196 protein-coding genes, 7 tRNA genes and 1 pseudogene (1 of these 204 only partly in view) are annotated in these 230,686 nt (G+C 50.4%); 90 read left to right on the forward strand and 114 right to left on the reverse strand.

The window, feature by feature from the left end:
• Nucleotides 1-62 precede the first annotated feature (62 nt).
• Nucleotides 63-138 (forward strand) — tRNA-Glu (locus JMW05_RS03300).
• 285 nt (nt 139-423) lie between these two features.
• Here JMW05_RS03300 and JMW05_RS03305 read toward each other — a convergent pair.
• The 11 genes from JMW05_RS03305 to JMW05_RS03355 form a co-directional block, all read right to left on the reverse strand.
• A complete protein-coding gene (locus JMW05_RS03305; RefSeq protein ID WP_227691419.1) occupies nt 424-1,044 on the reverse strand; it encodes a BLUF domain-containing protein in 621 nt (206 codons plus the stop codon).
• Nucleotides 1,045-1,290: 246 nt separating this feature from the next.
• Nucleotides 1,291-1,995, reverse strand: coding sequence for a 2-C-methyl-D-erythritol 4-phosphate cytidylyltransferase (gene ispD / locus JMW05_RS03310; RefSeq protein ID WP_201503976.1), 705 nt, complete (start codon nt 1,993-1,995; stop codon nt 1,291-1,293).
• 7 nt (nt 1,996-2,002) lie between these two features.
• On the reverse strand, nt 2,003-2,311 hold the full coding sequence (locus tag JMW05_RS03315; protein WP_201503977.1) for an FtsB family cell division protein: 309 nt from the start codon (nt 2,309-2,311) through the stop codon (nt 2,003-2,005).
• A 215-nt stretch (nt 2,312-2,526) separates the two neighbouring features.
• Entirely contained in the window at nt 2,527-3,843 is a 1,317-nt protein-coding gene (gene eno, locus JMW05_RS03320; RefSeq protein ID WP_201503978.1) for a phosphopyruvate hydratase, read from the reverse strand.
• A gap of 213 nt (nt 3,844-4,056) precedes the next feature.
• The gene (locus JMW05_RS03325; protein WP_201503979.1) at nt 4,057-6,387 is read right to left on the reverse strand and encodes a heavy metal translocating P-type ATPase; all 2,331 of its coding nucleotides are present in this window, start codon (nt 6,385-6,387) and stop codon (nt 4,057-4,059) included.
• Between the two features lie 295 nt (nt 6,388-6,682).
• Nucleotides 6,683-6,907 carry a heavy-metal-associated domain-containing protein gene (locus JMW05_RS03330; RefSeq protein WP_201503980.1) on the reverse strand — a complete coding sequence of 75 codons (225 nt, stop codon included), beginning with the start codon at nt 6,905-6,907 and terminating at the stop codon, nt 6,683-6,685.
• A gap of 59 nt (nt 6,908-6,966) precedes the next feature.
• Nucleotides 6,967-7,215, reverse strand: coding sequence for a hypothetical protein (locus JMW05_RS03335; RefSeq protein WP_201503981.1), 249 nt, complete (start codon nt 7,213-7,215; stop codon nt 6,967-6,969).
• A 76-nt stretch (nt 7,216-7,291) separates the two neighbouring features.
• Entirely contained in the window at nt 7,292-8,152 is an 861-nt protein-coding gene (kdsA, locus tag JMW05_RS03340; protein ID WP_201503982.1) for a 3-deoxy-8-phosphooctulonate synthase, read from the reverse strand.
• 123 nt (nt 8,153-8,275) lie between these two features.
• A complete protein-coding gene (locus tag JMW05_RS03345; RefSeq protein ID WP_201503983.1) occupies nt 8,276-9,910 on the reverse strand; it encodes a CTP synthase in 1,635 nt (544 codons plus the stop codon).
• A 176-nt stretch (nt 9,911-10,086) separates the two neighbouring features.
• The gene (locus JMW05_RS03350; protein WP_201503984.1) at nt 10,087-11,160 is read right to left on the reverse strand and encodes a porin; all 1,074 of its coding nucleotides are present in this window, start codon (nt 11,158-11,160) and stop codon (nt 10,087-10,089) included.
• Between the two features lie 462 nt (nt 11,161-11,622).
• Nucleotides 11,623-13,824 (reverse strand): malate synthase G, encoded by a 2,202-nt coding sequence (locus JMW05_RS03355; RefSeq protein WP_201503985.1) that lies wholly within the window; start codon nt 13,822-13,824, stop codon nt 11,623-11,625.
• Between the two features lie 276 nt (nt 13,825-14,100).
• Between JMW05_RS03355 and miaE the strand changes: the two genes are divergently transcribed.
• A complete protein-coding gene (miaE, locus tag JMW05_RS03360) occupies nt 14,101-14,814 on the forward strand; it encodes a tRNA-(ms[2]io[6]A)-hydroxylase (RefSeq protein WP_201503986.1) in 714 nt (237 codons plus the stop codon).
• A gap of 73 nt (nt 14,815-14,887) precedes the next feature.
• Here miaE and JMW05_RS03365 read toward each other — a convergent pair whose 3' ends face one another.
• From JMW05_RS03365 to mtgA, 5 genes are all read right to left on the reverse strand, one after another.
• Nucleotides 14,888-15,076, reverse strand: coding sequence for a hypothetical protein (locus JMW05_RS03365; protein WP_201503987.1), 189 nt, complete (start codon nt 15,074-15,076; stop codon nt 14,888-14,890).
• Between the two features lie 44 nt (nt 15,077-15,120).
• Nucleotides 15,121-15,585, reverse strand: a complete 465-nt coding sequence (locus tag JMW05_RS03370) for a hypothetical protein (protein WP_201503988.1) — start codon at nt 15,583-15,585, stop codon at nt 15,121-15,123.
• Nucleotides 15,586-15,688: 103 nt separating this feature from the next.
• Nucleotides 15,689-15,949, reverse strand: a complete 261-nt coding sequence (locus JMW05_RS03375) for a hypothetical protein (protein ID WP_201503989.1) — start codon at nt 15,947-15,949, stop codon at nt 15,689-15,691.
• A gap of 228 nt (nt 15,950-16,177) precedes the next feature.
• Nucleotides 16,178-18,490, reverse strand: a complete 2,313-nt coding sequence (ppk1, locus tag JMW05_RS03380) for a polyphosphate kinase 1 (protein WP_227691420.1) — start codon at nt 18,488-18,490, stop codon at nt 16,178-16,180.
• A 263-nt stretch (nt 18,491-18,753) separates the two neighbouring features.
• Nucleotides 18,754-19,446 carry a monofunctional biosynthetic peptidoglycan transglycosylase gene (mtgA, locus tag JMW05_RS03385; RefSeq protein WP_201503990.1) on the reverse strand — a complete coding sequence of 231 codons (693 nt, stop codon included), beginning with the start codon at nt 19,444-19,446 and terminating at the stop codon, nt 18,754-18,756.
• Nucleotides 19,447-19,786: 340 nt separating this feature from the next.
• On the opposite strand from mtgA, the gene JMW05_RS03390 reads away from it, so the two are divergent.
• The 5 genes from JMW05_RS03390 (at nt 19,787) to JMW05_RS03410 (ending at nt 23,480) form a co-directional block, all read left to right on the forward strand.
• A complete protein-coding gene (locus JMW05_RS03390; protein WP_201503991.1) occupies nt 19,787-20,104 on the forward strand; it encodes a glutaredoxin family protein in 318 nt (105 codons plus the stop codon).
• A 28-nt stretch (nt 20,105-20,132) separates the two neighbouring features.
• Nucleotides 20,133-21,341: an alpha-hydroxy acid oxidase gene (locus JMW05_RS03395; RefSeq protein ID WP_201503992.1), complete on the forward strand. Its 1,209-nt coding sequence runs from the start codon at nt 20,133-20,135 to the stop codon at nt 21,339-21,341.
• A 75-nt stretch (nt 21,342-21,416) separates the two neighbouring features.
• The gene (locus tag JMW05_RS03400; protein WP_201503993.1) at nt 21,417-22,268 is read left to right on the forward strand and encodes a rhomboid family intramembrane serine protease; all 852 of its coding nucleotides are present in this window, start codon (nt 21,417-21,419) and stop codon (nt 22,266-22,268) included.
• Between the two features lie 95 nt (nt 22,269-22,363).
• Complete coding sequence (locus JMW05_RS03405; protein WP_227691421.1) at nt 22,364-23,149, forward strand: MipA/OmpV family protein; 786 nt, start codon at nt 22,364-22,366, stop codon at nt 23,147-23,149.
• A 37-nt stretch (nt 23,150-23,186) separates the two neighbouring features.
• Complete coding sequence (locus JMW05_RS03410) at nt 23,187-23,480, forward strand: hypothetical protein (RefSeq protein WP_201503995.1); 294 nt, start codon at nt 23,187-23,189, stop codon at nt 23,478-23,480.
• 68 nt (nt 23,481-23,548) lie between these two features.
• On the opposite strand, the gene JMW05_RS03415 is transcribed toward JMW05_RS03410, so the two are convergent.
• Both JMW05_RS03415 and fumC read right to left on the reverse strand, forming a co-directional pair.
• A complete protein-coding gene (locus tag JMW05_RS03415; protein ID WP_201503996.1) occupies nt 23,549-24,388 on the reverse strand; it encodes an SDR family oxidoreductase in 840 nt (279 codons plus the stop codon).
• A 179-nt stretch (nt 24,389-24,567) separates the two neighbouring features.
• Nucleotides 24,568-25,971, reverse strand: a complete 1,404-nt coding sequence (fumC, locus tag JMW05_RS03420; protein ID WP_201503997.1) for a class II fumarate hydratase — start codon at nt 25,969-25,971, stop codon at nt 24,568-24,570.
• A gap of 126 nt (nt 25,972-26,097) precedes the next feature.
• On the opposite strand from fumC, the gene JMW05_RS03425 reads away from it, so the two are divergent.
• The gene (locus tag JMW05_RS03425; protein ID WP_201503998.1) at nt 26,098-26,745 is read left to right on the forward strand and encodes a 5-formyltetrahydrofolate cyclo-ligase; all 648 of its coding nucleotides are present in this window, start codon (nt 26,098-26,100) and stop codon (nt 26,743-26,745) included.
• A gap of 44 nt (nt 26,746-26,789) precedes the next feature.
• Nucleotides 26,790-27,089: a hypothetical protein gene (locus JMW05_RS03430; RefSeq protein ID WP_227691422.1), complete on the forward strand. Its 300-nt coding sequence runs from the start codon at nt 26,790-26,792 to the stop codon at nt 27,087-27,089.
• 89 nt (nt 27,090-27,178) lie between these two features.
• Here JMW05_RS03430 and JMW05_RS03435 read toward each other — a convergent pair whose 3' ends face one another.
• On the reverse strand, nt 27,179-28,540 hold the full coding sequence (locus JMW05_RS03435; RefSeq protein ID WP_201503999.1) for a Na+/H+ antiporter family protein: 1,362 nt from the start codon (nt 28,538-28,540) through the stop codon (nt 27,179-27,181).
• 509 nt (nt 28,541-29,049) lie between these two features.
• Between JMW05_RS03435 and lon the strand changes: the two genes are divergently transcribed.
• The 5 genes from lon (at nt 29,050) to JMW05_RS03460 (ending at nt 35,404) form a co-directional block, all read left to right on the forward strand.
• Nucleotides 29,050-31,560 carry an endopeptidase La gene (lon, locus tag JMW05_RS03440; RefSeq protein ID WP_201504000.1) on the forward strand — a complete coding sequence of 837 codons (2,511 nt, stop codon included), beginning with the start codon at nt 29,050-29,052 and terminating at the stop codon, nt 31,558-31,560.
• A gap of 224 nt (nt 31,561-31,784) precedes the next feature.
• Nucleotides 31,785-32,447 (forward strand): META domain-containing protein, encoded by a 663-nt coding sequence (locus JMW05_RS03445; protein ID WP_201504001.1) that lies wholly within the window; start codon nt 31,785-31,787, stop codon nt 32,445-32,447.
• 12 nt (nt 32,448-32,459) lie between these two features.
• On the forward strand, nt 32,460-33,584 hold the full coding sequence (locus tag JMW05_RS03450) for an META domain-containing protein (RefSeq protein ID WP_201504002.1): 1,125 nt from the start codon (nt 32,460-32,462) through the stop codon (nt 33,582-33,584).
• Between the two features lie 12 nt (nt 33,585-33,596).
• Entirely contained in the window at nt 33,597-34,673 is a 1,077-nt protein-coding gene (locus JMW05_RS03455; protein ID WP_201504003.1) for an META domain-containing protein, read from the forward strand.
• A 170-nt stretch (nt 34,674-34,843) separates the two neighbouring features.
• On the forward strand, nt 34,844-35,404 hold the full coding sequence (locus JMW05_RS03460; RefSeq protein WP_201504004.1) for a superoxide dismutase family protein: 561 nt from the start codon (nt 34,844-34,846) through the stop codon (nt 35,402-35,404).
• Nucleotides 35,405-35,701: 297 nt separating this feature from the next.
• On the opposite strand, the gene topA is transcribed toward JMW05_RS03460, so the two are convergent.
• The 6 genes from topA to JMW05_RS03490 all read right to left on the reverse strand — a co-directional run bounded on the left by topA (nt 35,702) and on the right by JMW05_RS03490 (nt 43,042).
• Nucleotides 35,702-38,359 carry a type I DNA topoisomerase gene (topA, locus tag JMW05_RS03465; protein ID WP_406947447.1) on the reverse strand — a complete coding sequence of 886 codons (2,658 nt, stop codon included), beginning with the start codon at nt 38,357-38,359 and terminating at the stop codon, nt 35,702-35,704.
• Nucleotides 38,360-38,527: 168 nt separating this feature from the next.
• Entirely contained in the window at nt 38,528-39,040 is a 513-nt protein-coding gene (locus JMW05_RS03470; protein WP_201504006.1) for a hypothetical protein, read from the reverse strand.
• Between the two features lie 244 nt (nt 39,041-39,284).
• Nucleotides 39,285-39,686, reverse strand: a complete 402-nt coding sequence (locus JMW05_RS03475) for an ExbD/TolR family protein (protein ID WP_201504007.1) — start codon at nt 39,684-39,686, stop codon at nt 39,285-39,287.
• A 61-nt stretch (nt 39,687-39,747) separates the two neighbouring features.
• Complete coding sequence (locus JMW05_RS03480; protein ID WP_201504008.1) at nt 39,748-40,401, reverse strand: MotA/TolQ/ExbB proton channel family protein; 654 nt, start codon at nt 40,399-40,401, stop codon at nt 39,748-39,750.
• 98 nt (nt 40,402-40,499) lie between these two features.
• Nucleotides 40,500-41,483, reverse strand: a complete 984-nt coding sequence (locus tag JMW05_RS03485; protein ID WP_201504009.1) for an energy transducer TonB — start codon at nt 41,481-41,483, stop codon at nt 40,500-40,502.
• A 230-nt stretch (nt 41,484-41,713) separates the two neighbouring features.
• Entirely contained in the window at nt 41,714-43,042 is a 1,329-nt protein-coding gene (locus JMW05_RS03490) for a PepSY-associated TM helix domain-containing protein (protein ID WP_201505504.1), read from the reverse strand.
• 300 nt (nt 43,043-43,342) lie between these two features.
• Between JMW05_RS03490 and JMW05_RS03495 the strand changes: the two genes are divergently transcribed.
• The 6 genes from JMW05_RS03495 to JMW05_RS03520 all read left to right on the forward strand — a co-directional run bounded on the left by JMW05_RS03495 (nt 43,343) and on the right by JMW05_RS03520 (nt 48,197).
• Nucleotides 43,343-43,618 (forward strand): Trp family transcriptional regulator, encoded by a 276-nt coding sequence (locus tag JMW05_RS03495; RefSeq protein WP_201504010.1) that lies wholly within the window; start codon nt 43,343-43,345, stop codon nt 43,616-43,618.
• A 66-nt stretch (nt 43,619-43,684) separates the two neighbouring features.
• Nucleotides 43,685-45,094 (forward strand): anthranilate synthase component I family protein, encoded by a 1,410-nt coding sequence (locus JMW05_RS03500; RefSeq protein ID WP_201504011.1) that lies wholly within the window; start codon nt 43,685-43,687, stop codon nt 45,092-45,094.
• A 40-nt stretch (nt 45,095-45,134) separates the two neighbouring features.
• Entirely contained in the window at nt 45,135-45,782 is a 648-nt protein-coding gene (locus tag JMW05_RS03505; RefSeq protein ID WP_201504012.1) for an anthranilate synthase component II, read from the forward strand.
• Between the two features lie 7 nt (nt 45,783-45,789).
• The gene (locus JMW05_RS03510; protein ID WP_201504013.1) at nt 45,790-46,533 is read left to right on the forward strand and encodes a lysozyme inhibitor LprI family protein; all 744 of its coding nucleotides are present in this window, start codon (nt 45,790-45,792) and stop codon (nt 46,531-46,533) included.
• A 79-nt stretch (nt 46,534-46,612) separates the two neighbouring features.
• Complete coding sequence (locus JMW05_RS03515) at nt 46,613-47,335, forward strand: DUF2971 domain-containing protein (RefSeq protein ID WP_201504014.1); 723 nt, start codon at nt 46,613-46,615, stop codon at nt 47,333-47,335.
• Between the two features lie 49 nt (nt 47,336-47,384).
• A complete protein-coding gene (locus tag JMW05_RS03520; RefSeq protein ID WP_201504015.1) occupies nt 47,385-48,197 on the forward strand; it encodes a restriction endonuclease in 813 nt (270 codons plus the stop codon).
• Between the two features lie 213 nt (nt 48,198-48,410).
• On the opposite strand, the gene JMW05_RS03525 is transcribed toward JMW05_RS03520, so the two are convergent.
• The 4 genes from JMW05_RS03525 to JMW05_RS03540 form a co-directional block, all read right to left on the reverse strand.
• Entirely contained in the window at nt 48,411-49,157 is a 747-nt protein-coding gene (locus tag JMW05_RS03525; protein WP_201504016.1) for an amino acid ABC transporter ATP-binding protein, read from the reverse strand.
• Between the two features lie 48 nt (nt 49,158-49,205).
• Nucleotides 49,206-49,928, reverse strand: coding sequence for an amino acid ABC transporter permease (locus JMW05_RS03530; RefSeq protein WP_227691423.1), 723 nt, complete (start codon nt 49,926-49,928; stop codon nt 49,206-49,208).
• Nucleotides 49,928-50,761, reverse strand: coding sequence for an amino acid ABC transporter substrate-binding protein (locus JMW05_RS03535; RefSeq protein ID WP_201504017.1), 834 nt, complete (start codon nt 50,759-50,761; stop codon nt 49,928-49,930). Before JMW05_RS03535 ends, JMW05_RS03530 begins: the two co-directional genes overlap by 1 nt.
• 390 nt (nt 50,762-51,151) lie before the next feature.
• Nucleotides 51,152-51,895 carry a UTRA domain-containing protein gene (locus JMW05_RS03540; RefSeq protein ID WP_201504018.1) on the reverse strand — a complete coding sequence of 248 codons (744 nt, stop codon included), beginning with the start codon at nt 51,893-51,895 and terminating at the stop codon, nt 51,152-51,154.
• 229 nt (nt 51,896-52,124) lie between these two features.
• Here JMW05_RS03540 and hutU point away from each other — a divergent pair, with 229 nt between their 5' ends.
• The 11 genes from hutU to JMW05_RS03595 all read left to right on the forward strand — a co-directional run bounded on the left by hutU (nt 52,125) and on the right by JMW05_RS03595 (nt 63,589).
• On the forward strand, nt 52,125-53,825 hold the full coding sequence (gene hutU, locus JMW05_RS03545) for a urocanate hydratase (RefSeq protein WP_201505506.1): 1,701 nt from the start codon (nt 52,125-52,127) through the stop codon (nt 53,823-53,825).
• A 97-nt stretch (nt 53,826-53,922) separates the two neighbouring features.
• Complete coding sequence (locus JMW05_RS12000) at nt 53,923-54,381, forward strand: hypothetical protein (RefSeq protein WP_227691424.1); 459 nt, start codon at nt 53,923-53,925, stop codon at nt 54,379-54,381.
• 267 nt (nt 54,382-54,648) lie between these two features.
• Complete coding sequence (gene hutH, locus JMW05_RS03555) at nt 54,649-56,211, forward strand: histidine ammonia-lyase (RefSeq protein WP_201504019.1); 1,563 nt, start codon at nt 54,649-54,651, stop codon at nt 56,209-56,211.
• Between the two features lie 90 nt (nt 56,212-56,301).
• Nucleotides 56,302-57,381 carry a formimidoylglutamase gene (hutG, locus tag JMW05_RS03560; RefSeq protein ID WP_201504020.1) on the forward strand — a complete coding sequence of 360 codons (1,080 nt, stop codon included), beginning with the start codon at nt 56,302-56,304 and terminating at the stop codon, nt 57,379-57,381.
• Nucleotides 57,374-58,672: an imidazolonepropionase gene (gene hutI, locus JMW05_RS03565; RefSeq protein ID WP_201504021.1), complete on the forward strand. Its 1,299-nt coding sequence runs from the start codon at nt 57,374-57,376 to the stop codon at nt 58,670-58,672. The genes hutG and hutI overlap by 8 nt, the downstream gene beginning before the upstream one ends.
• Before the next feature lie 648 nt (nt 58,673-59,320).
• Nucleotides 59,321-59,683, forward strand: coding sequence for a roadblock/LC7 domain-containing protein (locus tag JMW05_RS03570; protein WP_201504022.1), 363 nt, complete (start codon nt 59,321-59,323; stop codon nt 59,681-59,683).
• Between the two features lie 115 nt (nt 59,684-59,798).
• Entirely contained in the window at nt 59,799-60,293 is a 495-nt protein-coding gene (locus JMW05_RS03575) for a PAS domain-containing protein (protein ID WP_201504023.1), read from the forward strand.
• A 3-nt stretch (nt 60,294-60,296) separates the two neighbouring features.
• Nucleotides 60,297-61,052 (forward strand): PhnD/SsuA/transferrin family substrate-binding protein, encoded by a 756-nt coding sequence (locus JMW05_RS03580; RefSeq protein WP_201504024.1) that lies wholly within the window; start codon nt 60,297-60,299, stop codon nt 61,050-61,052.
• 145 nt (nt 61,053-61,197) lie between these two features.
• Complete coding sequence (locus JMW05_RS03585) at nt 61,198-61,845, forward strand: hypothetical protein (protein ID WP_201504025.1); 648 nt, start codon at nt 61,198-61,200, stop codon at nt 61,843-61,845.
• 112 nt (nt 61,846-61,957) lie between these two features.
• A complete protein-coding gene (locus JMW05_RS03590) occupies nt 61,958-62,572 on the forward strand; it encodes a hypothetical protein (protein ID WP_201504026.1) in 615 nt (204 codons plus the stop codon).
• 330 nt (nt 62,573-62,902) lie between these two features.
• Nucleotides 62,903-63,589, forward strand: a complete 687-nt coding sequence (locus JMW05_RS03595) for a class I SAM-dependent methyltransferase (protein WP_201504027.1) — start codon at nt 62,903-62,905, stop codon at nt 63,587-63,589.
• Between the two features lies 1 nt (nt 63,590).
• On the opposite strand, the gene JMW05_RS03600 is transcribed toward JMW05_RS03595, so the two are convergent.
• The 8 genes from JMW05_RS03600 to epmB all read right to left on the reverse strand — a co-directional run bounded on the left by JMW05_RS03600 (nt 63,591) and on the right by epmB (nt 74,419).
• Nucleotides 63,591-64,169, reverse strand: a complete 579-nt coding sequence (locus JMW05_RS03600; RefSeq protein WP_201504028.1) for a GNAT family N-acetyltransferase — start codon at nt 64,167-64,169, stop codon at nt 63,591-63,593.
• A complete protein-coding gene (locus JMW05_RS03605; protein WP_227691425.1) occupies nt 64,169-66,334 on the reverse strand; it encodes a transglutaminase family protein in 2,166 nt (721 codons plus the stop codon). The genes JMW05_RS03600 and JMW05_RS03605 overlap by 1 nt, the downstream gene beginning before the upstream one ends.
• 35 nt (nt 66,335-66,369) lie before the next feature.
• Nucleotides 66,370-67,389 (reverse strand): DUF58 domain-containing protein, encoded by a 1,020-nt coding sequence (locus JMW05_RS03610; RefSeq protein ID WP_201504030.1) that lies wholly within the window; start codon nt 67,387-67,389, stop codon nt 66,370-66,372.
• Nucleotides 67,390-67,422: 33 nt separating this feature from the next.
• Nucleotides 67,423-68,391, reverse strand: a complete 969-nt coding sequence (locus JMW05_RS03615) for an AAA family ATPase (protein WP_201504031.1) — start codon at nt 68,389-68,391, stop codon at nt 67,423-67,425.
• Nucleotides 68,392-68,449: 58 nt separating this feature from the next.
• Nucleotides 68,450-68,902, reverse strand: coding sequence for a c-type cytochrome (locus JMW05_RS03620; RefSeq protein WP_201504032.1), 453 nt, complete (start codon nt 68,900-68,902; stop codon nt 68,450-68,452).
• Between the two features lie 141 nt (nt 68,903-69,043).
• Nucleotides 69,044-71,140, reverse strand: a complete 2,097-nt coding sequence (locus JMW05_RS03625) for an EAL domain-containing protein (protein ID WP_201504033.1) — start codon at nt 71,138-71,140, stop codon at nt 69,044-69,046.
• Nucleotides 71,141-71,336: 196 nt separating this feature from the next.
• Nucleotides 71,337-73,157 (reverse strand): hypothetical protein, encoded by a 1,821-nt coding sequence (locus JMW05_RS03630; RefSeq protein ID WP_201504034.1) that lies wholly within the window; start codon nt 73,155-73,157, stop codon nt 71,337-71,339.
• 248 nt (nt 73,158-73,405) lie between these two features.
• Entirely contained in the window at nt 73,406-74,419 is a 1,014-nt protein-coding gene (epmB, locus tag JMW05_RS03635) for an EF-P beta-lysylation protein EpmB (RefSeq protein ID WP_201504035.1), read from the reverse strand.
• Nucleotides 74,420-74,566: 147 nt separating this feature from the next.
• On the opposite strand from epmB, the gene efp reads away from it, so the two are divergent.
• Nucleotides 74,567-75,139 (forward strand): elongation factor P, encoded by a 573-nt coding sequence (efp, locus tag JMW05_RS03640; RefSeq protein ID WP_201504036.1) that lies wholly within the window; start codon nt 74,567-74,569, stop codon nt 75,137-75,139.
• A gap of 91 nt (nt 75,140-75,230) precedes the next feature.
• Here the strand turns inward: efp and JMW05_RS03645 are convergent, their stop codons facing one another.
• The 11 genes from JMW05_RS03645 to JMW05_RS03695 form a co-directional block, all read right to left on the reverse strand.
• The gene (locus JMW05_RS03645; RefSeq protein ID WP_227691426.1) at nt 75,231-76,967 is read right to left on the reverse strand and encodes a GAF domain-containing hybrid sensor histidine kinase/response regulator; all 1,737 of its coding nucleotides are present in this window, start codon (nt 76,965-76,967) and stop codon (nt 75,231-75,233) included.
• Nucleotides 76,968-77,025: 58 nt separating this feature from the next.
• Complete coding sequence (locus tag JMW05_RS03650; RefSeq protein ID WP_201504037.1) at nt 77,026-77,850, reverse strand: tRNA threonylcarbamoyladenosine dehydratase; 825 nt, start codon at nt 77,848-77,850, stop codon at nt 77,026-77,028.
• Between the two features lie 29 nt (nt 77,851-77,879).
• Nucleotides 77,880-78,824 carry a TatD family hydrolase gene (locus JMW05_RS03655; protein ID WP_227691427.1) on the reverse strand — a complete coding sequence of 315 codons (945 nt, stop codon included), beginning with the start codon at nt 78,822-78,824 and terminating at the stop codon, nt 77,880-77,882.
• A 23-nt stretch (nt 78,825-78,847) separates the two neighbouring features.
• The gene (locus JMW05_RS03660; RefSeq protein WP_201504038.1) at nt 78,848-79,876 is read right to left on the reverse strand and encodes a hypothetical protein; all 1,029 of its coding nucleotides are present in this window, start codon (nt 79,874-79,876) and stop codon (nt 78,848-78,850) included.
• A 141-nt stretch (nt 79,877-80,017) separates the two neighbouring features.
• Nucleotides 80,018-80,215 carry a hypothetical protein gene (locus JMW05_RS03665; RefSeq protein WP_201504039.1) on the reverse strand — a complete coding sequence of 66 codons (198 nt, stop codon included), beginning with the start codon at nt 80,213-80,215 and terminating at the stop codon, nt 80,018-80,020.
• A gap of 17 nt (nt 80,216-80,232) precedes the next feature.
• Complete coding sequence (gene gspD / locus JMW05_RS03670) at nt 80,233-82,506, reverse strand: type II secretion system secretin GspD (RefSeq protein ID WP_201504040.1); 2,274 nt, start codon at nt 82,504-82,506, stop codon at nt 80,233-80,235.
• A gap of 73 nt (nt 82,507-82,579) precedes the next feature.
• Nucleotides 82,580-83,527, reverse strand: a complete 948-nt coding sequence (locus tag JMW05_RS03675) for a type II secretion system protein N (protein WP_201504041.1) — start codon at nt 83,525-83,527, stop codon at nt 82,580-82,582.
• Nucleotides 83,528-83,538: 11 nt separating this feature from the next.
• On the reverse strand, nt 83,539-84,339 hold the full coding sequence (gene gspN, locus JMW05_RS03680) for a type II secretion system protein N (RefSeq protein WP_201504042.1): 801 nt from the start codon (nt 84,337-84,339) through the stop codon (nt 83,539-83,541).
• 194 nt (nt 84,340-84,533) lie between these two features.
• Entirely contained in the window at nt 84,534-84,851 is a 318-nt protein-coding gene (locus JMW05_RS03685) for an H-NS histone family protein (protein WP_201504043.1), read from the reverse strand.
• 582 nt (nt 84,852-85,433) lie between these two features.
• Nucleotides 85,434-86,015 (reverse strand): single-stranded DNA-binding protein, encoded by a 582-nt coding sequence (ssb, locus tag JMW05_RS03690; RefSeq protein WP_201504044.1) that lies wholly within the window; start codon nt 86,013-86,015, stop codon nt 85,434-85,436.
• A gap of 98 nt (nt 86,016-86,113) precedes the next feature.
• On the reverse strand, nt 86,114-87,478 hold the full coding sequence (locus JMW05_RS03695; RefSeq protein WP_201504045.1) for an MFS transporter: 1,365 nt from the start codon (nt 87,476-87,478) through the stop codon (nt 86,114-86,116).
• A gap of 792 nt (nt 87,479-88,270) precedes the next feature.
• Between JMW05_RS03695 and uvrA the strand changes: the two genes are divergently transcribed.
• A complete protein-coding gene (gene uvrA / locus JMW05_RS03700) occupies nt 88,271-91,180 on the forward strand; it encodes an excinuclease ABC subunit UvrA (protein WP_201504046.1) in 2,910 nt (969 codons plus the stop codon).
• A gap of 111 nt (nt 91,181-91,291) precedes the next feature.
• Here uvrA and JMW05_RS03705 read toward each other — a convergent pair whose 3' ends face one another.
• Nucleotides 91,292-91,921 (reverse strand): LysE family translocator, encoded by a 630-nt coding sequence (locus tag JMW05_RS03705; RefSeq protein WP_201504047.1) that lies wholly within the window; start codon nt 91,919-91,921, stop codon nt 91,292-91,294.
• Between the two features lie 438 nt (nt 91,922-92,359).
• Here JMW05_RS03705 and JMW05_RS03710 point away from each other — a divergent pair, with 438 nt between their 5' ends.
• Nucleotides 92,360-94,516, forward strand: a complete 2,157-nt coding sequence (locus tag JMW05_RS03710) for an SEC-C metal-binding domain-containing protein (RefSeq protein WP_201505508.1) — start codon at nt 92,360-92,362, stop codon at nt 94,514-94,516.
• A gap of 210 nt (nt 94,517-94,726) precedes the next feature.
• On the opposite strand, the gene JMW05_RS03715 is transcribed toward JMW05_RS03710, so the two are convergent.
• Nucleotides 94,727-95,008 (reverse strand): DUF503 domain-containing protein, encoded by a 282-nt coding sequence (locus tag JMW05_RS03715; protein WP_201504048.1) that lies wholly within the window; start codon nt 95,006-95,008, stop codon nt 94,727-94,729.
• A 173-nt stretch (nt 95,009-95,181) separates the two neighbouring features.
• Between JMW05_RS03715 and JMW05_RS03720 the strand changes: the two genes are divergently transcribed.
• From JMW05_RS03720 to JMW05_RS03730, 3 genes are all read left to right on the forward strand, one after another.
• Nucleotides 95,182-95,970, forward strand: coding sequence for a threonine/serine exporter family protein (locus tag JMW05_RS03720; RefSeq protein WP_201504049.1), 789 nt, complete (start codon nt 95,182-95,184; stop codon nt 95,968-95,970).
• A gap of 1 nt (nt 95,971) precedes the next feature.
• Nucleotides 95,972-96,424, forward strand: coding sequence for a threonine/serine exporter family protein (locus tag JMW05_RS03725; protein WP_201504050.1), 453 nt, complete (start codon nt 95,972-95,974; stop codon nt 96,422-96,424).
• A gap of 78 nt (nt 96,425-96,502) precedes the next feature.
• Nucleotides 96,503-96,724 carry a hypothetical protein gene (locus JMW05_RS03730; protein ID WP_227691428.1) on the forward strand — a complete coding sequence of 74 codons (222 nt, stop codon included), beginning with the start codon at nt 96,503-96,505 and terminating at the stop codon, nt 96,722-96,724.
• 4 nt (nt 96,725-96,728) lie between these two features.
• Here the strand turns inward: JMW05_RS03730 and JMW05_RS03735 are convergent, their stop codons facing one another.
• Both JMW05_RS03735 and JMW05_RS03740 read right to left on the reverse strand, forming a co-directional pair.
• Nucleotides 96,729-97,301 carry a GNAT family N-acetyltransferase gene (locus JMW05_RS03735; RefSeq protein ID WP_320158754.1) on the reverse strand — a complete coding sequence of 191 codons (573 nt, stop codon included), beginning with the start codon at nt 97,299-97,301 and terminating at the stop codon, nt 96,729-96,731.
• Between the two features lie 43 nt (nt 97,302-97,344).
• On the reverse strand, nt 97,345-98,931 hold the full coding sequence (locus tag JMW05_RS03740) for an FAD-dependent oxidoreductase (RefSeq protein ID WP_201504051.1): 1,587 nt from the start codon (nt 98,929-98,931) through the stop codon (nt 97,345-97,347).
• A 253-nt stretch (nt 98,932-99,184) separates the two neighbouring features.
• Here JMW05_RS03740 and truD point away from each other — a divergent pair, with 253 nt between their 5' ends.
• Nucleotides 99,185-100,354: a tRNA pseudouridine(13) synthase TruD gene (truD, locus tag JMW05_RS03745; protein ID WP_201504052.1), complete on the forward strand. Its 1,170-nt coding sequence runs from the start codon at nt 99,185-99,187 to the stop codon at nt 100,352-100,354.
• On the opposite strand, the gene JMW05_RS03750 is transcribed toward truD, so the two are convergent.
• Nucleotides 100,351-101,838: a GGDEF domain-containing protein gene (locus JMW05_RS03750; RefSeq protein WP_201504053.1), complete on the reverse strand. Its 1,488-nt coding sequence runs from the start codon at nt 101,836-101,838 to the stop codon at nt 100,351-100,353. The genes truD and JMW05_RS03750 overlap by 4 nt on opposite strands.
• 127 nt (nt 101,839-101,965) lie before the next feature.
• The gene (locus JMW05_RS03755; protein ID WP_201504054.1) at nt 101,966-102,847 is read right to left on the reverse strand and encodes a PHP domain-containing protein; all 882 of its coding nucleotides are present in this window, start codon (nt 102,845-102,847) and stop codon (nt 101,966-101,968) included.
• Between the two features lie 132 nt (nt 102,848-102,979).
• On the opposite strand from JMW05_RS03755, the gene ispZ reads away from it, so the two are divergent.
• From ispZ to JMW05_RS03780, 5 genes are all read left to right on the forward strand, one after another.
• Entirely contained in the window at nt 102,980-103,531 is a 552-nt protein-coding gene (gene ispZ, locus JMW05_RS03760) for a septation protein IspZ (RefSeq protein WP_201504055.1), read from the forward strand.
• 67 nt (nt 103,532-103,598) lie between these two features.
• Entirely contained in the window at nt 103,599-103,898 is a 300-nt protein-coding gene (locus tag JMW05_RS03765; RefSeq protein WP_201504056.1) for a YciI family protein, read from the forward strand.
• Nucleotides 103,876-104,367, forward strand: coding sequence for a hypothetical protein (locus tag JMW05_RS03770; RefSeq protein WP_201504057.1), 492 nt, complete (start codon nt 103,876-103,878; stop codon nt 104,365-104,367). Before JMW05_RS03765 ends, JMW05_RS03770 begins: the two co-directional genes overlap by 23 nt.
• 38 nt (nt 104,368-104,405) lie before the next feature.
• A complete protein-coding gene (gene mnmC, locus JMW05_RS03775; protein ID WP_227691429.1) occupies nt 104,406-106,487 on the forward strand; it encodes an FAD-dependent 5-carboxymethylaminomethyl-2-thiouridine(34) oxidoreductase MnmC in 2,082 nt (693 codons plus the stop codon).
• Nucleotides 106,488-106,553: 66 nt separating this feature from the next.
• On the forward strand, nt 106,554-107,159 hold the full coding sequence (locus tag JMW05_RS03780; protein WP_201504058.1) for a hypothetical protein: 606 nt from the start codon (nt 106,554-106,556) through the stop codon (nt 107,157-107,159).
• 27 nt (nt 107,160-107,186) lie between these two features.
• On the opposite strand, the gene JMW05_RS03785 is transcribed toward JMW05_RS03780, so the two are convergent.
• The gene (locus JMW05_RS03785) at nt 107,187-108,647 is read right to left on the reverse strand and encodes a hypothetical protein (RefSeq protein ID WP_201504059.1); all 1,461 of its coding nucleotides are present in this window, start codon (nt 108,645-108,647) and stop codon (nt 107,187-107,189) included.
• A gap of 470 nt (nt 108,648-109,117) precedes the next feature.
• Here JMW05_RS03785 and JMW05_RS03790 point away from each other — a divergent pair, with 470 nt between their 5' ends.
• Nucleotides 109,118-110,836, forward strand: coding sequence for a proline--tRNA ligase (locus JMW05_RS03790; RefSeq protein ID WP_201504060.1), 1,719 nt, complete (start codon nt 109,118-109,120; stop codon nt 110,834-110,836).
• Between the two features lie 84 nt (nt 110,837-110,920).
• Here JMW05_RS03790 and queF read toward each other — a convergent pair whose 3' ends face one another.
• Together queF and JMW05_RS03800 are read right to left on the reverse strand one after the other, a co-directional pair.
• Entirely contained in the window at nt 110,921-111,772 is an 852-nt protein-coding gene (gene queF / locus JMW05_RS03795; RefSeq protein WP_201504061.1) for an NADPH-dependent 7-cyano-7-deazaguanine reductase QueF, read from the reverse strand.
• Nucleotides 111,773-111,869: 97 nt separating this feature from the next.
• Entirely contained in the window at nt 111,870-112,718 is an 849-nt protein-coding gene (locus JMW05_RS03800; RefSeq protein ID WP_201504062.1) for a hypothetical protein, read from the reverse strand.
• A gap of 197 nt (nt 112,719-112,915) precedes the next feature.
• On the opposite strand from JMW05_RS03800, the gene JMW05_RS03805 reads away from it, so the two are divergent.
• Nucleotides 112,916-113,788 (forward strand): DMT family transporter, encoded by an 873-nt coding sequence (locus JMW05_RS03805; protein ID WP_201504063.1) that lies wholly within the window; start codon nt 112,916-112,918, stop codon nt 113,786-113,788.
• Here the strand turns inward: JMW05_RS03805 and JMW05_RS03810 are convergent.
• The 7 genes from JMW05_RS03810 to JMW05_RS03840 all read right to left on the reverse strand — a co-directional run bounded on the left by JMW05_RS03810 (nt 113,778) and on the right by JMW05_RS03840 (nt 120,784).
• On the reverse strand, nt 113,778-114,554 hold the full coding sequence (locus JMW05_RS03810; protein ID WP_201504064.1) for an ABC transporter ATP-binding protein: 777 nt from the start codon (nt 114,552-114,554) through the stop codon (nt 113,778-113,780). The two genes, JMW05_RS03805 and JMW05_RS03810, sit on opposite strands and share 11 nt — an antisense overlap.
• An 84-nt stretch (nt 114,555-114,638) precedes the next feature.
• Nucleotides 114,639-115,871, reverse strand: a complete 1,233-nt coding sequence (locus JMW05_RS03815; RefSeq protein ID WP_201504065.1) for an ABC transporter substrate-binding protein — start codon at nt 115,869-115,871, stop codon at nt 114,639-114,641.
• Complete coding sequence (locus JMW05_RS03820; RefSeq protein ID WP_201504066.1) at nt 115,868-116,905, reverse strand: FecCD family ABC transporter permease; 1,038 nt, start codon at nt 116,903-116,905, stop codon at nt 115,868-115,870. Before JMW05_RS03820 ends, JMW05_RS03815 begins: the two co-directional genes overlap by 4 nt.
• 238 nt (nt 116,906-117,143) lie before the next feature.
• Nucleotides 117,144-117,986 (reverse strand): hypothetical protein, encoded by an 843-nt coding sequence (locus JMW05_RS03825; protein WP_201504067.1) that lies wholly within the window; start codon nt 117,984-117,986, stop codon nt 117,144-117,146.
• Between the two features lie 84 nt (nt 117,987-118,070).
• On the reverse strand, nt 118,071-118,844 hold the full coding sequence (locus JMW05_RS03830) for an ABC transporter permease (RefSeq protein ID WP_201505512.1): 774 nt from the start codon (nt 118,842-118,844) through the stop codon (nt 118,071-118,073).
• A gap of 32 nt (nt 118,845-118,876) precedes the next feature.
• On the reverse strand, nt 118,877-119,839 hold the full coding sequence (locus JMW05_RS03835) for an ABC transporter ATP-binding protein (RefSeq protein ID WP_201504068.1): 963 nt from the start codon (nt 119,837-119,839) through the stop codon (nt 118,877-118,879).
• Nucleotides 119,840-120,127: 288 nt separating this feature from the next.
• Nucleotides 120,128-120,784: a c-type cytochrome gene (locus JMW05_RS03840; protein WP_227691430.1), complete on the reverse strand. Its 657-nt coding sequence runs from the start codon at nt 120,782-120,784 to the stop codon at nt 120,128-120,130.
• A gap of 339 nt (nt 120,785-121,123) precedes the next feature.
• Between JMW05_RS03840 and JMW05_RS03845 the strand changes: the two genes are divergently transcribed.
• Nucleotides 121,124-121,200 (forward strand) — tRNA-Arg (locus JMW05_RS03845).
• A gap of 146 nt (nt 121,201-121,346) precedes the next feature.
• Here the strand turns inward: JMW05_RS03845 and JMW05_RS03850 are convergent.
• A complete protein-coding gene (locus tag JMW05_RS03850) occupies nt 121,347-122,174 on the reverse strand; it encodes a DODA-type extradiol aromatic ring-opening family dioxygenase (protein WP_201504070.1) in 828 nt (275 codons plus the stop codon).
• 37 nt (nt 122,175-122,211) lie between these two features.
• Nucleotides 122,212-122,658: a DoxX family protein gene (locus JMW05_RS03855; protein ID WP_201504071.1), complete on the reverse strand. Its 447-nt coding sequence runs from the start codon at nt 122,656-122,658 to the stop codon at nt 122,212-122,214.
• Nucleotides 122,659-122,856: 198 nt separating this feature from the next.
• Between JMW05_RS03855 and JMW05_RS03860 the strand changes: the two genes are divergently transcribed.
• Nucleotides 122,857-123,789: a LysR family transcriptional regulator gene (locus JMW05_RS03860; protein ID WP_201504072.1), complete on the forward strand. Its 933-nt coding sequence runs from the start codon at nt 122,857-122,859 to the stop codon at nt 123,787-123,789.
• A 17-nt stretch (nt 123,790-123,806) separates the two neighbouring features.
• Here JMW05_RS03860 and JMW05_RS03865 read toward each other — a convergent pair whose 3' ends face one another.
• From JMW05_RS03865 to JMW05_RS03885, 5 genes are all read right to left on the reverse strand, one after another.
• A complete protein-coding gene (locus JMW05_RS03865; protein WP_201504073.1) occupies nt 123,807-124,148 on the reverse strand; it encodes a hypothetical protein in 342 nt (113 codons plus the stop codon).
• Between the two features lie 125 nt (nt 124,149-124,273).
• Nucleotides 124,274-125,275, reverse strand: coding sequence for an adenosine deaminase (locus JMW05_RS03870; protein WP_201505513.1), 1,002 nt, complete (start codon nt 125,273-125,275; stop codon nt 124,274-124,276).
• A gap of 130 nt (nt 125,276-125,405) precedes the next feature.
• Complete coding sequence (locus JMW05_RS03875; protein ID WP_201504074.1) at nt 125,406-125,936, reverse strand: TPM domain-containing protein; 531 nt, start codon at nt 125,934-125,936, stop codon at nt 125,406-125,408.
• Nucleotides 125,937-126,019: 83 nt separating this feature from the next.
• Complete coding sequence (locus JMW05_RS03880; RefSeq protein WP_201504075.1) at nt 126,020-127,192, reverse strand: TPM domain-containing protein; 1,173 nt, start codon at nt 127,190-127,192, stop codon at nt 126,020-126,022.
• A gap of 77 nt (nt 127,193-127,269) precedes the next feature.
• Nucleotides 127,270-127,902: a LemA family protein gene (locus tag JMW05_RS03885; RefSeq protein WP_201504076.1), complete on the reverse strand. Its 633-nt coding sequence runs from the start codon at nt 127,900-127,902 to the stop codon at nt 127,270-127,272.
• An 846-nt stretch (nt 127,903-128,748) separates the two neighbouring features.
• Between JMW05_RS03885 and JMW05_RS03890 the strand changes: the two genes are divergently transcribed.
• Entirely contained in the window at nt 128,749-130,287 is a 1,539-nt protein-coding gene (locus JMW05_RS03890) for an alanine/glycine:cation symporter family protein (RefSeq protein WP_201504077.1), read from the forward strand.
• A 450-nt stretch (nt 130,288-130,737) separates the two neighbouring features.
• Here JMW05_RS03890 and JMW05_RS03895 read toward each other — a convergent pair whose 3' ends face one another.
• Both JMW05_RS03895 and JMW05_RS03900 read right to left on the reverse strand, forming a co-directional pair.
• The gene (locus tag JMW05_RS03895; RefSeq protein WP_201504078.1) at nt 130,738-131,385 is read right to left on the reverse strand and encodes a fasciclin domain-containing protein; all 648 of its coding nucleotides are present in this window, start codon (nt 131,383-131,385) and stop codon (nt 130,738-130,740) included.
• A gap of 281 nt (nt 131,386-131,666) precedes the next feature.
• The gene (locus JMW05_RS03900; RefSeq protein WP_201504079.1) at nt 131,667-132,221 is read right to left on the reverse strand and encodes a fasciclin domain-containing protein; all 555 of its coding nucleotides are present in this window, start codon (nt 132,219-132,221) and stop codon (nt 131,667-131,669) included.
• A 401-nt stretch (nt 132,222-132,622) separates the two neighbouring features.
• On the opposite strand from JMW05_RS03900, the gene metH reads away from it, so the two are divergent.
• The 3 genes from metH (at nt 132,623) to JMW05_RS03915 (ending at nt 139,647) form a co-directional block, all read left to right on the forward strand.
• The gene (gene metH, locus JMW05_RS03905) at nt 132,623-136,414 is read left to right on the forward strand and encodes a methionine synthase (RefSeq protein WP_227691538.1); all 3,792 of its coding nucleotides are present in this window, start codon (nt 132,623-132,625) and stop codon (nt 136,412-136,414) included.
• Nucleotides 136,415-136,594: 180 nt separating this feature from the next.
• Nucleotides 136,595-137,530, forward strand: coding sequence for a bile acid:sodium symporter family protein (locus JMW05_RS03910; RefSeq protein ID WP_406947466.1), 936 nt, complete (start codon nt 136,595-136,597; stop codon nt 137,528-137,530).
• Between the two features lie 131 nt (nt 137,531-137,661).
• Nucleotides 137,662-139,647, forward strand: a complete 1,986-nt coding sequence (locus JMW05_RS03915) for an AAA family ATPase (protein ID WP_201504082.1) — start codon at nt 137,662-137,664, stop codon at nt 139,645-139,647.
• A 2-nt stretch (nt 139,648-139,649) separates the two neighbouring features.
• Here the strand turns inward: JMW05_RS03915 and JMW05_RS03920 are convergent, their stop codons facing one another.
• The 8 genes from JMW05_RS03920 to JMW05_RS03955 all read right to left on the reverse strand — a co-directional run bounded on the left by JMW05_RS03920 (nt 139,650) and on the right by JMW05_RS03955 (nt 152,178).
• Nucleotides 139,650-140,150, reverse strand: coding sequence for a hypothetical protein (locus JMW05_RS03920; protein WP_201504083.1), 501 nt, complete (start codon nt 140,148-140,150; stop codon nt 139,650-139,652).
• Nucleotides 140,151-140,176: 26 nt separating this feature from the next.
• Nucleotides 140,177-140,323, reverse strand: coding sequence for a DUF2256 domain-containing protein (locus JMW05_RS03925; RefSeq protein ID WP_201504084.1), 147 nt, complete (start codon nt 140,321-140,323; stop codon nt 140,177-140,179).
• Between the two features lie 68 nt (nt 140,324-140,391).
• On the reverse strand, nt 140,392-140,931 hold the full coding sequence (locus tag JMW05_RS03930) for a hypothetical protein (RefSeq protein ID WP_201504085.1): 540 nt from the start codon (nt 140,929-140,931) through the stop codon (nt 140,392-140,394).
• A gap of 36 nt (nt 140,932-140,967) precedes the next feature.
• Nucleotides 140,968-147,135, reverse strand: coding sequence for a DNA repair ATPase (locus JMW05_RS03935; protein WP_227691432.1), 6,168 nt, complete (start codon nt 147,133-147,135; stop codon nt 140,968-140,970).
• A 45-nt stretch (nt 147,136-147,180) separates the two neighbouring features.
• Nucleotides 147,181-147,729 carry a hypothetical protein gene (locus JMW05_RS03940; protein WP_201504086.1) on the reverse strand — a complete coding sequence of 183 codons (549 nt, stop codon included), beginning with the start codon at nt 147,727-147,729 and terminating at the stop codon, nt 147,181-147,183.
• Nucleotides 147,730-147,873: 144 nt separating this feature from the next.
• A complete protein-coding gene (locus JMW05_RS03945) occupies nt 147,874-149,910 on the reverse strand; it encodes a flotillin family protein (RefSeq protein ID WP_201504087.1) in 2,037 nt (678 codons plus the stop codon).
• Nucleotides 149,911-150,119: 209 nt separating this feature from the next.
• Nucleotides 150,120-150,848, reverse strand: a complete 729-nt coding sequence (locus JMW05_RS03950; protein ID WP_201504088.1) for a hypothetical protein — start codon at nt 150,846-150,848, stop codon at nt 150,120-150,122.
• 274 nt (nt 150,849-151,122) lie between these two features.
• Complete coding sequence (locus JMW05_RS03955; protein WP_201504089.1) at nt 151,123-152,178, reverse strand: TolB family protein; 1,056 nt, start codon at nt 152,176-152,178, stop codon at nt 151,123-151,125.
• Nucleotides 152,179-152,324: 146 nt separating this feature from the next.
• Between JMW05_RS03955 and map the strand changes: the two genes are divergently transcribed.
• A complete protein-coding gene (gene map, locus JMW05_RS03960) occupies nt 152,325-153,116 on the forward strand; it encodes a type I methionyl aminopeptidase (protein WP_406947467.1) in 792 nt (263 codons plus the stop codon).
• A 284-nt stretch (nt 153,117-153,400) separates the two neighbouring features.
• A complete protein-coding gene (glnD, locus tag JMW05_RS03965) occupies nt 153,401-156,082 on the forward strand; it encodes a [protein-PII] uridylyltransferase (protein WP_406947468.1) in 2,682 nt (893 codons plus the stop codon).
• A gap of 41 nt (nt 156,083-156,123) precedes the next feature.
• On the opposite strand, the gene JMW05_RS03970 is transcribed toward glnD, so the two are convergent.
• Nucleotides 156,124-156,741 (reverse strand): hypothetical protein, encoded by a 618-nt coding sequence (locus JMW05_RS03970; protein ID WP_201504092.1) that lies wholly within the window; start codon nt 156,739-156,741, stop codon nt 156,124-156,126.
• A gap of 311 nt (nt 156,742-157,052) precedes the next feature.
• On the opposite strand from JMW05_RS03970, the gene dapC reads away from it, so the two are divergent.
• The 8 genes from dapC to JMW05_RS04010 all read left to right on the forward strand — a co-directional run bounded on the left by dapC (nt 157,053) and on the right by JMW05_RS04010 (nt 165,691).
• Nucleotides 157,053-158,258, forward strand: coding sequence for a succinyldiaminopimelate transaminase (gene dapC, locus JMW05_RS03975; RefSeq protein WP_201504093.1), 1,206 nt, complete (start codon nt 157,053-157,055; stop codon nt 158,256-158,258).
• A gap of 94 nt (nt 158,259-158,352) precedes the next feature.
• The gene (locus tag JMW05_RS03980; protein ID WP_201504094.1) at nt 158,353-160,263 is read left to right on the forward strand and encodes a DUF294 nucleotidyltransferase-like domain-containing protein; all 1,911 of its coding nucleotides are present in this window, start codon (nt 158,353-158,355) and stop codon (nt 160,261-160,263) included.
• Nucleotides 160,264-160,283: 20 nt separating this feature from the next.
• The gene (locus JMW05_RS03985) at nt 160,284-160,901 is read left to right on the forward strand and encodes a 3'-5' exonuclease (protein WP_201504095.1); all 618 of its coding nucleotides are present in this window, start codon (nt 160,284-160,286) and stop codon (nt 160,899-160,901) included.
• 180 nt (nt 160,902-161,081) lie between these two features.
• Complete coding sequence (gene dacB / locus JMW05_RS03990) at nt 161,082-162,947, forward strand: D-alanyl-D-alanine carboxypeptidase/D-alanyl-D-alanine endopeptidase (RefSeq protein WP_201504096.1); 1,866 nt, start codon at nt 161,082-161,084, stop codon at nt 162,945-162,947.
• A 9-nt stretch (nt 162,948-162,956) separates the two neighbouring features.
• The gene (locus JMW05_RS03995) at nt 162,957-163,421 is read left to right on the forward strand and encodes an ABZJ_00895 family protein (protein WP_201504097.1); all 465 of its coding nucleotides are present in this window, start codon (nt 162,957-162,959) and stop codon (nt 163,419-163,421) included.
• A 169-nt stretch (nt 163,422-163,590) separates the two neighbouring features.
• Nucleotides 163,591-164,139, forward strand: coding sequence for a DUF421 domain-containing protein (locus tag JMW05_RS04000; protein WP_201504098.1), 549 nt, complete (start codon nt 163,591-163,593; stop codon nt 164,137-164,139).
• Nucleotides 164,140-164,223: 84 nt separating this feature from the next.
• Entirely contained in the window at nt 164,224-164,712 is a 489-nt protein-coding gene (gene rlmH, locus JMW05_RS04005) for a 23S rRNA (pseudouridine(1915)-N(3))-methyltransferase RlmH (protein WP_201504099.1), read from the forward strand.
• Between the two features lie 145 nt (nt 164,713-164,857).
• Nucleotides 164,858-165,691, forward strand: coding sequence for a DODA-type extradiol aromatic ring-opening family dioxygenase (locus tag JMW05_RS04010; protein WP_201504100.1), 834 nt, complete (start codon nt 164,858-164,860; stop codon nt 165,689-165,691).
• 46 nt (nt 165,692-165,737) lie between these two features.
• On the opposite strand, the gene JMW05_RS04015 is transcribed toward JMW05_RS04010, so the two are convergent.
• Together JMW05_RS04015 and JMW05_RS04020 are read right to left on the reverse strand one after the other, a co-directional pair.
• Nucleotides 165,738-167,237 carry an amidase gene (locus tag JMW05_RS04015; RefSeq protein WP_201504101.1) on the reverse strand — a complete coding sequence of 500 codons (1,500 nt, stop codon included), beginning with the start codon at nt 167,235-167,237 and terminating at the stop codon, nt 165,738-165,740.
• 120 nt (nt 167,238-167,357) lie between these two features.
• On the reverse strand, nt 167,358-170,552 hold the full coding sequence (locus JMW05_RS04020; protein WP_227691433.1) for a DNA translocase FtsK: 3,195 nt from the start codon (nt 170,550-170,552) through the stop codon (nt 167,358-167,360).
• A gap of 467 nt (nt 170,553-171,019) precedes the next feature.
• Here JMW05_RS04020 and trxB point away from each other — a divergent pair, with 467 nt between their 5' ends.
• From trxB to JMW05_RS04035, 3 genes are read left to right on the forward strand one after another with little or no spacing between them, the layout of a single operon-like run.
• A complete protein-coding gene (gene trxB / locus JMW05_RS04025) occupies nt 171,020-172,066 on the forward strand; it encodes a thioredoxin-disulfide reductase (protein WP_201504102.1) in 1,047 nt (348 codons plus the stop codon).
• A gap of 3 nt (nt 172,067-172,069) precedes the next feature.
• Nucleotides 172,070-172,882 carry a leucyl/phenylalanyl-tRNA--protein transferase gene (gene aat / locus JMW05_RS04030; protein WP_201504103.1) on the forward strand — a complete coding sequence of 271 codons (813 nt, stop codon included), beginning with the start codon at nt 172,070-172,072 and terminating at the stop codon, nt 172,880-172,882.
• A 47-nt stretch (nt 172,883-172,929) separates the two neighbouring features.
• Nucleotides 172,930-173,361: a MerR family transcriptional regulator gene (locus JMW05_RS04035; protein WP_201504104.1), complete on the forward strand. Its 432-nt coding sequence runs from the start codon at nt 172,930-172,932 to the stop codon at nt 173,359-173,361.
• Between the two features lie 71 nt (nt 173,362-173,432).
• On the opposite strand, the gene rimI is transcribed toward JMW05_RS04035, so the two are convergent.
• From rimI to JMW05_RS04080, 9 genes are all read right to left on the reverse strand, one after another.
• Complete coding sequence (gene rimI, locus JMW05_RS04040) at nt 173,433-173,900, reverse strand: ribosomal protein S18-alanine N-acetyltransferase (protein WP_227691434.1); 468 nt, start codon at nt 173,898-173,900, stop codon at nt 173,433-173,435.
• A 116-nt stretch (nt 173,901-174,016) separates the two neighbouring features.
• A complete protein-coding gene (gene tuf / locus JMW05_RS04045) occupies nt 174,017-175,207 on the reverse strand; it encodes an elongation factor Tu (protein ID WP_201504105.1) in 1,191 nt (396 codons plus the stop codon).
• A 370-nt stretch (nt 175,208-175,577) separates the two neighbouring features.
• Nucleotides 175,578-175,652, reverse strand: a tRNA-Thr gene (locus JMW05_RS04050).
• A 109-nt stretch (nt 175,653-175,761) separates the two neighbouring features.
• A tRNA-Gly gene (locus tag JMW05_RS04055) sits at nt 175,762-175,835 on the reverse strand.
• Nucleotides 175,836-175,885: 50 nt separating this feature from the next.
• A tRNA-Tyr gene (locus tag JMW05_RS04060) sits at nt 175,886-175,969 on the reverse strand.
• Between the two features lie 20 nt (nt 175,970-175,989).
• Nucleotides 175,990-176,065 (reverse strand) — tRNA-Thr (locus JMW05_RS04065).
• A gap of 192 nt (nt 176,066-176,257) precedes the next feature.
• Nucleotides 176,258-177,754 carry an anthranilate synthase component I gene (gene trpE, locus JMW05_RS04070; protein ID WP_201504106.1) on the reverse strand — a complete coding sequence of 499 codons (1,497 nt, stop codon included), beginning with the start codon at nt 177,752-177,754 and terminating at the stop codon, nt 176,258-176,260.
• A 198-nt stretch (nt 177,755-177,952) separates the two neighbouring features.
• Complete coding sequence (locus tag JMW05_RS04075) at nt 177,953-179,263, reverse strand: FHA domain-containing protein (RefSeq protein WP_201504107.1); 1,311 nt, start codon at nt 179,261-179,263, stop codon at nt 177,953-177,955.
• Between the two features lie 218 nt (nt 179,264-179,481).
• Nucleotides 179,482-180,303 (reverse strand): RsiV family protein, encoded by an 822-nt coding sequence (locus tag JMW05_RS04080; protein WP_201504108.1) that lies wholly within the window; start codon nt 180,301-180,303, stop codon nt 179,482-179,484.
• 360 nt (nt 180,304-180,663) lie between these two features.
• Here JMW05_RS04080 and arsC point away from each other — a divergent pair.
• From arsC to JMW05_RS04090, 3 genes and pseudogenes are all read left to right on the forward strand, one after another.
• Nucleotides 180,664-181,053, forward strand: a pseudogene (arsC, locus tag JMW05_RS12005) (arsenate reductase (glutaredoxin)); the annotation flags it as partial.
• Nucleotides 181,051-181,794 carry an arsenical resistance protein ArsH gene (arsH, locus tag JMW05_RS04085; RefSeq protein ID WP_320158763.1) on the forward strand — a complete coding sequence of 248 codons (744 nt, stop codon included), beginning with the start codon at nt 181,051-181,053 and terminating at the stop codon, nt 181,792-181,794. The pseudogene arsC and the gene arsH, both read left to right, overlap by 3 nt.
• Before the next feature lie 9 nt (nt 181,795-181,803).
• The gene (locus tag JMW05_RS04090) at nt 181,804-183,108 is read left to right on the forward strand and encodes an arsenic transporter (RefSeq protein WP_201504109.1); all 1,305 of its coding nucleotides are present in this window, start codon (nt 181,804-181,806) and stop codon (nt 183,106-183,108) included.
• A gap of 161 nt (nt 183,109-183,269) precedes the next feature.
• On the opposite strand, the gene JMW05_RS04095 is transcribed toward JMW05_RS04090, so the two are convergent.
• Both JMW05_RS04095 and JMW05_RS04100 read right to left on the reverse strand, forming a co-directional pair.
• Complete coding sequence (locus tag JMW05_RS04095; protein WP_201504110.1) at nt 183,270-184,085, reverse strand: amidohydrolase family protein; 816 nt, start codon at nt 184,083-184,085, stop codon at nt 183,270-183,272.
• Between the two features lie 235 nt (nt 184,086-184,320).
• Nucleotides 184,321-185,610 carry an SLC13 family permease gene (locus JMW05_RS04100; RefSeq protein ID WP_201504111.1) on the reverse strand — a complete coding sequence of 430 codons (1,290 nt, stop codon included), beginning with the start codon at nt 185,608-185,610 and terminating at the stop codon, nt 184,321-184,323.
• Nucleotides 185,611-185,948: 338 nt separating this feature from the next.
• On the opposite strand from JMW05_RS04100, the gene JMW05_RS04105 reads away from it, so the two are divergent.
• Nucleotides 185,949-186,671, forward strand: a complete 723-nt coding sequence (locus tag JMW05_RS04105; RefSeq protein WP_201504112.1) for a GntR family transcriptional regulator — start codon at nt 185,949-185,951, stop codon at nt 186,669-186,671.
• A gap of 16 nt (nt 186,672-186,687) precedes the next feature.
• Here the strand turns inward: JMW05_RS04105 and JMW05_RS04110 are convergent, their stop codons facing one another.
• From JMW05_RS04110 to JMW05_RS04120, 3 genes are all read right to left on the reverse strand, one after another.
• Nucleotides 186,688-187,230 (reverse strand): DUF3124 domain-containing protein, encoded by a 543-nt coding sequence (locus JMW05_RS04110; RefSeq protein ID WP_201504113.1) that lies wholly within the window; start codon nt 187,228-187,230, stop codon nt 186,688-186,690.
• Between the two features lie 45 nt (nt 187,231-187,275).
• Nucleotides 187,276-187,977, reverse strand: a complete 702-nt coding sequence (locus JMW05_RS04115) for a potassium channel family protein (RefSeq protein WP_201504114.1) — start codon at nt 187,975-187,977, stop codon at nt 187,276-187,278.
• 95 nt (nt 187,978-188,072) lie between these two features.
• A complete protein-coding gene (locus tag JMW05_RS04120) occupies nt 188,073-189,830 on the reverse strand; it encodes a TrkH family potassium uptake protein (protein WP_201504115.1) in 1,758 nt (585 codons plus the stop codon).
• A gap of 256 nt (nt 189,831-190,086) precedes the next feature.
• Here JMW05_RS04120 and JMW05_RS04125 point away from each other — a divergent pair, with 256 nt between their 5' ends.
• Nucleotides 190,087-191,286: an amino acid aminotransferase gene (locus tag JMW05_RS04125; RefSeq protein WP_201504116.1), complete on the forward strand. Its 1,200-nt coding sequence runs from the start codon at nt 190,087-190,089 to the stop codon at nt 191,284-191,286.
• A 178-nt stretch (nt 191,287-191,464) separates the two neighbouring features.
• Here JMW05_RS04125 and JMW05_RS04130 read toward each other — a convergent pair.
• Together JMW05_RS04130 and JMW05_RS04135 are read right to left on the reverse strand one after the other, a co-directional pair.
• Nucleotides 191,465-191,541: transfer RNA gene (locus JMW05_RS04130), tRNA-Val, on the reverse strand.
• A 115-nt stretch (nt 191,542-191,656) separates the two neighbouring features.
• Nucleotides 191,657-193,264 (reverse strand): peptide chain release factor 3, encoded by a 1,608-nt coding sequence (locus tag JMW05_RS04135; RefSeq protein WP_201504117.1) that lies wholly within the window; start codon nt 193,262-193,264, stop codon nt 191,657-191,659.
• A 397-nt stretch (nt 193,265-193,661) separates the two neighbouring features.
• On the opposite strand from JMW05_RS04135, the gene JMW05_RS04140 reads away from it, so the two are divergent.
• From JMW05_RS04140 to JMW05_RS04155, 4 genes are all read left to right on the forward strand, one after another.
• Entirely contained in the window at nt 193,662-194,075 is a 414-nt protein-coding gene (locus tag JMW05_RS04140; RefSeq protein WP_201504118.1) for an Ohr family peroxiredoxin, read from the forward strand.
• A 310-nt stretch (nt 194,076-194,385) separates the two neighbouring features.
• Nucleotides 194,386-197,271 carry a DNA polymerase I gene (gene polA / locus JMW05_RS04145; protein WP_406947469.1) on the forward strand — a complete coding sequence of 962 codons (2,886 nt, stop codon included), beginning with the start codon at nt 194,386-194,388 and terminating at the stop codon, nt 197,269-197,271.
• A 71-nt stretch (nt 197,272-197,342) separates the two neighbouring features.
• The gene (locus tag JMW05_RS04150; RefSeq protein WP_201504120.1) at nt 197,343-198,137 is read left to right on the forward strand and encodes an SDR family NAD(P)-dependent oxidoreductase; all 795 of its coding nucleotides are present in this window, start codon (nt 197,343-197,345) and stop codon (nt 198,135-198,137) included.
• A 243-nt stretch (nt 198,138-198,380) separates the two neighbouring features.
• Entirely contained in the window at nt 198,381-198,704 is a 324-nt protein-coding gene (locus tag JMW05_RS04155; protein WP_201504121.1) for a hypothetical protein, read from the forward strand.
• Nucleotides 198,705-198,795: 91 nt separating this feature from the next.
• On the opposite strand, the gene JMW05_RS04160 is transcribed toward JMW05_RS04155, so the two are convergent.
• Together JMW05_RS04160 and JMW05_RS04165 are read right to left on the reverse strand one after the other, a co-directional pair.
• A complete protein-coding gene (locus tag JMW05_RS04160) occupies nt 198,796-199,611 on the reverse strand; it encodes a BPSS1780 family membrane protein (protein ID WP_201504122.1) in 816 nt (271 codons plus the stop codon).
• Between the two features lie 30 nt (nt 199,612-199,641).
• Nucleotides 199,642-200,337 (reverse strand): BPSS1780 family membrane protein, encoded by a 696-nt coding sequence (locus JMW05_RS04165; RefSeq protein WP_201504123.1) that lies wholly within the window; start codon nt 200,335-200,337, stop codon nt 199,642-199,644.
• A 55-nt stretch (nt 200,338-200,392) separates the two neighbouring features.
• Here JMW05_RS04165 and JMW05_RS04170 point away from each other — a divergent pair, with 55 nt between their 5' ends.
• A complete protein-coding gene (locus JMW05_RS04170) occupies nt 200,393-200,692 on the forward strand; it encodes a hypothetical protein (RefSeq protein WP_201504124.1) in 300 nt (99 codons plus the stop codon).
• Here JMW05_RS04170 and hemH read toward each other — a convergent pair.
• A complete protein-coding gene (hemH, locus tag JMW05_RS04175) occupies nt 200,675-201,694 on the reverse strand; it encodes a ferrochelatase (protein WP_201504125.1) in 1,020 nt (339 codons plus the stop codon). The genes JMW05_RS04170 and hemH overlap by 18 nt on opposite strands.
• Before the next feature lie 266 nt (nt 201,695-201,960).
• On the opposite strand from hemH, the gene metX reads away from it, so the two are divergent.
• The 5 genes from metX (at nt 201,961) to trhO (ending at nt 206,859) form a co-directional block, all read left to right on the forward strand.
• Entirely contained in the window at nt 201,961-203,289 is a 1,329-nt protein-coding gene (gene metX / locus JMW05_RS04180; RefSeq protein WP_406947470.1) for a homoserine O-acetyltransferase MetX, read from the forward strand.
• Nucleotides 203,286-203,897, forward strand: coding sequence for a methionine biosynthesis protein MetW (gene metW, locus JMW05_RS04185; RefSeq protein ID WP_201504126.1), 612 nt, complete (start codon nt 203,286-203,288; stop codon nt 203,895-203,897). Before metX ends, metW begins: the two co-directional genes overlap by 4 nt.
• 534 nt (nt 203,898-204,431) lie before the next feature.
• Nucleotides 204,432-205,013: a tetratricopeptide repeat protein gene (locus JMW05_RS04190; protein ID WP_201504127.1), complete on the forward strand. Its 582-nt coding sequence runs from the start codon at nt 204,432-204,434 to the stop codon at nt 205,011-205,013.
• 137 nt (nt 205,014-205,150) lie between these two features.
• A complete protein-coding gene (locus tag JMW05_RS04195; RefSeq protein WP_201504128.1) occupies nt 205,151-205,633 on the forward strand; it encodes a DUF2569 domain-containing protein in 483 nt (160 codons plus the stop codon).
• Between the two features lie 179 nt (nt 205,634-205,812).
• A complete protein-coding gene (gene trhO / locus JMW05_RS04200; RefSeq protein ID WP_201504129.1) occupies nt 205,813-206,859 on the forward strand; it encodes an oxygen-dependent tRNA uridine(34) hydroxylase TrhO in 1,047 nt (348 codons plus the stop codon).
• Between the two features lie 136 nt (nt 206,860-206,995).
• On the opposite strand, the gene serA is transcribed toward trhO, so the two are convergent.
• Complete coding sequence (serA, locus tag JMW05_RS04205; protein ID WP_201504130.1) at nt 206,996-208,222, reverse strand: phosphoglycerate dehydrogenase; 1,227 nt, start codon at nt 208,220-208,222, stop codon at nt 206,996-206,998.
• A 511-nt stretch (nt 208,223-208,733) separates the two neighbouring features.
• Between serA and JMW05_RS04210 the strand changes: the two genes are divergently transcribed.
• Nucleotides 208,734-210,164 (forward strand): FAD-binding oxidoreductase, encoded by a 1,431-nt coding sequence (locus JMW05_RS04210; protein WP_201504131.1) that lies wholly within the window; start codon nt 208,734-208,736, stop codon nt 210,162-210,164.
• Between the two features lie 138 nt (nt 210,165-210,302).
• Here JMW05_RS04210 and JMW05_RS04215 read toward each other — a convergent pair whose 3' ends face one another.
• Nucleotides 210,303-210,932, reverse strand: coding sequence for a BLUF domain-containing protein (locus JMW05_RS04215; protein ID WP_201504132.1), 630 nt, complete (start codon nt 210,930-210,932; stop codon nt 210,303-210,305).
• A 226-nt stretch (nt 210,933-211,158) separates the two neighbouring features.
• On the opposite strand from JMW05_RS04215, the gene JMW05_RS04220 reads away from it, so the two are divergent.
• Both JMW05_RS04220 and JMW05_RS04225 read left to right on the forward strand, forming a co-directional pair.
• On the forward strand, nt 211,159-212,796 hold the full coding sequence (locus JMW05_RS04220) for a carbon-nitrogen hydrolase family protein (protein WP_201504133.1): 1,638 nt from the start codon (nt 211,159-211,161) through the stop codon (nt 212,794-212,796).
• A 21-nt stretch (nt 212,797-212,817) separates the two neighbouring features.
• Nucleotides 212,818-213,393: a protein disulfide oxidoreductase gene (locus JMW05_RS04225; RefSeq protein WP_201504134.1), complete on the forward strand. Its 576-nt coding sequence runs from the start codon at nt 212,818-212,820 to the stop codon at nt 213,391-213,393.
• Between the two features lie 94 nt (nt 213,394-213,487).
• Here the strand turns inward: JMW05_RS04225 and ald are convergent, their stop codons facing one another.
• Nucleotides 213,488-214,606: an alanine dehydrogenase gene (gene ald, locus JMW05_RS04230; protein WP_201504135.1), complete on the reverse strand. Its 1,119-nt coding sequence runs from the start codon at nt 214,604-214,606 to the stop codon at nt 213,488-213,490.
• A gap of 567 nt (nt 214,607-215,173) precedes the next feature.
• Here ald and ileS point away from each other — a divergent pair.
• Both ileS and lspA read left to right on the forward strand, forming a co-directional pair.
• Nucleotides 215,174-218,026 (forward strand): isoleucine--tRNA ligase, encoded by a 2,853-nt coding sequence (gene ileS / locus JMW05_RS04235; RefSeq protein ID WP_201504136.1) that lies wholly within the window; start codon nt 215,174-215,176, stop codon nt 218,024-218,026.
• Entirely contained in the window at nt 218,019-218,639 is a 621-nt protein-coding gene (lspA, locus tag JMW05_RS04240; RefSeq protein ID WP_201504137.1) for a signal peptidase II, read from the forward strand. The genes ileS and lspA overlap by 8 nt, the downstream gene beginning before the upstream one ends.
• A gap of 102 nt (nt 218,640-218,741) precedes the next feature.
• Here the strand turns inward: lspA and JMW05_RS04245 are convergent, their stop codons facing one another.
• Nucleotides 218,742-219,401: a DUF1294 domain-containing protein gene (locus JMW05_RS04245; protein WP_201504138.1), complete on the reverse strand. Its 660-nt coding sequence runs from the start codon at nt 219,399-219,401 to the stop codon at nt 218,742-218,744.
• 234 nt (nt 219,402-219,635) lie between these two features.
• On the opposite strand from JMW05_RS04245, the gene fkpB reads away from it, so the two are divergent.
• On the forward strand, nt 219,636-220,133 hold the full coding sequence (gene fkpB, locus JMW05_RS04250; protein ID WP_201504139.1) for an FKBP-type peptidyl-prolyl cis-trans isomerase: 498 nt from the start codon (nt 219,636-219,638) through the stop codon (nt 220,131-220,133).
• A gap of 175 nt (nt 220,134-220,308) precedes the next feature.
• Nucleotides 220,309-221,349, forward strand: a complete 1,041-nt coding sequence (locus JMW05_RS04255; RefSeq protein ID WP_201504140.1) for an aldo/keto reductase — start codon at nt 220,309-220,311, stop codon at nt 221,347-221,349.
• Nucleotides 221,350-221,438: 89 nt separating this feature from the next.
• Here JMW05_RS04255 and JMW05_RS04260 read toward each other — a convergent pair whose 3' ends face one another.
• Nucleotides 221,439-222,275: a lysophospholipid acyltransferase family protein gene (locus JMW05_RS04260; protein ID WP_201504141.1), complete on the reverse strand. Its 837-nt coding sequence runs from the start codon at nt 222,273-222,275 to the stop codon at nt 221,439-221,441.
• Nucleotides 222,276-222,592: 317 nt separating this feature from the next.
• On the opposite strand from JMW05_RS04260, the gene hflX reads away from it, so the two are divergent.
• The 4 genes from hflX to JMW05_RS04280 all read left to right on the forward strand — a co-directional run bounded on the left by hflX (nt 222,593) and on the right by JMW05_RS04280 (nt 226,712).
• A complete protein-coding gene (gene hflX / locus JMW05_RS04265) occupies nt 222,593-223,996 on the forward strand; it encodes a ribosome rescue GTPase HflX (protein ID WP_201504142.1) in 1,404 nt (467 codons plus the stop codon).
• A 319-nt stretch (nt 223,997-224,315) separates the two neighbouring features.
• Nucleotides 224,316-224,744: a CidA/LrgA family protein gene (locus tag JMW05_RS04270; RefSeq protein ID WP_201504143.1), complete on the forward strand. Its 429-nt coding sequence runs from the start codon at nt 224,316-224,318 to the stop codon at nt 224,742-224,744.
• On the forward strand, nt 224,744-225,421 hold the full coding sequence (locus tag JMW05_RS04275) for an LrgB family protein (protein ID WP_201505519.1): 678 nt from the start codon (nt 224,744-224,746) through the stop codon (nt 225,419-225,421). The genes JMW05_RS04270 and JMW05_RS04275 overlap by 1 nt, the downstream gene beginning before the upstream one ends.
• A gap of 460 nt (nt 225,422-225,881) precedes the next feature.
• The gene (locus JMW05_RS04280; RefSeq protein WP_201504144.1) at nt 225,882-226,712 is read left to right on the forward strand and encodes a lytic transglycosylase domain-containing protein; all 831 of its coding nucleotides are present in this window, start codon (nt 225,882-225,884) and stop codon (nt 226,710-226,712) included.
• Between the two features lie 93 nt (nt 226,713-226,805).
• On the opposite strand, the gene tsf is transcribed toward JMW05_RS04280, so the two are convergent.
• The 6 genes from tsf to JMW05_RS04310 form a co-directional block, all read right to left on the reverse strand.
• Nucleotides 226,806-227,684, reverse strand: coding sequence for a translation elongation factor Ts (gene tsf / locus JMW05_RS04285; protein ID WP_201504145.1), 879 nt, complete (start codon nt 227,682-227,684; stop codon nt 226,806-226,808).
• A 203-nt stretch (nt 227,685-227,887) separates the two neighbouring features.
• Nucleotides 227,888-228,667: a 30S ribosomal protein S2 gene (gene rpsB, locus JMW05_RS04290; protein ID WP_201504146.1), complete on the reverse strand. Its 780-nt coding sequence runs from the start codon at nt 228,665-228,667 to the stop codon at nt 227,888-227,890.
• 310 nt (nt 228,668-228,977) lie between these two features.
• Nucleotides 228,978-229,424, reverse strand: coding sequence for a chemotaxis protein CheX (locus JMW05_RS04295; RefSeq protein ID WP_201504147.1), 447 nt, complete (start codon nt 229,422-229,424; stop codon nt 228,978-228,980).
• A 35-nt stretch (nt 229,425-229,459) separates the two neighbouring features.
• Complete coding sequence (locus tag JMW05_RS04300; protein ID WP_201504148.1) at nt 229,460-229,909, reverse strand: chemotaxis protein CheX; 450 nt, start codon at nt 229,907-229,909, stop codon at nt 229,460-229,462.
• A gap of 27 nt (nt 229,910-229,936) precedes the next feature.
• Nucleotides 229,937-230,299: a response regulator gene (locus tag JMW05_RS04305; protein WP_201504149.1), complete on the reverse strand. Its 363-nt coding sequence runs from the start codon at nt 230,297-230,299 to the stop codon at nt 229,937-229,939.
• Nucleotides 230,300-230,320: 21 nt separating this feature from the next.
• Nucleotides 230,321-230,686, reverse strand: the final stretch of a protein-coding gene (locus JMW05_RS04310) for an ATP-binding protein (RefSeq protein WP_201504150.1). Its footprint extends 1,797 nt past the window's final position; only the last 366 of its 2,163 coding nucleotides appear in the window; its start codon lies beyond the right edge, outside the window — the gene reads right to left on this strand; its stop codon occupies nt 230,321-230,323.

Raw genomic sequence — 230,686 nt, forward strand, 5'->3', positions numbered from 1 at the left:
GCCTCACCCTATAATACGCACCACTTCGGCACAAATGGTGAAAGCAGCTGAAGTGAAGTCCAGTCCCCATCGTCTAGAGGCCTAGGACATCGCCCTTTCACGGCGGTAACCGGGGTTCGAATCCCCGTGGGGACGCCACATTCGATACTGTAAAGTATCACCAAAAACGCTCAAAGCTATCTTGGCTTTGAGCGTTTTTTTATGTCTTTATTTTGCGCTTGCAAGCTTAGCACCCGTTTTGACCACGCTTTATCGTAGTCGCTGCATCAATCTGAGTCGCATTGTTATCTACACAATAGCTTTACGCCGTATCGATACCCTTTTGCATAGCCATACCTTATATGTCCATAAAAAGTATATCCATAAAAAAACCAGCCCCGAGAGGCTGGCTTTTTTTCATAGGACAATACAGACGGCGCGGCGTTACATCGTGGTCGATAACAAGAACCACAAGACTGCGATGACCACCAATGCGCCCAGTACCGCTTGAATCAGCAAGAACGCTTGATGCTCGCCCACAACCTTGTTTAAGGTCAGCCCAAGCGCATTGTACTTGATTGGCTGCGTGTCATTGACCGTATCGTTTTCTTGTTTTTCATAATACTCTTGCAGCAATGACAAGAATTTTTCGCTCTCGTACTCACTCCACTCATACGGCTTAAAAGGCATGAGCTTTTTGACGCGGTCGTCTTTAAACAACCAACGCTCAAGCACAATCGAGCGCAATGACCAGCTTTTAAAGCGGCGTTTTTCGATGTGTGAGAAATCCAAAATTTTAAAATCTTTGTGACGCTCATCCATCAACAGCTTGTTCTTTAGGTCGGTCAATGCTTGCTCCGTACCTTCGACACACTGAAAAAAGCAGCCATTGCCATAACACAGTATGCCTGTGATGTTATTGGCTTTGTTTGCATTTACGGAAGCCTCAGCGATATCGTTTAACGTACTCGCTCCTGACAGACCTATCGAGGTGATGTGGCTTATATATACCAACTGATAGAGGTCTGTCACAGTATGAGGCATGGTATCACTATGGGTAGACACCGCGGTTCTCCTTATTATTATCTTATGGTGACAGACGATAACTCAAAATCTCACACACTATGTGCGGTTTGTCACTACACGCTATACGATTGATTTTTTAACAATTATATAGCAAGATGTATAAATTTAGTTACATCATAGGACAGTTAAGTCAACAAATCAACTTATCGTAAGGAAAGAACCAAGAGTTGTGTAACCCTTGTCGCAGCGTCCAAAAAAACCAATATTTCGTACAATAACAACGGTTTAACGGCGGGTGGTTAAGATAGCACTGAGCAGATCAGCGTCTTCTGGGTAGGTCAGTTTGATGTTTTGGCGGCTGCCGCTGACCAGACGGATAGGCAGTCCCATAGATTCAAAAGCGCTCGCTTCATCGGTGATGTGCGCGCCTGTCTTAGCAACATAATCGAGCGCCGTTTGCAGCGCGCCAATACGAAACACTTGCGGCGTGTAAGCCTGCCACAGCTGACTGCGCTCGATGGTGCGCTCAATATAAGCAGGCGTGCCTGTAAGGCTTTGCTTTAGCGTATCCGCGACGGGCGCAGCCAAAATAGCACCATAACGCTCTTTATGAGCCGCGTCAATCACCGCTTCGATATCTTGAGGGCTGACCGCAGGACGGGCAGCGTCATGTATAAGTACCAAGTCATCGGGCGCTGCCCCTGCCTCGATGATGTGCGTCAGTCCTGCCTGCACCGACTGCCAGCGCTCAGCGCCGCCTGTGGTATAACGAACGGGTAAGGCAAAGTCCAACGTCTGGGCGGTGGTGTCTTCTTTACTGATGACGATTAAGCACTCATGGATAGCCGCAGATTGCGCCAACGCAGCGATACTGTGCTCGAGCAATGTTTTGCCCAACAGCTGGGTGTACTGCTTGGGTATCTGCGCACCAAAACGACTGCCGCGACCTGCGGCAACAATCATGGGATATAAGGTGGGTGTGCTACTCATGACCCGCTCAGTAACGGCTATGGGTAGTGGGCGCGGTGGTCATTTGCACAAACGTCTCATTCGGCTTAATCAGACCTAGGTCCAAACGTGCATGCTCTTCGACCGCTTCTAAGCCATTTTTGAGGTCGTGAACATCGGTACGCAGCAGCTCATTGGCAGCCATTTGCTTATCGTTCAGCGCTTGTTGCTCTTGGATTTGGTCGCGCAGCTCGTTGTGTGCAAAGTGGCCGTTTTCGCCCAGCCAATACTGGTACTGTAGCCCTGCAAGCATCACGACTGCCAAAACGATTAAGACCAGCTGGCTTACGTATTTCATAGATAACCGCGTTCGATGTCAGTAGCGTCAGCGTGATGCTGACTAAAGCGTGGATAATAGATGGTTGGTAACATTATTGTATGGGCGCGGCAAGTATCCACCTGCCGTCGCCCTTAAAAAAAGCGCGTACTGTCTGTCGCACGCGTTTGCTACAGACGACCGCTTGGTTTTACGCGCACTAAACGCACCGAGCGGTCATCTGCATTTTTCATGCATTAGCCACGTAGACCGATGAATTCTTCACGACCACGATAGCTTGCGCGTACTTGCTGCTCAATACGTAGCAACTGGTTGTACTTCGCAACACGGTCAGAGCGGCACAGTGAGCCAGTTTTGATTTGACCTGCCGCTGTACCGACTGCCAAGTCAGCGATGGTGCTGTCTTCGGTTTCGCCTGAGCGGTGTGAGATGATGGTCGCGTAGCCGTTTTTCTTCGCAAGATAAATCGCATCTAGCGTTTCAGACAAGGTGCCGATTTGGTTAAACTTAATCAAAATGGCGTTGGCGATTTTCTTATCGATACCTTCTTGCAAGATGCTTGGGTTGGTCACGAACAAGTCATCACCAACGAGCTGTACTTTGTCACCAATCTGCTCAGTCAAATACGCCCAGCCGTCCCAATCTGATTCATCAAGACCATCTTCGATAGAGATGATGGGGTATTGACGGGTCAAGCCGACCAAGTAATCAGAGAAACCTTGGCTGTCAAAGGCTTTGTTGCCCTCACCTGCCAATACGTACTGACCGTTTTTGTAAAACTCACTCGCCGCGCAGTCAAGCGCTAGATGAATATCTTGACCTGGCTTGTAGCCCACTTGCTCAATCGCTTGCATGATGACGGTGATGGCTTCTTCGTTGCTGCGCAAATCTGGGGCAAAGCCGCCTTCGTCACCAACAGCGGTGTTCAAGCCTTGTGCGCGTAGCACTGATTTTAGGCTGTGGAAAATCTCAGTACCTGCACGTAGCGCTTCAGAAAAGCTGCTAAAGCCAACAGGCTCAATCATGAATTCTTGGATATCGACTGTGTTGTCCGCGTGCTCACCACCATTTAGGATGTTCATCATCGGTACAGGCATGGTGAGTGAGGTTTGGTTACGCAGGTTGGCGATATACTGATGTAGTGGCAGGCTTTGTGCGTTTGCCGCGGCTTTGGCAGCGGCAAGCGATACTGCCAACATGGCATTGGCGCCTAGGTTGTCTTTGTTGTCGGTACCGTCAAGGGCAATCATGGCATCATCAATGCGCTGCTGCTCGGTCACATCGGTATCTACCAACGCGCTACGGATTTGACTGTTGACATTGGCAACCGCTTTTTTAACGCCTTTACCCATATAGCGTGCTTTGTCGCCATCGCGCAGCTCAAGTGCTTCGCGTGAGCCTGTAGAAGCACCACTTGGGGCAGCGGCGCGACCAATGGTGCCATCCGCCAAAATCACATCGGCTTCGATGGTTGGGTTGCCGCGCGAGTCTAGGATTTCGCGGGCACGGATGTCGGTGATTTCAGTGACGTTGTTGGTATTTTCAGCGTACATGATGTCTACTAATTCCTTTGGTCATGCCAAGTTTGAGGATAAAAAAGGGATAACACTTATAAAATACGGCTGCCCAGTATTTTACTATCAATACCAAGCCAATGTATAGCCAGTATCAGATATCATCGCCAGCCGCCTATACGGGTCGATGGTTGCTTGGCATCATAGCATAATTTGCCCCAAACATCGCCCATATTCCTGCGACGCGCCCATCTATGAGGCGCTTTGCTGCGCCGCGTCATCGTCTAAAACAGGGGCATCTTTGGCAGTTTCTGGCAAGTCAATCGGGCTTGAGAATCGGGTCAAGCGCAGCGCATTGAGCAGTACGGAGACAGAGCTTAGCGCCATAGCGGCTGCCGCTATCATCGGATTTAAAAACCCAAAGGCTGCCAAAGGAATGCCTAGGCAATTATAAATAAAGGCAAAAAATAGGTTTTGCTTAATATTTTTAACCGTCGCGTGAGCGATTTTTTGCGCAGCATTGATGTGCATGAGCGACTCACCCATTAAGCGTGCCGAGGCGCTGTGCTGCGCCACATCGGTACCCTCAAACATGGCAAAACTGGCATCGGCAGTCGCCATTGCGGGGGCATCATTGACGCCATCGCCCGCCATTGCCACCTTGCGCCCTGCGGTTTGCAGCTCGGCAATCTGGTTGGCTTTATCGCGCGGGCTCATCTCTCCTGATGCTGCATCAATGCCTAGGGTGTCTGCCACATGATTGACGACCGATTGCTTATCGCCACTCATCAAGATAACGTCAACCCCCGCCGCTTGCAGGGCTTTGATGGCGGCAGGGGTGTCGGCTTTTAAATCATCAGCCAGCGCAAACGCGCCCAGCGGCTCATCATTGATACTGACCGCGACCGTACTGGCGACTTGCCAGACCTTTGGCATGTGCTTGGGCAATAACAAATTGGCAAAGTCAGGCGTCCCGACTTTAATCACGCCCAAGTCAGGCAATACCGCGGCGATGCCTTTGCCTTGTACCACTTCGATATCGGTGACAGGCAGCAGTGCCAAGCGGCGCGCTTTGGCGGTGCGTACGATGGCTGAGGCGAGCGGATGACTGGCGTGAACCTCAACGCTTGCGGCAAGCTGTAAAACGTCATTACTGTCAATGCCGCTATCGACCATCACGCTATCGACGACGCTCGGCTTACCGACGGTTAATGTGCCTGTTTTGTCCAGCACCACGGTATCGATATTGCCCGCAGCCTCAAGGCTTTGCGCGTCTTTAAACCACACACCATGGCGCGCCGCCACGCCCATACCCGCCATAATCGCCGCTGGCGTCGCCAAGCCCAAAGCACAAGGACAAGCAATCACCAATACCGACACCGCATGCATGAGCGCATCATCGATACGCCCTGTCAGCCACCATGTGATAGCAAAGGTCAAAAGCGCAATCACCACCACCACAGGCACGAATACTGCCGTCACTCTGTCTGCCAGACGCGCCAGCTCCGCCTTGGAGCCTTGCGCGTCACTGAGTGCTTTGACCATATCGCCAAGCTTGGTGTCGCTACCTTTGGCATTGACCTGATACAACAAGCTGCCATTTTCGACCAGCGCACCTGCCAACACTTTATCGCCAATGTGTTTTTCTAAAGGAATGGACTCGCCTGTCAAATGGCTCTCCACGCACCAGCCTGCGCCATCGACCACCGTGCCATCGGTTGCCACACGGCTGCCTTGCTTGGCACGTAAGACATCGCCTTTTTCAACCAGTTGCACATCAACCTCTTGAAACGAGCCGTCCGTTTGCTGCTGCTCTACCGTCTCTGGCGTCAACGACAGCAATAAATCAATGCTGTTTAGGCTGTGTTTTTTGGTGCGTGCTTCTAGGTATTTGCCCAAACGGACAAAGGCTATCACCATCACACCCGCTTCAAAATATACAGGGGCGCCGTGATGCATCGCAAACAGGCTCTCTAAGCTGCCATCGCTGTGAGTGAGCCAAATATACGTCGAATACGCCCAAATGGTGACCGTGCCAATCACCACCAGCACGTCCATATTGGCAAGCCCGCCCTTAATCGATGCCCACGCGCTTTTATAAAACGGCAATGCCAAGCCAAACTGTACAACCGTTGCAATCACAAACTGTAGCCAAATCGGCATCATCCATGCCATACCTTGACCGAGCAGCATTCCAAGCATCCCCATCAAAAACGGCAGCAAGCACACCAGCAGCGCAAGTAAGCGCCATGGCGGCGGGGTACTGTCTTGCGCTGTTTGCGTAAACAAGTCTTCGTCCGCCTGAATATTGGCGACATAGCCCGTTTTATTGACCCATTCAAGAATCTGCGCCTCATCGACTTGACTGGCGTCATAATCAACATTGGCGGTCTCGCCTGCATAGTTGACATTGGCTTGATAGATGGCAGGCTTTTTATTGAGTACCTTTTCAATGCGTGTGGCACAGGCTTGACAAGACATCCCTTCAATCGACAGTTGCAAATGCGTCCCTTGATTGGGCGTCGCTACCTTTTGCTCGACATCGGTATCTACTTGATAAGGGTGTTCTTGGGCATCACTCATAGTCAACTCAGCACGGTTATAGGTCAATAAAAAAGGCGGGTCGCCGCAGACATTATCCAAACAACCCACCGACGGACAAACGCTGCACAGCGGTTTGGGCGGTTATTCATCAATGCAGCAGCGCAGCATGCACGTGGCACAAGGGCAATAAAGGTAACAAGGTTACTTGCCTTTAGCGCAGATTTCAAACGCATTTTGCCGTATTCGACGGTTTTGCCATACGTCTGGGCGCGCCCATGCTCTTAAAATAAAAAACCAGCGATTGTCGCTGGTTTTTTATCGGCATATCACGCAATCAGCTGTTCGCCACACGCGCATCAAAGCCTGCATCACTGATGGCTTCGGCGATTGCTTCTGCACTGGTCTGTGCATCATCAAAAGTCGCGGTCGCTTGATTGTCCGACAGCTCTACCGTCAGGGTATGTAAGCCATCAATCTCAGCCGTCGCTGTATGGACGCTCGCCACACAGCCGCCACAAGTCATGCCGTCGATATGGATAATACGGGTTTGGTCAGTCATGGATTACTCCTTGTTATTATAGTGCTCAGATAGGGTTTATCATAATAAGTCGCATCAGCTTAGGTATTAGAATTTTGCGGCGCATCCACAGGATATGGCTGCGTCACATAATCCACCATACTGATGGCTGCTGTCAGCGCATGGATACTGGTTTTGGTATCGTCATAATGCACCTCGGCAGCGCTGCCCGCGTCTACCAGTGTCACGTCCATGACACCTGTAATATTATGCAGCGCTTCGATTACGCTTTGGCGTCCTTCATCATCATCGATATTGTGAATATCCACTCGCGCACGTTGTACAGACATCCAAGGCTCCTTATGTTATGCAGGCATGATGCGTATGATTCAAGGGGTGCTGACTATCAGAGACGCGTTTTATGTATCAATGCGTGTCTAAAACCTCAAAGCCTTTGACCAAATCATCAATCTGCTTTAATTGTGCTAAGAACGGCTCAAGCTGACTCATACGCAGCGCGCAAGGGCCATCACATTTTGCCGCTTCTGGATTGGGATGCGCCTCCAAAAACAAGCCAGCAAGCCCTGTTGCCATCCCTGCCCGCGCAAGGGTGCTGATTTGTTCACGGCGACCGCCTGCACTGTCACTGCGCGCGCCAGGCTGCTGCAAGCTGTGGGTGACGTCAAAAAATACAGGCACATCCATCTGCTTCATCGTATCAAAGCCGAGCATATCGACAATCAGGTTATTGTAACCAAAGGCGCTGCCACGCTCGCACAGAATAATCTTGTCGTTGCCCGCCTCTAGACATTTATTAATGATATGGCGCATCTCGTGCGGCGCTAAGAACTGCGCTTTTTTGATGTTAATGATTGCGCCTGTTGCTGCCATCGCATGTACAAGGTCAGTTTGGCGCGACAAAAACGCAGGCAATTGGATAATGTCCGCGACTTCTGCTGCGGGAGCGGCTTGATGCGGCTCGTGTACGTCGGTGATTATGGGCACATTATAGTGCTCTTTAATCTGTCCCAGCCAATCAATGCCTTGCTCTAAACCGGGTCCACGAAAGGAATATAAGCTTGAGCGGTTGGCTTTATCAAAGCTCGCCTTAAACACGTAGCCGATATTCAGACGCTGGCAAATCTCAATATACTGCTCAGCAATCTCAAACGCCATGTCTTTTGACTCAAGCACATTCATACCGCCAAACAGTACAAAAGGCTGGTCATTACCGATGGTCATATCATTTAATGTAATGTGTGATTGAGCAGCGGGTAATTTATCCATGCTTAGTATCCTATATATGCCAATAAATACCACATTGTAACCGATAGCCGCACAAAAAAAAGACCAATCTGGTGACTGGTCTTTTCTATCAACTGTCTTGTAAACGTGCTTTATACGCGTTATTTACTTAGTAGCGTGATGGTCTTTTGCTGCTTTGACAAAGCTGTTAAACAGCGGATGACCGCCACGTGGCGAGCTGGTAAATTCAGGATGGAACTGCACCGCCACGAACCAAGGATGCTCGCTAATCTCCACCGACTCCACCAAATGCTGCTTGGCCGAGTAGCCTGAGATTTTCATGCCGCTTTGCTCTAATGGCTCAATGTAGCGGTTGTTCATCTCATAACGGTGGCGATGACGCTCACTGATACGCGTGGCGCCGTAGATTTGGCTCAGCTTGCTGCCAGCCACCAACTCGGCTTGCTGCGCGCCCAGACGCATGGTGCCGCCAAGGTCTGAATCATCACTACGAATCTGTAGCTCGCCGCGCTCATCCAACCATTCGGTAATCAGACCAATGATAGGCTCAGCGGTTTTGCGATCAAACTCTGATGAGTTAGCATCGATGTTCAGCACGTTACGCGCATACTCAATGACCGCCAGCTGCATGCCTAAGCAAATGCCCAAATACGGTACGTTATTTTCGCGAGCATAAGTGACGGCTTTTAGCTTACCGACCGTACCGCGCTCACCAAAACCACCAGGCACAAGCACCGCGTCGGCTTGCTGTAACTGCGCAAACAAACCCTCGTCAGTCTCTAAGCGCTCAGCATCGATATAATCGATGTTGACTGAGGTCTGATGGGTGATGCCTGCGTGCAGTAGTGCTTCGTTGATAGACTTATACGCATCAGGCAGCTCCACATATTTACCAACCATCGCGACCGTGACGTTAGACTCAGGATTGAGCTGTGCTTCAACCACTTTGTCCCAGTCGCTTAGGTCAGCTTCTGGCAAGTTCATACCAAAGCGCTCACACACGATATCGTCTAGGTCTTGCTCGTATAGTGTACGCGGAATCTGATAGATACTTTGCGCATCTTCACACATAATGACCGCGCGCTCTTCGACGTTGGTAAACAGCGCAATTTTGCGGCGGTTGTCTGGTGAGATGTAATGCTCAGAGCGGCAAATCAAAATGTCTGGCTGCAAGCCGATAGAGCGCAGCTCTTTTACCGAGTGCTGTGTCGGCTTGGTTTTGGTTTCACCCGCACTTGAGATATAAGGCACAAGGGTCAGATGCATGAGCATCGCGCGGTTGCGACCCAGCTCAACCTGCATCTGACGGACCGCTTCCATAAAGGGCAGTGATTCGATATCACCGACCGTACCACCAATTTCAATAATGGCAATATCATAACCTTCGCCACTGGCAAGAATTTTGTTTTTAATCTCGTCAGTGATGTGCGGAATCACCTGAACCGTGCCGCCCAGATACTCACCGCGGCGCTCTTTGTTCAATACGGTTTGATAAATGCGCCCACTGGTAAAGTTATTGCTTTTACTCATTTTTGAATGACGTAAAAAGCGCTCGTAGTAACCCAAATCCAAATCCGTCTCCGCGCCATCATCGGTCACGAATACTTCACCATGTTGGAACGGACTCATCGTACCTGGATCCACATTGATGTAGGGATCCATCTTGGTCATGGTCACTTTTACGCCACGGGCTTCGAGTACCGCAGCTAACGAGGCGGCGGTAATACCTTTTCCTAGTGAGGACACTACCCCACCGGTCACAAAAATAAACTTGGTCATAGTACTCTGTCGGTCATTGGTAAAAGAGGATTTTACTAAAAATGCGTCCCAAAATATAGGGCAAAACGCGAACTCTAGCAAACTTTATGCACAGATACGCTGATTTATCTGAACCACACATAATAAAAAACTCACCCCGAAGGATGAGTTTTTTGAACTACAAAATAGCGTTGGTATTAGAATCTGTATTCTAGACCAGTACCAGCAACGAATACTTCAGTATCGCCGATGGTATTTACCATGTTGTCATCAATATCAGCTGCTTTGGTGCTAACGTTATCAGCTTTGTTCATACCAGCATAAGCGTGCATAATTAGGTTGTCTTTAAAGAAGTACTTACCGCCAACAACGATCTGATCTGAATCTGAATCTTTGTTACCGTCTAGGCTTTCAGTATTGTTGTACTGGACATAAACGTTTGCTGGACGAGCAAAGTTGTTTAGATCCATGTTTGCACTTACTACTAGACCTTTTTCATCTTCTGAAGAGTAGTCAAAGTCAGCTTGCTGATATAGCGCGCCCAATGTTACAGGAGCGGCCATATATTTGCCTAGATTTACAGTTGCTGTACCACGGATGATGTCACCAGAGATGTTCTGGTCTTTATCATAAGCAACGCCTAGCGTGAAACCAGTACCTTGGTCAAAAGTCAATGCTGCACCATAACCGTCATCTTTGTCGGTAAGGCCATTGTCTTCATTGCGGTCAGAGCTGTACATTAGCGCGAAATCTAGCGGCATGTTGTTGTATTTAGGCGCTTTCCAGATGATAGAGTTGTTGATACGGCCACTATCAGACATATTTAGACCAGCAAGTTGTTGGTTGCTGTTCAGGTTATTGCTGCCTAGGTTATCCCAGTAACCTTCGTTAACGATAACATTGTTGATGTAGTCTAGAGTAGACTGGTTACGACCAGCGCGGACTTCACCAAAGTTTTTGTTTTTCACGCCAAGGTAAGTATCACGGCTTTTAAAAGTGCGGTCTTCACCGTCAGGACGAATGCCATACTCTAACTGATAAACAACATCAGTGTCAGCAGTCATAGCTTCTGAGCCTTTTAGGCCGATACGCGAGCTGTATGAGTTGATTTCTACAGTATCTTCGTCACGATCAAATGTATTGTTATTTGAATCAAACTCAGCGTTTACGTAGTCAGCAGCAACAAATGCTTTACCGTAGATGGTAGGTGCTGCTTGGGCTGCAGATACAGATAGAGCAGCAACGGCAGAAGCTAAAAGTAGTTTTTTCATGGGAAGTCTCTCCACTTTACAATGTTAGTAAAAGGCTGGCTATGATTAGCTGGTGCCCTAAGCGGTATGGTTACAAATCCTTGAACGTAATGTCTTATGTAACTGGCTACCGAAATCCATCAGAGTTTAGTTTACTACTGTTATATTACTGTAAGATGAAAACATGAATCACTGCAAATATGTTGTCTGTATGCAATACTCAAGTTCCTATCTTAGAACGTGTAACATCAGTTACTAAACTCATACTTCGGATACAAGCATAACAACTTTGTCATAATTTGCAACATTTTTTTTAAACTTTTCAGCGAACATTTTTAAGTCGCTATCTGTATGTTTTGGATGAGAATAGTTCTCTTTTTAGACAATATGAGGCGCAAAACGCCGTAGTATTTTGTTTAAAATACTATGGCGGCTTGGCAGAGATTTAAGAAAGAAACACTTACCCTTTGTCAGGTATGTACTTTATTGATTCTGTGCTTTTAGACGACGGCGCGCTTGATGCAGCAAGGGCTCGGTATAGCCATTGGGCTGCATCATTGCTTTAAAAATGAGGTCGCTTGCGGCCTGAAAAGCTTCTGACTGCGCAAGATTTTCTGTCATTGGCTGATAGCTGGTGTCGTCCTTATTTTGCTCATCGACCACTTGTGCCATGCGCGTAAGCGTCGCTAGCACTTGTTCACGACTGACGATGCCATGGTGCAGCCAGTTGGCAACATGCTGGCTAGAAATGCGCAAGGTAGCACGGTCTTCCATCAAGCCTACATTGTTAATATCAGGCACTTTTGAGCAGCCTACCCCTTGATTGACCCAGCGGACGACGTATCCCAAGATGCCTTGAATATTATTATCAAGTTCTTGTTGTTTATCACTATCGCTCCAATGGGTGTCTTGCGCTAAAGGAATGGTCAAAATATCATCCAGACTGGCGCGGGCGCGCTGACGTAGGCGCTCTTGTACTGTAGGTACATTTACTTCGTGATAATGCATGCTGTGCAGCGTCGCCCCCGTTGGCGAGGGTACCCATGCGGTCGTTGCCCCTGCTTGCGGATGCGCCATCTTGGTCGCCAGCATTTCTTTCATCTCATCAGGCTTGGCCCACATGCCTTTACCAATTTGCCCATGCCCAGGCAAGCCCGTTGCCAGCCCGATATCGACATTCCATGCTTCGTACGCAGGCTGCCATGCTTGTGACTTCATATCGCCTTTGCGCACGAACGGCCCTGCCAGCATACTGGTGTGCATCTCATCGCCTGTACGATCCAAAAAGCCGGTATTAATAAAGATGATGCGATGGCGCGCTTCATAGATACAGGCTTTTAAATTCACGGTGGTGCGCCGTTCTTCATCCATCACGCCCATCTTGACGCTGTAACGTGGCAAATCAAGTAGGTCTTCAACGGCGTTAAACACGTCATTGGCAAATTTAACCTCTTCAGGACCGTGCATTTTTGGCTTAACGATATACATGCTACCTGTGCGCGAGTTGGGCAAAGGGTTGTCGTCACGCATATCGGGCAGGCTGAGCAGCGGCGTAATCAGCGCATCCATCAGCCCCTCAAACATCTCCTCTTGACCCGCTTCGGTCTCAATGAGTATTGCAGGGTTACGCATCAAATGCCCAACGTTACGAATGAGCAGCAGCGAGCGCCCTGATAGGCTAAATGGCTGACCATCTGGCGCGGTATAGTCGCGGTCAGGGTGCATACGCCGTGTTTGCGCTTTGCCCGCCTTATTAAACGTTTCGCTCAGCGTGCCTGTCATCAGCCCAAACCAGTTGCGATATACCATCAGCTTGTCTTCAGCATCGACCGCAGCGACCGAGTCTTCACAGTCTTGAATGGTAGTAACTGCCGCCTCTAACAGCATGTCTTTGATATGCGCAGGGTCGTCCTGTCCAATCGGATGATTGGCATCGATTTGTATCTCGACGTGCAGCTGGTTGTTTTTGAATAAAACGGACTGCGGCGCATCAATACTGCATGTATAGCCCACAAACTGCGCGCTGTTTTGTAGACTCGTGGTCGCGTCGCCTTGCTGAACCTGTAGCGCACCATCTACCACTTTAAAGCCTGTCACGGTTTTATAGCTGCCGTCTTGCAATGCAAAATGCTGGTCTAAAAACTCCTTGGCATACGCCACGACCGCCGCGCCGCGTTTGGGATTGTAGCCCTGCCCGCCCGCTTTACCATCAGCATCGTCAATCACGTCTGTGCCATATAGCGCATCATACAGACTGCCCCAGCGTGCATTGGTCGCGTTTAGGGCGTAGCGGGCATTTTTGACAGGCACGACCAACTGTGGTCCTGCCATTTGAGCAATCTCGGCATCGACGTTATCCGTCGTTACGCTAAAATCCTCGGGCTCAGGGAGCAAGTAGCCAATTTCTTGCAAAAAGGCTTTGTACGCAGGATAGTCAATCTGTCCATTATGCGTCGGGTGCGCTTGATGCCAGTCGTCAATCTGCGCTTGCATCTTATCGCGGGTGTTTAACAATGCCTGATTGCGCGGGGTGAATGCCTGCACCACTTTTTCAAAGCCTGCCCAGTAGCTTTTTGCCTCTATGCCGACCACAGGCAGTACCTCATGATTGATAAAATGATAAAGCGCTTGGTCAATGGCAAGGCTGCCGTGATAAACACGCGGGGTCTGTGCAGGTAAGCTCATAGTGATATCCTTATCTCTTATCGTTATCGGTGGCTGTGGTCTAATGACTGGGCGAATGTCTTGAATTTTTATCCTACTATCAAATAATAAAATAAACAACATACTACTATTTATTATAAAAATGTTAGTTTTTTCATGGCATGATGACCTATATACCAAGCGCCTCAGACGGTATAATAGCCTCGGTGTTTTTCAGTGACTTGACAGTTCACCATGACGCTATGGTGTCCACGTGCGCACCATATTTCGCATCAGCAACCGATTAGGCAAGTAAAAATGAGTTATCAAGAAGACAGTACCGACATCGCTAAGCTACAACCCGCCGCCAAGGTGGATTTGAGCGCTATTGATGCTTTTTTGGGTGGCGCAACGCCTAAAGCGTGGGTCGATGCGGCACTTTCGCATTTGCCCATCATTATCCAAGACCATGCCAACTGCGAAAAAAAAGCTGCTGGTACGGCGATGAATCTGATGTTTCGTTACGAGTTTTCGTATGATTTGCAGCAAAAACTTGCGCAGCTGGTACGTGAAGAGATGCTGCATTACGAGCAAGTACTCGGTATTATGAAAGAGCGCGGGCAAACCTGGGTACACTTGGGCGCGGGGCGCTACGCCAAAGGCATGCTCAAACACAAGCGCACCTACGAGCCTGCGGCAATGGTCGATGTACTGATTATTGGTGCCTTTATTGAGGCGCGCTCTTGCGAGCGTTTTGCCGCATTGTCTGGTGCGATTGATGATGAGCGCTTGGCGCGTTATTACCGCTATCTGCTCAAATCAGAGAGCCGCCATTTTGAAGACTACTTGCAGCTTGCGCAATCGCTGTCCGATACCGACATCAGCGAGCGCGTGGCGTTCTTTAAAGCGGTGGAATGGGAGCTCATCCAAACCCCTGATACCGAGCTGCGCTTTCATAGCGGCGTGCCTGCCCTACCGTTGGATGACAAAACCTTGACAGCGCTAGAAACGGCAACCGCTGAGCAAGTATAAAAATATAATGTAAACCATAAAAAAGGCGACCATATATCAACACGGTCGCCTTTTTTATTAGTAAATATTAAATCTAGTAGTCTTTGTCTTTTTTAGCTACGCCGTGCGGGTCATGGTCAGGCGTTTTACGCGCCGCTGCTGCTGGATTGACTTTTTCTAGCGCGTCGTCTGGAGTGACACCATGATTGTCGTCCGCGTCTTGGAGCGTATATCCGTCTTGTGACGCGCGCTCTTCTTTGTCGTGCTGATTATTCTTCATCATCTTATCCTTATTGTCACGCTTATCACCGATTGTTTGCTGCGCTATCAGTGGTCTTTTTCATCGACACTCAAGGTACGGCTCTGCGCGTTATTGATATTGGCATAGCGGTTGTGCTCAGTGATGCCATCGCTGTCAGGACCGTCTTCGACAACGTTATTTTCATTGATGTTATCATCAAAGGCATTGCCTTTTTGGTCGCGGCGGTCAGGTTGGCGCGCTGGGTTGTCATCATCATTGACATGCTCGGTCTCAACCACACCTTCTTCAAAAGTATCTGTGCCTTTATTGACGCTGGTGTCGTCTTCTAGCTCGTCATGATTGGCAGGGTTCGGGTTGCTCACCAATGCTTCATCGGTATAGCTCTCGTCGGTCGAGACGCGCGCGTCCGTGACTTCATCAGCGCGGCGGTATGGATTTTCGGTGCTTTGCATTGGCGCGGCGTTGGTGCCAGTAGTATCGGTTGTGGTCGTTGCTGCTGTGCCCGTTACTTTATTATCATTGGTTTGCATATGCTGTCCTTATTTATATCTTTAAAACTGTTTTTTAGCATCATGATGAATTATTAAAATGAATGTCCGTAAAGTGCCGACTTAATATTCAAACATATTAAAATTATTTTGGCTGGTTTTGTTCTTTGCTCAAATCATACGCGTTTAAATCAGCCACATCCTTGCCGCCTTCAGGCAAATTCTCAGCACGGCGAGGATCGGCGTAGACCTCGTCAGTTTCTTGCGAATCCTGCTCAGGACCATCGATTTCAGGCTCGTATTTGCGCCCTTCGTAGCTGTCTTTTGGATTGGTCACTTGCTTATTGACGGTGCTGTTCAGTGGCTCTTTGTCCATATTTTCTGCATTGTCCGTATGGTGTGTCATCGTTATTGTCCTTTATTCACATTATTATTGATGGCTGTAATGCTTCTTAGTATAAGGTCGAAAAAACCATCGATGCCAGTAGCAGGCGGTATCAATATGTATAAAAATGTGAGGTTAGGCGGCGGTTTGTAACCATAGATATGCTTGATATAAGAAAGACAAAATAAAAAAGCCAAACGCGGCGGGCACATTTGGCTTTGGTAATTCATAAGGCGCTAGCAATTGCGGTTATAGCTCGCCATTGCTATCGACGTTATTAATGCGTGCCAGCAAGTATTCTTGGGCGCTGTGCAGCGGCGCATCAGGCGCACGGCGGACACGCGACCACGTGCCATCACCTGCCAGCGTCCATGCCTGCACATTGTCTTGCAAATAGTTCATCAGCCCTTCTTCAAAAATCTGCTTAAACAGCTTTTTGTCCTCAATCGGGAACGCGACCTCGACACGGTGGAATAGGTTGCGATCCATCCAGTCGGCGCTGCCACAGTACAGACGCTCATTGCCATCGTTATAAAAATAATAGATGCGCGTGTGCTCTAAAAAGCGCCCGACCACCGAGCGCACGTGGATATTCTCAGACAGTCCGACCACTTGCGGGCGCAAACAGCAAATCGAGCGCAGTATCAGCTCAATCTTGACGCCCGCTTGTGAGGCATCATACAGCTTATCAATCAGGCGGCGCTCGGTTAAAGCGTTGGCTTTGATAATAATACGCGCCTCTTTTCCTGCTTGAGCATGAGCAATTTCATCGTCAATAAAGCGCATCAGGCTGTCATGCAAGGTAAACGGCGCGTGCAAAATCTTCTTAAGGTTGGCAGGCTTGCCCATGCCTGTCAGCTCTTGGAAAATCTTATGCACATCTTCTGAAATGTCAGGGTGGGCGGTGAACAAGCCATAATCAGTATAGACCTTGGCATTGCTCGCGTGATAGTTGCCCGTGCCTAGATGCACATAGCGGCGGATTTTTTCGTCTTCGCGGCGCACAATCAGCATCAGCTTGGCGTGGGTTTTGTAGCCGACAATACCGTATACCACCACCGCACCCGCCTCTTGCAGGTAGTTAGCAACGGCGATATTGGACGCTTCATCAAAGCGTGCGCGCAGCTCAATAATGGCGGTGACTTCTTTGCCATTGCGCGCCGCAGCGGCAAGGGCTTTGACGATTTCTGAATTGGTGCCCGAGCGGTACAAAGTTTGCTTAATTGCCAACACCTTAGGGTCATTCGCTGCTTGCCATAACAGATTGATAATGGGCGAGAAGGCATGAAACGGATGATGCACCAAGACATCACGCTTACGAATCGCAGAAAACATGCTGGTGCTGCGCTGCGGCGGCTGCGGGTCGCGGCGGAACGGTTTGGGCACGACATGGGTAAACGGCTGATAGCGCAGCGCAGGAATATTAAAGTCAAAGAGTAAGCGTGTGAGGTTCACAGGACCATTGACGCGGTACAGCTGGTTGGCGTGCAGCTCAAATTCGTTCAGCAAATAATCACTAATCGGCGCAGGGCAATCGGTGGTCACCTCAAGACGCACCTTGTCACCAAAGCGGCGGTTTTCCAGCTCGCCCTCAAGCGCTTTGGCAATGTCGTCCACATCTTCTGCCAAGTCCAAGTCGGCATTACGCGTCAGGCGGAATTGATGACAGCCTGTGACGCTCATACCTGGGAACAGCTCGCCAATATGCTCATGAATGACGGCGGACAGCATGATGTGGTGCTCTTTGCCGCCTGTCAGCTCATCAGGCAGACGAATCACACGCGGCAAGCTGCGCGGCGCTGGCACAATCGCGAGATTAATATCCCGCCCAAAGGCATCTTTGCCCTCTAAGGTGACAATAAAGTTGAGGCTCTTATTCACAAGGCGCGGGAATGGATGCGCGGGATCAATGCTAATGGGCGTCAAAACAGGCGAGACTTGCTCAGTAAAGTACTGCTTCATCCATGCCGACTGCTCAGCGTTGAGCTCATCGCGTTTGAGATAGCGAATGTCTTGCTCAGCAAGCGCGGGCAAAACGTCTTCATTTAAAATACGGTACTGGGTATCAATCGCCGCGTGCGCCGTCTGCGCAATCTCATTTAAAATCTCGCTTGGACGCATACCACTCGGCGCGGTACGCTCATCGCTGATGTTCAGCTTTTGCATGATACCAGCCACGCGGATTTCAAAAAACTCATCCATATTCGATGAAAAAATCATCAAAAAGAACAAACGCTCTAATAACGGGTGGCGCTCGTCCGCCGCTTGCGCGAGTACGCGCATATTAAAGGCAAGGAGCGACATTTCGCGGTTGATATAGCTGCTCGATGAGTAGCTACCATCGTCGTGACGCTGCCAGTCTAGCTCTGTCCGTTCTGCTGAATGATGGTCAGGCTGTTCATGTGACTGCTCATTTAACGGTGCAGCGGGTGCGGGTGTGTCAATACTGTCGCTCGCGCTGATGTCTGGCTGGCTCGCGTTGTCTTTATTTGAGGTGTCCGCGCTTGGTTCGGTAGGGGTCTGCTTATTAGTGGTGTCTGGCGTGTGATCGGCGCGTCTCATACGGTGTCCTTTGTCCTTATTCGTTTTTGATTATCGTCGGTGCTGGCTTTTATGATGCCTTTAGTTGTCTGTTTTCGTGTCCAAGCAGCTTTTTGCTGCAACCTTGGCACGAGCATCATCTACTGTATACCTTAGCCCCTAGTGATGACAATATCCAGACAAGACAAAAGCAAAATAATCAGGCACAAAAAAACGCGACCCCGATTGGCAGTCGCGCTTTTTTTATAGTCGCCTTTCTTTATATAAAGGTATAACAGGAAAAGCTACGCCGCGTCGGGTGCTTTGGGCAACACGGCGTTGTTCATACGGCGCTTGACGATGCGCTTTTTGTTACGCAAACGGCGGTCATTGCGGTTGTCTTCGTAATATTTTGGATTGGTCAAGGTGCTGATAAGGAGCGCCGATTGGTCACGGGTCAATTTGCTCGCAGGCTTGTCATAATAATGCTGCGCCGCCGCTTCGATACCGTAGATGCCCTCGCCAAACTCCGCCACATTTAGGTACGCGGCTAGGATGCGCTGTTTGTCCCACATGGTCTCAATCATCACGGTGATAATCGCCTCTTCGCCTTTACGCAAGTAAGAACGGTGCGAGGTCAAAAATAAATTTTTTGCCAGCTGCTGAGTGATGGTCGAGCCGCCCGCGCTTGCCTTACCTGAGGCTTCGTTTTTTTTCATTGCCGCTTCGATACCGTCCAAATCAAAACCGTGATGGCTGCTAAATTTGGAGTCTTCGCTGACAATCGCAGCTTGCTTTGCAGATTTGGCAATGTCCTCGTACTCGACCCACGACTGCGTGACCGTACCGCCTGAGAGCTGATGGCTGAGCATAAACATGCTGTGGTTAATCGGCTGGGTTTTCCATATCAAGAGCAGCCCTGCGACCAAGACATGAAAGGCGACTACCAATAGCATGGCGGCTAGAAACAGTCGTTTTATAAATTTGCCAAAAGTCATGCGTTGATATCCCAATATGCAAAAAAGCGAATAAAATAAATCAGCTAAAACGCCGCATTAGCGAATGAAGCACGCGCGCGTAGGCGCTATCTTACCCAATCTTGCAAACGCTGTCATTATTTACCCCATATCCAAGCGATAATCTAAAAAATCAAAACAAATATTGACAAAATCAACCAAAAGGGTTTTAAATCAGTACTCTTATTAAGGTATTATCGCTTGTTAGGCGTATGCCATCATCAGGGTCTGTATTTCAGATAAACTAGCCATAACTGTAGCGCCGCTTTGACCCTATGTTGTTAAGATGGACAACCGCAGCAACCGATATAAAGGACAGACCATGCACACCGCAAACGACACGACCCAAGACATCCATGCCTTACGCGAGCAAATGATGATAGCAAAGCCTGTGCTCAAAGACGCCGCATCAGACTGGTGGCTGCTCGGCACGGTCGGCTGTCATCTGTGCGACCATGCCGCAGGGGCGCTTGCGCAGCTTGCCGCCGTCTATCCGCGCACTTATACCTACGTGGACATTGCTGACTTTGATGAGGACTTAATGCTCGTCTTTGCCGAGCAGATTCCCGTTATTTTAACCCCGACCGCCCGTTTGGATTATCCCTTCTCAGTTATGGATTTACAATCCCTACTCGCGTAACTTGCAGTACACTCAAGGATGAGCTGTTATGAAATCGTTAGACAAAATCACTGATATCGAAGACTTGCGTCTAATCGCCAAACGCAAAGTGCCTAAAATGTTCTACGACTATGTGGACTCAGGCTCATGGACGCAGACCACGTATCGCAATAATGAAACCGACTTTGACCGTATCAAACTGCGCCAGCGCGTACTTGTCGATATGGACAACCGCTCACTGGCCAGCCACATGATAGACACGCCCGTCAAAATGCCTGTCGCCATCGCACCAACAGGCTTTACAGGGATGATGTGGGCAGATGGCGAGATACATGCAGCAAAAGCGGCAGAAAAATTCGGCGTGCCCTTTTCGCTCTCCACCATGAGTATCTGCTCGATTGAAGATGTCGCCACGCATACCAGCGCGCCTTTTTGGTTTCAGCTGTATGTGATGCGCGACAAGGTATTTATGCAAAACCTCATCAACCGCGCTAAAGCGGCAAATTGCTCAGCATTGATTTTGACTGCCGATTTGCAGGTCTTAGGACAGCGCCATAAAGACATCAAAAACGGTCTGTCCGCGCCGCCCAAGCCCACATTTGCCAATATATTAAATCTGATGACCAAGCCTGAATGGTGCATGAACATGCTCGGCACCAAACGCCGTACCTTTGGCAATATCGTCGGGCACGCGCAAGGCGTTGGCGATTTGTCTTCCTTGTCCTCATGGACGGCAGAGCAGTTCGACCCTGCGCTCAGCTGGGACGATGTGGCGCGCATTAAAGAGCTGTGGGGCGGCAAGCTGATTATCAAAGGCATTATGGAGCCAGAAGACGCGGTGCTCGCGGCAAAAAGTGGCGCAGATGCGCTCGTCGTCTCTAACCACGGCGGACGTCAGCTCGATGGTGCGCCCTCCTCCATTGCTGCGCTCAGCGACATCGTGCAGGCGGTCAAAGCCGAGCGTAGCGACATTGAAGTATGGCTCGATAGCGGCATTCGCTCAGGTCAAGACGTGCTCAAAGCCGTCGCTATGGGCGCGACGGGCACGATGATTGGGCGGGCATTTTTGTATGGCTTGGGCGCGTATGGCGAAGATGGCGTACGCCGTGCGCTGGAGCTGATTTACAAAGAATGTGATGTGAGTATGGCGTTTTGTGGTCATACTGATGTGCAACAGGTAACCGATGATATTTTGGTCAAAGGCACATTTGAGCATCTCAAGTCAGGCATGCCGCATATCGCCCCGATGCCGTGGTAAACCCCATCTGCTCATGCTTTTGTAATCATCTTTATCTATAATGATGTGTTGTATTGATAAGTGATTTAGGAAGTTATGACCATTTCCCAATTGTTAAAAGTCGCCCCCGTCACCGTGATTTTGGTCGTGGTGTTCGTGGGCATGTACGCCTTTCAAGTCTTAAGCGGTGTCGATGCCAATAATCCCAGCACCGAAGCCTTGGTGCAATGGGGCGCAAACGTGCTGCCGCTGACCATGATGGATGAGCCGTGGCGCGTGATTAGCAGCGCCTTTTTGCACGTGGGCTTGATGCATTTATTGTTCAATGCCTTTGCCATGGTCTTATTCGGGCGTATTGCCGAGCCGCTGTTTGGCTCGCTCACCTTTGCCGCGCTGTTTTTCTTATCGGCGATTGGCGGCAACTTATTAAACAACTACGTGACGTGGCAAGGCTTGCTCGAAGGCTCCATGCAGCCCAATATCGCGGCTGGCGCATCAGGCGGCATCATGGGCATCGGCGCAGCATTATTGGTCGCCGCCTTATTTAAACTGTCGATTGATGGACGCGTACTGAGTCCCAAAAGCATGCTGCTGATTATGGGTATTAACCTCGTTTATGGCTTTGCCGTACCTGGGATTGATAATGCCGCGCATATCGGCGGCGCAATCACAGGCGGCGTGATTGCCCTAGCGATTGCTATTGATTATAAGCAGCGCGGACGTACCGCAGGCGCATATCTTGCCGCTATGTACCAGCAGACCAGCAATGGCGTGCCCTATATTCCCGTAACCCCAACCAGCCCCAACCAAACGCGCGGCATGACCGAAGCATTGCCTTGGATTGTCATGCTGATACTCGGTGCAGGCTTTGTGTGGTGGTGGTATGATATTCATAACGAAATCATTGATTTTTTGACCACGGCAGCGATGACCAAAGGCGCAAGCTAATGCCCTTTTGCCATCCGCTACGTTATTATTGACATGGTTATTGATGTTTTGTCCGCAGCTTACGATAAGCACTTTTTATATAGGGAATGTACCAAATGACTTTATTTACCCCATCTGTGATGACGCGCTGTCTGGCTGCCACGGCTCTAGTCGCCGCTGCCAGTAGCGTCGCCGCCTCACCATTTCAAAACCTGCCGACCGACCAAGACGCGCGCGTCAGTGTCGGCGCAAACGTCATGGGCACATGGTCCGCCTACGACACCGACAATGATGTGATGGTCTTGCCAAGCCTGTTTTATGACAACAACCGCGTCTACGCACGCGGCGCACAGCTCGGCGCGTATCTCATCAATGACGGCAAAAACGAGCTGTCAGTATACGCGCAGCCGATGGGCACGCACTTTGACCCTGAAGACGCCAATGGCAGCTTGCAAGGCTTGGATGAGCGTGACATCTCCGCAGGCGCGGGCGTCAGCTATCTGCGCCGTACGCCCATCGGCGGCTTCCGTGGGCAAATCACTACTGACGTGCTCGGCAAAAATGACGGCACAACAGGTCGCCTCACCTACCTAGCAAAGTATGACACCGACCGCCTGACCGTCTATCCAAGCGTCGGTCTTGAGTGGCGCAACCAAGACTACAATGACTACTACTACGGCGTAGACAGCGATGAGTCAGCGCGCTCAGGCACCGCAAGCTACAGCCCAGACTCTAGCATCCATCCGTATGTCAGCGTCAGCGCCAACTACGAGTTTAATGACAAGTGGTCAGGCTTTGCCAGCCAAAGCCTCGACTATCTGTCGGACGAAGCCTACGACAGCCCAATGGTCGACTCACGCACCGAAGCACGCACCACGCTTGGGGTGTTGTATACGTTTTAATGGCGTTTAGGATGTGAAGAAAAGCTAAGCGGTTTGCTTGGCTTTTTTTGTTTTTGCGTCAAACAAACTCTTTATTGTTCAATCTTATGTCAAAGGGAGTACAGACAATGGCATTGAAGCTTTTAATACTGCATACAAACGACTGGGCGACATAAAATACAGCCTTCCTTATACTGGTCTAGAAACGGCTACGAAAGCAGCAAAAAAATATGCGTTAGCGCTAGAGTCTAACGAATTAGAAAAACGATTGATGGCTGAAAAAAATCGAGTTAACAAAGACTTTGTTTCGAATAGTTGGTTCAAATCCTTATACAGTAAATTTTTTAACTGAATAAAAAGTGCTCAGAGTTCTACAAAAAAGACCTCACAACCCAGCGAGGTCTTTTTTATTATCAACCATTACTCCGCAGGTACAGCCGCACTGCCCGCTAAGATACCGCCATCAATGTTTAGCTCGATACCTGTCACGTATTTGGCTTCATCACTTGCCAGATATAGCGCTGCGTATGCCACGTCCATCACCTCGCCCATATAGCCAAGCGGAATGTCTTTGCTAATGGCGGCTATCCCCTGCTCGCGGGCGTCGCCTTCGCCCAGCATCGCATCCCACATCGGGGTAAAGATAGCGGCAGGGTGAATCGAGTTGCAGCGGATATGGTAACCTTTTTGCGCGCAGTAGAGCGCCACCGATTTGCTGTGGTTTCTGACTGCCGCTTTGCTTGAGGCGTAGGCGGCGGCAAGTGGAATACCGACGATGCCTGAGCGTGAGGAGATATTGACGATGCTGCCTGTGTGCCGCTGGTCAAGTGAGCGCATTTTCATCAGCGCGATAGCAGTTTTGCAGCCCAGCGCCACGCCGTCTAGGTTGGTTTGGTGGACTTTGTGCCAGCTTTGCATGTCCAGATGCTCAGGGTCGTGCGCGCCTGTGGTTTCCAAAAATCCTGTGATGCCCGCGTTATTAACCACGATATCCAAGCCTTGATATGCCGCTTTAATCGTCTGCTGTGCCGCTGCCCAGTCCGCCTCAATCCCAACGTCTAGATGGATGTAACGCGCCATTTGCGTGCCCTTATTGTTGGCATATTTGGCGTTAATGTCACGGCAGACTTGCTCACCTTTGTCATCATTAATGTCGCTGACAATCACGGTCGCGCCCTCGCTGGCAAACAGTTCAGCAATCGCTTGCCCGATACCTTGCGCCGCGCCAGTGATTAGTGCGATTTTATTTTTTAGTCGCATATAGTGTCCTTTTTTGCTTTGTTTTTTACATGGTTATGCAGGTCAATCTTCCATAATTTTAGCACTACCAGACATTCGTTAAACAAAAAAGCAACTTTGCTAAACCCAATAAAAAACCCCACCAAATGGCAGGGCTTTTTATTTTATATTCAGTCAATCTACAACTGAGTCATAGTGTCTTACTTAGGATGTACCATATCCGCTGGAATAACCCACTCGTCAAACTGTGCTTCGGTCATCAAGTCCAGCTCAACCGCAACTTGCTTCAAAGTTTTGTTTTCTTTGTACGCAGTTTTTGCGATTTTCGCGGCATTTTCATAGCCTACGTGACGGTTTAGCGCCGTGACCAGCATCAATGAGTTGTGCAAGAAATCGTCGATTTTGTCTTTTACTGGCTCAATACCAACCGCGCAGTTGTCGTTAAAGCTGTTGCACGCATCGCCAAGCAGTTTGATAGATTGCAATAGGTTGTAAGCAATCACAGGCTTGAATACGTTCAACTCAAAGTTGCCTGACGCGCCAGCGACGTTGATGGTAGTGTCGTTACCGAGTACTTGCGCGACAACCATGGTCATGGCTTCTGACTGCGTTGGGTTGACTTTACCTGGCATGATTGATGAGCCTGGCTCATTTTCAGGAATGGTCAATTCGCCAAGACCACAACGTGGACCAGAGGCAAGCCAGCGTACGTCGTTAGCAATTTTGTTTAGACTGGCAGCGAGGGTTTTTAGGGCGCCTGAGGCGAATACTTCGGCATCACGGGCGGCAAGCGCTTCGAATTTGTTGGGTGCAGTCACAAATGGCAAGCCCGTCAATTCAGCCAACTGGTTAGCAGCCGTTACCGCGTAGTCTGGGTGGGCGTTTAGACCTGTACCGACCGCAGTACCGCCTAGTGGCAATTCATACAAGCCTTGTAGGGCGTTGTCGATGCGTACCAGCGCGTGATCAAGCTGGCTGACGTAGCCGCTGAACTCTTGACCTAGGGTCAATGGGGTGGCGTCTTGTAAATGGGTACGACCGATTTTTACGATATCAGCAAAGGCTTCGGCTTTTTGGTTTAGCGTCTCACGCAGGGCTTTTACCGCTGGAATCAATAGACCGTTGATTTCACGCGCTGCCGCAACACGAATCGCGGTTGGGAAGCTGTCGTTGGTAGACTGGGCGTGGTTGACGTGGTCATTTGGGTGGATAGGCTGGTAGCTGCCGCGCTCAGAGCCTGCGATTTCGTTGGCACGGTTTGCAAGCACTTCGTTCATGTTCATGTTTGACTGCGTGCCTGAACCTGTTTGCCATACGACAAGTGGGAACTGGTCAGTCAGACCGCCGTTGATGACTTCGTCCGCAGCTTGGACAATAAGGTCACGCTTGTCAGCGTCGATACGCTCTAGGCTGGCATTGGTGATGGCGGCGGCTTTTTTGACCAGTGCCATCGCTTCAATCATCGGGCGTGGCAGGGTCTCGCCACCGATTTTGAAGTTTTCGCGGCTGCGCTGGGTCTGTGCGCCCCAGTAGGCGTCATTTGGTACAGCCACGTTACCCATGGTGTCTTTTTCGGTACGGGTTGCCTGATCTTGTGTCGACATAACGGTCCTCTTTATATGGTTGTCCGTAAAAAATGCACGCTCGGTTGCATTTTGCAAAATAGGAGGTAAAGCGCGGTTATGATAGCATGACTTATCGCAAATTTCTCATCGTCTAGGGGATAACTGATGCCAAAATCGAGCGCCGCAGCAGGCAGCACGGACGCGCAGGCAACCACGCCCAGCCAGCTACCACGGCGACATTTCACCCGCCAGCGCCGTGCGTTGAGCAAACAAAGAAGACAGCAAGCCGCCACCCACGCCAGCCGTCACTTAAACGCGCTCAGCAGGCGCTTGCCCCGTCATGCCAAGGTTGGGTTGTATTACGATGGTTTTGGCGAAATGCCGACGCAGCCCATCGCCACATGGTGCATTAAGCACGGCTATCAGGCGTATCTGCCCATCGTTGGCAGCCTTGGAGCAACTGATAAGCGCTTACGCTTTGCGCCACTGTCTCAGCATACGCTCTTGACCGCACGCACGCGCAAACACGCGCTTGGGATGCAGCAGCCACAGCCAAGTCATCTACTGTGGGCGCAGGCGCTTGATGTGCTGATTTGTCCGCTGGTCGCAGCAGATAAGGCGGGTAACCGTATGGGCATGGGCGGCGGCTACTATGACCGCACCCTCGCCTATCGTCAGCCCGGCGGAAGCGGTAAGCCGCTGGTGATTGGCTGGTGTTACGACTTCCAGTTGGTTGCGCGTTTGCAGCGCCAGCCTTGGGATGTGCCGCTGGATGGTTTGATTACGCCAAGTGGGGTACATTGGTTTTTATAATAAAAGTTGTCAACTTAACATCAAACAACAATAAGGACACCGCCATGCCAAACAAAGACGCCGATCATACCGCCTTGCCAAACGAAAAATCGGATAATGACAATACCACCAGCGCCGAGCATGTCGAGCAGCATTTACAAGCGCTATCGGGCAATGAGGACATGCGCGAGCTGCGCTACTACAGCCAAGAGCAGCCGTTTAGCGCTGATTTTTTGGGCAGCGTGATTAATGAGGCACGGCTCACGGAACTGCTGGCGGAGAGTGATGCGTTTATCAGCCATTTGCAAGGTGAAATGCAAGAGTTTGATGAGGGTGAGCTGGGTGATGGCTTGGATAAAGACTAAACCAATAACACAAGGCAAAAAAAGCGCCGCTACTCTTATCACGAGCAGCGGCGCTTTTATTATGCAAAAGATTTTTTAGCAAAAAAACCTTACAACACCATCGCAGCAATCCAACCAAACGCCAATAGCGGGATGTTGTAATGGATAAAGGTCGGTATCACACTGTCTTTGATGTGGTCGTGCTGTCCATCAATGTTCAGACCCGATGTGGGACCCAGTGTCGAATCGGACGCAGGCGAACCCGCATCGCCAAGCGCGCCCGCCGTACCGATAATCGCCACAGTCGCAAGCGGTGAAAAGCCAAGCGACAAGCACAATGGCACATAAATCGCCGCCAAAATCGGAATGGTCGAGAATGACGAGCCAATACCCATGGTCACAATCAAACCGATAAGTAGCATAATAAATGCCGCCATCGCTTGATTGCCTGCGAACATCGCTGCCGCACCATCAACCAGCGGCTGGATTTGCTCGGTGGCTTTCATGACCTCAGCAAAGCCCTGCGCAGTAATCATAATAAAGCCAATCATCGCCATCAGCTTGATGCCGTCATTAAACACGGTATCGGCTTCGCGCCATTTGACCACGCCCGTCGCCATAAATACGCCAAAACCAAACATCGAGCCTAAGAGCAGCGAGTCGGTATACAGCTGCACCACGAATGCGGTGACAATCGCCGCCAGCGCCACGAGGGTCTTCATGGTGCTTTGGTTGCCCGCAGACACCGCCGCTTGGCTGAGCGCATCGCCCTCGACCACGGCATCACGTGCCGTCTTATCAATGCTCAGCTGCTCATAATGTCTGGGCTTACGGTAGCTAAAGAACACCGCGACGATTAAGCCCAGCAGCATACCCAGCGCAGGAATCGCCATCGCGTGCGTGACCGAAATACCGCTGACATCAACACCCGCTTCGCCGACGTTTTTGAGCATGATTTGGTTTAAGTAAATGTCGCCAAACCCATAGGGAATAAACATATAGGTGGTCACCAGACCAAAGGTAATCAGACACGCGACCAGTCGGCGGTCAATCTGCATGCGGTTAAACGCGAGCAGCAGTGGCGGCACGAGCAGCGGGATAAAAGCGATATGAATGGGAATCAGATTTTGACTAAAGCAGCTCATCAGCACCAGACCTGCAAACAGCCCGTATTTGACCATCAGCCCCGCGCCGCCTTTTTCAATACGTCCGATGACCTTGCTCGCGAGCGACTGCGGCAAGCCTGAATGCGCAATCGCTACTGCGAACGCACCGAGCAGCGCGTATGACAGCGCAATCTCTGCGCCATTACGGATGCCCTCTTGAAACGCCGCCAGCGTATCTGTCACCCCAAGTCCCGCCACCAGACCGCCTGTCAGCGCCCCGATTAACAAACTTAACACCACGTGTACCCGCGCCAGTGACAGCCCCAGCATAATCACCACCGCCAGCAGCACCGCATTGATTGCCATATCTTGCCCCTTAGATTGCAATACCGCGCATTAAAATGCATATATGAATGTACTGCGCCAAAAGCTCGCCCGCCTCTGGCACAAATGCGCGCCAGTGTACCTGATTTTGGCTACAAAACCTATGCTTAAACGGCATACACCATCTACACAAGCGTGACGCGCGCGTTTTATGATGGAGACAGGCGCACAGGCGGACGCCGATGTTATTACTAATCACGTATAAAAGAGACAAAGAAAGATTAAAGGGTGTTTTTTGCCGCATCAAAAGACGTAGTCACAGCAAGCAAGAAAAATACCCTTTAATTGAGTGAAATCCTTAAGACATCTCTTTTCATTTAGACGTAACGATACAATTTGCTGTATTTGCTGGACTTATTGCCCCCTTTGACCCTACCGCTTTTCCTAACTTCTAAAAATGTCACAACCTTGCAATTTTTGATAACAACACCATTTATTTAGACATGAACCACGAACTTGACTTTGCAAGTCTGGTGAACGAGGAAAAATATATGACTGAACATAAAATCGAACCAGAAAACATCGACATTGACATCGACACGCACACTGATGACAGCAGCGTGACCGATACCCAAAACGACACGCCAGAGACCTACTTGCCACTGCTTGCGCTCCGTGATGTGGTGGTCTATCCGCACATGCAGATTGCGCTGTTTGTCGGTCGTGCGCCTTCCGTAAAAGCGGTCGAGCTGGCACAAGCCGAATATGGCGATAAAGTACTGGTCGTTGCACAAAAAGACTCACTGACCGAAGAGATTGACCAAGACAATCTGTATCAATACGGCACCGTTTGCCGCATTGTCAGCACCATGCCGCATGACAGCGATGAAAATTGCATCAAAGTCCTTATCGAAGGGCAATACCGCGCCCACGTAGACAGCCTAGAAGCGCACGATGAGGTGCTGATGGCGAACTTCACGCGTGCGGACATCGTCAGCGATATGGACGAAGCGCAGCAAAAAAACACGCTAAATGCACTCGTGAGCTTGTTCGAAAGCTATGCCGATGCGCGTCTGCGCAACTCACGCGAGCTGGTACGTGTTGCCAAACGCATTGATGACTTGCTTGAGCTGGTGTACTTCATCTCAACGCGCGTCTCGATGGACTTGGACATCAAGCAATCGTTCCTAGAGCACGACGATTTAAAAGCGCACATCAACACCTTGACTGAATATTTGGTGAAGCAAAGCGCGGAACAAAACATCGAGCAAGAAATCCAAGACGCCGTACGTCAGCAGATGGAAGACAATCAGCGCGAGTATTTCTTAAACGAAAAAATGAAAGCCATCAAAAATGAGCTTTCTGAAATGGGCAACGGCGCGTTTGATGCCGATGACGATATCGGCGAGTTAGAGCAGCGCTTAGACGAAGCCGACTTGCCAGAAGACGTGCGCAAAAAAGCGGAGCAAGAGTTTAAAAAGCTCAAAATGATGCCGCCTGCCTCATCTGAATCATCAGTCGTGCGCAACTATATCGAGTGGATTTTGGACACCCCGTGGAATGCCACGACCAAAGTGTCTATCAACCTTGATAAAGCGCAAGCGACCTTGGATGAAGACCATTACGGCTTAAAAGATGTTAAAGACCGCATCTTGGAATACCTCGCGGTACAATCGCGCGTGAAAAAGCTGCGCGGTCCTATCTTGTGTCTCGTCGGTCCTCCAGGTGTCGGTAAAACTTCACTGGGTGAATCTATCGCCCGCGCCACAGGTCGTAAGTTTGTGCGTATGGCACTTGGCGGCGTGCGTGATGAAGCCGAGATTCGTGGTCATCGCCGTACTTACATCGGCGCGATGCCCGGCAAAATCGTGCAGTCGCTTGCCAAAGTCGAAGTCAAAAACCCACTCTTCTTACTCGATGAAGTGGACAAAATGGCGCAAGACTTCCGTGGCGACCCAGCGTCGGCATTGCTAGAAGTGCTCGACCCATCGCAGAACGACAGCTTTAACGACCATTACCTCGATATGGACTTGGACTTATCGCAAGTGATGTTTATCTGTACTGCCAACAGCATGGACATTCCGCCTGCGCTGCTTGACCGTATGGAAGTCATCCGTCTGCCTGGCTACACCGAGGAAGAAAAAGTCAATATCGCTCAGCGTTACCTTGTGCCCAAAGCCATTAAGCAAAACGGCTTAAAAGAAGGCGAGATTGAGATTGTCGAAGCCGCGCTACACAGCATCGTACGCAGCTACACCCGTGAAGCTGGTGTGCGTAACCTTGAGCGCGAAGTCAACAAAATCTGCCGCAAAGTGGTACGCGGCTCGGTCGAAGCGCACGGCTCACGCGCGCCGAAAAAGGCTGAGCGTGACCTTGTGGTCGTTGATGCGGACAATGTTTCTGATTACCTTGGCGTCCATCAGTTTGACTACGGTCTGGCAGAAGAAAGCCCTGAAGTCGGACGCATCACGGGTCTGGCGTGGACGCAAGTCGGTGGTGAGCTATTGACCATCGAAGCGGTCGGCATGAAAGGCAAAGGCGAGCTGGTCTATACAGGCTCACTCGGTGATGTGATGAAAGAATCTATCCGCGCTGCGATGAGTGTGGTGCGCGCACGTGGTGACAGTCTGGGCATTGATTATGAAACGGTCAAAACCACCGATATCCACGTACACATGCCTGAGGGCGCAACGCCAAAAGACGGTCCGTCTGCAGGTGGCGCACTGACCACCGCGCTGGTCTCAGCAATGACAGGCATCCCGATTCGTCCAGACGTGGCGATGACAGGCGAAGTCACCCTACGCGGTAAAATCCTGCGTATTGGCGGCCTAAAAGAAAAACTCTTGGCAGCGCATCGCGGCGGCATCAAGCACGTATTGATTCCTGCCAGCAATGAGCGCGACCTTGCTGACATTCCTGACAATGTCAAAGAGGGTCTTAAGATTCAGCCCGTCTCGACCATTGATGAGGTATTACAAGTGGCGCTGGTGCGTATGCCCACCCCGCTAAAACCTGCCAAAGTCACCGTGGATAAAACCGCGAAAAAGACCTTGCACAGCTAATTTTTGCTTAACCGTTAGTTATTAACTATTGTTAAAAAAGCCGTCCTAATGTGGGCGGCTTTTTTTATGCGCGCTGTTTTGTTGATGCCCTTTTTGTTTATACCGTTTTTCGTTAATTGAGTCACTTTTTAGCTATTCATAAAAAACCAATTAGCAAAATCCAGACAAAGATATTGGCTGCTTCTGTTATTATTTAAACAAATGTTTATTTTAATAGGTAGGTTATGACCATATCTCGCTATTTTAATTATGCTGCCGCCAGCCTGTTCGCTGTCTCTTTGTTTGGCTGCCAGACGATGAACAATGCGCCGCCTGCGAACGATAAGACACTATCGACACCCACGACGCTATCTGTAAGCCCTGAGCTGTTAGCGCGTTATGAGTGGCATTTAGACAGCGCGGTTGCCAATCACTATGACGCGCAAGGGAAGCTCACAGATAGGGAGCCCATCAGTGATTTTTATCATCCTGATTATCCCATTTCATTCGAGATCTCTTATGATCCTGATCGTCCCGTTTCATTCGAAGTCTTTAATCAATCTAAAAACGAATCTATTTACTTTAGCTCGAATTGCAATGCCTCTAGTGCGCCTTATGTTTTGTCAAAAGACAACACACTAGAAGTTGGCATGATTATCAGTACGATGATGGGCTGCGGCACAACAGGCAATAGGATCGAAACCGCGCTATTTAACTTTATGCGCAGTAGCACCAGCACACTGACGCTGAGCTATCAATCAAAAACACAGCATCATAAAAACAGCAGCGCAGACGACTACCCGCGTTATAACCTGCTGCAAACCATGACAACAGGCGAAACCCTACTATGGCAAAACGTGCCCAAAAAAGCGCTCAACACACCCGCCGATAATAACGACAATAAGTAAACAAGGATATTTATGAAAACGTCCCTACTTGCCAGCGCGGTATTGTGTACCACGTTTACACTATCAGGGTGTCAGTCGATGACAGGCGCGACCACGCCTACAACGACCAGCCCTATCGATAGCGACTGGTCAGAGACTACACTTAAGCCCAGACTGTTTCAGACCGCTACAAGCTATAACTGGCAGTTGACACAGGTCAGTAATGATAAAGGCAAGCTGATAGCCGTCAATCCACAGCCACCGCTGACAATGAACGTCCGTCCTGACGCATTGACCTTTGATGATGACTGCTATCAATACCACGTATCTTTTTATATGTGGATGCCGCTGCCCTATCCCTATAAAGGCGCTGATTTAACAGACACACAAAAATCAACCCAAACCGCTGCTGACTGTACGGCAATATATCAAGCAACCATTAAAGACGGGCATGACAATATATTCATTCCAAGCGATACGGCAGATTTATTGAACACGACCTTTGAGGAGTACACCAGTACCGAATTTACTTTTGAGCCTATAGCCACTCAGTCCGCTGGTACGGGTAAACGCAGCGCAAAGCAGCTGGCACTAAAGACCAATGAAGGCAAAACCCTTGTATTTACAGGCACGCCAAAGCCCGAAAAAGCAGTGGCAGGTATCCCACTTACCAATGACATACTCGAGGATTACCACTGGCAGCTGATACAAGTGACGGATGCAGCGGGCGCAACGCTGAGCGAATTTACCCAAACAGAACACCCCATCACAATGTCTTTTAATTTAGATGGTTATGAAGGCGATGACAATGACCAAAAAAATGGTTGGGAGTCAGGCATTTATGGTCAAAGCTTTGGCATCTCTACTGGCTGCAATGGTATTGGCGGTCCGTATGCCTTGTCTACCAATCAAACCTTACTCATGGGCGGCTTTCCTTCTACCATGATGAGTTGTAGTGACGCAATAGATGATATGGAATCACGTATGCGCCGCATGGTGGGTCGCAGCCAGTTGACCTTAACCTACGCAGATAGTACTGGTACAGCCGCGCCAAACTACGTGCTCACACAGCAGGTAGGAACAGGCGAAACCTTACTATGGCAAAACATACCAAAAAAAGTATTCAATTCACCCGCCGATAATAACGACGATGAGTAAACAAGGATATTTATGAAAACGTCCCTACTTGCCAGCGTATTATTTTGTGCCACGTTTGCATTATCAGGCTGTCAGTCGATGGATAATGCGCCGTCTGTAAATACGAAAACACCGCCCGCTCTACCGACCCAAGCTCAAGCCGCTATGGTCGACCAAACCGAGATTGAAAGTAGCCAAGTCATACCATGGAGCAGCCATTATCATTGGCAGCTCTCCGAGGTCAAACGCGGCGATGGTCAACCTGTCACCGCTAAGCTGACCGATGGCATTCGGCTCGATGTTGCGCCTGATCGGCTGAATTTTTATCAAGGCTGCGCGCATAGCGCCGTGATGCTGCGACCCAATACGGTGGTATCGAGCTTTGGTTATCAAGGCAGCATGACGGAGCAGCCAGCATCTTGCGCAGCAGGCAGCACTGCCCAAGCGCCCTCGATGCATATACTGTTGCAGCCTATGACTGAGCGCCCCTTTCGCCTTGAATTACTAACGGTCAATGCCGCGCCAAAGACCAATGGTAACGCCCCTGCCGCGCCCAAGCGCTTGGCGATTATTCTAAATAATGGCGATCAGTTTGTCTTTACCGGGGCAGCAAAAACGCTGCCTAAAACCACAGGGCTGCCGCTGAGTCCTGAGCTATTAGCGCGTTTTGATTGGCATTTGGTCAGCGCGGTACGTCAGCAGTATGATGCTCAAGGCAACATTGATAAAGAACCGATTAGCGACTTTTATCACCCCAAGCATCCCATTGCTTTTGGTTTTGATGGTGATACGCCAAATTCGCTGATGACCTTTGACAAAAACTGTAATTACATTTTTGCACGCTATTTTTTGATGGAAAACAACATGCTCGTGCTTGGGCGAATCACCCAAACCGCCATGAGCTGCGGTGCAACCAGCGACCGTATTGAAACCCGCTTATTTACGATGATGAGTAACAGCAGCAGCATGCTGACGCTCAGCCATCAACCACCAACGCAGGATGATAGCAGCGATACGGTAAGCGATTACCCGCGTTATAACCTACAGCAAACTATGGCGACAGGCGAAACCTTGGTATGGCAAAACACGCCGCGCATTGATCAACACTGATAAGCGCCAATAGCGCATACCATCAACGCCCAACATGTTTTACATTTATTAACCGATTGTTGCGCGATTGGTGAATAATGTAGAAGGTAGCTTGGCTATACTGGGTTTTGTGATTATTTATAAACAATAAATAGCAATAACCTATCAATAACAATGAAAAGGACATTCTTATGAAAAAGATGATGCTTGCCAGTGCTTTGCTTTGCAGTTCAGCCCTCGCCGTAACAGGGTGCCAAAGTACGCAAGGACAACTCAAAACAGGCAACCCGCTAAACCAGCCTGCCCTAAAATCTGTGCTTAAAGCCACTGACGGCACCCAGCAAGAAGTCGGACAAGTCTATTTGCGCCCTGTCGATGGTGGCGTACAGGTATATGGTAAATTGCACCACCTGCCAGCAGGTCAGACCGTGGCGATACATATCCACGAGACAGGCAGCTGTGACATGATGGGTAAAGGCGCAGGCGGACACTTTAATCCAAATGGCTACCCACACTCGAACCCAAATGACATGATGGGTCATGCAGGTGACCTACCGAACATTACTGCCGATGCCAATGGTGTCGCTACGATTAACTTTGTGAATAAGAAAATCACCGCGACTCAAGCAGGCGATTATAGCGTCAACCGCCGCGCCTTTATCGTTCATGCGGGCGCTGATGACTATATGAGTCAGCCCTCAGGCGCATCAGGTGACCGTATTGCTTGCGGTATCATCAGCGAAGTGATGTAAATACCAGTTATCGATAAATGATAAGCACAAAAAAACCTCTTTATGATAAAGAGGTTTTTTTATTACAGCGTCTTTTATATTAGGGCGTGTCTTCATTTCAAAAATGGTGATAAAAATGAGATAAATCGCAGGCAAACAAGGAAAATAGCGCAGATAATATCAAGATATTGACCAGCTATTTGACACCGTTTGCCAAAGATTTAGTCCTTTTTAGCCCATTTAGCCATAAGCGTTTGAAATGAAGACACGCCCTAAGCAAACCCATAAGCACTGCTTGGTACTTATGGGGCGCATGGGTTATTCCTCTACCCACTCGCCTTTGCGCCAATACACACCCCAGCGTGTGGCTTTGCCGTTTTTCTCTGAGCCAACATACTGCTCTTTTTTCTTACGCGACCAACGCAAGATGGTTGGGTTGCCATCAGGATCTTCGTCAGGCGCTTCGAACAGATAATGGAACTTGTCTTCCATCTTCTCCTTAATCGGGCGCAGCTCGGCAAGCTTTGGCGGACGCGTCTCGCGCACTTTAGGGAACTTCGATGCTGCAAGGAACATGCCCGCTGCGCCTTCACGTAAGATAAAGTGATCGTCATGCTTGGTTGATTTGAGCTCAGGCATGTCGATAGGCTCCATACGCGGTGGCGCTGGCTCGCCGTTCTTTAGTACTTTGCGCGTGTTGTCGCATTTTTGGCAAGCAAAGTAAGGTCCAAAGCGTCCAGTCTTTAGCTCCATTTGTCCGTCACATTTGTCACAGTCGATGGTCGGCGCATCAGAACCTGGTACTTCAAACTTGCCTTCTTCTAAGATATAGCCATCACAGTCAGGATTGCTACCACAAATATGCAGCTTTAAGCCGCCATCGACGATATAACCGTCCATTGCCGTGCCACATTTTGGACAGCGTTTTTTCTCCATCAAGTCTTTGACTTCGGCAGTCTCGTCGCTGTCAGCATCGTCTAGGCTGGCAAAGGCTTCGACGGGCATCAGATTTTTTGTGCCTTTGCAGCGCTCTTTTGGCGGCAGGTTATAGCCTGTACAGCCAAGGAAAACACCTGTTGAGCCTGTACGCAGCTGCATCGGACGGTCACACAAATCGCAATGCACGTCAGGCACGTCCGTTGGGTCGTTCGGGCGCATGCCGTCTTTGTCTTTGGCGTGCTCCAGCTTGATTTTAAAATCGGTATAAAAGTTGTCTAAGACATCTTTCCAGTCCTGCTCGCCCTCGGCAACGTGATCGAGCTTGTCTTCAAGCGCGGCGGTAAAGGTGTAGTCCATCAAATCGGGGAAGCTTTCGGTCAAGCGGTCGGTGACGATGTCGCCCATTTTTTCAGCGAACAGGCGCTTGTTATCAAGCTTGACGTAGCCGCGCTCTTGAATGGTGGAGATGATAGAGGCATAGGTCGATGGGCGACCTATGCCTTTTTTCTCCAGCTCCTTAACGAGGCTCGCTTCAGTGTAGCGTGGTGGCGGCTTGGTAAAGTGCTGGCTGGGGTCGAGCTTATCAAGTACCAGCACGTCGCCTTCTTTGACATCAGGCAATAAGGTGTCGTCTACTTTGGCAGGCGACAGCACTTTGGTGTAACCATCAAAGGTCATGGTGCGACCGCGTGCTTTTAGCTCGACATTGCCCGCGCCGACAATCAGATTGACCGATAGGTATTTGGCAGGCGGCATTTGGCAGGCGACAAATTGACGCCAAATCAGCTCGTACAGACGCGCTGCATCTCGCTCCACGCCCTTTAATTGCGCCGATTTCATATTGACGTTAGAGGGGCGAATCGCTTCGTGCGCTTCTTGGGCGTTTTGCTTATTGCCATAAAAATTGGGCTTTTCTGGCAAATAGTTTTTGCCATAATTGCTCTCAATATGTTCACGCACCGCACCCAACGCATCGCCCGACAAGAACGTCGAGTCGGTACGCATATAGGTGATGTGACCCGCTTCATACAAGCGCTGCGCGAGAATCATGGTCTTTTTGACCGAAAAGCCAAGGCGCGTGCTTGCCGCTTGCTGCAAGGTTGAGGTGATAAACGGCGCGCTCGGACGCGACTGGGTCGGCTTTTCTTCACGCGCTTTAACCACATAATCGGCGGGCTTTAAGATGTCGAGTACCGCATCGGTCTGTGCTTTGTTGCCGAGCTTTAGGGTTTTGCCGTCTTGCTTGAGCGCTTCTAGGCGGATGCTGTCGGCGTCTTTTTTGCCGCCTTTTGGGTGCGTGTCGGCATGGATTTGCCAGTATTCTTCAGGAATAAAGGCGCGAATCTCGTGCTCACGCTCGACGACCAGACGCATGGCGACCGACTGCACGCGACCTGCGGACAGACCACGGGCGATTTTTTGCCACAATAAAGGCGAGACCATAAAGCCCACCACGCGGTCTAAAAAACGGCGCGCTTGCTGCGCATTCACACGGTCAATATCGAGCTTGGCAGGTTGTTTAAAGGCGTTTTGAATCGCCGATTTGGTAATCTCGTTAAATACCACGCGCTGATATTTGCTGTCCGCGCCGCCGATGACTTCTTTTAAATGCCAAGCAATCGCCTCTCCCTCTCTGTCCATATCGGTCGCCAGATAGATTTTATCAGCGTCTTTGGCGAGGGCTTTTAGCTCTTTAATCACTTTGGTTTTGTTGGGCAGCACTTCATAGACCGCCGCCCAGCCGTGTTCAGGGTCAACGCCCATACGGCGAACAAGGGCTTGTTGGGCTTTTTCTTCTTTACTTAAGTTGTCGTCTTTTTTGCTGCTCGTCCCTTTTTTGCCGCCTTTATTGGCACTGACAGGCAAATCGCGCACATGCCCAATACTTGAGCGCACGATATAATCGTTGCCCAAATATTTATTGATGGTCTTCGCCTTGGCAGGCGACTCGACGATGACTAAGGATTTGCCGTGACTGCCATCATCGGCAGCGGGGCTGGCTGTGCTTTTGGGTTTTGCCATATGTGACGACACCATAATAAACAGATAAAGGATAAATAAGGGTCTAGTACTGCGGTAGCCATCTAAAGCGTAACGCTGTGGCGGCTGTACCTTACTAGGACGTTACACTGCTAAGAGTTGGACTGTCAACAGTAACCACGGTAAAAAGGCACGTACGTTTGGTAAATGCCTCATGGGTTTCATTTAGCGCTGCATTTGCATCGCCCATGTCTGCAGCTGTTCTTTTAAGGCGATTAAATCTGGCTCAATGGCACTCGTGTTGTAGCTGGGGTTGCTCGCAGGGCGCACATAAGCGATGTCCTCCCAGTACAATACGATGCTGTTGGCTTTAATCAGCAGCCCTTTTGCAAAAGGAGCGATGGTCGGCGGCAAATCAATCGGTGCTTTGTCTAAAGTAAAATCAGCGGGCACGTCTTGATGATGGTCTGCGCGCCACTGCCCATCCACCGCTTGATAGCGGGCGTGCGGCAGCTTGATGCCTTCTAACACCAAACCGTATTGACCCATCATACCGCGAGCATATTCACCATCTTTGCCGCGCACCCAGTCGGGGCAGGCAATCAACTTAGGGTTCAACTGTAGGCGGCGTGCGGTCATACGCAGCTTGTCCAAACGCTGGTCAATGCCGCTCGGTTTGAGCGCCATCATACTGCCCAGCACAAACAGCACAATCAAAATACCAATCCACATGCCCATAATAACTCAACCCCAGTGATGTCAAAGAGCCAGAAAAATAACGCCAACTATCCATAATGCGCACAAAATACAAAAAATCAAGGGCGCGATGGGCTTTGTCAGCAAAATCCCCAGCCAAAGCGCTGCCATTATAACCGCAGACGCGCAAAACAAAACCCCGTATGGTCACCCAAACGAGGTTAGAAGCAGATTTATTGTTGTTTTTTATCGTTATCGTTGTGCGCTTCGTTGCTTATCGAGCGCTTTATTCGTTCACAAAGGCGATTTTGCTTAGCCCTGCTTGACTGGCTGAGGCGAGCACTTGCGCCACCGTATCGTAGCGGCTGTCTTTGTCCGCGCGCAGCTGGATGCTGGGGTCTTTACCACTGGCGGCGGCGGTCTTTAGGCGAGCGTTTAGGGTCTCAAGGTCAATGGGGTCGCTGTCCCAAAAGATACCCGCGTCTTTATCAATACTGATTTGGATAACTTCAGGCGGCTGTTCATTGACGGTCGCTGCGGTCTTTGGCAGCTCCAGCGGTACGGTCGGGTTCAGTACCGTGGCGGTCAATAAAAAGATAATCATCAACACCAGCATAATGTCAATCAGCGGAATGAGGTTCATCTCATTCATGCCTTGGGCATCGTCGTCACCGAGTTGAAATGCCATAATACTCTTGCCTTTATTGGTCGTAAAAAAACTTGCCTGTACGAGGCGTGATAGGGTACGGTTATGAGCGCGCGTTCGCTGAGGTGCTGTAGGCGGCGCTGTGCGCGTCGGTCTGTACGTGCGCGGGCGCTTTCACCGTTTGATTTGCGCCCGCTGTGCCGTCCGTCATGGCGCGTGCCAGCAAATCGTGTGCGGTGTCATTGGCATGGTGCATCACGCGGCGGTTGATGCGCACAGTGACGTTGTAAAACACCACGGCAGGAATCGCCACTGCAATACCAAAGCCTGTCATAATCAGCGCCTCACCCACAGGGGCGGCTACTTGCGCAAGTCCCGCCTGCCCTGTCGTGCCGATATTATGCAGCGCATGAAAGATGCCCCATACTGTGCCGAACAGACCAATGAATGGCGCAATCGCGGCGGTCGTCCCTAGAATAGGCAGACCGCGCTCACTGGCATAACGATAGCGTCCGATGTTTTGTAGTAATGCTTGCTCAATGACCACACGGCGCGTGGACTCGCTGCTGGTCTTGACCTCAGGCAGCTTGGTTTGAATATGCTGGCGCAAATCTGCACTCACGCTGCGGCTCAACTTGCGGCTGTGTAGCACACGCACCACACCCGTCACCCACGACAATAGCGACAAGAGCAGCAAAATAAAAAATAGGCCTTTGGTAATGGCATCGCTGTATTGCCAATAGCTTGCAAAATCCATGGTCATGTCCTTTTTAGGTGTTATCCAGCCTACGCGGCTGGGGTGGTGCTTGTGTGAATCGATATAAATATAAACTAGAGAATAAAAATAGGCGCGGTTTATCCCTCAACTCTGATGGGCAGTGTGACCGTTCCTGCGACAGAGACGCCATTTCTTATAAACGGATTAAGCTTGGCTCGTCTGATATTTTGCTCTACAGCCCTTTTAAGTTTTCTGTTATCAATACCACTAACCGAAACTTTAGTAACGTTGCCCTTGTTATCAACTGTAAGGAACGCTGTTACTGTAGTCCCTGCATCCAAAATACCACCCAGTCTTGGTGGGGAGCGCCAGCTGGCTTCACCAGCACTAAGTGCTACAGGACCTTGGTTAGCAGCCGCGTCCCTTGCCGCTTTTTCTCGAGCAGCGGCTTCGGCATCTTTTTTGGCTTTGGCAATAGCTTCAGCAGCAAGGTGGTCTTTTTGGTCTTGAATGACTTGTTGTCTTTTTCTTTCCTCTTCTGCCTCTCTTTCTTTTCTTTCTCTCTCTATGCGCTGTGCTTGCGATTCAGCGGTACTGGTAGCCGCAATCGTGCCCTTATCTGTGGCAGGTGCAGGCGCTGTGTAGCCACTATTATTATCCTTAGCAGTAATCGTTTGCGTATTATTGATCGTCGTCGTGGGCTGCGGCGTTGGTGTATTGGTTGTGGTCGCTCGCTGCGTTTCGTCTACCTTTTTAGGCGGCTGATATTTTTTTGCGGTTGATTGCTGCTGTGTTTGCGTTTTTGGTCTTGGCTTTGGTGCTTGCTTGGTGCTGGTTGGCGGCTTTTTGACCACTTTGGGCGCAGAGGCGCGGCGCATTTCAGGTTCGGTTTCTTTTTGCTTGATAACTTCAGGCTCAGGTTCTTTTTCTTCTTCAACTGGCGCGAGCGTTATCATTTCGATCTCAATCGGCTTTGCCTCAGGTTGCACAGGCTGTGGCGGTATCGGCGGCGCAATGCTCGAGAGTACGCCCCCTGTCAGCAGATGCGCGCCCACCACCAAGCTTAGGGTGGTCAATATCAGTTTTTTTGATGGCGCGGTTATGTTGGTCAAAGCGGTCATACCTTTATCAAAAGCTGCGAGCAAAATTCGGCTTAATAGTAATATAAACGATAACCATTATCAATAAATATTTGTTTTTTGATGAGCGAACGTGTCTGTTACGCCAATTTATCCACTGGCTATCGTCAAAGAAACGATCTTAAAACTATAGCTGTAGACATGAATATCTACACCTATATGCGTCGATATGCGCGAGCGCATAACAAATGGCGGACGACGGTTATCAAGGTTTAGCGCAGCTCGCGCGTCAGTTTAACCGCGCTTTGCTGCTGATATTGGGACTTTTGGCGCGCCTGCCTGCCCTTATACCACAAGTACACACCCGACACCGACAGCAGCGCCACTGCCACACCGATAAGACTTAAAAAAAGTTGATACAGCAAATGACCTGCACCCTGCCCGATATGCCCCATGTGCAGGGTGGACAACCACTGATCCGTCTTGTCACCAGCGCCCGCCTCGCTGCCAAAGCGCACGCGCACCACCTCGCCTGTCTTGGCATCAACCGAGATGGAGGACGCGCCGCCTTGTTTACCGATATCGGCATCGGTCTTAAAGCGCAGCTGCCATTGCCCCTCGTCCATCGCCCAGCGCATGCCCAAAAACCCTTGTACTTCGTATCCTGCTTGCTGTGCGGCAGTATGTGCTTTGATTTGTAGATAATCGACGCTGTTGACTTTGGTAACCGCGTAATCGCTTGCTTGGGCGCGGCTGAGGTAGTCCGTGCCAATGGCAGCATCAGGGTCTATAGCTGGCGTTTCTATTTGTGTGCCTTGCCCGCTGAACCCGAATGGCTCAAACCCAACCAGCGTTTGCATCACAGGCTGATAGACAGGCGGTAGGTTAAAGCCCACGCTCGACCACGCGATGACGAGCAGCATGAGCCATAGCCACAAGCCAAACGCATGATGCAGGTCATAATTAAACTTAAAAAAATTGCGCTTGGTGCGGATACGCCATGCAGGTTGCCAGCGCTTTAGCCATGAAGCGCGTTTTTCTTTTTTCTTAGCCATTTTTTTATTGATGGCACGCGGCAAGGTCAGGTAAAAACCAATAAAGCAGTTAAGCGTCCATAGCAGCGCAGCAATGCCCAAAACGAGCTTGCCTGTATCACCGAGCAATAAGTCGCGGTGCAGCCAATACACTTTTGCCATGACATTGTTCAGCGCCCATGTGTCCTTGTTGCGTGCGCCCAGCACTTCGCCTGTGTAGGGATTGACATACACGTCATCAATGTCAGGCTCAGGCGTGACGCGCTCGCTGCCGCGCCATCGATCAACAGCGAACACTGCCGACTTACCCGCATCAATGTGGGTGGGCAGGCTTGAAAAGCTGTAGCTTGGATAGGCAACCATCACCTTATCATGCAAGGTAGCGATGCTGAGCATGGGCGCGTCTTGCACCGCAACCTGCGCAAGCTGGTGATTAAACGCATCGTCCAGCTCATCATGAAAGGCGAGCAGCGCGCCCGTTACGCCTGCGAGAAATAAAAACGCCGCCATAAACAGCCCCGTATAACGGTGCAACCAAAGGCAACCTTGACGAATAGCGCGTGACATCACAACTTCGAAACAGACCCAGTAGCTTTAGATTCGGTAACCTTAAAATCAATAACTCTCAAAAATAAAAATATCGACGATTTAACATACCCAGTGCAAACGCCCGTGACGCGATGGCTATAGCATAAACCGCTTAACGATAATTATTATCAATCATTAAAGACGCGTATCATAGCGCTGCACAAGCCTACTGACAATCAAACAAATTATATTTGTGTTGTTTGTTCTAGTGTACTAGAATACTGAAACTTAATAAGGGTTCGTCCCTTGATTTAGCGATTTTGCTTGGAATCAATCATTATGAGTACCGACCCGTATCAAGGTTTATTGCAGCATTTGGCAGAGTGCACCGACCATGCCGACATTGAGGCGCTGCTGTATGCCTTATTGACTGACAAAGAGCGCCAAGACATTGCCAATCGTATCCGTATTTTTGATTTACTAGCGCGCGGTGTGACCCAGCGCGAGATTGCCGAACAGCTTGGCGTGGGCATCGCCACCGTATCACGTGGGGCAAAGGCAGCACAAAGCCAAGACGTCAGCGCGCTGCTAAATACGCTACGCCAGACTGATTAACCAACCCATCATTATTTTTCTTGTCCTATTTGACATTTTTTTCTTTTTCTATTTTTTGGATGTTTTATGACCGCGACTACCGAACGCCCCGCATTGATTGACATACCCAGCAAGCCGCAGCGCATTAAGCTGACCGAAGACATTGATTTTTTGGCACTGTTTAAGCGTATCGAAAGCGCCTTTGATACCTGCTATCTGCTCGAATCTTTGGGCGAAGACAGCCACATCTCTCGCCATCATGCCATTGGTTTTGACCCTGCCATGACCATCACCGCGCTTGACCGCAATACCCTTGCCATCACGGACAACAAGACGGCGACCACCGAGCAGTATCACACGGACAACCCGTATCAGCTCCTACGCGAGATAACGCCGCAGCACGTCATTGCGCGTGAGCAAAGCGGCGGCTTGGTCGGTTATTTGGGCTATGATTGTGTGAATTTCTTTGAGCCAAGCTTAACGGCTAAGACGAGCGAAGACTTTGAGCCGTTTAAATTCGGCGTGTATCTTGACGGCTTGACACTCGATAAGATGACGGGCGAGATTTTTTATTTTTATTACCCGACCGCGCAGCAGGACAACCGCATTGACGCTATCAAAGCGCTGCTAAGCGCGCCCATTCCAGAATATGACGCACCGCACGTGGCATTTTTGGGCGATGGCATGAGTAAAGAGGCGCACGCCAAAGCGGTGATGCAGGTCAAGGAAGACATCATCTCAGGGCGTATCTTTCAATGTGAAGTGGGTTTTAAATCCAAATACCGCATCACGGGCAGCAAAATGCCCATTTATGAAAAACTGCGCGCCGTGAACCCATCACCGCACATGTACTTTATGAAGTTTGCCGAGCAGTGCATCGTGGGCGCATCGCCTGAGCTGCTGTTCCGCTTGCGCCAAGGCGAGATGGAAACCTACCCTCTAGCAGGCACTGCCAAGCGCGGCGTCGATGTGGCAGAAGACCGCAAACTGGCGCGGGCATTATTAAACGATGCCAAAGAGATTGCCGAGCACAATATGCTCGTTGATTTGCATCGCAATGACATTGGGCGCGTGGCGCAGTTTGGTACGGTCAAGGTGCGTAACTTGATGGACATCAAGCGCTTTTCGCACGTACAGCACATTTCCTCTGAAATCGTCGGCATCTTGCACCCTGATGAAGACATGTTCAGCGCGCTTGCCAGCAACTTCCCCGCAGGCACGCTCTCAGGCGCACCCAAAGTCGAAGCGATTAAAGTCATCAACGAGCTGGAGCCAGACGGACGCGGCGCGTATGGTGGCGCTATCGGCTCGTTTAATTTTAATGGCGATTGCATCTTTGCCATTCCGATTCGCAGCCTGTTTATCAATGGCGAGTCTGCCTACGCGCAGACCTGCGGCGGCAATGTCTACGACTCCAATCCTGAAGACGAATACCTAGAGATTCAGCGCAAATTATCCGCGATGAAAGTGGTGCTCGACAGCTTTATGCAGGCTTGATTTTTATAGTTACCCAGTGATGCGACAAAGAGTGTATACCATGAATGTTTTGATTATTGATAATTACGACTCGTTTACCTTTAATTTATACCAATATGTGGGCGAGATTTTGCAGACGTTGGACGGAGAAAAACAGCCGCAAGTCAAAGTGGTGCGTAACAATGAGCTGACCTTAGAAGAGGTGCAAGCGCTCAACCCTGATAGAATCATCATCTCCCCTGGTCCTGGTGCACCTGATGACCCTGCGTACTTTGGCATTTGTGGCGAGGTGATTGAGACGCTTGGCAAGACCACGCCGCTGCTGGGCGTTTGCCTTGGTATGCAGGGCATCGCGCACGTGTTCGGTGGCGATGTGGTGCGCGCGCATATCCCGATGCACGGCAAAGTCTCTGCCATCCGTCATGATGACGCGGGCATCTATCACGGCTTGCCGCAAGGTCTGGAGATTATGCGCTATCACTCCTTGGTGGTCAAAGCCGACACCCTGCCTGAGTGCTTGCAGATTACCTCGGTCGTTGCCAATGCGGACAATGGCGCGCTGGACTTTGACAAATCGGCGCTGAGCGGTGATGAAATCATGGGCGTAAAGCACAAAGACTATCCAATTCAAGGCGTGCAGTTTCATCCTGAGTCCTTTGCTACCGAAGGCGCCAAGCGTTTGCTGAGCAATTTTTTATTGCAGGCGTAGGTTCGTTATGTTTGTCACAGATTCAAAAAAATTGAGCTTATTTAAGCGCGCCTTATTATCATTTGGCGTCATGCTCGCGTCTTCTATCAGCTCGGCTGCTGCACCGATAAAGACAAACTTTATATTGGGCATGGACGTTAACGGTCAACGTCTAAACCTCTACCAAGACTGCGAAGAAGGCAGCGTGACTTGCGACGATATGCTATTGATTGCCCCTGACTTGCAGCGCTTGGGGCTGACCAAACCGTCTGATCAAAATCTTTATACGTCACCCTACCGCGTAAAACTATACCCTGCAAAGACTGTGCATAGCTTATGTAAAGATGGCGTGAGCCCCTGTCGGTTTCATGGGTATAGCTTCGAGGGCGCAGGCATCAAAGGATTTATAGATCCAGCGTACAACACGATACAGATCGAAAACGATCGGACGGCGGCTGATAATACCGTCGATTATGTGGAAAATACCACGTATTTGCCACTGACAGCGCAAGCCTCATTGATTGACAGTATATATAAAGCTTCTGATAAAAAATTAAACGATAGCTATAAGGGGACACTGGAGGAAGTCAGACAACTCTACGGTAGCGAAATGGTCGGCGATCTAAAAAAAGAGCAAATCCAATGGCTAAAGCAGCGCTCAAAAAACTGCGGTGCTGATGCGAATCATCTGCCAAGGACACAAGCGGAAAAAGTGTGTTTTATTCAGCAAAATAATCTACGAGATCGAGCATGGTTTTTGTGGATTGATTAAGGCGTGTCCTAATTTGTAGAATGGACGTATTGTATAAGCTGATGACTTAGTAAAATGTGTGAAAAAACTGGGATATATTATGAACTTTATTGGCGATGAACCCAATACTACAGAGCCATTGTGGCGATATTTTAAAATAGACAGACTAATAGATTTCTTGACCACTGGTGAGTTGTACTTTGCTTCGGCTCGTGAGTTTGATGACAAGTTTGAGGGAGCTGTCGCCATAGTATCTCCAGAATATAAAACAGATCCACGCTATACAAGAACTGAAGGTACTGAAAAAGCTTTTGAAGAATTAAAACGTTTGACCAAAGTAAGTTGTTGGCATAGATCCTTATACGAAAGTGATGCCATGTGGCAGTTATATGCCGATGAACGCAAAGGTGTAGCTATACAAACCAATTTAGATAAAATAAAAAATTCCATAAAACCGTTTAGATTAAATCCTGCATATGCTGAAGAAAGTCTATACTTTGGCAATATCAAATATATTGATCTTACCAAAGTAAGATTGAAAGTTAGTATGATAGAACGATTTTGGTATAAGCATACAGCTTTCGATTGGGAAAAAGAGTTTCGGCTAGGCATTTCTTTTCGATTAGCAGAAGAGTTTGGAGCAAAAGTACCTGAGTACGGTATAAAAGTTAAATTTGAAATAGTTGATCTGATTGAATGTATTCATCTTGGACCATTTTTACTAGACTCAGATATTGAGAGGGTTAAAAAAGTAGCTATTGAAAAGGGTATTGGTGATCGAGTTCATATATCAAGCTTAAAAGGTATACCACGATATACATAAAATAGATAAAACGCTTTGTACGCTTAACTAAAAAGGTGCGGTAAATACTATGATTGATAATCCATATCCTGATAAATGGCAAGACCTTCAATTAGGCGTAGACAGAATATGTCGTAATGTCGGCTTACAGTCAAAGGTTGAAGTAGATGTATCTACCCCTCGTGGCTCCGTTAATGTCGATGTTTTGGCTGTTGACGAACTGAGCTTGGACAATATCAAATATATTGTAGAATGCAAAAACTGGAGCTCATCTATTCCTCAGTCTGTTGTACACTCATTTACGACTGTTATGCATGAAACTGGAGCCAATATTGGATTTATTATTTCTAAGCATGGGCTGCAATCTGGAGCGAAGGAGTATACGAGAAACACAAATATCGTTGGTCTAACTTATTTAGAATTTCAGCAACGATACTTTGAAGCTTGGTGGACAAGATATTTCTGTCCTCGTGTTGGGGACGCTGCGGATCGTGTTTTACAATACACTGAAGAATTCAATCGTCACCGTGATAGAGAGTACGACAAGCTTTCTCAAGAAAATAAGGATTTATTTGATCAGTTGCGTGCAAAATACCGTGTATCTTCGTTTATATTGGCAATGTTTAACCTACCTAGTATAAGCACTAAAATTGATACAGGCACGTTACTTACTCCACCTTCTGACCTAGAAAGTTTTAAAATAGGAGTCTTATCTATCATCACACCAGAAGTTACATGGTATGGCACGACTTTTCGAGAGTTGTTAGACGATATTTTGCAATACCTTCTAGATGCAGAGGAAAGTTTTAACTTACTATTTGGAAAGTATATATTTGATCCCACTCCAATTAGTGGCGTAGGAGTAGATGGACCATCTATTTAAATGCCTGTTTAAGATAAAAATTTTTACTTTGAGTGTGATAGCAGACTCCAAGAATCATTAGCAATGATTACAAAGGCTACGTTTCGAACGTCTATAATAGCCTACCGATCACGAATAAGAGTATGTACACTACACTGTAACTATCTAGGGAACTCAAATAATAGACATAAAAAAAGCCCTAAATGGGCTTTTTTTATAACTAAAAGCACAACGCTAATTCTGATCGATACGCTGCAAAAACGCCTGCGTACGCGGATGCTCGGAGTCTTCAAACAGCTGCTTGGCGCTGCCCTCTTCGACCACGTAGCCGCCTTCCATCAAGACCACATGGTCGGCAACGTCACGAGCAAAGTTAATCTCGTGCGTGACCACCACCATCGTCCAGCCTTCAGACGCCAGCTGCTTCATGGTCGCGAGCACATCTTGCACCAATTCAGGGTCAAGGGCGCTGGTCGGCTCATCAAAGAGCAGCAAATCAGGCTCAATCGCCAGCGCGCGGGCAATCCCGATACGCTGCTGCTGTCCGCCTGAGAGCTGAAACGGGTACAAATCTGCCTTGTCCGCAAGACCCACCTTTTCGAGCAGGGTCAGTGCGTCTTTACGCATCTCGGCTTTGTTTTTGCCTTGTACGACGACAGGACCGAGCATCAAATTGTCAATCGCGGTCTTATGCGGAAACAGATTGTACGACTGAAATACCATGCCTGACTTGCGCTGCAGTGCCAGCAGGGTTTTTTTATTGGGCTTTTGCGCAAAGTCCACGCTCAAGCTGCCATCATCAAAGCTGATCGTCCCTTGGTCGGGGGTTTCTAGCGCATTGAGGCAGCGTAAAAAAGTGGTCTTGCCTGAGCCTGATGGCCCTAAGATGACCACCACATTACCCTTTTTGACCGTCAAATCAATGCCCTTTAACACCTTATTGTCGCCAAAAGCTTTGTGAATATTTTTGATGTGAATCATAGCCATTCCTATCGTTGTGCCAGTGATGCCAAGGGCGACGCCTCGGCGTTACTTTGCCACGTAGCGGTCGAGGCGGGTCTCGATTTTGCCTTGCAAGAAACTTAAGAACAAGCAAATGCCCCAATAAATAATCGCCGCTTCGGTATATACCAGCATAAATTCATAGTTACGGGCGGTGATAATCTGCGCTTGTTTAAACAGCTCGGTGACCAGCACCAGCGACGCTAGCGAGGTTTCTTTAACCAGTCCAATAAAGGTGTTGGACAACGGCGGCACAGACACGCGCAGCGCCTGCGGCAAAATCACATGGCGAAAGGTCTGCAAATAGGTCATGCCCACGGTCGCGCCTGCTTCCCACTGTCCTTTTGGGATGGACAAGATAGACGCACGCACCGTCTCGGACGCATACGCGCCAATGTTTAGCGAAAAGGCGATAATCGCGGAGGGAAACGGGTCAAGCTTAATCCCCACATTGGGCAGACCGTAGAAAATGATAAACAGCTGCACCAGCATCGGCGTCCCGCGAATGGCAGACACATACACACGCGCCAAGCGATAGACAATCTTATGCCATAGGCTGGTGCGCGGTACGATACGTATCAGCGCCACGAACAGCGCGATACACATACCGATAGCAAAGGAGATGAGCGCAAGCGGTATCGAATAATAAATACCGCCTTTGAGCATCGGCCAAAACGAATTAATGACAATCTCTGCCCGATCAGGCGTCATAAAGGGCAAGATGGCCAGTAGGTCAGTAAGCCAAGTCATTAGTTTTGCTTGCTTATATCAGTGCCAAAGAATTCTTCACTGATTTTGGTCAGCGTGCCGTCTTGCGCAAGCTCAGCCATCGCGTCATTGATTTTTTTCAGCACGTCTTCATTGCCTTTACGCAAGATGATGCCTGAGCCTGTTTTTTCTGCGGCAGGCGCTTTGAGTTTAATCTCAAGACCGCTGTCTGGCGTCTTTTTCAAGTAGTCGAGTACCGCAAGCTCATCGTTCATGGTCAAGTCAGCGCGGTCTTGTTTGACCAGCTGCACCGCTTGTGCCATACCGTCTACAGGTACGACAGTCGCGCCGTATTTTTCTGCCAGCTCACCGTAGTTACTACTGAGCGACTGCGCTGATTTTAGCCCTTTTAGCGACTCCCACGCGTTATAGCGGTTGTCTTCTTTTTTCGCCAGTACCACAGCGCCTGACCAGCTGTAGGCGGTGGCTTTGTCGTATTTGGCTTCACGCTCAGGTGTGGTCAGGGCAACTTGGTTGGCAACCATATCAAAGCGCTCTGAATCCAGACCCGCCAGCATCGCGTCCCACTGGGTTTCTTTAAATTCAACATCCACGCCCAGTTTGTCAGCGACGGCGCGCGTGACTTCGACATCATAGCCTGTCAATTTGCCACTTTCGTCATGATAAGTGAACGGCGGGTACGTGCCCTCGGTACCGACGCTGATGGTGCCGCCGTTGTTGATGCGCTGAATCAAATCAGAACCCGCATCTGTGCTGGCGTCCGCAGCAGTGTCGGTGTTGCCTGATTGGTTACAAGCGGCAAGTAAAGCGCTGCCTGCAATAATCGGCAGTAGGGTTAAATAACGACGTTTCATGAAAAATCCTTGTGTCAATGGATAAACCTATCGCGGCAGCGCATGCGCTTTGCTGTATGCGGCGTACTCTCACGTGTTTGACCCTCGAGGTCAATATAACCACGTAATAGCATCATCAAGCGGGTAAGCAACCAGCCAAGCCGCGCTCAATAGGAAGTGCGTGTTGGCTGTCGTCAGCCGCTGAGCGATAGGTCGAATAAAGGTCTGTGCGTATGGCTGCACAATCTAGGGGCGGCGCGACTATTTTTCAATAGCCACTGACAAAATCACAGCACGATAAGATGGATGCTGGATGATACCGATGCGCCATCGCGACTGCTTGATTGCTACTAACAATCCGCCTGCCGTGGCGCTCAAGTATGTATTGTATACGCAACTGCCTATAGAGTGCTATAGCTCGCCTGTGAACTGATAGCGCTCGCCTGCATGCCACATGCGCACCACGGTCACGCTTTGCCCTGCTGAGTAGGTCTGGCGGCACAATACCAAGGCGGGCGACTGCGGCGGGATTTGTAGGGCTTTTGCAATCTCAGCGTTGGCGGGTTTTGCGCTGATGGTATAGCTGCCGCGCTCTAGCGGGATTTTGGCGACCAGATAGTCACTGGTGTTGACCACAGTAAAATCTTGGTCAATAAACTGCGGGACGCGCTTGGCATCGACCCAGCGCTCTTCTAATTGAATCGGCTCACCGTCAGCAATGTGCAGGATTTTGACTTCATAAATCACAGGCGTGTTTGAGGTGTCTGCTGGCACGGCTGTTTGCTCGATATGAAATTTATGACGCAGCCAGTCATCGAGCATATCTGCGCTCAAGGCGCGCTTGGTGATGACCTGCGCTTCATAGGCGCGGTTCGCCGACTTTAAATCCTCAGCGATGTTACGCACCTCAACAAAGGTATGATTGAACTGCTGCTGCGCCACAAACGTGCCCGACCCCTGTCGCCGCTCAAGCACCCGCTCTTCACTCAGCTCTTTTAAAGCGCGGTTCACCGTCATACGCGAGACGCCGAACTCCTCCGCGAGCGCCATCTCGGTCGATATGGCCGTCCCCGCCGCCCATGTGCCTTGATGAATGTTGCTTAAAATGGCTTGTTTGATGCGTTGATACGCAGGAATGGGTTTGCTCTTGGTCATGGCAGGCTCACTGTGCGCAAATAAATCTATGATAGCACGGCCGTTGGCAAGCTTTGTCTCTGATATACCTACCATTTTTATAAAAAATATTAACAAAAACCTTAGCGCATAAAAAAAGTGCTTGCATGGCGACTTTTTCCTTGATAATTTGTATATACAAATAAAGCTATGGAACAGGCAGCCACGTTTGCCGCCCACTACTCGCCCCTCATATGATTAAGGAATGATGATGACCAAGCACACCACCTATACCCGCCGTGACGAAAGCCGAGACATCAAAGCACCAACAGGCACGACGCTTACCTGCAAAAGCTGGCTGACCGAAGCGCCCTATCGTATGCTACAAAACAACCTACATCCAGACGTGGCAGAGAATCCAAAAAGCCTTGTAGTGTATGGCGGCATCGGGCGTGCGGCGCGTAACTGGGAAAGCTACGACCAAATCTTGGCATCATTAAAAGAGCTCGAAGACGACCAAACCTTGCTTGTGCAATCGGGCAAGCCTGTTGGCGTGTTCCAAACGCATAGCGATGCGCCGCGTGTGTTGATTGCCAATTCAAACCTTGTGCCCCGCTGGGCAACGTGGTCACACTTTAACGAGCTAGACCGTAAAGACTTGTTTATGTACGGACAGATGACCGCAGGCAGCTGGATTTATATCGGCACACAAGGCATCGTCCAAGGCACATACGAGACTTTTGCCGAAGCAGGTCGCCAGCATTATGACGGCAGCTGGCGTGGGCGCTGGATTTTGACCGCAGGTTTGGGCGGTATGGGTGGCGCGCAGCCACTTGCCGCGACCTTTGCAGGCGCAACCTCACTGAACATCGAATGTCAGCAATCAAGCATTGATTTTCGTCTGCGTACTGGCTACGTGGACAAGCAAGCCCGCGACCTTGACCACGCGTATGAGCTGATTGAGCAGCACACCAAGGCAGGCGACGCCATCTCTATCGCGCTCCTTGGCAACGCGGCGGACATCTTGCCAGAAATGGTCAAGCGCGCCCAAAACGGCGGCATGAAGCCTGATTTGGTCACCGACCAAACCTCAGCGCACGACCTCATTAATGGCTATCTGCCAAGCGGCTGGAGCGTGGACGAATGGAAAGCGGCGCAAGAAGACCAAAGCCAACATGACAAACTGACCAAAGACGCGGCACAATCATGTGCGGTACACGTGCAAGCGATTTTGGACTTTCAAGATATGGGCGTGCCTGCCACCGATTATGGCAACAACATTCGCCAAGTGGCGTTTGATGAAGGCGTTCAGAATGCCTTTGATTTTCCAGGTTTTGTCCCTGCCTATATCCGCCCGCTGTTTTGCCAAGGTAAAGGACCGTTTCGCTGGGTGGCGTTGTCTGGCGACCCAGAAGACATCTACAAAACCGACCAAAAAATCAAAGAGCTGTTCCCCGAAAACACGCACGTACACCGCTGGCTGGATATGGCAAAAGAGCGCATTCAGTTCCAAGGCTTGCCTGCGCGTATTTGCTGGCTAGGACTGGGCGAGCGCGACAAAGCAGGGCTTGCCTTTAACGAAATGGTCAAAAATGGCGAGCTAAAAGGTCCTATCGTCATCGGTCGTGACCACCTCGACACAGGCTCGGTCGCCAGCCCCAACCGCGAGACCGAAAGCATGAAAGACGGCTCGGACGCGGTGTCGGATTGGGCATTATTAAACGGTATGCTCAACGTGGCAGGCGGCGCGACGTGGGTATCCCTACATCACGGCGGCGGTGTGGGCATGGGCTACTCGCAGCATTCAGGCATGGTCATTGTCGCAGACGGTACAGAGGCGGCAGAAAAACGTCTGGCACGCGTGCTGGTCAATGACTGCGGCTCAGGCGTCATGCGTCATGCGGATGCAGGCTACGAGCTGGCAATTAAAACGGCGAAAGACTACGGCTTAAACTTGCCGATGATTGACTGATCATCAGCCGCAGCTCAGCCAAGCGCTCGCGTCTGTGATGGCAACAAGCTCACAGACGCTATATCGCTACTAGAATACCCTTATCAAGGAGGATAAGATGACAAACAACAGCCACAGCTCATTGCCAAACGAGACCGACGCACATGCGGATACCTCAAAGGTAGCAACCGAGGGTGCAACGCTACAAAGCGCGCCTCTCTTGCCAAGCACTGAGACACTAGACACGTTCGAGGATGACAGGCCGCTATTGTCGAAGACTCGCGGTATCGTACAGCTGATTGTGTTTAGCGCCATTGGGCTGGTGATGTTTTTTGTGCCGTTTACCATTGGCGGTAAAAGCACCATCTTATTCGACCACGGCGCGACCTATTTGGTCAGCCAACAGCACACCTTAGCGGTGATTTTGCTGTTTTTATTGATGCTGTACGGTGTTGCCAAACCCTTTATTGACAAGTCATGGCACGGTACTCAGCATTTTATTGGCGGGCGCATTTGGACAGCTGGCACTGGCGCTACATTGGCTGGGATAAATACAATTTATTCTTTATACAACTGATATGGCGTGATTAGACGGTATTTTTCGTAGCCTCTGGAAACATCGTCACAGCAAGCAAGAAAAATACCATCTAATCGCATACTACCAGTTTAAAAACTAGATAATAAACACGGCGTGGTTGAGAAAAAAGACAACTTTTGACCACCATATTTTTCATAAAAAATCAGGCAAGTTGGCAGCGCCGTTAAACGCCGCCTACTTGCCAAAAATATATACCGCCCGCAGCACGGGCGCACCCACAAAAAAGTACATGACAGGAGCACCACCATGACCGAGCAGACCAACCACTTTGAGATTGTCCCCAAACGCATCAGCTTTGCCCAACTGCGCCGCATTTATAACGCGCCTGTACGCGTCTCGCTGCCTGATAGCGCTTACGCGGCGATTGATGACTCACACGCCAACGTTCAGACCATCATTGCCCGTGATAAGAGCGCCTATGGCATTAATACGGGCTTTGGTCTGCTTGCCAAGACACGTATTAGCGATGACCAGTTGGAGCTATTGCAGCGCAATTTGATTATCTCGCATTCGGTCGGCACAGGGGAGCGCCTGCCTGATGGCGTAGCGCGTCTGATTATGGTCATGAAGGTCGCGAGCCTCGCACAAGGCGTGTCGGGTGTGCGCCGCGTGGTGGTTGATGGTCTGCTGGCGCTAATCAATAACGACATCATTCCCAATATCCCTGCCAAAGGCTCGGTCGGCGCGTCAGGGGATCTTGCGCCATTATCGCACATGACTTTAGCCTTGATGGGTGAAGGCGATGTGTACGTCAATGGCGAAGCGGTTGCAGCGGCTGACGCACTGGCGGCAAAAGGGATTGAGCCAATTACTTTGGCAGCCAAAGAAGGCTTGGCGCTGATTAATGGCACGCAAGTCTCGACCGCCCTTGCGCTGCGCGGTTATTTCTTAGCCCAAGATTTATTAGAGTCCGCGACCGTGGTCGGCTCGCTGTCGATTGATGCGGCAAAAGGTTCAGATGCGCCGTTTGATGCGCGTATTCACGAGGTGCGCGGGCATCATGGACAGATACAGATTGCCAAGACGCACCGCCACCTAATTGAAGGTAGCGAGATTCGCGCCTCGCACCAAGGCGATCACGACAGCCGCGTGCAAGACCCGTACTGCCTACGCTGCCAGCCACAGGTGATGGGTGCGTGTCTAGACATTATCAATCAAGCGGGCAATACCTTGCTGATTGAAGCCAACGCGGTGACGGACAATCCGTTGATTTTTAATAATGAAGACGGTCCTGTGGCGATTTCTGGCGGTAACTTCCATGCCGAGCCTGTGGCATTCGCCGCTGACATTTTGGCATTGGCGATTGCGGAGATTGGCGCGATGTCTGAGCGCCGCGTGGCATTGCTGATTGATGCGACCTTATCAGGCTTACCACCGTTTTTGGTGGAAAATGCAGGCGTCAACTCAGGCTTTATGATTGCGCACGTGACCGCCGCCGCGCTCGCCTCTGAAAACAAATCCATCGCCCACCCTGGCAGCGTGGACAGTATCCCAACCTCTGCCAACCAAGAAGACCACGTATCGATGGCAACTTATGCCGCGCGCCGTCTTTTTGAGATGGCGCACAACAGCGCGACCATCATCGGTATTGAGCTGCTCGCAGCCGCTCAGGGTATCGACTTTCACCGCGACCTTGCAACCTCAGCACCGCTACATACCGCGCATCAGCGCTTGCGTGATGAGGTGAGTTTTTATGACAAAGACCGCTACTTTGCCCCTGATATCGAAGCGGCAAAACAGCTGGTAATGAGTGGCGCACTCACCGAGCATTGGCAAGCGTTGCGCGCCGACTGGTATCACGCCCACTAAGATTTACCGCCACGCGCACTGCTGCTTTTAGGGTGCGCGTTGGCGTTTATCGCTTAGAATAGGTTTAGCAAAAATATAAGGAAACGCTTTATGAGCATCAGCGTACAAACGAGCGCGATGGACACCCGTCTTTGGACAGGTCGCGCCGAGCCTTTTGAGAGCGCACGCGCCCGCTACTGGTATCAAATCGCCGCGCCATACAGCGCGCAGGCGGTCGGGCTGGTGGGCTTTGCCTGTGACCAAGGGGTACGCCGCAATCAAGGGCGCGTGGGCGCGAAAGACGCGCCGCCGATGATTCGCCAAGCCTTTGCCAAACTGCCCATCACAGCGGCAATCCAGCAGCGCTATAGTAATGACAATGCTTTGGCTCAGCTGCTCGGTGACGCAGGTGACATTCATTGTATCGATGAGGATACGCTGACCGATGACGTGCTAGAAACTGCCCAGCAGCAGTATGCCGACACAATGACGCAAGTGCTTAATCAAGGCGGCTTGGCGGTCGGTCTTGGCGGCGGTCATGCCATTGCTTACGGCAGCTTTTTGGGTTTATGGCAGCATTTGACTGTTAATAATAATAAAGGTAACAACGAAAACAACGCCAATAAAAACAACGACCAGCTACCACGCATCGGCATCATAAACTTTGATGCGCATTTGGACTTGCGCCAAGCGCCTGTGGCAACCTCGGGCACGCCGTTTCGTCAGATTAGCGAGCACTTAGACGCGCATGGACAGCCGTTTCATTATTGCTGCATTGGCGTCAGTCGTTTTTCCAATACCGCTGCCTTGTTTGACCGCGCCGAGGATTTACAAGTGACCATCATCAGTGATGAAGATTGCGCCGAGCAGCCGTGGGCAGAGATTGCCGCGCAGATAGATGCCTTTATGGCAGGTATTGACGTGCTGTATATGACCATTGATATGGACTGCTTCCCCGCTGCCACCGTGCCTGGCGTCAGCGCGCCCGCCGCTTATGGCATCGCCCTGCCCTTTGTCGAGCGCTGCACTCAGCATCTTTTTGCCACAGGCAAAGTCAAAGTCGCGGACATCGCCGAGATTAATCCTGCCTTTGATATCGACCAGCGCAGCGCCAAAGTTGCCGCACGCTTGTTGGCACTGATTATCGAGCAGCAGGTTCTAAACCCATCAAAGGAGACGTTGCATGACTGATAATTCTAATATTAATAACAACAACGACCGATTTCGCCACTTTGACAGCATGATTATTAACGCCAATGTCGCGACTTTTTCAAAAGAGTATGGCTTTCACTTGGCAAAGCAAAAAGACGACAACGCCGAGCTATACGGACAGCTGTTTGATGCTGCCATTGGCATTAAAGACGGACGCATCGCGTGGCTGGGCGCACAGCAAGACATCGCGCCGCATCTGCATGATTACAGCAAAGCCAACATCACCGATGCCAAAGGCGGCTGGGTCACCCCAGGGCTGATTGATTGTCACACGCATTTGGTCTATGCGGGCAATCGCAGTAATGAATTTGAGGCAAGGCTGCATGGCGCAAGCTATCAAGACATTGCCAAACAAGGTGGTGGTATCGTCGCGACCGTACAAGCCACCCGCGATGCCAGTATGGATGACTTGCTGGCGCAAAGTGAAAAACGCTTGCAAGCGCTATTGGCAGAAGGCGTCACCAGTATCGAGATAAAATCAGGCTACGGTCTGAACCTTGAGACCGAGCGTAAGATGCTGCAAGCCGCGCGCATGCTCGCGGACAAATACCCTGTGCATATCCGCACCACTTACCTTGCCGCACACGCCCTGCCCGCCGAGTATAAAGCGCGCAGCGATGACTATATCGACGCGGTGTGCGACTGGATGCAGGTACTACACAGCGAGGGTTTGATTGATGCGGTCGATGGCTTTTGTGAAAACATCGCCTTTAGCACCGCGCAAATTAAGCGCGTGTTCGATACCGCACGCGCGCTCGACTTGCCTGTAAAATTGCACGCCGACCAGCTGTCAAACATGGGCGGCAGCAGCTTGGTCGCCGAATACCAAGGATTATCGAGCGACCATTTAGAGCACTTGTCCGAAGCCGACATTCAACAGATGGCGGCGCATGGCACGGTCGCTGTCTTGCTGCCAGGCGCGTTTTATACTTTGCGCGACACCACCTTGCCGCCGATTGATACCTTGCGTCAGTATGGCGTACCGATGGCGCTGTCCACCGACTGTAATCCTGGCACCTCACCTTTGACATCACTGCTGCTCACGATGAATATGGGCTGCACGCTGTTTTATTTAACGCCCGAGGAAGTCTTGGCAGGCACGACCGTTCATGCAGCAAAAGCATTGGGGCTCAACAATAAAGGCAAAATCGAAGTGGGCTGTGATGCTGACTTGGTAATCTGGGACATCGCCCGCCCTGCTGATTTGTGCGCGCAAATGGGACTGAATCCTGCCCAGCACGTCATGTATCAAGGACAGTGGCGCACCTAATGAAAGTGCCTGTCCAAAGTTATCTGTACGCCAGACGTGCTTTACTGTTGGTAGATACAGCATCTTAGTCACAGCATTAAACGGTCACAGCATTAAACGAATACGCCCCGAGAGTGTCGGGGCTTTTTTGTGCCTGTCCTTTTTATTACTGATGCCTTTTGTACGGTTATTCCTACTTGGTCTGGGTAGGCGCTTGAGGCGCTATAACGAGGCAAAGGGTTGATTTAGCAGACTTATGTATTTACCTGACATCTAATCGATATTTAGCATGGTTTGGAGTGAGCGGTATATAAACGGTCTTATTTACCATTTTCTTATACATAGCTCTCTTCTCGTTATTATTTACTTTTATTTAAAGTTGACACAAACCTATAAAAAATTGCATATATTGTCTTTTTTATACATTACCTTGACAAAATTACAGACAAAAGACTGTTATTATAAAATTGGTAAGTAAATGAGGACTTTCTTAGGGGTTTAAAATCGGTGATAAGTGGTTATAATTGGTGCCGTTTAAAGCTTATCTTGCATATAATCATATCAATATAGACAGTAAGGTATTATACTACTTATTTTCCTGCAAAACTATTTTTTAGTTTTTTTGATAGCTCGTATATCCATTCAACCGTCAATGATAGAGATATTTTTATGCGTACCGACTCCTTTCAGCAAGTTTTAGAAGATTTAAATGGCGCATCTGCCGATGTCGAGGCGTCTGCTTTGATTTCGAACGATGGCCTAATCATCGCATCAGCACTGCCTACCAACGTCGATGAAGACCGTGTGGGCGCGATGTCAGCGGCGCTATTGTCATTGGGTGACCGCGCTGGACGCGAGCTTGCGCGCGGTGATATTGATCGCATTATGATTCAGGGGGAGCGGGGCTACGTCATCATGACTTCAGCAGGTGAAGAGGCGGTATTGACCATCATGGCCAAACCCAATGCCAAGCTGGGGCTTATCTTTTTGGATATTAAGCGCGCTGCCGAAGCCTTGGCAAAGCTGCTGTAATATTTAAAATTGTGCGGCGAGGAGTCGAGAGGCGGCGATACAATACGCGCCCAAAATAACCGACCGATGCGCCGAATACTGATAACGATGACAATGATAAGTAAAGGAGTTTAGCATGGGTTCTACACTGTCTGATGCGACAAAACCCGATGTGCCCGCCGAAGCAATCACCATGCATTACCATGATGGTACGTCACGTGTGGTCTACGATTCTGATATCGAGCGCCCCTATCCTGATGGCAAATTGATTGTATCGCGCACAGATTTGGACGGCACGATTACACATGTGAATGATGCGTTTGTAGAGATTAGCGGCTATACCGAAGACGAGCTGATTGGCAAGCCACACTATATTTTGCGCCACCCTGATATGCCAAAAGCCGCCTATAGCGACTTGTGGCAAACGGTAGAATCAGGCAACAAATGGCATGGGTATGTCAAAAACTTGTGTAAAGACGGCAGTCACTATTGGGTCTATGCCACCGTCGTACCGAACGTGCGTCGTGGTGAGACCGTCGGCTACACCTCAGTGCGTCGTAAGCCTTCGCGCAGCAAAATTGAAGCTGCGATAGCGCAATACGCCGACATGACCCAATATGAGGACAAATAAATCATGACTGACACCACATACCATATGCTAATCGCCCCTGATTTTTCGCCAGAACGTTTTTCTGGTTGGCACATGTTTAACACCTTGCTACAAAAGCGCACTGGGCTGCATTTGCACCTCAACATGCCCGCCTCGCACAAAGAACAAGAGCGCTTGGTGGATGAAGGCACGATACAAGTGATTTACGCCAATCCCTTTGATGCGGCAGACTTGATTCGCAAACACGGCTACCGCGCGATTGCCAAGCCCATTGGTAAGGCAGACGAGATGGTTATCGCAACCGCCGCAAGTAGCGCGCTCAATCACCTTGAAGATTTACCAAATGGCGCACTGATTGCGATGGCGGACAACCGCGATGTGAAGCTGATTGGTTTGCGTCTGCTCGAAGCGGTCGATTTGACCGAGGACGACTTACAGTGGGAGATTACCGAAACCTATCAGGCGGCCGCACGTAAGGTGATTAAGGGCGAGGCGCAAGCAGGGTTTTTCTTATCTGAGATTTATCATGGCTTGTCGCGCTTGACCAAGATGCAAATGCAAGTACTGATTGAAAGCGATATTGCCGACATCAGCCACGTGCTACTGATTAAAGACGACTTTGCCGAGGCAAACAGCTTTACCGATGCGGTATTGAGCTTTGGTCAAGACGAAGATGGCAAAGCGGCGCTCGCTGAGCTGGGGTTTGAGTCTGGCTTTGAGGCGATGAGCGAAGAGGATGCCGAGTTTATGCTGGACTTGATGGAGACCTTGCTCGATTGAGCCTGCCTACATCCAGCCATACGCGCATGATAATGCCGATTGCAGGTCATTATCATGCCGCCCCAGAATACCAAATGTACTGCCTTAACTCATGATGAACCGCATACGGCTCATTGTACTGTGACTGACTATGGAGGATACCCTTATGGCTGATTTTTTGACAGTTAATGAGAGTAAAAACGCGGCGCGGCATACGTTTCGTCACTTTTCTCGTAAGGTTTTCGTGCATCCTACCCATCGTCATTATCATGAGCAGCGTATCAAAGCGGCGTTGTTGCTGGGCGAGCGTGAGCCGCTGCAAGGCGCTATTGCGGACTTCTTTTACGGCTGTTGGTACGATATTCCCTACGATGGCATGGATATTTTTACGGCCATTCAAGGGCGCTTGCACCCACAAATCGAGCAAGCGTTTGTGAACTGTATCAACAAGCTGGACTACATCCGTCACTCCAGCACCTTTGCGACCCGCTGGAGCGTTTTGGTCACGCCCTCGCTCAACGTGCAATCGCACCGCTTGCGCATCAGTAGTGATGATGCCAAAGAGATTGCCAAAAACATCACCGCTGAGCTGATACTGGCGCAGGCGGAGCATGATTCTGCCTTGATAACACAGATTGAAGATGAGTTTTTTGCCCATTGCTTGGCGTGTAATGACCGTTTGGCATTTTCTATCGTGTGGTTTCGTTTGGGTAAGAGCGCTTGGCCGTTTGATGAGCGCTGGCATGAGTGTCAGCAGCGCTTGGAACAAAACATCCATGCTAATAAAGCAGAACAGGCGGACACCGAGGCATGATGCGCACGTTTCATCTATCATCGGTAAGCGGCAACAGATAACACTGCACTGGTGGCAAGGCTCGTCATTGCCGCTTCATCATTGATGCTCTAAGACTTTTTGAGGTGACTTTATGTCTATTTTTGACCAAGCTGACAAGCTGTATATTACCCTCACCCCTGCTGGTGTGTTTGAGGCGTTTTCTCAAAGCGAGCCGACCGCGATGCAGCTGTCACTACAGGCGCTTTTGTCGCATAAAGAGACCATGCTGGTGTCAAACTGGCTGGCAGAATACCCTGAGATGTGGCTAGAGGAGTTTCTTGAGCAAGGTTTTATCGAAAAGCTAAGCAGCTTTTTGCCCGCGCCAAACCTGCCTTTGGATCAGTTTTTGCCTTATGTGGTGGCGAGCCTCTCAGGTAAGCGCCGTGCCGCGATTGCCTCTGACGATGGCTTTTGCTTGGCGCGTATTGGCTACACGCAAGACGAGGCGGACATGCTGAGTGTGGCGGCTGCCGATTTTTCAGGCTTTATGCAGCGGCAGCAATCACGCGGCTGGGCGGTCGAGAGTCGCGCCATCTCCTTTTTTCGTCAGGTTGATTTGTTGATTCCTGATACCAGCTTTGTGTTTTTGTGGATTGATGATGCAGGCTATGCGCTGATTATTGACGGTGAGCCACTAACCAACAATCGCGCCTTTGTTGAGCTGATTTGGGGCATTAAGACCTCTGCGCTAAAATTTGCCAACTGACCCAATATTCAGCCCTAAAGTGGCGTCAAGACAGCGGCGGCAAGACAGCGGCGGCAAGACACATTATCGCTGCTTTAGGGTTTGCTGGTTGTTGTCCTGCGTGTGGCTGTCCGCCGCGCGCTTGGTGTCCGTCATCACACAACAGACGCACCTTTGTAAATAACGGCGCAAAGTAACAGTACCTGCTCTGCAATTGCGGCATACTGAGCGCCTGATGTGCTGTCTTTTATCACCGCGCTCGCCTATTGCCCGCCCTGTCATAAGATACCGCCGTCCTCTCCTCTGGTGTACGCTGCCAGCATTGCCTGTTTGCACCTTTTAGGACTGCTCATGACCCCCTCATTACCGCTACGCGTTCGCTATCAGACCATTGAGATTGGCGATACCGACATTCATCTGTGTACCTTACGCGACAATCAACAGTTTAGCGACCCTGATCATGTCGCACGTGACTTGGGCATTTGCTCTGCCTCGTGGCCGCTGTTTGGGGTGGTTTGGCCGTCCAGCTTGGTGCTTGCCAATCATATGCTCGATTATGAGATTGCAGGCAAGCGCATTTTGGAGGTCGGCTGCGGTATGGCGCTCTCAAGCTTGCTGCTCAATCATCGCGACGCGGACATCACCGCGACCGACTATCATCCAACTGTGGCGCATTTTTTGATTAAAAATGCCGAGCTTAATGACAACAAAGCCATCGCATTTGAGCGTTTGGACTGGGCGGACGACACCAGCGCGCTGGGATTGTTTGATGTGATTATTGGCAGTGATTTATTGTACGAGGACCAGCACGTGGCGCTGCTCGCGGCATTTATTTCCCGTCATGCCAAGCCTGCTTGTGAGGTCATCGTGGTCGACCCAGGACGCGGACGCAAAAACAAGCTGACCACACAAATGGCGACGTTTGGCTTTAGCAGCGTACATACCAAGCCTGTCGATACCACGTATTTAGAGCTGCCATTCAAAGGGCATATTTTGACGTTTTCGCGGGAGACATTGCCCAAGCCAGCGTTAGACTAGCTCACCTATTGGCAGCTGATTGCTGCCACTGCTCACGCGTGATGCTATACAACACATGTTCCGCCAAAGGATGCGAGTCTGCCAATGCAGGATGATAAAAATTTTGCTGACGGTTTTGCATGCCAAGGCGCTGCATGACCCGCTGTGAGGGGATATTGATGGTTGCGGTAAAGGCGACCACCTCATCAAGTAATAACTGTTCAAAGGCGAAACGTAACGCCGCCTGCGCCGCTTCGGTGGCGTAGCCCTGCCCCCAATATGCCTTATCCAGCCGCCACGCCATCTCTACCGCTGGCGCAAAAGGCATTGCCGCATCGGTCTGATTAAGACCCACAAAACCCATAAACTGCCCATCCCTTTTGCGGCACACCGCCCACAGTCCCCAGCCGTTTTGGGCGATGAGCGCTTGGCATTTTTTGGCGATTTTGTCGCTGATATCAGGCGATAACACGTTAGGAAAATAGCGCATCACCTCAGTGTCTGCGTTCAGATACGCAAAGGGCGCAAAGTCGCTGGCCTGCCATTGGCGCAAGTACTGGCGTTCGCTGGTTAAGGTGGCGGGCGGTGTTGTTTTTACCATTATATGGACTGCTTATACACCGCTTGCACATCTACGCGCAGCTGCTTGAGCGCCGCCTGATAGTCCGCGTCTTTGATGTCTTTTTCACTGAGCCGACCGTAGCGCAGCTGCCGATAATGCTGCGCGGTGGTCATTAATGCCTCAGCATGCTGCTGCAGCTCAGTGCTTGTTGCCAAACGCGCCAGCCACGCCAGCTGCCCTTCGCTATCCTGACGCGCAAGCGTGGGCTGCTGCTTGGCAAGCTGCTTTGAGAGCTGCACCAAGGGGCGGTCGGCAGGATGCCACTTTTGGCGGCGGCGATACCAAATGCTTAAAACAATCAAGGTCGCCACTATCAGCACACTGCCCATCAGCCATAGCAGCTGCTCGGTCATGGAGCGGATATTAAACCATTTCAGCAGCGCATTTTCTTGCTTGTCTTGGTCATAGCCGACGATGTCTTTTTGCCAATAATAACTCGCTTGGTCAGAAAAACGGCGCAGCGCTTGTAGCATTTGATACTGCTGGTAGCTGATTTGCGCGCCTGCGCCATCACCAAACATCGCCGCCCCTTGGCTTTCGGTCACCGCGTCCATGCCTGATTCAACACGCTCAGGGGCGACAAAAGCTGTTGGGTCAACACGTACCCAGCCTTGCCCTGCGAACCACACCTCAACCCACGCATGCGCGTCCAATTGGCGCACTTCCCATACCCCGCCGCCACGCGACAATCTGCCGCCCTGATAGCCCGCCACCACACGCGCGGGAATACCAACCGCACGCATCATAAAGGCAAAGCTTGAGGCATAATGCTCACAAAAGCCTGCTTGGGTATTAAATAAAAAGTCATCAATGCGATTGTCGCCGAGCGGTGGCGGCGATAACGTATAGCGAAAGTTGCCTTGATAGATGATGCGCTCTAAGGCTTGGACATAGCGGACAGGGTCGCTGCCCGCCTCAGCAAACAAACGCTTTGCCAACGCGTGCGCTTGCGGGTTGCCTGAGCTTGGCAGGGTCACATTGATGCGCTCGTCACGCTCGCTCAGCTCGGTATCAATACGCATCGACTGCGCGCGCAACACGTCATAGCGGCGCTGCTGCGTCACAGGCTCGCGGTTACGTAAGGTAAAATTGGAGGTTAAGGCTGCTGAGCCATCACTGGGCAGCGGATAATCGAGGGCAAACAGCCAGTTTTGCTGGGTCGGCTCTAGAATAATGCGGTACTGCTCAAGGCTGCGCTGCTCCGCTTCGGGTACGCTGCCCACTGCCTGTTGTAGCCAGAGCGGCGCAGACTCCCCACTGCGCCACATAGTGTCATTGGGATGCGGTCGCCATGTGACGCCATCAAAATCATTGAACACCAAACCGCGCCAATACAGCTGGTTTTGTGCAGGGCGCTCGCCTGTAAATTCAGCGCGAAAGGCAAGCTCGGTCGATTGGCTTAAATTGGCAAAGTCGCCAGGGGACATACTGTCGGACACGCCTGTCTTGGCTTGCTGCCCTGAGAGATTTACCGACCATAGCGGCGGCAGACGCGGAAAAAACAAAAACAGCACCACCAATAAAGGCAATGCCGCGAGTGTCAAAATACCCAAGCTGCGCAAGCGTCCATCACCGATGGCATTGCCATCATCGTTTAGGGCAATAAAAGCAAACAGTACAGTCAATACGCCTGCAACGGCTTGTATGGTGGTCAGTAGCCCTTGATTCATCAAAAACAGCGCAGCAACCACAAACAACGACAAGTTTAGTACCACATAAGCATCGCGGCGCTGATACAACTCCCACAGCTTACTGACCAAGCACAGCACCAAAAATGCAACGCCCATATCGAGCCCAAACGCCGTCTGATACGTCAGCCACAGCCCAAGCAGCCCCAATAAAAATCCAAACATCTGCACGCCTTGGTACCAGCGCTTGAGGGGTCCATAACGGCGCACCGCGCGTTTTATGGCGGGCAGCTGCGCGGCGATACTGATTAGGGCAAAGCCTATTAACCATAAGGGCAAATGCGCGGCGTGCGGCGCAATGACGATGACCTCAGCAATCAACAACCAATGATACGCAGGCAGAGCCAACACACGCTGCCATCGAGAGCGCGCGCCTATCGGCATCGGTGCTTGTAGCCCCATCGCCAAGGTGGCAAAGTGCGTGTCTGTCGTGGTTTCGCTCACGTTATTTGCCATAGCGTCTCTTATATCAGCCATCAATGGTCATGGGGTTATGGCGCTTTTGCCAAGCGGATGAGGCAGGCTTGGACAAAGGCTTCCCCCTGCCCAACCGTATGGTTGTCTGCCTGCGCTTGTGGCAGATGCATCTGAAAGGGTACGCCCAAGCGCCCAAGCATGGTCACCGCATACGCAAGCTCACTCAGCTTATCCTCGTGATGCATGCTTGGCATCTGTACGTAGTGCAGCGCTTGCTCATGACCGACAGGGTCGGCAAAGTGCTTGGTGAACATTCCTTGACCGCGCGCCACATGCGCCCACGATACCCGCGCCAGCGACTCGCCGAGTACATAATCGTCCAAGCGCTCAAAGTCATCCTGCCCTGCCACGTACTGCCCGCCTACCGTCTCATCGTGACCACTGACGCGCTGCGCCGTCTCCTGCCAGTCAAACGCCAGTGGCCTTGGTGTCACCCATGCACGGCGCGCGAAGTACACATACGACCACGCCCGCATGATGCCCAGCGGATAGACCGTACTGATATGCAGGCGCGGCAGTGTCAGCTCACCGCGCTTGTGGGTCATGATGGGCAAGCGTATGGTCTGCGCTGTATCGACACTGGCAAGCACCATCGCATGAGCCGCCTTGCTGCCAGATGTTGCTTTGGCATCCTCACTATGGTCTTCAAATACAAAGCGCAGCTGGCGTCTGGGCTTGCTGCTGCGACTGCTGACCTCGATGGTCGCCCATACAGGCGCGCCCACCTCGGCACTGGACAGCTCAAGCAGACGGACCTGCAAGCCTGAAACGTGGGCAAAGGTAATATGAAAGCCAATCAGCCAAATACTGACCAAATAAAAGCACAGCCCCAGTACCAAGTTATTGCCGTAATTGACACCCGCCACAAAGGTAATCAGCAGCAGCAGCGCAAACAGCATGCCCTCTTTGCTAAAAAAAATGTACACATTGCGCAGGCTCAAACGCATCTCGTCACTGCGCGGCGCACGCTTGGCAAACCAGCGTGCCAGCGCGTCTTTGGGCATACGGGTCAAGGCTGGTGAGAGAACAGGCATAACCACCTTATTGTGAATGCGCTGTGCGCAGGTTTAAGTCAGGATAGACACGTCTTGGACAATGCGCTGAGCGATGGTCTGCGCCGACTGATGATGCTCGATATGCGCAGGCAAAAACGGCTGACCCAAACGGTGGTCAGTGACGGCGGCGAATACCGCTTGCACGTCCTCAGGGGCGACCTCTTGTTGTCCAGACACGTAGGCGTAAGCTTGTGCCGCACGCAGCAGTGCCAATACGCCACGCGGCGAGAGACCGTGATACTCGTTGCTGGCGCGCGTTTTTGCCACCAGTCGCTGCAGATAATCAAGCACCGTATCGGCGACGTACATCTCGGCGACTTGCGCTTGTGCTGCCATGACCGATTCGGTATCGAGCACCGCCGTCATGTTTGCCAATAGGGTGCGCCGACTCTCTCCACGTAACAGCTCGCGCTCTGCTGCAGGTGACGGATAACCAAGCGACAAACACATTAAAAAACGGTCCAGCTGCGACTCAGGCAAAGGGTACACGCCTGATTGCTGAAGTGGGTTTTGTGTGGCAATCACAAAAAAAGGCGCAGGCAATGCGTGACGCTGACCGTCTTGTGACACCTGCCGCTCCTCCATCGCCTCAAGCAGCGCGCTTTGGGTTTTTGGGCTGGAGCGGTTGATTTCATCGGCCAATAACAGCTGGGTAAAAATCGGACCTTTACGAAACGCAAAGTCGAGCTTGCTTTGGTCATAGATACTCATGCCCAAGATATCGGCAGGTAGCATATCATTGGTAAACTGCACACGGTTAAAAGACAAGCCAAGCAGTTGCGCGAGCCCCTGCGCCAGCGTCGTTTTTCCCATACCAGGCAAGTCTTGTAGCAGCAAATGCCCGCCCGCCAGCACGCAGCTGAGCGCCAATTTCACCACATTGGGTTTATCAAGAACGACTTGGTTGAGCGCATTTAATAAGTGCGCCACGCGCTGTTGCTCGTCGGTCATGGACGTACTGTGCTGACTGGCGATAGACATAAGAAAGCCGTTACCTTGTGGTTATGGTGATGTGGGTGACCCAAGCGCTGAGTCTACATTAGGGGTTAGGGGTTGCAGGTTTTTCTTGCCTTAGTGTCGATAGATAAGCAATCACATCCGCGCGCTCGGTTGCATCGGGCATGGGGTCAGCGAGCATTTTGGTATCGGGCAAGGCTTTGGTCGCATCAGCGAGATAATGGTCCAAACTTTTGGCATCCCATACCCAGTGGGTGTTTTTGAGCGCCTCGCTGTATTGATAGTCGCTCAGCGCCGCAGCAGGTGCCCCATAGACGTTCATCAGCTGCGGGCCTTTATTATTATGCCCTGGGTTTAGCGTATGGCACTGGGCGCAGGCGTCGCGGTAAATCTGCTCACCGCTACTGGCATCGCCTTTTGCATACACTGGTAGCGTGACATTGTTGCGGTAGTCGGGCGGTGGCGACTTACAACCACTTAGCAACACCATACCCAGTACTAATGCGCCCCAAACAGGGCTATTTTTTGCTGTCATAACTTACTTTACCGCTTTACTGTGAATCACTGCCTTTTGCAAAAACGTACAGACATACGCTGCAACAGACTTCTGTATTGCTTATTGGACTTGTTTTGCTCACGCCTTCGCCAAGCATCTATGCTTTTCATAAGGATAACCTTATGCTTCTGAGGTACCAAAATGCATACTGGTGCTCGGCGCTTCTAAATAATAGCCTTGCAAATAACGCGCGCCCACACTCCACGATACCGACATGGTCGCCGCGTCTTCGATATAAGGCATCAAGACATCAATCTCATGCTCATTGGCACGCGTGATGAGTGCCTTGACGGTATCTAGATTGTCTTCGTTATTGATATTGTCGATATAATTGCGCGACAAGCGAACCATATCGGTCTGCACCGTGTCCGCAATCTCAATCGATTTAGCTGAGTTACCAAAGTGATGAATCGCGATCTCGCAGCCTGCCTCGCTAAGCGCGGCAAATTGCGCTTTTGCAACCGTCAAATGATTGATGACGTCTTGCTCGCTAAATTGTAGCGTGATGGCACCAGGCGCACCGCCGATGGCTTTAATCAATTGGCTTGCCACATTGGGCAGCTGCTTGTCCACCAACGAGGCGCTGGTCAGTTGCACCAAAATGCGCGCTGTGGGGTGTTGTTTGCGCACGTCATTGAGCTGCTTACAGGCATGAATCAGCACCCAGCGGTCGATTTTTTCACGCAGATGGTGGGTTTTGGCGACTGCCATAAAGTGATCAGGGGTCAAGACCGTATTGCTGGCATCAGCCAACGGCAGGCGCAGGTAAACCTCAAAAAAGTCACTGCTGTCTGTATTGATGTCATATATGGGCTGATATTTCAGCTCAAACCCATTGTTAGAGATGGCTTTGACCAGATATTCTGCCAAGGCCATATCATCGCTGTTGGCATGCTCGCTTGGGTCGTATAAATGATAGGCGTCGCCATGGTTTTTGGTTTCAATCTGCACGGTACCGACCGCATCTATCGCCCGCTCTAGCAGCACTTGCGGTGCGGCGGCGCCCGCCTCAATTTTGACCACCCCAATACTGACTGTGGTTGAGGTTGTGCGTTTATTGACATCAATCAGCATACCTGCAATATCGGTACGTATCTGCTCTGCCAAGTCTTTCACTGCCTGTGTGGTTAGATGCTCAACGAGTATCGTGAAGGTGGTGTCACCAAAACGGCTGACATAGCCTTCCTCTATCATCTCGCCGAGTCGATAGCCCACTTGCTTGATGGTGGCGTCCACCCCTTGAAGACCCAAGCTGCTGCTGATTTTACCGATATTGTCCAGCTGAATGTAGTACAGTGCGGCGCTACTTTTCTCATCGCCTACTTTTTGGTGAATGAGCTCCAGCTGCTCTTCAAGCCCGCGGCGGTTACCAAGCCCCGTTAGGGTATCCATACGCTCAACAGCGGCTAAGCGCTTGGCAATCTCAGCATCATTGGCAGCGTTTTGCTGAATGATAATCTGCGTGACAGGCGCGCCTTCTAATGTGGCGGCCGCGAGCTGCAATTTGGCTTCAAAGGTACTGCCGTCCATCTTACGGCTCTCAAACTGAAACTCGAGCTGATCGCGATTGCCTTTATCAAACTTGCGCAAAAACTGCTTAAATTCTTTGACGTTGTCTTTATCCGCAATCAAGTCAATGACGGGCACACCGATGATGTCTTTCATGCTCTCAAAGCCGAACAGCTCAAGATAAGGGTCGTTGGCAAAAATATGAATGCCTTGATCGAGGTATGCCACCGCGCTTTTGGAGTTTTTTATCAAGATATTGGCGCGCTGTTCAGCTTCTGAGAGGATATGGCGAATGCCTTTTAACGCACGGCGACAGCCTAGACCTGCATGCTGCAAGCAAATGCTCAGCACCACTTCGACCTCATTTTCTGGGCGCAGCGCTTTGACCATCATGCTGTCAATCGTCGCAGGCAGACCTTCGGCATTGTGCGCTGTAGCAGCAAGCTCGTCACTCATCAAGCCGATGATGGGCAAATCTAAGTCATGCGACTGCAAAATAACGACCACATCGGTCAAGGTCAAATCGTAGGCACGACCAAACACCAACACATCCCATGGGCTGCGCAGTGCCTTTAGCAGCTCTTCTTCATCGTCCAAAAAGCCTAAATTGACCTCATCATAATAATGAGACAACAGACTGACGATGCGCTCAGCATAAAGCTGATCTTCATCAATGACCAGCAAATTAAGAAGGGCGTTGGTTTGCATAGTAAACCTTTTTAGTACTTTGGCCGTGTCACACCGCGCACTTAACGCGCGCATGTTTAAACTTTGCCACCTGACATACGTTGTACAATAAAAAAATACCGATAAGGCAATATAGCAGTTATACACCCTATCAGAACAGTAAAATACTGTACAATCTTAGCACACCTTCTTACGATTGCTACACGATATTGCCCCGTTACAAATGCGCCACCTCAAATTGAGTAAAGCGTTCTGTGGTCAGCAGTCGCCGCTGCAAGCGCAGGGGTGTTTGTTTGTCTTGCAAACGGATGATGACCCTGTCTTGACTTTTGAACTGATAAGACGGCACCAGTATGCTGCAGCTGGTCTGTAGCGCATTGTCGCGACCCAGCAGTAGCGCGGGTACAAAGCGCTGATTGCGCGTATCACCTTGGTCCAGTCGCAGCGCACAGGCCGTCGGACGGTGCCCAATGATTTGTGCTTCCGCCTCGACATACGTCTCATCAATGGTCAGCCAATGCACCACGCCCAAAGACCAGTTTTTGGCATTGTTGTCATTGTCTAATAAAAACAAACTCATATTTTTTAGGCGCGGCGGCGCTGTTGCCAACAGATTGGTATAGGCGGCATTGTCATTTAACGCATGATAATCGACCGTTTTTGCGGTAAATATCGGCGGCATGGCGACCGCTTCTTTGCTTGCAGCTGACTTAGCAGCGTGCTGCTTGACGATATCTTGAGCGGTTAATAGCCGCAACGTTTTGATGTTGTCATCGGTCTGATTGTGCTCTGGCAGCGCGATGTCCAGCGTATGCTCTGCTGGTTTGGACTGTGGTTTGGTGTCTTCTATCGGCAGGTGCTGCACGGACAGACTTTTTGGCGCAATCAACGCCATCAGGCTGCGCTGTCCTGCGGCATGATAATGGATGTTGTCAAAGCCTGTGATGATTTTGGTCGTCGGCGTGTTTGTAGCTTGCGACAAAGGCGCTAATTGTCGGTGCGTGTAACGATGCTTGAGCATAGACAGCACTTCATTGACGAGGCGGTATTCGTTTATTTTGTCATCTATCGTCTCAATGCTCGCTTTGTGCGCTTGCAAATACGCCATAAACGGCTCGATTTCAATAAATAGGCAGTGACTGTCTTCTTTATAGGGGTTAATCGTGCTTGCAGACGTCAGATATTCAGGCGGCTGGTCGCTATGTAAGTTCACAAACAAGCGCGTGCGTGTTTGCGGCTCAAAGGTGATGGCGCTGTGCTTGCTCCACTCAGGCAATAGCTTTTGTAATAACAATAAATTGGGGCGACGCATGGCCAAAGTGTTTAATAAAGCATGAAGACACAGCTGACTGTAGCGCTGATGAATGCTGACAGGCTGCGCTGAGGCAACGTGTTTGCTGATATCGGTATGCGCCACATGGTAGAGCGAGGCGGTCAAGTACAGGCGGTTCAATGCCGACCAGACATACTTGGGTATCGACTGATAGCACAAGGTCTTTTCAAACACCAAGCGCTGATACAGACCCATACACTGATAAATGGCGGTGTTGAGCGCGACACTGGTGGGGCTCGGCTCAGTGCTACTGAACATAAATTTGCGCCAACCTTTGGGCACGCGCGGCTGCTGCAATGCTTGGTCACTCGCCGCGCTCAAGCGGTTAATCATACCGTCATACACTGCGATGCTCAGATAGCATAACGACTTGATGGAGGCGACCACATGCTGCTGCTCAGCATTCAATGGACCGACCTCATAGATATAGTGCTTACGCAGCTGTGCAAACAGACGCTGCAAGGCGCTAAGCACAATCTCCATCAGTCGCAGTCGCAGCATATCGTCCATAGTCTCGACGCTAAGCTTCGTTAATATGGCTTCAAGCTGCGTCATCTGCATCGCTTCTGACTGCGCAGGCAGGTGCGCTGTCCACTTAAGCAGTTGCTGCTCTTTGTTGTCGTTTGCTTGTTTTTTTGGCGTCTCTGACACCGCGGGTGATATTGCGTCAATATCGCCCAGTGATAGCGCAGAAAATGTACCCATGACCGCTCCTTGTTTGTTTTTATAGAAGCCTATCTGATTCATCAACCGTGAATACTTTGTACATCTATCTCCATCTCACCACCATACTGGCATCACTTTAGGAAACATCTGTTGTACGATATGACCATACACACACGATGAACCAGCTAAAAAACAAATTTAGGAAACAAATGCTTGTTATAAGGCTGTCATATGCTAGCACACTTGTCTGGCATATTTTGATAATTATGAATGATTATAGTTAATATTTATGACGCTGAGGAGCCATAAATGTCAATCGGTACTTTAAAGGGTTTATTCGGTAATTCCTTGACCAGTTTAGGAACCAGATAGCCTGGCAGCGCTGCCAGCATTTGCCAATACAAGCGAATGGCGTCAGATTCATGGCTGTCAAAATGCGCCGCCCCTGCCACCTTATCGAGCAAGTGCAAATAATAAGGCATCACACCAGAATCAAACAAAGTTTTGCTCAAGTCAATCTGTGCCTCGAGGCTGTCATTAACGCCCGCGAGCAGTACCGCTTGATTGAGTAAAGTGATGCCTGCGTCACGTACACGCTGCAAGTAACGTGCCGTATTGGCGTCTATTTCGTTAGCGTGATTGCAGTGAATCACCATCACAATCTGGCAGCGGCTCGCTTGCAGACGCGCAAGCAAGTCATCATCTAAGCGCTCAGGAATCACCACAGGCAGCCGCGTGTGCAAGCGGATGGTATGGAGCTGCTCAATGCCTTCGAGCACCTCAAGCCATGCAAACAAGCGCCGATTGCTGATACTGAGCGGGTCGCCACCACTTAAAATCACCTCGTTAATCTCAGGATTGTCCTCGATATACGCGACAATCTCGCTACTGATTTGCGCGGTAGGCATATTGGCATTGTAGTCAAAATGCTGGCGAAAGCAGTAGCGGCAATGAATGGCACACGCCCCTGTAATCGGCATCAAAACCCTTGACTGATATTTATGCAAAAGCCCTTTAATAGGGTTTTGCGTGTTTTCAGATAAAGGGTCGCTCACGTAGCCTGTCACAGCGATTTGCTCTTGCACATCGGGCAGCACTTGCTTGAGCAAAGGGTCATTGATATCGCCTGCGCGCATTTTGGCAACAAAGCCGCGCGGCACACGCAGCTTAAAATGCTGCGGGGTATAAAACTGCGCACGATGCTCGCTCAAGGACAGCTCGGCAAGCAGCGCATCGACTGAACTGATGGCCTCGGATAATTGTGTTTGCCAGTTTTTTTGTGTGATTAAATGGTTTATCATGACAGCCTAATACGTGCGCTCAAAACGACATTATACTCTGTTCTATAGCGCGCTATCAAAGTATGCCCACCAAATCCAACCGCGCACGCTTACGCGTTGTTGCTCTGGTTGATTATCATATCCTTAACAACCCCCTAGGAGTCTTTTGTGGCGAGTTTTTCTACCAATGAATTTAAAGCTGGACTAAAAGTGATGCTGGATGGCAACCCTTGTGCCATTATTGACAACGAGTTTGTCAAACCTGGTAAAGGACAGGCGTTTAACCGCGTAAAATTGCGAAACCTACGTAGCGGCAAAGTCCTTGAGCAAACGTTCAAGTCAGGCGACAGCCTAGATGCGGCTGATGTGGTCGATACAGAAATGAACTATCTGTACAATGATGGCGAGTTTTGGCACTTTATGCACCCTGAGACTTTTGATCAGCTACAAGCAGACAAAGCGGCGCTTGGTGATGCTGGCAAATGGCTCAAAGACAACAGCAACGCGCTATGCGTCATCACCCTGTTTAACGGCGTGCCTTTATCAGTCACCCCGCCAAACTTCGTTGAGCTAGAAATCACCGAAACCGATCCAGGCGTCCGTGGTGACACATCAGGCGGCGGCGGCAAACCTGCTGTACTAGAGACGGGCGCGGTCGTGCGTGTACCGCTGTTTGTACAACAAGGTGAAGTGGTTCGTGTTGATACGCGTACAGGCGATTATCAAACGCGCGTCAACTAAGCCAAACACGATGTAAAAGGTTCAAAACACGATGTTTTAACAATAAAAAAGCGCCTCAATACATGGGGCGCTTTTTTATTGGTGATAATCTTTAGTCCATCTGCATAGAGTATTTGTGCATGAGCCAATACTGTACCAGTGCGTTGAGCTGCTCTTTTTTAAACGGCTTGGTGCAGTAGTCTTGCATACCCGCTTCTAAATACTTTTCACGCTCGCCATCCATCGCATTGGCAGTCAAAGCAATAATCGGTGGCAGCTGCGCCTCATCATATATTTCATGCAGCTTGAGCGTGGCGTGGATACCGTCCATAATTGGCATGTGATGGTCCATCAATATCACATCATAGCGTTTGGGATCATCGGCAAAGGCGTCTAGTGCTTTTTGTCCATCAAGTACGTGCGTCACGGTATGACCACAGCTCACCAAGGCTTTTTTGGCAATCATCGCATTGACATTGTCATCTTCGACCAGCAGCACATGACCAGTACACTGTGCCAAGGGCGCGGGGTCCACACGATTGGAGTATTGCGAGGTCTCATATTGTGCATGGTCAATGGTCGGCAGCGGCAACAATACCTCAAAGGTGGTGCCCACTCCGACTTCACTTTTGACACGGATATTGCCGCCCATCAAATCCACCAACGACTTGCAAACCGATAAGCCAAGACCCGTGCCGCCATACAAGCGGTGCGTTGACTTGTCCGCTTGATTATACGCATCAAAAATAGCGTCTAGCGACTCTGGCTTGATGCCGACACCCGTATCAGACACCGCAATCGAAATCATCTCAGTGCAGTCTTCAGCATTTCTTTTTTTGTCTTGAATGGCGCAGTATGACCAGTTGCAGTATAAGGCGTGGGTGACAGTGATGTTAACGCGCCCGCCCTCACGTGTGAACTTGATGGCGTTATTCACAAGATTCACCAGTATTTGTTTTAAGCGTACAGGGTCGCCTTGCACATAAGAGGACAACTCACCCGTATAATGATAATCAAGCGTCAGACCGCGTTTTTGCGCCTTGGCCGCAAACAGATTGATCACTTCGTTACACAGCGCGCCCAAGTCCATAGGAATACTGTCAATGGTCATCTTGCCCGCTTCAACTTTGGACAAATCCAAAATGCCATTAATTATCACCAATAAATGGTCGGTTGAGGTTTTGATGTTATTGACATACTCTCGCTGCTCATCGCTGAGCGGCGTGTCGTCGAGCATGTCCACCATGCCCATGATACCGTTCATCGGTGTGCGTATTTCATGACTCATGTTTGCCAAAAACTCAGACTTCATCTGACTGTCATGCTTGGCTTGGCGCTGGTTTCGGTGTAAGCGCAGCGCATCAGCGGCCATCGCACCAAATTCAGCGAGCAGCTGCCGCTCTTGTTCTAAAAATTTATGATTGGGCTTGGTATCGATAATACACAAAGAGCCCAAACGATAGGTCTGCCCGTCTTCTTCAATAATGATGGGCGCGCCTGCGTAAAAACGAATAAATGGCTCCCCTGTCACCAAGCTATTGTGGACAAAGCGCTCATCGGCCGACAAATCAGGAACGACGAACACATCATTAGACAATACGGTGTAGTTACATATCGCCACCTCTCGTGAAGTGGTACACATACCGCCCAGTCCCTGCGGTGATTTAAAATACTGCGTGTCTTCGTCCATAAAGCTAATGGTCACAATGGGTACACCAAAAAACATCTTTGCCATATTGGTCAGGCGCGAAAACGCAGGCTCAACGTCACTGTTTAAGACCTTATATTCACGCAATTTGGCAATACGCGCTTTTTCATCAGCAGCTATCGGATAAGTATAAGTAGACACTTAGGTCTCCATAAATCAGCAGGTAGTATAATCAAATGCTTGTCGGCTTAGGCGTGCTTTATGCTTTGGCAATCAACTGTAGGGCTTCACTCACCATCATCATACCAACGATAGAGGTTATCGTCACGGCTGAGCCATAGCCCCCGCAGTGAAGACCACCCGTCTGACAACTTTTGTCTATAATAGGCGGTTCTGTAGAGTACACACAGCGAATACCGAACTTTTCTTTAAGCTGGGTATTGATGCCTTTTTCATGACGCAGTTTATTTCTGAGTCTTGCGAGCAGCGGGTCTTGGTAGCAATCTTTTAAATCACTCACGGTGATTTGTTTTGGGTCAATCTTCCCCCCTGCACCACCTGCACAAATCAGCTTTAGTTTATTAAATCGACAATGCAGCGCAATTGCAAGCTTTGCTGACATATCATCTACACAGTCTAAAACAACAACTGGTCGACCATCTGCCACCGCTTGTCTGGCAAAGGCTTTATCAGGTAGGAGTGTTGCCACATTATCACTGGTCAAAAAGTCATCAATCAAGGTCACGGTCAGGCGTGGATTGATTTGCGTCAAGCGCTCGTGCATGGCGGCAATCTTACTTTGCCCAAAAGTAGCGTCCAAGGCGGGCAGCTGGCGATTGACATTGGAGGCGACGAGCACATCCATATCTATTAAAGTAATAGCGCCAACCCCCGTACGTGCCAGCCCTTCAGCCACCCACGACCCCACGCCACCAATACCGATCACATACACGTGCGCCGCCGCAAATTTGTCAAAAGCAGGCGTCCCATATAGGGTCTGCGTGCCTTGAAAACGGCGGTCGTATTGGTCGTTGTCTGTTGACGACGGGCTTGCCACCTTATCGGCGGTATTCGCTGCACTCATAATCTGTCCATTTTGTCTTATCATCATGCTCATGGGTGTTGCTGCATCACATCAGGGTACGCCCATGTGCGCTGTAATGCGTGACAACTATTGTGCCACAATTGCTGAGCGAGGTCAGCAGGACGACAGTCCAATAATTCTGCCAGCACCGCCAGTACCCAAGCAAGGTTCGCTGGGGTGTTGCGCGTCATCATCGCAGCTGCTGGCTGCGTCTCGTCAAAGGGCGGCTGACACATGACAGGCAGCATGTCTGGACAGTCGGTCTCGATGACCAGACACTCTGTGCCATACGCTTGAACGGCAGCAACAATCGCGCGGCGCAGCTTTTTGGCATTGGGATTGGTGACTTGTCCTGTTACCCCAAGCTTAAAACCAAGCTTAACAAAGGCTTTCGCCTCTTGTTCCCCGCCGCTAAAGCTGTGGGCAATACCGCCCAGATCTTGCGCGTTGTACGCGTGCTTTTTGAGTATCGCCAGCGTCTCGGCATGGGCTTTACGAATATGGAGCAGCACAGGCAGCTGATGCTCGGTCGCCATGTCCAGTTGCGCTATAAAAAAGCGCTTTTGCTTGGCGAGCATCTCAGGGGTTTTCATCGCATTGGTATAGGTATCGAGCCCAATCTCCCCAAGCGCTAGCGGGCGCGTGCTCTTCAGCTGGGCGCGTAAATCTGCCAGATGCGCGTCCGTATGCATCTCAATATAAAAAGGGTGCAGCCCCAAAGCGACATGTGCACGGGGTACAGACACGCCATCAGCAGCAAACGCGGCAAGGTCGCTCTGCACACGGCTTAAGCGCGCTAAATGCTCACGCACATAACCGACCAATAACAGATGCCGTACCCCGCGCTGCCACGCAAGCTGCGCCTGCGCATAGCGGTCAGCAGCAAATATCGCATCATCAAAATGCGTATGCGTGTCTATTAATGGATAAGTCGCCATCTCTGGCGGCGGACAGGCGCTATCGGCGATGTGCATGGCTTCCTTAGGTTTCACTACAGTTATGGGGTTTCGCTGACGCTTGCGGTTGCGCGCGCTGCGTTGTCAGCGGCGCTTGCCACCACGTAGCGCGGGTTTATCATGCCATTGAGCAGCGCGTATGGCACCATCAGATCGACGGCTTCGGTATTGCCTGCCAGCAGCTCTTCTGATTGGTACACCATATGCAGCCCTTTGGCATCTAAATACCACTGCTTAGATAAGGCAAGCGGCCAATCGTCTTGTTGTTCAGGGGCGATGCCTTGCGTGCTGAGCCACTCTTTTTTGGCATTTTGAAAGGTTGCCAGCAGCTTTTGGTGCGTGATGTGCGGCAATAAAATGTCTGATAGCGTCAGCTGTAGCTGGGTCTGCATATCGAGCATAATATAATGCGCAAACTGGCGCTGGAGTCCGTTGTCCTGCTCTGTCAAACGTACGATCAAATAACCTGTCTGTGCAGGGACTTTATTGTTGGCGGAAGCATCAATATTGCGGCGCTCGGCATCGTAGGTGTTGAGCACCAAGTCGGTGTCAATGGTTTGCTGCAAAGGCAAAGTGCTGACGCGCTGCTCGCTATAGGCAATTTGATTGAATAGAATGCTGATGGTTTTTTTGGCGGTCTCATCTTGACTGGCAAGCGGCAGCTCAGGCGCTAAGATGCGCGCGATGGTCTGCCACATAATGCTGGTCAGCCAAGGCTGTTCGGGGCGAAAACTTAAGGTATTCAGCTCAAACGATTGACACGCGTCCGCCGCTTTAGTGCAGCTGCGCTGACGGGCAATCGCTTGCTTGTGTGTGGTATTGATTGTAGGCGCTATGGTGTCGGTTTCCTCTACAGGCGTGACCACAGCGGTTGCGGCACGCTCAGCGTCGCGACTGTCGGCGGCGGCGCTTGAGGTGCCATCAGCAAGCTCGGCGGCATCTGCTTCTGCCTGCTGCTCAAACATAGAATCTGGCTGCGGCTGACAACCAAGCAGCATCGTGATGGCAGCGGCACTAAAGGCTAAGCGCAGCCGTGATAGATAATGAGCGGGGCGATGGGTTGTGGTCATAGGACGTACTGTCAGCAGGTAAACAATGATTTTTATAATAATACCCAAAATAGTAGCTTAAATAGACACCGCTTATCCTTTTCTATGACACAATTCCCACCAAAAGCCGTCGCGAATCATACAGCCCTTTTGCTTTTTGCCTTATTTGTCAGTATCTGTAGCGCTATTTTGCGCCGCGTCTTTGGCAGACAAGTTGGCACGAAGGCTACTGCGTCTTGGAATCAGTGCCAACGCTGTACCCGTAAGCAGTAGCAGCACCCACTTTTTAGCGGCTTTTTTGGGTGTTTGCGTTGGCGTGTTTTGCGGTGCATGTGGCGAATTTTTAGCTTTTTTTGACATTGGCTTTCCTCAAGGCGTTAGCGCTGTAGCGGATAAGTGCGCAGTCCGCTGATATTGGTACTGCTGCCTGCATTGTCATCGACTCTGGTAAAGCCGCTGGGCGTGGTGGTCTGGTCGCGCTTCGGCACCAGTGGATTGAGCGGCATCAACTCATAATCAGGGTCGACATTGCCATCCCAGCCTTGTGTACCACTAAACGGCAGCTGTTTGATGGTGCCGTTTTTATCAATGACCAGTTGCAATACGCGCATCTGATTGTATTTGCGCTCAGTCACACTCGCCACCGCACCGCCATCACGCAAGATGGTGGGCTGCAAAAAGATAATCAGGTTGCTTTTTTGCGTGCTGTCATTGTCCGAGCGGAACAGGCGCCCGATGACGGGCACATTGCCCAGACCCGGTACTTTTTGCTGATTGGTGGTGCTGTTTTCACGCATCAAGCCGCCTAGGGCAATGGTCTGCTGGTCATCTGCCAAGATGGTGGTGTTGATCAGGCTTTTATTGGTAATCAAGCCGCTGGCGTTCGAGGTACTGCCAGGCACGACCGAGGACACTTCTTGCGATACTTCAAGACGTACAGTGCCGTTGTCACCGATGTGCGGTATGACGTTTAGGTTGATACCAATATCTTTACGCTCAATGGTCTGAAACGGGTTGTCTGAGCTGTTACCACTCGTGGTATACGATCCTGTGACAAAGGGCACGTTTTGTCCCACGAGAATGCTTGCTTTTTCATTGTCCAAGGTCAAGATAGACGGCATGGATAACAGGTTGGCACTGGTGGTGGAATCCAGCGCCTGCAAAATCGCGCCATAAAACTGCGCGTTGCCATTGCTGTCTTTGCTGCTGTCGCCAATACCGATAAGCGCGCCTGCGATAGAGCTTGCGGCAGCGCTGATGGCGCTCGATGAGCCGCCTGACAATGCGGCGGCGGCAAGCGAGGTGGCACTGGCACCGACGTTTCTAAAGTTGACCACGCCATAGCCGCTATTGGCATTGCCGAGCGCCCACTGAACGCCAAGCTGCTTGGCATCATCGCCCGATATTTCGACAATAGCCGCTTGAATCAACACCTGTGCGCGGCGGCTGTCCAGCTGATTGACCGCGTCTTCAATCTCTAGCATCAGCTCAGGCGCGGCATTGACGATGACCGCGTTTTGGGTTTCATCCGCGATGATGCTAAAGGGTCGACCGCCGATACCACCCGCGCCTGTACTGCCAACACGGCTGCCTGTCGTATTGCCCACCGCGCCCGCAGGGCTTGGTGTGGGCGTGATGGTGTTGCTGGTGCTTAGGGTCGCCGCGCCACTACTGGCATTATCTAATGAGGCTGGCTCTAGCGTTGAGGTCGCCCCTGTGCTATTAATCGATTGATTGGCGAGCAGACCGCGCAGCATCTCGGCGATGTGCCCTGCGCTGGCGTATTTTAGACGAAACACGCGCAGACCGCTTAGGCGGCGGGTGGGTATGGTATCGAGCTGCTCGACCATGGCTTGGACTTTGGCAATCATCTCAGGACTGCCTTTGACCAGCAAACGGTCGCTTGCGGAGTCGGCAATGACTTTTAGCTGATTGTTACCCGTAGCCTGTGCGCCACCTGCCCCTGCGGTCAAGGCGCTAATCAGCTCCATCATCCGCTCAGCATCGACATGGCGCAGCGGGATGACGCGCAAGCTGTCATTGACATTGCTGTCCAAATCACGAATCAAGGCGGTCAGTTGATTGAGGCTGTCGGCACGGTCAGAGAGTACCAAGGCGTTGACCCCTGAGACGGCAGCAGCATGCGCGGACTGCGGCATCAAGGGACGAATCGCGCCTAGAATTTCTGCCGCTTGGGTATTGGTCAAATAAATCACGCGGGTGGCGAGCGCCTCGCCTGCACTGTTGCCGCGCAAATCGACCGCAACGCCCGATTGTTTGGCGACGGCATCGGGAACCAGTTTAATAGTGTTGCCCGAGTCAATCGCCGCGATACCATTGACCTGCATGACACTCAAAAACAGCTGATAAATCTCTTCGCGTGACAGCGCACGGTTAGAGATGACTGTCACATTGCCATTAATACGCGGGTCGAGCACAAAGTTTTGATTGGTAATGGTCGCCACTTCGTTAATAAACGCTTTGATATCGGCATCTTGCAGATTGACTTTCCAGCTCTCGGCATTGGCAAAGCCTGTCGCAGCGGCCCACAGCGGCACGCTCAAGCACAGTACGCGCAGCGCACGCACCAAGGGCGTCACGATGGGTTGTAGCGCGGATATGCCGACATGATACACACTTGTTTTGGTCATACCTTTAGTCATAGTTACTCGCTGTTGTGTCACTCATTACCTAAAAAACATAAAAACTTCGGGGCGGCGCACCTTAGAACTGCTGGCGGATGGTAATTACCTGTTCGCCGCGCTGGACTTGAATTTGTGCCTCACCCGACTGCTGCACTTGCTTGAGTAGCGCGGCGTCTTGGGTGGGGTTGCTGCCCACATTTTGTCCATTGACGCTCAGCACCCTATCGCCCGACTCTAGCCCCAAGCGGTTGCGGATATTAGCTGGCATGGCGGCGGTGACCTGATAGCCATTGCCAGACGCCATGACGCCCATTCGGCTCAGATAGCTGGCAGGGTTTTCGCTCAGCGCTTCTGCCGCACTGTCCACCGCTGAGGCAGGATTGCTGCTTGGCGCAGGGGCGGCACCACTGTCACGGTCATCATTGTTGCTCGGCGGGACGTTTGGGTTTACTGCGGGTGCATTGGGCATGATATTTGGTAAGTTGGCGAGACCGTCATAGGCAGGCAAGCCGTTATTCATCTCAGGCAGGCGCTCATTACTCACTGCGTTGGGCGCTGGTTGTTTTTGGTCCAACGACATGTTGTCCGCAAGGCGTACCACGATTTGTTTGTTTTGCGCGTCGCTGATCACGGCGGTGTTCCAATCGACCGCAACCAGCGTGTATTGTGTGCCTTTTAGCGTGCTGCCAATACGGTAATTGTGTACTTCCCCATTGACCGCGAGCATGGCGGAGGACAGTGAGGCAGGCTCAGCGAGGAGCACTCCTGTCAGGCTCACGTTGGGCGGCGGCGGCGCAGGCGCAGTGCTGGGCGCAGCATCAGCAAACAAAGCAAAAAGCGCGTTGTTTTGCGCGGCAGGGCTGCTTTGACTCATGAGCGGCACCACAGGCAAGGCAGGCGCGGTGGGCGGCGCAAGCAGCAACCACAATAGCCGTGCGCCCACCCAACACAGCCAAACAATCGCCAAAAATAGCCACAGCGCGCCTGTGCGTTGTAGCCGTGCCAACCACGGTTTCAGTGCAGTCATGGTCACCGTCATCAGCGCGCCCCCAACTGGGTAATGGGCTGACGCACATTGACAACATTGGTATCTTGCGGCGCTTTGCCTTGATAGCTTGGCATTTGCTCAAGCAGGCGCTGGGTCAAGCTGATATCGAGCATCTGCGTGCCATCAAGATAAATATCACCCAAGCGCTTGTCTTGATTGTCCAATAACTGCATGTGTAGACGCGACTGCGCGTCCTTTTGCACCGCGCTCAGTTGTGCGTGCATCGGTGGCAACGTCAGATACATATACTGCCCGCCTTTTGGGTAGCCGAGCATACCGCCGACCCACGTCAGCTGACCGTCCGCCTCATCAAACCCCGCTGCGCGTCCCTCGTCCGCTTTTTGGTAGCTTAACCGCACATTGTTGGCCTGTATGGGCGCGTCTGGCAGCTGCCAGCTGACCCATTGACGCAGTGTCTCTGGTGCGATTTTGCCGTCCATATTCTCCACTTGCCATCCTTGACGATGGATGCGTGCTTCGCCAGACAAGCGCGTTTGTCCCGATTGCAGCTCGACATCCGCGCCTACTGTGCCCAAGAGCAGCTGCCATGGTTGCCACGTCCACGTACCAGCGCCAGTCAAGGCAGTATTGCCGCTTGGCAGCTGCCACACCAATGACCCCTGCCAGAGATTGCCCGACACGTACTGCACATAGCGGTTGTCCGCAGCGTATTTGTCCAGCAGCCACGATGCGGGCATCTGTACGATGACCATCAGCATAAACACCATACAGCCGACCAGCCACCACAGCTTACGCGGACGCTTTTGGGCAACGTCAGAGGATTTCGCCACGGCTCACTACTCTTTAATAACAGATAAAAACGTCACTATCATAACAAACAATCGCTGATTAATAACAGTAAAAAAGCCAGTATCTGCATAAGTAGATACTGGCTCTTTGCTTGCCTATCGGTATGAAGAGTCTAACGCTGATTTATGACATCTTATTGAAATGATGTCATAAATCCATCGTGCTTCTCTGACTATTACACAGCGAAGTCTTCGATGTCTTGACCGTTTTCTATCGCGTTCACAAGCCACGTTGGTTTACGACCACGACCTGTCCACGTCTCACTTGGGTTTTCAGTGTTGCGGTATTTGATGCTGCGTTTTTTCTCTAGGCTTTGACCTGCCTTTAGAATCTCATCGATGGTGGTGTTGCATTGTTCAGCGATGGCTTCAAATTGCGTGTACGCGTCATATAGGCGTTGGTCTTGTTTTTTGCTGATCAATTGCTGTGCGTTTTCAGTAATGGCGCGCAGTTCATCAACGTTTAAGCTTTCTAGATCGATATTCTTGCTCATAATAACCTCTGCTGTTATACATCGTTGTTTTAAATGGGTCGACATGCGCTTTTATTGTTATTCATCACTGAGCAATTTTATGGTGGCATTGCCTAAGTTTATGGACAGACAGCGCTGATAAACGTCTGACTAAAAGCACGTATCAATCATACAGGCATAATGTCAAACCGCGCTTTATGGCCAAAGAACAACAATAAATCATGTAGGTGCAAAATATTAGCATATTAATTTCTATTAATGAACAGATATGTTTGTTAAAAACGTTATTATCAGTTTTATTAATCAATAAAAGAAAAACAAAAATAGAATATCTATCTGTCGTTTTTTAGAAAAGAACACCCATTTTATGATTTTTCTTTATTTTATAGCCGACATTTTTTTATAAAAACAAGCTATCTTTTTTTTGTACACTTTTTACTTTGACCTTTCAGTAGTCTTTTAAACGGTACAACCACCTTGTTTTTAGTGACTTCGTATGGCGGATGGCGGGCTGCATGAACGCATATCTCCCTAAACACTGCGCCATAAAAAACCCAGCACAGGGCTGGGTCTTTGGGTGATACGTCACGGGCAATCTTAGACTTAGAACGGGATATCGTCATCCACAGGCGTGTCTGGCATGGCGTTGTTTGAGCTGCCTTGGCTTGGCGCTGAAAACGCATTGTTTTGGCTGTTTTGGTTAAAGCTGTTTTGATTGGGGTTGCCAAAGTTGTTTTGACCGCCCTGATTGCTTGGGTTGTTTTGATAGCCACCTTGGTTTTGCGGCGCATTGTTGTATGGCTGTGGTGCGCTGTTTTGGCTAAAGCCTTGGCTCTGTGGCTGACCTGCGCCCGCGCTGTCGAGCATTTGCATTTGATTGGCGCGAATCTCAGTGATGTAGCGGTCTTGACCGTTTTGGTCTTGGTATTTACGCGTACGTAGGCTGCCCTCAATATACACCTTGCTACCTTTACGTAGATACTGCGCCGCCACTTCGGCAAGACGATTGTTCAATACAATACGGTGCCATTCGGTCGCTTCGCGCTTTTCGCCGCTTTGCTTATCTGTCCACTGCTCTGAGGTGGCAACCGAGATATTGGTCACCGTACCGCCATTACTAAAGGTTTTGCTATCTGGGTCAGCGCCCAAGTTACCAACGATAATTACTTTATTTACACCGCGCATAATCGTTATCCTTATTTCTATGAATGTGTTCTATAAACGGTTGTCTATAAATAGATAGCGAGCATCATTTTTGATGATTCACTGTACCCAATTTTGGTTCAAATATCTAGAGGACGCTCTGCAAGATGCGACAACGCTTGTCGCGAATCGTCATTGAGTCGTTGTTTGTCCAGCTTTAGATAGGCGACGCGCTCTTTTGCCATCACCACCAGCTCGTCCACGCCGTCCACCGCCAGCATTGCTGCTGTCCATTTTTGGATGTCGGTGTCTTTAGGAATCGTGACGGTAGTGCTCGACAGATACGGCGGCTGAGCAATCGGCATAATAATCAACAATGCCACGACCATCACCGCTGCCAAAATCCCCCACGACAAGCCCACAGGCTGATGCAGCAACATACCGCCCAGCGCCCCGCCGACAAACGCACCAAAAAACTGACTGGACGAGTTTAGCCCCATCGCTGTTGCTTTATTGGTCACAGGCGCGCGCTTGGATATCCATGAGGGAATGGTCGCCTCAAGCAAATTAAAGCCCATAAAGTACAGCAGCAAACCGCCGATGATGCCAATACTCCACTGTGCACCGAGCGCCAAGGCAATCAGTGCCACGCTCATCAGCGCAATCGCACCCAAAAACACTTGGCGCATTTTGCGTTTTTTCTCAGCAATGATGATAAAGGGAATGGCGATGGCAAAACCAATCAACAAAAGCGGCAGATACACCATGCCTTGCTGACGTACCGACAATCCCAGCACCTCTGACAGCTGATGCGGCAATAGCACAAATATCGCGGTCATGGTCAAATGCAGGGCAAAAATACTGATGTGTAAGCGGTTTAAATCGCCGATTTTTAGCACTTCTGCCAGCTGGGTCTTTATCGATTTGTTTGCCAGATTGTGCTTAAGCATACGCACAGGCGACGGCACTGCCCACAGTAGCCCCATCGCCAGCACCGCAAACACTGCCGTCAGCCAAAACAGCCCTGAGATGCCGACCAAGCCGACCAATAAGGGTCCAAAAGCAAACGCCAGCATAATCGAGCTGGCAATGGTCAAGCCCATCGCCGCCATGGCTTTGGTGCGAAATTCTTCGCGCGTGACATCGGCAAGCAGCGCCATCAGCACCGCCGATACCGCGCCACTACCCGCCAGCGCGCGACCCAAAATCACTTGATAAATATCGGTCGCGGTCGCCGCCAAAATACCGCCCAGCGCAAACAAAACCAGCCCCAAAAAGATAATCGGCTTACGTGGCAATTTGTCAGCAGCAATACTCATCGGAATCTGAAAAATCGCCTGTCCCAGTCCGTATATCCCGACCGCAAGACCGATTAAAAAAGGTGTGGCATGTGTATAATTGTCTCCATAAACCGAAAATACTGGCACAATCATAAACAGACCAACCATACGCAAGGCAAAAATACCGCCAATGCCTAAGGTTGCGCGTTTTTCTATGCTATTCATACTCGCCTCACAGCTCTACTACGTATCAATTGAACCCGCAGGCATCAATCAAGCCCCACATTATAAAACATTCAGCCCTACGCTGCTGAAGGTTTTCTACCCATGCCAACAGCCGACCCACCGCGCATGCTTGACGCATCTGCGCTGTGCCACGTTTCATGCTGCTGCTCGCGCCATCAAGATACAAAAAAAATGGCAAAACCAAGGGCTTATAGCCACGTTTTGCCTTGAATAATGGCACGTGAACAACAATAAAGAGAGGTACACAAGCAAACAACCTGCCGCAGCCTATCCGTCGTCTGTCATGGCTACGGCATTTCAACAATAAACAACACAGCATCAACAACGCTGAACAACATACCAGCATAACCGCGCGGCGTATCATGATAGCGTAGTGCTCATAATGGGCACGGCGGCAAAAAATAAAAGTCTTTTTTATAACGCGCTGTTTTGCGCGGTCGCTTGTGCTTATTTTTATAAAACAACCCAGCAGTGACGCCAAATAAAGACACAGCGCTATACGTCGCTCTGTCTTTTGAATTGTCTGTTTTGCTGCCTACAAATGCGTTATAAACCCCTATATATGGTGATGATTTTTTCGCTATTGTCTGTTTGCTATTGCAGCATAAATGGCGCATTTATCGCGAAATAAGCCCCGTTTATAACGGCTGTTTTTATAAATTTGATAAAGGCAATCTTTGTTGATTTCCTTTTTTGTTTTGATTTTTTTGTGACAAACCCTGATTTTGGGTTTTAAAAAACGTGTATTAACCAATAGGAAACCAAAAACCGATGGCAAATGACCATATTGCAATACGTGGTGCACGTACGCACAACCTAAAAAATATCGATTTGGACATTCCGCGTGATAAGTTCGTGGTGATAACGGGTCTGTCAGGCTCGGGCAAATCGTCTCTTGCTTTTGATACCCTCTATGCCGAAGGGCAGCGCCGCTATGTCGAGAGCTTATCGGCGTATGCGCGTCAGTTTTTGTCTCAAATGGAAAAGCCAGAAGTCGATAGCATCGAGGGGCTGTCCCCCGCCATCGCCATTGAGCAAAAATCAACCAACCACAACCCGCGCTCGACCGTCGGCACGATTACCGAGATTTATGACTATTTGCGCCTGCTCTATGCGCGTATCGGTACGCCGTATTGCCCTGAGCATGGCGAGCCGATGGTCGCGCAGACCGTCACCGAAATGGTCGATACGGTCATGGCACTGCCTGAAGACAGCAAGCTGATGATTCTTGCGCCTGTGGTGCGTGAGCGTAAAGGCGAGCATACCGTGCTGCTGGAGCAGCTGGTCGGACAAGGCTTCGTGCGCGTGCGTATTGACGGGCACATCTATGATATGGATGAGCTGCCGACGCTTGAGAAAAATAAAAAGCACACGATTGAGGTGGTGATTGACCGCTTTAAAGTGCGCGATGACTTGGGCAACCGTGTCGCCGAGAGCTTAGAGACTGGCTTGCGCTTGGGTCAAGGCATCGTGACGCTGCACCACATGGACGGTAACCCCAAAGAAGACGGTAGCGACGACCAAATCCTATCTGCCAAGCACAGCTGCCCTGTCTGTGACCGCGCGGTGTCGGAGCTTGAGCCGCGCCTGTTTAGTTTTAACAACCCCTACGGCGCGTGTCCTGCCTGTGATGGTCTGGGCAAACGTCAATACTTTTCGGCAGAAAAGCTGATTACCCACCACGAAAAAAGCCTCAATCAAGGTGCGATTAATGGTTGGGATAAGCGCCATGCCTATTATTTTGGCTTGCTAAGCACCGTCTGTACCCATTTTGATATTGATATGGATACGCCGTGGCAAAGTCTGTCTAAAAAGCATCAAGACATCATCATGCACGGCTCGGGCAAAGAAAAAATCAGCTTTAACTTTACCGATGAGCGCGGACGCAAAACCAATAAGATTGTGCCCTTTGAAGGTATCCTGCCTTATCTTGAGCGCCGCTACGCAAAAACGCAAAGCAATCTGGTGCGCGATGAGCTGGCAAAATATCTCGCCGACACCACCTGTAATGTCTGCGATGGCGCACGTCTGAACGAAATCGCCCGCAATGTGCGCGTTGATGAACGCACCATCGCCGATATCGTCAAAATGTCGATTGGTGATGCTGAGCGCTATTACAAAAGCCTGACCATTGAGGGTCATAAAGGCGAGATTGCCGAAAAGATTTTTAAGGAAATCAACGAGCGCCTTAACTTCCTCGTCAGTGTGGGCTTGGACTATCTGTCGCTGGCGCGCTCTGCCGAAACGCTCTCAGGCGGTGAGGCGCAGCGTATTCGTCTTGCCAGTCAGATTGGCGCAGGTCTGATGGGCGTCATGTACGTGCTGGATGAGCCGTCTATCGGTCTTCATCAGCGCGACAATGACCGCCTATTAAAGACGCTTACGCGCTTGCGCGACCTCGGCAATACCGTGCTGGTGGTCGAGCATGACGAAGACGCGATTCGCCAAGCCGACTACATCATCGATATCGGTGTCGGCGCGGGCGTCCATGGCGGGCACATCATCGCCCAAGGTACTGAAAAAGACATCATGGCAGAGCCTGAGTCACTGACAGGGCAATATCTGTCAGGCGCGAAAAAAATCGAAGTGCCCAGCATCCGCCACGACGCCAAAACCATGGAAGTGGTCGCAAAAGGCAAAGCTAAGCCCAAGCAAGTACCTATGAGCATCGAGCTAAAAGGCGCAAACGGCAACAACTTACAAAACGTGGATTTGAGCATTCCTGTCGGTGTGATGACCTGCGTTACAGGCGTGTCAGGCTCAGGCAAATCGACCTTGATTAACCGCACCTTGATGCCGCTCGCCGCGACCCAGCTGAACAATGCCTCGACCCTTATCCCTGAGAGTTACGACAGCATCAGCGGGCTTGAGCACTTGGACAAGATGGTTGATATCGACCAAAGCCCCATCGGTCGTACCCCGCGCTCGAACCCTGCCACCTACACAGGCGTCTTTACCCCTGTGCGTGAGCTGTTTGCGCAAACCCAAGAAGCCCGTGCACGCGGCTATAAGCCAGGGCGCTTTAGCTTTAACGTTAAAGGCGGACGCTGTGAGACCTGTCAGGGTGATGGCTTAATCAAGGTAGAAATGCACTTCTTACCTGATATGTATGTGCCTTGCGACAGCTGTCATGGCAAGCGCTACAACCGCGAGACGCTCGAAGTACACTATAAAGGCAAAACCATCGCCGATGTGCTCGAGATGACCGTTGAGGACGCGACCGAGTTCTTCTCCGCGATTCCTGCCATTCATCGCCGCTTGCAAGCCTTGATGGAAGTCGGTCTGAGCTACATTCGCCTCGGTCAATCGGCACCGACGCTCTCAGGCGGTGAAGCGCAGCGCGTCAAACTGGCACGCGAGCTGGCAAAACGCGACACAGGACAGACGCTGTATATCTTGGATGAGCCGACCACTGGTTTGCACTTCCACGATATCGCCAAGCTGTTGAACATCCTGCACGCGCTACGCGACAAGGGCAATACCATCGTGGTCATCGAGCACAACCTTGATGTGATTAAGACTGCCGATTGGGTTATTGACCTCGGTCCTGAGGGCGGTAAAAATGGCGGTATGATTATCGCTGAGGGCACGCCCGAAGACGTCGCCGACGCTGAAGGCTCACATACGGGCGAGTTTTTAAAGCCGCTATTAGAGCAGCAAGCCGCATTGGCAGCGAGCTAATCGTTTAAACATTAAAAAAAGCCACTTGTGAGAGTGGCTTTTTTTGTGGGTAAGGAGTATCAAAAACAACAGTTAAATGTCGTAGGCATCATACGCACTTATACTATAAACTCAGCCCTTCGCAATCAACCATGCGCCAGCCAGTCCCATAAATGAAGACCCGACGCGGTTAAATTTCTGCCGTGCTCTAGGGCTTTTCAAACGTTTTTGCGCGTAACTCGCCATAAAGGCATACATCATCATAGCAACAATGGCGCAGCCAAAAATCACCAGACATAGAATCGTAATATCTATCCCTGTTAAACTAGTGACTGGGAAAAAACTGGGCAATAAGCTGATATAGAATAAAATAACTTTTGGATTACTGATGGAGACCAGAAAACCCGAAACCACACTTTTTAGTCCCTCGTTTTTATTTTTTAATGTGACATTTTCAGTCATAATTTCACTTGGCACCGTCATCCACATCTTGTACGCCAAGTAAAACAAATAACCTGCCCCTACAAACTTGACTACAGTAAACAAGGTATTGAAATTGCTTGCCAATGCGCTCAGTCCATAAGCGGAGAACACCATATAAATAGTATCTCCTGCAGCAAGTCCAATGATTAAGGGCAGCGCTGCCCAAGATCCTTGTGTCATGGCTTTGGCAATAGTAGCAAACACCCCAGGACCCGGCGTCATGATAAATATGAATACAGCAATAATGAAGGTAAATAGCTGAATGGTGGTGATGGTCATGACAGTCCTTTATATGTACATTAACGCTTAAGTATAATTGATTAATCAAACATATTTCTAGTTCATTATTATTGTTTTAGAATAACTAGAATAGTTATAGGTTCAAAATTCTTATAATTATCGTAATATAGTTATTATGCGCTATAACATCTCTTTTATCAGATGATTGATCTTTGTCTTAAATGTAGCGGACTCATCATCGCTGAAGATATGTCTGAGAAGGTGACGGAAGTAAAAGGCTCATATATGGGTAAGTTTTTAAAGTCAATGTTTGTGCAGTAAATCAAAGAAGCAAGCTAATAGTGTTTTTCTGATTTTTCATAAAAGACCACCCTACAGGGAGTAATTTTTTATTTTATAGGGTTCAAAAAATTATGGATTCAGTTGATACGTATATACTGAACTTAACCATAACTTAATAAAACTAAAGGAATAATAATGTTCGATAGAGAAAGTCATAGAGACGAAGCAGAAGTTTTTAGTGATCTAGAATCATTATGTCATTCTAATGGATATTTACATACTATTGCATATTTTTGTTTTAGAGATAATACTGTACGATGTGGTGAAGAAATACAGAAGGAAGATTTTCTAGAGCAGTATAGTACAGATAGACTATTACGGACTGAGATATCCACATTAATTGGTTTGGCATGTACAGTCAAGTCAAATTTGGAATTACCAACTCCTGCTAAAATGCAGGAATACATAGATAAAACGGAATCCTTACTTTTAGAACTTCATCATTCAATGGTTCCTGATATTTCAAATCTATTTAAGTTAGATACCAATAATCAACTAGATAAAAGCTATAACCCTTTTAATAAAGGAACTTTCTTAAGGGAGCCTATATTTTATGGAGGGGAATCAGCTTATCACTTCCAATACAGAGACTTATCGAAGCTAAAGTACAAGAATGATGAAGACTGGATAATAGAAAATAAAGGCTATTCAATAAATGATTTATTCGTTGTTATTGAATCTATTAGTTCGTTACAGCTTGAAAAAATTAACAGCATACTACCTAATGTTTTGCAAAAAAATTCTGATGAATGGACAGTTTTAGATGCATATATTTTTACAATAAATGAGGTAGAAGCTAAATTATCCATACCCTTATCGAAACCTTTAATAAAAAAGGTAATTGAGTCTTTTGTATCTATTGATAGCTATGAGTTCAAAAGACTTGATGATTTCAACCAAAAAAATGCTTTTCCAATAATAAAGATAGATGACAATAAATATCTTCTTTTTCAAAATTATAGTTTACTGGAAGCATTATATGAGTCCCCTTTTTTTTGGTTTTGGAATGATAAATCTTACCGTAATACCGCAATGACGAACCGAGGCAACTTTACGGAAGATTTTTCCGTAAGTAGGCTAAAAAGTGTTTTTGGGAATAATAGAGTTTTTCAAGGTGTCAATATTATTGGAAAAAAAGGAGTAACTTCTGGAGAAATAGATGTTTTAGTATTATTTGCAAACAGAGCTATTGTTCTACAAGCTAAATCTAAAAAACTTACTCTAGAATCTAGAAAGGGTAATGATTTATCTATAAAAAATGACTTTAAGAAAGCTATTCAGGATTCGTATGACCAAGCCTATTTATGCTCTGAACTTTTATTAAGTAAAAGCTATAAACTTGAAGATAAATACGGTCAAAGTATAGATATTTCAAATATCGAATTCCAAGAAATATATCCAGTATGTATTGTATCAGATCACTACCCTGCTTTATCTTTTCAAGCTAAACAGTTCTTAAAATATAAAAAAACCGATATAATTAAAGCTCCATTCATTATGGATGTTTTTTTCCTAGATGTTTTTGCTGAAATGCTCAATACACCATTATATTTTTTGAGTTATTTGAATAGAAGAACAAACTATTCAGATAGCATTATGGCTACGCATGAAATGACTATTCTTGCATACCATCTGATACATAATTTATGGGTTGATGGTGCAGATTATATACATATAGGAAACGATTTTAATACTGTATTAGATATGTCAATGTTAACTAGAAGAGATGGACTGGACTCTATACATACTCCAAAAGGAATACTTACAAAATATCAGGGTACTACAGTTGGAAAATATCTTTCTGATATCGAAAGGATTAACAATCCAAGTACAGTAGATTTTGGATTCTTACTGCTAAAAATAAATGAACAATCAATTCAGCAGGTTAATGAAACTATCGAATTAATTTGTAGTAAAAGCTTAGTAGATGGTAAAAATCATGACTTTACAATTGGATTTAAAAATGGTGAAGGTTTAACAATTCATTGCAACTATAATGATTACAATACTGCTAAAGAAAAATTAGAAGACCATGCTAGAAAAAGAAAATACTATACGAAGTCTAAAAAATGGCATGCTATCTGTATTGAACCTAGTACAAAAAATATTAAATTTGGTATGAGTCTCGACTTTCCTTGGAAGTATTCGAAAGAGATGGAGCAAGCTACTTCTCGCATGGTAAAACCTTTATCAACTTTCAATTCTAAAACGAAAATTATGCCTAAAAAAATAGGGAGAAACGAACAGTGCCCTTGTGGCAGTAGAAAAAAATATAAGAAGTGTTGTTTATAACTTTGCAAATTTTGATTAAATTCATATTAGACTTTCTTTATATAGTAGTTATCCCTACACAAGGTTTAGCACTGAGTACGGTGGCTGTTATCCTCGATTGAAGTGATTTAGTTAAGGGCAGTATCAAAATGAGACGATATGAACACTATTAGCCACCGCTTTTATGGTTAACCAAAATAGGAGTGGAAGCGCCATTAACACTCTTAATACTTAAATAAATTCCCGCTCAACCTTCACCATTCTGGCGTCCACGCCATGCTCCAGCTTTTCTTCAATTTGGCTGCACTGTGATTCGATATCGCGCTTTGACAGCCCAATGATGACAAACGTCCATTCGCTCGCCTCATGGCGGTCGCGCTCGCCGCTTTCACAGACCGCGACGCTTGGGGTATTGCCAAAACGCGCGTGTAAGCCGCCCATACGCTGTCGCTTTTCTTTGAGCGAGCGACAGCCGATTAAGGAAAAGGTAATGGTTAAGATGGCGATGTGCATGGGGTGTCCTTTTTAGAGGTATTCCTTTTTTATCATAGTCGTTATAGCGCACGCGACCTATCGCTTTTCATGACCTTTTTTGTACCTTGCTGCGCGCGACTTTTTCGAATAATCGTTTTTTACCCCGCCGCAACCCTTTATAATGACGTATTCCCAATCGATACAGATAACCCATGACCTCTATCAGCTATGTGCAGCAGCAGCACATCACCCGCTTGTGCGTACGCTGCGGACTCCTCTTGATGCAGTATGGCGCTGAGTCTGCCGTGGTGGTGGACTTAACCAAGCGCTTAGGGCTGGCGCTCGGCATGAACAGTGTGGAATGTTCGCTGAATTTTAATGCCATCACCTTGACCACCATCTGTAGCGAGCGCTGTATCACCACCACCCGCGATACGGTCAATCAAAGCATCAATGTGCATTTGCTGGTGCAGATTCAGCAGATTGTCAATAAGACTGAGGCGACGACTGACACGCCAGCACTGGTGGCGCAGACGACTGAGGCGTTCGATGCGCTGGATAAGGCGGTGTATCCGCCGTGGCTCGTGGGGATATTCGTGGGGGCGTCGTGCGCGGCGTTTGCCAATTTGCATGGCGGCAGTTGGGCAATTACGGCGGTGACGTTCGTCGCGGGGATGGTGGCGATGCTGACGCGCATTTATCTTGCCAAGCATCACTTTAACCCCTTTATTACGGTCATTATCACTGCATTTATCGCCTCGGTGATTGGTGCGACGACGTATTATTTTGATATTGGTAATAACGCCGATATTGCGGTGGCGTCCAGTGTGCTGCTGCTCGTGCCCAGCTTTCCGCTGATTAATTCGCTGTCCGATATTTTAAAGGGCTATCTAAATATTGGCATTGGGCGCGCGGTATTCACCTATATGCTGACGCTGTCGGCGTGTGTGGGCATTGTGATGGCGCTGATTGTGCTGCGTATTCAGCATTGGGGGTTTTAGCATGTGGTTTGTTGAAACGGTCGTGCTTTCGTGCATCATTACGCTTGGCTGGACGCTGATGTTCACTGTGCCCAAGCGCTATATTTTGCCGTGTTTGTTGATGACGGCATTTGGTTTTGGGCTAAAGACGGCGCTGGTGTATTACGAGGTGCATTTGGTGATTGCGAGCTTTTTTGGTGCGATGCTCGCCAGCTTTTTGGGGGTGTATTTTTCCAAAAAATACACTTTAACGCCCAAGGCGCTCATCTCGCCCAGCGTGATTTGTATGATGCCCGGTATTGCCGCGTATAAGGCGATGGTAAGTATGGTGCAGATTGGCTACTTTGGCTATTCGGACGCGCTGTTTAGCCAGATGATGGGCTATCTGTTTGAGGCGCTGTTTGTCACTTCCGCCTTGGTGCTCGGTTTGTCCATTCCTGGATTGCTGTTTTATCGCAGACGGGCGATTGTCTGAGCGATACCCCCGCCCTTACAGACAGCATCATGCCGATACTGCTATGATGCCGCATGGATATAAGGAGAAGTGAACGCGATGATGTGGCAGGTTTATTTGTTTATTTTACCCATTGGTTTGGGTATTTTGACGCTGGTGGCGAGCTTGATTGGTTTGTTTATTTACTTAATAGCGGACGACAACGCCACGCGCTTGCCTGCATTTAACTGGTTTAAGCGTTTGATTGTCATCGCGTTTATTTTACTCAGTATCGGGCTGTTTTTTACCTTTGGTTATTTTGCGCAGCAAAGCCAAGGCTAACAAATCAACCCGCCTTTTTTTGTAAGGTGAATAGTACCAAGTCGTCGCGTTTTGGCTGTCCATGATTGCCATCATTAGGAAACGGCATTTGCTTCCCTGTCAGTCGATAGCCGCGCCGCTCATAATAGGCAAGCAGCTCAGGGCGCTCGCTTAAGATACTCATGGTCAAGCGCGGTTCATGAGCACCGCGCAGATGACGTGTGGCAAAGGTCTCTGCCGCTGCCAGCATTTGATTGCCCAAGCCCTGTCCTTGCAAGCTCGGATGCACGGCAAACATGCCAATGTACGCATCCGTCTCATGCATCTCCACCGCGATGCAGCCTAAAACATCCCCTGTCTCTTGCCCCTCGCGCGTACCTGTATCGGTCTTTGGATAGACAAACAGATAGTGCTTGAGGTCGTCGATGACAGCGGCAATGTCCGTCGGCGTAGCGCGAATGCCGCCAATAAGCTCGGCTTCATTCGTCCAGCCCGCATCATCACGATAGCAGTGGTTTAATAAGGCTTCGAGCGCGGGGATGTCCGCACGCTCGGCTTGGCGTAAATGCAGTTGGGGCGTGTCGGTCATTGCCATCATCAAGAGTCTCTTAACCAATAAAAATCAATGCCAATAAACGCGCTTAACGAGACAGCGCGTGTGCTTGGTCAATGATATCAAAATCGGCTTGCAGTTGGGCGCGGGTTGGCGCGTGACCTTGGCGCAATAGCTCAGAGAACGCGACCAGCGCTTTATCACGACCGAGCGTGCTTGCGGCACTGGCGCGGGTATCTTCGCCGTCATCATCAAAGTAGTATTCAATATAGTCTAGCGCTTGCGGATTACCAACCAGTAGGTTGTTATCAGGCGTTGCCGCGTGCCCGCTATAGCGCAGGCTCTTGCCATACTGCATCGTCCAAAAGAACGGAATGCGCTCATCCAGTGTTGGAATGCGCGAGTCGTTAAGAATACTGGCAGCGACCACTTGTCCATGCTGCAATGCCACGCGCCAATGCTCAACGCGCTGGCGACCGAGTTGGTTTTGGGCTTTGGCAATATCGCCGAGCGCATAGGTGCCGTCGCGCAGCTCTAGGCGGCTGTTGACCTGTACACCATCGGCATCGTTGACCGCAGCGAGTACATCCGTACATGGCGCAACGCCTGTACCCAAGATGACGGTATCGGCGGTTAAGGTTTTGCCGCTGCCCAGACGCACACTGCCTGCGCGTTTACTATCATCGTCACTTGGCGCAATAGCATCAACGCTATCGCCCAATACGAACTGGACGCCTTTCTCAGTATGCAATGCAATCAAAGCATCACTCACCGCTTCGGAGACGATATTGCTCATGACGCGCGGCTTCATGCCCACGACGGTGATAGAAGCGCACTCTTCTGCTTGCGTTAAGGCGGAGGCGACTTCCATGCCGATAAAGCCTGTGCCGATGATGACCACGTGCTTGTCTTTGCTGTCCGCTTTGATGGCTTTGGCGTCATCCATGCTGCGCAAGGTGTGGACGCCGTCAAGGTCTGCGCCTTCGATATTGGGCACAGTCGGTTGTGCGCCTGTGGCAACGACCAAATAATCAGCGCTCAAGGCTTCTTCATCAATATAAACAGTGCGCTCAGTTGGCTCAATACGTGTAACCGTGGTATCTAGGCGCAGGTCGATATCATTATCGGCTGCCCAGTTTTTACCGCCAAGTGCCAGCTTGTCTTCGTCCATTTTGCCTGCCAAAAAGGCTTTGGACAGTAGCGGGCGGTTATAGGGCGCGTCTTTGTCTTTACTGACAATAGTAATGCGTCCGCCATAGCCTGTTTGGCGCAACTGATGCGCGGTCATAAAGCCTGCACCGCCACCACCGATAATGAGTGTATGCGTGTCATCCAGTTGCGTCGCGTCATCCGCTTGATTGCACGCCGTATCGGTATCGACCGACCACGTGTCGCCGTCATCTTGCAAGGTATATTGCGCCAAACCTTCGGTGGCGACAGGCTCAAGCAGTGTACCATCACGACTGTCAAAGGTCGCGTGATGCCATGGACAGACGATGCGATGACCGCAGCGCAAGCCGTCACCGAGATTCGCGCCTGCGTGCGGGCATTTGCCGTCGAACGCCCGATAGGTGCTATCATCGCGGGTAATTAAGATGATACTATCGTCGTCTTGTTTGTAGGATTTCATGCCGCCATCTGGAATGTCGTCTTTTTGGATGCGAATCTGACTCATAATCTGTCCTTAGTTATTTTCTATTGTTAGGGCTACAAATAATCTGTGGCTGTTATTTTCTATTGAGTAATACTTTTTTAGCGCACGGCAGTGTGGCTATTAAGCCGAACGTATTTATCATAGCAAGCAGCCGTTTCTGCCGATGTTTTTTTGTATGGCTTGCGCGTTGCAAAACGTAAGCCTGTTTTTGATGGTCTGTAGCCGTTATTTTTACGATTTTTATAAGTGCCGTTTTTATAAGTGAAGCCTGTTTATGTCTAGTACTGCCCCTACCGATACGCCTGCCGCTGATAGCTTTAGTGCCGAACACATTGCGTCTATGAGTGACCCCAGCGCTCTGCCTCAGCCACAAGATGCACCGATAAAATCTGCGCGCTATAAGGCTGCGCCGACAGACTTTGTGGTACACGAGGTGATGGATATCGACTTTACTGAGGATGGCGAGCATCTGTGGCTACACGTACAAAAGGTGGGTATGAATACTGCGTTTGTCGCGCAGCTGCTCTCGGAGTGGGCACAGATTCCGCTACGCGATGTGGGCTATTCGGGACTCAAAGACCGCCACGCGCTGACGACGCAGTGGTTTAGTTTGCGCTTACCCAAAAAGACCGCGCCAAGCACGCCATTTGCGCCGACGGATTTAAATGAGGGCGAGTCGGTCAGTATTTTGGCTGAGCATTGGCACAATAAAAAATTGTCACGCGGCGCGCACCGTGCTAATCGCTTTGTGATTACGCTGCGTGATATGGATACTGACATTGCAGGCGCGGATACGGCGGCGGTTGACAGTCATTTGTCCCATATTGCTAAGGTGGGTGTGCCCAATTATTTCGGCGTACAGCGCTTTGGGCATCATGGCAACAATGTTCGCGACGCGCTTAATTTTCTTGCGCGTCCGCCTCGCCCTGCTAAGGCAAGCAAAGGTAAAAAACGCAGACAAGCCCCACGTGAGCGCGATACCTTGCTACTCTCTGCCGCACGTAGCGTCATTTTTAATCATATTTTGGCGGCGCGCGTGCGTGATAACAGCTGGGATACGGGCTTAGACGGTGAGGTGTTTAATCTGGCGGGATCAGGCTCGATTTTTGCGAGCGAGCAGATGGACGAGACGCTTGCCGAGCGTGTGCGCACGTTCGATATTCACCCGACCGCGCCGCTGTGGGGTACGCATAATGACAAGGTCAGCGGGACAGCTGCCGCGCTTGAGCAAGCGGTCATCCAAGACACGCCGTTATTGACGGCTTTGGCGGTTGGGCTTGAGCGTCATGAGATTAAGGCGCAGCGCCGTGCGCTTAGATTGCCTATCGAAGATTTAAACTGGCAATGGTTAGATAATAATGGTCTGCAATTAGATTTTATCTTGCCGACAGGCAGTTTTGCCACCAGCGTACTTGCCAGCCTCGTTGCGACGCTGCACAGCTAGCGCTGATACCCGTTCGGCGCATCGATTTTGCCTTCGACCAGCATTTCATTGGCGCTCACCACCTGATTGCGTCCGCGATCTTTGGCTTTATACAGCGCCTTATCTGCGATGCTGATGAGGCGCTGACACATATCGCTGCCCACTTGCGCTTGGGTCGCCTCATCGAGTGCCTTATACAGCGCCATCACGCTGTGCGTCTCGCGCGCTTGTTTGTACATTTTCATGCCTGAGCGGGTCGCGTCGTCCTGATACTGCTCTTGGTACATGCTCTTGATGTACTCATCAATGATGCGCAGGCGCTCACTATAGGTCAAGGTGTACAGCCCGAACGACGCGGTCGCCTCAAAGCTATGAATCGGATTGATATAAATGGCATGCTTGGCAATGTCCGCGCGCAGCTGCTCGGCGATGGTCATTGCGGTATAGTGCCCCGTTTCAGGCAGCACGATTAAAAACTCCTCGCCCCCATAGCGACTGATGATTTGATTTTCGGTAAACGCCCCTGCCAAGATGTTTGCGACTTCTTTTAACACCTTATCGCCGACCTCGTGCCCATAATTGTCATTGATGCTCTTAAACCAATCGAGGTCAAACAAAATCACGCTGTAGTCTTGATGGTCATTGAGCGTCATCAGCGTCTGCTGCATTTGCCCTAAACCATGGCGGCGGTTGTCCAGACCTGTCAGCTCATCTTGACGGGCATAGTTTAAAATCTCCCGCTTGCTGGCATCCAAAATCAAAAGCAGCGTGCGAAAGATATAAATGATAAAGATGGCTTTGGGTAGCGCCAGATACATGTGCGTGGAGCGCCAAAACAGCGCAGAGTTTCGGTGCAGCTCGTGCCCGTCATTAAGGGGCACCGTCCCTGTATGAAAAATCGCCGCCGCAATGGCGTTTTCAATGGTCACCGCTTCGTTGTACGTCTGATAACTGTGCGTATGAAACACAGGGTCATTGGTCAAGTGAATCTCGCGCAGACTGGGCAAGTCAACGCCCATATACGGCACAATATTGACAATCACGATAAGCAGCACTTGCAACAAAAACGCGCGCCAAATATAAATGCGTTTAACGAGCATCATCCCAAGCATCGTGCCGCCGACTAAGGAAACACCCGACACCAAGCTGCTGTGCCCAATGATTAAAATCTCAATGCCGATATAAGTGCTGTAGATGACAATCAGCACAATCTGCCAAAAATCCAGTCGCTCCTTGTCGTTTTTTAGCGTGACAAAATGGCGGCTTAGCCACAAAAAAAACAGCCCAAGAATACTCACCACCAGCCACGACATATATAGCAGCGGCATGTTTACAAACACGCCCACGCTATCGCGCTGCCACCACACTACAGCACACCACAGCCAATGCAAACCAATCTCCATCGCCACCAAAAATGACAACAATGACGCCCGCTCAGGCGCTTGCCATTTAAAAATAAGGCGTGAGAGTTCAGTAAAGCTGAGCTGACGCAGAGATACGGCCATGCCAGTGCTACCACCTATCAGATGCAAAAATAAAAAATGTCCAATCACGCCCACACAACGCAGGCGTAAGACGTCAGCTAACGCGCGCTTATCAACCGCCCATCAAACGCTTAGCTAGAAGCGGTAATTAGCTAAAAGCAGTAAAACGCTGCCAAATGCCCTCTTGCATTGGGTGCAGTTTAGGCACATCGCCTAAGCGACGCCACGGCATATTACTGCCATGAAAGTCGCTGCCTGTCGATACGGCAAGCTTGTGCTCAGCGATGCTTCTGTCCACCATCGCGCGCGTACTGACAGGCTCACTGTTCGCTGGCAGCTCGCAGGCGTCACCACCCAGCTCGGCAAACTCGCTAATCAGCTTGCGCACACGGGTCGCTGAGAGCTGATAGCGGGTGGGATGCGCCAGTACCGCTTTGCCGCCGCAGCGGTGTATGAGCGCGATGGCATCGACCATACTGATGGCTTCAATCGCCACGTAGGCAGGCTTGTTGTCCGCCAAGTATTTATCAAAAGCTTGTTGCACGGTCTTAACGTAGCCTTCTTCATAGAGCACTTGACCAATATGCGCGCGCCCAACCGCCTGCGGGTTGTCACCCGCCTTTTTGCAAATGGCGTGCCACAGTGTCTCATAGTCGATATCCAAAAGCTGGCTGAGCTTTTGTGTCATCTGCTGACCACGGGTAGCGCGGCTGTGTTGTAGGGCTTGCAAGGTGTCTTGCATGGTGGCGTGGTCAGTAAAATCGAGACCAAGGACGTGAATGATTTTGTTGGTGGATTTGTTTTTGCCATAGCCACCCGACAGCTCATGCTCGCAGCTGATTTCGACCCCAGAGATGAGGGTCATGCCCAAGTCATTCGCAGCCGCGCTTGCCGCCTCAATGCCTTGCAAGGTATCGTGGTCAGTCAACGCTAAGACGTCAATGCCCGCCGCATGGGCGCGGTTGATGACATCAAGGGGCTCGTAGGTGCCATCAGAGCAAGTGCTGTGGCAATGCAAATCAATTTTCATAGTCGGTCTTTGTCTTAAATAATAGACCCATCATAACGCAGATGGGCATCGGCTTTGTACTCAGATTGCTTTTTTTTAGCGCAGCAGACGTGTACACTAGCCTATACGTTTTTGTTGGATACCCTCCTTGTCATGAAAGCCTTGCTTGACTTTATTCCTTTGATTGCCTTTTTTATTGCGGCACGTTATTACGGTATTTTACCAGCTGCGGGCGCATTATTGGTGGCAACGCTGATTATTTATGCCATTCACTTTGTTCGCCAAAAGGGCAAGTTTGATAAACAGCAGTGGGTGGTGTTGTTATTGACCATCGTCTTCTGTGGTGGCACCTTGTTGCTGCGCGATGACATCTATTTGCGCTGGAAATCGCCAATTATCAATGGCATTTTTGCGTTAACCTTGCTCGGCAGCGTGGTGGTGAATAAGCCACTGATGCAGCTGGCGATGAAAGATGTGTTTGCGCTCAGCCAAAGCGGCTGGAAAAAGCTGACGGCGGCGTGGGCGCTGTTTTTTGCCGTCATGGCGGTGCTGCATTACGTCACAGCCTTTATGATGTCGGATGAGGCTTGGATTAACTTTAAGACCTATGGCTGGATTCCTATCATGCTGGTGTTCATTGTCGCGCAGTTTTTGGTGCTTAAAAAACACATCAACCCTGCACTGACCGAAAAGCCGCCTCAATAACATAAGCCTTGCTTTGCTGGTTTGATTCAGAAAAAAACCGTTATTTTTTTATATCCTAGGAACTATTATGTCGTTATTTGTGTTTATTGGTCACGATGTCGCCGACAGTACAGACAGCCGTAAGGCACACCGCGCGGCGCATTTGGCACGTTTAGAGGCGCTGGATGCGGCTGGCCGTTTGGTCATTGCTGGTCCAAATCCCATCACGCATGGCGAAAGCGCCATGTCAGGCAGTGTGGTGATTGCAGACTTTGAGTCGATTGAGGCAGCGCAAGCGTGGGCGGATGAAGAGCCCTACTTGCATGGCGGCGTATACAGTCATGTGGACATCAAGCCCTTTATCCATGTCCTACCCAAAGCACAATAACCCCCTCGACCGCGCTCAAGCGACCCACAAACCGCCACGATTGGCGGTCTTTGCGTGGGGGCTTTTGCTCACCTTCTTGTGGGCGACTGCATTGCCTAGTACAGCAAGCGCTGCCCCCACCGTCGTCACCCAAGAGACACAAGCCGCACAGACAGAGACGCCAGCAGCATCTACCGCGACAGGCAGCACAGTATCTACAGCAGCCCCCACAGACAGCGCAGAGACGCCGCGCACGCTCGCAGCAAAGTACAGCCCACAAATCAATGCCCTAACTGAGCAAAATCAGACCCTTCAAGCGCGCAATCTGCGCCTACAACAACAAGTGGACAGCCTAAAAACCCAAGTAGACGTGCTGATTTATGAGCGACAAGGGCAGCTGTTTTTATACGGAGCAGCGACCGTGCTGGTGAGCCTGCTTATCGGTGCAGGGATTGCGCGTTTATTCTGGCGTGCGTCCTCACGTTGGTAGTCGATGTGATTTTTTTATTTTAATTCGGTACTGTTTTTATGATGCCTGATACCCCCAATGCGCACAGCGCAGCCGCCCATCCTGATACCCACGCTGCCATCACGCCTGCGCGCTTGACCTGGCAGGAGGACGACCACGGCAGCATGGTGCCTGTGTCAGGTGAGTTCGGTGATGTGTACTTTTCGCACGTCGATGGGCTGGCTGAGTCGCGCTATGTGTTTATTGAGCATAATCACCTGCCCGAGCGTCTGCAAAAGCTGCAAGCCAGACAGTGCTTTACGGTGGCGGAGATTGGCTTTGGTACGGGGTTAAATGTGCTGGCGCTGTGGCAGCTGTGGCGCACGCTACGTGCAGCGCATTCGCACTTGGCAGATGCGCGCTTGCACATCATCACGACCGAAAAGTATCCGCTGACGCTGAGCGATTTGACGCAGATTTTGCGCATGTGGCAGACGCGAGCGCCTGAACTTGGGGAGATGATTGAGGCGCTGTTGGCGGCGTATCCGCCACTGATTGCAGGCTGTCATCGATTACACTTTGATAATGACAATGTGACCCTTGATATCTGGCTGGGCGATGCCAGTGCCAGCTTTTTGCAGTGGGTCAAGCCAAGTGTTGGCGGCGTGGATGCGTGGTTTTTGGATGGCTTTGCGCCCTCTTGTAATGAAGACTTGTGGGCGACGACGATATTTGAGTCGATGCAGCGCTTGTCTTCAGCCACGGCGACGGCAGCGACCTTTAGCTGTGCAGGCGTGGTCAAACGCGGACTGAAAGCGCACGGCTTTGAGATTAAAAAAGTAAAAGGCTTTGGGCGCAAGCGCGAGATGTTAATCGCATGGCGAGCTGCACCAGACAGCGAGAGCACCATCGACACCGCAGACAGTACGGAGGATAGCACCCTTGATGCCGACCATGACGCCGTACCGAGCTTGCCTTACCAGCATGTGGCGGTCATCGGTGCAGGCATATCGGGTCTAATGGCAGCGCATACACTCGCCTCACGCGGGGTGACGGTGACGCTGCTGGACAAGCAGGCACCGCTTGCAGGCGCATCGGGCAATCCGCGCGCCCTGCTCGCGCCCAAGATGACGCCCTTGTCACACGCAGCAGAGCATCTGCATACCGTCAGTTACTTATACAGCGGGCGTTTTTATCGGCAGATGGATGGCATGCATACCGACCCCGCTGCCAAGACCGATGCCATCGTCACGCCGACAGGTACGATGGATTTATTGACCAAAGCCAATATCACAGCGGCGCAAGCCTGCGCTTATCCTGAATCGGTGGCAACAGCGTTAGCGACCGAAGAGGCGCGCGCATTAAGCGGCTTGTCTGATGCAGCGACCAAAACGCACGTGTACTTGCCGCAGGCGGCGCTTATTAACCCGCAGGCGCTCAAAGAGGTCATTCTCGCCCATCCGCGTATTCGCTATCAAACCTTTGAAGTCGCCCATCTGTCCGAGCAGGCGCACGGCGTACAGCTGCTAGCATCAGATACCAATAGCGCACCACTCTTTGCCGATGCCGCCATCGTATGCGGCGCTTATGACAGCCCGAAGCTTGTGCCGAGCTTGTTTGCGTGTCGCAAGATACGCGGGCAGCTGTCATGGTTTACGCCCAGTGCCGAGCAGCTGGACAGCTTGCCCAAACTGCCCCTCAAGTACGGCGGCTACTGCGCGCCTTTTGTGGCGACCGCTGCCGATGCCGCGCTCAATCCTGTGCAGGCAGCTGCGCCGCAGTTTTTATTGGGCGCAAGTTTTGTGCGTAATGATACCGATACAGCGATACGCGTGGAGGAGCATCAGCACAACCGTGACAAGCTGGTCAGCGCGCTCCCTGAGCTGGAGGATATTCTGCCGAGCGATGTCGGTCAGTGGCAGGCGCGCGTAGGCATTCGCGCACAGACGCCCGACTATCATCCCTTGGTCGGTCAAGTCACAGGCAGCCAGCATATATGGACACTGTGCGGTATGGGCTCAAAGGGCTATGCCTTTGCGCCACTGTGCGCGCAAGTTTTGGCAGATATGATGGGCGGCAATATTGTGCCCGTGTCACAGCGCGTGCTTGCCAGCCTATCGCCGCAGCGGGCGCGGCTGCAAAAGCCCCTGAACTCACTGTGATAAGCGACCCGCTACCAATCAAACTGACAGCTTTTTTATTATAATTTTTAGACAGGAGTGCGGCAGATGCTCACGACCCCCTCGCCCCTTTGGCAGCGCACGCTACTGCTGGTGGGTATGACAAGCGTGTTATTGATGGGCTGTAACAAGCCTGCAGAACCAGACCCTCAAGCTACAGCCGCACCTGACAACACTGCGGTGCCAGCCGAGACGAACGCAAACACAGCGCCCGTTGATACAGCGCCGACCCAAACCAGCCCTCAGACGACGAACGCGCCAGCACCCGACCCCATGCCGCCTGCTGACAACACCGCCCCACCTGCGGAGGCAGAAGCGCCGCCTGATGTCAGCGCCGCTACACCAACCGAAAGTCTCGCTGGGGCACAGATTACCGATATGCGCTATCAAAGCCCGACAGGAGCGGACATCGGCGTCACCTTTATCACCTCGGCATCAGGCGTATTGAGCGCGCGCCTGACAATGCCCAATCAGCCCGCCATGACCTTGGACGCCCCTGAAGGACAAGGCAACAACCCCACCTACCGCAGCGCAGATGGCCGCGTGCAGCTGGTCAGTCATGGGGGCGGCAGTAGTATCGATGTGATTGTGGACAACAGCGTAACCAGCTACGACGCCGTGAGCGCCGATGCCAAAATAGTCACCCAGTCTTAGCCACGATTGGGCCGCGTACTGCTGGTATTACAAGCCAAGCTTTTGTCGCCATTTGGACAAGAAGCTTGATTTGGCAGGTTTTGGCGTGTCGGGCACCGTATCTTCTTTGGGTGTGCTGGTGTTGTCGGTCTCAGGCAGTGTGATGCTGCTACTGGTCGGTGCTGGCGTATGCTCGCCGCGTGCACGCCGCGCCAACAGCTCATCCATAGTCATCTGGACAGGTCGCGTCGGTGCAGATGCAGGCGGCGCTTGCTCAATACTAGGCGCGTGGTCAGTTGTGGGCACACTCGCTGTGGCAGTGCGCTGAATGCGGGTATTGATGTCCAGATAGTTGTCTGTCTGCAAGCTGCCCGAAAACAGCAAACTTGCAATGATTTTTTTACTGCTGCCGACTGAAATATCGGCACGATTTGCCATTTGGCTGACATTACGCGGTGCATGCTCAATCGCAGTCATCACGCGCATCATCTCGCGGCGCTCTTTGGCACTCATCGCCCGCCCTTGAGCATCCAGCGCAGGCTTGACCCAATAGCGCAAGCGATAGCTGGCATCGTCATTGATGAGGGGCGCAAGCAGCGCCGACTGTCGCCATGCTGCCTGCCACAGCCACTGCGTCATGTCGGTGGCGTCGCTGTCATGCGGACGCACATCATTGTAAGCCTCGATTTGCCAAGACAAGCTGAGCGCAATCGGCGTGGTGCTGTCTTGCCACAAGCGACCTGTACTCGGCTCAATCACTGCCACGCACACGCGCTCATTGTCACGCAGCGCCGTGATTTGCTGCAGTCCTGTCAGTCGCTGCTGCAAAGCTTTGATGCAGCGCACAATGCCTTCATAGTCACCAACGGCGCGCTCAAAGGGTTTGCTCTCTTGCGCCTGTTTGGCAGGCTGCGGACTTGGCGTGGCTGGTGTTTGCGGCGCGTGCGCGTCTAAAGTGTTGGCTGGACGCGTTGGTATGGGCTCAGCGGCACGGGTATGGCTGACTTTTGCGTCAGTGCGTTCGGTTGCAGCGCTGTTGTCTGCGCTCTGCGCCGCCTGCATCGTGGTTGGGATATTGCTGTCGTCTTCAGGCACGTAGGCATGCTGCTGCAAGATATTGGTCACTGTGCCTGAGCCTTTTTGCAATAGCGGCACAGAGCGCATCAGCCATTCGCTTAGCGTGTCGAGCTTTTTTAATGGCAAAATCACGTGATTGTCCGCCATATAGCCCGTATCGTTTTCTTCGGTGCGGCTGACATACAGAACGGGTTTGTGCATTTGCGAGGACAGCAGTTTCATCACGCTCGCGGCATCGCGAAACTCATGACTGATTAAAAACAGGTCAATCTGCCCATGACTGGCAGACACCCATTCCAAGTCGGCTTCTAGACGCAGCAGAATACGCAGATAACCCTTTAGCAGTACCTGATCAGCAGGTCGAATGCCCACCAATGCGGTGCGCAAGACCTTTTTTAGGTTGTCTTGGTGATTATCTGCCAGATAGGTCATACACTCCCTCCACGTCACGCGCTAGGATATTGCTCGGTCAATGTTAAACGGATGCTCTTGATGAATTATGAAAAAACACATTACGATACTTTTTCATTGTAAAGCATCGCTTGAGTGAGTACGATACCTACTAGGCCCTTTATTGCGCCATTGAGGCTATCTGTGAGGGCGGTTTTGCTGTCGATATCTGTACCCATACTAAAAGATAATGACAGTCATTGCTCGAAAAATTGGAAAATTATTGCGTCTGAGACGAAGTTTACCTAACATAGCCCCACTGTACCGAGAACATTTCACTGCCTTTACGCTTATGGCGTTATGATTTTGGGCGTATCGGGTGCCAAGACTTGGTTCGGAGCCGTGCTGTTGTACGATGCGCAGACGATTTGTGTGCGCCAGTGCTAACGTTGGTCGTTCACACACTGCCCGACTTCTTATTTATTTATCAAAGATAAGGTTATGCTTTATTTATGAAAGCCAGTCAATTTTTGTTTGCCACGCTAAAAGAAACCCCAAATGATGCGGACATCGCCTCAAGTCAATTGATGGTGCGGGCAGGCTTGATTCGAAAAATCGCTTCTGGGCTGTATATTTGGCTGCCGATGGGTCTAAAAGTATTAAAGCAAGTAGAGCGCGTCGTCCGTGAAGAGATGGAAAACATCGGCGCTCAAGAGCTGTTGATGCCGATGACCCAACCTTCTGAGCTGTGGCAGACCAGTGGGCGCTTTACCGACTATGGTCCTGAGCTGCTACGCTTCGTTGACCGTCATGAGCGCAGCTTTGTCTTGGGTCCGACGCATGAAGAGGTGATTACCAATCTTGCCAAAGGTGAGCTGCGCAGTTATAAGCAGCTGCCTGTGACCTTTTTTCAGATTCAAAGCAAATTCCGCGACGAGATTCGTCCACGCTTTGGCGTGATGCGTGCGCGCGAATTTACTATGAAAGACGCCTACTCGTTCCATATTGACCAAGCCTCGCTGGCTGAGACTTATCAAGACATGTACGACGCCTACACGCGCATCTTTACCCGTTTGGGTTTTGATTTCCGCGCTGTGCAGGCGGATTCAGGATCGATTGGCGGCTTTGCCTCACACGAGTTTCATGTACTTGCCGACAGTGGTGAAGACGATATCGTGTTCTCAAACGTCTCAGACTACGCGGCGAACATTGAGCTGGCTGAAGCCATCAGTACAGGCGAGCGTCAAGCGCCCACCATGACGCGCCAAGACATCGATACCGTCGAGATGCCTACGTGTGAAGCGGTTGCTGACTATCTGGACTTGCCACTGACCAAGACCGTTAAGACTTTGATTGTCAATGGCGAAACGGCAGAAGGCGAGCCGCAGCTGGTCGCGTTGATTTTGCGCGGCGACCACACGCTCAATGAAATCAAAGCAGAAAAACTGGCTGAGGTGGCCGCGCCATTGACCCTTGCCAGCGATGCCGATTTAAAAGCGGCAGGACTGCACAAAGGCTATATCGGCGTTGATTTGGACATGCCTGTCTTGGTCGACCGTGCTGCCGCTGAATTGTCTGACTTTGTGGCGGGCGCAAATACCGTCAACAAACACAGCATCGGCGTTAACTGGGAGCGTGACGCGCACATCACGCGCATCGTCGATATCCGTAACGTACAAGAAGGCGACGCCTCGCCAGACGGTCAAGGCACGCTACAAATCAAGCGCGGCATTGAAGTTGGGCACATCTTCCAGCTGGGTGACAAATACTCGCAGGCGCTGGGCTGCTCGGTATCAGGCGAAGAAGGCAAACCTGTCACGCTTATGATGGGCTGCTACGGTATTGGCGTCAGCCGTATCATCGCGGCGGCCATCGAGCAAAACCACGATGCCAATGGCATCTTGTGGCCAACCACGCCTGATGTCAAAGACTCGCTCGCGCCATTTGAAGTCGCTATCGTACCGATGAAGTCAAAAGAAGAGACCGTAATGCAGACGGCGACGGCGCTGTATGATGCGCTAAAAGCGCGCGGCGTCAATGTGCTGCTTGACGACCGTAACGAGCGTCCTGGCGTGAAGTTTGCCGACCTTGAGCTGATTGGCGTACCGCATCGCGTTATCGTCTCTGACCGCAACCTTGCCGAAGACAAATACGAGCACGTCAATCGCCGCACAGGTGAAAAACAGCTGTTGAGCCATGACGAATTGCTTGCTGCGCTTGGTTGTGAATAATCGCTGCTCGCAATCGTTAATAAAAAAGCGCCTACTCAGTTAGGCGCTTTTTTTATACGTATCACTTAAGCCAAACAGCGTGCTTTACTGACGAATCAAACGGCTGGGCGCAGGCAATAGGTTCGGCGCACTGACGCGGCACGGATTGATATCAATACCGCCACGGCGCGTGTACCATGCGCGCACCATGAGCTCCGTCGGCGCATAAAAGGCGCTTAAATCGGCAAAGATTTGCTCCACGCACTGCTCATGAAAGCCGTTGTGCTGACGAAAGCTCAACACATAACGCAATAGCGCGGCGGTATCGACTTTTTTTGCACTGACGATATGCACTTGTAGCGTGCCCCAATCGGGCTGGTTGGTCACAGGGCAATTACTGCGCAGTAAATTGCAGTACAGCAGCTGTGCCTCATTCGCGTCCGCCATGTCGCCCGCTGCTTGTAGCAAGCTGGCATCAGGATGCGCGCACAGCGCTATTTTGTCTGTACTGTCTGCCAGTGCCTCATCAATACAAACGCCTGCTGGTGTGCTGATTTGTAGGCTCTCAGGCATCTCACCTAAAGCAAACAAGCTGACCTCAACCGCTGCTTGCAAGCACGCGGACAAATCCTCGGTGATTTGCGCGCGTACCGCATCCCAGCTCTCAAACACCGTAAAGTTCAGACTGTTAAAATACAGCTTTAAAGACTTTGACTCGACGATAGATGGGCTGTCCGCAGGAATAGCAAGGCGCGCCATCGCCACTTGTGAGATACCGCGCGCATCAAGCCATGACAGTTCAAACGCATGCCACCAGTCTACCCCTTGCGCCAAGCGCGTGGCATCACCGCCGATCACATCGCGCCCAAGCGAGCGCGCAATCGGATACAGCAGGCTTGGGTTATACTGCGTTGGATAGTCGGTGGTGTGCTCGCCCAAAATACCGTGAATACTCATAAATCGCCCTAACTGCTAAATACATCATAATAAGTGGTCGCTATTTTACCGCAATCAACCTCTGCTGTGCGCCTTTTGTGTGGTTGCGGCTGTCACGTTAGCGAATCGGGATCAGCTGCCACTCATCACTGTCTTTTGGTTTTACATAATTAAATCGCACGCGATATGCTGCCGTATCTTCAGGATTCATTTTAAAATAATAGTCTGCAATAAGGCTGGCGTCTGTGACCCACTCAAGCGTCACCCGCGCCGCCATACCATCAAAATCCTCGCCATTGTAATAGGTCATGTGCTGCCAAAAGCGCGCCTGAACATCCTCAGCGGTGTCCTCAGGGTGATATAAACCATCTGCCTGCAACTGCCACAGTATGACATCTTGCTCTCCAACATCCATATCGACGGTCGCCGCATAGTCACGATTGGGCGAAAAAGTCAGCTGCGTACCAGTAAATTCTTGCTCAATACCACTCTTTAGATTCACCATAATGGTATTTACACTTTCCCACAGGTTTTTTTCTATGGTCACTGTCTGATTTTTTGGATGATAATCTTCTAGAGTTAAATAAGTGTTGCTGTCTTCAGACCAGACAGAATATTTTTCTCTAAAGGTGAGCGGTAAGCGTCTGTTTGGTACTTTGATATAAATGGTGTCTTTTTCTCGTGCTAGTGTTTCGGACAAGCCCCACTGTCTACTCAAGCGATTGTCATGATTTTCAGCCGCCTTTTGCAAGCAGTCAAGATAAAGCCGCTGATAAGGGTCACTGCCGCTCTCCTCTTCTACATCATCACACAGCTCAGAAAACTCTGTTTCGCGTGCATTCTCAGGCAGCACCTCCCACACATAATCACTCATCGCAGCGCGGGTTTCGGCATGAGTCTGTGCGCCAATGAACATCAATCCCAGCAGCAAACCACCAACCCTATAAACACCACTTAAACTTTTCATAAAAACACCAACAAATTTTTGGCGGTTATAATAAGCAAATGTTTAGTAAAATACAAGACGATTGCTCGTAGCGCTATACGCTTAGGATGCAAACATTGTTGTCATCTGACGACCCATCATAAAATAAGGTACGTAACAAAAGGCAAAAAGATACTGTCTAAGAATGTTACAATTGCGTTTTTTTCTTATCGCGACTTATGATAAAAAACATCTCACTCGGCTCAGGCTGGATGATTATTGCGGCACTGCTGTTTGCCTCTATGAACATCTTGGTCAAAAATGCCGCCGCCCACCTGCATATGAATGAATATGAGCTTGCCTTTTGGCGCTCATTGCTGCCTGCCTTAGTGATTTTTGGCACAACGCTGGTGCGCAAGCAAACGCTTAAGACGCCGTTTTTTTGGGGTCACATGCAGCGCAGTATGGCAGGCACGACGGCACTGCTACTGGCATTTTTTGGTCTGAGCCATTTGCCGCTGGCAACCTCTGTGACGCTGAACTACACCTCTGTGGTCTTTATTGCCCTACTCTCCATCTTTTGGCTCAAAGAAAAACCGCCACTCAAAACATGGGTCGCGCTGTTGATGGGGCTTGCAGGTATTTGTCTGATGCTCAAGCCTGCCTTTGCCACTGACAGATTGATAGAGACCTTGATTACGCTAAGTGGTGGGATTTTTACCGCATTTGCGCTGCTACAAGTGCGCGAGCTGTCTTTGATGGGTGAGCCTGCGTGGCGGATTGTGTTTTACTTTTCAGCGGTCGCGACCATCACTTCAGCCATTGCGGCGACGTGGTTTGGTTGGCGGGGTTTGACGAGTGATAGTCTGCCTTACATCATTGGCATTGGTATGACGGGACTGTTTGCGCAGCTGGCGATGACGCATGCCTACCACGTGGGACAAAAATTCACCGTCGCTGCCCTGTCTTATCTGACCGTGGTGTTCTCAGCCGTTTACGGGGTGATTTTTGTCGGTGAGCATATCGGCGCGTTAGAGATTTTTGGTATTGTGGCGGTGATTTTGGCGGGCGTCGTCAGCAGTGTGCCTGAGAAAAATGCCGCTAAGCGCTAGCCAAACGCTTGCGGTACGGATGAATCACAGGCAAGCCGCGATGGCTGGTCAGAATCTCGATATCCACGTGATACACTTGGCGTAAAATCTCGGAGCGCATGACATTACTTGGCATCCCTTGTGCAGTGATGTTGCCGTCCGCCAACAGCAGGACCTCATCCGAAAATTGCGCTGCAAGACTCAAATCATGCAAGACCATGATACAAATCAGCTGATGCTGCTTGGTATAATGGCTCACCTTATCGAGCAGGTTAATCTGATGCGCCATATCGAGCGCGGACACAGGCTCATCGAGCAGCAAAATCTTGGGACGGCGCAGCAGCGCTTGCGCGAACATCGCCAGCTGACGCTGTCCACCACTCAGCGCACTGATCGGACGATGCGCCAGATGCGAGATGTTCAGCTCGGCAAGCAGCGCTACCGCTTCATGCAGCAAGTCATCACTGATACGGCGGCTGAGCGCGTCCATACGTCCAAGCAATACCACCTCAAGGGTCGTCAAATCAGCATCGGTATTGCTGTCTTGCGGCATATAGGCGATGTCTTTACGCCATGTATTCAGATGCCCTTTACGCTGTGTTTTACCCTCATAAGAGATCGTGCCAGAAAATTCGATTGCGCCAAAGACTGCCTTGAGCAAGCTCGACTTACCCGCGCCATTGACCCCCAAGATGGTATAGATGTTGCCCGCTTCAAATTGTGCATCAACGGCTTTGGCGACACTAAAATCACCATATTGAATCGTTAAACGGTCAAGCTTAAGCATAGCAACCTCTTTTATGACAGGGTCAAAAGCTGGGCAAACGGTACGCCCGCCTCGGTTAAAACAACCTAAGCGAGCAAGCTACAGTTATGCAAACCAGCTTTTTATCTGATTAATCAATTTTTCGAACCATGACAATTCTTCTTGCGCTGGAGCAGGTTCTGCTTTCGCCGCAGCGCTTGTATTGTTGTTTGCCGCCGTATCACAGGTACTGCCCTCACAGCCGAGTTGAATAAAAAATGTCCCTTCAGGCTGAATCGGTAGGTATTTTTTGTGAAAATCGGCATAGGTTTTTTCAGGGTCAACGTCACTAAAGGCATCAGGATACAGCGCTTTTGCCATAAACTGTGCCGACGCCAAGTCGCCAAGAGAGCGAGAGGCGGTATGATAAATACCGTAGACGCGGTTGTTTTTTACCGCGGGCAGATTGTCCCAGCCATTACGGGTGGTAAAGCCTTTTAGGCGGCGCTGCGCTTCTTCTGCTGGGATATCAATGCCCATCGCCATGGCATTGGGCTGCTTCATGCCCACTTCTGTGCCTGAAATAATAATCACATCAGGCTTGCTGACCAAGACCTGTTCAGGATTGATGGTGCCCCAGTCTTCGATAAATGGCGCGCTGATGTTGTCGCCACCGACCGTATTGGCAATCGCGCCCCACATGTTATTACCAAAAGTAAAGCTGTGTTCTTGGGGTCCTTTATCACCAAACTCGATATAAATTTTTGGTTTTGGCAGGTTTGCTGCTTGCACGCGTTTTTGGATGTCAGCGATGCCATCAGCGTATTCTTGCGCCGCCTCATCAGCAAGCGCTTCTGTACCTGCCAGCTCACCGAAGATTTCGGTACTCTTGGTATGGTTTTTCACAGTTTGGTCATTGTAATCGACCACGACGACAGGAATGTTTGCCGCTTCAAAGCGTGGCATTTCCGCCTTTAGCGTGTCGTACTGCCATTTTGCCAGCACCACCACATCAGGCTTCATCGCGAGGGTTTTTTCAAAAGAAAACGTGCCCGTACTCACGTTGCCGATGTCGCCGATGCTGTTTAGATTGGGCAGTTTTTGGTTGTATAGCGCCCAGCTGCCAGGGTTAAAATCTTCCCAAAACTCGCGTGAAATACCGACCACGTGGCTGAAGTTGTCAGCGCCCGTCGCGGCGATATAATCAGGATAATAAAAGCCCAATACCACCCGCTTGGCAGGCACATCGACTTGGACATCACGCCCGAGCACATCATTAATGGTTTTGACTTCTGCTTGCGCGCTCATCGCCGTTAACATCAAGCCTGCTGCTAATGTCCCGCTAATCCACTTTTTCACCGCTTACTCCAAATAATCCAAAATAAAAAAGGCACGCCCACAAATGACGTCACAATCCCAACGGGAAAGAGCGCGCCTGGAACAATCACTTTTGACAATACTGATGAGAGAGAGAGAAACGCCGCGCCAGCAAGAATGGTCGCGGGTAAAAAGTAACGCTGGTCTTCACCGACCAAAAGCCGTGCCACATGCGGGGCAACCAAGCCAATAAAACCAATCACGCCAACAAAACTGATCGCCGTTGCCGTCATCATCGCCACCAAAACCAAGGTTTTGATACGCAAGCGCGTCAGATTGACCCCAAGGGCGGTCGCTCTATCCTCACCCAGTCTCAGCGCCGTCAGTTTCCAATTGTCGCGCATTAGCAAGGCAATACACACACTACTGACGATGGCGACCACCACCACATTGGTCCACGTCGACTTGGTCAAGCTACCAAACAGCCAAAACAAAATTTGCTGTGATACTTCAGGCGAGGCAATAAATTGCACCAACGACAGCAGCGACTGAAAAATAAACAGCAGCGCAATGCCCACCAATATCAATGTGGCAGCGGCGAACTGTCTGAGTGACGCAAACAAAAACAGCACCGCAGAAGCGACCATGGTCATCAAAAATGCCCCGATAGGCACGGCATATTGCAAAGGCAAACCAAAGCCGCCAAACGCAATCACCATGGAGGCGCCAAATCCCGCCGCCGCCGCCAGCCCCAGCGTATAAGGACTTGCCATGGGGTTATTGAGCAGCGTCTGCATCTCAGCACCGCCCGCACCCAGCGAGCCACCCACCAGTAGCGCCATAAAGGCAATGGGCAAGCGCAAGTCATACACGATGGTACGTGTGGTATCATTAAGACTGCCTGGCTGCAATAAGGCGTTGATGACCTCACCCATCGGTAGCATCGACGGTCCTGTCATCACATCGAGCACCAGACCGAATAGACACGCGGCGGCGAGCGCCAGCAACACCACGCGGCGTTTTGACTCTATGCGGCGCTGCTCTCGAATGATTTGTTCGCTGACGGCTTGAGTCATCTTATATCCAGTTACCAAGGCAACCTTGGGTTACCTTTTATTCTAAAAGATGAGAATTATAATGCTAATGAGGAATATTCGCAATTGATAGTCTTATCTTTCTATGAATTGCGCCCTTGTGTTTACATAATAAAGGCACTATCAGGCAAAAAGACCGCTTTAGGCAATAAAAGAAGCACTGAGCAAAAAAAGCGTTAGTAAGCACACTATCCTACCCTTTATTAGCTGCTGCCCTGCGCTAGCGAATCGGCACCACGCGCCATTCGTCACTGCCCTCAGGTTTGACATAATTAAAGCGCACGCGATAAGCGGCATTGTCATCATAGTTGATGGTGTAGTAATAATCGACCAGCAGGCTGCTGTCCGTCACCCACTCTAGATTGACGCGCGAGGCATGTTTATACGCATCCGCGCCGTTGTAGAAGGCGATGTGCGCCTCAGTAACGTCTGTGCTGTTTTCGTCTTCACGTTCAATATCGTAATAACCGCTGGCTTGTTTTTTTGCAATATTTATATCAATACCACCGGGATAGTCAGAAACGGTTGCCACATACTTACGACTGGGCGAAAAAGCGGGCTGCACCCCTGCAAGCTCTTGATTTAGACCTGTTTTTAAGTTAACAAAGACAGCATGCGAATCTTCAAACCAGTCTTCTCTGATAGTCACTATCTGAGCATCAGCATCGTATGCCTCAAGCCGTAACTGACTACCCTCCTCTTCATTTCGTGATTTCTGCTCCCGAAACGTTAGCGGCAAACGGCGATTGGGCACTTTGATATAAATCGTGTCTTTTTCCCGCGCTAGTGTTTCAGACAGTCCCCATTCCTTGCTCAGTCCATTGTCCCGCGCTTCGGCAATCTCATACATGCATGCATCATAATCAGACTCGCCAGCGGCATTGTACTCCATGTCCAGCTCATTGCATTTTACATATGCCTCATAAGGATATTCTGGCTGAGGCAGCACTTCCCACACGTAATCGCTCATGGCGGCGCGTGGTGCGCTCTCTGCCTGCGCGCTGCCTGCACACAGCACCAGCAGCAAGCCACTGACTTTCACCAGCTTAGTCATTTTTTGCATAAAAAAAGCCCAACAATTTTTTGGGCTATATAGTAAGCAAATGGGTGCCAGAACTCAAGCACCGCTTTGCGATTGGCATGTTTACTACAAACGAATCCGTGAGCCATTGCTGAGCAAGCGATAAGCAATCACATAAAATATCACGCAAAAGGCAAAAATTGCGCCCATCGAGTACCAAACATTAACATCAGAATAGCCCAAGATACCGTAACGGAACGAGTTCACCATATACACGATGGGGTTTAGTAGCGAGATGTTTTGCCAAAAGGGCGACAGATTTTCCATAGAATAAAACACACCGCCCAAATAGGTCAGCGGCGTCAAGACAAAGCTTGGCACGATAGAGATATCATCAAATGAGCGCGCAAATACCGCGTTAATAAAACCGCCGAGCGAAAACAAAATAGACGTACCCAATACGGTAAACATGGTCACAAATAAATGCTCAATGCCCAGCTGTGTAAAGAACAGCGCGACAATCGACACGATGACAGCAATCGCAAGTCCACGGAAGATACCGCCGCTGACATAGCCCATCAATATCGCATGCTTTGAGACAGGCGACACCAAAAGCTCCTCGATACTGGCGGTAAACTTGGCACTAAAAAAGCTCGATACCACATTGGAATAGCTGTTGGTGATAATCGACATCATGATAAGACCAGGCACGATAAACTGCATGTACGGCACGCCGCCCATCTCGCCCACACGTGAGCCAATCATCTTACCAAAGATGACAAAATACAGGCTCATGGTAATCACAGGCGGCAAGAGGGTCTGTGGCCAAATGCGCAAAATACGGCGCACTTCTTTGAGCAAAATGGTACAAAACGAAATCCACTTTTTGTTCCATGACATGGATTTTTTGGTGTCTAGTGCTGGCGTTTGGCTCATAATCCTGCCTCCTTCATGCTGTCTTTGCTGTCAATATTTTTGTCCACTAGGCGCATAAACAGCTCCTCTAAGCGGTTGGCTTTGTTGCGCATACTGGCGACCACCAGCCCTTGCGCTGACAGCTGCTCAAACACTTTATTGAGCGACTCGCCCTCTGTTAAGGTCACCTCGACCGTCTGACTGTCTGGCTGCGTCACTTCGGTCACGCCGTCAAGCTGTACCGTATGATTGGCTGGCGTCTCCAAATCAAAGACAAACGTCTCAACCGACAACTGCGCGAGCAAGTCTTTCATTTCGGTGTTAATACGAATCTCGCCATGATCCAAAATGGCAATGCGTTTACACAACTGCTCGGCTTCTTCTAAATAATGGGTGGTCAAAATAATGGTGGTGTTTTCTTCAACATTGATTTGCTGCATAAAATCCCACATCGAGCGGCGCAGCTCAATGTCCACGCCTGCGGTCGGCTCATCGAGAATCAGCAGTTTGGGCTTATGAATGAGCGCACGCGCAATCATTAAGCGGCGCTTCATACCGCCTGACAGCTCACGTGCCTTATTGCAGCGTTTGTCCCACAGCCCAAGTGCCGTCAGCAAACGCTTGGCACGGGGGCGCGCTTCTTTTGCCGAAATGCCAAAATAGCCTGCTTGGGTGATTAAAATATCTTCAACCTTTTCAAACATATTGAAGTTAAATTCTTGCGGCACCACGCCAAGGTATTGCTTAGCAAGCGATGGATTGGTCAACAAATCCGTGCCAAATATCTCCACGCTGCCTGTGGTCGGCTGAAACAACGAGCTGATGATACCAATCATGGTGGACTTGCCCGCGCCGTTCGGCCCCAATAATGCAAAAAAACCGCCTTGCGGTACGGTTAATGAGACGTCTTTGAGCGCCGAAAATCCATTTTTATAGGTTTTGGACAGATTGTTTATCGATAACGCAGGTACGTCAGACATAAAGGCCTCTACAGTTTGAGATACGAGTATTGCGCCTCGCTATCTTTTGATATGAATATGATGGTAGGGCTCTAATCTGAGGCTACCTATGAGAGATTTCAACCGATAACGGCAGACGGTAACCAATTTACACTATAAGTAAAAGTCATCATAAAGCCCTACTCGATACGCTGTTTATCACTGCTAATGACCACAATAAAACAGCGGATATAAAAACGTAGGACAATAAAAAAACACCCACCTTTTGCAAGGTGAGCGTCTTTTTGATTACAGGTCAAGCGGTGCCGTTTAGCTGGCAGCGGCAACCATGTAATCCACAGCGTTTTGGACTTCTTCGTCTGGAATGTCCGCGCCGCCTTTGGCTGGCATGCTGTTAAAGCCTTCAATCGCATGCTTATACAAGGTGTCTTTGCCTTTGCCGATACGAGCGCCCCAAGCGCCAGCATCACCAAAGGTCGGTGAGCCGAGCAAGCCTGTCGCGTGGCAGGTATGACATACCGCGTTATAGACCGCTTCGCCGTCACGTGGCTCGCCATCTGCTGAAGCGCCTGAACTGCGGGCAGTCACATCACACTCTTCACCTTCAAAGCAAACGGTACCCACAGGGTGGATACGCGCAATCAATGTCGGATACAGACTGATGAGCTTTTGCACTTGCGGGGTGTCTTTGGGGATGGGCTCTTCGTCTTCGGCAGGTGCTGCAGCGGCGGTTTCTTCGCCTTCAGCCGCAGCGTCGCCCTCTGCTGCTGCTTCGCCTTCCGTAGGCGCAGCAGCGTCCGTCGTATCCGCAGCGGCCTGTGGTTCTTCGCCCAGTACCTCAGGTGCCGCTTCTTGTGCGTCTTGCCCTTCTGCAACGTCACTTACGCTCACGGGGGTGTCTACGATTTCCTCAGCTTGGCTCACCGCGATACTAGCGATTCCTAGAATGGCAGCTGCCGATAACATAACTACTTTTCTCATTCGTCACGTTCTCTTATTACATATACAAGTGGTGGCATGCTCGTTATCTGTGCGCCCAGACCCAAAGTTGGTATAAACGTACGTTACGCAACCCTATCAACTTGTAATCGGTGATTATCAGTGTAAATACTCCACAGCATTATAAGGGAAAAGGCGGGTAAATTGCCATGTTTGTTTACAAGCAATCGGCGTTTTTTCGCAAAAAGCATGCATTGCCCGCTTTGTCGATTGGCAAGATATCTTTTATTTGCTAGACTAAGCGGTCTTTAACCGTGGCGAATGCCACCGCGTTATCAGCACACTCCCCATCAGTACACTGCATTTGCGCCCGTAGCTCAGTTGGATAGAGTATCGGTTTCCGAAGCCGAGGGTCGTGGGTTCGACTCCCGCCGGGCGCACCATTCATCACTGCTTATTGCCTTTTTTATAACCGCTTATACCACGCAAACCGCCATGACAACGTAGCGGTATCGCAGCTTTTGCGCCCTTTATTTGCCCCGCGATTTTTGGTAAAAATAAAAGCAATATCAACAAACCATACGACGCCCTACCCGCCAAACTGCCACGCTGACAGCTGCGTTTTTAGCACTTGCTCGGTGTAGATTTTTTGCGCGCCATATTCACCTGCTGCGCCTACCGCGACCATCAGCGGTAACAGATGCTCTTCTGCGCCTATGGGATGCGATATGTGCGCACTTGGGGCGTCTTTCCAGTCTATCAGCGCTGACCATCTGTCATCGGCAGCACGCGCAAGCGTGTCGGTCAGCCAAGTATCAAAACGCTTGGAGGGCGCAGTAAAATTGGCATCCCCATAACCTTTCATATTATGAAAACTCATGCCGCTGGCAATAATCAGCACCCCCTCTTTGCGCAAATCGGCCAGCGCCCGACCCGCCAGCAAATGCGCCTCAGGGTCAAGGTCGTGACGCAGTGACAGTTGCACGACAGGAATATCGGCGTTAGGGAACATTAACTTTAATGGGATAAACACCCCGTGGTCAAAGCCTCTGCTCGGATGCGGCGTGCTGCTAAGCCCCGCTTGCGTCAGCGTCTCACTAATACGCGTCGCCAAATGGGGCGCGCCATTGGCAGGATAAGTCAGCTCATACGTGTGCTTAGGGAAGCCATAATAATCATATATCAGCGCAGGCTGCGCGCTGGCAGTCACGCTAAAGCTCGATGCTTGCCAATGCGCGCTAGTAACGACAATGGCGCTCGGAGCGACGGGCAGTCGCGTGCCAATACTGCTTAAAAACTCCGCCATACCGCGCCACGTATCGGCAGGTTGCCAGTCCATAAAAAAACACGGACCACCGCCATGCGGAATAAAAAACACAGGCTGCGGCATAGGGGCTTTATCTGAGGCAGTATTCATAGCGGTTCGCCTTATCTTAGGGTCGTGTGGCAGTTTTTTAGACGTGCTGCGCGCTGATGGCTTTATCAACGCTCAAATGACCACCGCCTTGAATCATTAGCGCCAGCGTCGCCACCATCAAGGTCAGCGCATACTCGTAGCCATTGTTTGACATAAAAAGGCCATTGCTGATGTGGACGGAGAATATCGCCACCAGCATCGTAAATGCCGACACGAGCGCTGCTGGACGGGTCAGCAAACCCAACACCAATGCCAAGCCGCCAAAGAACTCCGCGCCGCCCGCCAATATCGCCATCAGATAGCCAGGCTCAATGCCAATGCTGGCAAGCCATCCTGCCGTACCTGCCAAGCCATTACCGCCAAACCAACCGAACAGCTTTTGTGCGCCGTGCGCCGCCAAAATCAGACCTACAGGCACGCGTAATACCAATGCCGCATAGCCCGCTTGCGTAGCCAAAATTTTATTAATAAAAGACGTTTGCATAATAAACCCTCTAACATGATGCATAAAAGATGATGTCGCCATCGTAATGAGGTCAGTTTACTATCAACAATTTAAAAGAATAAGCCTGTATTTATTGAATAATTAACAACATATCATGGATAATTAGGAAAAGATGTCGGATGGATAAGCAGATATTTGGCTAACAGTAAGATAAAAAGACTAAATAAAGGACAAAAAATGGACAGAATAGATGCGATGCGCGCTTTTGTCGCGGTCGTCAATGAAGGCAGCTTTAGCAAAGCGGCTGGTAGCTTGGGCCTCTCGCCGCAGCTGGTCAGTAAATACGTCTCAAAGTTAGAAGAAAAGCTGGGCACACGGCTGCTACAGCGCACCACGCGGCAAGTGAGCGTCACAGAAGCAGGCAGTCGGTATTTTATCCATGCGCAGCAGATTTTGCTGAGTATTGATGAGATGGCAGCGCAGTTGAACGGCTTACAGCAAAGCCCCAAAGGCGTCTTACGTATCAGTGCGCCCGTGTCATTTGCGCTCAAGCACATGGTCACGTTGACCCGCGATTTTCAAAAGCGTTATCCAGCGGTCACTATTGATTTGCAGCTGAACGACCGAAAGGTCGATATTATTGAAGAAGGCTTTGATGTGGCGCTGCGTATCGGCGAGCTAAAAAGCTCGTCACTCATTGCCAAGCAGATTGCGCCGGTGCGCGTGGTGCTGTGCGCCGCGCCTGAGTATCTGCGTGAGTACGGCACGCCGACCACACTTGCCGAGCTGGACGACCACCGTTACTTGCACTACAGCTATATGAACATGGAAGCCAAAGGCGTGATTTACGAGTATTTAAAGGCGCGCTATTTTAAGCAAAGCAGCACCTTTTATAGCAATAATGGCGATGTGCTGGTGGAGTCTGCTGGCGCAGGTGCTGGCTTTGTATTGCAGCCGACATTCATCGCCAGCGACGCGCTTGGCACAGGCAAACTGGTGACGATACTGCCGCAATACGAGCCTGAGCCGATACATCTATACGCCGTCTACGCGCACAAAAAACTACTGCCGCATAAGGTGCGCTGTTTTATTGATTTTATCAGTGACTACTATGGCGCACCGCCATATTGGGATAGGGCGGTGCCGTTGGGTGAGGATATAAGGGAGTAAAAATAGTTTTGTGTGGCTTAGACCAGTATTTTTTTAAGCTCAGCTTTACTTGGCGCGCTGTGATAATTGATGACAGCGACATCACCTAAAAGGCGCTCGCCAACAGGGATTTTTTTATCTATCGTAATCATGGCGACTTTCTTATCCTGCTCGGTGATGAGCAAGTGATTGGCACGGCGGGTCACGCGGTAGTGCGCAAACGCCTTTTCAATCAGTGCTGCCGTTTTTTGTAGCGCATCATTACTCGGCGGCGTGCCAGTTTTGCCTGTGGCAGCCTTGTCCCCACGTTTTGAGGCAATCAGCCACAGCACCGCAATCACAGCGATAATTATCAGCAGCCACCATGTTCCATCGATCATCCTATACTCCCTGCATGCACCCAAAAAAATCGTTGTAAAAGCCATAAAAAAAGGCACGACATAGTATCGCACCTCTTTTGTGTCAGGTAAAAGCCGTCTGTCTTAATGCTAACGCCATAGGGCGCTTAGCGTGCTGCTATCGCATCGACCTTGGCAAGGTACGCCGCCTTTTGCGCGTCATCAATGAATGCTGAGCGAAAGCCATTTTTGACCAAGGTCACGACATCGTCTGCACTTAAAGGCAGATGGTCGCACAAGTTGGTAAAGTTTTGGTTCAGATAGCCTTTAAAATAAGCAGGGTCGTCTGAATGGACACTGACGTTCAGACCGTAATCGAGCAAGTCTTTGATATTGTGCTGGTCATAATGGTCAAAAACGCGCAGCTCAATGTTCGAGTTTGGGCAGACGGTCAGCGGCATTTGCGTGTCTTTTAAGCGCAGCATCAGCGTATCGCTATGAATCGACTGTACGCCGTGGTCGATACGGTGGATATTAAGCAAATCCAGCGCTTCATTAATATAAGAAAAGTCCGCCTCTTCACCTGCGTGCGCGACCAGTTTAAAACCGTGCTCAGCGGCGGCTTTGAATACTGCCGCAAATTTTGATGGCGGGTTGCCCACTTCTGAGGAGTCCAGCCCCACACCGATGATGTCATCTTTATAAGGCAGCGCTTCTTCAAGGGTCGCAAAGGCGTCAGCTTCGGACAAATGGCGCAAAAAGCACATGATGATGCAAGAGGTGATGCCGTGCTGACTGTGCGCATCGGCAAGCGCTGCTTTGATACCGCCAATCACTGCGGAAAATGGCACGCCGCGCTCAGTATGCGTCTGCGGGTCAAAGAATATCTCGGTGTGGACGATGTTGTTTTCGAGGCACTTTTCGATATATGCCCACGTCAGGTCATAAAAGTCATCTTGGGTCTGCAGGACGTTTGCGCCTGCATAATAGATGTCCAAAAAGCTCTGTAGGTTGCTAAAATTATAGGCGCGGCGGACATCCTCAATGCTGTCATAAGGAATGGCCACGTTGTTTTTTTTGGCCAACCGAAACATCAGCTCAGGCTCAAGCGAACCTTCAATGTGTAGATGCAGCTCGGCTTTTGGTAGCGCACGAATCAAGTCGGGCATAGCGTGTGTAGGCATAATTAGGCACCACGATACAAATAAAGGCGCGTATTATGCCATATTCTGTCCGCCTGCGCTGACCACTTACGCTACTGTTTGTCGTACTGGTCAGTTTTATATGGGTCGTGCTTTGCTACTTTAGATGTACCACCGTATCGGACAGCTCATTACCTGTCGGGTCGTCCTCAAGGCGATAGTATTGGCGCAGCAGTTGCCCAATCTCTGCAAGCAGCTCGCCGAGGCTGTCCTCTATTTTTTGGTTGCTGATGCCAGACAGCGCTTTGTCACACATCGCCTGCCAAACCGTCGGGCTGACATGCGCGTTGATACCTCGGTCAGCGATGATGTTCAGGCTTTTTTCGCAAATATTGACATACACCAAAATACCCGTGTTTTCTTCCGTGTCCCACACGCGGTACTCACTGAATAGGTCAATAGCGCGCTCTCGGGTATCGGTATGATAGGCCATCTCAATCGGTAAGTGGTTTTCAATGATTAAAAACACCTCGCCACGGTGTCCACGTTCAGCGGCGGTGACCTTTTCGCTCAAACGCGCTTTGACCGCAGGCGTCAACCAGCGGCTGTGCAGCATCGGTACGAACAGCACTTGCCGCCACCAGCGAGACAGGCTGTCTTTGGCCGTAGGCGCCTTGGGTTGTGTCATGGTTGTGTTCCTCAAATATCAATAAACTGTACGCATCTGCGCAAAAATCATGGCGTCATTTGTTGTTATCGTTCTATCATCTATTACCATGAGCCGCCAGCGCCGCCACCACCAAAGCCGCCACCGCCGCCGCCAAAGCCGCCCCCACCGAAGCCGCCGCCGCTACCACCGCCGCCACCAAAACCTGGCACGACAATCATACCGCCGCCGCCACGACCACCGCTTCCGCCTTTACCGCCGCCACCTGAGCGCCGCGAGATTAAGAACATCCACAAAAATATCGCCATAATCAGCGTCATAAAAAAGCCGCCGCCAAGCGCGAGTGACCCTGCAAAAAAACCACCTGCCGTGACCAAAGAGCCAAAGATACGCCCAAGCAGCTGCGTCAAAAAAGTACCAAAGATAAGAGCCATAATAAACAGCACAATGGTCGATGGCGCTTCATCACTGTTTTCTGCCTGTTGACTGGCGGCTGCTTCGTCAGCACGTGCCAGCACTTCAGGGTCTGCGGTCAGGCGCGACTCAATACGATTGATACCCGCGCTTAAACCGCCAGCATAGTCGTTTTGCTTAAAATACGGGGTCATGTCTTCACGGATGATGCGACTGGCGACCACATCAGGTATCACGCCCTCTAATCCGTAACCGGTTAATACATAGACTTCACGATCATTGACCGCCAACACGATGAGCAGACCATCATCGACATCTTCGCGCCCCAACTGCCACTTTTCTGCCACTTGCAACGCATAATCAAAAATAGGCACACCATTGGTCGTGGGCACGATGACCACGGCCGCTTGTGCCAGTCCTTGCTGATAAATGCTTTGTAACTGCGCGGTCAGTTGCTGGTTTTCGCTACTCGTTAAGATATTGGCCTCATCGACCACAGGCGAGTTTAGAATCAGCTTGTCGGCATCGACCGCCGCAGCATTAGAGGTACGCGGTGCAGGAGTATCCTCCGCGCTGGCGGTAGCGATGTCGTCATCACTTGCTGCACGCGGGTTGATGGCGTCGTTATTTAATATGCCATCGTTAATCGCCTCATTACCGAGCACGGCGTCGTTAATGGCTTCATTGCCTTGCCCTGCTCTACTAATCGCCACCACATCATCGACCGCTTGGTCACTGCTGCCAGCAGCTTGGGTGCGCGTGATGGTCGCCTCAGCGTCATTCGGCGCAGCCTGCACCAGCGGCGCACCGCCTATGCCGTACACCAGCAGACTGACTGTCGCTATTTTTTTAAAAACATCCATAACCCGTATTCCACCTAAACGACCGATTTGACCCAAAGTGATGCCAGAAGGCACACAGCCTTCTGTACCGATACCACTTACTGTGCGCTTGCCTCACCTTCATTACCAAAATCAACGCTTGGCGCGGTTGAGATTTCTGCCTCGTTGGCAACACTAAAGTTCTCTTTGGTTTGCATACCAAATACTTTGGCAGTGATGTTGGTTGGGAACTGGCGTACCGTGGTGTTGTAGCCTTGGACTTCTTGGATATAGCGGTTACGCGCCACTGCAATGCGGTTTTCTGTGCCTTCTAGCTGCGCTTGTAGGTCACGGAACAAGGTGTCTGATTTTAGCTCAGGATAACGCTCTGATACCGCCATCAGGCGTGATAGGGCGCTGCCCATCTGTGCCTGCGCTTGTGCATACTGCTCAAGCGCTTGTGGATCGTTTAGCACCTCTGGGGTCACATTGATGCTGCCTGCACGCGAGCGCGCTTCGGCGACTTGGGTAAAGACCTCTTGTTCTTGGTCGGCGTATTGCTTGACCACTTTGACCAAATTGGGAACAAGGTCACTACGGCGCTGATATTGGTTGACCACTTCTGACCAAGCAGCCGTCACTTGCTCGTCTTGTTGTTGCAAGTTGTTATAGCCACAGCCTGTCAAACTCACGGTAGAGGTGGCAAGTACTGCCGATAGCAGTAGCGGTTTGAAAATAGACTGTCGAGTCATGAAAATATCTCCTAATACTTTATTATCTGGCAAACGCTGCCATTTATGCCCTCAATGATGGCGCTATCGCCCCGCTTTTACAATTCGCCGTTACCAAAAAACAACCGCAAAGCCTGCCCATATTTGGCTTTGCAACAGGTTGACGATGCGTCACAATGCACGCCCTGCATCAACACATCCACTATGACTGCCCGTTCACCATACACTGATGGGCTATGGGTTTTATCGTCTATCAAAGCGTATTTTGATAACTATAAAGGGGCAGTTATATTCATTTAGCGCTAAAAAAAGGGACCAAAAACGCACAAAAAGCATATCTATCAGCCCCTTAGATGAATTACATTTATGTATATACCTATTTTTTTGCGGTATTGGCAATTTTGCATGAATATAACTTAGGTTGGCACAAAAACCGCTAGCAATTACCTACGATTTATGGCAAATTGCAGTTACAAGGCAGCACCATTTACATTCATTTGGTATTAGATTTGTAGTGTATTTATTTATAATGATACGCCTTTCTATCAATCTAACCCCAAACGGATATAAATTGCGAAGTAGGTTGCCTATAGACGGTGGGATGTTTGGTCAGTAGTATCCGAGTAGCCATCCCCATTTCGTATCTGTTTTATCCGTAGGGCTCAGATTGGGTCAGCGCTTTGATGTAACATACGGTTGTATACCGCAGATACTATAAAAGCAAAAGGAATTGTGACCGCTGTTTGGCGGATAATACAGATGAATTGTCTTTATTTTCAGTAAAAATCCATGGTCGTAGACCATCCGTTGGCACGATTGCCGCTACGATTACTGTTGATATCTGAGGTTCGTTTAAGGAACACATCTATGGAAAGTTTAGTCAACGCATTAAACGGAATTATCTGGAGCAGTGCGCTCATCTATCTGTGCTTAGGCGCAGGTCTGTTCTACTCTATCATGACGCGCTTTGTGCAAGTGCGTTTGTTCAAAGAAATGATTCGCCTACTGTTCAGTGGCAAATCAAGTGACGACGGTATTTCATCCTTTCAGGCGCTTGCGGTATCACTCGCAGGTCGTGTCGGTATGGGCAACATCGCTGGTGTCGCCGCCGCCATCGGTTTTGGTGGTCCTGGTGCGGTATTTTGGATGTGGGTCGTTGCGTTCTTAGGCGCATCAACTGCGTATGTCGAATCAACGCTCGCTCAGATTTATAAAGAAAAAGATATGGTCACGGGTCAATACCGTGGTGGTCCTGCGTACTATTTTGAGCGCGCATTGGGTCAACGCTGGTACGGTGTGGTCTTCGCCATCTCATCAATCCTAGCGTGTGGTATCTTCTTGCCAGGCGTACAGGCGAACGGCGTTATCAACGCATTCACTCAGGTTCTGGGTGAAGGTACTACCATGAACGTTATGGGTATGGATGTTGGCTCTATGCGTCTGACAGCATTGGTCATTATCCTTATTGTATTGGGCATCATCATTTTCGGTGGTATCAAACGTATCGCAACCTTTACCGAATTTGCCGTTCCTTTCATGGCAATCGGCTACATCGCGCTTGCCCTTATCATCATGTTCCTAAACTTCGACATGATTCCTACCGTGTTCGGTAGCATCATCGGCGACGCATTCAGCGCGCAGGCTGGCTTTGGTGCGGCGATTGGTTGGGGTGTAAAACGTGGTATTTACTCAAACGAAGCAGGTCAGGGTACAGGTCCTCACGCGGCGGGTGCGGCAGAAGTCGATCACCCAGCACAGCAGGGCTTGGTACAGGCATTCTCAGTTTACGTTGATACCCTACTCGTGTGTTCTGCAACTGCGTTCATGATTTTGACCATGGGCACGTACAACATCCAAGGTACGCTACCAGAAGGTCAGTTCATCGTACAAAACGTCGCAGCGGCTACTGAAATCAACTCACCTGCCTTTACGCAAATGGCAATGGAATCGTTCTACGGCGGCGTTGGTGATACCTTTATTGCGATTGCGGTATTCTTCTTCGCTTTCACCACCATCCTAGCGTACTACTACATCGCTGAAGTCAACGTGGCGTACCTAACCCGCTTTGTCAGTCAAAATGCCAATAAGCTTGGTTTGACACTGGTTAAAATCGTCATCATGATTATGGTTGCCTACGGCGGTCTAAACTCAGCAGGCTACATCTGGGGTCTTGGTGATATCGGTGTAGGCTTGATGGCATGGCTTAACATCTTGGGTATCTTGGTCATCTTCTTTGTGGCGCGCCCAACCATCACTATCCTCAAAGACTACGAAGCACAGCGTAAAGCTGGCGTCAGTCAGTACACTTTTGATCCAGCCAAATTCGGTATCAAGAATGCACCATACTGGGAAGAACGCTGTGAAGCACGTGCTAAAGCTGACTTGGATAAGACACCACGTCCATAACCTTCTTACCTCTTAATTGAAACATTAGCAGCCCAAGTTCATACTTGGGCTGCTTTTTTATACGTGCTTTCGATTGGTGTTAACAGGCGCGCTACTAACTCACAGCCCCTATCCATCAGTATATCGCTATAGGCAATAGGTAGCGCCACAATACTTAAATATGTGCAAGTCGTCATCAGCGCATCATAGCGTGTCATGCATGCCTATCTCCCCCATACGCCGCTTACAAGCTGCGCTATGTCCCTTTGCTATGCAAGTTAGGATACCCCCTTACAGATACGACTCAAACGTGAGCATTGCCCTATTGTGTGCCTGCGTTCTTCTTGATGTGTCTGAACCTGCGTGTGTCCAATAGCCATAAAAAAACCCAACCAAAACGGCTGGGTTTTTTGTCTTTAACAGATGGTTATAGCTTACGCTTGGTAGGCTAAACTGTTTACTGTACGGTGATTATTTAGGCATCAATACGGTGTCGATAGTATGTACCACACCATTGGTTGCCATCATGTCTGTACCGACGATTTTGGCTTTGTTGCCACTGGCATCAGTGATGGTGTTGTCTTCGCTGATTGAGATGGTGCCGCCATTTTCGGTTTCAATGTCTTGACCGTAAGGGATATCTGCCGCTTTCACGACTTTACCCACAACGTGGTATGGCAGTACTTTTTTCAGCGTTTCGGTGTCAGCCAATAGCTCTTCTTTGGTCTTGCCCATGTCAGTCAATAGCTTGTTAAACGCTTCGTCTGTTGGTGCAAATACAGTGTACTCGCCGCTTTCCATCAACATGGTGTCTAGACCTGCTGCTTTTAGTGCAGCCGTCAATACGGTTAGGTTTTCATTGGCTGCTGCCATCTCGCCGATGCTTTGGGTCGCCATGCCGTCCGCTGCCATATCGTCAGCAGGCATCGCGCTTGCGTCTGCTTCTGGCATTGTTTCTGCTGGCATTTCTGTTTCAGGGGTCATTTCCTGATCAGCAGTCATTGGTGCTTCTGTTTCTGCAGGGGTTTCAGTTTCGGCGGTATCGTTGTTGCTACACGCTGCCAATGGCAAAGTCATGGCAACCGCTAGAGGCAATAATGTCGTTTTTAGATTAAACATGGTATATCCTTATTATGTAGTAGTGACAGATAAAATACACGAAACAAAAAATCACACCATTCAATGCACGCTAGCGATACGTCGATAATGCCAAAAGTGGCGACAAAATAAGCTTGAACATTGTGTTGGTTGTTGTGCTTTTATTGTTGATTATAGGGCTGTGGTTAATGGTTTGGCGAACGAGCCGCCGCTTTAGTCTAAAATTGCCAATATGGACGTACTCAATATTGGCAATTAGAATCATACGCTTGTCTCGTCATACAACAGGTTGTATAACGGATTTATTTTGGTAACAATACTTTATCGATAACGTGTACCACGCCGTTGTTGGCTTTGATATCCGTCTTCACGATGTTGGCAGTACGACCGTTTTCGTCTTTTAGCTTGCCATCAGTGGTAATCATCAGCGTATCTTTGCTGGCGGTCATGACGTTGCCTGGCTTCACGTCTTTTGCATAAACAGGCATGGTGCCGTTCAATACGTGGTAGCCTAAGATTTTGGTCAATAGTGGCTTGTTGGCGAACAGCTGCGCTTTGGTCATGCCAGTTTCTTTAAGCACTTCCATAAACGCTTGGTTGGTTGGCGCGAATACAGTGAAGTGTGCGTCTGGGTTTGACAGTGCGTTACCGAGACCTGCTGCTTGTACCGCTTCGACCAATAGTGAAAAGTCTTTGTTATGCTGGGCGATTTGTACCACGTTCATGTTGTCCATGGCTTTATCGTGCATTGGCATGTCATTTGACATCTTGTCATGCGTCATCATGTTGTTACAAGCACTTAGACCCGCAACTGAAACCGCGAGCGCACCGATGGTAGCCAATTTGGTCAGTTTCATAATAGTGTCCTTAATTATCGATTGATTTTGATTTTTAAAATGTGGGCCATTGCGAAAACGTACCCGATATGTCAGCGAATTTGCTAAAGTTAAACTAACATAGTTGCTAGGAAATACCGCCAGCCTCTAAGGTTATTTTTGTAATACTGATGTAACGTCTCCTTGCCCACGTAGCACAGTTGTTCGTATATGTTTATCAATATTTGTTCCTTTTTTAAGACCGCTTGTAAATATTTAACTTATCTGTGTGGTTTTTTTTAGTCCAAAAAACTGCCCTGTACACGCCATCTGACGCCTTGATTGCGTCTGTTTCGTGCTAAGATGTAAGCCGTTTTCAGCTTTGTTTTTATTCTTCTTTTTCCTCTTTTTTTGATAATTTAAGCAGTGCTTTTATGACTTCGATGACCGCTTCACAGACCGATACTAAGCTTGCACCTTTAAGTGAGATGCCTGCTGATAATTTTGTGCTTACCCCGCCTGAGGTGTTCCCCTTTAAAGACGCGCAGCTGACGGCGCGTACGCGTATGACGGCGGCGCTTAACGCGCGCATTTTGATGCTCGATGGCGCAATGGGCACGCAGATTCAGACCTATAAGTTAGAGGAAGTGGACTATCGCGGCGCGCGCTTTGCAGACATTACCCAAGAGGTGAAAGGCAACAATGATTTGCTGGTGCTGAGCAAGCCTGAGCTGATTCAAAAGATTCATGGCGACCATTTGGCGGCAGGTGCGGACATCATCGAGACCAACAGCTTTAACGGTACGCGTCTGTCGATGGCAGATTATGATATGGAGTATCTGGTGCCTGAGATTAACCGCGTAGCGGCGCAACTCGCGCGCGCGGCAGCAGATGAATACAGCGCCAAAACGCCTGATAAGCCGCGCTTTGTGGCAGGGGTTTTGGGTCCAACTTCGCGCACTTGCTCGATATCGCCTGATGTCAATGACCCCGCCTACCGCAACGTGACCTTTGACCAGCTGGTACTCAATTACCGCGAGGCAACGCTGGCATTGATTGAAGGCGGCGTGGACATCATTTTGATTGAGACCATCTTTGACACCCTAAATGCTAAGGCGGCGATTTTTGCGGTGCTTGAGGTGTTTGATGATATTGGCTTTGAGCTGCCGATTATGATTTCGGGCACGATTACCGATGCCTCAGGGCGCACGCTGTCAGGACAAACGGCGGAAGCCTTTTATAACTCGATTCGCCATGCCAAGCCCATCTCGGTTGGCTTTAACTGTGCGCTCGGTGCCGATGCGCTAAAGCCGCACATTCAGACGCTCTCTGACATTGCCGATTGCTACGTGTCCGCGCACCCGAACGCTGGCTTGCCCAACGAGTTTGGCGAATATGACGAGACCGCCGAAGAAACGGCAGCGCTGCTCGAGAGCTTTGCCAAATCAGGTATTTTAAACATCGTCGGTGGCTGCTGTGGTACGACGCCTGCGCATATTCGCAGCATCGCCGATATGGTAGCAAACTACCCACCGCGCAGCATTCCTACCATTGCGCCCGCCTGCCGATTGTCGGGGCTAGAGCCATTTAACATCACCAAAGACAGTCTATTCGTCAACGTCGGTGAGCGTACCAACGTCACAGGCTCCAAGAAGTTTTTGCGCCTGATTAAAACCGAAGCCTACACCGAGGCGCTGGATGTAGCACGCGACCAAGTCGAGGGCGGCGCGCAAATCGTCGATATCAACATGGACGAAGGGATGCTCGACTCCAAGCAGGCGATGATTCACTTTGTCAACCTCGTCTCAGGCGAGCCTGATATCAGCCGCGTGCCCTTGATGATTGACTCGTCAAAATGGGACATTATTGAGGAAGGGCTCAAACGCACGCAAGGTAAAGCGGTGGTCAACTCCATCTCCTTAAAAGAAGGCTATGAGGAATTCGTGGACAAGGCGCGTCTGTGTATGCGCTACGGCGCGGCGGTCATCGTCATGGCATTCGATGAAGACGGGCAAGCGGACACCGAGCAGCGCAAGATTGACATCTGTAAGCGCAGCTATGACATCTTGGTCGATGAAGTGGGCTTTCCGAGCGAAGACATTATCTTTGATCCCAATATCTTTGCGGTCGCCACAGGCATCACCGAGCACAACAACTATGGCGCGGACTTTATCAACGCCACCAAATGGATTACCGACAATCTGCCCAATGCCATGGTCTCAGGCGGCGTGTCAAACGTGTCGTTCAGCTTCCGTGGCAACCCCATCCGCGAAGCGATTAACGCCGTATTCTTGTATCACGCCATTCAAAACGGTCTAACCATGGGTATCGTCAACCCATCGATGCTCGAGGTGTATGACGAAATCCCGCTGGACGCCCGCAATGCCATCGAAGATGTGATGCTGAACCAAAACCAAGGCGACAGCGGTCAAGACGCCACCGAGCGCCTGATGACCATCGCCGAGCATTATCAATCGGGCGGCAAGAAAAAAGACAGCGGTGCAGACCTCACTTGGCGCGAAGATACCGTCGAAAAACGCATCGCGCACGCGCTGATTAAAGGCATCACCACCTATATCGACGCCGATACCGAAGAGGCGCGCCTCAAGTACGACCGCCCACTCGATGTCATCGAAGGACCTTTGATGGATGGCATGAACATCGTCGGTGACCTATTTGGCGCGGGCAAAATGTTCTTACCGCAGGTGGTCAAATCGGCACGCGTCATGAAGCAATCGGTCGCGTGGCTAAACCCCTATATCGAAGCCGAAAAAGTCGAAGGCGAAACCAAAGGTAAAGTCCTGATGGCGACCGTCAAAGGCGACGTGCACGATATCGGCAAAAACATCGTCGGCGTGGTGCTCGGCTGTAATGGCTATGACATCATTGACCTCGGCGTCATGGTACCGTGTGAAAAAATCCTCGATACCGCCATCAAAGAGAACGTCGATGTCATCGGGCTATCAGGGCTCATCACCCCAAGCCTTGATGAAATGGTCTATGTCGCCAAGCAAATGCAAGAGCGCGGCATGACTCTGCCGTTGATGATTGGCGGTGCGACCACCTCAAAAGCGCATACCGCCGTCAAAATCGAGCCACAATATCAAAACGATGCCGTCATCTATGTCGCCGATGCCTCACGCGCGGTCGGTGTGGTGACCAAGTTACTCTCCAAAGAAAACCGCGTCGCCCTCATCGAAGACACACGCGCAGAATATGTCGCCGTGCGTGAGCGCCTTGCCAAGCGCCAACCCAAAGCCGCAAAACTGTCCTATGCCGAATCGGTCGAGATGGGCTTTGCCTTTGATTGGGAGAGCTATACCCCGCCTGTGCCCAATAAACTCGGACAAACCGTGCTGGACGACTATCCGCTAGACAATCTGCTCCCATATATCGACTGGACGCCGTTCTTTATCTCGTGGGGACTGGTGGGCAAATACCCCAAAATCCTAAAGGATGACGTGGTGGGCGAAGAAGCGACCGACCTATATAACAACGCGCAAACCTTGTTACGACAAATGATTGATGAGCGTCTCATCAGCGCAAAAGGCGTGTTCAGCCTGATGCCCGCCCGCCGTACAGACGCGGACACCGTGACCGTCTATGACGCCGAGCCCAGCCAAGGCGGACAGCCCACGCATCAGTTTGAGCACCTGCGCCAACAAAGCGACAAAGCCAGCGGCAAGCCCAACTTTAGCCTTGCTGACTTTATTTCGCCATCGGAGTCGCACACCGACTATTTGGGCGGCTTTACCGTCTCCATCATCGGTGCTGAAACGCTGGCTGAGGACTACAAAGCACGCGGCGACGACTACAACGCCATCATGGTACAAGCGCTGTGCGACCGCCTTGCCGAAGCCTTTGCCGAGCATCTGCACGAGCTGATCCGTAAAGACTATTGGGGCTATCAGCCCAGCGAAGCGCTGAGCAATGACGAGCTGATTAAAGAAAAATACGTCGGCATCCGCCCCGCCCCTGGCTATCCCGCCTGCCCTGAGCATACCGAAAAAGGCAAGCTCTTTGACTGGCTGGGTACGGTCGATGCCATCGGCACGACACTCACCGAAAGCTACGCCATGTGGCCTGCCTCCTCGGTCAGCGGCTTTTATTATTCGCACCCTGATAGCGAATACTTTAATGTCGGTAAAATCAGCCGCGACCAGCTCGAGAGCTACGCCGAGCGTAAAGGCTGGGATATGAAAACAGCGGAAAAGTGGCTTAATCCAAACCTATAGCCCCTTAACCACATAAAACACAGGCTTATTCATGAACGCATGGATAAGCTTTTTTTGTGCCCGTCTACCCGAGCAAACTTATCGCTGCCCTTAACACAACCGATTGTTATCATTTTGCCTTGCTGTGCGTGTTAAGTTATTCCTTGCTTTGTTATTTATTAAAGGATGATACTTGCCGTGATTCTCAATCAGATTGCACAACTCTCAAGCTGGATTGGCAAAACCTTTGCTATCTGGGCATTGGTCAGCGCCGTGTTAGGCTTTGTTTTTCCCGATATTTTTTCCGCGCTCGCGTTTTTGATCGTGCCGATATTGGGCATTATCATGTTTGGGATGGGCATGACGCTAAAGACGGATGACTTTATCGAGATTATCAAACGTCCCAAGCCTGTACTGATTGGACTACTCGCGCAATTTACTCTCATGCCCCTGATTGCTTATCTGCTCACGGTGGTCTTTCACCTTGATCCGCTGATTGCGGTCGGGGTCATCTTGGTCGGCTGCTGTCCTGGTGGCACATCGAGCAATGTCATCACCTTTTTGGCAAAGGGCGATGTCGCGCTCAGTGTCGCGATTACCTCCATATCTACCCTGCTCGCGCCCTTTTTGACGCCGCTGCTGCTCAGCCTGTTCGCAGGTCAGCTGATTGATATCGACCTAGCAAACATGATGCTGACGATTACCAAAATCGTCATCGTGCCCATCGTCTTGGGTATCGTATTTCATAAGCTGCTCGGTGACAGGGTCGAGTTCGCCACCGCCGTACTGCCGATAGTGTCGGTGCTGGGCATCTCTATCATCATCGCGGCAGTGGTCGCGGTGTCCAAAGCGACCATCTTAGACAGCGGCGCGCTGGTGTTTATGGTCGTCGCTCTACATAATATGATCGGCTATACGCTCGGCTACACCATCGCTCGCGTGCTCGGCTTTAGTGAGCGCCAACGCCGCGCCATTATGGTCGAGGTGGGGATGCAAAACTCAGGACTGGGCGCTGCCCTCGCGGCAACGTACTTTAACCCCGTCGCCGCGCTACCAAGTGCGATATTTAGTGTGTGGCATAACTTTAGCGGCGCGCTGGTGGCGAATATTTTTGCGAAGCGAGATGATGTTGTTTAAATAGATAACTGGTTTAGATTATTAATAATGGCGTATTCAAATCGATTTGGATACGCTATTTTTTATGACTCGTTGTCCCATACATATCAATCTACGCTAAAATATAAGGACTCTTAGCCTATCGGAAAATAATGATGACAAATGAAGTAATAGACAGTATCAAACTATGGTTTCATGAGGACATTACAGAGTTTAACTCAGAAGACGGACTAAAAAAGGAAAACCCTTTCGAGCTTAAGCGCTTTAATATTATAGTAGGAGCAAATAATTCAGGAAAAAGCCGTTTCATGCGTGAGCTTGGTATAACAATATTTAATAACAACGCTCGATATAGACAGCTATCTTCTTTCATAGATATTCTTGATGAAGCTTCCAGCATATTCAAAGACAATATACCCAATGCAATCCCTAATGTAGACAAAAGCACTAGCTATAGTATTACCAATATTATTAGCGAATACCAAACAACAATGAATACTATAAACTATTATATCGAGCACCTTAAAAAAAAGCATTACCCACGTGGGTATTTTAATCAAAACCCTTTTTTATATAAGGTATACGAACTCAGACAATCAAACGATAACGATAGAGAAGACTTATTAAAAAATTTAAAAAATTTAAATTCAAGAATATTAGATTTGAGCGATAGAGAAGACATCAAAGCAGTCATGAGAAAAAGTGTATTCTATATTAATAACTTAAGAAGCCTAAAATCACTTGCAAATGGTAATAGAAAAAATATCGTTGAACAAGACTCTATTGTGCATCCACTGTTAAACTGTGTAGCAGAGGACTATCAATTTTCCGAAAAGCAAATTATATCAGGTGAGGATTTTTTTGACTTCTTAGCAGACTCGCTATTGGGCATGCCTAATGAACGTCAAAATGTTGTTGACTATCAAAAACTACTCTCACGCTATTTTTTCAATAACCAAGAAGTTACCATCATTCCAAATCGCACAAGTAACACTTTACAAATAAAAATTGGAGAAGATCAGCAGTTCCCTATTTCTAATTTGGGCGACGGCTTGCAACAAGTTATTATTTTGACTTACAAAGCTTTTTTAATTAAAGAACCTACTTTCTTTCTTATAGAAGAACCAGAGATGCATTTACATGCAGGCTATGTAAAGCAAGTCGTAAAATTTCTAATGAACGAAACTAGCCATTACTATATGGCAACCACGCATTCAAACTATCTATTAGATATGATCAATGAAGACCAGCGTATTGCCCTTTATCGCGTTGATAGAGAACAGAACGAAGAAAACCCTCAACAATATGAGACCATTATCAAGCGCTGTGACAACGACCGTACTATATTGCGTACACTTGGCGTCTCACCGTCTTCGGTATTTTTAGCAAACTGCACTATTTGGGTAGAAGGTATCACTGACCGACTCTACTTTGTTCAATATCTAAGAAAATATTTGGAAGAGCTAAAGACCACTGACGAAGAACTATGGAAAGATTACTCACGTTTTATCGATGGTTATCATTATGCATTTGTAGAGTATCAAGGCTCTAATCTTGACCATTGGGATTTTGAAGTAGACTGCCCTGATGACGTTAATAGCAGCTTCGATAAAGGGCTCCCTGCTCTATTAACCACTTCACACGCTCTCGTCATTGCTGATGCAGACTTGAGAGACAAGCCTAGATTTACAGAGCTTCAAAATCAATTGAACGATAATATGATCGTTACCCAAGGTAAGGAAACAGAAAATACGTTACCTACTAACCTTTTAAAAAAGAAATTCTTTTCCATGTGTCCTGAAAATGGATTATCTAACCAAGGTAGAAAGAAAAAGCTAGAAAATTTTGAAGAATATGATAAGTATTTTGATAGTACACATGAGACCTCAGATTTAGGTATTGGCGATTATCTAAATAATATACTTGAAGCAATGCGCACAGACGAAATACTACCTCCTATACCCGAAGACAAAAATTCTTTTACATTTTCAGATGGTGGTCAAAAAACCATAAAGAATAAGTCAGATTTTTGTCGCGACATTGTGGGTTTGATGGAAGAAGAGGAATGGACGCTCACAGAATCAGCAAGATTAATATGTGAAAAAATATTTGAGCACATTAAAAGAAATAATAGCTAACCTTAGCTCTTTGGAACAAACAAAACATCATATAAAGCCTCGATACTGTCGTAACGATCAAATCGAGATCTATTAATAGTGCGGATATTAGGGCGTTCAGCTTTTATACCATCCGCATTAGCTTTAGTATGTTTTGCAACTTTAGCATTTTCTAGTCCAGTTAATGGCTTGCCAGCCTCAGAACCAAAAAAGTAAAACGAGCGCAGCTCCAAAGTATCTTCATCAAATTCTATCCAAACAATACACCCTGAAGGCTTGTTCGCTAGTCGTACATTCACCTTTTGACTTGATGCTCTAGCACCTAATTTTGACGTTTTGAGCTGGATATGACGAATGATATTATTCTCTTCAAGGACAATGTCACAACCAGCGTTATCCACTTCAGGTTTCATGACTTCTAGTTGGCAATCATCTTTTAGCCAGGATAACTTTAGCATCTCACCAATAAATAGATGCTCAATAAGCTTTTCTCGAAAGCTTGAATGTTCAAAATGCTTACTCATAATTTACCTTAATACTCTGTAGTAGCTCAATCTGCGTTACTCTTCCCCCGCCGACACCGCTCAGAACAATAAATCACCTGCTCCCAGTCCTTTTCCCACTTTTTGCGCCATGTAAACGGGCGCTGGCAGACGGGGCAGATTTTTTGCGGTAGGTTGACTTTTTTATGTGCCATAGTGATACCTTTTTATCCATTATTTTTAGGCGTATTTAGCAGCGTGTGCCAGTACCCATTGCCATATACTAACCATCTGATAGTAGCAGCATCCAATCAAAAGTTACCATCGTATATATACAGGCAAGTGAAGCTCCTACTATAGAAAGCTGAATCATCAGTCTTCGGTATTTAACCAACTTTGGGTCACAACGCTTAGCAACGATGTAATTGCGATTGGAAAACGCCACTTGAACATGCCATGCCTTTAATCTTTTTAGTTCGTTTTTTCCCATAAACATGCACGCTATCAGCACAGCCCACAAAGACAAGGTAAACGGTAGTATAAGCAGTAAATGAAGCCGCCTTTCTCTTGGCATACCCTCAAAATACACCCAGCCTTCCTGAGCGGTTAACCAATAAATCCACGCTTTCAGAGCAAGGATAGTGACCATCACAAAAATCAGCCAAAAGTTCTTGATACCTTTTAAGCTCACACGCAGACACCAGCAGTAATAATGCCATTTGTAGGTATCTGCTCTTTTTTTAACGTGGATAGTCCCTTTTTTTATCTCACGCGCATAGCGAATGTTTGGGTCTGAATGAAAGGTTTGCTTAAAAAGGTTCATCGTTAACCCTTACTATTGAGCTTCACTCTTTTCACTTTAATCTTCCTCAAATATTTTATTAAGGCGGGTTAGGCAATTCACAATCAGCTTGCCCGACTGCTCCACACTGCTATCGAGTATCAGCTTTTCGTCCATGCGGTTGGTCAATGGCGTGAGCGCCTGTTGTAGGGCGCTTGCGATGACGCTGGCTTGCTGCTTGGCATCGGGAACGCTCGCCGTGTCGCCTTGTGGCGCAGCACTTACAAAGGGCTGTGCTTGCTGGGTTGCCAGCTGTTCGATGGCTTTGACCAGCTGCTCTACAAAAGATTTTTGCATCGTATAGGTATGGGCGATATGTGTATTGCCCTGCTGCTGCTCTTTGTCATAGAGGGCGCTTAGGGTGTTGATGCTCTGCACAAAGCCGTTATCAATACTTTGGCTGACCACTTTGGCATTGTCCATCATGCTCTCAGCGAGGCGCTGTTGGGCGCTTGCCTGCGCTTCGGTATGCTCGGCGAGCCTCACCATCAGCTCAGCTTGCGCGCTGTCGTCACGCTGCGCCTGCATCTGCGCTGGCTGCTGCAAATACCGCTCGAACTGCTGCCCGAGACTCGATAAACCAATCGCCATATCCGCGAGCTGTGCGATGATGCGTGCGCCTGTGTCGCCATCGTCGCCGCCCATGGCTTTGTTACGCAAAAAGTCGGCTTTGATTTGTGCCCAGCGTGCTGCCTCGTCATTATCGAGCGTGCCGCGCATCTCGCCGAGCTTGAGTAGGTTGCTCTCCGCGCCTGTGGTGAGCAGCTGCGACTCGCCCAAATAGTGGTCGTCAATCAGCTGATTGAGATCGTCTGTATTCATGACCGCCGACAGCTTTTCGGTCATCTTGTTCATATTACGGTAGCTGCCTTGGAGCTTAAAGGTCGGCTCGACGCGGTATTTGTCATCTTGCGCGGCGGAGGCGATGTAGGCTTGGTTGACGTCCAAGACCACTTGCTGGACGCTAAACATATGGCGCAAGATGGCGAGGATTTCATTAATCTCCGAGGTGCTGTACGGGTGTGACAGCTCGCTGCTTTGCGCCTGCACGAGGGCGGCGCTGTTGCCATCGCTCGCGTCAATGGCTTTTGCCATTTTGATAAAGCGGTGTACATCAGCGAGGTCGCGGTTGGCAAGTGGCGCGAGCACAGCATTAGATGTCAGGGCATTTTCGATATAACTTAAGGCAAAGATGTCTTCCATACCGCCCATGATGTCGCCGAGGTTGTAGATGTCGGCGCGGTTGGCGAGCATGTCGGGGACTTTAAAGGCTTCGCCACTTTCGGTATACGGGTTACCCGCCATGACCACGCAGAACTTTTTGCCGCGCATGTCGTAGGTTTTGGTTTTGCCTTGCCATACGCCATCGATACGCCGCGTGCCATCACCGAGGGAGATGAATTTTTGTAAAAATTCGGCGTGCGTATGCTGGATATCGTCCAGATACAGCATGACGTTGCTGCCCATTTCAAAGGCGAGGTTGATTTTATTCAGCTCTTCGCGGGCGGTGGCGTTCGGTGCTTTGGCGGGGTCTAGGGAGGTAACATCATGCCCGAGCGAGGGGCAGTTGATTTTCATAAAAATCAGCCCAAGACGGTTTGCCACATATTCCATGAGGGTGGTTTTACCATAACCAGGGGGCGATATCATCATAAGGATGCCCATCAAGTCGGTACGCTTGTCCTCCCCGACCGTGCCCATTTGCTTGGCGAGGTTGTCACCAATCAGCGGTAGATAGCTTTCGTTAATCAGGCGGTTACGCACGAAAGACGACAGCGGACGCGGCATAAATTCGTTCAGCCTGAGCGATTCGCGCGCGTCGTGCAGCACCTCAGAGCGCATTGCTAAATAGCGCTTGTAAGCGGGGATAATGTGCGCCTGATGCTGATGCAAACGGCTTAAAAATTCATCTACCGCAAAACTTAGACGCTGCCCCTGAATGCGCGGATGCTCGCCCAAGAGATTGGGCACGTCTATTTGTAGCGATACGCTGGCGGTCTCACGAGTAAAGCTGTTAATGGCGGGCAGTTTATTGCTGTCTGCGCTGCCAAAACGGCTGGGCGCTAGTGTGCTGCGTTCGTTGTTATTGTCATTGGTGGTGGACGGTGCTTGCATACGCGCATATAGCGCCTCACGCTGGGTGTCGCTCAGCTGGGTGAGCATAATGGCAATCGCTTCGGGCACATAGTGCTGCCCGACTGCGAATTGTTCAGCACGCTCGGCTTGTTTGGTAGCGGCGGCGGTGCGCGCTTCTTCGCTCATTGTATCGTCTTCGCTTTCACTGCCTTGTGCATCGAGATGGCTGCCGTATTTTTGTTCTAACAAGGCAAAAAACCATGTGGACAGCAGCGCGTAGGCGGACTTTGGCTCAAAGCTCAATTTGCCAAGCGCATTTTGTAGCTGCTGTAGGCTGGCTTTGTGTTGTCCATTATCCAGCGTCTCGGTCAACAGAGTACACAGCTTTTGTGCTTGCTGGCTGGTTTGCCATACAGGCTGATTATCGCTATCGGCGCTATTATTGACATTGCCAAAGCTGCTGCTTAAAGGGCTGCCAATGGCACTGCTGCCCGCATCGTCATGCGGCTGCCCCATGACGGTCACCAGATATTCACAAGCAAGGGTGACGTGCTCAAGGTTAAAAATATCCTGCGCATCGCGCTCTGCGTCGAGGGCTGGGCGCTCGTCACTGGGCTGCGCCTCCTCGCTATAGATCTGCACAAAGTTCTGCATCACCCCTTTCATATCTTCGACCAGCAGGGCTTTGGCGGTATCGCTGCCAAGCATACGGCGTAATTGTTCAGCGGTAATCGCTCGGTCGCGCCAGTTACGCATGGCGGTCAAGGTCTTGGCGTCTAGCCAGCGGTCGTAATCAAATGCCGATAACCCCTGCAAGCCCAGCGCTTGTACCATCATCAGCTGCCAATAAAACAGCTGCGCCAGCGCACGCACAGGCGGCGTGTAAATGAGCAAACCTGCGGCGCGTAAGGTGGGCAAAATGTGCAGCAATAACAGCGTGGCATCATGGTCATGAATGCCCTTTTCAAAGCCCAGCTGATAGCGCGGCGCGGCGTAGGCTTTGACGAGGTTGGCAAGCGGGCTGTTGCTCGCAAGCGCGGACAGCTCAGTATTGGCATTGGGGCGGCTGGCGATGGTGTCGTCATAGGCTTGATACAGGCGCGCTTCGGTCAAGCCGTCTTGACTGTTTTTGGCGCTCTCAATGATGCTATAGGCTAGGTATTCGGCGCGATAGACCGTCTCTGACTCGGAGGCGATATTCATGTCCCAATAGGGACGCAGGGCCGTTAACGCAGGGTCGTTCAATGCTTCGTAATACTCGGTGCCTGTTAAATGCAGATTGAGCATGCGCTTGCCGTCCGACTGCTGACGGCTGAGCAAGGTCAAATCAAGCGGCTGAGTATTGACCGAAAAGCGGTGCTTGCCCAGCTTAATGACCTGCCCGCCTGCTTCAAAGAGGTCGGACTTGTCTTTAAGGCTCTTATAGCTTTCAACTTGAATGGCTTTGAGGCGCGCCTCAACATCGTCGGCTTTGACGCTAAAGCCCATCTCTTGCAAGTCTTTAACGACGCGGCGCACCTTTTGTACCAAGCCGTCCGAGGCAAAATAGGTGTTTAAGCTCTCGGTATCGCTAAAGCCTGTGACGCCCGTGCTTTGTGTGCGTTTTTTGATGCTCTCAAGCATGCGTGATGCCGCGTCACCGAGGTTTTGTGCCTTACGGTTGCGCGCGTCTAGCAGTTGCTGTTTGTGGTTTTCAAAGGTGTCGTAAATCTCTTCACGCTTGCTGATGATATCGCCTAAGAACTGATCGCCGCTTGCGCTCTCAGGGTCGGTAAACTGGCTTTCTAGCTCCTCTAACTGCACCAGCAGCTTTGCCATTTGTTCATCGGACTTTTCAGGCGTGGTGGCGATGGACAAGGCATTGGCAATCGATTGCCCGAACAGGCGGAACTGTGCGCCGAACTGCGCCACCGCCTCTGCTGAACCAAAGCTTTTGCGCTTGTGTCCCAGCTTGGCTTTACTTTGGTTCAGACGGGCATAAATCGCCGAGATATCATCGATGATTTGCGTGCGCACCGTGGCATCCGCCACATCAAGCGTGCCCAGCATTTCGGTCAGTAAGTCCAGCCCTTCTGCGGTCTTGTCGATATTGTCCAGCACGGGCTGTAGCTCGGCACTGGTCTCGGCGGTCTCGATACGCTCGCTGACGTCTGCCAAGATATCCTCGTACCCTGCCAGCGCATCCTCGCCGCTCAGATACTGTACCGTCTGCTCAGCAAGCGTCTGCTCGGCGTCCTCTAGCTCCTGTTGCATCGCGGCAAGCGCGTTGGTATCAAGGTAACGCAAGTCCTCAAGGCTGACCAAATGCCCTTTTTGACGGCGTAGCGCTGCGAGCTGGTCGACATAGTCACTGGCGCTATCGAAGCTAGTGATTTTGATTTGTCGTAAAATTTCTGTTTGCTTGGCTTCGGCGTCTTTGATTGCCGCTTGGGTTTGTTTTTGGATGCTTTGCACTTTGGCAAATTCATCAATGACCAGCTCGGCGGTCGCCGTCACCGCTTTAATGCGCTCTGCCATCTCACCAAGCTCAGGATCAGACAGCCAGTAATAGCTGTCAAACAAGCGCTTGCTGGTATCCGACAACTCCTCATACAGCTTTTGTGAGACGCTTTGATTGCCAATCAGGCGGGTGACGCTGTACAGATCGGAGATACCGCGCACCAGCTCTTTGTTGCCGATTTTGCCATAAAAGCTGGTACTCTCAGGCAGCTCGCTGACGTATTCAGGTGAGGCGTACGGCGTGTGCCAGATTTGCATCGGGTGGATGCGTGACGGCTCACTTTGCGCGCTAAAGAGTACCAAGCGCCCACTGTCGGCGAGCGCCATACCATTACAATAAATGGGGTTCGCCAGTTGTTTTTTGATGATGTTGTAAGGGAACAGCCCCGTCACACCGAGCGCGACATCGTAGAATAAAAACAGCACGTCCTCGCCATTAGGCGAGATGATTTTTCGCTTAAAGCGCAAGTCCATCGCTTGCTGCTCGCCGCCGAACAGCTTGTGCTCGCCTGTCTGCAAATAGTAGCCACCCGGGAAAATGATGCCGTGGTCTTCAGGCAGCTGCACGCACGATTGTCCGATGGCATCGAGGCGCAGCACAGCTTCGGTCAAGGTGTTGTATACAAAATAGCGGTACTGCTCTTCGCGGTACGGCAAGATTTTTAATAAAATCAGGCTGCCCACTTTGGCATAAAAAATCTGCGCGTCGGTCAACGATTGGGTACGGTCATTGACAGGCTCATTATAGATGCCCAGCCCTGATTGGGTATTGTTCTCAATTTTGATGGTTAAGCTGCCGCCTACCGTCTCCACGAATATCGTGTCCAAGATATTCATGTGCGGGTACTTGCCGTTAATCATCTGCTCGCGGGTGGTCTGTATCCAATCAAAATCATAAGCAGGCGGCAGCTCAATGTCGCGCTCGCCGCGATTGTCCACATAAGTGACCTGCGCGTCCTCAGGTGTACCGTCGCTAAAGTCTAAGGCAAAGCGAAACACACGAATATCGGTGATGCGCTCACCGATTTGGAACGCCATGAGCAGCTTGCTGTCTTTCACCGTCAGCTGAATCAGGCGCGTCTGTTTGTAGTAGCGGTACAGCTCGTTAAAATCCTGCACAAAGGCGGGCTGCGCCAAAAACGTCCCTTGCAAATCGACTTCTTGCAAGGTGTATTCTGCCTCGCTACTGGCGTCACTGCTCTCGCCGTCTTCGCTCCCCGTAGGCGCATTCAGGCGATATAGGGACAGCACGTCTTTGACATGGCTTGCGCGCTTGAGCCCCATAAAGACGTTGTAACCGAATAGCAGATACTCGCCCACCTGCACCATATCCTGCGCCACGCAGTTGTGCTCGGTACGGATGCGCGTGCGCGCCACCACCTGCATTTGGGTGCTGCCAAACTCGGTCAAGCGCGCTTGGTTGAGCGCGGCGGTTTGTCGCTCCAGCTGCTCGCCTTGCTCGGTCAGGCGTTTTTTGATCAGCTCATAGGCATTGCCTGCGGCAACCGCTTGGTCGGCTTGTGCCGTGCTGTCTTGGCTGTCTGGATTGGCTGCTGGGTTTGGATGCTCGGTATCTGCCATCGTCGTTCGTCCACTTGTATTTTTAGGCATGAATAGGCTAAAGGTTCATTAGATCAGATATAAACTCTACGGTAGCTACACTTCTAAACTGCGCGAGGGCACTTTATACATCAGCGTGTGTAGCATTTCGATAAATAGCGATTTATCCGCAAAATTCATGTCTGATATAACGACTTTTTCCATCGTCGTATGGATAATAATCTGATGCAGTTTGCCAACGGCAGTCACCTCAAATTTATGAATATCTTGATACCTTACTGTCATCAATTTATTGCTAATTGGGCGTTTGGGTGCGATTATCTTAGAATCGTACAATGTAATCGAGTGCGGCTTTTGAAAGGATTGGATAAGTAACGTCAAACCAAAACAAGCCACCATAAAAAAGAGCAGCGCACTTCCCCATGCAAAGTAAATTGCCATGTTGGGTGATAGACTTATATGATTCAGGATTACCCCTGCCTCGTTGTTTAACGCATCTTGTACCGCAGTCCAACATAGCGCTAAGGAAGGCACTAAACAAAAAACCCCGTACCATTTAGCAGGTCGATATTCATACTGCTTAATGATCTCTTCTTCTCTATACGCTGCTTGTTCAGGCACTTTGTTGAGCAATTCCGTGTCCACAACCGTCCTTTACTTTTTAAGATTTATGAGTGAAAACGTATTAAAAATAAAAACCTATGGGCTAAGCATTTTTATCAGCAAACGCTTAGCCCATATTCAATATAACAGCGCGCCTAGAAAAGTCTAAACGCGCCGTGTACTTCATTATTCGCTGTCTTTTTCTGCGTTGTCTTGATTGACGGCATTGCTGTCCGCGCCTTGCGCTTTCATCACTTGGTTTGCCATCACGGTGTTCATGATGCCGCTTAATGTATTGGACTTGCCAGCCAGACCATCGATGGCTTTACCGATAGACAATGACTTGGCAAAGTTGTCAAAGAAGTGCTCTTCGCCGCCAACGATGTCGATTTTGGCTTTTTGTAGCGCGACCGATAGGACTTCGGCATTTTCTTTGGCAATCTCTTTGCCTGCATCAATAGACGCCAGTGACTCTTGCAATGCGGTTTCGAGCTTCATGCGGAACTCTTCGTGCTCGCGTGCCTCTTTGCTCATGCTGCCCATGGCATTGAACTTCTCGACCAGACCATCGGCTTCGGCTTTGAAGTGCTCGCGGGTGACTTCGGCTTTTGCCAAGCCCACTTCGCGCTCAGCTTGCGCGTTTGAGCGACCGCGTGCGGCGATGATTTCGGCATCCGCAAGACCGACATCACGCTCGGCTTTGGCTTTCGATTCGCCACGTGCAGCGATAACTTCGGCGTCCGCCATACCGATATCACGGTCAGACTGTGCGCGTGCCTGCCCTGTAGCTTTGATGACATTCGCTTGGGCGATGCCTTCTTTTTCAGACGAGGCGGCTTTGGCTTCTTGAATCGCGGCTTCAGCAAAGCCGTGTGCCGACTCTTCTGCTTTGATGCCTTCTGCCAGCTTGATTTTGGCTTCGGCGTCTTTGGCACTGGCTTCGAGCTTGGCGTTGGCAAGCGTGGTGATTTCAACCGCTTTATGCTTGGCGGACAGCTCTTCGGCTTCTGCCTTTTTAACTTGACGTACTTTTTCTTCTTCAGCATCGGCTTCGGCAGCGAGGACGCGGGTTTGCTTAGCGCGCTCGGCTTCGCTGACTTCGCGCACTTCTTTGATGCGCTCTTCTTCTTGTGCCACGGTTTTATCGACCGCGATACGTTCGCGAATCACGTTGGCGATTTCTTTTTTCTCAAGCTCGATAGCACGCTCAGCTTCGATGCGCTGTAAGTCCACTTCACGCTCACGCGAAACCACTTCTAGGTCGCGGGCGCGGGTGACTTTTTCTTGCTCAATGATGACCGCACGCAGACGGTTTTGCTCCGCCACTTCGATTTCGCGCTGTTGGTTTTCGCGCTGAATCGCAAGGTCTTGCTCGACGATGATAATCGCGGTTTCGGACTTTTTGCGCTCTTCTTCTTCAATTTTGCGCGTTTCCGCCGTTTCGCGGGCGATGACGGTGGCGATTTCGCGTTTTTGCTTGGCTTGGGCGTCCGCTTCTTGACGCTCCAGCTCCAACATAGCCTCAATGGTCTCGACGTTTTTCTTTTTCACCGCCAGCTCTTCATCACGCTCCAGCTCGTTGGTGATGACATTTTGCGTGGCGGTCAGCTGGGTAATCTTTTTGATACCTTCAGCATCCAAGATATTACTTGGGTCGAGAGAGACTTTTGGCGTTTGTTCTAGGTAGTCAATCGCGACGTCCTCGAGCACATAACCGTTTAAGTCATTGCCGATTTCTTGGACGATGCTGTCACGGAACTGGCTGCGGTTTTCGAACAGTTTGACAAAATCAATCTGCTTACCGACCGTTTTTAGCGCTTCTGAAAATTTGGCATTAAACAGCTCATTGACCGCCACTTTGTCTGAGGCGCGGTCAACGCCGACCGATTTTGCCACCTTGAGCACGTCTTCTTCGGTTTCATTGACGCGCAGATAAAAGGCGACGGTGATGTCAGCACGCATGTTGTCCGCACAAATCAAGCCTTCTTTGCCTCGTCTGTCTACCTCTAGGGTAATCAGTGAGATTTTCATCAGCTCTTTTTTGTTAATGACCGGCCAGACAAAGCCGCCGTCAAAGCGTACGGCAATCTTATTTACGCCGTTGATAATCAGCGCCGTGCCCTGCTCGACCTTGATATAAAAGGCCTTGAGCATCATCAATGCCGCCATGACAAAAACAAACGCCAGTATCACGACGACACCGACGATGATGAGTATATCCATGTTCACTCCTGTCGTTTGAACCCAAAAACCAAACCGAACCATGTGCGCCCCTCTGTTGCGTGAGCTGGGCAGTCATTGGCGTTATGCGGGTTTTGCGTTCAACTTATGGTTAAAATCTATCATGCAAATTACGCGAGTAAGCGATAAAAGAAAAAATAGGCAGCAAAAAAACGGCATACAACGGGCATTGCCCATCGTATAACCGAGACTTATTGATGCGTTTTATTGAGGTTTAAGTCCCCATTGTCATGAGGTGTCTTTTCAGCACCCTCGCCGACGGGGCGCACTTGATAGGCGTTGATGTCGTCTAAATAGGCGACCAGCTGCACAGTGTCGCCTTTTTTGAGGGTTTTGCTATGTGCCGCGTCATAGGGGCGAATTTTTAGAATCAGTCCTGCACCGCCGTCATGCAGCTCAGCTTCGCCATGTGTCGCGGTGACGCTGAGCGTACGTACAGTAGCGGTCTTGCCGATATTGCTTGCCGCGTTGCGTTTGGGGATATTGGCAATGTTTTTGCGAATGGGCGCAATGATAAGCCCTGTCAGCCACATCGACACCACGAGCACGAGTAGCAGCGCGCCTGTGCCAAAGAGATAATACAAGATGCCCGAGACCATCGATTTATCTAACAGACTGGTGTAGACGTAGCTGAGCACCCAGCCAATCAGGCTCACCAAAGTCAATATGATGATAAGCGGTACGCCATACAGCCCAAATCTGAGCATAATGCCCGTAAAAAACCCTGCTGAGCCCAAGTCCGCCGTGTCGCCGCCTGTATCACCAACGTCGCCGACATCACCCACATCAACGTTGTCCATATCGGTCATGCCAAGCAAAGACACCAGCCAATATAACGTGACAAACATCACCAGCCCCGTAAACACCACCGTCGGGTACATACTGATTTTGTTGATAAATATTGCGAACGCGTCTTGCATCAGCCACCTGCTCCTATCGTGCTTGCCTTATAAACCGTTACGACTGTCAACGCCTATAAGGTAAACTTATGTTCCTTTTTATGCATTATATACACGACAGGCGGCAGAATACAGCATTAGTGCCCAATTTTTGTATTTTTATGAGTGACTTGGCTTTGCTTGTTTTTTTAATAAACACCTCAGCTAAACAATGGGGAATACGTTTTTAGCTCAGATAATCATTCCTCATTCATCCCTTTTACTAAAGCATTTGGGCGTATTTATTTTGTCTGACTTATGGATTGGTCTTGGTAATGACCTTTATCGCAGGCTTATTTTTTGCCGCCACACTTGGCATCACGCCCCATACAGGGTCGCGCAAGACGCCTTGACTCCTCACTAGGCTCAAAGACGCGCCCTCACCCTGTAACGGACGAATAAACAGCTGGCTCGTGATAGGTGCATCACTGGGTGCGCTGCTGGGCGCATCGTTTGGCGTTCGCATCGGATAGACCACATAACGGGCGCTCGGTGACAGCTTTGCGGTCTCATCCAGCCCATTGACGCCAAAATCGGCGATCCTTGTACCTGTGCTGAGGTTCATGACCCGCGCACTACCTCCCGCCAGATAGCTCATCCGCTGTCCATCACGGCTGATACTGGGGCTGGTCGCATAGCCGCCTGTGTCAATCTTGACGACTGTACGTGCATCACGGTCATAGCGATATATGTGCGGCTGGTTACTGACGCCTTTATCACTGACAAAGACAATGTCACCATCAGGCAGATATTTTGCCTGTAGACTCACCGACCAGTCCGTATTTATCGCGCGGTGGCGCGTGCCTGTCGCCATATCGTATTCATAAACGCGCGCCTCTCCCTCATCGCTTGAGGTATACATCAGCGTGTCATTGTCCGCAGACAGCTGCCCAGACAGATTCATTCCATCATGAGTGATGATAGGCAGCGTGCGCTCGGTCACCGTGTCATACAGATAGATTGAAGGATAGCCGCGCCCTAGCTGTGCGCTATAGGTCAGATAGCGCCCATCGTCTGACCATGCAAGGCTATAGATACTGCCGTCTACCTCGGCATATTTATGCTTATCACTGCCATCAGGATGGATGCTATACAGCGTGGTATGCGTACCTGCGGCATCGCGCCTAGTCTCGATATAGGCGATGCGCCCTGTACGGTCGCTTGCGTCCATTGTTTCGAGCATTGGCTTGAGCGCTGGGCTTTTCGGCGTGGGTGCTGAGCCCGTACTGGCGGCAAGGCTTTGGCAACCGCTGACACTCAATGTCATCAGCGCGCCGACCACGCAGCCAATATGGGCAGAATATCGTTTCATAACGTCTCGTATATTGACTAAAAAAGAATACTTATGTTGGTGCTCAGCCCGTCATCATAGCGCAGTTTACGCAGAAGCAAAACGCCTGTAGCGTAGGTGTGTTATAATGTGCGCACATTTCTACATAACGACAGTACAGAACGATGATGACAAAAAAATCTTTAATCCAATCGCCTGAAGCCATCGAAAAGATGCGTATTGCGGGCAAACTTGCCAGCGATGTGTTGGTCATGCTTGATCAGCACGTCAAAGTGGGCGTCAGCACCGAAGCCTTAAACCAAATTGCACACGACTATATCGTCAATGAGCAAGGCGCGATTCCTGCGCCACTCAACTACCACGGTTTTCCAAAGTCGATTTGCACCTCGGTCAATCATGTGGTCTGCCATGGTATTCCTTCTGAGAGCAAACTTTTAAAAGACGGTGACATCATCAATATTGATGTGACGGTCATTAAAGACGGCTACTACGGCGACACCTCAAAAATGTGGGTCGTGGGCAATGGCTCCATCATGGCAGAGCGCATTTGCAAAGTGGCGCAAGATGCGCTATACGCAGGCATGAAAGTCGTTAAAGACGGCGCGCGCCTTGGTGACATTGGCGCAGCGATTCAAGAAGTCGTGGAGCCTGAACGCTTTAGCATCGTGCGTGAGTTTTGTGGTCACGGTATCAGCGATGAGTTCCACCATGAGCCGCAAGTGATGCACTACGGCAAAAAAGGCACGGGCTTTGAGCTAAAGACGGGCATGACCTTTACCATCGAGCCGATGATTAACCAAGGCGTATGGCAGACCAAAATCTTAGGTGATGGCTGGACGGCGATTACCAAAGACCGCAAGCTGTCGGCGCAGTGGGAGCATACGTTGGTCGTGACGGACAATGGCTGTGAGGTATTCACCACCCGTCCTGAAGAAGACTTGAGCTTTTTGACGCAGTAGTTTTATCACCTTGCGTGACGCTTTTGCCTGATAAAAAAGACTGCGCTTGCGGTCTTTTTTTATGCGTGCGGGCGCGCTTTTTGTTGCTGGTGATATAAATCAGGATACACCCTTGCCTTTGACGACTGCGCGTTATACTGTCATTATGCTGGTTGCCCTATTTGGCGGGTAATGGTGGTTACCGACTGCGTTTGTTGCTGGGTTTTTGATACCTTATTTTTAACGACTGGATATTGTGCATGTTTACTTGTGATGTTGCTTCGATTTATATCACGCCGCTTCCGATGCCGCTTGGCAAGGCTGCCCATGAGAATGCGGACGCAAAGGATACGGTACTTTTGGGCATTCCTGAATGGCTGGCTTGTATCAATGATGACATCAGCCGTGCGCTTGAGCGCGGGGTCAATATTCGCCAGCTGGTGGCGGCGCGTGCCTGTGCGATTGATGACTTATTGACCGCGCTGTTTCATTGGTTTGAGCTTGATAAAACCGAGCTTGCGTTGTTTGCCACAGGCGGCTATGGTCGCGGCGAGCTGTCGTTGTATTCTGACATTGATATTTTGCTGCTCTCGCCTGACGTCATTGATGATGAGGTGGGCGCAAAGATTGACAAGCTGGTGGCGATACTCTGGGATGTGGGGCTTGAGCCTGCCTTGTCCGTGCGCAGTGTCAATGACTGCCTAGAAGCGGCGCACGACCACACCATCGCCAGCGCCTTGCTAGAAGCGCGCATCATCACAGGCAATGAAACACTGCAAGACGTGCCGTGTGAACTGGTCAACGAGCTGTGGTCGCAGCGCACGTTTTATGACGTCAAGATTGAAGAGGCACGCGTCCGCTACTTGCAGCACCACGCCACCGAGTACAATCTAGAGCCGAACATCAAAACCGCGCCTGGCGGGCTGCGCGACATTCATATCATCGGCTGGGTGACCAAGCGCTATTTTCGCGTGGGCAAGCTGTATGATTTGGTGCAGCAAGACTTTTTGACCGAAAAAGAATTCGATGAGTTGAGCTTTGCTGAGGGCTATTTGTGGCAGATTCGCCATTATTTGCATGAGCTGACAGGACGCAACGAAAACCGCCTGCTCTTTGATTATCAGCGTGAGATTGCCCAGCGTATGGGCTATGAGCCGCAGCCAGACGATGACCCGAATGCGGCGGTTGAACGCTTTATGCGCGATTATTATCGCTGTGCGATGCAGATATCGACGCTCTCTGAGATGCTGATTAACCACTATTACGAGACCATCATCGAGCCGCAACTGCCCGATGCTGAGCGTCCCAAAACCCAAAGCTTAACCGCACATTTTAATCAGATTGGCAATCAGATTGCGATGGCGCACCACCGCGTGTTTGCGCAGCATCCTGATGCGATACTTGAGATGTTTTTGCTGATGGGTCAGCACGGACTCAAAAACATCCGCACCCATACCCTGCGCGCACTAAAAATCGCCGCACGCGGGATTGACCAAGCCTACCGCGACAATCCGCAGCATCAAGCGCTGTTTTTGGCCAATTTAAAAGAACAAAACTATCTGTTTCACCGCCTGCGCGCGATGAACCGTTATGGCGTGCTCGGCAACTACATCCCCGCCTTTGCGCAGGTCACAGGCTTGATGCAGTACGACCTCTTTCACCGCTACACGGTCGATGCGCACACGCTGTTTTTGATTCGTATTTTGCACCGATTCTTAGATGACAACTACCGCCAAAACTTCCCGCTGGTCAGTGCGATTTTTCAGCGCATTGAGCGTAAAGAGATTTTGGTACTCGCAGCGATGTTCCATGACATTGCCAAAGGACGCGGCGGCAATCACAGCGAGCTTGGGCAGTCTGAGGCGATTAGCTTTTGTGTGGCGCATGGTATGAGCACTGCCGATGCCAACTTGGTCGGCTGGCTCACGCGCTATCATTTGCTCATGTCGATGACCGCGCAGAAAAAAGACATCTCAGACCCTGAGGTGGTGACTGAGTTTGCCAATCTGGTGGGCAACGTCACGCACCTAAACCATCTGTACGTGCTGACAGTGGCGGATATGAACGCCACCAATGCCCAGCTATGGAACAGCTGGCGCGCCACCTTAATGAAACAGCTGTATTCACAAACGCGCCGCATTTTGCGGGCAGACATTGACGCGCCGACCAACCGCCAAGATATGATTAGCGCCACCCGCGCTCAGGCGCTTGAGATGCTTGACAGTGTGGACAATCAGCACATGAACCGTGAAGAAGTGCTGGCGCTGTGGGAAGACTTGGGCGATGAGTACTTTTTGCGTGAGATTACCGAAGATATTTTGTGGCATACCGAGGCGATTTTGAACCATCCGCCCATTGGACGTGCCTCTACCGCAGACAGCCCGCCGCTTGTGGTATTGCGCGAGCATCGCGAACTGGCGCTCGATGCGGTACAGGTCTTTGTATACACCCAAGACCAAGCGAACCTGTTTGCGGTGACCATGGCGGTCTTTGACCAGATGAACCTTGACGTTTTGGACGCACGCATCATCACCGCCACACGCGACTTTGCGCTCGACTCTTACGTGCTGCTCGACCGTAGCGGCACCTTGCTTGCGGACGTTGACCGTCAAGAAGAGCTAAAAGCGCGGCTGATTGAGGCGTTTAAAAATCCCGATTCGCCCAAGCTGACCAACAAGCGAATGCCGCGCCAGCTGCGCCATTTTGATGTGCCGACCAAGATCAGCTTTCAGTTTAATGAGGCAGCCAATCAGCACGTGATGACCTTGCAAGCGCTTGACCAACCAGGGTTACTTGCGCGGGTCGGACAGGTGTTTTTGCGTCAAAACATCGAGGTACACGCAGCCCGCATCACCACGCTTGGCGAGCGCGCGGAGGATATGTTCTATATCAGTGACCAAGAAGACAAGCCGTTGTCCGAGGACAAGCTGGTGACGCTCAAAGCGGCGCTCAAAGACTGCTTGAGCATGCCAAAAGAAGGACAATAAAACGCAAGTAGCGGGGCCATAAGTGATGGTCGCGCTACTGGTTACGACAAAATGCTTTTGTAGACAATCTTGCTGGCACTGGCCGCCAAGTCGTCGTTTGCCAGCTCCAGCGGCAGCGCGTAGATGTCCGCCTGCTGCTGGGCAAGGAGCAATCGCCCTGCCTCGACCTCTTTTTGTAGCAGCTGCTGCAAGCTGATCAGATGCAGCTCGCCATGATAGCGCTCATAGATACCTTGTAACGAGATGGGCGCATGCGCGTGAATGTCAGGAAACAGGCTGTCTGCGGCAAGAATATACATCTCTTGCAGTGCCTCTTCGCTCACGACCGCCGCGCTGTCGATACGGTCTTGCATGGTGGCGGCAAAGCGGGACTTGTAGAGCAGCAATGCCAAGAACAACAGCGTCTGCACCACAAACACCACCGCATAGCTCCACAGATTCACCGACCCTTGTATCCAGCGATTGATGAGCATCATCACAATGGCAATCAGCACATAGCCGACCAGTTGCCACAGCACCCACATCATAAAGCTGTTTTCCCCGAACCAAAACATATGACGCTCTTTGAGCTTTATCAAGCGCTGACGCGAGCGCCACCAATAACGCTCACGACGCTTTAGCTGCTGATAAAACTCTGCACGCGTATCATCAAAAAACATAAGTTATCCATCATTTTGGTGCTGACTTATCGCGTCACGCTGGCAGTTGGGTATGGTGGTTGTCGTCCGTGGGCGCTTGGGGGTAGACATGCCTTGTATTGACGCATATCCCTAACGGCGCGCAAGCCTTGTTGGCTTGTTTGGCGACATCATTGGGGGCAATACAAAAAATACAGGCAGGCGATAGACTCAGGCGCGAGAAGAAAAAGACAAAAAATAAGAGAAGTGCTACACTGCCTAATTATCGTAGTTCGTTATGACTTCGTGTCATTCATCCATTTTATCATTCATCTATTATAGTTACCCTGCTTATGAATCACAACTTAACCCATTTGCATCCTTACCCATTTGCCAAAATGAGCGCCCTTCTGGCCAATAGCACGCCAGCGGCTGACTATACTGAGATTAAACTGGGGATTGGTGAGCCAAAACATGAGCCGCCTGCCTTTGTTATGGACGAATTACGCGAAAACTTGGACAAACTATGCCATTATCCGACCACCTCTGGAACGTTTGCGCTGCGCCAAGCCATCGCGCACTGGCTTGAGAGACGGTTTTTCTTGCAGCACCTTGATGCGAATACCGAAGTCTTACCCGTCATGGGCACGCGTGAGGCGATTTTTAGCTTTGTACAAGCGGCGGTCGACAGCCGCCCCGAAGAGCGTCCTGTGGTGGTGATGCCCAATCCTTTTTACCAAATTTATGAAGGCGCGGCGATACTTGCCAATGCCGATTGCCACTTTGTGCCTTGCACGGCGGACAATGGCTATAAGGGCGACTATAACGCTGTGCATGAATCGGTGTGGCAGGCGGCACAGATGGTGTTCGTCTGTAGCCCCAACAACCCCACAGGCGCGGTGATGGACATGGGCGACTGGGAAGATTTGCTGCGTTTGTCTGACAAGTACGACTTTATCATTGCCAGTGACGAGTGCTACAGCGAGCTGTATTTTGATGACGCGCCGATTGGTCTGTTGCAAGCGTGTAGCGCCTTGGGTCGCGATGACTTTAAAAACTGCGTGGTGTTCCACTCACTCTCTAAGCGCTCAAACTTGCCCGGGCTACGCTCAGGTTTTATCGCAGGCGATGCCAACTTGTTAAAAGCTTACTTGCAGTACCGCACCTATCAAGGCTGCGCCATGCCCATTCCGCATCAGCTCGCCTCTATCAAGGCGTGGGAAGATGAGACGCATGTTGCGCACAACCGCAGCTTATACCAGCAAAAATTTGCGCTGTGGATGAGCGAGCTTGGTGAGCAGCTTGAGCTGCGTATGCCTGAAGCGGGTTTTTATCTGTGGGTCAAAGCGCCTGCACAGTTCGATGGTGATGACGGAACCTTTGTCAAAGCCTTGTATGAAAATGTGAATATCCATGCCTTAGCAGGGCGTTATCTGTCGCGCGAGGTCGACGGTCACAACCCAGGCGCAGGCTATGTGCGTCTTGCCTTGGTCGCGAGTATGGAAGAGAACCTAGAGGCCATCGCCCGTATCCGCCAGCTGTTAGACAGCGCGGTGTAACGCCGCCACTTTCTTTGCTGTCTTGGCATGGCGCTGGTATGCAGGGTGATGGTGATTGCCGTTATCCTGCGTGAGTGATGAAAAGGACCATGCCATGCCTTATATTGATTTTCATCAGCCGCCCTTTGATGTGCTCAGCATCGCAGAGCGGCAAAGCCTAAAAAAACACACCCAAGTGCGCTATTTGGCAGCGCCGTCTACCCTGCCCGATAGCGATTACGACAGCTTTTTTTTGGTGCTAAAAGGGCGCATCCAGCAGCAGCTGGGTGATGACGTTATCAGCACCTATTTGGGTGCCAATCACTTATCAGCAGGCGATACCCACGACTGGTTTGACGCGCGGCGACGCCCTGAGCCGTCATCGGACACGCATGCGCAGCCTGCGCCCGCGTATACCTACCACGCCAGTGAAGACACGCTGCTATTGCAAGTGACGGGCAGCGCCATCGACCGCTTGGTGGCGCAAAACCATCTGGTGCGTACCATGCTCTCGGACAACCTCTCTGAGCGGCTCTATGCCTTGCAGCAGCGGCGCAGCCCTCGCAGCCAAGCATCAGACAAAGGGCAGCAAGAGGTTCAGCACATCTTGCTCCAGCCCATCACCGCCATCCCACTACTGCCCGTACAGCAGCTGCCCGCCACTGCAAGTCTTGCCGAAGGCGCGCAGGTGATGATTGAGGCAGGACTCAAGCACGTGCTGATTCAGCCGCCGCAATCACACAGCAAAACCAACAGCGCCTCCGAGCTTGGCATACTCACCGACACCGACATCTGCCGCGCGGTCAGCGAGCATGCCGACATGCGCACCACTGCCTGCTGCGCGTACGCAAGCTTTGATTTGCGCACCCTCACCACCGAGCACGATGTGGGCGATGCGCTGCTGGCGATGACCCGCTACCGTGTGCACCGCCTGCCTGTGATTGATGCCAAAGGGCACGTCACTGGTATCCTTGGGCAAAGTCAGCTGCTGGCACATATCAGCCATCACTCACAGCTCATCAGCGTACAGATTACCCAAGCGCACGATATTGACAGTCTGGGTGTGGCGGTCGATGCCATCGGGCGCTATATCCGTATGCAGCAGCAACAAGGGGTCAAGGTCGCCATCATCAGCCGTATGGTGCAGACGCTAAACGCGCACGTATTTACCAAGCTGTGGCAACTGACCGTGCCTGACGCGCTGTTTCGGCGCAGTTGCTTGATTGTCATGGGCTCTGAGGGGCGCGGTGAGCAAATCATGCGCACCGACCAAGACAACGCCTTAATCCTAGAAGACGGCTACACCTACCCCAATATTGAGCAATACTGTGCGCGCTTTAACCAAGCGCTAAGCACCCTTGGCTATCCGCTGTGCGATGGCAACATCATGATGCAAAACCCCTTATGGCGGCAGTCGATAAGTGATTTTAAAAAACAAATCAGCGCTTGGTTTGCAGGGCGGGACGCAATGAGTGGCATCTATCTGTCAGCGCTCCTTGATGCCGAGTACGTCTGCGGGGCAGAGCATTTGCTGACTGAGCTGCGCGCGCACCTGATACACGCGCATCGCCAAGCCGACCCCATGTTCGTGCGTCAGTTTGCACGCGCGGCATTGCAATTTGGTGAGATCAATCAGTGGTGGCAACGGTTTGCGCCGCTGCTTGGCAAAACCCATGCCTCAGACATTGACCTAAAAAAGGCAGGCATCTTTCCGCTGGTGCATGGCATTCGCACGCTGGCATTAGAGCATGACATTGTCGCCACGCCCAGCACCAAAGACCGCTTAAAAGCCTTGGTACAACAAGGCGTGCTGACCGCTGAGCGCGCTGAGACGTTGGGTAAAGTGCTCGAATTTTTTATGGCGCAGCGCCTTGCCGTCGCCTTGTCCACCCAAGACCGACACGCGCGTGAGGTCAACCCAAACACGCTATCGGCACTGGAGCGCGATGTGTTAAAAGAATGTCTGGCGGTGGTCAAGCGCTTTAAAACCGAGCTGCGCCAGCGCTATCAGCTGGAAGTGATATAACCACGCGCGGGGGATGAGGCATGTCTGTGATACATCAGCTAAAACGGCAGTGGCAACGGCGCAAGCTGACGCGTGATGGGCTGGAGTACTTGTTTGCGCCGCCGTATGCTGGCGAATGGGTGGCGATTGACTGCGAGATGAGCGGGCTCAATCCCAAACGCCATCACCTCTTATCCATCGCCGCCATCCATATCAATCACAATCATATCGATACGGGCAACGGACTGCACCTGATATGCAAGCCGCCTGTGCCGCCCACCTCGGACAGTATTGTCATCCACGGGCTGCGCGGGGTCGATGTGGCGCAGGGCATGGACTACGACGCCATGTTGGCACTGCTGCTACCGTTCATTGGCAATCGTCCTATCGTGGGCTTTTGTCCCCTGCTCGACATGGCGTTTTTAAATCCTTTAGTAAAAAATTATATGGGTACGCCGCTGCCTAACGAGGTGATAGACATCCGCGCGCTGTACAGTCGGCGTACGGGCAATCGCACCGAGGGCGTTTTAAGTCCCGACCAGCACCTATCGGCTATCTTGGCGCATTTTGACATTCCCTATGTCGAGACGCACAACGCCTTTGACGATGCGCTGATGACGGCGATGGCGTTTTTGCATTTAAAGCGGGTTCGGGGGTGAGGGTTTTGAAGTTTATAGTCAAACATAAGTTTTTATCGCATAAAACAGACATCACACCCGCATCAACATCACTAAGACCCTCTCAGCCATTTAGATTTTAGATACGCATCACCTCTTTTCTTATCCTCCTAATGTGCTAATCTGCTCCGCGACTTGTGCGATGAATCTAGTGAGTGTGTTATGCGGTTGTTGTGGAAATGGGGTGTTGCCGTTCCTTTGGGTGTCAGTTTGTGTGTGTGTCAGACAGCAGCGGCGGCATTGCCCGAGTCGCTGACCCAAGCGCTCAATAAGGCGCAGCTGCGCACAGATGACATCAGTATCGTGGTCATGCCTGTGGGCAATAACAGCGTTTCTAGACTGCCTGAGGTGGTGACGGTGGTGGATAAGCCGCTCGCCGACACGACCGCTACCAACGACGACAGCAGCGCGGCAAACACGCCTGCGCCAACCGATAGCGCAAATCAAAATAGTGAGGCAACCCTCAAGGGCAGTACGCCTGATTTGACCGATGGCGTCAGTATCAGTACCACACGGGTGGTGCGTAAGGCAGCTATCGAAGCGCACGAAAAGCGCATACACAAAAAGACCGATGACCCTTATACCTATCAGAGCTTAGAGGATATTGCTCCACCTCTGCCGCAGTTGCCGAGCGACAGCCGTCTGCCTGCCGTGCCTATGGCTTTAGACTTGGACACGCCAGCGGCACTGCTGCTGCACAACGCCGATACCTTGCGCACCCCTGCCAGCACCATGAAGCTGGTGCCGACCTTTATTGCCCTTGATACCTTGGGCGCAGATTTTGTCTGGCACACGCGGGTGTATCACACAGGGGTACAGGTCGGTGATACCTTGATTGGCGATTTAATCATTCAAGGCAGCGGCGACCCAAAGATGACGCACGAGCGCGTCTCCCAGCTGTTGTACCAAGTGCAGCAGCGCGGTATCCGTCATATCAATGGCAACATCGTTGTTGATAGCAGCGTTTTTGATGCCGTGAGCAAAGACCCTGCCGCCTTTGACCGTGAGCCACTGCGCCCTTACAATGCCAGTCCTGATGGGTTTTTGGTCAACTTTAGCAGCATGGCGATTCACAGCTGGCCACAGACAGATAAAACAGCGGCGCTCACGTATGCGCCTTATCTTGCCGATTATCAGCTGCCATCGACGATTGAGACCCGCGACGCGTGGTGCAGCTCGGCGCGCTATAGCTTAGAGCCTGAGTGGCAGCCGACCAAGCTCAGCCTACACGCCAAGCTGCCTGAGCAGTGCGGCGAGCATATTTTTTATGTGGCGTATCCAGATGCTAAGGATTTTGCCGCGCGAGTGATTGCCGATAAGTGGCAGGCATTGGGCAACGACCTAACAGGCAAGGTCATCGCCCAAGAGCAGCCCCACCAGCGCCCGCACGGTAGCCATACGCTTGCCGATATTGCGCCCTCGGTGCTGCCACTGGTCAGCTATCCGTCACAGCCGCTTGCCACACAGATTTTTGATATCAATCACTTTTCGAACAATGTGATGGCGGAGCAAGTGGCGCTGTCTATCGGTGCGTACAGCCTGCCCGATACCCAAAAAAGCACAGGCAGCAGTCTGTATGCCGTGGACGACCCTGTCAGCACCTACCCGATTATGCTTGGTGACATTCACAGCTGGTGGCACACGCACTTGACCACCGCACCGCCGCATTTGACCGACGGCTCGGGGCTGTGCCGCGACTGTACGGTCAGCGCCGCCAATCTGAGCGAGCTTTTGGGGTATGCTTATCATCATCCGCAGTTTGCCGCTTATGTGGACTCATTAGGTATTGCTGGGGTCAGTGGTACGATTGCCGCTCATGGCGAGCGCTTGCCCGACTCTGCTGCCATTGGGCGCGCGTGGATAAAGACAGGCACGCTGAACAATGTGACCTCGATGGCAGGCTATGTCCAAGGGCAGTCTGGGCAAGCGTATACTGTGGTGGGTATTATCAACACCGAGCACGCGCTCAACACCTATGCGGCGCGCGTGGTTCTTGATCAGCTGTTAGACTGGACAGCCCAGCAATAAAGGTTTTTTATGCTTACTCCCAACACGCCCACCCCGACAACAATGACGCAAGCGCCCAGCCTGCGCTATTACGTGGGCATTTTTAGTATCGGCTATATTTTGGTCAGCACTCTATGTATGCTGCTACAGCAATACCTGCCCATCAGCCTATATATGGTGATGCTGCTCACGATTGGCATCGCCGCCTATATCGCGGTGCGCAAGTTTGTGCGTCAGCAGCGGCGGGCGCTGACACGTGCCGAAGTGCTGCGCTTGACCGTAGGCGCGGTGGTGGCAGTTTGGCTATTGAGCGCGTTGTACTTTTTGGGATTGTGGTTCTTAATTTTTGACGCCGCCAATCGCGAGGTGCTGCAAGAAGCCTTTGCCGCGCGTCCGTGGGCATTGGTGCAGGCGCTGATGATGATGATTGGACTGTGTACGCTGATGACGTGGATTGGTTTGGTCAGTTTTAATCGCTTACTTGCGCCAAAATAACGCGCGCTACTGGTGAAGCGCTCGCCGTCCCTATCGTCCTGTTACCGATTTGTCACCAATCTATCGGTTTGCGCGTATCATCGCCATGCCTTGTCCTTTATAGTGGTAGACACCCATCGCATTGCTTAGCGACAGCCACAATAATAATAGAATAAAGGATAAGACCCTGATGGACATGCTGATATTTGATGATTTAGAAAAACTGGGGCGCATCGTACTCACCACAGTGCTGGTCTATGTGATGATTGTGCTGGTGACCAAGGTATCAGGCAAGCGCTCGACCTCACAGCTGAACAACTTTGATTGGATTATGACGGTGATGATTGGCTCTTTGGGCGCCAGCACCATTTTGTTAAAAAACATTCCCTTGGTTGAGGGTGGCGCTGCGATTATCACGCTGTACCTGCTGCAATATATGGTGACCAAATACGCAGCCATCTCGCCGCAGTTTAGCGATGTGATATTATCCGACCCGCGTATCGTGTTTTACAAGGGACAGTTTTTGCCTGATGCCATGCGGCAAGAGCGCCTGACCCGTCAAGAGCTTGAGTGCGCCATGCGTAGCGCGGGCATCAATGACATCATCGAGGTCGAGGCGATTGTTTTTGAATCAGATGCCAAGCTGACGGTGATTAAAAACCCACCTGAGAATCACAATAGCGAGCGTGATGACCAGATTTCGCAAACCATTGTCTCCGCGATGCGTGACAACACGTAACGCGTGCCTTGATAATCGACAAATCGGTCAGCGCAAGCGATAATAGCCGCCTCTTTTTTCTTCAGCGCTCAAAGGATTTTTGTCATGAAAGTAAGGCTACTGACCATCGGTACCAAAATGCCCAACTGGGTACAAACTGGATTCAATGAATACTACAAACGCATCCAGCCGATGATGAGTACCGAACTGGTCGAGCTACCCGCTGCCAAACGCGCCAAAAATCCTTCTGATGCCAATCTGGCGCAGTATCGCGAGCAAGAAGGGCAAGCCATCTTAGCAACGCACCAAAGCGCGGTACGTGAACAGCTGTGGGTGCTCGATGTCAAAGGCAAAATGCTCTCCACCGAGCGCCTCGCGGACAAGTTATCAGATGCCATGCAGCAAGGTGATGACATTGCACTCGTTATCGGCGGCGCAGATGGCGTGTCGCCTGAGGTGCTCGCAAATGCAGACATGAAGTGGTCACTGTCGGACTTGACATTACCGCATCCACTGGTGCGCGTGGTGCTGATGGAGCAGCTGTACCGCGCCATGAGTATCAACAACAATCACCCTTATCATCGCGGCAATTAACCGCAAAAATGGGCGAGCACCGCGCCGACATACCTGCAAAGAGAACGATAAAACGGCGCGACTTCGCCTCGCGTCTGTCGGTTGAAAAACCCAGCTGCGCCCTAATAAAAAGGGGATGACTGACTCTTATGGTGTACCCTCCAATATGTCCGAACTCAAGCCTCGCGCCCGCAGCGCCCTGAGCGTTGCCAACCTATTGCAGCCTTCAGGGGCAGCCGCCAGCACGTTGCCTGCGCTGTTTATCTCGCATGGCGCACCGACCTTGGCAATCGAGCAATCGGCCACCACGCATGCCCTTGCGCGCATCGGACAAAACCTGCCCAAACCGCGCGCCATCATCATCATGTCCGCGCACTGGCTGTCGACCAAGCTTGAGATCAGCAGCAACCCAAAACCCAAAACATGGCATGACTTTGCAGGCTTTGCGCCCGAGCTGTATGACGTCGACTACCCTGCAGACGGTCATCCTGAGCTTGCTGAACATATCGCTGCGGCACTAGACACCCTCGGCATTCAGTGCCGCATCAACCCGCTACGCGCAAGTGACCACGGTGTATGGGCACCGCTGCGGCACATGTACCCTGATGCCGATGTGCCCATCGTACAGCTGTCTTTGCCCAAGTATTATGACAGCGTTGCCTGCTATCAGCTTGGCGCTTGTCTTGCCGCATTGCGTGATGAGCAGGTGTTGCTGGTGGGCTCAGGCAGCATTACGCACAACCTGCGCGCCCTGCGCTGGGACGCCAGCAGTATTGATGACCATGCCAAGGCGTTTAAGCATTGGCTATTGGCGCAAATGAAGTCCGACATCCCCGCCGCGCTCGACTGGCAGCAATACCCCAAATACCGCGACGTGCACCCGAGCGATGAGCATCTATTGCCGCTGTTTTTTGCACTCGGCGCAGGTCAGCGCGTCTCGGTGGTACACGAGGCGATGACCCACCACAGTCTGGGAATGGACATTTACCGCTTTGATTGACCTTATATAACGCGGTGAATTAAAAATACGTTGTTAAGATAAGCCGTCACTTATTCATTGCACACGCAGGGGCAGTAAACCAGCCTGCGCGCTCCATCTCACCCGCCACGCTGAGTAAGGTCGCCTCATCATTCATCCGCCCAATCAGCTGCATACCAATCGGTAAGCCTGCGCGGCTCATGCCAACAGGGACAGACATTGCAGGCAGTCCTGTCACATTGCCCAGTAAGGTAAAGGACATTTTACTTAAAATATCATGACTGAGCCGCTCGATAATCCCTGAACCAAAGGCGTATTTGCCCACATTCAGACCGCGACTGACCATGCCCGTACCGCGCATCAAGGTCTCTTCCATCTCGCTGGGCACCAGCACCCCATGCGCCACCGCAGGGGTCGGCACAGTCGGGCACAATATCATGTCAAACTGCTCGAGCAGCTCGCCTGTCTTATACTGACTGTCGTGCCAGCCATGCTGGGCGCACACCAAATCTGCGGCAGACAGCGCCCGACCAATCATCGCCATGTTCTCTGTTTGTGGCTCCAGCCCCGCCACCTGTGCGCTGCCAAAACAGCGCTCGATATTGTCAATCGTAAACGCGGTATGCGCACAAATCACCGTCAAAAAATCGCGCCAAAAGTTGTCTATGCTGATGTCAGGCTCGGCTTCAATCACCTCATGTCCCATACTGCGCAGCTGCTCAGCGGTACGCATCAGCACCGCCATCACCTCGCCATCGACAAGTGTATCAGCAACCAACGGCTTTTGTTGCAGCGCAATACGCAGCTTTCGTGGCGCGCGCTCGGCGGCTTGTAAAAATGTCCCCTCAGGCGGCGCAATCACATAAGGCGACCCACGCTCTGCGCCATGGGTCACATCGAGCATCGCCGCGCTGTCACGCACACTGCGGGTAATCACATGGTCAGCGACCGCACCGCCCCAGCCCTCACCCATCATCGGTCCCAGCGGATTGCGTCCACGGCTCGGCTTCAAGCCAAATACCCCGCACCATGCCGCAGGAAAACGAATCGAGCCGCCACCATCACCTGAGCCTGCCATCGGCACGATGCCGCTACTGACCGCCGCCGCACTGCCGCCTGACGAGCCACCTGTACTGTAGCCGTGCTTAAATGGATTGTGCGCCGCGCCAAACGCTTTGGGCTCGGTGGTGATGGTCAGACCAAACTCAGGGGTGTTGGTTTTACCAAAGATATTAAGACCCGCCGCGCGCATGCGTTTGACGATTTCACTGTCATAATTGGTCAAGACACGCACACTGCGGCTGCCCATACTCATCGGCTCGCCTGCCACCACAAAGGACAAATCTTTCAACAGTAAAGGCACGCCATAAAACACCCCTTTTGGCAGACCGCGCTCAATGCTGGCATATGCTCTGGCATCAAAGCGGTTGATGATGGCGTTCAGCTCAGGGTTCAGACGATTGGCGGTATCGATGGCTGCCTCCAGTGCTTCAAGCGGGCTGATTGCTTTACTGTGAATCAACGCCGCCAGACCGAGGGCATCATAATCCGTATATTCTTTAAACATAACCTCTCCTTGGTCATCGACACTCAGCGCACTCACCACGCACAGTCAAGATGCTAGCAAATGGGGCATAAAAAATAGGCATAAAAAAAGCGGGTACCTTATCGTACCCGCTTTTTTGATTTAGACCAACAGCTCGCGTTTGCCGCTTTTGCCCATGGAGCTGACCAAGCCCGCCTCCTCCATGGAATCGACAATGCGCGCGGCGCGGTTGTAACCGATGCTAAACTTGCGCTGAATACTCGAGGCGGAGACTTTGCGCGTCTCCATCACAAAGGCGACCGCATCGTTATACAAGTCGTCGTCCTCGCCTGAGGCGTTGTTGGCAGTGCTGCCGCCACTTGGGCTGGTCAGCTCAAAATTGCCCGCCATATTGTCAATATAGTCGGGTGCGCCGCGCTCACGCCACGCGTCACAGACGCGGTTGACCTCTTCGTCACTGACATACGCGCCATGCACGCGGTCAGGCTCGATTTGCCCTGGACCTAAGAACAGCATATCGCCATTACCGAGCATGTCCTCAGCGCCGCCACTGTCCAAGATGGTACGCGAGTCGACTTTGGAGTTGACGCGCAGCGCAGCCCGTACAGGGATGTTGGCTTTAATGAGACCTGTAATGACATCAACAGACGGACGCTGGGTTGCCAGCATCAAGTGAATGCCTGCCGCGCGCGATTTTTGTGCCAAGCGGGTAATCAGCTCTTCGGCTTGCTTACCGACCTGCATAATCATATCGGCAAACTCATCCGCCACGATGACGATGATGGGCAAGGTTTTAAGCTTAGGCGCTTTGTCCATACTCACGCTGTCATTGGGGCGCCACAGCGGGTCGATGAGCGGCTTGCCTGCCTTTTCCGCAGCGCGTACTTTTTTGTTAAATTCGTTCAGCTTACGCACTTTGAGCAGGCTCATCAGCTGATAGCGGCGCTCCATCTCTGCCACGCACCACGACAGGCTGCTTGCCGCCTCGGTCATGTCGGTGACCACAGGGGTGAGCAAATGCGGGATTTCGTTATAGTTCGCCAGCTCTAACTGCTTGGGGTCAATCAAAATCAAACGCAGCTCATCAGGCGTGTACTTTAACAAGATGGACAGCAGCATGGCATTCACCAGTACCGACTTACCTGAGCCTGTCGTCCCTGCAACCAGCATGTGCGGCGCGCGCGCAAGGTCAGTGATGATGGGCTTGCCGCCGATGTCTTTACCCATGGCCATGCTGACTTGGGCTTTGGGGTCTTTGTATTTATCGGTGTTTAATAGCTCGACCAAGCGCACCATTTCGCGCTGCTTGTTGGGCACTTCGATACCGATGTAAGGCTTGCCTGGGATGACCTCGACCACACGTAGCGATGCCATAGAGAGCGAGCGCGCCAAGTCACGAGAGATGCCCGTGACTTTGCTCGCCTTAACGCCTGCTGCCAGCGCCACTTCAAAGCGCGTCACCACAGGACCTGGGATGGCGTTGACCACCTCGGCTTTGACATTGAACTCTTGCAGTTTAATCTCTAACAGCTCAGACAATTGCTCTAATTCCGCTGCGGTATAGCTCGGCTGACGGTTGGGGTCGGGCTGGTCAAGGATGGACAGCTCAGGAATCGGTGACAAGTTGGCGCGGTATTTGGCGGTTTGCATCGCACGCGAGCGGGTCGCAAACGCTGCATCGTCATGAATGTCGGGCAAGTGGTATTCGTCGCTCTCGTCTTCAAACATCCCTGCGATTTGATTGCTCGCGTCCCCTTCTGGCACAGCAAAGCGCACGTCAGGCGCAGTGCGGGCAGCGGGGGTTTCACTTTGCGCGACCGTTGGCGGCGTATCTGGCTTGGCAGGCGGCGTGTTGCTCGGCGTCATATCGAGCACGGGCGCATCAGCCTCTGTGGCTTCTGTCTCAATACGCCACTTCGTCGCCGATTTGGTCGCCGATGTTGCGGCGCTGGTTGCAGCCGCACTGCTGGTCGATTCCGCAGCAGGCGTTGGCTCTACACTTTGCGGGGCGGCGTCATGCTCAGCGAGCCACTGCCCTGCTAGGGCATCTATCGCCTCTGTGCGCTGTGCCTCAGCAGGTGCATCATTCGTTGCTGGCTGCTGAACGGGCTGCGCAGGCTGTGACGGCTTTGATGCTTCAGGCGTGACAGCAGATTTGGTGCGCGCCGTTTGTTCCGCCTCAGCATTTTGATTACGCGGCATAGCAGCAGGCGCCTCTGGTGTGGCATCCGCTTGTGCTGCGGGTGTTTGCACCTCACTGCTGGCTTGCGGTAGTGCCGCATCGTCATAAGGTGGTTTACTAAGCAAGGCATCGACGGTTTTGGTGTCATTCCAAGCAAAGCTTGGCTCAACCTTACGCACAGGCGCTGCGTCTGCTGCACTGCTGACAGGGCGTTTTGTCTCAGCGCTCGCGGCGGCTGTGCTACTCACAGGAGCGCGCGCCAAATCTTTGGCATAGTCTTGTAGCCCTGATTTGCTCAAAAACTCACTTAACACCCCACCAAAGCGCTCATTTAATTCAGCGTGGCGGTCATTGCCTGCGCCTGTATTCGGTGCCAGCTCAAACGACAACTGCTCACCTGTGCCGTCATTGGTGCTGCTTTTTGCAGCGCTGCTGCGTTTGCTTGCTGCGCTGCGCTCACTGTCCTCGTGGTCGCTCAGCGCATCGCCATAGCCATCATCGTGCGAGAGTCCCAAATTGACCCACTTTAGATTAATAACGGTGCGATACACCTCGCGCCAATGAATGTTAAAGGCAAAGGTGGTCACAATCGCCACAAACAGGCTTAAAAATATCAATGTGCCCCACGGCGTCAGCAGCGCTGCCAAACGGCTTTGCAGCTCCATGCCTATGATGCCGCCATACGCGCCGCCGAACGGCGTGCTGCTCAGGTCTGACGCGTGCGGCAATAACGCCCACAGCTGGCTGAGCCATGCGCTGGCACTCAGCAACAAAAACAGATAGCCGACCACACGCAACAGCCAAAACGTGCGCCGCGTGTGCCACCAAATCAAAATCGGCTCATAAATCAAAAACGCCAGCAGCCACCACGCAGCAAAACCAAAAAAGCGGTAGCCGAGGTCAGACAGCCACGCGCCCATCGCGCCGCCCATATTATTAATGGTGGTCATATCGCTACTGATGTGCGACCAGCTCGGATCATTACTGGTATACGTCAGCAAAATCACAAACACATAGACTGCCAACATTAACCCAAGGAAGGTAAATATCCCTTTTCTTAAATACTCAATAATCGGTGCTGATATCACGTAGAATCTGCCTTGTTGTCCATACTTATTGTTATCACCCATGACTGGCGCGAGCCATGAGGACATAGAGTTATCCAGCGAAATGCTATTATAAAGTATATCGGCATCACATGAGGGCTTAAACGCCGCCATCTGCCCGATACTTTTCGCAAAATCACGCCCCAAGGGCGTCTATTGCTAGCGCCGCTGTTGGTCGTGCGTGGTGGTCATATAACTTCTTATAATAACAAATACATAGCCTGCGTGGCGACGGCTTTTTTTAGCAAATGTTCAACCGCTTTTTAGTTGCCTTAGCCTCTGTGTCTACACGCAGCACCTTGAAAAACGCCTTTAGGTTACCAATCATAAGCAAGGTGCCGCTACTTTGATTGTTATCATCATTGTGTTTGCTTTCTCTCACTTGCGCTTTGTTATAATAGCGCTTATGTTAGTAACCCATAAATTACCGCGTTAGGCGTGCTGCTGCTCGAGCATTGACTTGGGCATTTACCCTGCGCTTGCACGCCATTTATTGTAAATAATAAGGAATTGTTATGACCGACCATGCCAATGTGCGCCACGAAAAACTTATCATTCTTGGCTCAGGCCCTGCAGGCTACGCCGCTGCGGTCTATGCGGCGCGTGCCAACCTAAAACCGGTCATCGTCACAGGTCTTCAGGTCGGCGGACAGCTGACCACCACCACCGAAGTCGACAACTGGCCAGGCGATGCCTACGACTTGACGGGTCCTGCACTCATGGAGCGTATGCAAGCACATGCCGAGCGTTTTGGTACCGAGCTTGTGTATGACCACATCCAAAAAGCGGAGCTTAACGAGCGTCCATTTAAGCTGATTGGTGACAATGCCACTTATACTTGTGACGCGCTTATTATCTCAACGGGCGCGTCTGCGCAGTATTTGGGACTTGAGTCTGAAGAAAAATTCAAAGGCTTGGGCGTATCTGCGTGTGCCACCTGCGACGGCTTTTTTTATAAAGACCAAAAAGTCGCGGTCATCGGTGGTGGCAACACCGCAGTAGAAGAAGCCTTGTACCTATCGAACATCGCCTCAGAGGTGACCTTGGTGCATCGCCGCGACAGCCTGCGCTCAGAAAAAATCTTACAAGACAAGCTGCTTGAGAAAGCCAAAAACGGCAACATCAAAATCGAGTGGAATCACCAAGTCAAAGAAGTACTGGGCGATGACATGGGCGTCAATGGCGTATTGATTGAATCAACCATCGATGGCAGCACCAAGCAATTGGACGTCTTTGGCATGTTCGTTGCTATCGGGCACAAGCCAAATACCGACCTGTTCGCTGAGCAGCTCGATATGAAAGACGGCTATATCGTGGTCAACAGTGGTTTAAATGGCAACGCCACCCAGACCAGCATTGAGGGTGTGTTTGCCGCAGGGGACGTGGCCGACCACGTGTATCGTCAGGCGATTACCTCAGCAGGTACGGGCTGTATGGCAGCGCTTGATGCTGAAAAATACCTCGATAGCGTCGGTGAAGCTGAAGCCAGCGACCACACCTACGCCTCAACACTGAGCGCCGACCAAGCCGACCAAGACCGTCATCACAGCCAAGAGCAATAAGTCATGGCTGCCCATCAGCGTCAGCGCATCGTGACAGACCAAGGACGGCTCTCGCCTGAGGCGCTTAAGCGTCTCGGGCGTTATGACTTTCCTGACCCTATCCATGCTGACCCTGAGGGCATCGGGCTGATTGCCATGGGTGGCGACTTGGCAATGTCAACGCTACTCTCGGCATACGCTCAAGGGCTGTTCCCGTGGTTCAATACCGACGAGCCAATCGCTTGGTGGTGTCCTGAACCGCGCTGCGTCCTGTATCCAGACGGCTACGCGCCCAGCAAGTCTCTGCGGCGTCAGGCCAAAAACTCACCGTGGCAAATCAGTGTCAATCGCGCGTTTGACGAGGTCATCCATGCCTGCAGCTTACCGCGCCAAGACGGCTTGAGCGATGGCGAGCATACGTGGATACACGATGAGATGATTGCCGCCTACACCGAGCTGCATCAGCAAGGCTTTGCGCACAGCATTGAAGTCTGGGACGAATCAGGCGTGCTGATTGGCGGCTTATACGGCTTAAAGTTGGGCGGTATTTATTTTGGTGAGTCGATGTTTCATCACGCCTCTAATGCTTCTAAAATCGCGTTTTGGGGGCTGGTGCAGCTGTGCCGTGCCACCGATGTGGCATTAATAGACTGCCAATTAGAAAACCCGCATCTGATGAGCTTGGGCGCAAGTACCTTGCCGCGCGCGGACTTTTTGCAACGTTTAGACGACTTACTGGCGCTGCCCAGTCCCGTTTGGCAATCGCAGGATTATGCACTAACGCCCGTCAATACCCTACACGAGCGCGCGCCGTGGCAACGCGTGAACATACGCTAAATTGCGATGGCGCAGGCTTGTGTTTTTATTATTCATAAAGGTGTTTTATGGCCACTGATACGCCCTTTTTACTGATTGGCACCTTGGCCAGTCAAGCCAATACCACCAAAGACACCATCCGTCACTACGACCAGCTTGGTCTATTAAAATCGCGTAAGCGCCAGGCAGGCTCACGTCTGTATACCGAGTTTCATCCGCAGTGTGTGGAGCGCATCGAGCTGATTAAAAGTGCGCAGGTGCTGGGCTTTACCTTAACAGAAATCAAAAACAGCCTGAACGACTACTATGACGGACAGTTAAACCTGACCGAGCAGCTGCACATGACCCAGCAAAAGCTCAAACAAGTCAAAAACCAACAGGCAAACATCAACCGTATGGTCGAGCTGCTCACCCAGCGTATCACGCTGCTAGAGACGATGCAGGCATCCGCTGAGCACCCGTGTCACCCCATCTGCCCAAAACCACCGCCATTAACCTAATCTGCTCAGCGCTGACCTACGCGCGGCCGCTATCTCAATGTTGTTAAGCATAAACATCAATCTATGCCTGACTACACTTGACGCTGCATGATAAGCGCATCGATAGGCGCACTGTGCGCTGTCTGATAATAGCCTTTTCGCTGATGAATCTGCACAAAACCGTGCCGCTGATACAATGCAATCGCGGGTGTATTGTCCGCGCGCACCTCAAGCAGCATCGTCTCAACATCTCTGCTGTCACATAGCGCGCACACCGCTGTAAGTAGCTGTGAGGCCAGACCTTGGCGCTGATAATCCCAATGCGTGCCGATACGTAAAATCTCCGCCTGCTCAAAGAGCTGCTGATATATACAGTACGCAAGCACCTGCCCATCATCCGTGCTAAGCGTCGCCAAATGAATGTGAGACTGGCTTAAAAGCGCATTAATACTGGGCACGTCCCACGCATCCTCAGGTTGTAACACCGCCTCTATCGCAGCGGTTGCTTCTATCATCGCTGTCGCCTGTTCTGCTTGTACCTCTAACGCTGTTTTTATCACCTGCACCACCTCTTATGGTTGTTTTTATTTTTGAATGTATCTAAACACCAGCCATAAAAAAAGCCACTCTTTCGAGTGGCTTTTTCTTAGCATTGGTATGCTATAGCAGGTTCAAATTAGTTTTGAACGTTTGCTACAACACCAGCGCCTACAGTACGGCCGCCTTCACGAATCGCGAAACGTAGGCCTTTGTCCATTGCGATTGGGTGGATAAGCTCTACGCCCATCTCAACGTTGTCGCCTGGCATTACCATTTCAGTACCGTCTTGTAGCTGGATTGCGCCAGTAACGTCAGTGGTACGGAAGTAGAACTGTGGACGATAGCCGTTTAGGAATGGCGTATGACGACCACCTTCTTCTTTGCTTAGTACGTATACTTCAGCGTCAAACTTGGTGTGCGGCGTGATTGAACCTGGCTTCGCTAGTACTTGGCCACGTTGTACGTCTTCACGCTTAGTACCACGTAGTAGTACGCCACAGTTCTCACCTGCACGACCTTCGTCTAGCAGCTTGCGGAACATTTCAACACCAGTACAGGTGGTTTTTTGAGTGGCTTTGATACCAACGATTTCGATCTCGTCGCCAACTTTTACGATACCAGACTCAACACGACCGGTTACTACAGTACCACGGCCTGAGATTGAGAATACGTCTTCGATTGGCATCAAGAATGCTTTGTCAACGTCACGCTCTGGCTCTGGGATGTAGGTGTCTAGTACTTCTAGTAGTTCGATAACTGCTGGCTCACCGTATTTGCCATCGCTGCCGTTCAATGCTTCTAGCGCTGAACCTTTGATGATTGGGGTGTCGTCGCCTGGGAAGTCATAGTCGTTCAACAATTCGCGAACTTCCATTTCTACTAGCTCTAGTAGCTCTTCGTCGTCTACCATGTCGCATTTGTTCATGAATACGATGATGTACGGTACGCCTACCTGACGAGATAGCAAGATGTGCTCACGAGTCTGTGGCATTGGGCCGTCAGTTGCTGATACAACCAAGATAGCGCCGTCCATCTGTGCCGCACCAGTGATCATGTTTTTAACATAGTCAGCGTGGCCTGGGCAGTCTACGTGTGCGTAGTGACGTGCTTCAGTGTCATACTCAATGTGGCTGGTGTTGATGGTAATACCACGTGCTTTTTCTTCTGGTGCGCTGTCAATTGACGCGTAGTCTTTTGCTTCGCCGCCTGAAGTTTTAGCTGCTACAGTTGCGATTGCAGCTGTCAATGTGGTTTTACCGTGGTCAACGTGGCCGATGGTTCCGACGTTAACGTGTGGCTTACTGCGTTCAAACTTGGCCTTTGCCATGGGTTATTCCTCTTATTGGTGAATTATTAATAAATAAAGGCTTGGCGGTTGATACGTTGGTAATAAAACCATCAAACCATGAGTGCCACTTGCTGTTTTTATCATAAAACGTCAAGGGCGTTTAAACTGACTAAAACCATTAATAAAACATGGCAAATAGACGAGATCTATGAGCTACTGACAGCACTAAAAGGCAACACCTTAGTGCTACCTTATGATGATGACTTGTCGCGTCAGTGTTATCTTTTTCAATATGTTGACATACTTTATCAAGTTATTGAATAGCATCCGTATAACGATGTGTTATGAGGAATACAGTATAGCAGCGCGTCTGGTGACAATGTGTTGCAAACGCGATTGCTTTAAAATATGGAGCTCATATCGAGAATTGAACTCGAGACCTCTCCCTTACCAAGGGAGTGCTCTACCGCTGAGCTATATGAGCTTAATTAGACAACCTGTTGGGCTGAGCTAAAAAAATATCACGACACAGTACGCTGTAGCTTGACTGTCGTGATAGATTCAATAATTATATGCGGTTGTGCCATCATTATTGGAGCGGGTGGCGGGAATCGAACCCGCGTCATCAGCTTGGAAGGCTGAAGTATTACCATTATACGACACCCGCAGTATAACTGGTGCAGCGTATAGCGCGGTGCTATAACAGCTAAAAATATATGGTGGTGGGGGAAGGATTCGAACCTTCGAAGCTTTCGCGACAGATTTACAGTCTGTTGGGTTTGACCGCTCCCCAACCCCACCTAGGGTACTTTGATAAGAAATGGTGCCGACTGCCGGAATCGAACTGGCGACCTACTGATTACAAGTCAGTTGCTCTACCAACTGAGCTAAGTCGGCTTGTTTCCTCAAAGTGGTGTGTATAATACCAAATATTTTTTTAAACGCAAGCGCTATTTTCAGATTTTTTCTTATTTTTTTAAATTAATTTTTAAGTGATTGATTTGCCGCTTATTTTTTTGAAAAAAAACGCCGATATCTTGTCGGCGTTTGGGTACAGTGGTTGCAAGGCTCGCAACGGTGATGACTGAGCTAGCGAATACGCAGCCCATCACAAGCCATTTTTACCGCTTTTATGAGTGCCAGCGCTTTTTTATTGGTCTCCTCCCACTCCGATGTGGGCACAGAATCGGCAACAACGCCCGCCCCTGCCTGCACATGAATCTTGCCACGGCGCATCACAGCGGTACGAATGGCGATGGCGGTATCCATGTTGCCATGCCAGCCCAGATAACCGACCGAGCCACCAAAGACGGTACGGCGCACCGGCTCAACCTCGTCGATGATTTGCATGGCACGGATTTTTGGCGCGCCTGAGAGCGTGCCTGCGGGGAATGTGGCGCAAAACACATCCAGCGCGTCTTTGTCTTGTAAAATCGTGCCTTCCACATTGGAGGCGATGTGCATGACTTGTGAATAGCGCTCGATAAACATCTTTTCAGTGACTTTGACGCTGCCATAGTCGCAGACACGGCCGATGTCATTGCGTCCCAAGTCGATGAGCATCAAGTGCTCAGCAATTTCTTTGGTGTCCGCGAGCAGCTCTTTTTCAAGGGCAAGATCTTCTGCTTCGGTTTGTCCACGCGAGCGCGTGCCAGCTAGGGGCCGCACGGTGACTTTGCCATTCTCGACCCGCGAGAGAATCTCAGGGGATGCGCCGATGATGTCAAAGCGCTTGTGGTCATCGAGCGTGTAACCGTGCACCAAGAACAGGTACGGCGAGGGGTTTAAAAAACGCAGCGCGCGATAGACGGCTAAGGAGTCGCCACTATAGTCGGCGCTCAAACGCTGCGCGGGTACGACCTGCATGACATCGCCTGCTAGGATATAGTCTTTAATCACCTCAACATCGGCACAGTATTTGTCCTCGCCTGTCTGTGAGGTGAACTTGGGCGTGGGCATCACAGGGGCGCTCAGCTCAGGCATTTCGGCAAGTTTTTCTTCGATTTTTTCCAGCTCGCGAATCGCTGCGCCGTAGCCGTCATCGCTGTTGCAATCGGCATAAACGATGATGGATAAGGTGTTCTCTAGATTGTCAAAAACGATGACGCTCATAGAGAGCATCAGCCACATGTCAGGCATGGTCATGGGATTGGGCGCGTCTGACTTGCCGACACTCGGCTCAATCACGCGCACCATGTCATAGCCAAAATAGCCGACCAAACCGCCACTAAAGCTCGGCAGCTCAGGTATCTGCTCGCTGCTTGGCATGTTGTAACTCGCCATCAGCGTGCGCAGATAATCAAAAGGGTCATCGACGATATCGGTATCGATGCTGTCGTTCCGCTTAGTAGTCATTTTGCCATCGGTATACTGTAAGATAAGGTCGCTGCCCAGACCAATCATCGAATACCGCGCCCAGCGCTCCCCGCCCACCACCGATTCAAACAGATACGCCGAGCCGCTAAGGTCGCGTACTTTTGAAAATACAGACACGGGTGTTTGCGCATCCATCAGGCGTTTTTTTACCAGTGGCGCGTGGCTAAAGCCCTGTTGTTTAAAGGCTTGGTAGTCATCAAAGGTCATCATAATGCAAGGTCTCTTAGCACAATATCGGCAAAAGATGGTCACAGCATGGCTGTAATAAGGCAGCGCCAACAGACACAAGGACTGCTGGCGATACGTTCGGTGGGTCAGTATAACAAAACTGCTGATGCGGCGAATACGCTAAATTGCGTCTGCCAAGGACATGAGCGGCTGGGTAGCCGCTCTGATGGTGCGGTGGGCTTAACCGCCCATGTTAAACAGCCAGATGGCAGCGCCAATAATAATGATGGCAATAAACAACCAAATGAACCAGCCGCCGCTGGATTTTTGCGCGGGTTGTCCTTGTGCGGTGGTCGCAGGATTGTGCTGCTCTTGTACCTTGGCATTGTTGGCTTGTGTACCCACATCAGGGCTGTTGCCGAGCTGTGTAGTGCCTGAGAACTGTGACGTCGCTGCTTCCTTAGCACGCAGTACGTCAGGGTCAGACTCTTTTTGCAGTTCGGTTTCGGTGGTTTTGTCGTGCGGGTCGGTCTCGTCTTTATGGTGCGCGGATTGTAGGTTTTCAGCATCGCTGCCGTAGACTTCGTCTTTTGGCTTTTCAGCCTCGGTCGCTGCTGTATCGGTCGGCGTGCGCTCGTGCTGCATTTGCTTGTCGTGAGCGTCATCATACGCATCGTGGTGCGGGGCGTCTTTTAGGATGGTCGGCTCAATACCTGATTCGGACGGCATCTCATCTTTGGCCACATCGTCTCGGGCAATGTCATCATCCGTTACGTCATCGCTTTGTACATCATGCGGGCTGTCTTTTTCAGCACTCATGACAGGGGCATCGGTGTGCGGCTCGGCAAGGTGCGCAGCTTCTGCCGGCTCGACTTTTTCGCTTTGTAGATTGGCGCTAGCGGGGTGTTTGGCATCGGTAGTGTCAATATCGGCAGTCGGCGCGGCGGCTGGCGTCTCGTCCAAGGCGGCGCCATCAACAGGATGGTCTAGTGTACTGCTGCCCAGAGTCTGCGCGCCATCGGTCGGTACGCTGCCTGTGCTGGTCTCTGCGTGCGCGGTGTCTGACTGCGTAGCGTCTGCTTGTACTGGCGCAGTGGTATGCGTCGCTGCTTCGTCCTGCATCTCCTCTGTCATGGCATCATCATAAGCGCTGGACGCAACACCATTTGCATGCGCGGCTGGCGCTACAGTAAAGACAAAGCTGGCAAACGCGACGGTGTCATCAGCGGCGACGTATTTTGACTGGTTGCTGTCGATGCGCTTGCCATTGATAAAGCTGCCGTTCGATGAGTCCAAATCTTTTAAATACAGCTTGCCGTTTAGAACGCTCAGCACCGCATGATTGCGCGATACTTCTTTACTGCCAAGCACCACGTCATTGTCGCTGCCGCGTCCGACAGATAGGCTGTCGTCAATGGTCAAGGTCAAGTCGCCCAAGGCTTCGGTAGTGGCGTTTAACTGCCAAGTGTCGGCGGTGGTTTTATCTGCGTCTGGATTCGCTGAGTTGGCATCGTGACTGTCATGATTGTCGGGATGTAGTGGGTTGTTCATAATAAACTCCTTAAATGGGTAAATTGCTTTTTTAAAATGTTGTTATTAATAGGGTCTTAGCCTGACGCTCGGTCACTGCTGTTTATAGGGTCGGTATATTGTCAGTGGTGATGCTCTCATTTTTATCATAAAAGTGTCATGTCCTTATGCCACTATCGGTGGTTGTTTTGTGTTTATTCGCATCTTTTTTGCTTATTTGCTGTTATCTGTACGCCTGTTTACTTGGGTAAGTAGCTGGGTTTTACGACCCCTTTGAGCTTGGTATACGGGATGTGTAGCTCAGGCATGCCATAAGCATAAGGACCGATGTCATAAGGCTGGTACAGCAAGGTGATGCCTGTGTTGGTCAAGGTGACGTTTTTACTTAATGAAAACGGCCATGACTGCTCATAGCTGTCAACGTCATCGGCGACGGTTTTTACCCAGTCACGATAAGCACTGCGCGCAAGCGTCTCAAAACGCGATGCTTGTTTTGGCAGCAGCATGTCATTGAGGGTGATTTGGCGTTTGTTTTGGCTGTCGAACACCAGATATTCGCGGTACGGCAGACCATGCGCGCCGCCTAGATACACATAGCTGTCAATGACGAACAACTCGGTCTGACCGATGTGTCCTAGGTAGCCTGGGGTGACATTCAGCTCATAGCTGAGGCTGCTGTCTTTTGGTAGCGTCGCCAATTGCTCTTTGGCAAAGTCGTCAACCGCGGCTTGTACTTTTGCTTTACTGATGTTGCCTGTTACGGGTTCTTCTGCACGGATACCACTATTGACCACCATGCTGTTCACCCGCTGATTGACAATGGTATTAATCCATGGGGCACTGGTGTTTAGGTACTTGATCGCGACTTCAGGGCAGCGATCGTCTTCGCGGCACTGCTCCAGTATGCTCTCGGAGACGCTGTATTCATTGTAGCCCACCTCGCTCGTCAGCCCTTGCGCCATCGGTGCAGCTTGTGCAGTGCTGGCAGCAAGCAGCAGCGCGCCGCCAAGCCATGAGGCAGCAATAGGTAGGCGCAAGGTAGAAGGTGTGAGCGTGTTCATGGTGTGTCCTTAGTCAAATATCCGTATGGCATTATGGGATGCGCATCCGTACAGAGTCGGCTGGCAAGCCCTTGTTGTCTTTCACGGTTTGTATCTTTTACTGCTAGCAATCCGTCCATCAGCATAAAGGGGCGACAGATGATTGGACTATTGTAACGTAACCGTATACTAGGCTGCGGTAAGGGTTTGTTGAAACACTGTGTGTCTTTTTTTGTGGTGGTATACTAAGCCGCGCCGTTTATGCCTGTCATCTGCCCACATAGGCGACGATAGGCAATAATAGGCAACGGCTGATGTGCCAAAGACTTTTATCATGCTTAACAAATAACCCTTCAAACGAAAATAGGTGGACCTATGGCCATGCGACCGATTATTTTTCATAACCCAAAATGCGGCACGTCACGCAATACCTTGGCATTAATGCAGGCCTCTGGCGAGACGCCAAACGTCATTGAGTATCTCAAGACGCCGCCGACACGCGATTACTTACTGGAGCTGATTGCACAGATGGGCATCACCCCAGACGCACTGCTGCGTAAAAAAGAAGCACCGTATAAGGAACTCGGACTTGATGCCGAGGGCACAAGCGATGCAGCGATTATTGATGCCATGCTTGCGCATCCGATTTTAATTAACCGTCCGATTGTGGTTACTGAAAATGGCGCGCGCCTGTGCCGTCCCTCTGAGACGGTGCTGGAGATTCTAGACCGTCCTGTGACGAGCTTTGTTAAAGAAGATGGCGAAACCATCCACTACGGTGAGCCGAACCCAAACGTCAGCTTGGAAGAGTTGCCGAATATTGACGCAGACAAACTGCAGCCGATTGATGTCGATGCGCTGATTGCCAAAGATGCGCCGCATCATGCGCCAAAGATTTTGATTCTGTATGGCTCATTGCGTGCGCGCTCGTTCTCTCGCTTGGCGGCAGAAGAAGCGGCGCGTCTGCTCCGCTGGTACGGTTGCGAGGTGCGCGTCTTTAATCCAGAGGGGCTGCCTTTGCCTGACAGCAGTGATGCTGAGCATCCCAAAGTTGCGCAGCTGCGCGCCCTTGCCGAATGGTCGGAGGGCATGATGTGGGTCAGCCCTGAGCGCCACGGCAGCATGACGGGCATTATGAAAGCGCAGATTGATTGGATTCCGCTGGCGCTTGGTAGCGTGCGCCCGACCCAAGGCAAGACCCTTGCCATCATGCAGGTCAATGGCGGCAGTCAAAGCTTTAATACGGTCAATCAGCTGCGTATTTTGGGGCGCTGGATGCGTATGGTGACCATCCCCAATCAGTCGTCTGTGCCCAAGGCATTTTTGGAGTTTGATGATAATGACCGTATGCTGGACTCGTCTTATTACATGCGTCTGGTCGATGTCTGCGAGGAGTTGACCAAATTTACGTGGCTGATGCGTGGTCGTGCGCCGTACTTGACCGACCGCTATTCTGAGCGCGTTGAGGATGCTGCCGCCCTCTCCGCCCGCGTCAATCAAAAATCAGACTAAGGCGCTGACATGTTGGCATTACTTATTTTTATTGTCACCTTGGTGTTTGTTATTTGGCAGCCCAAAGGTCTTGGTATCGGCTGGAGCGCGCTTGCGGGCGCGCTGGTGGCACTACTCGCGGGTGTGGTGCATCTTACGGACATTGTGACCGTTTGGGACATTGTCTGGGATGCGACCTTTACCTTTGTCGCGCTGATTATCATCTCTTTAATACTCGATAAGGCGGGCTTTTTTGGTTGGGCGGCGCTGCACGTGGCGCGCTTAGGCGGCGGGCGCGGTCGGCGCTTGTTTCCGATGATTGTGCTGCTCGGTGCGGTGATTTCGGCACTGTTTGCCAATGATGGCGCAGCATTGTTATTAACGCCGATTGTCATTGCGATTTTATTGCGTTTGGAATTTACGCCGCGTCAGTCGCTAGCATTTATTATTGCCACAGGCTTTGTCGCTGATACCGCGAGCCTTCCACTATTAACCTCAAACCTTGTCAATATTGTCAGTGCTAATTATTTTGATATTGGCTTTGCGCGCTATGCGCTGGTGATGCTGCCTGTCAACGTGGTGTCAGTGGCGGCGACCTTGGTCGTGCTGTGGCTGGCGTACAAAAGCGACATTCCCGCGACCTACGATACCGAGGACTTGCCCGCACCGATGTCCGCGATTGAAGACCGCTTGGTGTTTTATAGCGCCTTTCCGCTGCTGTTCTTATTGTTGTGCGCGTATATGGCGACCGAGACGCTACAGATTCCGATATCGGTGGTGACGGGTGCGGCGGCGCTGCTGCTCATGGCGATTGCGGCGCGTGTCGGTATGCGTGAGCGTGCCCATATGTCGGTGCTGGCGATTGTCAAGCAAGCCCCGTGGCAGATTGTGCTGTTTTCTATCGGTATGTATCTGGTGGTCTATGGTCTGGGCAATGCCGGCTTGACCGCTTATGGCTCGGCGCTGCTCGGTTGGCTCGGTGAGCAAGGGACATTGATTGCGACCGTGGGCACAGGCTTTGTCTCCGCGATTGTGGCATCTATCATGAACAATATGCCCTCCACGCTCATCGGTGCGCTGGCGATTGACCATGCTACGTTGTCAGCAGAGACACGCGAGCTGATGGTGTACGCCAATGTGATTGGCAATGACTTGGGTCCAAAGCTCACGCCCATCGGTAGCCTTGCGACCCTGTTGTGGCTACACGTCTTAGCCGAAAAAGACTACCGCATCAGCTGGGGACAATATATGAAAATCGGGCTGATGATTACCCCGCCTGTGCTGCTCGTGACCCTAATCGCGCTCGCGGTGTGGCTGCCAATACTGGGCAGCTGATGGCGATGCATCAATACATTGTATTTATAGAAAAACCGCCTGTCGTCATGCGCGTGTGCTTGGCGTGACGACAGGCGGTCTTGATGCTATCTGTACTTAGGCGCTTACAGCTCGGCAGGCGTTTTAAAGCCGAACAGGCGTTTTAAAGCCGAACAGGCGTTTTAAAGCCGAACAGGCGTTTTAAAGCCGAACAGGCGGGCGTTGTTGTCGGTTAGGATTTGCTTTACCAGCTCATCGTCCGCCACAATCTCTTTAAAGGTATTGAGCGCAGTCTCAAAGCTCATGCCATCATGCTGGGTATGCGGCCAGTCGCTGCCCCAAATCAGCTGCGTTTTCATGCCGCGCTCTAGCAGTAGCGCCAGTGCTTCTTTAGCATTTTGGATGCCACTGCGCGCGCCCAAGCGATAATAGGCGGATACCTTGACCCAATGCTGGGCGGGGCTTAGCATCTCAAGCAGCTGTTGATAATCAGGACTGTTCACCCCTTTTATAGGGTCAAAACGCCCGAAGTGGTCAATCACCACATCAATATCATAACGCCCTAAAATGGGCAGCAGCTGTATCAGATAGTCAGGAGTTGCGTGCAGCTCGATTTGCCAGTGCATCTGTTCCATACGCTCAAGACACGCCTGCCAGCCCGCCTCGGTCAAATCAGGACACGGCTTGCCAATCAGATTTAGGCGAATGCCGACGATGCCTTGCTCATTCATCGCTTGTAGTGTGTGCAGCTCGGTCTGCTTGTCAATGACCGCCACGCCCTTTAAGCGCTCAGGATGCGCCGCGATGGCATCGAGCATATAGCGGTTGTCTTCTCCCAAAAAGCTCGGCTGAATCAATACGCCATGCGTAAAGCCGTATCGGTCCAGCTCACGCAGATAGTCCTCTGCGGTCACGGTATATTCAGGCGTGTAGCGCGCGCTGTCTATAAACTTAAGTTTGTGAGAAAACACATGGGCGTGGGTGTCCATATAGCACATAATCCGTCTCTTCTTATTGCTTGTGGTGATGCGTTATCACCATGATGAATGGTTGTTTTTAATGGTATTGCGCTCATCTGTGCGCCGCGCATCGCCCTTATACTGGGACGTTGCGCGCGCTAATGAGCCTTTTTTATTGCCCAACTTGGGACTTTTTTTAATTTTTTGCAGTACTCGTTTGCCGATTGGGCAGCGCATATTGTTTAATTTATGTGCGCTGCCTTTTTTATTCTCGTTAGAACAACACCTGAATCACCACCGTCGCGAGCAAGCCTGCGCCCACGCCAATCGGTACCGCCTTAAACAACAAGGCGTTTAAGAGTTTGTCCTTGTCCACATCGGCAGGCGATGAGCCCAAAATCAAGCTACCACCTGAAGAAAATGGCGAGATGGACGAGCTTTGCGCGCCCACAATGATGCACACAAACAGCAGCAGCGGGTTCAATCCTGACGCGGCGGCGAGTGTCGGCACGATTGGGAACAGCGCGGGCGCAACCACCCCAAGGGTGCTGGCAAAAACCGACATAATAGCACTAATAATGAACACAAGTACGGGCAATAACCAAATCGGCACATTGGTACTCAGCCATGTGGTCAGCTCATCAATCACTCCAACCTGTACGCCAAGGGCAATCAGCATCCCGACGCCACAAATCATGATAAGGGTATTCCAAGGCACCAAACGGATGACGGTCTTTTCATCCCCAAGCTTCATCAATAAGCTGATGATGGCAAAGAAAATAGCAATAAAACCAATATCAATACGCGCGTTTAAGAATTCAATTGCCTCAACATCAGGCAGCAGCAAGTTCAAAATCGGCACGATAAGCACAATCGCCATCATGATAAAAATCAGCATAATCGACTGCTTTTGCTTATGATCCAGCGGCTCAGGCAGCGTCGCTTCAATCGCGGTCTTGTTGTGGCGCATATTGACCAGACTGTATATGCCGAGCACCACCACAGGAATCAAAAACGTCGCGGCAAAAATCCCTGACGAATAGCCAAACGCCAGGTCACTCGGCACGCCTGCGCCATCCATCAACCCACGAAAAATCACCCCGCTCTGTGAGGTCATAAAGTTGGCGCCTGCCAGCGCCCCGTAGTTGACCGCCAGCGCCGCGATGACCACATTCATATTGGTTTTTTGGCACAAAAGTAGCGTCATCGGTGCCATAAACGCCAGCACCGTGTAGTAGCCTGCGCCCAAGCCTGAGATGAGCGTCGCCACCATAAATACCGCCAGCGGCAAGAGCGCAGGAAAGTTGCGGCAGCGATAGATGAGCTGACCTGAGAGCTTCTCAAGCGCACCATTGGCCAAAGAAAAGTTATAAAACAGGGTCACGGCCAAGATGATGAAAAAAATCTTAATCGGCCATAGGGCGATGACGTCAGAGGCTTTTAGCCCCATACCAAAGCAACCAATCAAATAAGAGAATACGATGGCGAAAAAGCCGATATTGATTTTGGTGGTATAGCCCAACACGATTGAGAGGACGATAGCGCCTAAGATATAAAGAGTCATGTCTGCTCCTTGACGTTGACTGAGGCAAAATTCATATAAACATATATATGAATTTCGTGCTTTATTAAAAGTCATTCACAAGGGCTTGTCAAACGCTTTTACAAGACGCCTGTGTTTACCGGTCTGCTTTTATTTAATGCCATAATGACTACATGGTGTTCATTTTATGGCTGTATGCGGCGTATAATTAGTGCCATCATAGGCATGCTTGCTATGTACCAAAAATCGTTCTCGGGTAAAATAAACAAAGTGACTGCAAATGCAGTATCTGGGCGTTGCGTCTGTTATAGTGGCTGTTTTTTTTACGACACATTGATAACTCACTGAAGAAAAAAACAATGGATAATTTTGACAAATTTAAAATGCCACGCTACGAACAAGTACGCTGGTATATTCAGTCCCTATTGGTTGATAACAAGTGGGATACCGACACTGCACTGCCAACCGAGCAAGAGCTTGCCGCCACCTGCGAGGTGTCGGTCGGCACCGTGCGTAAAGCGGTTGAAAAACTGGTCGAGGACGGGGTGCTGGTCAAACAGCAAGGTCGCGGCACGTTTTTAAAACAGCCCAATTTTGAAAACTCTTTATCACGCTTTTTTAAATTCCGTGACAAAGAAGTCAGTTATGTGACGCCGACAGGAATTATCAAATCGGTCGCTTCTATCGATGCGATTGAGTCCGTCAACCAAAAATTGCAGCTTAAAAAAAACCAGCCACTGCTCTATATCGAGCGCGTGCGTATGGTCGATGACAAGGTGATTTTAAGCGAGCGCATCTGGCTGCCGCGTCATCTGTTCCGCGCTTTTATTAATATGGCACCGAGCGACTTTGGCAACCTGCTGTATCCTTTTTATTATCAGCAGTGCGGGCAGTTCGTCTCATCAGCGACCGAGACCTTATTTTTTGTCAAAAATCATGTCGATGAGTACCTAAACAACGCCGCCACTGACAACTTGGTCAAGGTCTGCCGCGTCGCCAGAAACCTAAAAGGCGAGCCGATTGAATACCGTGAGTCTTATGGCTTGGCGGACAGCTTCAGTTACGAGATTGATATCAGCTAGCTCATTGCTCCTTAGCTTATGGCTCAATGGGCGTGCCTTCGGTGGCGAACGCAAAGCCTTTGTTACTAAAATTACCCACCATCACCGCTTCAATAACGGGCGTAACGCTTTTATCCACCCCTTCAACGGTGATGATAAAGTTTGCGCCCGACCCGCCTTTGTCTTCTTCTTTTTCCACGATATAGTTGAGCGTCGCCATCGGCGGCAGCTCAATGGTGCGATCGACGTAGGATTTAATAAACGTGCCATCGGTCGCGTAATAGTCGATTTTATTGATATACAGCGGCTTTTTGAGGTTGGTATTGCGCACGCTCAAGGTCGCGGCAAGCAAGACTTTGCGGTTGTCTTTATCGGTATAAATGTCTGAATAGATGGGCACATAAAAGCTCTGACGGTAGCTAAAGCCGCTGCGGTCAACCTTGTCGGTGACGGTCAGCTCCTCAATGGGGTCTTGCTGATGGTCTGAGAGCGCCACATTGGGGTCGCTCATTTTGGGGTCGCAGCCTGCGCACAGCACAGCAACTGCCAGCCCAAGTAGTGATAAGCGATGTAAGCCCATAACCTCTCCTTTGTCCGTAACTGTCCGCCCAAATGCTGACGCGGGTTAGTGAATACGCACGCCGACACTGCGCAAAAACTGGTTAATGTGTTTGTTCGCGCCGTACACCACAAGGATGTCCTCTGCCTGCAAGATTTGTAGCGGCTGCGCAAGCCCTTGAATGTGCGGACGGCTTTGGATACGCCCAAAGCTGTCCTCGTATTCTTCGTAGCGCATGGTGCTCATCAAGCGAATCTTATAGCGCGGCTCAAGCTGTAGCTCGCCGACCATTTTGCCAATCAGGCTGTCAGGAATGCTAATCTCCACCATACTAAAATGCTCGCTCAGCTCAAACGAGTCAATAAAATGCTGCAAAGACAGACGTTTTGCCCAGCGGCTCGCCGCCTCTTTTTCAGGGTAGATGATGTCATCAACGCCAATCGCTTGCAGCACTTTTTCATGCAGCGGATTGATGCTGCGGCTAATGAGGCGCTTGGCTTTTAGGGTTTTAAACAGCGCGGACGCCATCACGTTTGCGCCCTGATTTTCCCCAATCGCCACAATCACGATATCGGTATCGACAATCGGCAGCCCGTTGACCGTATGCTCATCGGTTGCGTCCATGCAGATGGTGTGCGAGATGACCTCTTTGTAGGTTTCGACCTTTTGCATGCTGCTGTCGATGGCAATCACCTCATGCCCTTGACTGGTCAGCGCCATAGCAAGCGATGAGCCAAAATTGCCCAATCCAACGACGATGTATTTCATAAATCCTCTACGGTTATCACGGCCATTGACTTATTGTAAGCCATTGCCTGCATTTGGGTATATGTGGTATGTAGCGCGGTTGTCGCCTTGTGCCATCAGTTGATGGTAATCTCTTCGGACGGATAGCGGTAGTTGCCTTGGCGCACGTCTTTGAGCAGCGCGATAATGATGGTCAGCATCCCCACCCGCCCGACGAACATAATCACCGACACTACGATTTTGCTAAAGGTGGACAAGCTGCTGGTGAGGTTTAAACTCAGCCCCACCGTGCTGTACGCCGAAAAGCACTCAAACACCACTTTCATCAAATCGAGCTCAGGCTGGTCGTAGCTAATCAAGGTCACGCCCGTACCGATGACCAAGAGCGACAGCCACATAATCGAAAAGGCGCGACTGACCGACACCGAGGCAATTTCGCGCTTGAACACCTCAATACGCGATTGCCCTTTGGCAAGGCTCAAGGTGTTTAATAAAGCAATCGCAAAGGTGCTGGTCTTAATCCCGCCGCCCGTTGAGTTCGGTGAGGCACCAATCCACATCAAAAAGATGGTCAGCATGATGGTCGGAAATGCCAATGCCGTCACATCGACCGTATTAAAGCCAGCCGTACGCGGTGTCGCTGCGGTGAACAGCCCCGTCACCAACTTGCCAATCACACTGTCATGGTCAGAAAGCACGCCATGATACTCAAAGAGCAGCACGCCAATCAGCCCGACGAGCAGCAGCGCCCCTGAAGTAATCAACGTAATGCGACTGTTTAGGCTCAATAGCCACGGCTGATACTGATAGCTCTCATTGCGATACAAAAACTTGCCCGCGCAGTAGCGCAAATAACGCAGCAAATTGACCACAATCACAAAACCCATACCGCCGAATAAAAAAGTCGCGCTGATAATCAGCTGCAAAGGATAATTAAAACGCAGCGCATCATCATACAAGCCTGCACTAAAGGTCGAAAAGCCCGCATTACAAAACGCCGAAACCGCATGAAATGCCGCAAAAAACAAACGCTCGCCAAGCGTGGTATTCGGCATATCATAAATGCTAAGAAATATCAGTGCCGCCGCCAGCGCCTCAATACCAAAGGTCACATAGAGAATGGATTTGAGCGTCGTCACCACATCGCCCAAGCGCGGCGAATGCGTCATCTCACCGATGCTCAGCTGCGTCTCGTAACTGACCCCGCCTTTAAAAAAATAGCTAAAGTAAGTCACAAAGGTCAAAATGCCCAAGCCGCCAATCTGTATCAGCCCCATCAAAATGACCTGCCCAAAGCGCGTAAACTGGGTCGCCGTATCCACCACAATCAGCCCCGTCACGCACACCGCACTGGTCGCGGTGAACAGCGCATCGACAAAGGATAAGGGCTCGGTGGTCGCGTTTGGCATCATCAACAGCAGCGCCCCGACCAGTATCACCGACAAAAAACTTAAAATAAAAAACTGTGCGGGGTTTAAAAACGCGCGGTTTAAATTAAAGTCATTGTCCGATATCTCGCGGATAAAGGTCACAAACACCGCGATTTTAATGGCGATAAAATCATTGTTTTCTGTGGCGATGCCCGACACCAAAAAATCAACAAAATGCAGCGCCAGTAAGACCAAAATCGCCGCACTGGTCACCAAATCGAACACCGCCACCTTATTAAATTTCAAAGGCGCGGACGCATTAATATACCGCCCTGCTGTGGCGACAAACCCAAGCAAAATTATCGACAAATAAAACAGGTGAAAGGCATTTTGTAGCCATGTGGTCAGCACAAAGCCGCTATCAACGAGCGCGACTGCCACCCCGATAACGCTGATGAGTACTGTAAATTTGTTAAACAATCGATATGGAGTGGCTACACGCATAACCCGAGCCCATCTGAGAAGAGAAAAACAAAACAAGGACAGCAAGCGACTAATAACCGTCACTTACCGATGCCTCAATTTTTTGTGAAAAAACAAGGAAAGCAGTACCGCATAATATAGGGTGCATGATACCACGCTTATATGACGTAAAAATAGCGTCACGCGTGGCGAATCGTGCAATCGGCGATTGAGTTTGCGGGCAATCTGGTTTATGATTTTTTGCTGCTTGACCCATTTTTTTTCTAAAGGAAATCTCATGTTTGACCGTATCGAGCATTATGCTGGTGACCCTATCCTAGGACTGGTCAGCCAGTTCGTTGCTGACGAAAACCCCAACAAAGTCAATCTAGGTATTGGCGTGTATTATGATGAAGACGGCAAAATGCCTGTTTTGGAATGCGTCAAGACCGCCGAAGAGCGCATCGCTGACCCCATCAAGCCGCGTCCTTATTTGCCAATGCAAGGCTTAGCAGGTCATCGTAAAGGCTGCCAAGACTTGTTGTTCGGGGCGGATGCTGCGGTACTACAAGAAGAGCGCGTCGCGACCATCGCCACCATCGGCGGCTCAGGCGCACTCAAAGTGGGCGCGGAGTTTATCAATCAGTGGTTCCCAGATGCTGAGTGCTACGTGAGTGACCCAACGTGGGGCAACCACATCGCCATCTTTGAAGGCTCAAACATCACGGTCAAAAAATACCCGTACTACGACAAAGCCACCAACAGCGTGCGCTTTGACGACATGATTGCTTGCCTAAAAGGCATGAACAAAAATGACGTCGTACTGCTGCACCCATGCTGCCACAACCCAACGGGCATGGACTTGACCCAAGCGCAGTGGGATGAGGTGCTCGACGTCATCAAAGCAGGCGAGCTGATTCCATTTATGGACATCGCCTATCAAGGCTTTGGCGAAGACATGGACACCGATGCCTACGCCATTCGTAAAGCCGTAGACATGGGTCTGCCGCTGTTTGTCAGCAACTCGTTCTCTAAAAACCTATCACTATACGGCGAGCGCGTCGGCGGCTTGTCTGTCGTCTGCCCAACCAAAGAGGAAGCTGAGCGCGTCTTTGGTCAGCTCACCTTTACCGTACGCCGCATCTACTCAAGCCCACCATCACACGGCGGTCATGTGGTCGATATCGTCATGAATGACGACGCGCTACACGAGCAGTGGGTCGGCGAAGTCTACGCCATGCGCGACCGTATCAAAGCGATGCGCAGCAAGCTGCAAGCGGTATTGGAAGAAAAAGTACCGAACCAAAACTTTGACTACCTCACCCGCCAAAACGGTATGTTCAGCTTCACAGGTCTGACGCCTGAACAAGTTGAACGCCTACGCGCTGAATACGGCATCTACATGGTGTCCAACTCGCGTATGTGTGTGGCTGGTCTAAACAGCGACAACATCGACTACATCGCCAACGCGATGGCAGCGGTACTGCAAGACGCGTAAGCAAGCGTCTTTTAAGCAAAAAAGCCGAGCTGAGATGCTCGGCTTTTTTTGTGGGTGTTGTTTGGGGTTATTAAAAGTTTTCTACTTTTCATGACGACAAGTTATGGAATACTTTGTATTGATAAAAAGTGATAAGCAAAAAAAATCCCCAATCTTTCGACTGGGGATTTTTAATATCTGGTAGGCGTAACTAGATTCGAACTAGCGACCTCCACCATGTCAAGGTGGCGCTCTAACCAACTGAGCTATACGCCTTTATAGGTCACGTATTCTAGCACCTTTTTTTAGCTTTGCAAGCGCTTTTTGATAAAAAGTTGATTTATCTTTTGCGCCTGCCGTTTTGTACCATATCGCGCCTGAAAACGTGTGCTTAGTGCTCACGCGTATTGCTAAAGGTCACCTCAGGATAGCGCTCTTGCATCAGCTGCAAGTTGACGCGCGAGGGCGCAAGATACGTCAGATAGCCACCGCCATCGAGAGACAGCTGGTCATGTGCTTTACGCTTAAACTTGGTCAGTGCCACCTCGTCATCACAATGAATCCAGCGCACGGTGGCGATAGACACAGGCTCAAAGGTACATTGTACCTTGTATTCTTCTTTAAGGCGATGCGCGACCACTTCAAACTGCAGCACACCGACCGCGCCTAGAATCAGGTCATTATTAATCTGCGGCATAAAGACCTGCGTTGCGCCCTCTTCGCTCAACTGCTGTAGCCCTTTTTGTAGCGCTTTTGATTTGAGTGGGTCTTTGAGTACCACGCGGCGGAACAGCTCAGGTGCAAAGTGCGGAATGCCCGTAAAGTTCAGCGCTTCGCCTTCGGTAAAGCTGTCGCCAATCGAAATCGTGCCGTGGTTGTGCAGACCGATGATGTCACCTGGGTAAGCTTCCTCTAACGCTTCGCGGTCACCCGCCAAAAAGGTCAAGGCATCGGCGATACGCACGTCTTTGCCAAGGCGTACGTGGTTCATTTTCATGCCTTTTTCGTATTTGCCTGAGCAAACGCGTAAGAAGGCAATGCGGTCACGGTGGCGCGGGTCCATGTTGGCTTGGATTTTAAACACAAAGCCGCTGAACGCCGTCTCGGTCGCGGCAACTTCGCGCTGTTCGGTCGGGTGCGCCTTTGGTGGCGGCGCATATTCGACCAAGGTGTCGAGCACCATGTTGATACCAAAGTTACCGAGCGCCGTACCAAAGAGCACAGGTGTCATCTCGCCCGCCAAAAACGCATCGGTGTCGAACTCTTCAAGCGCCATCTGTACCAGCTCAAGCGACTCTTCAAAAGCTGAGAACATCAGCGCGCCCAAGCGCTCGCGCACATCAGGATAGTCGTAGCCGTCGCGGGTCTCAATCTCGGTAATCTCGCCGCCATGACCTTTTTCATAAAAATAGGTCTTGTCTTCGAGCAGATGATACACGCCGACAAAGTCTTGCCCCATGCCGACAGGCCAAGTCACGGGAATACATTTAATTTTAAGAACGGTCTCAATCTCGTCGAGCAGCTCAAGCGGGTCACGAATCTGACGGTCGAGTTTGTTCACAAACGAGATAATCGGTGTATCGCGCATACGACAGACGTCCATCAGCTTGATGGTACGTTCCTCGACCCCTTTTGCGCCGTCAATGACCATCAGCGCGCTGTCTACAGCGGTCAGGGTGCGGTAGGTGTCTTCACTAAAGTCGGCGTGACCTGGGGTATCGAGTAGGTTGACGATATGGTCTTTGTACGGGAACTGCATCACCGAGGTGGTGATTGAGATGCCGCGCTCTTGCTCCATGCTCATCCAGTCCGAGGTGGCGTGGCGGTCAGTTTTGCGCCCTTTTACCTCGCCTGCGACCTGAATCGCCTGTCCCCAGAGGAGCAGCTTTTCGGTCATGGTGGTTTTACCCGCATCAGGGTGCGAGATGATGGCAAAGGTGCGGCGTTTGGCAACCTCATTGGCGAGTTTGCTTGGCACGAGTTTGGATTCTGCGCTCATAATCAATGACTTATCGTTAAATTTTGGAAGAAAAAAAGCGGAAATACGGCTGATAGGTGGTGGTGTTTTGATGCGCGTATTGTAGCCGATTTGCCGTCAAGATGCTATTTTTGCCCGTCCCTGCGGCGCGCATTATCGGCGAATCAGACGCTTTATCCCCTTATCCCTTGCCTATTAGGTAGACTCATCGTTATAGTCGATGGCGTATCAATGGTTTGGGCATGAAGGCACACCCATAAGTAAAACTTACAAACGGGCATCATACCTTTACTTCCTTTATATAGAACACGCCCGCTCGTTTGTTATGATGGCTCAGTGATGACGAGCGCATCAGACTTTTTTTATATAACGATTGATATCAGCAATAACACTCACAAAAATTGAAAAAGGACAAAGAATGAAAACATTATATTCAACCAAAGCAACCGTTACTGGCGGCCGTGCAGGCAGCGCAAGCTTGAGCGACAGCGACTTGACCGTCAACATGGTACCACCAGGCAGCAAAGAAGAAGGTAACAACCCAGAACAGCTACTGGCGATGGGCTATGCCGCTTGTTTTGACGGCGCACTGGGTGTGGTCAAAAAAATGGAAAGCGCGAGCTTTGCTTCAACCACAGAAGCCAGCGTTGATTTGCTACAAGGCGAAGGGCATGACTATAAGCTTGCGGTAAAAATCCACGTCATCGCTGAAAAGACTGACCTATCGGCAGAAGAAGTACAAAAACTGGTCGAAAAAGCGCACGAAGTCTGCCCATACTCAAAAGCCACGCGCAGCAACATCGACGTTGAAGTGACGTCAGAAGTTAAATAAGCCACGCGCTTTGTTACGCAAGTGACAACACGGTTGGTCCTAATTGACCGACTATAGAGAACCCAGCTGACCGCTGGGTTCTTTTTTTTGAGCATACACATCGTTACGGTTTGCAGGTTCGGCACAAGTGATTTTTATCGTTATAATGGACTGTCTGCGTGCTGCGAGGCATTTTTGCGCACGCGTTTTGCAGACGTCTGCCTTTGATAATCAATAAGTGAGTGTTATGACTGATAATGACCACAATTCCCACAGTGCCATTGACCCAACCGCGCTGCCGAGCTTTGACACCATGCCCAATGTGGCCACCATGGAAACGAGCCATGTGAACAAAGACCAGCCGCCGTTTATCCTTGTCGATGGCTCGTATTATCTGTTTCGCACTTATCATGCCTTACCACCGATGACCACCACGCAAGGGCTGCACACCAATGCAGTGCGCGGTACGCTGAACGCCTTATTAAAGCTGATGCGCCGCTACCACCCTACGCATATGGCGGTTGCCTTTGATACCAAAGCGCCAACCTTTCGCCACCAGCTGTCTGCCGATTATAAGGCGGGACGTCCGCCGATGGATAAGGAGCTGTCACAGCAAATCAGCTACATTCACCGCCTCGTCACCGCGCTTGGGCTGCCGCTCCTGCGTATCGAAGGCGCGGAGGCAGACGACATCATCGGCACACTGGCGCAGCGTGCGGTGGCAGAAGGGCATCACGTGGTCATCTCCACAGGGGATAAAGACATGGCGCAGCTCGTCAATGACTGCGTGATATTAGAAGACAGCTTTACAGGCAAAATCACCGACCGCGCCGCCGTGATTGACAAGTTCGGTGTCGCGCCTGAGCAGATGATTGACTATTTAACCTTAATGGGTGACAGCTCGGACGGTATCAAAGGCGTACCGGGTATCGGTAAAAAAACTGCCGAAACGCTGCTGACCAAGTACGGCAACATCGGTAATATCCTCGCGCACGTGGACGACATCAAAGGGCGTGCGGGCAAAAACTTGGTCGAATATGCCGATGACATTCCAATGAATGCGCAGCTGGCGACCATCGTCACCGACTTGGAGATTGGGCAAGATTGGGAAGATTTAAGAATCAATACCGACCCCTCTGCCTATATTGACGAGCTGCGCGCACTCTACAGCGAGCTTGAGTTTAAAAACGAGCTGGCATCGCTCGACCACCCGAACCACCCCGCCAATGCGCAAGGCGTCGCTGCCAGTCAAGCCGCGACTGAATCGCAAGCGCAGATTGCCAAGTCGGTACAATCGACCAAGATTGATAATATTAAAAACAGCAAACAGCACGACAAAGCATGGCACACCGTGCTGGACATGCCCGCCTTTGACAGCTTGGTTGCCCGCTTAGAAGCCGCGCCGTATTTTGTCATCGATACCGAGACCACCAGTGTCCACTGGCGCGAGGCAGAGATTGTCGGCGTGTCTTTGGCGCTAGAGGCACACGAAGCCTATTATATTCCGCTGACCCACGACCTTGCGGACGACCCGTTGACGGACAAACAGCTCGACCGTGATACCGTGCTTGCGCGCCTCAAGCCGATTTTAGAAAACCACAACATCGGCAAAATCGGTCAGCACCTCAAATACGACACGCACGTGCTCAGCCATTATGGCATCGATTTGCTCGGTCATCCGCACGCGCCTGAGGCAAGCGCTGCCAAATACCCAAACAACTGGGCAATGGACACCATGCTCGCCAGCTATGTGATTAACGCGGCGGTGACGCGCCACGGCATGGACGACTTGGCGCGCCATTATCTACACACACAGACCATCACATATGAAGATGTGGCGGGCAAAGGCGCAAAGCAAGTCACCTTTAACCAAGTGGCTATCGATATCGCGAGCGATTATGCGTGCGAAGATGCGGACGTGACCTTGCAGCTGTTTGAGCTGTTTAATGACAAGCTCAAAGACGATGCCAATAATGCCAAGCTCTTGCACCAATTAGAAATCCCAACCGCGCAGATTCTGTGCAACATGGAAGCGGACGGCATCTTAATCAAGCGCTCGTTTTTAAATGAACTGTCCAAACGTTTTGATGAAGAAATCATCGCGCTTGAGGCACGTGCGCACGACATCGCAGGCGACGCCTTTAACGTCGGCTCACCCAAGCAGCTGGGCGAAGTGTTGTTTGATAAGCTCGGCGTGATTGGCGGCAAAAAAACCAAATCAGGACAATACTCGACGAGCGAGGCGGTGCTCTCCAAGATTGACCACCCGCTGGTGGATGTGGTGCTGGAATATCGCAGCCTATCCAAGCTCAAAAGCACATATACCGATGCGCTGGACGCGGTGAGTGACAAAGACACCGACCGCGTACACACCAGCTACCATCAAGCGCTGACCAGCACAGGGCGTCTGTCCTCGACCGACCCCAACTTACAGAACATTCCTATCCGTACCGCGACAGGTCGCCTGATTCGCCAAGCCTTTATCGCGCCGCCTGAGCGCGTCATTGTCGCGGCGGATTATTCACAGATTGAGCTGCGCTTGATGGCGCATTTTTCAGGTGATGAGACCTTGACCCGTGCCTTTAACGAAGGCTTGGACATTCACACCGCCACCGCCGCCGAAGTGCTGGGCAAAGCGGTCGATGAGGTCAGTGCCACCGAGCGACGCAATGCTAAGGCGATTAACTTTGGCTTGCTATATGGCATGAGTGCCTTTGGCTTAGCAAAACAGCTGCAAATGGGACGCAACGAGGCACAAGACTACATCGATATGTACTTTAACCGCTATCCCAAGGTCAAGCAGTACATGATTGACACCCGTGCCAGCGCCTACGAGCATGGCTACGTGCAGACGCTGCTTGGGCGCAAGCTCTACACCCCTGATATCAACAGCAGCAACCGCATGGTCAAGCAAGCCGCCGAGCGCGCCGCCATCAATGCGCCGCTACAAGGCTCCGCCGCCGACATTATTAAACTTGCGATGATTGCGGTCGATAAGGTGCTGCCAAAAGACCACGCCAAAATGCTCCTGCAAGTGCATGATGAACTGGTATTTGAAGTGGACCAAGACAAGGTCGATGAGATAAGCACCCTTATCCAAAATGCCATGCAGGACGTGCTGACGCGTACCGCTGCCGATTGCGGCTGGGACATTGAGTTTGCCGTACCGCTACTGGTCGAAACCGATAGCGGACACAACTGGGACGAAGCGCACTAAGGCACACCCGTGCTTTTAGGCGACGTATTTTAATGTTTGATTACCATATTTTATTATTATAAGGATAAGTTATGAACATCATGATTACTGGCGCATCACGCGGTATTGGACTGGCGACTGCCAAGCAACTGGCGGCAAAAGGGCACAGCGTGGGCTTGTTCGATATCAATAGCGACACGCTAGAGGATGCGGTAGAAGACAAAGCCTTTGCCAAAGCGCAAAAGCAGCAGCGCATCATTCACGGCTATTTGGACGTGACCAAGCCTGACGACTGGGAAAACGCCATTAGCCAAATGATTGACGCCTTTGGCAGCATCGACACCTTGATTAATAACGCAGGCGTGTTGGTCACAGGCATCTTGCCATCGACCAGCCTTGAGCGCCAGCTGGCACTCGTGGACATCAACTGTAAAGGCGTATTGATCGGCTGTCATAAGCTTGCGCCGTATCTTGCCGATGCCGACAATGGCAAAATCATTAACCTCTCTTCTGCCTCAGCGATTTATGGTCAGTCGGAGATTGCGCCGTATTCTGCCAGTAAATTCTTTGTGCGCGGCTTGACCGAAGCGCTGAATGTCGAATACGAAAGCCTCGGCATCAAGGTCGTGGACGTCATGCCATTGTGGGTCAAATCTGACATGACCAAAGGCGAGAGCGTCACCAGCATCGAGCGCTTGGGCGTTAATCTAAGCGTCGATGACGTGGCAAAAACCTTGTGCAAATTGACCTGCCGCCCGAACAGCAAAATCAACTGCACGCACTACCCTGTCGGCACGCCCGCCAAAGTCTTGCAGAAACTTGCGCAAGTCACGCCAGACCCGATGGTACGCTGGCTCAATAATAAAATGAGCGCTAAGCAATCTTAATCAATATATAAAATAAATATCTAGCAACACGAAGCGACTGCCAAACGGTGGTCGCTTTTTTGTTGGTAACAACCTTTTTGCCACAAAACATCAAATCATAAAACGCCTGCGCCTCTTACATTTTTTGAACATCTTATAACAGCTTGCCACTGGCGCAGTACGCCCTAACGCGGCACACTGGTCATCAATGAATAAGCACAAACAAAGCTTAATTTATAACAACAGAACAATAAGGACACTTTTATGGACAATACAAAGACCCCACTTCCAGAGAATATGGATCGTATTGATGGCGATGACAATCAGCGCGTTGATTTGGACAATCCAATGCTGCACACCATCGACGATGATGACGTGATTGACAACAGTGCTGGCGTGAGCAATTCACAAGTCGGCGTGGGTACAGATGACGTCTCAGGCGTGACGCCAATCCACCGCCAAAACATTGATGAAGCGCGCGTGGATGAAGTCTTGGTCGATGACAATCTAGATGACGCCGATTATCCTGATATCGTAGATATCGCCGACGCAGACGCCGCCGAGCGCAGCAACGATGACGAGCAATAATGGCTATACGCGTCACGATAAGTAATAAAAAAGCACGCTACTGACAGCGTGCTTTTTTATTGTTTATCGTTTTTTTAGTTTTATTTATCAATTAAGCATCTATTGATAACGGCTGGTCTGTCCAGATATCGCGGTAGCTGGTGTAATAAACCAATAACATCATGGGCATGACCAAAAGAAAGCCAAAACCTAGCGTAAACACCATCAGTACGATACTGAGCAGCCCGCCGACCACACCAAAAATCAAAAAAGCCAGCCAGTTTTTAAGGCACGCTTGTAAGCTTTTTTTAACTGCCGTCATCGCTGCCATATCGTGCAATACAATCAATGCAGGCGCAAACCAAAATGCCATCGATAAAAGAATCATAGGCAGTACAGCAATCAGCATATACAACATCACAATCCATTGCTTTGATGACGATACGCCCACGCTGTCTAACGCTACCCGTGCTTCTAAAAAATTACTGACCGACAGTAAATGCATTCCCCAAAACGTCAATATAAAAAATACAGCGATACTGACCATATAAAGCAGGGTTAATATCAGTAGCGGTTTTAAATGCGTGCTAAATGCCGAAAACAGATATTCAAATTTAAGGCGTTCACCGCGCTCTTGTATGGCAGCAGCTTGCATAAAGCTGCCAATAAATAAGATAACAACCAACCCTGAAAGGATGCCAAAGAGCGGCACTATCGTCAGTACCATCATAATGGCAAACATCGCAACCGTTATACCTAGCCAAATGCCAATGTTTTGTTTAAACATATCAAAGGCTTTACGAATCCATACGATACCCGCGCCAGTATCACAGCGGCGCGGCTCAGGCAGCAGCTGCGGGTCTTGATACGTGGGCGGTAGCGGCGGTGGTGCTGCTTTGTTTAAAGACACGGTAGGCATATCAGGCATTGGGTCACTCACTTATTACTAAAATTTTTATCATTCATTCACGGACAACGGCTGGTCTGTCCAAATATCGCGGTAGCTGGTGTAATACATCAATACAACCATGGGCATCGCTGCCAGCATGCCAATACCCAAGGTAAACATGGCAAGTATCATAAAGATTGCGCAAAAGACCACGCCCATCACCAGCATGGGGCGCCAATTTCTAAGGCTCGCTTGCAGGCTTTTTTCCATCGCCTTCAGCGGCGCAAGGTCATGCAAAACAATCAGTGGCGGTGCAAACCATAAGCTCATCAACAGCGCAAGTATGGGTGCAGATAATGCGAGCGCTGCCAACAACAGTACCAGTAGCGTATTCATGCTCATATTATCGGCAATCAGTAGCGAATCGAGTGCCCCAGCGACTGCCAATAATAAGAAAAACCCAAACATCACTGTAAATACAATCACAAGCCCTAACAAATAGAGCAGCGCCAATATTAGCAGCGGCTTAAAATGGGTCTCAAAGGCGGAAAACAGATAGCCAAACGTTGGCGTCTCACCACGCGCTTGTGCAGCAGCGGCTTTCATCAACCCGCCTGTAAAAACAAGGCTAATCAGACCCATCAATATCCCGAGGATAGGAACGATTGAAAACAACGTGACCACCACACTCATCGTAAAGACCACACCCAGCCACAGCCAAACATTCTTTTTAAGCATCACAAACGCGCTTTTCAGCCAGACCATACCTGCGCCAGCACCACAGCAGCGCGGTTCAGCCAACAGCTGTGGGTCTTGATATATGGGCGGTAACGGCGGTGGTGTGGACGATTTATGTAAAGAAACGCTGGGGCTCGACGTGGTCATGCTCGACTCGCAAAACAATAGTAAAATAAGACACTCATTAAAGTACGGTACTTTTGTTGATATTCTTACACAACAGTTGCTGATGACCAACTTATTTTTATGTTTAAGCGATGGACTTTTTATGAAAAATACACGCAGACAAAAAAATACCGAGCAATTACGCTCGGCATTTTGGATTTTATCGGTATTGTTTATTGAGTGGCTTATAAAAAATTGCTTATACCCAGCCGTCTAACGTGCCTGCCCAGCCTTTGACCAATGGCGTGCTGATGGCAGCGAGCAGCTCAATGTGCGCGGCATCGGCGTTGAGCGCGGGGATATAGTGGTACTCTTGCCCGCCTGCATTTAAGAAGTTATCGCGGTTTTCAATCGCCAATTCTTCTAGGGTTTCTAAGCAATCTGCCGAGAACGCGGGGCTAACGACCTGTACTGAGCGCACGCCTTGTTGTCCCCATTCTTCGAGCACCACATCGGTATAAGGCTTGACCCATTCTTGCTTACCAAAGCGCGACTGAAAACTGATAATCCATTCGTCCTCTTTTAGCCCAAGCGTGTGCGCGACCTGTGCGGCAGTGCATTTGCAGCGCTGCGGATACGGGTCGCCCTTATCGGCATACGGCTGCGGAATACCGTGAAAGCTAAACATGAGCTTGTCAGGTTTGCCATGCTTTTCTTGAAAGCGCAAAATGCTGTCCGCGAGCGCTTTGATATACAAAGGATGCGCAAAGTAATCTTTTACGATACTGATATTGGGCAAGTTGCGCTGCTTGAGCGCCCACTTATTGACCGCGTCATATACCGCGCCTGTCGAGGTCGCCGAATACTGCGGAAACAGCGGCAGCAAAACAAAATGGTCAACGCCCTCACTGCGCAGCGTGTCCATAACATCTGGGATACCGGGGTTACCGTAGCTCATCGCGGGATGCACCGAGACGCGAAACGGCGCGGCGGCGTCTTCCAGATGCGGCGTCAATAGGTGAGCTTGTTCCTTTAAAATCGCGCGAATCGGCGAGTCGCCTTCCCAAATGCTGGCGTAGGCTTCAGCGACGCGTTTGGGGCGGCTTGGCAAAACAAACAGATTGAGGATAATCGCCCAAACAAAGCGCGGAATCTCAATCACGCGCGGGTCGGACAAGAACTGACGCAAATAGCGGCGGACTGCAGGGGCGGTCGGCGCGTCAGGCGTGCCCAAATTAACTAATAAAACAGCGATACTTGGGGGTAGATTAGGTTTCATAAGAGCAATCAAGGCAGATATTGGGAACACGGCTTAGTCTAGCATTTTATGCCCCATTTTTAGAGCGCAAAAACAGCAGTCATACAATTTGCTACCCAAGCGGCGCGATTGGTGGATGAAGCCCATGCCCAAGGTTGTACTCCTGCGCACATCGCCCTACAATAGGCACACATAGCCTATTGGCGCGTACGCGCTGAGGCGTTTTTTGATTTAGTGATGATTGTCCGTCGTCTTGTGAGGTAGCTTTGAGAGTCCGTTCTGATACGATTAGTGATTTGTCTGATGACACGCCCGCCCACGATAGCGGGTCGGTAGGTCTTGTCACGCCTACGTTATACCACTTTGCTGAGCCACTTACCTTAGAGTGCAACCGCACCTTGCCATCGTTTGATTTGATGGTCGAGACCTATGGCACGCTAAACGCGGATAAGTCTAACGCCATTTTAATTTGTCATGCCTTGTCGGGCAGCCACCATGCGGCAGGCTATCACAGCGAGGACGACAAAAAGCTGGGCTGGTGGGACAATATGATTGGTCCCAATAAAGCCATCGATACCAATCGCTTTTTTGTGGTGTGTCTGAACAATATCGGCAGCTGCTTTGGCTCGACAGGTCCGACCTCGATCAATCCAGACGCGGACAGCTATGTCAATGACGCAGGCGAAACCGTGCAGCCTGTCTATGGTCCTGACTTTCCGCTCATTACCATTAAAGACTGGGTCAAGACCCAAGCCATGCTCTCTGACCGCCTCGGCATTGAGGTGTGGCACGCGGTGGTCGGTGGCTCGATGGGCGGCATGCAAGCGATGCAGTGGTCGGTTGATTACCCTGAGCGCCTCAAGCGCTGCGTGGTGATTGCCAGTACGCCCAAACTCTCGGCGCAAAACATTGCCTTTAACGAAGTGGCGCGGCAGTCGATTCTCTCCGACCCTGATTTTAATGACGGACGCTATTTGCAGGCGGGCACGTACCCGCGGCGCGGGCTGATTTTGGCGCGGATGGTCGGGCACATCACCTATTTGACCGATGAGGCGATGCGTGCCAAGTTCGGGCGTGACCTCAAGTTAGGCAAGTTTATGTACGGCTACGATGTCGAGTTTCAAGTTGAGAGCTATTTGCGCTATCAAGGCGAACGCTTTAGCAAAAACTTCGACGCCAATACCTATCTGTTGATGACCAAGGCTTTAGACTATTTTGACCCCACACGCGGGCACAGCACTGCTTTGGCGGATGACAGCTTGACTGAGCCCAGCACAGCGCCTGAAGAAACAGGTGCGGACAGCGCCAGCGAGTACAACGATTTAAAGGCGACCTTTGCGCACACCCAGTGTCAGTATTTGGTAGTGTCGTTCACCACCGACTGGCGCTTTGCTCCTGAGCGCTCACAAGAGCTGGTCAATGCGCTGATGGCAACAGGCAAGCCCGTCAGCTATATCAATGTCGATGCTCCGCATGGGCATGACTCGTTCTTGTTCGACATTCCCCGCTATATGGGCGCGGTCAAAGGCTTTTTGAACGCCCCCTTTATCCATACGCCATCGAGCACACACAGCGCAGCGACCGCTGCCACACCATCAACAGGAGCTGCCTTGTGAGAATGGACCATCAACTTGCCGAGCGCTGGGTCGCGCCGCATTCACACGTCTTAGACTTAGGCTGCGGCAATGGCGAGCTGCTCGCCCACCTGCAACAAAACCTCGGGGTCACAGGCTACGGGCTAGAGATTGACGAAGACAAAATCAATGAAGCCATCGGTAATGGGCTGTCTATCATCGAGCAAGATTTGAATGACGGTCTCGCCCGTTTTGCCGACAACAGCTTTGATACCGTGATTATGGCGCGCGCCCTACAGGCAGTAAAATCACCTGATGAGCTGCTGCTCGATATGCTACGCGTTGGGCGCGAAGCGGTGATTACCTTTCCAAACTTTGCGCATTGGCAAAACCGCCTGCATCTAGGCATCAAAGGCTTGATGCCCGTCTCTGAGGCGCTGCCTTATGAATGGTACAACACGCCGAACATTCACTTGTGTACCTTTAAGGACTTTGAGCAGCTGTGCGCGCAGCACGATATCGAGATTATCAATCGCTTTGCGGTCAGTGACTCAGGGCGGGCGCATTCTGCACTAATGCGCGCGCTTATCACCCAAGCGCCCAATTTGCTCGCGGATGTGGCGATTTATCGCGTGACCAAGCGCCGCTGATGTCCTGCATATACCGCTGAACCCTAGCGCAAACAGCCGCTGTTTTTTTACGCTTTATCCCCGTCATAATGGACAATTATGGCGGGGAGTTGCTCTCTTTAAACATAGACGGACATTTTTTTAGCTTTATTCAATAAATACATTGCGTATATAACCATTACTGGCTGATTCTTTATTTTCTATTCCAATAACTTTGCAATCACACGCTGCTCCTACGCTTGGTAGCTAACTGTATGATTTTGTTACATACTATTTTGCCCTTATTTGCGTTAAAGGCTGTAATTAGTATTTGAGTTTCGTAAGTTTGGGTGTTAAGCTAACTTTCACAGAGTTGTCAACGGATGGACTATCTCCTTATCTGACCGCCTGTCTTTATTTCTAACCGCTTATCAAATGTTGCCATCAGTTTAGGCTGATGGGTTCGACTGGCTGAACGATTGTATACCTTTATACCACCATTCGTCAGATGGTCACCCAGAGGTTGGTCTTTGCGGCAACAATGACGATGTTTTTATGTTTTATCTTGGAGCTGCTATGAAAGTATTAAAGGCTGCGTTATTTACCGCTTTATTCTCATTCGCGGGTTTGGCAAATGCAGAGCTGACCGCTAACGTCCCACTAGATACCTCACGTTTTGAAATCATGGAAATCGGCGAATTGTCTGCCCGTGCAGCAAATGGCAACGACCATGCCCAGTTTTATTTAGCCAAGCGCCTACAAAAAGGACAAGGCGTCGCTAAAAACACCCAAGAAGCCTTACAGTGGTACACCCGCGCTGCCGAACAAGGCATCGCCCCTGCCCAGCTCAACCTTGCCATCATGTATTTACGTGGTGAAGGTGTGCAGCCCAACCTACAAAAAGCCCGTGGCTGGTTAGAAAAAGCCGCCATGCGTGGTGACAACCGTGCCAGCTATACGCTCGCCCTCCTCGATGAAAAACAACAAAACCTCGTTGACGCCTATAAATGGTATGACCTTGCTGCCCGTGATGGCATGCTGGACGAAAAAGTCCGTACCAAGGCACGCGGTAAAATCGGTCAGTTGGCATTGAACTTGTCCAGCTCAGACATCGCCAGCGCACGCAGCCAAGCAGACAGCTGGTTCCAAAGCAAATAAGCCAAGCGCTGTTCATCTTAGCGCATAAAAAATCCAGCCACTGTGCTGGATTTTTTTGTGTTTGCACGCTTATTTGCTGACTTTAAAAGCAATAAGCTGATAAACTTTTGTTTTTTATACCTACGATGAGACACGCTGTGGCAGACGAAAAACCAAAGAGCATTGAAGAGCTGGGCGGCTGGCTTATCCTCGTGGCCATTGGCATTGTTTTTACGCCGCTTAAAATCGCCTTTGATACCATGACGCTGTATTCAGAGATTTTTACAGAAGGCTATTGGCACTTATTAACCACGCCTGATACCGAATATTATCATGTGTTATGGAAACCAATTTTTTTGGGTGAGATTGGCTTTAATCTCATGTTATTTGCGCTCTGGCTGTGGGTGGCGTTTTTATTTTTTAATAAAAAAAGTCAGTTCCCAAAGTGGTATATCGGCGCGCTCCTATCTACCTTTGTGCTGATTATTCTAGACGCCCTTGCCGTCAAGCTGGTGTTGCCTGATGTGCCGATATTTGACGCAGATACAGGCAAAGAAGTCTTGCGCACGCTGGCGTCCTGCGTGATATGGATACCCTATATGCTGGTGTCAAAGCGCGTGAAGGCGACATTTATTTATTAATTAGCTATCGTTTTGACCATTAGCATTATTGCCAATCTGTTCATAGGCTATTCAAAACCCTCACAAAATTTGCTACACTACGCACGCCTTGGCGCAATTCCACAATTACGCTAATGGTATTTTTTCTTTAATTTTAAAACAATGCACTGGGTTTGCGACCCAGCCCGCAGGAGCGCACCATGACAAACGAAACCAAACATCCCGCCAGCCCCGCCTATGACAGCGAATTGAACAACATCGTCGTTGCCGCGCTATACAAGTTCACACCGTTTGCGGAATTTGAGCAGTACCGCGAGCCAATCTTAAACACCATGCTTGAGCATGGCGTCAAAGGCACGCTACTCATCGCCCATGAAGGCATCAACGGCACCATCTCTGGCACCCGCGATGGCATCGATGCCGTGCTGAATTACTTACGCAGCATCGAAGCGATTGGCGAATTCGTGTTTAAAGAGTCGTACACCGACAGCCAGCCGTTTTATCGCACTAAAGTAAAGCTCAAAAAAGAAATCGTCACGATGGGCGTGGAAGGCATCGACCCGCTACAGTCGGTCGGTCGCTACGTCAAGCCGCAAGAGTGGAACGCGCTCATCTCTGACCCTGATGTGGTATTGATTGATACCCGTAACGATTACGAAGTGCAAATCGGCACCTTTGAAAACGCCATCAACCCTGAAACCGAGACCTTCCGCGAGTTTCCTGAGTATGTGGCAAAGACGCTTGACCCAAGCAAGCACAAAAAAGTAGCGATGTTTTGCACAGGTGGTATCCGCTGCGAAAAATCAACCGCCTATATGCGCCAGCAGGGCTTTGAAGAGGTGTATCACTTAGAGGGTGGCATCTTAAAATACTTAGAAGAAGTGCCTGCCGAAGAATCCATGTGGAAAGGCGACTGCTTTGTGTTTGATAACCGTGTGGCGGTCAATCACAAGCTGGAGAAGAGCGACTACGACCAGTGCTACGCGTGCCGTATGCCGATTACCAAAGCCGACCAAGAAAGCCCCGCCTATGTCAAAGGCGAGTCTTGCCCGCACTGTATCGACAAGGCGACTGATGAGCAAAAAGCCCGCTTCCGCGAGCGTGAGCGCCAAATGCAGCTTGCCCAAGCACGTGGCGAGACGCATATCGGTAGCGATGTGCTGGACGTCATCGAGCAGCGCAAAGCCGCAAAAATCGAAGCACGCCGCCGTGCTGAAGAAGCCAATCAGGCAAAGTCTAAAGCGTAATTACAGTCAGTTTTAACCCTACTGTATAACGCGTTTGCTGATGGCTTTAAAAAGCGTACATAAAATTTAGCAAACGTACAAAAAAAAGAGAGACGATATCGCCTCTCTTTTTTTTATGCTTAATGTTTCGTATCGTTTAGAACAAGATACGGATGCGGATGGTCTCTTCCACGTCTTTAAGCTGGTCGAGCGCCGCGCGCGAGTCGTTGTAATCCACGTCCATCACCAGATAGCCTACATCGCCTTCAGTCATCAGGCTCTGCGCGATGATGTTGATATTGGCTTCAGCGAACAGACGGTTAATCTGTGACAATACGCCAGGCACGTTTTTATGGATGTGCAATAGACGGTGCGTGCCTTCTTTAAACGGAATAGACACTTCTGGGAAGTTCACAGCGGTGATGGTGTCGCCTTGATCAGAGTATCGAACGAACTTCTCTGCCACTTCTAGACCGATATTGGCTTGCGCTTCTTGGGTTGAGCCACCGATGTGCGGAGTCAAGATGACATTGTCAAACTTACGCAGTGGTGATTCGAACTCTTCGTCCGCTGATTTTGGCTCTTTCGGGAACACGTCAACCGCTGCGCCCAAGATTCTGCCTGATTCTAGCGCGGCTGCTAAGTCATCAATCTCAACACACGTACCACGTGCGGCATTGATAAAGTAGCTGCCCGCTTTCATTTGGTCAAACTGCGCTTTTTTCATCATGTAGCGGGTGCTTGGCTCATCAGGCACATGCAAGGTCACGATATCAGCGTTGTTTAGCAGCTCATCCAAGCTGCCCACTTGCTGCGCGTTACCGAGTGGCAATTTGGTGACGACGTCATGATAGATGACTTTCATACCAAAGCTTTCGGCAAGCACAGACAGCTGCGAACCGATTGAACCGTAGCCCACGATACCAATGGTTTTGCCGCGTACTTCGTGTGAGTTTTTGGCAGATTTGCCCCAGCCGCCGCGATGCACGGTAGCATTTTTTTCAGGGATACCGCGATACAGCATGACCGCTTCGGCAAGTACCAATTCAGCCACCGAGCGGGTGTTTGAGTATGGGGCGTTAAAGACAGGAATACCCAGCTCACGCGCCGCATCCAAGTCCACTTGGTTGGTGCCGATGCAGAAACAGCCGATACCGATAAGCTTGTTCGCCGACTCAAGCACTTCGCGGGTCAATTGCGTGCGCGAGCGTACGCCAACAAAGTGTGCGTCTTTGATTTTTTCAATCAATTCAGCTTGGTCTAAGGCTTCTGCCAGATATTCGATATTGGTGTAGCCCGCGTCCTTTAGTACCTTGAGTGCGTTGTCATGCACACCTTCTAATAGTAAAAAACGGATTTTGTCTTTTTCTAGTGATAACGCCATGTGAAACTTGTCCTATAACGATACTCGGTGAATGAATCGGTGAATGAAGTAAAAAACAGTACAGTTATCTTACACAAAATTGCCCATCGATGTTAGCCAATAAACTGAATTATTAACCACGAAGCCTGAAAACATTTTAGGTTACGCCTACAAACCGATGGCAATCGCCCAAGCATCATTATGCCAGCTCATGCGCGCTGACCCAATAGGGGCAGCTTCGCCATTTTCGTGCTACTGTCGCAGCATTCACCTGCGTAACATTCGTCCATGAGTAGTGGCTGCTGTTCTTATGATTCATCTTGCAAGCTATAGCCGCAACCTCGCAGAATAGCCGCATGATTTATATTCGCGCTGATTTGCCGCGCTGTGTATTGATACCCAGATACATACTCTGTATTATCAATGCTTCGGCGTAGCGATTTCGTTATCGGCTATGCCACTTTTTTTTGTTCATATTTTTACCATGATGATGTAAGACAAGTGCCGCCAACTTGCCTATTGAGAGTTTATTATGACACCAAGCCAGACGCCGACGCTTCCAGAAGCCGTGCAAACGTTGTTAACCGCGCTCACGACTGAGCATCAGTTTGAAGACAATCAAATCAAAACCGATGCCGAAAGCCTTGAGCATTGGGGCAAAGACTGGACCAAGCACTTCGCGCCAGCGCCTACCGCCATCGTGTTTCCAAAGACGACAGAGCAAGTCCAAAGCATCGTAAAGCTTGCCAATGCGCACGGCATCGTCTTGACCCCAAGTGGCGGGCGTACGGGTCTGTCCGCAGGCGCGGTCGCGGCGGATGGCGAGATTGTGGTCAGCTTTGATAAGATGAACCGTATCGGCGAGTTTTACCCTGCCGACCGCTTAGTCACCATTGAAGCGGGTGTGGTCACTGAGCAATTGCAGCAGTTCGCCGAAGACAAAGACCTGTACTACCCTGTTGACTTTGCCTCTGCAGGCTCGAGCCAAATGGGTGGCAACATCGGCACCAACGCAGGCGGCATCAAGGTCATCCGCTACGGCATGACCCGCCAGTGGGTGATGGGATTGACTGTGGTCACGGGCAAAGGCGATATCTTGCACCTCAACCGCGGCATGATTAAAAACGCCACTGGTTACGACTTGCGCCAGTTGTTCATTGGTGCAGAAGGTACGCTGGGCTTTGTCACCGAAGCACAAATCAAGCTGGAGCGCCAGCCACAAGACTTGACGGTGATGGTACTTGGCATGGATGAGTTTTCAGACGTCATGAACGTCTTGTCAGCGTTTCAAGCCAAGATTGACTTGACCGCGTTTGAGTTCTTTGACAGCGTGGCGGTTGAAAAACTGATGGCGCACGGTCAAGTGCAAGAGCCGTTTGAGTCGCGTACCAAGTTTTATACCTTGCTAGAATTTGAAGCGCCATACGAGCCGATTATGGACAAGGCGATGGAAGTGTTTGAGTCGTGCATGGAATCAGGCTGGGTGGTCGATGGCGTGATGAGCCAAAGCATCGCGCAAGCTGAAGAACTGTGGAAGCTGCGCGAATATATCTCGGAGACCATCTCCGTCTTTACGCCGTACAAAAACGACGTCTCGGTGCTTATCAGCCACGTGCCTGACTTTATCAATGACATTGATGCGATTGTCAGCAGCAACTACCCTGATTTCGAGGTCTGCTGGTTTGGGCATATTGGGGATGGCAACTTGCACCTCAACATCCTAAAGCCTGACAACATGAGCAAAGATGACTTTTTTGCCGAATGCCAAGTGGTGAACAAGCATGTCTTTGATACGGTCAAAAAATACGGCGGCTCGGTATCGGCGGAACATGGCGTCGGCATGACCAAAAAGCCGTATTTGCACTACAGCCGTAGCGAAACTGAAATCGAATACTTAAAAGCCATCAAAAAAGTCTTTGACCCGAACAACATCATGAACCGTGGCAAAATCTTTGATGCCTAGTCCTTGAGACACCGTCTTTGATTGGTCATTAAAACATGCCTATCAAAAACGCCAAGCCCGACAGTCGGACTTGGCGTTTTTTTATGCACTTGTTATTAGCGCATGAGGTGCAAAATATCGCGTGACTGCATCAAAACCTTATGCAAACATCCACGCAACCGCAATCAAGGTCAATACGCCGAGTATCGCTTGCACCAATAAAAATGCCTGATGCGGCGCAGCAACATGCTGCAACATATTGCCAAAGGCATTATAGGTCACGCCTGCTGCGCGTACGTGCGGCGGATTGTGTAGCGACTGCACGACATTTAAAAACTGCGAAGTATGCGCTTCATGCCATTCATGCGGTCGAAAAGGTAAAAAAGGTGACAACTGAACCGCCTGCGCCTTGGTAGCTGGTGACCACAGCCAGCGCTCTAAAAAGAGCGAGCGCATGCGCCAGTCGGTAAAGCTGCGCTCGGCTATCGGTTTTGCTATCAATACTTTAAACAGTTTGTGCCGCTTGTCTTCAAATATGCGCTTTTGTAGCGCCAATATTTTGTCTTTGGTACCTTCAATACACTGTAAAAAGTGCCCATTGCCATAACATAAAATCCCAGTAATGTTCTGAGATGCGTTATGGCTGCTTGCTTGGTCTTCAATATCATCAAAAATAGTGACATCGGCACGGCTGGTCAGACTGATACGGCTCACATAAACGAGCCGTACGAGGGTGTCTTCTGCCACGTCCTTTAGTGCGTCTATAGTGCTCGCGTGACATGCGTCCATGATAGGCTCATCCTACAGATAAAATAAAAAATGCTGTTAAATCAAGTACAAAACACGTTAAATAATCCTATACGTAATGGCAATAATTCGCCATAACCTATTGATATATAATATTCTATTTTATACGCCTTAATTTTATAAATCATACAAAATTATTTAGTTACAGTCCGAAAGAATGGCGCGCGCCTCTGCTGTAACCAACGACTTCATGACACACAGGTATCTGATGACAAACATTGACAAGCCCGAAGATTTTCACTTAACGATTGCTGAGATTAAAAAAAAGGACTACCCGCAGCTCAAAGCATTGATGGATAAAGTCTATGCCAATCTTGGCGGCTCGTGGTCAAAAACGACCATTCATACCTTGATTGACGCCTTTCCCGAAGGTCAGATTGCCCTTTTTGACCATGACAAACTGATTGGTATTGTGCTCTCTATGCGCGTGGATTATGCCAAGTTTTCTAACCCGCACACCTATGGCGACTTGATTGGTCAGCGCGAGATTATCAAAGACAATCCTGAGGGCGACGCCATTTATGGGCTTGATGCGCTCATCGACCCTGATTATCGCGGCTATCGCTTGGGGCGTCGTCTGTATGATGCGCGTAAAGAGCTGTGCCGCCAGCTAAACTTCCGTGCCATCTTGGCGGGCGGTCGTATTCCCAACTATTACAACCACAAAGACTTGACCCCAGGCGAATATATTGACGCGGTTGAGTCGCGTGAGATTCACGACCCTGCCCTATCGTTTCAGCTGTCTAATGGCTTTATCGTTAAACGTATCTTGAGCGGTTATCTGCCTGATGATAAGCAATCTAAAGGCTTTGCGACCTTGCTTGAGTGGTCAAACATTTACTATGAGCCGCAAGACTACAAACCGAACACGCGCAAATCTGAGGTGCGTATCGGCGGTATTCAGTGGCAGATGCGTGAGGTGGAGTCGCCTGAGGAGCTGCTACAACAAGTAGAATTCTTTGTCGATGTGATGGCGGATTACAACTCAGACTTTGCCTGTTTGCCAGAGTTTTTTAATGCGCCATTGATGGGCTTGTGCGAGTCTACTGACCAGAATATCGCCATCCGCTTTTTGGCCGATTATACCGAATGGTTTAAGAATGAAATCTCGCATTTGGCGGTCAGTTACAACGTCAACGTCATTACAGGCTCTATGCCGTTTTTGGACGAAGACGACACCTTATATAATGTCAGCTACCTATGCCGCCGTGATGGTACGGTTGAGGAGCAGCGCAAAATTCATATTACGCCGCACGAGCGCAGTGCTTGGGTGATTGAAGGCGGTGACAAGGTGCAGGTCTTTGATACCGACGCAGGTCGCGTGGGCATTTTGGTCTGCTATGACGTTGAGTTCCCTGAGCTTGCGCGCCTATTGGCACTTGAGGATATGGACATTTTGTTTGTGCCGTTTTGGACAGACACTAAAAACGGTTACCTACGTGTGCGCCACTGCGCCCAAGCACGTGCCATTGAAAACGAATGCTATGTGATGATTTGTGGCTCGGTGGGCAACTTGCCGCAGGTTGAAAGCCTAGATATTCAGTACGCGCAGTCGTCGATTTTTTCGCCGTCTGACTTTGCCTTCCCGCACGATGCGATTATGGCGGAAACCACGCCAAACACTGAGATGATTTTCTTCTCAGACGTGGACTTGGACAAGCTCACACACGTGCGTAACGAAGGCTCGGTACATAACTTAATCGACCGCCGTGATGACCTTTTCAGCCTAAAATGGAAGAAAAAATCCAAAGTATCGGCGAGTAAACTCAGCGATGCGGAGCGCCGTCACAATTCAGGCAGCGTGCTCATTGGCGATCCGCTACAAGACCGCGCACAAAAGCCATAGGATAAACAATAACCGCTGACTATGCCCACGCCTGACACCCCGACCGATAAGGTCATCGCGACTGATAACGCGCCAGCATCGGCGCCAAAGACACACAGCCTTTGGCAGCGGCTGCGCGGTTGGGGCGTCACGCTGTTGTTATTTGCCTTGCTCTATAGCGTTCTCAGCTGGTGGCGACAGCCTATTATGCCTGCCAATCCCAATCTGCAAGTCAATGACTATCGAGGCAATCCTGTCGATATCGCTCAGCTCAGCCACGATGCGCCTGTGCTGGTCTATTTTTGGGGCAGCTGGTGCGGTGTCTGCCATGTCACTTCACCGATTATCAATGAGTTGGCAGCCAGCAGCGCCTATACTGTAGTCACTGTCGCCATTCAATCGGGCGACAGTCAAACGCTGGGGCAATACTTGCAAACTGAGGGGCTAAACTTTACCACCATCAATGACAGCGACGGGCGCATTTTTGCCGATTGGCAAGGACAGGTGACGCCGTCTTATGTGATTATCAATGATGGCGAGATGACGCAAGGATTAACGGGCATTCAGCCTGCGTGGTCGCTGCGTTTGCGTTTGTGGTTAAGTGACCTTTTGCATTAATCTTTTATTTTTACTTATTATAAAGACAAAAAAATACCGAACGCGGAAACACGTTCGGTATTTTTATGCGTTACTGCTCGTGATAGCCAGTAGCTTATGCACTGATTAGGCTGTGCACGTCTTTATAGTCGTAGCCCAGCGCTTCGGCAACCGCTTGATAGGTCAAGTGACCTTGCAAGGTGTTCACGCCTTTAATCAACGCAGCGTCGTCACGACATGCCTGCTCATAGCCTTTGTTGGCAAGGGCGATGATGTACGGCAAGGTCACGTTCGATAACGCGATGGTTGAGGTGCGTGGTACAGAGCCTGGAATGTTCGCGACACTGTAGTGAATCACGCCGTGCTTGGTGTACGTTGGGTTGTCGTGGGTGGTGATGTGGTCGGTGGTTTCGAACATACCGCCTTGGTCAATCGCCACATCAATCACCACGCTGCCTGCACTCATAGACTGAATCATCTCTTCTGTGACCAGTTTTGGTGTTGCTGCGCCTGGAATCAGTACTGCACCGATGACCAAATCACTGTCTTTTACGCTGTTTGCGATGTTGACTTTGTTTGACATCAGCGTTTGTACGGTGTTACCGAACAGCTCAGACAGCTGCTTTAGACGCTTGGCATCAAGGTCAAGAATGGTCACATCTGCACCCAGACCCACTGCCATTTTCGCCGCTTCTGTACCTGCCACGCCGCCGCCGATGACGGTGACTTTACCGCGTTTTACGCCCGGTACGCCGCCGAGCAGCACACCTTTACCGCCGTAAAAGGCTTGCAAAAACTGCGCGCCGATTTGGGTGCTCAAGCGACCTGCGATTTCACTCATTGGGGTCAGTAGTGGCAACGAGCCGTCTGCTTTTTGCACGGTTTCGTAGCTGATGCCCGTCACTTCGTTATCGACCAAGACTTTGGTCAATTCTGGTGCACTGGCAAGGTGTAGATAGGTGAATAGGGTCAGACCCTTTTTCAGATATGGGTATTCGCTGGCTTGCGGTTCTTTAACTTTAATAACCAGCTCGCTATCCCATGCTGCATCAGCACTATCAACGATGCTCGCGCCTGCTTGTCGGTAGTCGTCATCAGTGAAGTATGAACCCGCACCCGCATTGGTCTCAACCACTACGTCATGCCCTTGGTCTACTAATACGCTGACGCCACTTGGGGTCATACCAACGCGGTTTTCGTTGTTTTTGGTCTCTTTTGGGATACCTATTTTCATTGCTACTCCTTGCAACTGAAATTTTTGATAATCAGTTTTTTATTGAACGAAAACGTCTCGTTTATTGAAACGTCATGACCAATCCCCAATCAACAGCCATCATAAAAAAGAAACAGCGCTACCAATACACTGTATTGATCCGCTGTTTGATTTTAGTGACAAGGCGTCACCCTCTTGGTAACTGCACTGTCTGTGATACTGTATTCGGGTCGTTACGGCATCTCTTGTGGACATACCCTAACTGATATAATGCGAACGATTTTGGTAAAATCGCGAGGATATTTTCCGATAAGCGCTCAACTGTGGTAGGTTAGTGCATGCGCTTACTTCGCCTCCTTAGTATGCCAAAATAAGCGGCCGATGCAACTATTATTTATGGTGCAGATAACATTTTTTTTGTTCATTATTCGCGCCTGATTGCAGCCCTTTTTACCCTATCGGTTTTGGCATATAATAGGGCGATTGACATGCCTTTTTTTGTGGCCGCAGCCTTGCGTACAATGCATACGATAGCGCTATGATAGGTGCTGCCCCATCCGCTCCCTTACTTTAATAAAGAACCTTTCTATGACTGACCAGCAACATGACACCCCAAGCCAAGATTATAAAGACACCCTAAATCTTGCCGATACCGTATTTCCAATGCGTGCCAATCTCTCAAAGCGCGAGCCTGACTGGCTGGCGGCGTGGGACGCTGATGACGTGTACGGTAAGATTCGTGCGGCGCGTGATGGCGCGCCCAAATACATTTTGCATGACGGCCCTCCGTACGCCAACGGTCAGATTCACTTAGGGCACGCGGTCAATAAAGTGCTCAAAGACATTATTGTTAAGTCAAAGACTTTGTCAGGCTTTGACGCCCCGTATGTGCCTGGTTGGGACTGTCACGGTCTGCCTATCGAGCAAAAAGTCGAAGCCAAGGTCGGTAAAGTCGGACAAAAAGTCTCCGCCACTGAATTCCGTGGTCTGTGCCGCGAATACGCTGCAAGCCAAGTCAAGCTACAGATGGCAGACTTTAAGCGCTTGGGCATCTTTGGTGACTGGAACAACCCGTATCTGACCATGAACTTCGCCCAAGAAGCGAACATCGTACGCGCCCTTGGCAAAATCTATGACAACGGTCACGTGACGCGCGGCATGAAGCCTGTCAACTGGTGCTTGGACTGCGGCTCTGCGCTTGCCGAAGCGGAAGTGGAATACCATGACAAGGTCTCTGACGCCATCTATGTGGGCTTTGATATCGTCGATAATGCCGCGCACGCTGCCCTTGCTGACATTGACGGCAGCATCATGGCAGTCATCTGGACGACAACGCCGTGGACCTTGCCAGCCAACCAAGCCATCTCGGTACATCCTGAGCACAGCTACAGCGTGGTTAAAACCGATAAAGGCAACTTGCTGCTCGCAAGCGAATTGGTCGATAGCGCGATTGAATCTTTGGGCGCTGAAAACCAAGGCGTATTGGCGACTGTCACAGGCACCGAGCTGGAAAACATTCAAGTACAGCATCCGCTGATTGCTGAGCGTCAAGTGCCGATTATCCTAGGCGAGCACGTGACCACTGACAGCGGTACGGGCCTTGTGCATACCGCGCCAGGTCACGGTCTGGACGATTATATCGTTGGGCAAAAATACAACCTAACCGTTGAAAACCCAGTGGGCGCAAGCGGTGTGTATTTAGACAGCGCGGCGGTATTTGCAGGCGAGCACATCTATAAAGCCAACCCGCAAATCATCGCGGCACTCAATGACAATGGTCACTTATTGCACCACAGCAAGATTGAGCACAGCTATCCGCATTGCTGGCGTCATAAGTCACCGATTATCTTCCGCGCGACCCCGCAGTGGTTTATCAGCATGGAAGCACAAAACTTGCGCGCCAAAGCACTTGAGGACATCCCCAAGGTTGAATGGACGCCAGCATGGGGGCAAAACCGTATCGAATCGATGATGAATGGTCGTCCTGATTGGTGTATCAGCCGCCAGCGTACGTGGGGCGTGCCAATCACCTTCTTTACCCATAAAGACACGGGCGAGCTGCATCCGAACACCAGCGCGCTGATGGAAGTCGCCGCACAAAAAATCCAAGCAGGCGGTATCGAAGCGTGGTTTGATGCCAGCTGTGAAGACTTCTTAGGTGAAGACGCGCAGTATTATGACAAAGCAACCGACACGTTAGATGTGTGGTTTGACTCAGGAACGACGCATTTTGCCGTCCTTGAGCAGCGCGATGAGCTGACCAACCCTGCCGATATGTACCTAGAAGGCTCAGATCAGCATCGCGGCTGGTTCCAGACCTCGCTATTGACCTCAGAGGCGATGTACGGTCGCCCGCCGTTTAAGCAAGTCTTGACGCACGGCTTTACCATTGATGCCAAAGGGCGCAAGCTGTCAAAATCGCTTGGCAATACCAAAGGCTTTGAGCCGCAAGACGTCTTTGATACGCTCGGCGCGGATTTCCTTCGTTTGTGGGTCGCCTCGGTCGATTACCGCTACGAGATGTCGGTCAGTAAAGCCTCATTCAAAGGTGCAACTGACCAATACCGCCGTATCCGTAATACCTTGCGCTTCTTACTTGCCAATACCGATGACTTCGACCCTGCGACCGACAGCGTGCCGATGGATGAGATGGTCAGTCTCGATAAATTTATCCTAGCGCGTGCGCAGGACTTGCAAGCGCAAATCATCAGCGCCTATGACGCGATGGACTTTCACCAAGTCACCCAGCACGTGACTGCGTTCTGCTCGCAAGACTTAGGCGGCTTTTACTTAGACATTATTAAAGACCGTCAGTACACCACCAAAGCCGATGGTCAGCCGCGCCGCTCAGCACAGACCGCGATTTATCATATCGCCCAAGCGCTGATTCGCTGGATTGCGCCTGTCTTGTCATTCACGGCGCAAGAAGCGTGGGAAGTGTTGAACCAAAAGAGTGCTAACGCCGACCGCTATGTGTTTACCCAAGCGTGGTATCAGCTGCCTGACTTTGACCTTGAAGTCATCAACAGCGAGGACTGGCAGCGTATTTTGGACGCCAAAGACGTGATGAACAAATATATCGAAACCGCACGTGAAAATAAGGTCATTAACAGTAACCTCTCTGCCAGTGTGACGCTGTACGCAGACGGCGCGTTGTATGATAGTCTTGCTAAGCTGGGCGATGAGCTGCGCTTTGTTCTTATCACCAGTCATGCTGAGCTGTTGCCGTTTGCGGACGCTTCTGACGATCTAAAAGCCTTGGCAACTGCCGAAGACGGTGCTGATGCCATCGCTGTTGATGTGACGGCCGCCGAAGGCACCAAGTGTGTGCGCTGCTGGCACGTACGTGATGATATCGGTGTTGATAGCGCCCATCCTGAGCTGTGCGCGCGCTGCGTGAGCAACGTCGCGGGCAGTGGCGAGGTGCGTGACTATGCCTAATAGTCCTAATCCCAATGAGCACGCGCCGAGTGAGCAAAAAGACACGCGTGCGCCTGCACACGTGACCACAGGCAACTCAAGCGTGCCCAAAGGACGCCTGAATAAAAACCAGCCTGTTCTTGCCAATGGCAGTAAGGCATTTTTGTGGTATGGCTTGGCAATCTTGCTGTTGGTGGTTGACCAATGGACCAAGTGGCTTGCCGAGACGACGCTGACCTTCCATCAGCCTGTGCCTGTGATTGAGCCTGTGCTCAATTGGACGCTCGCGTACAACTACGGCGCGGCGTTCAGCTTTTTAGCCGAAGCGGGCGGCTGGCAAAAGTGGTTTTTTGCGGGGCTGGCGCTAGCCATGTCGCTGTTCTTGCTCGTTTACTTGATGCGCGTGCCGCGTGAAGCCAAACTATTATCAGTGGGTCTGGCGCTGATGCTCGGCGGTGCGGTGGGCAACTTGATTGACCGCTTACTGCATGGGCATGTGATTGATTTTATTCATGTGCATTACTACGATGCGTGGCACTATCCGATTTTTAACATCGCGGATATGGGCATCAGCATCGGCGTGGCGCTGATTGTCATTGATATGCTGTTTTTGGAAAAGAAACGCCAGCGCTAAATATTTTTGCCCTGACGCTTTTTTATATCGTCCTGCCACTTTTCATGGGTGGCAGGATTTTTTATGCGTGGTCTTTGGCTTGTGATACGCGCTACAATGTTATTAAAACGACAGCGGCTGGTAATACATCAGCGCCATCAGTCCCGCTAGGTTTATCAGCACGGTCATATAATAGGTCACGCGAAACTCTGCTTTTTGTGACTTGTGGCGCAAGTAAGTTTGCGCGACCATCGCCCCTGCCCAGCCGCCTGCCGCACTTAGTAAATGCAGCGTAGACTCAGGCGTCCGCCAGCCATTATTTTGCGCCGCACGCTTGTCTTTGGCATACATCAGATAAGTGACGACGCCGAGTGCGATATACCAGCCCACGACCAACCACGGAATGCTGCTACTAACAGCAAGAACCATCAGCACGACATAAAAGCCGATGGCAAGATACAGGCGCTTTTTTTGTCCCGCCTCAAAGTCGGCTTGCTGACTGCGCTGTTGATTACGCTTACGGATTTGACTGTTTTTTTGTGCCATCTTTTGTTGTACGAACGCCAGCTCTTGTACTTTTTCGGCACGTTGTCGCCCTTTGGCATCTTTCCCAATCTCGAACACCACCGCGTCGCCAACGAGGGGACACCGCGCCGCTTTAAAGTCACTAATATGAAAAAATAGTCGCTCATTGCGCTCGGTTTGGATAAAACCAAAGCCCTTATCGTCTTGCCAATCGGTGACGTGCCCTTGATGTTTGCTGCGGCTTTGGGAGGTACTCATGGGTGTCCTTATCTACAGTGCATAACGCGAGTAATGGTTTTAGTCGCCCATTATAGCGCACTATTTTTATCGTTTTCGCTATTAGGCTGCGCGGTTTTATCGCCACCTATTGTCTGTTTGCGCTCTGCTACGCTTTGTATGTCTGCCGTGATTGTTTGTCTCTTGGGCACGCGAATACGCGCAGCTATGCTAGACTAGAGCCCTTGTTTATATATCAAAAGAGTCCCCATCGCCATGACTGACACTCAATTTATCAATCCTAACGAAGATACCCGCATCACCCACGGCAGCCTTGTGAAGCTGCATTTTGAGGTATCGCTCGAAAACGGTACGCTTATCGACACCACCTTTAACCGCCCTGAGCCTGTGGCTTTGACCATCGGTGATGAAAGCTTGCTGCCTGGGTTTGAAAAGGTACTGATTAATCTGCGCGCAGGCGACACCCGCACCGCGCATCTGCCCCCTGAGCAAGCCTTTGGTGAGTGGAATCCTGACAATGTACAAAAATTCAACCGCACCCAGTTTGACCATGCGGCAGGCACGCCTGAAATCGGCATGATGATTGAGTTTGAAGACAAAGGCAAAAACACCTTGCCAGGCGTGGTACGCGCGATTGATGACGATGAGGTCGAGGTTGATTTTAATCACCCGCTAGCAGGACAGTCGGTGCTGTTCAAAGTCCAAGTCTTTAAAGTCACCCCACCTGGCGTCACTGGCGTACAGCTGATGTAGCGCAGCCATCATGCGCACGATTAGACGCGTCTGACAACCTTGACCTACACTATTTACGTATATTATTTACCCGTTTTATTGTACCGCGCTATGCTGTGACGCGATGCACAGGCATAGCCGCTTTCATACTAAGAATAAAATCTGACAACCCATAATACGAAACAAGGATAACCCGATGCAATACAACATCCTGCCGCAAATCGACGAAAAAGTGTCCAAAATCTGCTTGGGCACCATGACGTGGGGCGAAAAAAACAGCGAAGCCGAAGCACACGAACAGATGGACTATGCGCTTGAGCGCGGTGTCAATTTTTGGGACACGGCGGAAATGTACCCGTCACCACCAGACAAAGACAAGCAAGGCGCAACCGAGCGCTGTATCGGCTCATGGTTTGCCAAAAACAATCGCCGCGATGAGGTGATACTCGCCAGCAAAATCTCACCATTGGGCTTTTTGCGCGATGGGCAAACGCGATTTACTGCTGAGCACATCAGCGCAGCGATTGATGACAACTTGGCACGCTTACAGACCGACTATATCGATGTCTATCAGCTGCACTGGCCTGAGCGTCAGACCAACTTTTTTAGCAAGCGTGGCTATACCAATGAGATGGCAGCGCAGTCACTAGACGATTTGACGCCGTTTTTGGAAACCATCCAAGCGCTGAACGATGAGATTAAAAAAGGTCGCATCCGCGCTTATGGGCTGTCAAACGATACCGCGTGGGGCTTGATGCGTTATTTGTGGGAAGCCGAAAAAAATGGTCTGATTCCGCCAATCACCGTCCAAAACCCCTATAGCCTGCTCAACCGCTTGTACGAAGTGAACATGGCTGAGATTGCGCACCGCGAAAATGTCGGGCTGCTCGCCTATTCGCCGTTAGGCTTTGGCGTGTTGTCTGGCAAATACTTACATGGTCAGCGTCCAGCAGGCGCGCGCCTAACCGAGTACGACCACTATGCGCGCTACACCAGCCCTCAGGCAGAATGGGCGACCGAGCAATACGCCAAAATCGCCGCCGATGCAGGCTTAGACATGGCACAGATGGCGCTCGCATTTATCAACTCGCGCGCCTTTGTCACCAGCAACATCATTGGGGCGACCTCAATGCAGCAGCTCAAGAGCAACATCGACAGCATTGATGTGACACTAAGCGATGACGTACTCGCCGCGATTGAGACGGTACATGAGCGTCAGCCAAACCCATCGCCATAATCTATCAGGCACACAAATATGCCGCATAAAAAAGGCGACAATGCTTAGATTGTCGCCTTTTTTCTTATGACTTTTTTATAGAGTCGTTCTTATGCGGACTTTTCTTGGTCAGCGGTTACGTCTTGTTCTGGCTGTGCGCCTTTGGCAAGCACGCGAGAATGCAGCTCTACCAGACCATCACGCATGGCTTTTTGTAGCTGATTGGTCAGCTCGCTTTTGGTCTTGCCTTGGGTGTCAATCGCAGCGAGTGGCAACACATAGGCGGTCACGTCACTGGTATCGAGTACACGTTTCATGCTGCCTTTCATGGTTTGCTTGCCGTAATAAGGCAGCGCTTTACTGAGTGTGCCGTCTTTATTGGCATAGCAAAGCACGATAGGCTGAATCGGTACATTGGCATCAACCGCTGCTTGTAGCAAACTGCCATGAATGCGGCGAATTTTGGTACCGTCACTGGTAGTGGCTTCTGGGAAGAAAATCACAGGAAAGCCTTGTTTTAAAAAGTCAGCAATCTGTGAGCTGACCGAGCCGACATCGCCTGAGCCGCGCTGGATAAACAGCGTGCCCGCCGCGTGTGCCAACTTGCCAAATACAGGCCAGTCGCCAATCTCCGCTTTGGATAAGAAAAACGCAGGGCTGACCGTACCGACGACGGGAATGTCCATCCACGACACGTGGTTTGACACCCACAGACCGTGATGCTGGGGTACTGGTTCGACCTCAACCACATCGACCCCGAACGAGCCTGCCATCTTGCGGCAAAAAATCTGAATGTAGCGTGGCAGCTTGTCACGCGCAGGCTCACGAAATGAGCCAATGCGCTGGGCGGCGCGAAAGCCACCCGCAAGCGTGGTGGTCATACCAGCGATTTGCTTGCCGCGGTTCAGCTGGCGTCTTACTGAAAATCTTGAGCGAGGTTGGCTCATTGTTATCCCTCATTATTAATTATTCGTCTATAAAAAATATCAGACCCGGCAGCATGGTGCTGCGCGTCTGAATCAAAACCCAGCCAGTATAACAAACTTCATTCGCGCAATGAAAATTTGTTCATCATAGCATTATGCCCTGTCGTCGCTTTCTTGCAAGGCTCATGGGTATTTTTGTCGTCAGTCGTGCTTTATTGCAGTGTCAGCCTTTAATATCTGTGATTGCGCCCACATATATAGCCGTATCCCCCAACCTTTATTATTTTTATAACGTATTTTCACTTCCCTTTTTATTACATCAGCATAGGTGACTATTTTTGGAATATTTTGACAGATATGAAGGCGGCGAACGTGCCATTTTGGTTCATTTGGACATCCGCCAATTGCAAGACCCCGACGATTTGGGCGAGTTTGAGCTGCTGGTCGACTCAGCAGGCGCGCAGCGTTTGGCACTGGTCACAGGCTCGCGCTTAAAGCCTGATGCCAAGTACTTTGTCGGCTCAGGCAAGGCAGAAGAGATTGCCGAGCTGGTACGCTTGCACGATGCGGACATTGTGATTTTTAACCACAGCTTATCGCCCTCGCAAGAGCGTAACCTAGAATCGATTGCCAAGTGCCGCGTGCTTGACCGTACGGGCTTGATTTTGGATATCTTTGCCCAGCGCGCGCGCACCTATGAAGGTAAGCTTCAGGTCGAGCTTGCGCAGCTCAACCACTTATCGACGCGTCTGGTACGCGGTTGGACGCATTTGGAGCGTCAAAAAGGCGGTATCGGTCTGCGTGGTCCTGGTGAAACACAGCTTGAGACTGACCGCCGCTTGCTACAAACGCGCGTCAATCAGCTCAAAACCAAGCTCGATAAAGTCAAACAAACCCGCGCCCAAGGTCGTGCCAAACGGCAAAAGTCAGACGTGCCGACCATCTCTTTGGTTGGCTATACCAACGCGGGCAAATCGACGTTGTTTAACCGCTTGGTTGATGAAAATATTTACGCCGCTGACCAGCTGTTCGCGACCCTAGACCCCACTTTGCGCCGCTTGGATTGGCAGGGCGTTGGGCGCGTGGTGCTCGTGGATACGGTTGGCTTTGTGCGTCATTTGCCGCACGAACTGGTCGAGTCGTTCCATGCGACGCTAGAAGAAACGCTAGAAGCGGACTTGCTACTGCACGTCATCGACTCTTCAAGTGAAGACATGCACGAGCAAATCAACGCGGTAAAAGCGGTACTGGCAGAGATTAACAACGATGTGCCCGTCTTAAACGTGTACAACAAAATCGATTTAACGGGTGAGCCGCCACACGTGGGCTACGCGGACAAAGACACGCCGAACCGCGTGTACCTGTCATCACGCGACAATCTTGGTATCGATGGGCTATCACTTGCCGTGCAGCAGCTGCTCACAGGCACGCTGACGACCTTTGATTTGACCTTGCCGTATGATGCAGGACAGCTCAAAAACGCGCTGTACGAGCTGAACGTCATCGAAAAAGAAAGCTACGATGATACGGGGCATGAGCATCTGACCGTCCGTCTGCAAAGTGACAAGCTCAAGCAGCTGCTGGGGCAAGCAGGACTGTCGCCAAAAGACGTGCTGCCAGCAGCGCAGGCGACCTTATTGATGCCCAAGCTTGAAGAGTTTGAGCAAAAAACTCCTGCCGCGAGCGATGCCGATACGGCGCCTTTAGAAGATGCGGACTTTGACGAAGCGTCTTTGGACTGAGTGTCTTTGACGTGAGTGTCACTATCCTTATTTGATTGACTGTCATCCAAACGCGCTGCTTATAAAAGCAGCGCGTTTTTATGCGCGGTATTAAAAATTTATCGCCCTGCCAAGCCATGAATAATCTTAAGAAAAACACCTTGTTAGCATGGAGCGGCGCATACTGACGAACCTTAGCGTCACCGCTTATTGCGGCACTGGGGTTTATGCCTGCCGCGCTCAGCGTTATAATCCTTGTTATCCGTACCCGTGATACGTCATCATGCGGCAGGTTTTGCCTATACGTACTCGCCGCCTCTCTTATCCGCAAGGACACATTATGACCACCCAAGCCGCCACCGCCTTACCACGCTGGGCAGGTATTGTCATTACCTTAGCATTGGTCATACTGGTGCGCGAATCAGCGGTACTTATCTGCTCAGCGCTCGGTATCGATAAGGCGGCCAACATTGTCGGCATGGTGGTGATGTTTGCTTTACTGATGCTGTGGCGCTGGCGGCGCGGCTTGCCCAGCTGGCTGACGGGTGCCAGTAATGTTTTATTGGTCGATAGCGGTTTTGCTTTTTTGCCCGTATCGGCAGGCGCGGGTATCATCTTACTGTCGATGGGCAATGAGCTGTGGGCGGTACTTGCCACGGTGATTATCAGCACCTTACTGCCCATGTGGGGGCTGGCACATTTGGCGCAGCGCAGTCTAAAAGACACTCCCTCTGCGCAGACCCGCCCACCACAGCGAGGACAGTCGTGATGTTTTTGACCGTGATTGCCGCTTTTGTCTTGACCTTGATGGCGCACATCAGCGCGCGTCTGTTGTCGCGCCGTCTGCCCGCCTTGCCGACCGTGATTACCGCCATTGGTTTGGTACTGATATTTTTATGGGTACTCGGCTGGGACTATACGCATTATTATGCCGCCGCGCAGCCTGTGTTTGACCGCCTGCTCGGCTATGTGACGGTACTGCTGGCGATTCCTTTGGCAGCGATGGATTTTAAAGGCTTGCCCGTCAAGCGCTTAAGTCTGATTGTAATGACCGCCAGTGTGGTCGGGGCGCTACTGCCTATGAGCGTCGCCTACTTATTGTCATTGAATGTAGACACCATCTTGGCCTTTGCCACGCGCTCTGTGACCACACCCATCGGTCTTAGCGTGGCAAGTTTGATACACGCGCCGCTAGCGATGGCCAACTTGATTATTATCATCTCAGGGTTGCTGGGCGGTACGCTAGGCAAGTTTTTATTTGCCAACGTTCATGACGACCGTGCTAAAGGTCTGGCGTTGGGACTTGCGGCGCACGCCTTTGGCACAGTCGAGGCGTGGCAAATCAGTACCACCGCAGGGCGTTATGCCGCTTTTGGCTTGGCGGTGAATGGACTGCTCACGGCGGTATGGCTGCCCTTTTTTGTCAGCGCCTTGTCATTATCATAGCTTATCATTCAGACGTATTGCGCCCAGCTTAATTTGATACTCCTGATATTACGCGCTATCACCTCGGTACGACTGTTCACTTTTATTGATTGCTCAAAGTATAATATCACCGCTGGTTTGTCCGTTTTGTGTTATACCGCTTTTAAAATATAGACAGCATTGTAGTCATAGTGTTTATTGCATTTTGATAATTTTATCAATAACTTACTGATTTAATTTAAAAAATACCATTTTTACAAAATAATTGCGGATTATATCTGCTTTGTGAGCAATATCATGTGGCAAGCAGATATTTTGTGCTATAGTAAGCAACTATTATCTTTTGTATCTACTGCAAGTACCTTTCGTGATTTTTGTTGGTCATCGGCACACGGATTTTGCCCAGCTGTGCATCACAGCGACCCGCTGACCTATGGATAACCCAGTGATTTGCGACCTTCTGATAAAAAGTGATACCACTATGATACATGCTGCTATGCCCCGCCCGCGTCTTTGTCTTCTGCTCTCAACCCTTTTTACCCTCAGTGCCTTATCCGTCAGCGCCTTTGCAGGCGAGATGTATATCTATAAAGACAAAAAGGGTCAAGCCTTACTGACCAATGTCAGCCCCAAAGGCACCAACTTTGGCAAATATACCAAGCAAGTCAAAGTCACCTACTACAAAAACAACGCCAGCAACAACAATGACTATAGTAGCAATTACGGCAGCAACAGCTACAGCAATGCGACCGCAAGCAGTAGCCGTAGCCGCGATGCCTATGACAGCTATATCCGCGCCTCCGCGGCGCGTCACGGGGTCGACCCTGCATTGATGAAGGCGATGATGCATACAGAATCTGCCTTTAATCCCAATGCGCGCTCGCCTGTTGGGGCACAAGGGTTGATGCAGCTGATGCCCGCCACCGCGCGCCGCTTTTCGGTCAGCAACCCTTGGAATCCTGCAGAAAACATCGAAGGCTCTGCCAAATACATCGCTTGGCTGATGCGCCGCTTTAATGGCAATGTCGAGCACGCGGTTGCAGGCTACAACGCGGGCGAAGGCAATGTCGATAAGTACGGCGGTATTCCCCCTTTTAAAGAGACACGCAATTACGTCAAAAACGTCATGAGCCGCTACCACACGCTGTATAAAACCGATGCAGGTCTCTACGGCAACGCAATGAGCGCCAGTAACAATGCACCGACCTCATCGCTGCGTAACGTCAGCTACGGCACCAGTAACAACAACGCCAGTATCAGCTATAGCAATGTGAATGCAAATGCCAATCAGGCGTACGCTGCCTTACGCTAATCGCGTATTGCCTTTAGACAAAGCCGCAAAATCCGTATCCCATAAAAAAACCCGCCACAATCATGGCGGGTTTTTTTTAAGCGGGTGTTGCGCTTATTTGCTGGCTGATGCTTGAGCAGCAGCAACTTCAGCAGCGAAGTCTTCTTGCTTTTTCTCGATGCCTTCGCCAACTTCTAGACGTTTAAAGCCAAGTACTTTTACGCCTTCAGCTTTTAGTACGTCACCGACTTTTTTGTCGTTGTCCATAACGTATGGCTGACGCAGTAGCGTTACTTCGTCTAGGTACTTACGTAGGCCACCTTCAATCATTTTTTCAACGATGTTGTCAGGCTTGCCAGATTCTTTTGCTTTGGCTTCGATGATGTCTTTTTCACGTGCCAATACGTCTGCAGAAACGTCTTCGTCGTCAACCGCTACTGGGTTGAATGCAGCGATGTGCATGGCTAGGTTTTTACCAGTCTCTTCGCTGCCGCCTTCGTATGAAACCACAACACCGATACGGATACCGTGACGGTATGACGCTAGGTTGTCGCCTTCTACAGTCTCAGCACGACGAACTTGGATGTTTTCGCCGATTTTTTGTACCAATGATACACGCGCTTCTTCAACAGTCTGACCGTCGCCGTATGGCAATTGAGCAATTTCGCTCACGTCAGTGGTGTTGTTTTCAAGAGCAAGGTTAGCGACTTTTTCAGCAAATGCGGTGAAGTTGTCATCTTTTGCAACGAAGTCAGTTTGGCAGTTGACTTCTAGTAGCAAGGCTTTGTTGCCACTTTGTGCGATGATGATAGCGCCGTCAGCAGCGATGTTGCCTGCTTTTTTAGCGGCTTTGGCTTGACCTGATTTACGTAGGTTGTCGATGGCAACTTCAACATCACCATTTGACTCTTCTAGCGCTTTTTTACATTCCATCATGCCAAGACCAGTACGGTCACGCAATTCTTTTACCATTTTGGCGGTTACTTGTGCCATAAAATTTACCTCAGTATTGTTATATAAAAAATAATTGGGTGTTATGGTACCAAACATCAGCGATAAGCGCAGGGACGCAGCAAAGTATTGCCACTACCCCATAAGAACAAGGCATGACGAGTCATCCTGCATCATGCCTGTGTTACGCGTATCTGACTGACAAAGGCGGCGCTACGTAGCAACGCAGGCAGCCTTATGTGTGATTACTGGTCAGCTTGCGCTTCTTCAGCGTCTTCTACCACTTCTTCTTGCTCAGCTGGCGCATTGCCGCTGGCTTGAGTTTGTGCGTACTCTTTACCTGCGATGATTGCATCAGCAACAGAAGTGACGTACAAGGTTACTGCACGGATAGCATCGTCGTTCGCTGGGATGATGTAATCAACGTTGTCTGGGTTTGAGTTGGTATCTACGATACCGATAACTGGGATACCTAGGTTTTTAGCTTCTTTGATAGCGATCGCTTCGTGGTCAACGTCAACAACGAAGATAGCGTCTGGTAAGCCGCCCATGTCTTTGATACCGCCCAGTGAACGCTCAAGCTTTTCCATGTCGCGAGTACGCTCTAGTGCTTCACGCTTGGTTAGCTTAGCAAAGGTGCCGTCTTCTGCTTGCTTTTCAAGCTCTTTTAGACGGTTGATTGACTGGCGTAGGGTTTTCCAGTTGGTCAACATACCACCCAACCAGCGATGGTCAACGTAAGGCATACCAGCACGTGCGGCTTGTTCACGGATGATGTTGCTTGCTGCGCGCTTAGTACCAACGAACAAGATTTTGTTTTTCTTGCTGGCTAGGTTGTTTACGTAGTTTAGCGCTTCGTTGAAAGCTTTTACGGTGTGCTCTAGGTTGATGATATGAATCTTGTTACGCGCACCAAAGATGTATGGACCCATTTTAGGGTTCCAAAAACGGGTTTGGTGACCGAAGTGAGCGCCTGCTTGTAGTAGGTCGCGCATAGATACTTGAGTTGGGTTTTGATTCGCCATGGAATATGTCCTTTGTGTTGGGTTATGCCTCCACATCACAAAAACAGCCTATCTGTCGATACGCATCTGCCCCATCAAGGCGCAAATTAATCAAATCAGCAGACACCCAGCAGTTTTTTGCCGTGATATGTGTGTCATTGGTTGGTGGAATTACAAAAATGTGCTTTGGCTGTGATGAATAAATATACATACAAAGCTGCGGCGTATTTTATCACATAACCAATATGAAGCTCTAGTGCTTTATTGGTTTTGTCGCCCACAAAAAAACGGCGTCTGCACGCCGTTTTTTATAAGGACTATCCGCTAAAGCTTAGTTGACACTGATGCCGATGACCGCATCATAGCCACGCCAGCTAAAGGGCGTAATATAGCTGTTGTAGTTTTTACTCAGATAAGCGATTGGGGCGCCATCAACGATGTTGGGCGGCGAGATGACAAAATCTGGACCAAACTCGGTACGCGCGTTACCTGAGATGGTGTTCGCCATTTCGCCAAGCAAGTCCTTCATCATGGTAATAGAAGAGTCAGGCTCTCCCATCGCCGTGATGACCTCACGCAGCATGATGCTCGGTGCGCTCACGTACACGCAGCCTTCAAGTGGGCCTGAGATTTTAATCACACCGCTATAATCATAGCCGATGGCCGATTTGTTGCTGTTTAGATAAGGGGTATCTAAAGCAACAGGACTGTCATCAATTTGCGAAAAAAATGCGCTGATGGAGCTTAAGAACACCCCTAACTTTTCTACTTTAACCATAATATCTTATCGTCCTGACACATTGCACGTGTCACTTAGTCTTGCAAACATACCACAATTTCCCCGACTCGCGATTTCCAAGTCACAGGAATGATAAACGAACGCTCATTTTTGGGCAAAATGATGCTCTGTGGTGAGCCTTTGAACACAAATGGTACTGAGATGTGAAAGGTCGCCCCAAACTCAGTACGCGCATTACCCGCGATGGTGTTGGCCACTTCGCCTGCCAAATCAACAAGGTTGTCTTCACTTTTGTCAGACTCGCCCATATTGTCCAAAATACAATTGAGCAACTCACGGGTTGATGAAAAATACACCACACCCTTTTGTACCCCTGAAATACCAATCACGCCGGTATAGTCGTGTACTTTAGGCTGCTCATTTTCTAACAGATAAGGGGTGTCTACTTGTAACTCTTCGCCACCGAACTGCTGGAAGTAACGGGTAATAATGTCTAAAAAAATCTGAAGTTTCTTTTCTTTCATAATCGCCTCTATAATCCGTGGATACGGTTAGTCTTGCATCAATTCTTCTAAAGCATCAACCAGCTCTTCTTCAGAAAACGGCTTGCATAAAAAGCCGCTGGCACCTAAAGACAGCGCTTCGATACCTGTGGCTTTATCCGATAATGCCGACACAACCAAGATACGCACTTCAGGATCTTGGGCAATAATTTTTTCGATACATTCAAGACCATCCATCTGTGGCATGGTCAAATCCATAGTGATAACGTCAGGACGGTGAATACTGAATTTTTCAAGCGCTGCCACCCCACTGGTCGCGGTGGCGACCAAGGTGAACTTGCCTGAGTCATAGGCGCGCTGAATACGGTTTCGAATGATATTAGAATCATCAACAATCATTAATTTATACATAGTTTATCCATCATCCTTAATTTAAGCGTTTGGCAGGGTAATCACAAAGCGCGTCATTTTACCAAGCTCGCTATTGACATTGAGCGTACCGTCATACTCTTTGACTTGTGCCTTAATGATGTCTAGACCGACACCGCGTCCACCGTCTTCATCTGCTGATTCTTTGGTTGAGAATCCTGATGAGAACAGCGCACTGAGTAGCTGGCCGCGCTCAAGCTCACGCGCTTCGTCGGCGCTATAACGACCCAACGTTACCAGACGGTCACGGATATTATCATAGTTGATGCCTTGACCGTCATCTTGAATGGTAATCACGAAATCTTTATCGTTATTTTCCATGGTCAAATCGATGTTACCGGCTGCAGGTTTGCCCAGACCCATACGTAC

This window comes from Psychrobacter aestuarii, from assembly GCF_904846035.1.
In the GTDB taxonomy this organism is placed as follows: Bacteria; Pseudomonadota; Gammaproteobacteria; order Pseudomonadales; family Moraxellaceae; genus Psychrobacter; species Psychrobacter aestuarii.

Excerpts from the sequence above, each read along its gene's own strand:
- ispD (WP_201503976.1), bottom strand. The coding sequence starts at position 1,995 with ATGAGTAGCACACCCACCTTATATCCCATGATTGTTGCCGCAGGTCGC.
- JMW05_RS03315 (WP_201503977.1), bottom strand. The coding sequence starts at position 2,311 with ATGAAATACGTAAGCCAGCTGGTCTTAATCGTTTTGGCAGTCGTGATG.
- eno (WP_201503978.1), bottom strand. The coding sequence starts at position 3,843 with ATGTACGCTGAAAATACCAACAACGTCACTGAAATCACCGACATCCGT.
- JMW05_RS03325 (WP_201503979.1), bottom strand. The coding sequence starts at position 6,387 with ATGAGTGATGCCCAAGAACACCCTTATCAAGTAGATACCGATGTCGAG.
- JMW05_RS03330 (WP_201503980.1), bottom strand. The coding sequence starts at position 6,907 with ATGACTGACCAAACCCGTATTATCCATATCGACGGCATGACTTGTGGC.
- JMW05_RS03335 (WP_201503981.1), bottom strand. The coding sequence starts at position 7,215 with ATGTCTGTACAACGTGCGCGAGTGGATATTCACAATATCGATGATGAT.
- kdsA (WP_201503982.1), bottom strand. The coding sequence starts at position 8,152 with ATGGATAAATTACCCGCTGCTCAATCACACATTACATTAAATGATATG.
- JMW05_RS03345 (WP_201503983.1), bottom strand. The coding sequence starts at position 9,910 with ATGACCAAGTTTATTTTTGTGACCGGTGGGGTAGTGTCCTCACTAGGA.
- JMW05_RS03350 (WP_201503984.1), bottom strand. The coding sequence starts at position 11,160 with ATGAAAAAACTACTTTTAGCTTCTGCCGTTGCTGCTCTATCTGTATCT.
- JMW05_RS03355 (WP_201503985.1), bottom strand. The coding sequence starts at position 13,824 with ATGAGCTTACCTGCACAGACCCCGCGTGTTTATCACGGCAGCCTTGCC.
- miaE (WP_201503986.1), top strand. The coding sequence starts at position 14,101 with ATGAGTTATCAAGAAGACAGTACCGACATCGCTAAGCTACAACCCGCC.
- JMW05_RS03365 (WP_201503987.1), bottom strand. The coding sequence starts at position 15,076 with ATGATGAAGAATAATCAGCACGACAAAGAAGAGCGCGCGTCACAAGAC.
- JMW05_RS03370 (WP_201503988.1), bottom strand. The coding sequence starts at position 15,585 with ATGCAAACCAATGATAATAAAGTAACGGGCACAGCAGCAACGACCACA.
- JMW05_RS03375 (WP_201503989.1), bottom strand. The coding sequence starts at position 15,949 with ATGACACACCATACGGACAATGCAGAAAATATGGACAAAGAGCCACTG.
- ppk1 (WP_227691420.1), bottom strand. The coding sequence starts at position 18,490 with ATGAGACGCGCCGATCACACGCCAGACACCACTAATAAGCAGACCCCT.
- mtgA (WP_201503990.1), bottom strand. The coding sequence starts at position 19,446 with ATGACTTTTGGCAAATTTATAAAACGACTGTTTCTAGCCGCCATGCTA.
- JMW05_RS03390 (WP_201503991.1), top strand. The coding sequence starts at position 19,787 with ATGCACACCGCAAACGACACGACCCAAGACATCCATGCCTTACGCGAG.
- JMW05_RS03395 (WP_201503992.1), top strand. The coding sequence starts at position 20,133 with ATGAAATCGTTAGACAAAATCACTGATATCGAAGACTTGCGTCTAATC.
- JMW05_RS03400 (WP_201503993.1), top strand. The coding sequence starts at position 21,417 with ATGACCATTTCCCAATTGTTAAAAGTCGCCCCCGTCACCGTGATTTTG.
- JMW05_RS03405 (WP_227691421.1), top strand. The coding sequence starts at position 22,364 with ATGACTTTATTTACCCCATCTGTGATGACGCGCTGTCTGGCTGCCACG.
- JMW05_RS03415 (WP_201503996.1), bottom strand. The coding sequence starts at position 24,388 with ATGCGACTAAAAAATAAAATCGCACTAATCACTGGCGCGGCGCAAGGT.
- fumC (WP_201503997.1), bottom strand. The coding sequence starts at position 25,971 with ATGTCGACACAAGATCAGGCAACCCGTACCGAAAAAGACACCATGGGT.
- JMW05_RS03425 (WP_201503998.1), top strand. The coding sequence starts at position 26,098 with ATGCCAAAATCGAGCGCCGCAGCAGGCAGCACGGACGCGCAGGCAACC.
- JMW05_RS03430 (WP_227691422.1), top strand. The coding sequence starts at position 26,790 with ATGCCAAACAAAGACGCCGATCATACCGCCTTGCCAAACGAAAAATCG.
- JMW05_RS03435 (WP_201503999.1), bottom strand. The coding sequence starts at position 28,540 with ATGGCAATCAATGCGGTGCTGCTGGCGGTGGTGATTATGCTGGGGCTG.
- lon (WP_201504000.1), top strand. The coding sequence starts at position 29,050 with ATGACTGAACATAAAATCGAACCAGAAAACATCGACATTGACATCGAC.
- JMW05_RS03445 (WP_201504001.1), top strand. The coding sequence starts at position 31,785 with ATGACCATATCTCGCTATTTTAATTATGCTGCCGCCAGCCTGTTCGCT.
- JMW05_RS03450 (WP_201504002.1), top strand. The coding sequence starts at position 32,460 with ATGAAAACGTCCCTACTTGCCAGCGCGGTATTGTGTACCACGTTTACA.
- JMW05_RS03455 (WP_201504003.1), top strand. The coding sequence starts at position 33,597 with ATGAAAACGTCCCTACTTGCCAGCGTATTATTTTGTGCCACGTTTGCA.
- JMW05_RS03460 (WP_201504004.1), top strand. The coding sequence starts at position 34,844 with ATGAAAAAGATGATGCTTGCCAGTGCTTTGCTTTGCAGTTCAGCCCTC.
- topA (WP_406947447.1), bottom strand. The coding sequence starts at position 38,359 with ATGGTGTCGTCACATATGGCAAAACCCAAAAGCACAGCCAGCCCCGCT.
- JMW05_RS03470 (WP_201504006.1), bottom strand. The coding sequence starts at position 39,040 with ATGGGCATGTGGATTGGTATTTTGATTGTGCTGTTTGTGCTGGGCAGT.
- JMW05_RS03475 (WP_201504007.1), bottom strand. The coding sequence starts at position 39,686 with ATGGCATTTCAACTCGGTGACGACGATGCCCAAGGCATGAATGAGATG.
- JMW05_RS03480 (WP_201504008.1), bottom strand. The coding sequence starts at position 40,401 with ATGGATTTTGCAAGCTATTGGCAATACAGCGATGCCATTACCAAAGGC.
- JMW05_RS03485 (WP_201504009.1), bottom strand. The coding sequence starts at position 41,483 with ATGACCGCTTTGACCAACATAACCGCGCCATCAAAAAAACTGATATTG.
- JMW05_RS03490 (WP_201505504.1), bottom strand. The coding sequence starts at position 43,042 with ATGTCACGCGCTATTCGTCAAGGTTGCCTTTGGTTGCACCGTTATACG.
- JMW05_RS03495 (WP_201504010.1), top strand. The coding sequence starts at position 43,343 with ATGAGTACCGACCCGTATCAAGGTTTATTGCAGCATTTGGCAGAGTGC.
- JMW05_RS03500 (WP_201504011.1), top strand. The coding sequence starts at position 43,685 with ATGACCGCGACTACCGAACGCCCCGCATTGATTGACATACCCAGCAAG.
- JMW05_RS03505 (WP_201504012.1), top strand. The coding sequence starts at position 45,135 with ATGAATGTTTTGATTATTGATAATTACGACTCGTTTACCTTTAATTTA.
- JMW05_RS03510 (WP_201504013.1), top strand. The coding sequence starts at position 45,790 with ATGTTTGTCACAGATTCAAAAAAATTGAGCTTATTTAAGCGCGCCTTA.
- JMW05_RS03515 (WP_201504014.1), top strand. The coding sequence starts at position 46,613 with ATGAACTTTATTGGCGATGAACCCAATACTACAGAGCCATTGTGGCGA.
- JMW05_RS03520 (WP_201504015.1), top strand. The coding sequence starts at position 47,385 with ATGATTGATAATCCATATCCTGATAAATGGCAAGACCTTCAATTAGGC.
- JMW05_RS03525 (WP_201504016.1), bottom strand. The coding sequence starts at position 49,157 with ATGATTCACATCAAAAATATTCACAAAGCTTTTGGCGACAATAAGGTG.
- JMW05_RS03530 (WP_227691423.1), bottom strand. The coding sequence starts at position 49,928 with ATGACTTGGCTTACTGACCTACTGGCCATCTTGCCCTTTATGACGCCT.
- JMW05_RS03535 (WP_201504017.1), bottom strand. The coding sequence starts at position 50,761 with ATGAAACGTCGTTATTTAACCCTACTGCCGATTATTGCAGGCAGCGCT.
- JMW05_RS03540 (WP_201504018.1), bottom strand. The coding sequence starts at position 51,895 with ATGACCAAGAGCAAACCCATTCCTGCGTATCAACGCATCAAACAAGCC.
- hutU (WP_201505506.1), top strand. The coding sequence starts at position 52,125 with ATGACCAAGCACACCACCTATACCCGCCGTGACGAAAGCCGAGACATC.
- JMW05_RS12000 (WP_227691424.1), top strand. The coding sequence starts at position 53,923 with ATGACAAACAACAGCCACAGCTCATTGCCAAACGAGACCGACGCACAT.
- hutH (WP_201504019.1), top strand. The coding sequence starts at position 54,649 with ATGACCGAGCAGACCAACCACTTTGAGATTGTCCCCAAACGCATCAGC.
- hutG (WP_201504020.1), top strand. The coding sequence starts at position 56,302 with ATGAGCATCAGCGTACAAACGAGCGCGATGGACACCCGTCTTTGGACA.
- hutI (WP_201504021.1), top strand. The coding sequence starts at position 57,374 with ATGACTGATAATTCTAATATTAATAACAACAACGACCGATTTCGCCAC.
- JMW05_RS03570 (WP_201504022.1), top strand. The coding sequence starts at position 59,321 with ATGCGTACCGACTCCTTTCAGCAAGTTTTAGAAGATTTAAATGGCGCA.
- JMW05_RS03575 (WP_201504023.1), top strand. The coding sequence starts at position 59,799 with ATGGGTTCTACACTGTCTGATGCGACAAAACCCGATGTGCCCGCCGAA.
- JMW05_RS03580 (WP_201504024.1), top strand. The coding sequence starts at position 60,297 with ATGACTGACACCACATACCATATGCTAATCGCCCCTGATTTTTCGCCA.
- JMW05_RS03585 (WP_201504025.1), top strand. The coding sequence starts at position 61,198 with ATGGCTGATTTTTTGACAGTTAATGAGAGTAAAAACGCGGCGCGGCAT.
- JMW05_RS03590 (WP_201504026.1), top strand. The coding sequence starts at position 61,958 with ATGTCTATTTTTGACCAAGCTGACAAGCTGTATATTACCCTCACCCCT.
- JMW05_RS03595 (WP_201504027.1), top strand. The coding sequence starts at position 62,903 with ATGACCCCCTCATTACCGCTACGCGTTCGCTATCAGACCATTGAGATT.
- JMW05_RS03600 (WP_201504028.1), bottom strand. The coding sequence starts at position 64,169 with ATGGTAAAAACAACACCGCCCGCCACCTTAACCAGCGAACGCCAGTAC.
- JMW05_RS03605 (WP_227691425.1), bottom strand. The coding sequence starts at position 66,334 with ATGGCAAATAACGTGAGCGAAACCACGACAGACACGCACTTTGCCACC.
- JMW05_RS03610 (WP_201504030.1), bottom strand. The coding sequence starts at position 67,389 with ATGCCTGTTCTCTCACCAGCCTTGACCCGTATGCCCAAAGACGCGCTG.
- JMW05_RS03615 (WP_201504031.1), bottom strand. The coding sequence starts at position 68,391 with ATGTCTATCGCCAGTCAGCACAGTACGTCCATGACCGACGAGCAACAG.
- JMW05_RS03620 (WP_201504032.1), bottom strand. The coding sequence starts at position 68,902 with ATGACAGCAAAAAATAGCCCTGTTTGGGGCGCATTAGTACTGGGTATG.
- JMW05_RS03625 (WP_201504033.1), bottom strand. The coding sequence starts at position 71,140 with ATGCAAACCAACGCCCTTCTTAATTTGCTGGTCATTGATGAAGATCAG.
- JMW05_RS03630 (WP_201504034.1), bottom strand. The coding sequence starts at position 73,157 with ATGGGTACATTTTCTGCGCTATCACTGGGCGATATTGACGCAATATCA.
- epmB (WP_201504035.1), bottom strand. The coding sequence starts at position 74,419 with ATGATAAACCATTTAATCACACAAAAAAACTGGCAAACACAATTATCC.
- JMW05_RS03650 (WP_201504037.1), bottom strand. The coding sequence starts at position 77,850 with ATGAGTGCAGCGAATACCGCCGATAAGGTGGCAAGCCCGTCGTCAACA.
- JMW05_RS03655 (WP_227691427.1), bottom strand. The coding sequence starts at position 78,824 with ATGCACATCGCCGATAGCGCCTGTCCGCCGCCAGAGATGGCGACTTAT.
- JMW05_RS03660 (WP_201504038.1), bottom strand. The coding sequence starts at position 79,876 with ATGACCACAACCCATCGCCCCGCTCATTATCTATCACGGCTGCGCTTA.
- JMW05_RS03665 (WP_201504039.1), bottom strand. The coding sequence starts at position 80,215 with ATGTCAAAAAAAGCTAAAAATTCGCCACATGCACCGCAAAACACGCCA.
- gspD (WP_201504040.1), bottom strand. The coding sequence starts at position 82,506 with ATGACCAAAACAAGTGTGTATCATGTCGGCATATCCGCGCTACAACCC.
- JMW05_RS03675 (WP_201504041.1), bottom strand. The coding sequence starts at position 83,527 with ATGACTGCACTGAAACCGTGGTTGGCACGGCTACAACGCACAGGCGCG.
- JMW05_RS03685 (WP_201504043.1), bottom strand. The coding sequence starts at position 84,851 with ATGAGCAAGAATATCGATCTAGAAAGCTTAAACGTTGATGAACTGCGC.
- ssb (WP_201504044.1), bottom strand. The coding sequence starts at position 86,015 with ATGCGCGGTGTAAATAAAGTAATTATCGTTGGTAACTTGGGCGCTGAC.
- JMW05_RS03695 (WP_201504045.1), bottom strand. The coding sequence starts at position 87,478 with ATGAATAGCATAGAAAAACGCGCAACCTTAGGCATTGGCGGTATTTTT.
- uvrA (WP_201504046.1), top strand. The coding sequence starts at position 88,271 with ATGGCAAATGACCATATTGCAATACGTGGTGCACGTACGCACAACCTA.
- JMW05_RS03705 (WP_201504047.1), bottom strand. The coding sequence starts at position 91,921 with ATGACCATCACCACCATTCAGCTATTTACCTTCATTATTGCTGTATTC.
- JMW05_RS03710 (WP_201505508.1), top strand. The coding sequence starts at position 92,360 with ATGTTCGATAGAGAAAGTCATAGAGACGAAGCAGAAGTTTTTAGTGAT.
- JMW05_RS03715 (WP_201504048.1), bottom strand. The coding sequence starts at position 95,008 with ATGCACATCGCCATCTTAACCATTACCTTTTCCTTAATCGGCTGTCGC.
- JMW05_RS03720 (WP_201504049.1), top strand. The coding sequence starts at position 95,182 with ATGACCTCTATCAGCTATGTGCAGCAGCAGCACATCACCCGCTTGTGC.
- JMW05_RS03725 (WP_201504050.1), top strand. The coding sequence starts at position 95,972 with ATGTGGTTTGTTGAAACGGTCGTGCTTTCGTGCATCATTACGCTTGGC.
- JMW05_RS03730 (WP_227691428.1), top strand. The coding sequence starts at position 96,503 with ATGATGTGGCAGGTTTATTTGTTTATTTTACCCATTGGTTTGGGTATT.
- JMW05_RS03735 (WP_320158754.1), bottom strand. The coding sequence starts at position 97,301 with ATGATGGCAATGACCGACACGCCCCAACTGCATTTACGCCAAGCCGAG.
- JMW05_RS03740 (WP_201504051.1), bottom strand. The coding sequence starts at position 98,931 with ATGAGTCAGATTCGCATCCAAAAAGACGACATTCCAGATGGCGGCATG.
- truD (WP_201504052.1), top strand. The coding sequence starts at position 99,185 with ATGTCTAGTACTGCCCCTACCGATACGCCTGCCGCTGATAGCTTTAGT.
- JMW05_RS03750 (WP_201504053.1), bottom strand. The coding sequence starts at position 101,838 with ATGGCCGTATCTCTGCGTCAGCTCAGCTTTACTGAACTCTCACGCCTT.
- JMW05_RS03755 (WP_201504054.1), bottom strand. The coding sequence starts at position 102,847 with ATGAAAATTGATTTGCATTGCCACAGCACTTGCTCTGATGGCACCTAC.
- ispZ (WP_201504055.1), top strand. The coding sequence starts at position 102,980 with ATGAAAGCCTTGCTTGACTTTATTCCTTTGATTGCCTTTTTTATTGCG.
- JMW05_RS03765 (WP_201504056.1), top strand. The coding sequence starts at position 103,599 with ATGTCGTTATTTGTGTTTATTGGTCACGATGTCGCCGACAGTACAGAC.
- JMW05_RS03770 (WP_201504057.1), top strand. The coding sequence starts at position 103,876 with ATGTCCTACCCAAAGCACAATAACCCCCTCGACCGCGCTCAAGCGACC.
- mnmC (WP_227691429.1), top strand. The coding sequence starts at position 104,406 with ATGATGCCTGATACCCCCAATGCGCACAGCGCAGCCGCCCATCCTGAT.
- JMW05_RS03780 (WP_201504058.1), top strand. The coding sequence starts at position 106,554 with ATGCTCACGACCCCCTCGCCCCTTTGGCAGCGCACGCTACTGCTGGTG.
- JMW05_RS03785 (WP_201504059.1), bottom strand. The coding sequence starts at position 108,647 with ATGACCTATCTGGCAGATAATCACCAAGACAACCTAAAAAAGGTCTTG.
- JMW05_RS03790 (WP_201504060.1), top strand. The coding sequence starts at position 109,118 with ATGAAAGCCAGTCAATTTTTGTTTGCCACGCTAAAAGAAACCCCAAAT.
- queF (WP_201504061.1), bottom strand. The coding sequence starts at position 111,772 with ATGAGTATTCACGGTATTTTGGGCGAGCACACCACCGACTATCCAACG.
- JMW05_RS03800 (WP_201504062.1), bottom strand. The coding sequence starts at position 112,718 with ATGAAAAGTTTAAGTGGTGTTTATAGGGTTGGTGGTTTGCTGCTGGGA.
- JMW05_RS03805 (WP_201504063.1), top strand. The coding sequence starts at position 112,916 with ATGATAAAAAACATCTCACTCGGCTCAGGCTGGATGATTATTGCGGCA.
- JMW05_RS03810 (WP_201504064.1), bottom strand. The coding sequence starts at position 114,554 with ATGCTTAAGCTTGACCGTTTAACGATTCAATATGGTGATTTTAGTGTC.
- JMW05_RS03820 (WP_201504066.1), bottom strand. The coding sequence starts at position 116,905 with ATGACTCAAGCCGTCAGCGAACAAATCATTCGAGAGCAGCGCCGCATA.
- JMW05_RS03825 (WP_201504067.1), bottom strand. The coding sequence starts at position 117,986 with ATGCAAAAAATGACTAAGCTGGTGAAAGTCAGTGGCTTGCTGCTGGTG.
- JMW05_RS03830 (WP_201505512.1), bottom strand. The coding sequence starts at position 118,844 with ATGTCATGGAACAAAAAGTGGATTTCGTTTTGTACCATTTTGCTCAAA.
- JMW05_RS03835 (WP_201504068.1), bottom strand. The coding sequence starts at position 119,839 with ATGTCTGACGTACCTGCGTTATCGATAAACAATCTGTCCAAAACCTAT.
- JMW05_RS03840 (WP_227691430.1), bottom strand. The coding sequence starts at position 120,784 with ATGTTATCGGCAGCTGCCATTCTAGGAATCGCTAGTATCGCGGTGAGC.
- JMW05_RS03850 (WP_201504070.1), bottom strand. The coding sequence starts at position 122,174 with ATGAATACTGCCTCAGATAAAGCCCCTATGCCGCAGCCTGTGTTTTTT.
- JMW05_RS03855 (WP_201504071.1), bottom strand. The coding sequence starts at position 122,658 with ATGCAAACGTCTTTTATTAATAAAATTTTGGCTACGCAAGCGGGCTAT.
- JMW05_RS03860 (WP_201504072.1), top strand. The coding sequence starts at position 122,857 with ATGGACAGAATAGATGCGATGCGCGCTTTTGTCGCGGTCGTCAATGAA.
- JMW05_RS03865 (WP_201504073.1), bottom strand. The coding sequence starts at position 124,148 with ATGATCGATGGAACATGGTGGCTGCTGATAATTATCGCTGTGATTGCG.
- JMW05_RS03870 (WP_201505513.1), bottom strand. The coding sequence starts at position 125,275 with ATGCCCGACTTGATTCGTGCGCTACCAAAAGCCGAGCTGCATCTACAC.
- JMW05_RS03875 (WP_201504074.1), bottom strand. The coding sequence starts at position 125,936 with ATGACACAACCCAAGGCGCCTACGGCCAAAGACAGCCTGTCTCGCTGG.
- JMW05_RS03880 (WP_201504075.1), bottom strand. The coding sequence starts at position 127,192 with ATGGATGTTTTTAAAAAAATAGCGACAGTCAGTCTGCTGGTGTACGGC.
- JMW05_RS03885 (WP_201504076.1), bottom strand. The coding sequence starts at position 127,902 with ATGACTCGACAGTCTATTTTCAAACCGCTACTGCTATCGGCAGTACTT.
- JMW05_RS03890 (WP_201504077.1), top strand. The coding sequence starts at position 128,749 with ATGGAAAGTTTAGTCAACGCATTAAACGGAATTATCTGGAGCAGTGCG.
- JMW05_RS03895 (WP_201504078.1), bottom strand. The coding sequence starts at position 131,385 with ATGTTTAATCTAAAAACGACATTATTGCCTCTAGCGGTTGCCATGACT.
- JMW05_RS03900 (WP_201504079.1), bottom strand. The coding sequence starts at position 132,221 with ATGAAACTGACCAAATTGGCTACCATCGGTGCGCTCGCGGTTTCAGTT.
- metH (WP_227691538.1), top strand. The coding sequence starts at position 132,623 with ATGACCGCTTCACAGACCGATACTAAGCTTGCACCTTTAAGTGAGATG.
- JMW05_RS03915 (WP_201504082.1), top strand. The coding sequence starts at position 137,662 with ATGATGACAAATGAAGTAATAGACAGTATCAAACTATGGTTTCATGAG.
- JMW05_RS03920 (WP_201504083.1), bottom strand. The coding sequence starts at position 140,150 with ATGAGTAAGCATTTTGAACATTCAAGCTTTCGAGAAAAGCTTATTGAG.
- JMW05_RS03925 (WP_201504084.1), bottom strand. The coding sequence starts at position 140,323 with ATGGCACATAAAAAAGTCAACCTACCGCAAAAAATCTGCCCCGTCTGC.
- JMW05_RS03930 (WP_201504085.1), bottom strand. The coding sequence starts at position 140,931 with ATGAACCTTTTTAAGCAAACCTTTCATTCAGACCCAAACATTCGCTAT.
- JMW05_RS03935 (WP_227691432.1), bottom strand. The coding sequence starts at position 147,135 with ATGCCTAAAAATACAAGTGGACGAACGACGATGGCAGATACCGAGCAT.
- JMW05_RS03945 (WP_201504087.1), bottom strand. The coding sequence starts at position 149,910 with ATGGATATACTCATCATCGTCGGTGTCGTCGTGATACTGGCGTTTGTT.
- JMW05_RS03950 (WP_201504088.1), bottom strand. The coding sequence starts at position 150,848 with ATGCAAGACGCGTTCGCAATATTTATCAACAAAATCAGTATGTACCCG.
- JMW05_RS03955 (WP_201504089.1), bottom strand. The coding sequence starts at position 152,178 with ATGAAACGATATTCTGCCCATATTGGCTGCGTGGTCGGCGCGCTGATG.
- map (WP_406947467.1), top strand. The coding sequence starts at position 152,325 with ATGACAAAAAAATCTTTAATCCAATCGCCTGAAGCCATCGAAAAGATG.
- glnD (WP_406947468.1), top strand. The coding sequence starts at position 153,401 with ATGCCGCTTGGCAAGGCTGCCCATGAGAATGCGGACGCAAAGGATACG.
- JMW05_RS03970 (WP_201504092.1), bottom strand. The coding sequence starts at position 156,741 with ATGTTTTTTGATGATACGCGTGCAGAGTTTTATCAGCAGCTAAAGCGT.
- dapC (WP_201504093.1), top strand. The coding sequence starts at position 157,053 with ATGAATCACAACTTAACCCATTTGCATCCTTACCCATTTGCCAAAATG.
- JMW05_RS03980 (WP_201504094.1), top strand. The coding sequence starts at position 158,353 with ATGCCTTATATTGATTTTCATCAGCCGCCCTTTGATGTGCTCAGCATC.
- JMW05_RS03985 (WP_201504095.1), top strand. The coding sequence starts at position 160,284 with ATGTCTGTGATACATCAGCTAAAACGGCAGTGGCAACGGCGCAAGCTG.
- dacB (WP_201504096.1), top strand. The coding sequence starts at position 161,082 with ATGCGGTTGTTGTGGAAATGGGGTGTTGCCGTTCCTTTGGGTGTCAGT.
- JMW05_RS03995 (WP_201504097.1), top strand. The coding sequence starts at position 162,957 with ATGCTTACTCCCAACACGCCCACCCCGACAACAATGACGCAAGCGCCC.
- JMW05_RS04000 (WP_201504098.1), top strand. The coding sequence starts at position 163,591 with ATGGACATGCTGATATTTGATGATTTAGAAAAACTGGGGCGCATCGTA.
- rlmH (WP_201504099.1), top strand. The coding sequence starts at position 164,224 with ATGAAAGTAAGGCTACTGACCATCGGTACCAAAATGCCCAACTGGGTA.
- JMW05_RS04010 (WP_201504100.1), top strand. The coding sequence starts at position 164,858 with ATGTCCGAACTCAAGCCTCGCGCCCGCAGCGCCCTGAGCGTTGCCAAC.
- JMW05_RS04015 (WP_201504101.1), bottom strand. The coding sequence starts at position 167,237 with ATGTTTAAAGAATATACGGATTATGATGCCCTCGGTCTGGCGGCGTTG.
- JMW05_RS04020 (WP_227691433.1), bottom strand. The coding sequence starts at position 170,552 with ATGTCCTCATGGCTCGCGCCAGTCATGGGTGATAACAATAAGTATGGA.
- trxB (WP_201504102.1), top strand. The coding sequence starts at position 171,020 with ATGACCGACCATGCCAATGTGCGCCACGAAAAACTTATCATTCTTGGC.
- aat (WP_201504103.1), top strand. The coding sequence starts at position 172,070 with ATGGCTGCCCATCAGCGTCAGCGCATCGTGACAGACCAAGGACGGCTC.
- JMW05_RS04035 (WP_201504104.1), top strand. The coding sequence starts at position 172,930 with ATGGCCACTGATACGCCCTTTTTACTGATTGGCACCTTGGCCAGTCAA.
- tuf (WP_201504105.1), bottom strand. The coding sequence starts at position 175,207 with ATGGCAAAGGCCAAGTTTGAACGCAGTAAGCCACACGTTAACGTCGGA.
- trpE (WP_201504106.1), bottom strand. The coding sequence starts at position 177,754 with ATGATGACCTTTGATGACTACCAAGCCTTTAAACAACAGGGCTTTAGC.
- JMW05_RS04075 (WP_201504107.1), bottom strand. The coding sequence starts at position 179,263 with ATGAACAACCCACTACATCCCGACAATCATGACAGTCACGATGCCAAC.
- JMW05_RS04080 (WP_201504108.1), bottom strand. The coding sequence starts at position 180,303 with ATGAACACGCTCACACCTTCTACCTTGCGCCTACCTATTGCTGCCTCA.
- JMW05_RS04090 (WP_201504109.1), top strand. The coding sequence starts at position 181,804 with ATGTTGGCATTACTTATTTTTATTGTCACCTTGGTGTTTGTTATTTGG.
- JMW05_RS04095 (WP_201504110.1), bottom strand. The coding sequence starts at position 184,085 with ATGTGCTATATGGACACCCACGCCCATGTGTTTTCTCACAAACTTAAG.
- JMW05_RS04100 (WP_201504111.1), bottom strand. The coding sequence starts at position 185,610 with ATGACTCTTTATATCTTAGGCGCTATCGTCCTCTCAATCGTGTTGGGC.
- JMW05_RS04105 (WP_201504112.1), top strand. The coding sequence starts at position 185,949 with ATGGATAATTTTGACAAATTTAAAATGCCACGCTACGAACAAGTACGC.
- JMW05_RS04110 (WP_201504113.1), bottom strand. The coding sequence starts at position 187,230 with ATGGGCTTACATCGCTTATCACTACTTGGGCTGGCAGTTGCTGTGCTG.
- JMW05_RS04115 (WP_201504114.1), bottom strand. The coding sequence starts at position 187,977 with ATGAAATACATCGTCGTTGGATTGGGCAATTTTGGCTCATCGCTTGCT.
- JMW05_RS04120 (WP_201504115.1), bottom strand. The coding sequence starts at position 189,830 with ATGCGTGTAGCCACTCCATATCGATTGTTTAACAAATTTACAGTACTC.
- JMW05_RS04125 (WP_201504116.1), top strand. The coding sequence starts at position 190,087 with ATGTTTGACCGTATCGAGCATTATGCTGGTGACCCTATCCTAGGACTG.
- JMW05_RS04135 (WP_201504117.1), bottom strand. The coding sequence starts at position 193,264 with ATGAGCGCAGAATCCAAACTCGTGCCAAGCAAACTCGCCAATGAGGTT.
- JMW05_RS04140 (WP_201504118.1), top strand. The coding sequence starts at position 193,662 with ATGAAAACATTATATTCAACCAAAGCAACCGTTACTGGCGGCCGTGCA.
- polA (WP_406947469.1), top strand. The coding sequence starts at position 194,386 with ATGGAAACGAGCCATGTGAACAAAGACCAGCCGCCGTTTATCCTTGTC.
- JMW05_RS04150 (WP_201504120.1), top strand. The coding sequence starts at position 197,343 with ATGAACATCATGATTACTGGCGCATCACGCGGTATTGGACTGGCGACT.
- JMW05_RS04155 (WP_201504121.1), top strand. The coding sequence starts at position 198,381 with ATGGACAATACAAAGACCCCACTTCCAGAGAATATGGATCGTATTGAT.
- JMW05_RS04160 (WP_201504122.1), bottom strand. The coding sequence starts at position 199,611 with ATGCCTGATATGCCTACCGTGTCTTTAAACAAAGCAGCACCACCGCCG.
- JMW05_RS04165 (WP_201504123.1), bottom strand. The coding sequence starts at position 200,337 with ATGGTCTGGCTGAAAAGCGCGTTTGTGATGCTTAAAAAGAATGTTTGG.
- JMW05_RS04170 (WP_201504124.1), top strand. The coding sequence starts at position 200,393 with ATGGGCGGTAACGGCGGTGGTGTGGACGATTTATGTAAAGAAACGCTG.
- hemH (WP_201504125.1), bottom strand. The coding sequence starts at position 201,694 with ATGAAACCTAATCTACCCCCAAGTATCGCTGTTTTATTAGTTAATTTG.
- JMW05_RS04190 (WP_201504127.1), top strand. The coding sequence starts at position 204,432 with ATGAAAGTATTAAAGGCTGCGTTATTTACCGCTTTATTCTCATTCGCG.
- trhO (WP_201504129.1), top strand. The coding sequence starts at position 205,813 with ATGACAAACGAAACCAAACATCCCGCCAGCCCCGCCTATGACAGCGAA.
- serA (WP_201504130.1), bottom strand. The coding sequence starts at position 208,222 with ATGGCGTTATCACTAGAAAAAGACAAAATCCGTTTTTTACTATTAGAA.
- JMW05_RS04210 (WP_201504131.1), top strand. The coding sequence starts at position 208,734 with ATGACACCAAGCCAGACGCCGACGCTTCCAGAAGCCGTGCAAACGTTG.
- JMW05_RS04215 (WP_201504132.1), bottom strand. The coding sequence starts at position 210,932 with ATGGACGCATGTCACGCGAGCACTATAGACGCACTAAAGGACGTGGCA.
- JMW05_RS04220 (WP_201504133.1), top strand. The coding sequence starts at position 211,159 with ATGACAAACATTGACAAGCCCGAAGATTTTCACTTAACGATTGCTGAG.
- JMW05_RS04225 (WP_201504134.1), top strand. The coding sequence starts at position 212,818 with ATGCCCACGCCTGACACCCCGACCGATAAGGTCATCGCGACTGATAAC.
- ald (WP_201504135.1), bottom strand. The coding sequence starts at position 214,606 with ATGAAAATAGGTATCCCAAAAGAGACCAAAAACAACGAAAACCGCGTT.
- ileS (WP_201504136.1), top strand. The coding sequence starts at position 215,174 with ATGACTGACCAGCAACATGACACCCCAAGCCAAGATTATAAAGACACC.
- lspA (WP_201504137.1), top strand. The coding sequence starts at position 218,019 with ATGCCTAATAGTCCTAATCCCAATGAGCACGCGCCGAGTGAGCAAAAA.
- JMW05_RS04245 (WP_201504138.1), bottom strand. The coding sequence starts at position 219,401 with ATGAGTACCTCCCAAAGCCGCAGCAAACATCAAGGGCACGTCACCGAT.
- fkpB (WP_201504139.1), top strand. The coding sequence starts at position 219,636 with ATGACTGACACTCAATTTATCAATCCTAACGAAGATACCCGCATCACC.
- JMW05_RS04255 (WP_201504140.1), top strand. The coding sequence starts at position 220,309 with ATGCAATACAACATCCTGCCGCAAATCGACGAAAAAGTGTCCAAAATC.
- JMW05_RS04260 (WP_201504141.1), bottom strand. The coding sequence starts at position 222,275 with ATGAGCCAACCTCGCTCAAGATTTTCAGTAAGACGCCAGCTGAACCGC.
- JMW05_RS04270 (WP_201504143.1), top strand. The coding sequence starts at position 224,316 with ATGACCACCCAAGCCGCCACCGCCTTACCACGCTGGGCAGGTATTGTC.
- JMW05_RS04275 (WP_201505519.1), top strand. The coding sequence starts at position 224,744 with ATGTTTTTGACCGTGATTGCCGCTTTTGTCTTGACCTTGATGGCGCAC.
- JMW05_RS04280 (WP_201504144.1), top strand. The coding sequence starts at position 225,882 with ATGATACATGCTGCTATGCCCCGCCCGCGTCTTTGTCTTCTGCTCTCA.
- tsf (WP_201504145.1), bottom strand. The coding sequence starts at position 227,684 with ATGGCACAAGTAACCGCCAAAATGGTAAAAGAATTGCGTGACCGTACT.
- rpsB (WP_201504146.1), bottom strand. The coding sequence starts at position 228,667 with ATGGCGAATCAAAACCCAACTCAAGTATCTATGCGCGACCTACTACAA.
- JMW05_RS04295 (WP_201504147.1), bottom strand. The coding sequence starts at position 229,424 with ATGGTTAAAGTAGAAAAGTTAGGGGTGTTCTTAAGCTCCATCAGCGCA.
- JMW05_RS04300 (WP_201504148.1), bottom strand. The coding sequence starts at position 229,909 with ATGAAAGAAAAGAAACTTCAGATTTTTTTAGACATTATTACCCGTTAC.
- JMW05_RS04305 (WP_201504149.1), bottom strand. The coding sequence starts at position 230,299 with ATGTATAAATTAATGATTGTTGATGATTCTAATATCATTCGAAACCGT.